The sequence below is a fragment of the Paracoccus sp. SCSIO 75233 genome (genome assembly GCF_027912675.1).
In the GTDB taxonomy this organism is placed as follows: domain Bacteria; phylum Pseudomonadota; class Alphaproteobacteria; order Rhodobacterales; family Rhodobacteraceae; genus Paracoccus.
Genome location: NZ_CP115757.1, coordinates 1,925,352 through 2,152,808, shown reverse-complemented (window position 1 = coordinate 2,152,808; position 227,457 = coordinate 1,925,352). Strand labels below are relative to the sequence as shown.

Annotated in this window: 209 protein-coding genes, 3 tRNA genes, 1 other RNA gene and 4 pseudogenes (2 of these 217 running past the window's edge); 99 read left to right on the top strand and 118 right to left on the bottom strand. The window is 61.7% G+C overall.

Going from position 1 to position 227,457, the window contains the following annotated elements; translation table 11 throughout:
• Both PAF12_RS10400 and PAF12_RS10395 read right to left on the bottom strand, forming a co-directional pair.
• Positions 1-538 carry the 5' portion of a 3-deoxy-D-manno-octulosonic acid transferase gene (locus tag PAF12_RS10400; RefSeq protein WP_271106862.1) on the bottom strand. It extends 710 nt beyond the left edge of the window, so the window shows 538 of its 1,248 coding nt (coding positions 1-538); the start codon lies at positions 536-538; its stop codon lies off the left edge, out of view.
• A gap of 32 nt (positions 539-570) precedes the next feature.
• Positions 571-644, bottom strand: a tRNA-Cys gene (locus tag PAF12_RS10395).
• A 129-nt stretch (positions 645-773) separates the two neighbouring features.
• Here PAF12_RS10395 and PAF12_RS10390 point away from each other — a divergent pair.
• The 3 genes from PAF12_RS10390 to PAF12_RS10380 are packed head-to-tail and all read left to right on the top strand — an operon-like array spanning position 774 to position 3,518.
• Positions 774-1,427 (top strand): protein-L-isoaspartate O-methyltransferase, encoded by a 654-nt coding sequence (locus PAF12_RS10390; protein WP_271106861.1) that lies wholly within the window; start codon positions 774-776, stop codon positions 1,425-1,427.
• 10 nt (positions 1,428-1,437) lie between these two features.
• Entirely contained in the window at positions 1,438-2,820 is a 1,383-nt protein-coding gene (locus tag PAF12_RS10385; protein WP_271106860.1) for a TolC family outer membrane protein, read from the top strand.
• A 23-nt stretch (positions 2,821-2,843) separates the two neighbouring features.
• The gene (locus tag PAF12_RS10380) at positions 2,844-3,518 is read left to right on the top strand and encodes a hypothetical protein (RefSeq protein WP_271106859.1); all 675 of its coding nucleotides are present in this window, start codon (positions 2,844-2,846) and stop codon (positions 3,516-3,518) included.
• Between the two features lie 130 nt (positions 3,519-3,648).
• Here the strand turns inward: PAF12_RS10380 and PAF12_RS10375 are convergent, their stop codons facing one another.
• From PAF12_RS10375 to surE, 3 genes are all read right to left on the bottom strand, one after another.
• Positions 3,649-4,659 carry a M23 family metallopeptidase gene (locus PAF12_RS10375; RefSeq protein ID WP_271106858.1) on the bottom strand — a complete coding sequence of 337 codons (1,011 nt, stop codon included), beginning with the start codon at positions 4,657-4,659 and terminating at the stop codon, positions 3,649-3,651.
• Positions 4,660-4,724: 65 nt separating this feature from the next.
• Positions 4,725-5,387, bottom strand: a complete 663-nt coding sequence (locus PAF12_RS10370; RefSeq protein WP_271106857.1) for a protein-L-isoaspartate(D-aspartate) O-methyltransferase — start codon at positions 5,385-5,387, stop codon at positions 4,725-4,727.
• Positions 5,387-6,175: a 5'/3'-nucleotidase SurE gene (gene surE, locus PAF12_RS10365; protein ID WP_271106856.1), complete on the bottom strand. Its 789-nt coding sequence runs from the start codon at positions 6,173-6,175 to the stop codon at positions 5,387-5,389. Before surE ends, PAF12_RS10370 begins: the two co-directional genes overlap by 1 nt.
• A gap of 135 nt (positions 6,176-6,310) precedes the next feature.
• On the opposite strand from surE, the gene PAF12_RS10360 reads away from it, so the two are divergent.
• The 6 genes from PAF12_RS10360 (at position 6,311) to PAF12_RS10335 (ending at position 12,203) form a co-directional block, all read left to right on the top strand.
• Positions 6,311-7,222 carry a sulfite exporter TauE/SafE family protein gene (locus PAF12_RS10360; RefSeq protein WP_271106855.1) on the top strand — a complete coding sequence of 304 codons (912 nt, stop codon included), beginning with the start codon at positions 6,311-6,313 and terminating at the stop codon, positions 7,220-7,222.
• Complete coding sequence (locus tag PAF12_RS10355) at positions 7,222-8,082, top strand: TIGR02186 family protein (RefSeq protein WP_271106854.1); 861 nt, start codon at positions 7,222-7,224, stop codon at positions 8,080-8,082. The genes PAF12_RS10360 and PAF12_RS10355 overlap by 1 nt, the downstream gene beginning before the upstream one ends.
• Positions 8,083-8,123: 41 nt before the next feature.
• Positions 8,124-9,863: an ABC transporter ATP-binding protein gene (locus tag PAF12_RS10350; protein ID WP_271106853.1), complete on the top strand. Its 1,740-nt coding sequence runs from the start codon at positions 8,124-8,126 to the stop codon at positions 9,861-9,863.
• Complete coding sequence (locus tag PAF12_RS10345; protein ID WP_271106852.1) at positions 9,860-10,582, top strand: folate-binding protein YgfZ; 723 nt, start codon at positions 9,860-9,862, stop codon at positions 10,580-10,582. The genes PAF12_RS10350 and PAF12_RS10345 overlap by 4 nt, the downstream gene beginning before the upstream one ends.
• Entirely contained in the window at positions 10,579-11,661 is a 1,083-nt protein-coding gene (gene dinB / locus PAF12_RS10340) for a DNA polymerase IV (protein ID WP_271106851.1), read from the top strand. The genes PAF12_RS10345 and dinB overlap by 4 nt, the downstream gene beginning before the upstream one ends.
• Positions 11,662-11,882: 221 nt before the next feature.
• Complete coding sequence (locus PAF12_RS10335; protein ID WP_271106850.1) at positions 11,883-12,203, top strand: DUF6280 family protein; 321 nt, start codon at positions 11,883-11,885, stop codon at positions 12,201-12,203.
• Between the two features lie 95 nt (positions 12,204-12,298).
• On the opposite strand, the gene PAF12_RS10330 is transcribed toward PAF12_RS10335, so the two are convergent.
• The 12 genes from PAF12_RS10330 to PAF12_RS10275 all read right to left on the bottom strand — a co-directional run bounded on the left by PAF12_RS10330 (position 12,299) and on the right by PAF12_RS10275 (position 25,798).
• Positions 12,299-13,207 (bottom strand): carbohydrate kinase, encoded by a 909-nt coding sequence (locus PAF12_RS10330; RefSeq protein WP_271106849.1) that lies wholly within the window; start codon positions 13,205-13,207, stop codon positions 12,299-12,301.
• Positions 13,208-13,225: 18 nt separating this feature from the next.
• Positions 13,226-14,491: a zinc ribbon domain-containing protein gene (locus tag PAF12_RS10325; RefSeq protein ID WP_271106848.1), complete on the bottom strand. Its 1,266-nt coding sequence runs from the start codon at positions 14,489-14,491 to the stop codon at positions 13,226-13,228.
• A 54-nt stretch (positions 14,492-14,545) separates the two neighbouring features.
• A complete protein-coding gene (locus PAF12_RS10320; RefSeq protein ID WP_271106847.1) occupies positions 14,546-15,688 on the bottom strand; it encodes an SPFH domain-containing protein in 1,143 nt (380 codons plus the stop codon).
• Positions 15,689-15,767: 79 nt separating this feature from the next.
• Positions 15,768-16,835: a DUF2927 domain-containing protein gene (locus tag PAF12_RS10315; protein ID WP_271106846.1), complete on the bottom strand. Its 1,068-nt coding sequence runs from the start codon at positions 16,833-16,835 to the stop codon at positions 15,768-15,770.
• The gene (locus PAF12_RS10310; protein ID WP_271106845.1) at positions 16,835-18,019 is read right to left on the bottom strand and encodes a toxic anion resistance protein; all 1,185 of its coding nucleotides are present in this window, start codon (positions 18,017-18,019) and stop codon (positions 16,835-16,837) included. The genes PAF12_RS10315 and PAF12_RS10310 overlap by 1 nt, the downstream gene beginning before the upstream one ends.
• Positions 18,020-18,320: 301 nt before the next feature.
• Positions 18,321-20,507 (bottom strand): 3-hydroxyacyl-CoA dehydrogenase NAD-binding domain-containing protein, encoded by a 2,187-nt coding sequence (locus tag PAF12_RS10305; protein WP_271106844.1) that lies wholly within the window; start codon positions 20,505-20,507, stop codon positions 18,321-18,323.
• A 14-nt stretch (positions 20,508-20,521) separates the two neighbouring features.
• Entirely contained in the window at positions 20,522-21,733 is a 1,212-nt protein-coding gene (locus PAF12_RS10300; RefSeq protein ID WP_271106843.1) for an acetyl-CoA C-acetyltransferase, read from the bottom strand.
• 11 nt (positions 21,734-21,744) lie between these two features.
• Positions 21,745-22,371 (bottom strand): glutathione S-transferase family protein, encoded by a 627-nt coding sequence (locus PAF12_RS10295; protein ID WP_271106842.1) that lies wholly within the window; start codon positions 22,369-22,371, stop codon positions 21,745-21,747.
• Positions 22,372-22,467: 96 nt separating this feature from the next.
• Entirely contained in the window at positions 22,468-23,034 is a 567-nt protein-coding gene (locus tag PAF12_RS10290; RefSeq protein ID WP_271106841.1) for a hypothetical protein, read from the bottom strand.
• Between the two features lie 57 nt (positions 23,035-23,091).
• Positions 23,092-24,867 carry an acyl-CoA dehydrogenase C-terminal domain-containing protein gene (locus PAF12_RS10285; RefSeq protein ID WP_271106840.1) on the bottom strand — a complete coding sequence of 592 codons (1,776 nt, stop codon included), beginning with the start codon at positions 24,865-24,867 and terminating at the stop codon, positions 23,092-23,094.
• A 37-nt stretch (positions 24,868-24,904) separates the two neighbouring features.
• The gene (locus tag PAF12_RS10280) at positions 24,905-25,291 is read right to left on the bottom strand and encodes a MerR family DNA-binding transcriptional regulator (RefSeq protein WP_271106839.1); all 387 of its coding nucleotides are present in this window, start codon (positions 25,289-25,291) and stop codon (positions 24,905-24,907) included.
• 126 nt (positions 25,292-25,417) lie between these two features.
• Positions 25,418-25,798 carry a MerR family DNA-binding transcriptional regulator gene (locus PAF12_RS10275; RefSeq protein WP_271106838.1) on the bottom strand — a complete coding sequence of 127 codons (381 nt, stop codon included), beginning with the start codon at positions 25,796-25,798 and terminating at the stop codon, positions 25,418-25,420.
• Positions 25,799-25,960: 162 nt separating this feature from the next.
• On the opposite strand from PAF12_RS10275, the gene PAF12_RS10270 reads away from it, so the two are divergent.
• The 3 genes from PAF12_RS10270 to PAF12_RS10260 are packed head-to-tail and all read left to right on the top strand — an operon-like array spanning position 25,961 to position 28,214.
• Complete coding sequence (locus PAF12_RS10270; RefSeq protein WP_271106837.1) at positions 25,961-26,398, top strand: PaaI family thioesterase; 438 nt, start codon at positions 25,961-25,963, stop codon at positions 26,396-26,398.
• Between the two features lies 1 nt (position 26,399).
• Entirely contained in the window at positions 26,400-26,900 is a 501-nt protein-coding gene (locus PAF12_RS10265; RefSeq protein ID WP_271106836.1) for a PaaI family thioesterase, read from the top strand.
• A gap of 3 nt (positions 26,901-26,903) precedes the next feature.
• Positions 26,904-28,214, top strand: coding sequence for an MATE family efflux transporter (locus PAF12_RS10260; protein WP_271106835.1), 1,311 nt, complete (start codon positions 26,904-26,906; stop codon positions 28,212-28,214).
• Here the strand turns inward: PAF12_RS10260 and hemF are convergent.
• Positions 28,211-29,074 carry an oxygen-dependent coproporphyrinogen oxidase gene (hemF, locus tag PAF12_RS10255; protein WP_271106834.1) on the bottom strand — a complete coding sequence of 288 codons (864 nt, stop codon included), beginning with the start codon at positions 29,072-29,074 and terminating at the stop codon, positions 28,211-28,213. The two genes, PAF12_RS10260 and hemF, sit on opposite strands and share 4 nt — an antisense overlap.
• Positions 29,075-29,275: 201 nt before the next feature.
• Here hemF and PAF12_RS10250 point away from each other — a divergent pair, with 201 nt between their 5' ends.
• Positions 29,276-29,683: a hypothetical protein gene (locus PAF12_RS10250; RefSeq protein ID WP_271106833.1), complete on the top strand. Its 408-nt coding sequence runs from the start codon at positions 29,276-29,278 to the stop codon at positions 29,681-29,683.
• Here the strand turns inward: PAF12_RS10250 and PAF12_RS10245 are convergent.
• The 3 genes from PAF12_RS10245 to clpS are packed head-to-tail and all read right to left on the bottom strand — an operon-like array spanning position 29,680 to position 31,784.
• On the bottom strand, positions 29,680-30,483 hold the full coding sequence (locus PAF12_RS10245) for an SDR family NAD(P)-dependent oxidoreductase (RefSeq protein ID WP_271106832.1): 804 nt from the start codon (positions 30,481-30,483) through the stop codon (positions 29,680-29,682). The two genes, PAF12_RS10250 and PAF12_RS10245, sit on opposite strands and share 4 nt — an antisense overlap.
• On the bottom strand, positions 30,480-31,463 hold the full coding sequence (locus PAF12_RS10240) for a class I SAM-dependent methyltransferase (protein ID WP_271106831.1): 984 nt from the start codon (positions 31,461-31,463) through the stop codon (positions 30,480-30,482). The genes PAF12_RS10245 and PAF12_RS10240 overlap by 4 nt, the downstream gene beginning before the upstream one ends.
• Positions 31,464-31,466: 3 nt before the next feature.
• On the bottom strand, positions 31,467-31,784 hold the full coding sequence (gene clpS, locus PAF12_RS10235; protein ID WP_271106830.1) for an ATP-dependent Clp protease adapter ClpS: 318 nt from the start codon (positions 31,782-31,784) through the stop codon (positions 31,467-31,469).
• A gap of 246 nt (positions 31,785-32,030) precedes the next feature.
• On the opposite strand from clpS, the gene PAF12_RS10230 reads away from it, so the two are divergent.
• Complete coding sequence (locus PAF12_RS10230; protein ID WP_368045172.1) at positions 32,031-33,671, top strand: D-alanyl-D-alanine carboxypeptidase family protein; 1,641 nt, start codon at positions 32,031-32,033, stop codon at positions 33,669-33,671.
• A gap of 139 nt (positions 33,672-33,810) precedes the next feature.
• Here PAF12_RS10230 and PAF12_RS10225 read toward each other — a convergent pair whose 3' ends face one another.
• Positions 33,811-34,386 (bottom strand): lytic transglycosylase, encoded by a 576-nt coding sequence (locus PAF12_RS10225; protein ID WP_271106829.1) that lies wholly within the window; start codon positions 34,384-34,386, stop codon positions 33,811-33,813.
• Positions 34,387-34,584: 198 nt separating this feature from the next.
• Between PAF12_RS10225 and PAF12_RS10220 the strand changes: the two genes are divergently transcribed.
• Genes PAF12_RS10220 through PAF12_RS10205 form a run of 4 tightly spaced genes read left to right on the top strand, consistent with a single transcriptional unit; the run spans position 34,585 to position 38,522 of the window.
• Entirely contained in the window at positions 34,585-35,991 is a 1,407-nt protein-coding gene (locus PAF12_RS10220) for a circularly permuted type 2 ATP-grasp protein (RefSeq protein ID WP_271106828.1), read from the top strand.
• An 11-nt stretch (positions 35,992-36,002) separates the two neighbouring features.
• The gene (locus PAF12_RS10215; protein WP_271106827.1) at positions 36,003-36,950 is read left to right on the top strand and encodes an alpha-E domain-containing protein; all 948 of its coding nucleotides are present in this window, start codon (positions 36,003-36,005) and stop codon (positions 36,948-36,950) included.
• Positions 36,951-36,952: 2 nt separating this feature from the next.
• A complete protein-coding gene (locus tag PAF12_RS10210) occupies positions 36,953-37,762 on the top strand; it encodes a transglutaminase family protein (RefSeq protein ID WP_271106826.1) in 810 nt (269 codons plus the stop codon).
• A 31-nt stretch (positions 37,763-37,793) separates the two neighbouring features.
• Positions 37,794-38,522: a proteasome-type protease gene (locus PAF12_RS10205; protein WP_271106825.1), complete on the top strand. Its 729-nt coding sequence runs from the start codon at positions 37,794-37,796 to the stop codon at positions 38,520-38,522.
• 30 nt (positions 38,523-38,552) lie between these two features.
• Here the strand turns inward: PAF12_RS10205 and mutS are convergent, their stop codons facing one another.
• From mutS to dapF, 3 genes are all read right to left on the bottom strand, one after another.
• A complete protein-coding gene (gene mutS / locus PAF12_RS10200; protein ID WP_271106824.1) occupies positions 38,553-41,186 on the bottom strand; it encodes a DNA mismatch repair protein MutS in 2,634 nt (877 codons plus the stop codon).
• Between the two features lie 80 nt (positions 41,187-41,266).
• Entirely contained in the window at positions 41,267-42,517 is a 1,251-nt protein-coding gene (mtaB, locus tag PAF12_RS10195; protein ID WP_271106823.1) for a tRNA (N(6)-L-threonylcarbamoyladenosine(37)-C(2))-methylthiotransferase MtaB, read from the bottom strand.
• Positions 42,514-43,329: a diaminopimelate epimerase gene (dapF, locus tag PAF12_RS10190; protein WP_271106822.1), complete on the bottom strand. Its 816-nt coding sequence runs from the start codon at positions 43,327-43,329 to the stop codon at positions 42,514-42,516. The genes mtaB and dapF overlap by 4 nt, the downstream gene beginning before the upstream one ends.
• Before the next feature lie 96 nt (positions 43,330-43,425).
• Here dapF and PAF12_RS10185 point away from each other — a divergent pair.
• Positions 43,426-43,501 (top strand) — tRNA-Lys (locus PAF12_RS10185).
• A 164-nt stretch (positions 43,502-43,665) separates the two neighbouring features.
• Here PAF12_RS10185 and PAF12_RS10180 read toward each other — a convergent pair.
• Complete coding sequence (locus PAF12_RS10180) at positions 43,666-45,702, bottom strand: TonB-dependent receptor (RefSeq protein WP_271106821.1); 2,037 nt, start codon at positions 45,700-45,702, stop codon at positions 43,666-43,668.
• Positions 45,703-45,841: 139 nt separating this feature from the next.
• Here PAF12_RS10180 and PAF12_RS10175 point away from each other — a divergent pair, with 139 nt between their 5' ends.
• From PAF12_RS10175 to PAF12_RS10160, 4 genes are read left to right on the top strand one after another with little or no spacing between them, the layout of a single operon-like run.
• Positions 45,842-46,876 carry a hemin-degrading factor gene (locus PAF12_RS10175; protein WP_271106820.1) on the top strand — a complete coding sequence of 345 codons (1,035 nt, stop codon included), beginning with the start codon at positions 45,842-45,844 and terminating at the stop codon, positions 46,874-46,876.
• Positions 46,873-47,781, top strand: coding sequence for a hemin ABC transporter substrate-binding protein (locus PAF12_RS10170; RefSeq protein ID WP_271106819.1), 909 nt, complete (start codon positions 46,873-46,875; stop codon positions 47,779-47,781). Before PAF12_RS10175 ends, PAF12_RS10170 begins: the two co-directional genes overlap by 4 nt.
• A complete protein-coding gene (locus PAF12_RS10165; protein ID WP_271106818.1) occupies positions 47,781-48,851 on the top strand; it encodes an iron ABC transporter permease in 1,071 nt (356 codons plus the stop codon). Before PAF12_RS10170 ends, PAF12_RS10165 begins: the two co-directional genes overlap by 1 nt.
• Positions 48,848-49,645 carry a heme ABC transporter ATP-binding protein gene (locus PAF12_RS10160; protein WP_271106817.1) on the top strand — a complete coding sequence of 266 codons (798 nt, stop codon included), beginning with the start codon at positions 48,848-48,850 and terminating at the stop codon, positions 49,643-49,645. The genes PAF12_RS10165 and PAF12_RS10160 overlap by 4 nt, the downstream gene beginning before the upstream one ends.
• A 109-nt stretch (positions 49,646-49,754) precedes the next feature.
• On the opposite strand, the gene PAF12_RS10155 is transcribed toward PAF12_RS10160, so the two are convergent.
• The 9 genes from PAF12_RS10155 to PAF12_RS10115 form a co-directional block, all read right to left on the bottom strand.
• The gene (locus tag PAF12_RS10155) at positions 49,755-50,816 is read right to left on the bottom strand and encodes an alkane 1-monooxygenase (RefSeq protein ID WP_271106816.1); all 1,062 of its coding nucleotides are present in this window, start codon (positions 50,814-50,816) and stop codon (positions 49,755-49,757) included.
• Positions 50,816-51,937: a signal recognition particle-docking protein FtsY gene (gene ftsY, locus PAF12_RS10150; protein ID WP_271106815.1), complete on the bottom strand. Its 1,122-nt coding sequence runs from the start codon at positions 51,935-51,937 to the stop codon at positions 50,816-50,818. The genes PAF12_RS10155 and ftsY overlap by 1 nt, the downstream gene beginning before the upstream one ends.
• 111 nt (positions 51,938-52,048) lie before the next feature.
• Entirely contained in the window at positions 52,049-52,285 is a 237-nt protein-coding gene (locus PAF12_RS10145) for an Lrp/AsnC ligand binding domain-containing protein (protein WP_271106814.1), read from the bottom strand.
• Positions 52,286-52,315: 30 nt separating this feature from the next.
• Positions 52,316-53,692: an MATE family efflux transporter gene (locus PAF12_RS10140; protein WP_271106813.1), complete on the bottom strand. Its 1,377-nt coding sequence runs from the start codon at positions 53,690-53,692 to the stop codon at positions 52,316-52,318.
• Between the two features lie 40 nt (positions 53,693-53,732).
• On the bottom strand, positions 53,733-54,383 hold the full coding sequence (locus PAF12_RS10135; RefSeq protein ID WP_271106812.1) for an N-acetylmuramoyl-L-alanine amidase: 651 nt from the start codon (positions 54,381-54,383) through the stop codon (positions 53,733-53,735).
• 97 nt (positions 54,384-54,480) lie between these two features.
• Entirely contained in the window at positions 54,481-55,254 is a 774-nt protein-coding gene (locus PAF12_RS10130) for a hypothetical protein (protein WP_271106811.1), read from the bottom strand.
• A gap of 22 nt (positions 55,255-55,276) precedes the next feature.
• Entirely contained in the window at positions 55,277-56,758 is a 1,482-nt protein-coding gene (gene gatA / locus PAF12_RS10125; protein WP_271106810.1) for an Asp-tRNA(Asn)/Glu-tRNA(Gln) amidotransferase subunit GatA, read from the bottom strand.
• Positions 56,755-57,042: an Asp-tRNA(Asn)/Glu-tRNA(Gln) amidotransferase subunit GatC gene (gene gatC / locus PAF12_RS10120; protein ID WP_271106809.1), complete on the bottom strand. Its 288-nt coding sequence runs from the start codon at positions 57,040-57,042 to the stop codon at positions 56,755-56,757. Before gatC ends, gatA begins: the two co-directional genes overlap by 4 nt.
• Positions 57,043-57,156: 114 nt before the next feature.
• Positions 57,157-57,846, bottom strand: coding sequence for a metal-dependent hydrolase (locus PAF12_RS10115; protein WP_271106808.1), 690 nt, complete (start codon positions 57,844-57,846; stop codon positions 57,157-57,159).
• A gap of 152 nt (positions 57,847-57,998) precedes the next feature.
• Here PAF12_RS10115 and PAF12_RS10110 point away from each other — a divergent pair, with 152 nt between their 5' ends.
• Entirely contained in the window at positions 57,999-59,111 is a 1,113-nt protein-coding gene (locus PAF12_RS10110; protein WP_271106807.1) for a Hint domain-containing protein, read from the top strand.
• A 61-nt stretch (positions 59,112-59,172) separates the two neighbouring features.
• Here PAF12_RS10110 and PAF12_RS10105 read toward each other — a convergent pair whose 3' ends face one another.
• Positions 59,173-60,849 (bottom strand): bifunctional UDP-sugar hydrolase/5'-nucleotidase, encoded by a 1,677-nt coding sequence (locus tag PAF12_RS10105; RefSeq protein WP_271106806.1) that lies wholly within the window; start codon positions 60,847-60,849, stop codon positions 59,173-59,175.
• A gap of 161 nt (positions 60,850-61,010) precedes the next feature.
• Here PAF12_RS10105 and PAF12_RS10100 point away from each other — a divergent pair, with 161 nt between their 5' ends.
• Both PAF12_RS10100 and PAF12_RS10095 read left to right on the top strand, forming a co-directional pair.
• Positions 61,011-61,346, top strand: coding sequence for a DUF952 domain-containing protein (locus tag PAF12_RS10100; RefSeq protein WP_271106805.1), 336 nt, complete (start codon positions 61,011-61,013; stop codon positions 61,344-61,346).
• Entirely contained in the window at positions 61,343-62,404 is a 1,062-nt protein-coding gene (locus tag PAF12_RS10095) for a quinone-dependent dihydroorotate dehydrogenase (RefSeq protein WP_271106804.1), read from the top strand. The genes PAF12_RS10100 and PAF12_RS10095 overlap by 4 nt, the downstream gene beginning before the upstream one ends.
• Before the next feature lie 25 nt (positions 62,405-62,429).
• Here PAF12_RS10095 and ppk2 read toward each other — a convergent pair whose 3' ends face one another.
• Positions 62,430-63,485 (bottom strand): polyphosphate kinase 2, encoded by a 1,056-nt coding sequence (gene ppk2, locus PAF12_RS10090; protein WP_271106803.1) that lies wholly within the window; start codon positions 63,483-63,485, stop codon positions 62,430-62,432.
• A gap of 138 nt (positions 63,486-63,623) precedes the next feature.
• Between ppk2 and PAF12_RS10085 the strand changes: the two genes are divergently transcribed.
• The 6 genes from PAF12_RS10085 to PAF12_RS10060 all read left to right on the top strand — a co-directional run bounded on the left by PAF12_RS10085 (position 63,624) and on the right by PAF12_RS10060 (position 70,028).
• Entirely contained in the window at positions 63,624-64,283 is a 660-nt protein-coding gene (locus PAF12_RS10085; protein WP_271106802.1) for a glutathione S-transferase family protein, read from the top strand.
• Positions 64,284-64,338: 55 nt separating this feature from the next.
• Positions 64,339-64,587 (top strand): hypothetical protein, encoded by a 249-nt coding sequence (locus tag PAF12_RS10080; RefSeq protein ID WP_271106801.1) that lies wholly within the window; start codon positions 64,339-64,341, stop codon positions 64,585-64,587.
• Between the two features lie 3 nt (positions 64,588-64,590).
• Positions 64,591-64,971, top strand: a complete 381-nt coding sequence (locus PAF12_RS10075) for a type II toxin-antitoxin system death-on-curing family toxin (protein ID WP_271106800.1) — start codon at positions 64,591-64,593, stop codon at positions 64,969-64,971.
• Positions 64,972-65,067: 96 nt separating this feature from the next.
• Positions 65,068-67,029 (top strand): DNA topoisomerase IV subunit B, encoded by a 1,962-nt coding sequence (gene parE, locus PAF12_RS10070; RefSeq protein ID WP_271106799.1) that lies wholly within the window; start codon positions 65,068-65,070, stop codon positions 67,027-67,029.
• Entirely contained in the window at positions 67,022-67,714 is a 693-nt protein-coding gene (locus tag PAF12_RS10065; protein ID WP_271106798.1) for a gamma-glutamylcyclotransferase, read from the top strand. The genes parE and PAF12_RS10065 overlap by 8 nt, the downstream gene beginning before the upstream one ends.
• 295 nt (positions 67,715-68,009) lie before the next feature.
• A complete protein-coding gene (locus PAF12_RS10060; protein ID WP_271106797.1) occupies positions 68,010-70,028 on the top strand; it encodes a TonB-dependent receptor in 2,019 nt (672 codons plus the stop codon).
• 87 nt (positions 70,029-70,115) lie between these two features.
• Here the strand turns inward: PAF12_RS10060 and PAF12_RS10055 are convergent, their stop codons facing one another.
• Complete coding sequence (locus PAF12_RS10055; protein ID WP_271106796.1) at positions 70,116-71,702, bottom strand: alpha-amylase family glycosyl hydrolase; 1,587 nt, start codon at positions 71,700-71,702, stop codon at positions 70,116-70,118.
• Positions 71,703-71,792: 90 nt separating this feature from the next.
• Between PAF12_RS10055 and PAF12_RS10050 the strand changes: the two genes are divergently transcribed.
• The 4 genes from PAF12_RS10050 to glgA are packed head-to-tail and all read left to right on the top strand — an operon-like array spanning position 71,793 to position 79,192.
• On the top strand, positions 71,793-74,216 hold the full coding sequence (locus PAF12_RS10050) for a glycogen/starch/alpha-glucan phosphorylase (RefSeq protein WP_271106795.1): 2,424 nt from the start codon (positions 71,793-71,795) through the stop codon (positions 74,214-74,216).
• Between the two features lie 37 nt (positions 74,217-74,253).
• Positions 74,254-76,428 carry a 1,4-alpha-glucan branching protein GlgB gene (gene glgB / locus PAF12_RS10045; RefSeq protein WP_271109686.1) on the top strand — a complete coding sequence of 725 codons (2,175 nt, stop codon included), beginning with the start codon at positions 74,254-74,256 and terminating at the stop codon, positions 76,426-76,428.
• A gap of 26 nt (positions 76,429-76,454) precedes the next feature.
• Entirely contained in the window at positions 76,455-77,723 is a 1,269-nt protein-coding gene (gene glgC / locus PAF12_RS10040; RefSeq protein WP_271106794.1) for a glucose-1-phosphate adenylyltransferase, read from the top strand.
• Positions 77,720-79,192, top strand: coding sequence for a glycogen synthase GlgA (gene glgA / locus PAF12_RS10035; RefSeq protein ID WP_271106793.1), 1,473 nt, complete (start codon positions 77,720-77,722; stop codon positions 79,190-79,192). Before glgC ends, glgA begins: the two co-directional genes overlap by 4 nt.
• A 22-nt stretch (positions 79,193-79,214) precedes the next feature.
• Here glgA and hrpB read toward each other — a convergent pair whose 3' ends face one another.
• Positions 79,215-81,617, bottom strand: coding sequence for an ATP-dependent helicase HrpB (gene hrpB / locus PAF12_RS10030; protein ID WP_271109685.1), 2,403 nt, complete (start codon positions 81,615-81,617; stop codon positions 79,215-79,217).
• A gap of 124 nt (positions 81,618-81,741) precedes the next feature.
• On the opposite strand from hrpB, the gene PAF12_RS10025 reads away from it, so the two are divergent.
• The 4 genes from PAF12_RS10025 (at position 81,742) to PAF12_RS10010 (ending at position 86,169) form a co-directional block, all read left to right on the top strand.
• Positions 81,742-83,121, top strand: a complete 1,380-nt coding sequence (locus tag PAF12_RS10025) for a YcjX family protein (RefSeq protein ID WP_271106792.1) — start codon at positions 81,742-81,744, stop codon at positions 83,119-83,121.
• Positions 83,118-84,224 (top strand): YcjF family protein, encoded by a 1,107-nt coding sequence (locus PAF12_RS10020; RefSeq protein WP_271106791.1) that lies wholly within the window; start codon positions 83,118-83,120, stop codon positions 84,222-84,224. The genes PAF12_RS10025 and PAF12_RS10020 overlap by 4 nt, the downstream gene beginning before the upstream one ends.
• Positions 84,225-84,292: 68 nt before the next feature.
• Positions 84,293-85,414, top strand: a complete 1,122-nt coding sequence (locus PAF12_RS10015; RefSeq protein WP_271106790.1) for a Ppx/GppA phosphatase family protein — start codon at positions 84,293-84,295, stop codon at positions 85,412-85,414.
• Positions 85,414-86,169, top strand: coding sequence for an RlmE family RNA methyltransferase (locus PAF12_RS10010; RefSeq protein WP_271106789.1), 756 nt, complete (start codon positions 85,414-85,416; stop codon positions 86,167-86,169). The genes PAF12_RS10015 and PAF12_RS10010 overlap by 1 nt, the downstream gene beginning before the upstream one ends.
• 19 nt (positions 86,170-86,188) lie before the next feature.
• On the opposite strand, the gene miaA is transcribed toward PAF12_RS10010, so the two are convergent.
• On the bottom strand, positions 86,189-87,082 hold the full coding sequence (miaA, locus tag PAF12_RS10005) for a tRNA (adenosine(37)-N6)-dimethylallyltransferase MiaA (protein ID WP_271106788.1): 894 nt from the start codon (positions 87,080-87,082) through the stop codon (positions 86,189-86,191).
• An 80-nt stretch (positions 87,083-87,162) separates the two neighbouring features.
• On the opposite strand from miaA, the gene pyrH reads away from it, so the two are divergent.
• Positions 87,163-87,930, top strand: coding sequence for a UMP kinase (pyrH, locus tag PAF12_RS10000; RefSeq protein ID WP_271106787.1), 768 nt, complete (start codon positions 87,163-87,165; stop codon positions 87,928-87,930).
• Here the strand turns inward: pyrH and PAF12_RS09995 are convergent.
• The 3 genes from PAF12_RS09995 to PAF12_RS09985 are packed head-to-tail and all read right to left on the bottom strand — an operon-like array spanning position 87,887 to position 91,139.
• Positions 87,887-89,260, bottom strand: a complete 1,374-nt coding sequence (locus PAF12_RS09995; protein ID WP_271106786.1) for a cytochrome P450 — start codon at positions 89,258-89,260, stop codon at positions 87,887-87,889. The two genes, pyrH and PAF12_RS09995, sit on opposite strands and share 44 nt — an antisense overlap.
• Complete coding sequence (locus PAF12_RS09990; protein WP_271106785.1) at positions 89,257-90,426, bottom strand: hypothetical protein; 1,170 nt, start codon at positions 90,424-90,426, stop codon at positions 89,257-89,259. The genes PAF12_RS09995 and PAF12_RS09990 overlap by 4 nt, the downstream gene beginning before the upstream one ends.
• Positions 90,426-91,139, bottom strand: a complete 714-nt coding sequence (locus PAF12_RS09985) for a DUF599 domain-containing protein (protein WP_271106784.1) — start codon at positions 91,137-91,139, stop codon at positions 90,426-90,428. The genes PAF12_RS09990 and PAF12_RS09985 overlap by 1 nt, the downstream gene beginning before the upstream one ends.
• Before the next feature lie 85 nt (positions 91,140-91,224).
• Here PAF12_RS09985 and PAF12_RS09980 point away from each other — a divergent pair, with 85 nt between their 5' ends.
• From PAF12_RS09980 to gluQRS, 7 genes are all read left to right on the top strand, one after another.
• Positions 91,225-91,467, top strand: coding sequence for a YdcH family protein (locus PAF12_RS09980; RefSeq protein ID WP_271106783.1), 243 nt, complete (start codon positions 91,225-91,227; stop codon positions 91,465-91,467).
• A gap of 1 nt (position 91,468) precedes the next feature.
• Positions 91,469-92,923: an FAD-linked oxidase C-terminal domain-containing protein gene (locus PAF12_RS09975; RefSeq protein WP_271106782.1), complete on the top strand. Its 1,455-nt coding sequence runs from the start codon at positions 91,469-91,471 to the stop codon at positions 92,921-92,923.
• A complete protein-coding gene (locus PAF12_RS09970) occupies positions 92,913-93,953 on the top strand; it encodes an FAD-binding protein (protein WP_271106781.1) in 1,041 nt (346 codons plus the stop codon). Before PAF12_RS09975 ends, PAF12_RS09970 begins: the two co-directional genes overlap by 11 nt.
• Positions 93,950-95,251, top strand: coding sequence for a glycolate oxidase subunit GlcF (gene glcF / locus PAF12_RS09965; protein WP_271106780.1), 1,302 nt, complete (start codon positions 93,950-93,952; stop codon positions 95,249-95,251). The genes PAF12_RS09970 and glcF overlap by 4 nt, the downstream gene beginning before the upstream one ends.
• Before the next feature lie 191 nt (positions 95,252-95,442).
• On the top strand, positions 95,443-95,901 hold the full coding sequence (locus tag PAF12_RS09960) for an Hsp20 family protein (RefSeq protein ID WP_271106779.1): 459 nt from the start codon (positions 95,443-95,445) through the stop codon (positions 95,899-95,901).
• Between the two features lie 292 nt (positions 95,902-96,193).
• The gene (gene trmFO, locus PAF12_RS09955; RefSeq protein ID WP_271106778.1) at positions 96,194-97,528 is read left to right on the top strand and encodes a methylenetetrahydrofolate--tRNA-(uracil(54)-C(5))-methyltransferase (FADH(2)-oxidizing) TrmFO; all 1,335 of its coding nucleotides are present in this window, start codon (positions 96,194-96,196) and stop codon (positions 97,526-97,528) included.
• Positions 97,510-98,352 (top strand): tRNA glutamyl-Q(34) synthetase GluQRS, encoded by an 843-nt coding sequence (gene gluQRS / locus PAF12_RS09950; protein WP_271106777.1) that lies wholly within the window; start codon positions 97,510-97,512, stop codon positions 98,350-98,352. The genes trmFO and gluQRS overlap by 19 nt, the downstream gene beginning before the upstream one ends.
• Positions 98,353-98,650: 298 nt before the next feature.
• Here the strand turns inward: gluQRS and hisI are convergent, their stop codons facing one another.
• A complete protein-coding gene (gene hisI, locus PAF12_RS09945; RefSeq protein ID WP_271106776.1) occupies positions 98,651-99,010 on the bottom strand; it encodes a phosphoribosyl-AMP cyclohydrolase in 360 nt (119 codons plus the stop codon).
• Positions 99,011-99,068: 58 nt separating this feature from the next.
• On the opposite strand from hisI, the gene PAF12_RS09940 reads away from it, so the two are divergent.
• Positions 99,069-99,533 (top strand): iron-sulfur cluster assembly scaffold protein, encoded by a 465-nt coding sequence (locus PAF12_RS09940; protein ID WP_271106775.1) that lies wholly within the window; start codon positions 99,069-99,071, stop codon positions 99,531-99,533.
• A gap of 86 nt (positions 99,534-99,619) precedes the next feature.
• Here PAF12_RS09940 and ssb read toward each other — a convergent pair whose 3' ends face one another.
• Positions 99,620-100,129 (bottom strand): single-stranded DNA-binding protein, encoded by a 510-nt coding sequence (gene ssb / locus PAF12_RS09935; protein WP_271106774.1) that lies wholly within the window; start codon positions 100,127-100,129, stop codon positions 99,620-99,622.
• Positions 100,130-100,352: 223 nt separating this feature from the next.
• Here ssb and PAF12_RS09930 point away from each other — a divergent pair, with 223 nt between their 5' ends.
• Positions 100,353-101,003, top strand: coding sequence for a lytic transglycosylase domain-containing protein (locus tag PAF12_RS09930; RefSeq protein WP_271106773.1), 651 nt, complete (start codon positions 100,353-100,355; stop codon positions 101,001-101,003).
• A 97-nt stretch (positions 101,004-101,100) separates the two neighbouring features.
• Here PAF12_RS09930 and PAF12_RS09925 read toward each other — a convergent pair whose 3' ends face one another.
• Positions 101,101-101,682 (bottom strand): YSC84-related protein, encoded by a 582-nt coding sequence (locus PAF12_RS09925; RefSeq protein WP_271106772.1) that lies wholly within the window; start codon positions 101,680-101,682, stop codon positions 101,101-101,103.
• A 45-nt stretch (positions 101,683-101,727) separates the two neighbouring features.
• Complete coding sequence (hemB, locus tag PAF12_RS09920; RefSeq protein WP_271106771.1) at positions 101,728-102,726, bottom strand: porphobilinogen synthase; 999 nt, start codon at positions 102,724-102,726, stop codon at positions 101,728-101,730.
• Between the two features lie 73 nt (positions 102,727-102,799).
• Here hemB and PAF12_RS09915 point away from each other — a divergent pair, with 73 nt between their 5' ends.
• The 3 genes from PAF12_RS09915 to PAF12_RS09905 all read left to right on the top strand — a co-directional run bounded on the left by PAF12_RS09915 (position 102,800) and on the right by PAF12_RS09905 (position 107,322).
• On the top strand, positions 102,800-103,372 hold the full coding sequence (locus tag PAF12_RS09915; protein ID WP_271106770.1) for a hypothetical protein: 573 nt from the start codon (positions 102,800-102,802) through the stop codon (positions 103,370-103,372).
• Positions 103,373-103,408: 36 nt separating this feature from the next.
• Positions 103,409-106,849, top strand: coding sequence for a transcription-repair coupling factor (gene mfd / locus PAF12_RS09910; RefSeq protein WP_271106769.1), 3,441 nt, complete (start codon positions 103,409-103,411; stop codon positions 106,847-106,849).
• A gap of 116 nt (positions 106,850-106,965) precedes the next feature.
• The gene (locus tag PAF12_RS09905; protein WP_271106768.1) at positions 106,966-107,322 is read left to right on the top strand and encodes a hypothetical protein; all 357 of its coding nucleotides are present in this window, start codon (positions 106,966-106,968) and stop codon (positions 107,320-107,322) included.
• 95 nt (positions 107,323-107,417) lie between these two features.
• On the opposite strand, the gene clpA is transcribed toward PAF12_RS09905, so the two are convergent.
• A complete protein-coding gene (gene clpA, locus PAF12_RS09900) occupies positions 107,418-109,745 on the bottom strand; it encodes an ATP-dependent Clp protease ATP-binding subunit ClpA (protein ID WP_271106767.1) in 2,328 nt (775 codons plus the stop codon).
• A gap of 188 nt (positions 109,746-109,933) precedes the next feature.
• Positions 109,934-110,677: a hydroxyacylglutathione hydrolase gene (gene gloB / locus PAF12_RS09895; RefSeq protein WP_271106766.1), complete on the bottom strand. Its 744-nt coding sequence runs from the start codon at positions 110,675-110,677 to the stop codon at positions 109,934-109,936.
• Positions 110,678-110,739: 62 nt separating this feature from the next.
• On the opposite strand from gloB, the gene PAF12_RS09890 reads away from it, so the two are divergent.
• From PAF12_RS09890 to PAF12_RS09860, 7 genes are all read left to right on the top strand, one after another.
• A complete protein-coding gene (locus PAF12_RS09890) occupies positions 110,740-111,543 on the top strand; it encodes a methyltransferase domain-containing protein (protein WP_271106765.1) in 804 nt (267 codons plus the stop codon).
• 323 nt (positions 111,544-111,866) lie between these two features.
• Positions 111,867-112,433, top strand: a complete 567-nt coding sequence (locus PAF12_RS09885; RefSeq protein ID WP_271106764.1) for a F0F1 ATP synthase subunit delta — start codon at positions 111,867-111,869, stop codon at positions 112,431-112,433.
• Positions 112,433-113,968, top strand: a complete 1,536-nt coding sequence (atpA, locus tag PAF12_RS09880) for a F0F1 ATP synthase subunit alpha (protein ID WP_271106763.1) — start codon at positions 112,433-112,435, stop codon at positions 113,966-113,968. Before PAF12_RS09885 ends, atpA begins: the two co-directional genes overlap by 1 nt.
• Before the next feature lie 12 nt (positions 113,969-113,980).
• Positions 113,981-114,865, top strand: a complete 885-nt coding sequence (locus tag PAF12_RS09875) for a F0F1 ATP synthase subunit gamma (protein ID WP_271106762.1) — start codon at positions 113,981-113,983, stop codon at positions 114,863-114,865.
• A 19-nt stretch (positions 114,866-114,884) separates the two neighbouring features.
• Positions 114,885-116,315 (top strand): F0F1 ATP synthase subunit beta, encoded by a 1,431-nt coding sequence (gene atpD / locus PAF12_RS09870; RefSeq protein ID WP_271106761.1) that lies wholly within the window; start codon positions 114,885-114,887, stop codon positions 116,313-116,315.
• Positions 116,316-116,324: 9 nt separating this feature from the next.
• Entirely contained in the window at positions 116,325-116,780 is a 456-nt protein-coding gene (gene atpC, locus PAF12_RS09865; RefSeq protein ID WP_271106760.1) for an ATP synthase F1 subunit epsilon, read from the top strand.
• A gap of 89 nt (positions 116,781-116,869) precedes the next feature.
• Positions 116,870-117,217 (top strand): H-type lectin domain-containing protein, encoded by a 348-nt coding sequence (locus tag PAF12_RS09860; protein WP_271109684.1) that lies wholly within the window; start codon positions 116,870-116,872, stop codon positions 117,215-117,217.
• Positions 117,218-117,225: 8 nt separating this feature from the next.
• On the opposite strand, the gene PAF12_RS09855 is transcribed toward PAF12_RS09860, so the two are convergent.
• A complete protein-coding gene (locus PAF12_RS09855; RefSeq protein ID WP_271106759.1) occupies positions 117,226-117,888 on the bottom strand; it encodes an SDR family oxidoreductase in 663 nt (220 codons plus the stop codon).
• Between the two features lie 115 nt (positions 117,889-118,003).
• On the opposite strand from PAF12_RS09855, the gene PAF12_RS09850 reads away from it, so the two are divergent.
• Positions 118,004-118,561, top strand: coding sequence for a biotin transporter BioY (locus tag PAF12_RS09850; protein WP_271106758.1), 558 nt, complete (start codon positions 118,004-118,006; stop codon positions 118,559-118,561).
• A gap of 119 nt (positions 118,562-118,680) precedes the next feature.
• On the opposite strand, the gene gltA is transcribed toward PAF12_RS09850, so the two are convergent.
• The gene (gltA, locus tag PAF12_RS09845; RefSeq protein ID WP_271106757.1) at positions 118,681-119,973 is read right to left on the bottom strand and encodes a citrate synthase; all 1,293 of its coding nucleotides are present in this window, start codon (positions 119,971-119,973) and stop codon (positions 118,681-118,683) included.
• A gap of 55 nt (positions 119,974-120,028) precedes the next feature.
• On the bottom strand, positions 120,029-121,411 hold the full coding sequence (gene gltX / locus PAF12_RS09840; protein WP_271106756.1) for a glutamate--tRNA ligase: 1,383 nt from the start codon (positions 121,409-121,411) through the stop codon (positions 120,029-120,031).
• A gap of 110 nt (positions 121,412-121,521) precedes the next feature.
• On the opposite strand from gltX, the gene PAF12_RS09835 reads away from it, so the two are divergent.
• Positions 121,522-123,597 carry a ComEC/Rec2 family competence protein gene (locus tag PAF12_RS09835; RefSeq protein WP_271106755.1) on the top strand — a complete coding sequence of 692 codons (2,076 nt, stop codon included), beginning with the start codon at positions 121,522-121,524 and terminating at the stop codon, positions 123,595-123,597.
• Between the two features lie 36 nt (positions 123,598-123,633).
• On the opposite strand, the gene PAF12_RS09830 is transcribed toward PAF12_RS09835, so the two are convergent.
• The 3 genes from PAF12_RS09830 to glyA are packed head-to-tail and all read right to left on the bottom strand — an operon-like array spanning position 123,634 to position 127,203.
• The gene (locus PAF12_RS09830; RefSeq protein ID WP_271106754.1) at positions 123,634-124,998 is read right to left on the bottom strand and encodes an aminotransferase; all 1,365 of its coding nucleotides are present in this window, start codon (positions 124,996-124,998) and stop codon (positions 123,634-123,636) included.
• Positions 124,999-125,029: 31 nt separating this feature from the next.
• Positions 125,030-125,923: a DUF817 domain-containing protein gene (locus tag PAF12_RS09825; protein WP_271106753.1), complete on the bottom strand. Its 894-nt coding sequence runs from the start codon at positions 125,921-125,923 to the stop codon at positions 125,030-125,032.
• The gene (gene glyA, locus PAF12_RS09820) at positions 125,920-127,203 is read right to left on the bottom strand and encodes a serine hydroxymethyltransferase (RefSeq protein WP_271106752.1); all 1,284 of its coding nucleotides are present in this window, start codon (positions 127,201-127,203) and stop codon (positions 125,920-125,922) included. Before glyA ends, PAF12_RS09825 begins: the two co-directional genes overlap by 4 nt.
• Positions 127,204-127,317: 114 nt before the next feature.
• On the opposite strand from glyA, the gene PAF12_RS09815 reads away from it, so the two are divergent.
• The gene (locus tag PAF12_RS09815; RefSeq protein WP_271106751.1) at positions 127,318-128,067 is read left to right on the top strand and encodes an NAD kinase; all 750 of its coding nucleotides are present in this window, start codon (positions 127,318-127,320) and stop codon (positions 128,065-128,067) included.
• 40 nt (positions 128,068-128,107) lie between these two features.
• Here the strand turns inward: PAF12_RS09815 and PAF12_RS09810 are convergent, their stop codons facing one another.
• Complete coding sequence (locus PAF12_RS09810) at positions 128,108-128,944, bottom strand: universal stress protein (protein WP_271106750.1); 837 nt, start codon at positions 128,942-128,944, stop codon at positions 128,108-128,110.
• 261 nt (positions 128,945-129,205) lie between these two features.
• Between PAF12_RS09810 and ccoN the strand changes: the two genes are divergently transcribed.
• From ccoN to ccoS, 8 genes are all read left to right on the top strand, one after another.
• Positions 129,206-130,810: a cytochrome-c oxidase, cbb3-type subunit I gene (gene ccoN, locus PAF12_RS09805; RefSeq protein ID WP_271106749.1), complete on the top strand. Its 1,605-nt coding sequence runs from the start codon at positions 129,206-129,208 to the stop codon at positions 130,808-130,810.
• An 11-nt stretch (positions 130,811-130,821) separates the two neighbouring features.
• The gene (ccoO, locus tag PAF12_RS09800) at positions 130,822-131,547 is read left to right on the top strand and encodes a cytochrome-c oxidase, cbb3-type subunit II (RefSeq protein ID WP_271106748.1); all 726 of its coding nucleotides are present in this window, start codon (positions 130,822-130,824) and stop codon (positions 131,545-131,547) included.
• 10 nt (positions 131,548-131,557) lie between these two features.
• A complete protein-coding gene (locus PAF12_RS09795) occupies positions 131,558-131,752 on the top strand; it encodes a cbb3-type cytochrome c oxidase subunit 3 (RefSeq protein ID WP_271106747.1) in 195 nt (64 codons plus the stop codon).
• Positions 131,752-132,798, top strand: a complete 1,047-nt coding sequence (gene ccoP, locus PAF12_RS09790; RefSeq protein WP_271106746.1) for a cytochrome-c oxidase, cbb3-type subunit III — start codon at positions 131,752-131,754, stop codon at positions 132,796-132,798. Before PAF12_RS09795 ends, ccoP begins: the two co-directional genes overlap by 1 nt.
• Before the next feature lie 262 nt (positions 132,799-133,060).
• Positions 133,061-134,518 (top strand): cytochrome c oxidase accessory protein CcoG, encoded by a 1,458-nt coding sequence (ccoG, locus tag PAF12_RS09785; protein WP_271106745.1) that lies wholly within the window; start codon positions 133,061-133,063, stop codon positions 134,516-134,518.
• 2 nt (positions 134,519-134,520) lie between these two features.
• Entirely contained in the window at positions 134,521-135,084 is a 564-nt protein-coding gene (locus PAF12_RS09780) for a FixH family protein (protein ID WP_271106744.1), read from the top strand.
• Position 135,085: 1 nt separating this feature from the next.
• Positions 135,086-137,287, top strand: a complete 2,202-nt coding sequence (locus tag PAF12_RS09775) for a heavy metal translocating P-type ATPase (RefSeq protein WP_271106743.1) — start codon at positions 135,086-135,088, stop codon at positions 137,285-137,287.
• A complete protein-coding gene (gene ccoS, locus PAF12_RS09770) occupies positions 137,287-137,469 on the top strand; it encodes a cbb3-type cytochrome oxidase assembly protein CcoS (RefSeq protein ID WP_271106742.1) in 183 nt (60 codons plus the stop codon). Before PAF12_RS09775 ends, ccoS begins: the two co-directional genes overlap by 1 nt.
• Here the strand turns inward: ccoS and xseA are convergent.
• On the bottom strand, positions 137,451-138,983 hold the full coding sequence (xseA, locus tag PAF12_RS09765; protein ID WP_271106741.1) for an exodeoxyribonuclease VII large subunit: 1,533 nt from the start codon (positions 138,981-138,983) through the stop codon (positions 137,451-137,453). The two genes, ccoS and xseA, sit on opposite strands and share 19 nt — an antisense overlap.
• 141 nt (positions 138,984-139,124) lie before the next feature.
• Here xseA and PAF12_RS09760 point away from each other — a divergent pair, with 141 nt between their 5' ends.
• Positions 139,125-139,361, top strand: a complete 237-nt coding sequence (locus PAF12_RS09760; protein WP_271106740.1) for an excalibur calcium-binding domain-containing protein — start codon at positions 139,125-139,127, stop codon at positions 139,359-139,361.
• A 69-nt stretch (positions 139,362-139,430) separates the two neighbouring features.
• Positions 139,431-140,693 (top strand): phosphoribosylamine--glycine ligase, encoded by a 1,263-nt coding sequence (gene purD / locus PAF12_RS09755; RefSeq protein WP_271106739.1) that lies wholly within the window; start codon positions 139,431-139,433, stop codon positions 140,691-140,693.
• A gap of 289 nt (positions 140,694-140,982) precedes the next feature.
• Here the strand turns inward: purD and PAF12_RS09750 are convergent, their stop codons facing one another.
• From PAF12_RS09750 to PAF12_RS09655, 20 genes are all read right to left on the bottom strand, one after another.
• Positions 140,983-141,765, bottom strand: coding sequence for a division plane positioning ATPase MipZ (locus PAF12_RS09750; protein ID WP_271106738.1), 783 nt, complete (start codon positions 141,763-141,765; stop codon positions 140,983-140,985).
• Between the two features lie 105 nt (positions 141,766-141,870).
• Positions 141,871-142,098: a hypothetical protein gene (locus tag PAF12_RS09745; RefSeq protein WP_271106737.1), complete on the bottom strand. Its 228-nt coding sequence runs from the start codon at positions 142,096-142,098 to the stop codon at positions 141,871-141,873.
• A gap of 19 nt (positions 142,099-142,117) precedes the next feature.
• Positions 142,118-143,284 (bottom strand): Na/Pi symporter, encoded by a 1,167-nt coding sequence (locus tag PAF12_RS09740; protein WP_271106736.1) that lies wholly within the window; start codon positions 143,282-143,284, stop codon positions 142,118-142,120.
• Positions 143,285-143,484: 200 nt separating this feature from the next.
• Positions 143,485-143,706: a 50S ribosomal protein L31 gene (rpmE, locus tag PAF12_RS09735; RefSeq protein WP_271106735.1), complete on the bottom strand. Its 222-nt coding sequence runs from the start codon at positions 143,704-143,706 to the stop codon at positions 143,485-143,487.
• Positions 143,707-143,717: 11 nt separating this feature from the next.
• Complete coding sequence (gene rplS / locus PAF12_RS09730) at positions 143,718-144,110, bottom strand: 50S ribosomal protein L19 (protein ID WP_271106734.1); 393 nt, start codon at positions 144,108-144,110, stop codon at positions 143,718-143,720.
• Complete coding sequence (trmD, locus tag PAF12_RS09725; protein ID WP_271106733.1) at positions 144,107-144,967, bottom strand: tRNA (guanosine(37)-N1)-methyltransferase TrmD; 861 nt, start codon at positions 144,965-144,967, stop codon at positions 144,107-144,109. Before trmD ends, rplS begins: the two co-directional genes overlap by 4 nt.
• Positions 144,964-145,773, bottom strand: a complete 810-nt coding sequence (locus tag PAF12_RS09720; RefSeq protein ID WP_271106732.1) for a hypothetical protein — start codon at positions 145,771-145,773, stop codon at positions 144,964-144,966. Before PAF12_RS09720 ends, trmD begins: the two co-directional genes overlap by 4 nt.
• Positions 145,770-146,264 carry a ribosome maturation factor RimM gene (gene rimM / locus PAF12_RS09715; protein ID WP_271106731.1) on the bottom strand — a complete coding sequence of 165 codons (495 nt, stop codon included), beginning with the start codon at positions 146,262-146,264 and terminating at the stop codon, positions 145,770-145,772. The genes PAF12_RS09720 and rimM overlap by 4 nt, the downstream gene beginning before the upstream one ends.
• A 3-nt stretch (positions 146,265-146,267) precedes the next feature.
• Positions 146,268-146,414: a hypothetical protein gene (locus PAF12_RS09710; protein WP_271109723.1), complete on the bottom strand. Its 147-nt coding sequence runs from the start codon at positions 146,412-146,414 to the stop codon at positions 146,268-146,270.
• A gap of 50 nt (positions 146,415-146,464) precedes the next feature.
• On the bottom strand, positions 146,465-146,914 hold the full coding sequence (gene rpsP / locus PAF12_RS09705; RefSeq protein ID WP_271106730.1) for a 30S ribosomal protein S16: 450 nt from the start codon (positions 146,912-146,914) through the stop codon (positions 146,465-146,467).
• 49 nt (positions 146,915-146,963) lie between these two features.
• Positions 146,964-147,260 (bottom strand): chorismate mutase, encoded by a 297-nt coding sequence (locus tag PAF12_RS09700; protein ID WP_271106729.1) that lies wholly within the window; start codon positions 147,258-147,260, stop codon positions 146,964-146,966.
• Positions 147,261-147,396: 136 nt separating this feature from the next.
• Positions 147,397-147,912 (bottom strand): GNAT family N-acetyltransferase, encoded by a 516-nt coding sequence (locus PAF12_RS09695; RefSeq protein ID WP_271106728.1) that lies wholly within the window; start codon positions 147,910-147,912, stop codon positions 147,397-147,399.
• Positions 147,909-148,433: a GNAT family N-acetyltransferase gene (locus tag PAF12_RS09690; RefSeq protein ID WP_271106727.1), complete on the bottom strand. Its 525-nt coding sequence runs from the start codon at positions 148,431-148,433 to the stop codon at positions 147,909-147,911. Before PAF12_RS09690 ends, PAF12_RS09695 begins: the two co-directional genes overlap by 4 nt.
• Positions 148,430-148,966, bottom strand: a complete 537-nt coding sequence (locus PAF12_RS09685; RefSeq protein WP_271106726.1) for a GNAT family N-acetyltransferase — start codon at positions 148,964-148,966, stop codon at positions 148,430-148,432. The genes PAF12_RS09690 and PAF12_RS09685 overlap by 4 nt, the downstream gene beginning before the upstream one ends.
• A 3-nt stretch (positions 148,967-148,969) precedes the next feature.
• Positions 148,970-150,463: a signal recognition particle protein gene (gene ffh / locus PAF12_RS09680; protein ID WP_271106725.1), complete on the bottom strand. Its 1,494-nt coding sequence runs from the start codon at positions 150,461-150,463 to the stop codon at positions 148,970-148,972.
• Positions 150,464-150,643: 180 nt separating this feature from the next.
• Complete coding sequence (gene recR / locus PAF12_RS09675) at positions 150,644-151,240, bottom strand: recombination mediator RecR (protein ID WP_271106724.1); 597 nt, start codon at positions 151,238-151,240, stop codon at positions 150,644-150,646.
• A gap of 12 nt (positions 151,241-151,252) precedes the next feature.
• Complete coding sequence (locus PAF12_RS09670) at positions 151,253-151,597, bottom strand: YbaB/EbfC family nucleoid-associated protein (RefSeq protein WP_271106723.1); 345 nt, start codon at positions 151,595-151,597, stop codon at positions 151,253-151,255.
• Between the two features lie 3 nt (positions 151,598-151,600).
• A complete protein-coding gene (locus tag PAF12_RS09665) occupies positions 151,601-153,406 on the bottom strand; it encodes a DNA polymerase III subunit gamma/tau (RefSeq protein WP_271106722.1) in 1,806 nt (601 codons plus the stop codon).
• Between the two features lie 233 nt (positions 153,407-153,639).
• Positions 153,640-153,736: signal recognition particle sRNA small type (gene ffs, locus PAF12_RS09660), an RNA gene on the bottom strand.
• Between the two features lie 57 nt (positions 153,737-153,793).
• Entirely contained in the window at positions 153,794-155,587 is a 1,794-nt protein-coding gene (locus PAF12_RS09655) for a metallophosphoesterase (protein ID WP_271106721.1), read from the bottom strand.
• Positions 155,588-155,807: 220 nt separating this feature from the next.
• Between PAF12_RS09655 and PAF12_RS09650 the strand changes: the two genes are divergently transcribed.
• Positions 155,808-156,215, top strand: coding sequence for a hypothetical protein (locus PAF12_RS09650; RefSeq protein ID WP_271106720.1), 408 nt, complete (start codon positions 155,808-155,810; stop codon positions 156,213-156,215).
• A 45-nt stretch (positions 156,216-156,260) separates the two neighbouring features.
• Here the strand turns inward: PAF12_RS09650 and PAF12_RS09645 are convergent, their stop codons facing one another.
• Entirely contained in the window at positions 156,261-157,133 is an 873-nt protein-coding gene (locus PAF12_RS09645) for a prephenate dehydratase (RefSeq protein ID WP_271106719.1), read from the bottom strand.
• Positions 157,134-157,249: 116 nt separating this feature from the next.
• On the opposite strand from PAF12_RS09645, the gene PAF12_RS09640 reads away from it, so the two are divergent.
• The 6 genes from PAF12_RS09640 (at position 157,250) to PAF12_RS09615 (ending at position 165,147) form a co-directional block, all read left to right on the top strand.
• Complete coding sequence (locus PAF12_RS09640) at positions 157,250-157,783, top strand: cytochrome c family protein (RefSeq protein WP_271106718.1); 534 nt, start codon at positions 157,250-157,252, stop codon at positions 157,781-157,783.
• A gap of 142 nt (positions 157,784-157,925) precedes the next feature.
• Positions 157,926-159,815, top strand: a complete 1,890-nt coding sequence (locus tag PAF12_RS09635) for an extracellular solute-binding protein (protein WP_271106717.1) — start codon at positions 157,926-157,928, stop codon at positions 159,813-159,815.
• 121 nt (positions 159,816-159,936) lie between these two features.
• Positions 159,937-161,067, top strand: a complete 1,131-nt coding sequence (locus PAF12_RS09630; RefSeq protein WP_271106716.1) for a microcin C ABC transporter permease YejB — start codon at positions 159,937-159,939, stop codon at positions 161,065-161,067.
• Positions 161,067-162,170: an ABC transporter permease gene (locus PAF12_RS09625; RefSeq protein ID WP_271106715.1), complete on the top strand. Its 1,104-nt coding sequence runs from the start codon at positions 161,067-161,069 to the stop codon at positions 162,168-162,170. The genes PAF12_RS09630 and PAF12_RS09625 overlap by 1 nt, the downstream gene beginning before the upstream one ends.
• A gap of 98 nt (positions 162,171-162,268) precedes the next feature.
• Complete coding sequence (locus PAF12_RS09620) at positions 162,269-163,912, top strand: ABC transporter ATP-binding protein (RefSeq protein ID WP_271109683.1); 1,644 nt, start codon at positions 162,269-162,271, stop codon at positions 163,910-163,912.
• Positions 163,909-165,147, top strand: a complete 1,239-nt coding sequence (locus tag PAF12_RS09615) for a glycosyltransferase (RefSeq protein ID WP_271106714.1) — start codon at positions 163,909-163,911, stop codon at positions 165,145-165,147. Before PAF12_RS09620 ends, PAF12_RS09615 begins: the two co-directional genes overlap by 4 nt.
• Positions 165,148-165,156: 9 nt before the next feature.
• Here PAF12_RS09615 and PAF12_RS09610 read toward each other — a convergent pair whose 3' ends face one another.
• From PAF12_RS09610 to PAF12_RS09600, 3 genes are read right to left on the bottom strand one after another with little or no spacing between them, the layout of a single operon-like run.
• Positions 165,157-166,470: a sensor histidine kinase gene (locus PAF12_RS09610; RefSeq protein ID WP_271106713.1), complete on the bottom strand. Its 1,314-nt coding sequence runs from the start codon at positions 166,468-166,470 to the stop codon at positions 165,157-165,159.
• Positions 166,467-167,150: a response regulator transcription factor gene (locus PAF12_RS09605; protein WP_271106712.1), complete on the bottom strand. Its 684-nt coding sequence runs from the start codon at positions 167,148-167,150 to the stop codon at positions 166,467-166,469. The genes PAF12_RS09610 and PAF12_RS09605 overlap by 4 nt, the downstream gene beginning before the upstream one ends.
• Positions 167,150-167,491 (bottom strand): PepSY domain-containing protein, encoded by a 342-nt coding sequence (locus PAF12_RS09600; protein WP_271106711.1) that lies wholly within the window; start codon positions 167,489-167,491, stop codon positions 167,150-167,152. Before PAF12_RS09600 ends, PAF12_RS09605 begins: the two co-directional genes overlap by 1 nt.
• Positions 167,492-167,618: 127 nt before the next feature.
• Between PAF12_RS09600 and PAF12_RS09595 the strand changes: the two genes are divergently transcribed.
• On the top strand, positions 167,619-168,515 hold the full coding sequence (locus PAF12_RS09595) for a hypothetical protein (RefSeq protein WP_271106710.1): 897 nt from the start codon (positions 167,619-167,621) through the stop codon (positions 168,513-168,515).
• Between the two features lie 65 nt (positions 168,516-168,580).
• On the opposite strand, the gene PAF12_RS09590 is transcribed toward PAF12_RS09595, so the two are convergent.
• The 3 genes from PAF12_RS09590 to PAF12_RS09580 are packed head-to-tail and all read right to left on the bottom strand — an operon-like array spanning position 168,581 to position 170,675.
• A complete protein-coding gene (locus tag PAF12_RS09590; RefSeq protein ID WP_271106709.1) occupies positions 168,581-169,045 on the bottom strand; it encodes a CinA family protein in 465 nt (154 codons plus the stop codon).
• On the bottom strand, positions 169,042-169,539 hold the full coding sequence (locus tag PAF12_RS09585; protein ID WP_271109682.1) for a phosphatidylglycerophosphatase A: 498 nt from the start codon (positions 169,537-169,539) through the stop codon (positions 169,042-169,044). The genes PAF12_RS09590 and PAF12_RS09585 overlap by 4 nt, the downstream gene beginning before the upstream one ends.
• Positions 169,536-170,675, bottom strand: a complete 1,140-nt coding sequence (locus tag PAF12_RS09580; protein WP_271106708.1) for a bifunctional 2-C-methyl-D-erythritol 4-phosphate cytidylyltransferase/2-C-methyl-D-erythritol 2,4-cyclodiphosphate synthase — start codon at positions 170,673-170,675, stop codon at positions 169,536-169,538. The genes PAF12_RS09585 and PAF12_RS09580 overlap by 4 nt, the downstream gene beginning before the upstream one ends.
• A gap of 131 nt (positions 170,676-170,806) precedes the next feature.
• On the opposite strand from PAF12_RS09580, the gene rpiA reads away from it, so the two are divergent.
• The 6 genes from rpiA to PAF12_RS09550 all read left to right on the top strand — a co-directional run bounded on the left by rpiA (position 170,807) and on the right by PAF12_RS09550 (position 177,710).
• Positions 170,807-171,535, top strand: coding sequence for a ribose-5-phosphate isomerase RpiA (gene rpiA / locus PAF12_RS09575; protein ID WP_271106707.1), 729 nt, complete (start codon positions 170,807-170,809; stop codon positions 171,533-171,535).
• Positions 171,532-172,917 carry a glutathione-disulfide reductase gene (gorA, locus tag PAF12_RS09570; RefSeq protein ID WP_271106706.1) on the top strand — a complete coding sequence of 462 codons (1,386 nt, stop codon included), beginning with the start codon at positions 171,532-171,534 and terminating at the stop codon, positions 172,915-172,917. Before rpiA ends, gorA begins: the two co-directional genes overlap by 4 nt.
• Before the next feature lie 76 nt (positions 172,918-172,993).
• The gene (hflK, locus tag PAF12_RS09565) at positions 172,994-174,301 is read left to right on the top strand and encodes an FtsH protease activity modulator HflK (protein WP_271106705.1); all 1,308 of its coding nucleotides are present in this window, start codon (positions 172,994-172,996) and stop codon (positions 174,299-174,301) included.
• Complete coding sequence (gene hflC, locus PAF12_RS09560) at positions 174,301-175,581, top strand: protease modulator HflC (protein WP_271106704.1); 1,281 nt, start codon at positions 174,301-174,303, stop codon at positions 175,579-175,581. Before hflK ends, hflC begins: the two co-directional genes overlap by 1 nt.
• A gap of 186 nt (positions 175,582-175,767) precedes the next feature.
• Positions 175,768-177,294, top strand: coding sequence for a Do family serine endopeptidase (locus PAF12_RS09555; protein WP_271106703.1), 1,527 nt, complete (start codon positions 175,768-175,770; stop codon positions 177,292-177,294).
• Positions 177,295-177,386: 92 nt separating this feature from the next.
• Complete coding sequence (locus PAF12_RS09550) at positions 177,387-177,710, top strand: 2Fe-2S iron-sulfur cluster-binding protein (RefSeq protein ID WP_271106702.1); 324 nt, start codon at positions 177,387-177,389, stop codon at positions 177,708-177,710.
• 125 nt (positions 177,711-177,835) lie between these two features.
• Here PAF12_RS09550 and phaZ read toward each other — a convergent pair whose 3' ends face one another.
• The gene (gene phaZ, locus PAF12_RS09545) at positions 177,836-179,179 is read right to left on the bottom strand and encodes a polyhydroxyalkanoate depolymerase (protein ID WP_271106701.1); all 1,344 of its coding nucleotides are present in this window, start codon (positions 179,177-179,179) and stop codon (positions 177,836-177,838) included.
• A gap of 77 nt (positions 179,180-179,256) precedes the next feature.
• The gene (locus PAF12_RS09540; RefSeq protein ID WP_271106700.1) at positions 179,257-179,697 is read right to left on the bottom strand and encodes a hypothetical protein; all 441 of its coding nucleotides are present in this window, start codon (positions 179,695-179,697) and stop codon (positions 179,257-179,259) included.
• A 208-nt stretch (positions 179,698-179,905) separates the two neighbouring features.
• Between PAF12_RS09540 and phaC the strand changes: the two genes are divergently transcribed.
• From phaC to PAF12_RS09510, 6 genes are all read left to right on the top strand, one after another.
• Complete coding sequence (gene phaC / locus PAF12_RS09535) at positions 179,906-181,630, top strand: class I poly(R)-hydroxyalkanoic acid synthase (RefSeq protein ID WP_271106699.1); 1,725 nt, start codon at positions 179,906-179,908, stop codon at positions 181,628-181,630.
• A gap of 164 nt (positions 181,631-181,794) precedes the next feature.
• Complete coding sequence (locus PAF12_RS09530; RefSeq protein WP_271106698.1) at positions 181,795-182,247, top strand: Phasin; 453 nt, start codon at positions 181,795-181,797, stop codon at positions 182,245-182,247.
• A 110-nt stretch (positions 182,248-182,357) separates the two neighbouring features.
• Positions 182,358-182,927, top strand: a complete 570-nt coding sequence (gene phaR / locus PAF12_RS09525) for a polyhydroxyalkanoate synthesis repressor PhaR (protein ID WP_271106697.1) — start codon at positions 182,358-182,360, stop codon at positions 182,925-182,927.
• A gap of 42 nt (positions 182,928-182,969) precedes the next feature.
• Positions 182,970-183,059 (top strand) — tRNA-Ser (locus PAF12_RS09520).
• A gap of 754 nt (positions 183,060-183,813) precedes the next feature.
• Positions 183,814-184,059, top strand: coding sequence for a helix-turn-helix domain-containing protein (locus PAF12_RS09515; protein WP_271106696.1), 246 nt, complete (start codon positions 183,814-183,816; stop codon positions 184,057-184,059).
• Positions 184,056-184,406 (top strand): hypothetical protein, encoded by a 351-nt coding sequence (locus tag PAF12_RS09510; protein WP_271106695.1) that lies wholly within the window; start codon positions 184,056-184,058, stop codon positions 184,404-184,406. Before PAF12_RS09515 ends, PAF12_RS09510 begins: the two co-directional genes overlap by 4 nt.
• Positions 184,407-184,557: 151 nt before the next feature.
• On the opposite strand, the gene PAF12_RS09505 is transcribed toward PAF12_RS09510, so the two are convergent.
• Positions 184,558-185,175 (bottom strand): SOS response-associated peptidase, encoded by a 618-nt coding sequence (locus PAF12_RS09505; RefSeq protein ID WP_271106694.1) that lies wholly within the window; start codon positions 185,173-185,175, stop codon positions 184,558-184,560.
• A 258-nt stretch (positions 185,176-185,433) separates the two neighbouring features.
• Here PAF12_RS09505 and PAF12_RS09500 point away from each other — a divergent pair, with 258 nt between their 5' ends.
• Positions 185,434-185,700: a hypothetical protein gene (locus tag PAF12_RS09500; RefSeq protein WP_271106693.1), complete on the top strand. Its 267-nt coding sequence runs from the start codon at positions 185,434-185,436 to the stop codon at positions 185,698-185,700.
• A 129-nt stretch (positions 185,701-185,829) separates the two neighbouring features.
• Here PAF12_RS09500 and PAF12_RS09495 read toward each other — a convergent pair whose 3' ends face one another.
• The 17 genes from PAF12_RS09495 to PAF12_RS09415 form a co-directional block, all read right to left on the bottom strand.
• Positions 185,830-186,363 carry a helix-turn-helix transcriptional regulator gene (locus PAF12_RS09495; RefSeq protein ID WP_271106692.1) on the bottom strand — a complete coding sequence of 178 codons (534 nt, stop codon included), beginning with the start codon at positions 186,361-186,363 and terminating at the stop codon, positions 185,830-185,832.
• Positions 186,360-187,382 carry a hypothetical protein gene (locus tag PAF12_RS09490; protein WP_271106691.1) on the bottom strand — a complete coding sequence of 341 codons (1,023 nt, stop codon included), beginning with the start codon at positions 187,380-187,382 and terminating at the stop codon, positions 186,360-186,362. Before PAF12_RS09490 ends, PAF12_RS09495 begins: the two co-directional genes overlap by 4 nt.
• Positions 187,379-187,750 (bottom strand): hypothetical protein, encoded by a 372-nt coding sequence (locus PAF12_RS09485; RefSeq protein WP_271106690.1) that lies wholly within the window; start codon positions 187,748-187,750, stop codon positions 187,379-187,381. Before PAF12_RS09485 ends, PAF12_RS09490 begins: the two co-directional genes overlap by 4 nt.
• The gene (locus tag PAF12_RS09480; protein WP_271106689.1) at positions 187,740-189,239 is read right to left on the bottom strand and encodes a YfjI family protein; all 1,500 of its coding nucleotides are present in this window, start codon (positions 189,237-189,239) and stop codon (positions 187,740-187,742) included. The genes PAF12_RS09485 and PAF12_RS09480 overlap by 11 nt, the downstream gene beginning before the upstream one ends.
• A complete protein-coding gene (locus tag PAF12_RS09475) occupies positions 189,239-190,114 on the bottom strand; it encodes a toprim domain-containing protein (RefSeq protein WP_271106688.1) in 876 nt (291 codons plus the stop codon). The genes PAF12_RS09480 and PAF12_RS09475 overlap by 1 nt, the downstream gene beginning before the upstream one ends.
• The gene (locus tag PAF12_RS09470) at positions 190,111-190,374 is read right to left on the bottom strand and encodes a hypothetical protein (RefSeq protein ID WP_271106687.1); all 264 of its coding nucleotides are present in this window, start codon (positions 190,372-190,374) and stop codon (positions 190,111-190,113) included. Before PAF12_RS09470 ends, PAF12_RS09475 begins: the two co-directional genes overlap by 4 nt.
• A 90-nt stretch (positions 190,375-190,464) precedes the next feature.
• On the bottom strand, positions 190,465-190,761 hold the full coding sequence (locus PAF12_RS09465) for a hypothetical protein (RefSeq protein WP_271106686.1): 297 nt from the start codon (positions 190,759-190,761) through the stop codon (positions 190,465-190,467).
• 106 nt (positions 190,762-190,867) lie between these two features.
• Positions 190,868-191,071, bottom strand: a complete 204-nt coding sequence (locus PAF12_RS09460) for an AlpA family transcriptional regulator (RefSeq protein WP_271106685.1) — start codon at positions 191,069-191,071, stop codon at positions 190,868-190,870.
• Positions 191,072-191,149: 78 nt separating this feature from the next.
• Entirely contained in the window at positions 191,150-191,956 is an 807-nt protein-coding gene (locus PAF12_RS09455) for a hypothetical protein (protein ID WP_271106684.1), read from the bottom strand.
• Positions 191,957-193,141, bottom strand: coding sequence for an integrase arm-type DNA-binding domain-containing protein (locus PAF12_RS09450; protein WP_271106683.1), 1,185 nt, complete (start codon positions 193,139-193,141; stop codon positions 191,957-191,959).
• Positions 193,142-193,458: 317 nt separating this feature from the next.
• Positions 193,459-193,647, bottom strand: coding sequence for a hypothetical protein (locus tag PAF12_RS09445; RefSeq protein WP_271106682.1), 189 nt, complete (start codon positions 193,645-193,647; stop codon positions 193,459-193,461).
• A gap of 264 nt (positions 193,648-193,911) precedes the next feature.
• Complete coding sequence (locus PAF12_RS09440) at positions 193,912-195,147, bottom strand: four-carbon acid sugar kinase family protein (protein ID WP_271106681.1); 1,236 nt, start codon at positions 195,145-195,147, stop codon at positions 193,912-193,914.
• Entirely contained in the window at positions 195,147-196,412 is a 1,266-nt protein-coding gene (locus PAF12_RS09435) for a RuBisCO large subunit C-terminal-like domain-containing protein (RefSeq protein WP_271106680.1), read from the bottom strand. The genes PAF12_RS09440 and PAF12_RS09435 overlap by 1 nt, the downstream gene beginning before the upstream one ends.
• Positions 196,413-196,415: 3 nt before the next feature.
• Positions 196,416-196,955, bottom strand: coding sequence for a VOC family protein (locus tag PAF12_RS09430; RefSeq protein ID WP_271106679.1), 540 nt, complete (start codon positions 196,953-196,955; stop codon positions 196,416-196,418).
• 9 nt (positions 196,956-196,964) lie between these two features.
• Positions 196,965-198,242 carry a TRAP transporter large permease gene (locus PAF12_RS09425; RefSeq protein WP_271106678.1) on the bottom strand — a complete coding sequence of 426 codons (1,278 nt, stop codon included), beginning with the start codon at positions 198,240-198,242 and terminating at the stop codon, positions 196,965-196,967.
• A complete protein-coding gene (locus PAF12_RS09420; RefSeq protein ID WP_271106677.1) occupies positions 198,239-198,775 on the bottom strand; it encodes a TRAP transporter small permease in 537 nt (178 codons plus the stop codon). Before PAF12_RS09420 ends, PAF12_RS09425 begins: the two co-directional genes overlap by 4 nt.
• Positions 198,775-199,791 carry a TRAP transporter substrate-binding protein gene (locus PAF12_RS09415; RefSeq protein WP_271106676.1) on the bottom strand — a complete coding sequence of 339 codons (1,017 nt, stop codon included), beginning with the start codon at positions 199,789-199,791 and terminating at the stop codon, positions 198,775-198,777. The genes PAF12_RS09420 and PAF12_RS09415 overlap by 1 nt, the downstream gene beginning before the upstream one ends.
• Before the next feature lie 145 nt (positions 199,792-199,936).
• Here PAF12_RS09415 and PAF12_RS09410 point away from each other — a divergent pair, with 145 nt between their 5' ends.
• Positions 199,937-200,971, top strand: coding sequence for a LacI family DNA-binding transcriptional regulator (locus tag PAF12_RS09410; RefSeq protein WP_271106675.1), 1,035 nt, complete (start codon positions 199,937-199,939; stop codon positions 200,969-200,971).
• Between the two features lie 454 nt (positions 200,972-201,425).
• On the opposite strand, the gene PAF12_RS09405 is transcribed toward PAF12_RS09410, so the two are convergent.
• The 3 genes and pseudogenes from PAF12_RS09405 to PAF12_RS09395 all read right to left on the bottom strand — a co-directional run bounded on the left by PAF12_RS09405 (position 201,426) and on the right by PAF12_RS09395 (position 212,083).
• Positions 201,426-207,332, bottom strand: coding sequence for a DEAD/DEAH box helicase (locus PAF12_RS09405; RefSeq protein WP_271106674.1), 5,907 nt, complete (start codon positions 207,330-207,332; stop codon positions 201,426-201,428).
• Positions 207,329-210,589, bottom strand: coding sequence for a hypothetical protein (locus PAF12_RS09400; protein WP_271106673.1), 3,261 nt, complete (start codon positions 210,587-210,589; stop codon positions 207,329-207,331). The genes PAF12_RS09405 and PAF12_RS09400 overlap by 4 nt, the downstream gene beginning before the upstream one ends.
• Before the next feature lie 345 nt (positions 210,590-210,934).
• Positions 210,935-212,083, bottom strand: a pseudogene (locus PAF12_RS09395) (IS3 family transposase).
• Between the two features lie 566 nt (positions 212,084-212,649).
• Here PAF12_RS09395 and PAF12_RS09390 point away from each other — a divergent pair.
• Together PAF12_RS09390 and tnpA are read left to right on the top strand one after the other, a co-directional pair.
• On the top strand, positions 212,650-213,609 hold the full coding sequence (locus tag PAF12_RS09390) for an IS481 family transposase (RefSeq protein ID WP_271109681.1): 960 nt from the start codon (positions 212,650-212,652) through the stop codon (positions 213,607-213,609).
• 284 nt (positions 213,610-213,893) lie between these two features.
• Positions 213,894-214,267, top strand: a pseudogene (gene tnpA, locus PAF12_RS09385) (IS200/IS605 family transposase); the annotation flags it as partial.
• Positions 214,268-214,526: 259 nt separating this feature from the next.
• On the opposite strand, the gene PAF12_RS09380 reads toward tnpA, so the two are convergent.
• The 4 genes from PAF12_RS09380 to PAF12_RS09365 all read right to left on the bottom strand — a co-directional run bounded on the left by PAF12_RS09380 (position 214,527) and on the right by PAF12_RS09365 (position 218,635).
• The gene (locus PAF12_RS09380) at positions 214,527-215,810 is read right to left on the bottom strand and encodes a TRAP transporter large permease (protein ID WP_271106672.1); all 1,284 of its coding nucleotides are present in this window, start codon (positions 215,808-215,810) and stop codon (positions 214,527-214,529) included.
• A complete protein-coding gene (locus tag PAF12_RS09375) occupies positions 215,810-216,412 on the bottom strand; it encodes a TRAP transporter small permease (protein ID WP_271106671.1) in 603 nt (200 codons plus the stop codon). The genes PAF12_RS09380 and PAF12_RS09375 overlap by 1 nt, the downstream gene beginning before the upstream one ends.
• A gap of 73 nt (positions 216,413-216,485) precedes the next feature.
• Positions 216,486-217,514, bottom strand: a complete 1,029-nt coding sequence (locus PAF12_RS09370) for a TRAP transporter substrate-binding protein (RefSeq protein WP_271106670.1) — start codon at positions 217,512-217,514, stop codon at positions 216,486-216,488.
• A gap of 194 nt (positions 217,515-217,708) precedes the next feature.
• Positions 217,709-218,635: an NAD(P)-dependent oxidoreductase gene (locus tag PAF12_RS09365; protein ID WP_271106669.1), complete on the bottom strand. Its 927-nt coding sequence runs from the start codon at positions 218,633-218,635 to the stop codon at positions 217,709-217,711.
• Positions 218,636-218,774: 139 nt separating this feature from the next.
• On the opposite strand from PAF12_RS09365, the pseudogene PAF12_RS09360 reads away from it, so the two are divergent.
• Together PAF12_RS09360 and PAF12_RS09355 are read left to right on the top strand one after the other, a co-directional pair.
• Positions 218,775-219,062, top strand: a pseudogene (locus tag PAF12_RS09360) (DDE-type integrase/transposase/recombinase); the annotation flags it as partial.
• Positions 219,063-219,421: 359 nt separating this feature from the next.
• A pseudogene (locus PAF12_RS09355) lies at positions 219,422-220,847 on the top strand (IS3 family transposase).
• Positions 220,848-220,923: 76 nt separating this feature from the next.
• Here PAF12_RS09355 and PAF12_RS09350 read toward each other — a convergent pair.
• The 7 genes from PAF12_RS09350 to PAF12_RS09320 form a co-directional block, all read right to left on the bottom strand.
• Positions 220,924-221,100 carry a hypothetical protein gene (locus PAF12_RS09350; RefSeq protein WP_271106668.1) on the bottom strand — a complete coding sequence of 59 codons (177 nt, stop codon included), beginning with the start codon at positions 221,098-221,100 and terminating at the stop codon, positions 220,924-220,926.
• Positions 221,100-222,455, bottom strand: coding sequence for an amidase (locus PAF12_RS09345; protein WP_271106667.1), 1,356 nt, complete (start codon positions 222,453-222,455; stop codon positions 221,100-221,102). Before PAF12_RS09345 ends, PAF12_RS09350 begins: the two co-directional genes overlap by 1 nt.
• Positions 222,445-223,863, bottom strand: coding sequence for a TRAP transporter large permease subunit (locus PAF12_RS09340; protein WP_271106666.1), 1,419 nt, complete (start codon positions 223,861-223,863; stop codon positions 222,445-222,447). The genes PAF12_RS09345 and PAF12_RS09340 overlap by 11 nt, the downstream gene beginning before the upstream one ends.
• Positions 223,864-223,923: 60 nt before the next feature.
• Entirely contained in the window at positions 223,924-224,508 is a 585-nt protein-coding gene (locus PAF12_RS09335; protein WP_271106665.1) for a TRAP transporter small permease subunit, read from the bottom strand.
• A 63-nt stretch (positions 224,509-224,571) separates the two neighbouring features.
• The gene (locus PAF12_RS09330; RefSeq protein ID WP_271106664.1) at positions 224,572-225,717 is read right to left on the bottom strand and encodes a TRAP transporter substrate-binding protein; all 1,146 of its coding nucleotides are present in this window, start codon (positions 225,715-225,717) and stop codon (positions 224,572-224,574) included.
• A 367-nt stretch (positions 225,718-226,084) separates the two neighbouring features.
• Entirely contained in the window at positions 226,085-227,404 is a 1,320-nt protein-coding gene (locus tag PAF12_RS09325) for a short-chain fatty acid transporter (protein WP_271106663.1), read from the bottom strand.
• Between the two features lie 14 nt (positions 227,405-227,418).
• A protein-coding gene (locus tag PAF12_RS09320) for an amidase (protein ID WP_271106662.1) crosses the window boundary here: on the bottom strand, positions 227,419-227,457 show its 3' portion. 1,395 nt of this gene lie beyond the right edge of the window; only the last 39 of its 1,434 coding nucleotides appear in the window; its start codon lies beyond the right edge, outside the window; the stop codon is at positions 227,419-227,421.

Genomic DNA, 227,457 nt, shown 5'->3' with positions numbered 1-227,457 from the left:
CAATAAACCGGTCGGCGCTGCCGAGATCCTGCGGGGACAACCCGTCGATACGTTGCAGAATCGGCCGGATCAGCAGCGGCAACTTCGCCCAGCGGCGGGCGGAGCGTTCCGACATGCGCGCGCCGATCACGATTTGCCGGATCCCGGCGCTTTCCAGCATGGCGGAGCGGTTGGGCCAGAGCTCGTTCTCAAGCGTCACGGCAACGCGCGGCTTGTATCGCTGCAGGAAACGGCTGAGCGCCTGCGGGGTATCCAGCGGCGCAAGACGTGCATTCATGCCCCAATCTCGCGCAATTCCGCGTCCGGTGGTGGTGTTGGCAGTGACGATGATCGTTGTTCTGGCCGCGAGTTCCTCGATGACCGGACGTGCCGAGGTCAGTTCACCGACGCTGGCACCATGCAGCCAGATCGTGCTTGTCTCCTGTCCCTGCGCGCCGCCGCCCTTCACGTCGCGCACAAGCCGTTCGGCCATATCGCCCGATGCGAAAGGCCCGAGTGCCGCGCCGACAAGCCAGGATGCGCCGCGATAAAGCAACATCGTCCTTCCGGTTTCGGGGCAGTGGCAGGGCGTGGAGGTGGGTACCGGAATCGAACCGGTCTTCACGGATTTGCAATCCGGTGCGTAACCTCTCCGCCAACCCACCGCCGGTCTGAGGTTTGCTTGCAATAATCGAATGTCGTTCCCCATGCAAGCACCTGAACGCTTCATTCAGTTTGTTGCCCCTCCGCCGCTTTCGTGCCAAGAAAGAGCAACGCAGAATAGAGGCTGCTAAATGGTCGATTTCAAACAAGCCCGTACTGTCATGGTGGATACGCAGGTCCGCCCGAACGACGTCACCAAATACCCTGTGATCGACGCGATCCTGTCGGTGCCGCGAGAGGAGTTCGTGCCGCTCGCGCTGCGTCCCGTGGCTTATGCGGAGGGTAATATTCATCTGGGTGATGATCGCTGGATGCTGGAGCCGCGCAGTATCGGCAAGCTGCTGGATGAGCTGAATATTCAGCCCGGTGAGCTGGTGCTGAATGTCGCGGCGGGGTTCGGCTACGACGCAGCGGTCATGGCCCGCCTTGCCGAGGCGGTCGTGGCGCTGGAATCGAATGGCGAGATGGCCAAGCGCGCAGAAGCGATTCTGGCGGAGCGTGCTGCCGATAATATTGCCGTTGTCACCGGGGACCTGACCGAGGGCTATGCGGGGCAGGGGCCCTATGACGTGATTTTGATCGCTGGTGGCGTCGAGCAGCTTCCGGATGCGCTGGCGGAGCAGCTTCGCGAAGGTGGACGGATCGCGGCGATTTTCGCCGAGGGCAAACTTGGTGTGGCCCGCATCGGATATAAGCTGGACGGGCGGATCAACTGGCGCTACGCGTTCAATGCGTCCGCGCCGGTTCTGCCGGGATTTGCGAAAGCGACGGAATTTGTTTTTTGAGGTACGTGCGATGACCAGACAATTCGGCCGCGGCTTCCGCCGCTTGCTGCGCAGCTCGGTACTCGCTGTGGTGATGACCGGGTCGGCGCTGCCGGCTCTGGCGGAATCCCTCGGCGACACTTTGGTTGCCGCCTACCGGCATTCGGCATTGCTCGACCAGAACCGGGCGCTTCTGCGTGCTGCCGATGAGGATGTGGCCGGCAATATGGCCAGCCTTCGCCCCATCGTCGACTGGGCGCTTCAACATAGCTATAACGACAGGAACGGCGCGGAATCGACGACGACGACGCTTGGCCTGACCGCCGAGATGCTGGTTTACGATTTTGGCCGCACACAGACTGCGATTGATATTGCGAAAGAAACCGTCCTTTCCACCCGTTACGCGCTTCTGGGGATCGAGCAGGATGTTCTGCTGCGCGCCGTGCGGGCCTATATGGATGTCCGCGAAGCGACCGAGCAGGTTGAGCTTCAGGCCAACTCCGTCCGTGTTCTCGGGCAGGAACGTCAGGCGGCGCAGGACAGGTTCGATGTGGGCGAAATCACGGTGACCGATGTTGCCCTTGCGGAGGCGCAGCTTGCGGCGTCCCGCGCATCGCTGTCGGCTGCGGAAGGCCAGTTGCAGGTCGCGCTGGAGGAGTATTCAGCGGTGACCGGGGGCAAGCCCAAAGGTCTGAACGCCCCACCCCCGCTGCCGAAACGCCCAGCCTCGCTGGAGGCTGCAATGGCCTCGGCGCAGAAGAACCATCCTGCTATTCTTCAGGCATCCCGGGAAGTCGCCGCTTCCGAACTGCGTGTTGTCGCGGCAGAATTGCAGCGGAACCCGAGGATCACCGGCTCTGCCCAGTTGGGTGTGGATATCGACGGAAACACCGAGGCGCAGGCCGGGCTTTCCATGACCAAGCGGCTTTATTCCGGGGGCAGGCTGTCGGCTGCGCATCGTCAGGCGATGGCTTCACGGGATGCGGCACGGGCCGCGCTGCTGTCTTCGTCGCGGCAGATCAATCAGAGCGTTGCGACGGCCTGGGCGAATATCGACGTCGCAAATGCGCAGATCGCGGCGATTAAAGAACAGATTTCGGCGGCGCAGCAGGCCTATGACGGCGTGCGCGAAGAAGCGACGCTGGGCGCACGGACGACGCTGGATGTGCTTGACGCCGAACAGTCGCTGCTGGAGGCGCGGGCCGACCTCATTTCCGCTGAGGCAACGCTGCAATTAGCGCATTATCAACTTCTCGCTGCTATGGGTGTGTTGACGGTAAAAGACCTGAAACTTGGAATACCCACCTATGACCCATCAGCCTACTATAATGCAGTCAGCGACGCGCCTTATACCAGCCGCCAGGGTGAAAACCTTGATCGCGTGCTGGAGCGGCTCAAGCGCGGCGGTAACTGAACCTTACGCCTTGCGGTGCGGCCATGCCTGATCTCCGGCAGGCCGCACCGGACGGCGACACTCCTGAAATCGGTGATGTTCTGGCCTCAATCCGGCGTCTGATCGCGCAGGATGAGGGCGCAGGCGATATGCTGCGTATGTTGCAGCGCAGCAGCGATGGCATGCCGCCCGGCAGTGAGCCGGGTCTTGATCAAAGGGCGCAACGGCTCAGGGGCCTTATTCAGCAGAAAACCAGCGCCGAAAATGACCATGCGACCAGCAAAAAGCGTCTGCTGCTGGAGGAGGCATTTGATCGCCCGGCCTCTGGTGTGAATGAGGAGTTCATTCAGCAGGGCACCGACTCGGCGCGGATGCGGGGGCGTTCTTCGGCGTCAGTGACGGCGATCTCTACCCATATGAGCAAGGCAGGAAAGACCGAACACGCGGCAAGGGAGCATGACATGATACATACGGATATGACCTCAAGCGAGGTGCAGGACCAGATCGGCAGCGAAAGCACTGAGTTCGATCTTTTCGCCTCCGATGCTGGCGAAGATGAGGATCAGTTCAGCGGAGGCAACGCGCTGCGTAGTCTCGTGCGCGATGTGATCCGGCAGGAGCTTCAGGGCGAAATGGGCGACCGTATCAGCCGCAACCTGCGCCGGGCCGTTCGCAATGAGGTGGCGGGCGTCATCGCCTCCGGCTTGAAGCCGGTCTGATCAGTTCAGACCGTTCTTCGACGGGTGACGACCGTTGCGCCGTGACTTGGTGGCCGCTTCACCACGGGCTGGCAAACGGCGGCTAAACATGTTGCAGCGTTCTAAATGCGCAGCTGCCCGGAATGTCGCGTTACAGGTAGTCCTCTGGATCGACGCTTTCGAAGCCCTGACGCACCTCGAAATGCACTGAGCCAGACGATCCGGCAGTCCCGAGCTTCTGCCCGGCGCTGACCCGGTCGCCTTTCTGGACCGAAAGCTGCGACAGACCAGTGTAGACGGTCATCAACTCGCCCTCATGACGCACGACGATAATGGGAACACCGTTCGTGTCACGCGTGATCGCCGCAACCGAACCTGCGCCAGCGGCGCTGACATTGGTTCCCTGGGCCGCGGATATGTCGATGCCCTCATTTCGTCCCTTGCTGTAGGGCCGTATGATCGAGCCGGAGACCGGCATGCGGAACTGGCCGGAGCCCGATGCACTCGTCCGCGTCGATCCAAGGTCCGGCGTCTCCGGCTTCGCCGCCGGGGTGGAAGCAGGCGTGGTTTCCTCCTCCGGCAAGGGCTGTGACGCTGATGGAGGCGTGGGTGTCGGCGTGCCCTCGCCGGGGGCGGATGCGTCATCGACACCGGCGCTGCCGGTTCCGGGGATGTTCAGGGTTTGCCCGACCCGAAGCGTCATCTGCTCATCCAGCGTATTGGCTGCGGCAAGCTGCTGGATGGAAATCCCGTATTTGCGGGCGATCGACCAGCCGGTTTCACCGGCGACAACCCGATGCGTCCTTGCTGGGGTCGATGGGTTGCTGCTGGGCTGGCTGGCCGCACTGGAACTCGCACCCCCGCCGGGCACGTCAGGCGGGGCGACGCCCTGACCCGCGAAGGGATCGGTTACAACCTGCTGCGCGCCCGTTGCCGTGCCAGCGGCGGCAGTACCGCCACCGAGGCCCGGGAAGCGTGGAAAACTGCTGGCGCTGCCCTGCTGAGGCGCTGCGTTTGGCGGCGTGGCAGGTGACTGCTGTGCCGCGCCCTGATTGCCGTTGCCAAGCCCGAGATCCTGTTGAACCACCGGAAAGGCCTGACATCCCGCCAGCGCCGCCGTCAGGGATAACGCTGTGATGCCTTTGAAAACTGCTCTATCCATCCTGCATCCGTTTGTTCCGCCACGATATTGCCGGTTCACGCCGCGCCGCTGTCCGATCTGGCGGATCAACCTGGACCCAGCCCCTCGACCAGTGGCACGAAACGCACCTGACGCAGTTCGTGGTATTCAAAGCCTGCTTCCGTCCGGTTCACCCGGATCAGTGTCTGCACCGCATCGGACTGCCCGACCGGCACCACCATGATACCGCCGATTTTGAGCTGCGCCAAGAGCGGGCCGGGCGGGTCCTCGGCTGCGGCGGTGACGATTATGCGATCAAACGGGGCCTGTTCGGGCAGGCCGTGGCTGCCATCGCCAAGCCGCACCACGATATTTGACAGGCGCAGCCGTTGAAAAAGCGCATCGGCCTCGGTCACCAGCGGTCGGTGACGCTCGACGGTGTAGACCCGCCGACACAGTCCCGACAGGACCGCCGCCTGATAGCCGGAGCCAGTGCCGACCTCCAGCACTGTGTCGCGCGGCCCCGGCTCCAACGCCTGAGTCATCAGCCCGACGACGGAGGGCTGGCTGATGGTCTGCCCGCACTGGATCGGCAGCGGCGTGTCGTCATAGGCGCGGTCTTCGAAATGGCCGCGCACGAAATCGCCGCGGTCGATCCGCTCCATTGCCGCCAGGACACGCGGATCGGTCACGCCATGTGAACGCAGGTGAAAAAGAAAACGCATCTGCCGCTCGGCGAGGCTTTCCGCATTTTCTTCTTCGTCATTCATCAGGAAAGGGCCTCTTGCAGCCCTTCCAGCGATGCGTGGCAGGTCAGGTCCGCGCGCATCGGCGTGACGGAAATATAGCCTTCCATATTTGCGGTCACGTCACTGTTGGGCGTCGCTTTGGCATCCTGCGGCGCACCGCGAACCCAGAGGAAGCGCCTGCCATTCGGGGCAACGAATGGTTCGACCCCGAAGCCGACACCGTTGCGGCGGCCCTGCCGGGCGACGCGCAGCCCCTTCACGTCATTCCCCGGAAGTGCAGGGAAGTTGACGTTGTAGAAAAGCCTGAAATCCGCGTCGGAGGTCCAGTCGGCGTGATCCAGAAGCTTGCGGACCATTGCGGCACCATGTTGCCGCGAGGCCTCGAACGGGTCGTCCAGCCCGGCCAGTTCCGGCCCGAAATATTGGGAAAGTGCGATGGCGGGCAAACCTTGCAGCGCGGCTTCCATCGCGCCGCCGACCGTGCCTGAATAGACGGCGTTCTCGCCCGAGTTATTGCCGCGATTCACGCCGGACAGAACCAGATCGGGCGGGCAATCGCGCATGATGTCGAAAACCGCTGCCAATACGCAATCCGCCGGGCTGCCCTCGGCGGCGTAGCGTCGCTCGGCCAGCTTGGCGATCATTGTCGGGTGGGAGTAGGAGATGCAATGCCCGACGCCCGATTGCTCAAAGGCCGGGGCCACAACCCAGACCTCGCCGTCCGGGCCGGCCAGTTCTTTCGCAATATCTTCCGCCGCCGTCAGACCGGGAGCGTTTATTCCGTCGTCATTGGTGATGAGAATGCGCATGGAGCTTCCTTCCGTCTAGGCCCATGAATATCCCCCGTCAGATATGGCGGCAACCAGCCAAATTTAAGTAAATCGGCTTTGACCTTTGCTTATGAGTCTGTGTAGAGGGGAGTTAATCCGAACAGGCATCGACGCATGCAGATTTATCTTCCCATCGCCGAAGTGGCGGTGAATGCCTTTCTACTTATTGGGCTTGGCGGGATCGTCGGGCTTATGAGCGGCATGTTCGGTGTCGGCGGCGGTTTTCTTATCACGCCGCTTCTGTTTTTCATCGGCATTCCACCGGCCATTGCCGTTGCGACGGGGGCCAATCAGGTCGTCGCCTCCTCCGTCTCTGGCGTGCTTGGGCATGTCAAACGCCGAACCGTGGATTTCCGCATGGGCGGGGTGCTGCTGGTCGGCGGTCTGATCGGCTCTGCCCTGGGGGTTGAGGTTTTCAACCTTTTGCAGAAGGTCGGACAGGTCGAACTGGTTGTGCAGCTCAGCTACGTCATCATGCTTGGCGTCGTCGGCTCGATGATGTTTGCCGAAAGCCTGCGCGCGCTGCGCCGGACCCGTGCGGGGGCGCGGGCGAAACGGCGGCATCATGGTTGGATTCATGCGCTGCCGTTCCGGATGAAGTTCCGCACCTCCGGTCTTTATCTCAGCGTGATCCCGCCGCTGGTGGTGGGCATGCTGGTGGGCGTTCTGTCTGCGATGATGGGCGTTGGCGGCGGGTTCATCATGGTGCCGGCGATGATCTATCTGCTGGGCATGCCCACCAAGGTGGTGATCGGTACGTCCCTGTTTCAGATCACCTTCGTGACCGCGTTCACCACGCTGATGCATGCGGTCAATTATAACACCGTCGATGTGATGCTGGCCGTGCTGCTGATTATCGGCGGGGTGACGGGGGCGCAGATCGGCACACAGCTCGGCTCCCGCCTGCGGGCGGAGCAGCTTCGCATCCTTCTGGCTCTGGTGGTGTTGGGCGTGTGTGTGAAGCTGGCGATGGACCTGTTTCTGACGCCTGAAAACCTCTATTCGCTCACCCCGGGGATTATCTGATGCGGTGGCTGGCGAATATCCTTGCGTCGCTCTGGCTTGCGGTTTGCGCGGCGCTGCCTGTTGTGGCGCAGGAGGAAGAGGCGCCGATCATGTCCTTCCCCTCGCCCGAAACGACGCGGGGTGGTGAGCCTGCGCCGCCGCCGGAAGCGCGTGAGCAGGTTGTGGCGGGGATTTCCTCGGATGCTGTTTCCATTACGACCAGTTTCGATGGTTCGGAGATCATCATTTACGGCGCTGTCCGTCGCGAGACGCCGATTCCGGGCAGCAGCCTGCTGAACGTCATTGTGACCGTCGAAGGTCCGGGCCGCAGCGTCACCATTCGCCGCAAACAGCGCAAGCTTGGCATCTGGGTGAATACTGAAAGCGTTGTCGTGGGTACTGCGCCAAGTTTCTATTCCGTGGCCACTACCGGGGCGCTGCGGCTCATTCTGGACGAAGCGGAAGATGCCCGTTACCGGATTTCGATCCCGACCGCGATGCGCGCCTTTGCACGGCCCGTGAATGTGGATGATCCGGCGCATTTTACCGAAGCCATGATCAATCAGCGTCTGGCGGACGGCACCTATAATTTGCGTGAAAACGGCGTTCAGCTTGTCGAGGACACGCTGTTCCGCGCCGATTTCCGTCTGCCCGCGAATCTGATTGAGGGGACGTACAAGGTCCGCATCTTCCTCGTTCGTCAGGGCAAGGTGATCGACAGCTATTCCGCGCCGCTGGAGGTTCGCAAGGTCGGGCTTGAACGCTGGTTGTACCGGCTCGCTTTCGATCAGCCCCTGCTTTACGGTCTGATGTCGCTGTTTATCGCGGCGGCGGCTGGTTGGGGTGCGTCTGCGGCATTCAGGGCGCTGCAACGGAAATAGCGCGGCTTGCGGCCCGGCCTCTGCGCAGGCTAGATCAGCGCATGACGAAGGCACCTGACAGCAACCTGTTCAAGCGCATCTGGCGCGACTATCTGCGCGCGCACTGGCCGCGCATGGGTGTCGCGTTCTTTTTCATGGTGGTCGAGGGATCGACCCTCGCCGTGCTGAGCTGGATGCTGAAGCCTCTGTTTGATCGCGTCTTTGTCGGCGGCGACAGCGACGCGATGTGGTGGGTCGGCGGCATTATCTTTTCGCTGTTTCTGATCCGCGCCGTCACCTCCGTCATCAATCGCGGCATTCTGGTCTCCGTCCAGCAGGCCGTGGCGACGAAGATGCAGGTCGATCTGCTGGCCCATATCATGCGGCTGGACATGAAGTTCTTCCAGATGAACCCGCCCGGTGCGCTGATCGAACGGATACAGGGCGACACCAAGGCGGTGCAGAGCATCTGGCAGAGTTTCATCACCGGCGCGGGCCGCGACATCGTTTCGCTAGTGGCGCTGTTCTATGTTGCCGTGGCGATCGACCCGCAATGGACGATGGCGGCACTGATCGGGGCGCCGCTGCTGATCCTGCCGACGGTGATCGTGCAGCGCTATGTCAGGCGCAAGACGCGCGGCGCCAGGCAGAATGCCTCTGACCGGGCGACCCGCATTGACGAGGTTCTGCATGGGATCGGCACCGTTCGGCTGAACCGGATCGAGGATCGCCAGACCGCCCGCTTTGCGGAGATCGTGGGCCGTATCCGCCGCGCCGAGGTAAAAATCGCCGCGACCGGCGCGGTCGTTCCGGCGATGATCGACGTCGTGACCGGGCTGGGTTTTGTCGGTGTGCTGGCGCTCGGCGGGGCCGAAGTCACGAGCGGCGAGCGGACGGTCGGTGATTTCATGGCATTTTTCAGCGCGCTTTCGCTGGCCTTTCAGCCGCTGCGGCGTCTGGGCGGGCTGGCCGGGTCGTGGCAGATCGCGGCGGCGAGCCTTGAACGGATTTATCAGGTGTTCGATACGCAGCCGTCTATCGTCTCCGGCCCGCGGAAGCTGCCTCCGGCCACGACGCGGATCGAATTTGACGATGTTTTCCTCAGCTATGACGAAACCCAGGTGCTGCGCGGGCTGAGCTTTGTTGCGGAGGCGGGCCAGACCACGGCGCTTGTCGGGCCGTCCGGGGCGGGCAAAACGACCGTGTTCAATCTGCTCACCCGTATGGCCGATCCTGATCGGGGGACGATCATATTGGGCGATGCGGGGCTTTCGGAATATGATCTCGCGCTGCTGCGGGATCAGTTTTCCGTGGTGTCGCAAGACCCGGCGCTGTTTGATGAGACGATACGGGAGAATATCACGCTTGGACGGGATGCTGACGCCGCAGCCATCGCCCGCGCCACAGAAACCGCTCATGTGGACGAGTTTGTCGCGAACCTGCCCGCTGGCATCGACAGCCCGGCGGGAACGCGGGGTTCGGCCTTGTCTGGCGGTCAGCGGCAGCGGGTCGCCATTGCCCGCGCGGTGTTGCGGGACGCGCCGATCCTGCTGCTGGATGAGGCGACCTCCGCCTTGGATGCGGCATCTGAACGGCTGGTGCAACAGGCGCTCGACGCACTTTCGCAGGGGCGGACGACTTTGGTCATCGCACACCGGCTGTCGACCATTCGCAACGCGGACAAGATCGTGGTGCTGGAGGCCGGACGGGTTGTCGAACAGGGCAATCATGACCAGTTAATGCAGCAGGGCGGTGCTTATGCCGCGTTGGTTAAGCTGCAATTCGGGGAAACAGCGCGATGACAGAACGCCGACTGCTGCGCGTCACCGGACCGGAACGCGAAGATTTCCTGCAAGGGCTGGTCACGAATGATGTCCGCCGCGCGCCGGTTTATGCGGCGCTGCTGACGCCGCAGGGCAAATATCTGGCAGATTTCTTTATCATACCGGATGGGGACGGGTTTCTGCTGGATGTGGCGGCGGATCAGGCCGACGATCTGAAGCGCCGCCTGACGATGTACAAGCTGCGGGCGAAGGTTGCGATTGAGGATGATCCGCGTCAGGTGTCTCGCGGGCTTGGTCCTGCGCCGGAGGGGGCGATTGCCGATCCGCGCGATCCTGCTCTGGGCTGGCGCGGCTATGGGGTCGGCGAAAACGATAGCACGGATTGGGATGCTGTCCGGGTGGCGCATCTTGTGCCGCAGGCCGGGCTGGAGCTGGGGCCTGACAGCTATATTCTCGAAATGGGCTTTGAGCGGCTGAACGGCGTGGACTTCCGCAAGGGCTGCTATGTCGGTCAGGAAGTGACCGCCCGGATGAAGCACAAGACCGAGTTGAAAAAAGGCCTGCGCCGGGTTTTGCTGGAGGGCGAGGTGCCACCGGGCACGCCGATCCTGATGGGTGACGGGCGCGAGGCGGGAACGGTTTACACGCAGGCGGGCGGGCAGGGGGTTGCGTATCTGCGTTTCGACCGCATCGGTGAAGGGATGACTGCGGATGGCATTCCCGTCCGGGTGGAATGACCGGGAAGGACGAACCGCGCCGCATCGTCCATATCGATATGGACGCGTTTTATGCGTCCGTTGAGCAGCGTGATAATCCTGATCTCCGAGGAAAGCCGGTTGCCGTCGGCGGCGCGCGGCAACGTGGTGTTGTTGCGGCGGCCAGCTATGAGGCGCGGAAATTCGGCGTGCGCTCCGCCATGCCCTCGGTCACGGCGGCGCGGCGATGCCCGGATCTGATTTTCGTGAAGCCCCGGTTTGAGGTCTATCGCAGCGTCAGTCAGCAGATCCGTGCGATTTTCGCGCGGTATACGCCAATTATCGAGCCGCTCTCGCTCGACGAAGCCTATCTGGATCTGACCGGACGATTGCCTGAAGACGGTACGGCAACCGCGATGGCGGCGCAAATCCGCGCCGATATTCTGGCGGAAACCGGGCTGACGGCGAGTGCCGGTATCAGCTATTGCAAGTTTCTGGCGAAAATTGCTTCGGATCAGAACAAACCTAACGGACAATTCGTCATTCCGCCTGAGCGTGGGGCCGATTTCATCGCCGGTCTGCCCGTTCACAAATTTCATGGGGTAGGGCCTGCCACTGCGGCGAAGATGCGAAAGCTCGGGATTGAGACCGGGGCCGATTTGCGGGCGCAGAGCCTTGAATTCCTCGAGTCGAGGTTCGGGAAATCGGGATCGTGGTACTATTCCATTTCACGGGGGCAGGATAACCGTGAGGTCAAGCCAGACAGAATTCGCAAGTCCATCGGGGCCGAGACGACTTATTTCGACGATCTTCAGGCGCTTGCCGATGGGCAGGCTGCGCTTGAGCCGCTGGCAGATAAAGTGTGGCGGCATGTCGAGCGGAGCGAGTCGCAGGGGCGCACCGTCACGCTGAAAGTGAAGTTCTCCGATTTTCAGCAGATCACCCGCGCCCTGTCGCTGACGCGTCCGGTCGCAGATCGAAACGAGTTGCTAACAATTGCTCAGGGATTGCTGTCCGGCGTGATGCCTGACCCAAGGGGAGTGCGCCTGTTGGGTATCACGTTGTCAGGTCTTGCGCAAAAACCGGAAGTTTTTCTTGGTCAGCTTGATCTTTTTGACTAAAAGCACATCTATACGGAAACTCCAGCGGGGTTTGCTGTGTTTGTGATACATGGTGACGGTAAATTTATTGGATAGCCATGCCGCTGGTGCATGGCAGACATGACGTTAGCGTTATACCGAATCGGTGCTCGGTTGCGGTAAACGGTTCAACCACCGAAGAATCAAGCCCAGGCAAACGTCCCAGCGGGCGGATGGAAACATATTTGGTCAGGACGGTAAAGATGCAGGATTTTGTCGACGGTTCGGCATTCAATTTTGAACAAGGCCAGCGCGCGCGCAAATTATTCGCGGCGGTTGTTCTGGCGGCTTTGGATGATGCGATTGCAGATGACAAGAAATATGGCAACGGTCCGGAACAGATCGCACGCTGGGCGCGGTCGCGCGACGGTCGCGAGGTGCTTTCCTGCGCCGGTATCGACCCGAATGAGCGCGTGGTCAAAGGGCTGATGGAATTTGTTTCCAAGGGCGTTCGGACCTCCGTCGCGCTTTCGCGCGAGGAAAGCGAGCGGCGTCAGGCCGCCGAGGATGCGGAAGCCGCGTAAGCGACATCCTACGCCAACCGGCATTTTTCGGATTGGTCTGCTTGAGATGATGCCGCCCCCTCGGGGCGGCTTTTTTCGTGACGGATGATGCGGGTTTACAATTCACCGCGCCAAGGCGGATTGGCACCGGGACGGGACACTGTGACGGCTGCCGCCTGCGCCGCCAGATCAAGGGCGGTTCGCAGCGTCTCTTTACCGATATACTCCAGCGCGTCTTTCGTCAGCGCCCCTTCCTCTGAAAGGGCGGTCAGGAACCCCGCATTGAAGGTGTCGCCCGCCCCGATCGTATCCGCCACCTTGACCCGATCCGCCGGACGATTCACCGTTATATTCCGGTGTATCGCTGTCGCCCCCTCGGAACCGTGGGTGCGAAGGATCAGCTTGGGCCCGAGGTCGAGCAGTTGCGCCGCCGTGTCGGCAGGCGCATGGTCAGGGAAAAGCCACGCCGCATCTTCATCGGAGATCTTAACGATGTCCGCGATACGCATCAGCCCCTCCAATCGGTTGCGGGTGCTGCGATCATCATGGATCAGGCTGGGCCGGATATTTAGATCCATCATCAGGACCGCGCCATTTTCGGCTGCTCGGCGGGCGAGTTCCTCGACCGTCGCTCCGCAAGGCTCTTGGATCAGGCTGATCCCGCCGATGAACAGAGCCTCGACATTATCCGGCAGGGCGGGAATTTCGGCCGGATCGAACATGCGGCCTGCCGTGCCTTCGTCGTAAAAGCTGTAGCTGGCATGGCCGTCTGTGAGGAAGACAAAGGCGAGCGTCGTCGGGCGATCAACCGAAGGGCAGAGCGACATATCAACATCCGCTTGCTCCAGCGGGCCACGCAGCGCCGTTCCGAAATCATCGTTCGAGAGCGGCCAGAGATAGCCGGGCTTCGCACCGAGCCGCCCGAGCGCGACGGCGGTATTATAGACCGACCCGCCGGGCAGGGGCAGAAACGCCCCATCCTCGGGCACCATGTCAATCAGCGATTCACCGCAGCACAGGATCATCTGCCGCCTCCTCCCAGGTTAATATCCTTGGATAGTATACCCGCTATCCGCCGAAAACCCGTTGGCGCTAAATTCGATATATCCCGACTCCTGCGCGACATACAGGAAAATGGCCAGTGCGATCAGCGCGGCGATGATCGCGGCGGAAATCTTCCAGACCGACCACGGGCGTTCGCCCTGCACACGGCCCGATTGCCCGTTCACCACGAAGCGGAAGGATTTGCCGTTATATTTATAGGCCGCCGACCAGACGGGCAGCAGAATATGCTTGAATGTCTCGTTCGAATGCGCCGTCCTCAGCTGGTTGATGCGTTGTTCATCACCGCCGATATCGCGGCGAACATCCATTGCGATGACGGCTGCCATCTCTTGCCGTGCGACATCATGCCCGTCAGCAAGCGGGATGGTGTAGCCCTCTGCCTCGAACCCTTGAAGATACTGCGTGTTATAGGGGCGCAGATGGGACAAATCCCACGGCGTCAGCGCGTCGGTGATACGGCGGGGAAGGGCGGTTGAGGCCAACACCAGAACATCGTTGAACGCCCGACCGACGCGGCCTCGCACGCTGGTCCAGCGGGTTTTGCGGACCTGCTGCTGCACACGTCGTTGTTTGCCGTCGACCACCTGTGTGACCCAGCGGGTTTCGTAGTACCAGTCGCCCCGTGCGCCGGTATATTCTGACGCGGTTTCTGCATCGAAGGTCCAGAACGGCGAATAGACCCCGGCCATGCGCCGACCCTTCCGCGCGTATTCCACCAGCCCGGACGGCGCAAACCACAACCGGCCCAGCCAGTCATCAAGGGCGGCGCGCGCCTGATCCTCCGTTACCACGAATGGCACGATGCCCTGTGGCTTGATCTGCCGCGTCGACCCGGTGTCGGTGGCGACCGGGGTGGCGCAGAAGGGGCATTTCGTGGCGTGCTGATCGCTCGACAGATCAAACTTCGCCCCGCAATTGGGGCAGGAGAGCATCCGCATCTCCTGCGTGAGATCGCTGCTTGCGTCGAGGCGCAGCCCGGATTCCAGCGGCACCTCGCTGAGTTGCGGCACCTTCCGGCCCGCATCCCATTGCAGCGCCCGGCCCGTTGCCGGGTCGCGAAGCAATTCGCGGTCCCCGTCGGCACCTTCGCGTTTGGATCGGGCGGGTGCGCGGGCGGCACCCGGTCCGATCTGCTGGCTATGCCCGCAATAGGGGCATTTCAGTGACTGTTCACCGGGCGAAAAGGTCAGGCTCGCCCCGCATTGCTCACATGGATAGCGAAACTCGCTGGGTGGTGTGGGCATGGGATTATCCGGCGTCAGGGGCGTGGGCGATCACCACGCCCGGTGGCGGGGAGATCAGGATTTCGGCAGCGGCGGCGGCGCGATTGTGAAGAGCTGGGCCAACTCGTCCACCTCGTCGGCGGGCTTCCAGCCATCCTGACCGGCGGTCCAAACCAAGGTCTCACGGGTAAACTGTCCCTCTTTGACCATTCGCCCGATATCGCCCCTGCCGAACGGGCCGTCTGCTTCGCCGTTCAGCGCGACATGCCACAGTTTTTCGCTGGCCGGAGCGGGCAGGGGAGGCGGCAGCGCCGCGTTTTGCAATTGCGGCGAAGGCTGCTGCGGTTGTGCGGGGATCTGACCCCACGGTCCGCGCTGCGCCGCCATTCCCATGCCGATCGCGGCACCGAGACCTGCACCAAGGGCTGCGCCCGCGCCGCCGGTGTTCTTCGATGCGTTCAGCATCGCCTCCGCCTGCGCGTACTGACCGAAACGATCTATGTCGCCGATGATCCCCATAGAGGTACGCTTGTCCAGCATCGCCTCCACCTCATCGGGCAGGCTGACGTTTTCGATGTAGAATTCGGGGATGGTCAGGCCGTAACCCGCAATCGTGGGGGTGATCGCCTTGGCGACCATCTTGCCGAGTTGATCGGTGTTGGCGGCCATATCCAGCACCGGGATGCCGGAGGAGGCGATCATGCGGGAAAACTCCTGCACGATGATATTGCGCAGCTGGAAGGTGATTTCGTCGCTGGTGAATTCACCATCCGTCCCGACGATTTCGGACATGAACCTCGCGGGATCGGTGACCCGCATCGAGTAGGTGCCGAAAGCCCGGATGCGGACCGGGCCGAATTCCGGGTCGCGGGCAATGATCGGGTTCTTCGTTCCCCATTTCAGCCCGTTGAAGCGGGTGGTGTTGACGAAGTAGATTTCCGACTTGAACGGCGATTTGAAGCCGTGATCCCAATTCTGAAGCGTCGTCAGGATCGGCATATTGTTGGTTTCGAGCATGTACAGACCCGGCCCGAACACATCGGCGATCTGTCCCTCGTGGACGAAGACGGCGGCCTGCCCTTCCCGAACTGTCAGCTTCGCGCCGTATTTGATCGCGTTGCCGCGGCGCTCGAAACGCCAGACCATCGTGTCGCGGGTGTCGTCGGTCCATTCGATGATGTCGATGAACTCACCCGAGAGAAAGTCGAACAGGGCCATGTGGGTCTCCGTAGTTAATCTGCGGTTCAAAACCTTGGACGCGTGATCTGGTTCCTGCCGGACACGACTTGGTTATTGCTCAATTTACATATGACTTTACGAGTTCTCCCGCAATCTCGCGGATAATCGGCGTCGCGGTCTCGGCTGTCATTCCGGGGCGGAGCCGTGGGTCGTAAAGCATCTTCAGCAAGAGTTCGTCGTGATAGGTCAGCAGCGCGAATTCCTCGTCGTCGTTAAAGATCGACGGGCGGGCATCCGGGCTGTCATTGGCCAGACCCATACCTTGCGCCAGTTCCTCATGGATGCAGGAATTGCGCAGGCGGGGCGGCAATTCCGCGCGGATGATCGCAATTGCTTCCGTATAGACCGGGCTCGACCCCAGAGAATAGGCGAAGACAGTACAGTAATTCTGCGGCGGAAGGTTCTCGATCGCCTCGATATCCGCAGCAGGAATGCCGGGGACAACGGCTTCGAGCCGTGGTCCGATATTTCGGCGCTCATCCTCATTGAGGAAGAATACGGTGAAATTCCCCCCGGAAGGCGACACGGATATGTCGTGGCCGGTGATCGAGGTGAGCCTTTCGGCGAAGCTATGCACCTCCGCGCGGTCACGGGTACGGGTTGCCGGCGGTACTGACGCGCCGAATTCGGTCGCGATCCTGACGGGTTGGTTCCAGCGGCGCAAACGCGACGGGCTTGCCTTCGCGACCAGATCGGCACCGTTTCGGGTATATTCATCGAAAAGCGCGATATCGATGAAATTGCGCGTCAGTTCGGCGGCGCTTACCGGAATATCTGCGCCATTATCGCGGCGAAGCTGGCTGCGCGCGACGAGCATGTCCTCGACGCCTTCGAAATAGCCATGCATGGTACGGCTGGTTTCGGTATTCGCGGCACGCTGTGCGGCGCGCGCCTCCTGTTCGGCCCGCTCCGCCCTCGCCGCGCGAAGGGCTGAATTGGGGCGGGGCGGAGGTGGGTTGACGATGACGGGTTGAGGTTCCGCCACCGGCGCGGGGGGCGGCGGAGGTGACGGCTGTTCTGTCGGCGCGTTGTTACAGGCCGACAGGGCGAGCATCGCTGCAAACACGGCAGACCCCGACCGAAACAGCCGTGGAAAGCCGTGTCCGGTCGGGGCTGGTGAACGCATCACGTCTGCGGGGCCGCCTGATCAGTGACCTGGTTTTGCCTTGCACGGGAAGCGGAGAGTGTACGGCGCAGCTCATCTTCCATCTGCACCAGTTCCTCTTCCGCAGCGGCGCGGCGGGCTTTGCCCTCATCGGCAATGCGCAGGCTGTCCTCGATGGTGGCGATCAACTCGGCATTCGCGGTGCGAACCGATTCGATGTCGAAAACGCCGCGCTCCATTTCGGTGCGGACCTTGGCGTTGGCCTCGCGCAGATTGGCTGCGTTCGAGGTCAGGAGTTCATTGGTCAGGTCGGTCGCGTCCTTCACTGCCCCTGCGGCCTCGGTCGAGCGCTGGATCGTCACGGCCTGCGCAAGCTGGGTTTCCCAGAGCGGCACGGTGTTGACCAAGGTCGAATTGATCTTCGTGACCAGCGATTTGTCGTTTTCCTGCACCAGCCGGATCGACGGCAGCGATTGCATCGTCACCTGACGGGTCAGCTTGAGGTCGTGAACCCGGCGTTCCAGATCGTCGCGCATCGTGCGCAGGTCGCGCAGTTCCTGCGCCTCCATGACCTGCCCGTCAGAGGGGCTGGCCTGCACCTCCGCTTCCTTGGCCGGTATCACGTCCTCGTCAAGCTCACGAAGCTTCGCTTCGCCCGCTGCAATATAAAGGGCGAGTTCATCGTAGAAGTTCAGCGTCCGCTCGTAGAGCAGATCGAGAGATTTGATGTCCTTGAGCAACTGATGCTCGTGGTTCATCAGGTTTTCGGTGATCTTGTCGATCTGGCCCTGAACGTCTTCATAATTCGAGACGAAGCGCGCGAAAGGTGCGGAGCGGCCCAGCAGCTTTTCCCACCAACTCCGCTCGCGCCGAACGTCAAGCTCGCTGACCGAGAAGCCGCGGATCGTGGTGACGATGCTGCGCAAGGATTCGCCGGCCGGACCGACATCCTTGTTCTTCACGTCCGCAAGCATCTGCTGGCTGATCTCTTGCAACTCGGTTTGTGCGCCGCTGCCGAAATTCACGATGGAACCGGAATCGCGCAGGTTGATTTCGTTCATCCGGCGGCGAATTTCGTCCGCAACGGGAGCAGGCGCGGAATCGAGCGGGACCAGATCGGCCTGAGGCTCCGGCAGAACCACGGCTGTCACCTCCTCAACCTTGGTCTGCGTTTCGGCGGCGGCACGTTGTGTCTGGGTTGTCATGTTCTTTCTTCCTCGCGTGGGGCGCGGTCTGTTGCGGCGCAGAATAGGGCAAACTCACGACGGATCAACAGCATACAAGGTCGAAAGTTCCGCCAATTGCGGCTTCACAACAACGCAGCACGCGGCGATGCCGCATCGCGTTTACCTTGATCGTCAGGCGAGGCGCTGTGGGGGTGGCGGCTTCCGGCCAACTGCATCACGATTTTGGCAGCACAACAAATCTGCGTGAAGATGATATCAAAGGCCCGAAAAAGTAAGCGGGGACCAGTTGGCCCCCGCTGAACTGCTTGATTTAGACGGATCAGGCAGCTTTTTTCTGCGCCGCAAAGCGGCCATAGAAGCTCTGGTCCTTCTCGGCCATTTCGCGCAGCAAGGCGGGTGCCTTGAACCGTTCGCCGTGATCGGCGGTCAAAGCGTCGCATATCTCGACCGCGCGGGCCGCACCCAGCATGTCGAACCATGAGAACGGACCGCCGGACCACGGTGCGAAGCCCCAGCCGAGGATCGCGCCGACATCGCCTTCGCGAATATCCTCCAGCACGCCCTCTTCCAGTGCACGCACTGCCTCCAAGGTCTGGATGAACATAAGCCGGTGCTGAACCTCGGTCAGTTCCGGCTGCTCATCCGCCTCGGGGAATTTCGCATCCAGCCCGTCCCAAAGGCCCTGACGCTTGCCCTTTTCGTCATAGGCGTAGAACCCGGCGTTTGCCTTGCGGCCCATGCGACCCTGATCGGCCATCCAGAACAGCACCTCATCGACCACACCGTCAGGATAGGCATCGCCCATTGCGGCCTTCGTTGCTTTGGCGATCTTGACGCCGAGGTCGATCGAGGTTTCGTCCAGCAATTGCAGCGGACCCAGCGGCATGCCCATCATCTTGGCCGCGTTCTCGATCAGCGTCGGGTTTACACCCTCGGACAGCATCCGCATCCCTTCGTTGAGATAAGGGATGATGCAGCGATTCGCGTAGAAGAAGCGGGCATCGTTCACCACAATCGGCGTCTTGCGGATCTGGCGCACGAAATCGAGCGCCTTGGCCACGGCGCGGTCACCCGTTTCCTTGCCCTTGATGATTTCGACCAGCATCATCTTGTCGACAGGGCTGAAGAAATGGATGCCGATGAACTGCTCGGGCCGCTGGCTGGCCTTTGCCAGTTCGGTGATTGGCAGGGTCGACGTGTTGGTCGCGAAGATTGCGTCTTGCGGAATGACCGCCTCGGCCTGTTTTGTCACCTCTGCCTTGACGCCGGGGTCTTCGAAAACGGCCTCGACGATCAGGTCGCAGCCCTCAAGGGCGGCGTAATCCGTCGTGGCGTTGATGCGGCCCAGAACCTCCGCCTTCTTCTCTTCGGTGACCTTCTTGCGGCTGATACCCTTGTCGAGAATGCCTTCGGAATAGGCCTTGCCCTTATCCGCGGATTCCTGCTTGGCGTCGATCAGCACCACCTCGATCCCGGCATTGGCGCTGACATATGCAATGCCCGCCCCCATCATGCCCGCACCAAGGACGCCGACCTTTTTGACCTTCTCGTCCGGCAGATCGGGCCGGTTCGCGCCTTTTTCCAGCGCACCCTTGTTGATGAACAGGCTGCGGATCATGGCGGAGGAGGACGGGTTCATCATCACTTTGGTGAACCAGCGGGCCTCGATCCGCAAAGCCTGATCGAACGGGACCATTGCGCCTTCATACACTGCCGACAGCAGCGCCTTGGCGGCTGGATAGACCCCCAGCGTCTTGCCATGCACCATCGCGTTTGCGCCGACAAAGGTCATGAAGCCTGCGGGGTGATAAGGCTCGCCACCCGGCATCTTATAGCCCTTCTGATCCCAAGGCTTGACGATGTCGGCATCGGTTGCGTTCAGCACCCACTCTTTCGCGGCGGCCATCGGGTCTTCGGCGACCTCGTCGATCACGCCGGCGGCCTTGGCCTTCCGAGGATCGTTCAGCTTGCCTTCCAGCAGCAGTGGTGCAGCCGCCATCGCGCCCATCTTGCGAACGAGGCGTGTGGTCCCGCCCGCGCCGGGGAAAATGCCGACCTTGATCTCGGGAAGGCCGATCTTGGCCTTAGGGTTGTCGGCGGCGAAGATGCGGTGCGTGGCAAGCGGCAGTTCCAGCCCGATGCCAAGCCCGGTTCCCGGCAGCACCGTGACGATAGGCTTGCCGCCCTTCAGCGTTTTGGGGTCCATCCCCGCCCGCTCGATCTTGCGCAGCAGGTGGTGGAGGTCCATCACGCCGTCGAACACGCTTTGCGCGCCGCCAGTGTCTTTCAGCCCTGCGATGACGTTCAGGTCCATCCCGCCAGCGAAATCCGGCTTGCCGCTGGTGATGATGATGCCCTTCACCGAATCGTCGGCCAGGGCTTCGTCAACCAGCGCGCCGAGTTGGCTTGCGCCCTCCCAGGAGAGGACGTTCATGGATTTGTTCGGAACGTCCCAGGTGATGGTGGCGACGCCGTCGGCGTCCTTGCTCATGGTAAAGTCGGTCATGTTCCTGCCTCCCCTTACACGCGTTCGATGATGGTGGCCGCACCCATGCCGGATGCGATGCAGAGTGTGGCGAGGCCCACATTCTTGTCCTGCCGCTCCAACTCATCGAGCAGCGTGCCGATGATGATCGCGCCGGTCGCGCCCAGCGGGTGACCCATTGCAATGGAACCGCCATTGACGTTGACCAGCGCCGGATCGACCTGAAACGCCTGCATGAAGCGCAGCACGACCGAGGCAAACGCTTCGTTCACCTCGAACAGATCGATGTCGCCGATGGACATGCCGCTGTCGGCAAGGATTTTCTCCGTTACCGGGACCGGGCCGGTCAGCATGATTGTCGGATCGGTGCCGATTTTTGCGGTGGCGCGGATGCGGGCGCGTGGTTTCAGCCCGTTGGCCTTGCCGAATTCCTCATTCCCGATCAGCACGGCGGCGGCACCGTCCACGATCCCCGAGGAGTTCCCGGCATGGTGGATATGGTTGATGCGGTCCAGATGCGGGTATTTCAGCATTGCCACCTTGTCGAAGCCGGGCATGATCTCGCCCATCTCCTGAAAGCTGGCCTTCAGCTTTCCCAGATCCTCGACCGAGGTGCCGGGGCGCATATATTCGTCGCGGTCCAGAATGGTCAGCCCGTTCTGGTCCCTGACCGGGACGATGGATTTGTCGAACCGGCCTTCCTCCCACGCCTTCGCGGCGCGTTTCTGGGATTCAACGGCGAGCGCGTCGGCATCCTGACGGCTGAAACCGTATTCGGTCGCAATGATGTCGGCGCTGATGCCCTGCGGGACGAAATAGGTTTTCATGGCAAGGCTGGGGTCGACCGCAATCGCGGCGCCGTCGCTGCCCATGGCCACGCGGCCCATCATCTCGACGCCGCCGGCGATATAGCCGTTGCCGGCCCCGCCCTTGACCTGATTGGCGGCCAGATTGACGGCCTCCATGCCGCTGGCGCAGAAGCGGTTGATGGCAAGGCCGGGGATCGATTCGTCCAGATCGGAGGCCAGCACGGCACTGCGCGCAAGGCAGCCGCCCTGTTCCTTGACCTGGGTCACATTGCCCCAGATCACGTCCTCGACAGCATGGCCCTCAAGCCCGTTGCGTTCCTTCACAGCATTCAGCAGCCCGGCTGACAGCGCCAGCGAAGTTACCTCGTGCAGGCTGCCATCCTCGCGGCCCTTGCCGCGTGGCGTTCGAGCGGCGTCATAGATAAAGGCGTCGGTCATTGTTCCTCCATTCACGCCCGGTCCGAAGGATTGCCGGGCATCAGATCGTAAGGGTGTTTCCAGCCGGGCAGGGCAGCGATACCGTCCAGCCAGCGATCGATATTCGGCCATTCGGCGCGGTCGAAGCCGTATGGTTCCGGATAAAACAGGTAGCCGCAGCAAGCTGCATCGGCGATGGTGAACGTGGCGTCAGCAACCCAGTCACGTTCCGTCAAATGTGTGTCGAGTGTCTTCCACGCCGCAGTCAGACGCCCCTTCATGAAATCAATCACAGCCTGGGGGCGCTTGTCTTCGGGGATGAAGTTCTGCAGGAAACGGGCGGGCCCGGCCTGACCGGACAGTTTGTGATTGTCGAACATCAGCCAGCGCAGAACCTCGTTCCGGTCCGAGCCGAGGAACTTGCCGGTCTTTTCTGCGATGTGAAGCTGGATGACCGCCGATTGCGTCAGGGTCAGGTCGCCCTCGCGAAAGACGGGGACTTCGCCCATGTCGTTCAGCTTGCGGAATTCCGGCGTGCGGGTCTCGCCGTTGAAGAAATCCACATAGACGGCTTGCCAGTCATAACCGGCCAGTTCCATTGTCAGCGCGGCCTTGTAGGCATTGCCGCTTTCGCCAAAGCACCAGAGTTGCGCGGTCATGTTTCCTCCCGTTCGGTTCGGTCTCATGGCGCTTTTGCACGCCGGTGATGTCATTGGTCCGGCGGGAAGCCGCCGGACCGGTTTCTAAGGCAGGTCTCAGCCGCTGGGCAGCGTAACGGTTCTGAACTCGGGATAGGCCTCGCGGACATCTTCGACCGTTTCCGCGTCCGAAAGCCCGACGAGGTACCATTCGCCCTCATCCATCAGGGCCAGCGTCGTGCTTTGGTCGGTAAAGGTCTCTCCACCCGCTGTGAACCGGGCCGCGCCGGGGATCAGCGCATAGGGCATGCCGGTGCTCGTCGTCCCGACCAGAGCCTGCGATATGTCGCTGTAGCCCACGATGTCGATTTCTTGCGTCATGCCTTCGATCATCGAGCCGACAGCCGCTTTCAGGAATTCCGGCGGCGCGCCGACCTCTTCGGCCAGCATGTCGATCATCTTCGGCGGCAGGTATTCGACGACGGAAGCCATATTCCCTTGCGTGAGGTCGCGATCAAATGCGTTGACGCGCGCTTCGAGCGACTGTTTCGCGTCTTCGGTCAGCAGCGTGGTTGTCGTATAGCTCTCGCTGGCCGGGGTGGTCATCGTGGCGCATGCCCCGAGGGCCAGCGTGGCGGCGACAGCAATTGCCGCCACGGAAACGCGCGTTAGGGAAAAGTTCATATCAAAGCTCCTTTATGATCAGATGTCGCGGCGGAGACCGCCGCGACCATCAAGCCCTCAGAACTGCTCCGCGTCCAGTTCCATTACCGGATCAGCGCCGGATTCGATGCGCGCCAGATGTGTGCCCGTCATCGGAAGCTGCCGTTTCATGTAGTAACGACCGGTTGCCAGCTTGGTTTTGTAGAAATCATCGTTGCCGGTGCCCTCATCGAGCGCTTTCTGAGCGGCAACCGCCATCCGTGCCCACATGAACCCGAGCGCGGTATGGCCGAACAGATGCATGAAGTCATAAGACCCGGCCAGCGCATGGTTCGGGTTCTTCATGCCGTTATTCATGAAGAACATGGCCGCCGCCTGAAGATCCTTCGAGGCTGCTTTCAGCGGTTCGAGGAAATCGGCCTTCAATGCCTCGTTTCCTTCATGTTCCTTGATGAAGGCTTTCACGCTTTCAAAGAAGGCCATTACATGCTTGCCGCCATCCTGTGCCAGCTTGCGGCTAACCAGATCGAGCGCCTGAACACCGTTTGCGCCTTCGTAGATCATGGTGATCCGGGCATCGCGGACGAACTGGCTCATGCCGTGTTCCTCGATATAGCCGTGGCCGCCATAAACCTGCTGCGCGAGCACCGTCGTATCGAAACCCTTGTCGGTCAGGAAACCCTTGATGACCGGCGTCATCAGGGAAATCAGCCCTTCCGCAGCCTCATCTCCGCTATGGGCGCGGTCGATCTGATGTGCGCCCCAGAATGCCAGCATCCGCGCGCCCTCAAGGAAGCTCTTTTGATCCATCAGGCTGCGGCGGATGTCGGGATGCACGATCAGCGGATCGGCCGGACCTTCGGGGTTCTCGGCCCCGGTGACGGCGCGCCCCTGAAGGCGGTCCTTGGCGTATTCAACCGCGTTCTGATAAGCGGCCTCCGCCAGCGCATAGCCTTGCAGACCGACGCCGATACGGGCTTCGTTCATCATGGTGAACATGGCGCGCATGCCCTTGTGCAGATCACCCAGCAGCCAGCCTTTCGCGCCGTCGTAATTCATCACGCAGGTAGAGTTGCCGTGAATCCCCATCTTCTCTTCAAGATTGCCGACGGAGACATTGTTGCGGTCGCCAAGGCTGCCATCCTCGTTCACGAGGAATTTCGGCACGATGAAAAGCGAGATGCCCTTGGTGCTTTCGCCGCCGCCCGGTGCCTTGGCCAAGACCAGATGAATGACGTTTTCCGACATGTCGTGATCGCCGGCCGAGATGAAAATCTTCTGACCCGTGATCAGATAGGACCCGTCATCCTGCGGTTCCGCCTTGCTGCGCAGCAGGCCCAGATCGGTGCCGCAATGCGGCTCGGTCAGGTTCATGGTGCCGGTCCATTCGCAGGACACCATCTTGGGCAGATATTTCTGCTTCTGCTCATCGGTGCCGTGGGCATGGATCGCGGAATAGGCACCGTGGGTCAGGCCCTGATACATATTGAAGGCCATATTGGCCGAGACAAACACCTCACCCGTTGCGAGACCCAGCAGATAGGGCATGCCCTGACCGCCATATTCCGGGTCGCAGTCAAGCGCGGTCCATCCGCCTTCCTTCATCTGTTCGAACGCCTCGCCAAACCCATCCGGGGTGCGAACGACGCCGTTTTCCAGTGTGCAGCCCTGCTGGTCCCCGACTACGTTCAGCGGCGTAAGCACCTCGCTGGCGAGCTTGCCGGCGGCTTCCAGAACGGCTTCGGTGAAATCACGATCCAGCTCTTCGTGGCCGGGCAACCCGGAGGCGGAAACTTCAAGCACATCATGAAGGATGAACTGCATGTCACGAACGGGGGCATTGTAAATTGGCATCTTTTATCCTGTCGGTTTAACTGTGTCGTTTGCTGAATCAGGCACTTTTGCGCGCGGTCAGAAGTTGCTCGGCTTCCGCAAGTTTCTGCGTGAGGTCGTCAATCGCATAGGTCAGCTCGTCCCGCTGGCGGATCATGTCGGCCAGACGTTCATGCGACGCAGCGATTGTCGCCGTTATCTGCGCCATATTGTCGCCGGTCGGATCGTAGAGCTCCAGAAGCTGCCGAATATCTTCAAGGCTGAAGCCAAAACGCTTGCCCTGGAGAATGAGTTTCAACCGCCCGCGATCCCGACGGTTATAGAGCCGGTGCTGGCCGCGCCGTTCGGGCGAGATCAGTTCGCGGGATTCGTAGAAACGGAGCGTGCGCGGCGTTACGTCGAACTTCTCGCACATCTGCCCAATTGTCATGAGCTCATCGTTCATTGCTGCCCCTCCCCGAAGCTCAATTCCGAACATGGGGTGAGAGTGCCGAAAGTTGACGCGAACGTAAACTAAGACGCTGCGTCACAATGACCGATGTAATTTTGGGGCGGAATCCGGTTTCGGTTGTCAGTCCATGTTCTGCAGGATCTCGACCGTTTCATCGCGAAGCTGGCGCAGATCGTCTATCGCGGCCTCGATGTCGGCCTTTTGATTCGCCAGCACGTCGAGTTGCTGATTGGCCATGCCGATCCAGACCTCATACTGCTCGCGATCGCCTTTCCGGTCGTAAAGCTCAAGCCACTGACGGATCTCTTCCAGAGAAAAGCCGAATTTCCGCCCGCGCAGAATCAATGTCATCCGGGCCACTTCGCGCGCCGAGTAAAACCGTGAGCGGCCCTCTTTCCTCGGTTGCAGCAGTTCAATGTATTCGTAGTAACGCAGCGTCCGTGGTGTCACGTCAAAACAGGCGCACATCTCCTTGAAACTAAGCTCATCTGAAACGGGCATCGTAATCCTGTGCGTCAGAGAAATCTGTTTTCACGCTAACCCCTTGGTCGCAATGTCGCAACAGTGTGGTGAGGGGTGGCGCGACATCCGAGCCCACCCGGCTATTGCGACTACCTGCCGCACCCGTTTATCAGGATGTTACAGCAAGCCAGGGGACGCAGCATGACAGAAGACAACGCCGCTGAGGTCGCGCGCGACCGGATTGCCCGCCAGTTTATCGAGGCGATCCCTCATGCCCGTGCGCTTGGCATGGGGCTCGACCGTATCGGGGCGGGTGAGGCCGAGATTTCGATGGGTTGGGATGAAAACTTCGTCGGCGATCCGAAAAGCGGGATCGTTCATGGCGGTGTCGTTTCTGCCTTGATGGATACCTGCTGCGGGGCGGCGGTGCTGACGCATCCGACGGCGCCGAAATCGACCGCGACCATAGACCTGCGGATCGACTATATGCGCGGCGCGACACGCGGTCAGCGTATCCGGGCCGTCGCAAAATGCTATCATGTGACCCGCTCGGTGGCCTTCGTCCGGGCGGAGGCATTCGATGACGACCGTGCCAATCCCGTCGCCTCGGCAAGCGGCGCATTCACGTTGGGACGGTAAGATGGTAGACCGGAACGAACCCCTGCATGAAATCAAATCGCGGCGCGATACGGCCCTGCGGACCTTGATCCAGTCGGTGCCCTATATCCGCTGGATGGGTATCGAGTTCGATCGGCGTGGCGATGAATTGACCGCTGTCATGCCCTATGACGAGAAGCTGATCGGCAATCCGCTGCTGCCAGCACTTCACGGCGGCGCAACTGCCGCTTTCCTTGAGATCGCGGGCGTTGTTGAACTGGCCTGGTCCGCGATGTGGGAGGATATGGAATCGGGTCGCATCCGCCTGTCTGAATCCGATCAGGATACGCCACTGCGTTTGCCCAAGACGATTGACTTCACGGTCGATTACCTCCGTTCGAGGTTGCCGCGCGATGCCTATGCGCGCGCCCGCGTGGTCAGGTCGGGCCGCCGCTACGCCTCGGTTCATATCGAGGCATGGCAGGACAACCGGGCGAAGCTGTTCGCGCAGGCAACGGCGCATTTTCTGATGCCGCAAAGCTGAGCCATGAGGCAGGGCGGGACCGTCACAAATCGCCGGGTGTTGGCGATTGCGCTGCCGATTGTGCTGTCGAATGCGACCATTCCGCTGCTCGGGGCGGTCGATACGGGCGTGATCGGCCAACTTGGCGAGGCCGCGCCAATCGGCGCGGTCGGGATCGGTGCCGTTATCCTGACCTCCATCTACTGGGTTTTCGGCTTTCTGCGCATGGGCACCTCAGGTCTGGTCGCGCAGGCACATGGTGCGGGGGACGACGCGGAAATCGGTGCCCATCTGATCCGTGCCCTGTCCATCGCGGGCGTTGCCGGGGTCTTGCTGATCTTGCTGTATCCGCTGTTGTTCCCACTGGCCTTCCGGCTCGCCCCCGCAAGCGATGAGGTCGAGCGGCTGGCGTTGGAATATCTCTCCATCCGGATCTGGGGCGCGCCGGCGACGATTGCGCTTTATGCGATCACCGGCTGGATGATCGCGATGGAACGGACGCGCGATGTCCTGATCCTGCAAGTCCTGCAAAATGGTCTGAACGTCGCGCTGGATTTCGTCTTTGTGCTCGGTCTCGGATGGAGCGTTGGCGGTATCGCCACGGCCACGCTGATCGCGGAGTTGTCCGGTCTGGCACTCGGTCTGTGGTTCTGCCGCCATGCGCTCCGCGCGTCGGCGAGGCAGGTCGGGATATTCGCGCGGCAAAAACTGCTCCGGCTCGTCCGGGTCAATGCCGATATCATGATCCGTTCGATGCTGCTGATCGCGTCGATGACCAGCTTTATGTTCCTGTCGTCGGGGCAGGGTGACGTCACACTCGCAGCAAACCAGATACTGATCCAGTTTCTGCAATTTGCTGCGTTCGGTCTGGACGGGTTCGCCTTCGCCGCCGAGTCGCTTGTGGGGCAGGCGGTTGGTGCGCGGCGACCCGATATGCTGCGCCGCAGTTCGGTGCTGAGTTCGGCGTGGGGTGTCGGTTGTGCCATGCTGCTCGCGCTCATATTCGCGGTCTTCGGCCCCGCGATCATCGACCTTCTGACGACGGCGCCCGAAGTGCGGGAGGAAGCGCGGCGTTATCTGCCTTGGCTGGTGGCGATGCCGCTTGTCAGCGTGGCCAGCTATATGTTCGACGGAATATTCATCGGCGCGACGCTGACAGGGCGCATGCGCAAGACAATGATCGAGGCGGTCGCGGTCTACATCCCTGCGCTGATCCTGCTGCCCTCAGCCTTTGGCAATCATGGATTGTGGTTGGCGCTTGCGCTGCTTAATGCCACCCGTGCGCTGACAATGGCACGCTTCTACCGTGAGGCGGAGGCCGCAGCGGGCGGCTAAACCCATTTTGCCATCGGCGGCAGGCTCATCAGAACCGCATCGGCATTATGCCCGGTTTCCAGCCCGAATTTCGTGCCGCGGTCATAGACGAGGTTATATTCCGCATAAAGGCCGCGATGAACGAGCTGCAGGTCCTTGTCGGCGGCGTTCCATGCAGTACCGCTGCGTTTCTCGGTCAGCGGAAGGAAAGCAGGCAGAAACGCCTCACCGACTGCCCGTGTAAACGCAAAGTCCGCCTCCCAGTTGCCGGAGTTCAGGTCGTCGTAGAAAACCCCGCCGACACCGCGTGCCCGGCCACGATGGGGAATAAAGAAATATTCGTCGGCCCATGCCTTGAAGCGTTCATAATAGCTGGGATCATGCGCGTCGCAGGCGTCCTTCAGCCTGGCGTGGAAATGCGCGGTATCCTCGGCATATTCTATGCACGGGTTCAGGTCTGCCCCGCCCCCGAACCACCATGCTTGCGGGGTCCAGAACATCCGCGTATTCATGTGGACTGCTGGTGCGTGCGGGTTCTGCATATGTGCGACAAGGCTGATGCCGGAGGCCCAGAAGCGCCCGTCCTGTTCCATCCCCGGTACGCCGCGTGCTGCCATCGCGGCCTGCGCTCGGGGCGACAACGTGCCGTGAACTTCGGACCAGTTCACCCCGATTTTCTCGAAAACCCGTCCGCCGCGCATGACCGACATGATCCCGCCACCACCGTTCTCCGCGCGTTCGGTCGGCGTGATCTCGAAACGACCTGGCTTCGCGGTATCGGGTCCGCGGTCCTCCAGTGCCTCGAATGAGGCCGTGATCCGGTCGCGCAATTCGCGAAACCAGTCTGCGGCGCGGCGGCGCTCTGTTTCCATTTCGTCCATAGCGGCTCCTGCGGAAGAACCGGCGGAGCCGCCGGTTTTCGATGGATGCTTCGGGTCGACGGCTTAACCCTGCCGATGCGACACCGCAATATCGCTGGCAGGAAAACCACATATTAAGCCGCGTGAGAATGCGAGAGTTGATTTGCCCGCATCGCGCCGCGCCGATAAGGTTTCGGTATGAAAAACCTGCAAAGGCCACCAATGATCCGCAAAATCGCTCTGCTTGTTCCGCTCGCACTTTTGGCTGGCTGCGGCACCCCGCAGGAACGCTGTATTCGCAGCAACACCCGCGAATACAGGGCCCTGACCAATCTGCTGGAGGAAACCAACGCCAATCTCGCCCGAGGCTACGCATGGCGAGAGCGGGAGGTCGTCCGCACGGAATATGAGACCTGCCAGCGTCCCGTGCGCAACAAGGATGGCGAAATTCAGGTCGTGTATTACGGTTGCTGGCGGGATCGGCTGGACACCGAACGTTACAGGGTTCCCATCGATCCGGCGGCGGAAGAGCGTACGCGCGATAATTTGCAGGCAAAGCTGGACGTAGAAGCCCGGCGCGCGCAGGAGGCCGTCCGCCAGTGCCGCGCGGCTTACCCTGAAGAGGCCTAGAACATCGCCGCCTGCACCGGATCCAGCAGGCTGCGACCGCCATCGACATTTACGATCTGGCCGGTGACGAAGCCGGCCCCGTCTCCGACAAGATACAGAACCGCGTCGGCCAATTCCTCCGATTCCGCGATCCGGCCCATTGGCGTGCCGCGAATGATGCCGTCACGCAGCTCCGGATGCTCCTTGAGCGTGCATTTCAGCTCGGTCGTCATCACCGAACCAAAGGCGACAGAATTCACCCTGATCCGGTGCGGCGCCAGCGCCAGCGCCAGCGCGCGCGTCGCCTGATCCTGCGCCGCCGACGCGATGGAATAGGCCAGAAGCTCAGGATGCGGGCGCTGTGCGGCGAGCGTCGTCATATTGACGATGGCGCCCGCCATGCCGTCGGGCTCGGCATCCTCGTTCTGAAGGATCATCCGCTTGGCCACGATCTGTGACAGCCGCAACCCGGCCAGCAGGTTCTGGCGCAGCATTTCTTCCAGAGCATCGCCGCTGGTGTCCAGCGGATCATCGGCTTTCAGCAGCCGATGGGCGTTGACCAGCATGTCAACACGATCAAAGGCGTCTATGGTTGCTGACAGCAGGTTTGCCATCGAAAGCCGCTGCGACATGTCGGCGGAGAAGCTGCGCGCCCGCCCGTCATCCTCGAAGCGCGCCATTTCGTTATTCAGGGCGGCCTCGTCACTGTCGGCGAACATCACATTCGCGCCGCGATCATATAATTGCCTTGCAACAGCCAGACCAACACTGTGGCCCGCGCCGGTGACGATGGCGGTTCTTCCTTCGAGCGATCGGCTCATGAGCTTTGCCCCCTCCGCGCGCGTGTGGCGGATAATATCTTGAATTTGTTGTCTCCGGCGATTTCGCTGAACTCGCCGAAATACTGATCCAGCGCCGCCTCATAGGGCAGATGCCGGTTCGCGACCATCCAGAGCCGCCCGGCGCCGGTCAACAGCGACGCCGCCGCTTTTATGAACGCGATTCCCAATTTCGGGTCAGCCGCACGGCCTTCGTGAAAAGGTGGGTTCATGATCACCCCGTTCACCGGGTCCGGCAGCCGGAAACTACGCGCATCGGCCCAGTGGAAATGAACGCGCGGATCATTGATGTTCTGCTGAGCGCAGAGATGGGCGGCGTGGTCAGCCTCAACGAGGTGAAGGGTCTCCACACCGGGATGCGTCAGAATTTGTGCCGCCAGCCAGCCCCAACCGGAACCCAATTCCACAATCCGGGTAGGCAGACGATCAGGCAGCGCCGCTGCCAGTGCCGCCGATCCCGGATCGATCCGATCTGCCGAGAACATTCCCGCCCGCGTCGTGAACCCCGGCGCTGGTGTCAGCGCCGCCGCCGCCCAGTCAAGGGGGATGGCCGCCGGATCATTGATCCGGGCTATTTTGCCATGTGCCTTGGACATCACATCAGAAACGCCGCCAAACTGCTTCGTTTCTTTAAGAATCGCCTCTATCCCATCGGTTTTCTGCCCGTCGATCCAAAGCGCGCCATCGGGTGCCAGATGCGCTGCCGCCTCGGCAATCCGCGCACGCGCGGCGTCCCGCGATCTGGGTATTGAAACGAGGATGGTGCGGAACTCGCCCCGGGCCTGAAAACCGACCTGCCAGCCCCGGGCGGTCAGCGCGTTGAAATGATGGGCGTGCTGCTCGACGATCTCGGTTCGTGCCCGGTCGAAACCGGGAAGCTCTTCGGACCCGTCAGCGCCGATGACCAGCGCCCGATCCGCAACGCCGTCAGGAAAGGCCAGTTCAAGCCGTGCAGAGCGCATGCGCTATTCTTTTTCCATGGTGCATTGCAGCGGATGCTGCTGACGGCGCGCCAGTTCCATGACCTGCGCCACTTTGGTTTCCGCGATCTCATGCGAAAACACGCCGACCACTGCCACACCTTTTCGGTGGACAGTCAGCATGATCGCCATCGCCTGCGAGTGCGACATGGCGAATAGTCGCTCAAGCACATGAACGACGAACTCCATCGGTGTGAAGTCGTCATTCAGCAACAGCACCTTGTACATCGGCGGGCGCTGCGACTTTGAACGAGGTTTGACTGCGAGATCTGAATCCTCGCGATCACCGGGGTCTTGGGGCATATTTCAATTTCGGGCAAGTTTGAATTTGCCATGAATATAGGAGGTTTTGTTGACAATGAAACCCCATCGGGCCATCGGCTGCTTTTGCGTTTTTCGCCGGGGACGCCTTCGCCCCGCCGAAATCCATCAAATGCAAGGTTTCCGGGGCGTTCCCGTTGTGCTATTCTATGCTAATAAATGACGGCCTAGGATAAAAAAGGGCCGCTACAGGCAAAAGAGATCGAGACAGTGACCAGATTCAGCACGATGTTCCGCGCAGGATTGCTGACGCTTATGGCGTTCCTGATTCCCGTTGCCGTCCAGGCTGCACCATTCGCAGCATTCGTTATGGATGGTCGAACCGGTAAGCAAATTCACGCTCAAAACGCAGATACCCGTCTTCATCCGGCGTCGCTGACGAAAATGATGACGCTTTATATGGCGTTTACGGCGATTGAACGCGGGCAGGTCCGGCTTGATACCAAGTTCACGATTTCAACCAAAGCCGCGAATGAGGTGCCGTCAAAGCTGGGGCTGCGGGCGGGGCAGAAGATCGAACTGCGCTATCTGATCCGCGCGGCGGCGATCAAATCGGCCAATGATGCAGCGACCGCCATCGGTGAGAACCTTGCCGGGTCGGAGGCCAATTTCGCCAACCAGATGACCCGCATGGCGCAGGCATTGGGCATGCGGAACAGCCAGTTCCGGAATGCGAACGGCCTGACCCAGTCCGGTCATTTTTCGACCGCGCGCGACATGACGATCCTTGGTCGCCGGCTTTTCTATGATTTTCCACAATATTACCCGATCTTCTCGCGGCGTTCTGCCGATGCCGGGATCGCGACGGTGCGTTCGACCAACCGGACATTCCTCGACAATTACAGCGGCGCTGACGGGATCAAGACCGGATATACGCGGGCTGCGGGGTTCAACCTGACCGCGTCGGCGCAGCGCGGATCGAAGCGCATCATCGCGACCGTATTCGGGGGCACCTCCACGGCGCAGCGTAACGCCACGATGGCGAAGCTGCTGGATATGGGCTTTGGCCGCGCGCCGACCCGTGTGCGTGAGGTCAAACCTGCGCCGCCGCAATATATCGTGCAGCGAAAATCCAGCCGCAAGGTCGCGGTTGCTGCTGCCAGTACCGCCCCGGCGGCGCGTCCTGCTTCGCTTAAAAAGCCGCAGCCCTCGACGGCCACGGTTGCGACGAAAAGCCTGAACACAGCGTTGAACGAGGCAATGGCGCTCGCTGCGACGAAACCGCAGGCCGCGCCTGCCAAGCAAGCCGCGGCGAGCGGTGCCGCGACCGGGGTCCGCAGACTGGCCAGCAGTTCGCGCCCGCCAAGGCGACCTTCCCAGGTGGCGTCGACTGCGGCTGCGACGAATGATGCGGTGAAGGAAGCGATGACTGCTACGGTTGTTGCCAGCGCGTCGCAAGGGGGTTTGTCGGTGTCGGCACGACCGATCCGCGCGCCGCGTAGCCGTGGCGCGGCTTCACCGGCGATTGCGGCGGCGAGCACCTCCGACGTCGCCAAGCGGTCGAATGCCGACCTGACGCTGGAAACGTCACCGAAACCGCAGCGCCGCTCCGAAACGGTGATTATCGGAAGCTCCGCCGGTGAGGGGCCGGAGGCGCGTCCGACCGAAAAAGTGTCTCGTGCGTCGTCCTCCGGCGGGCAGGCTTGGGGCGTTTCGCTTGGTCGCTTCAAGACCCGCGATCAGGCAGATGCCCGGCTGATCCAGATCGCCATGCAGGAGAGCGAGTTGCTCGACGGTGCGCTGCGCAATATCCGCGAATCGTCCAGCGGCTTTGAAGCGACCCTTGTCGGTCTGTCTCAGTCGGATGCGCAGAAAACCTGCGGGCGCGTTGCGAAGCAATCCCTTCGCTGCGATCTGATGGCACCGTGATCTGATCCGGTCCCAAAAAGAAAGGCCCCGTTTTCGGGGCCTTTTTTATGCCGTCAGCCAAGCATCTTTACCGGTCCTGAAGCGACATTCGCCGGTGATCGGCCCGCTGTCGGTTCGATATTCCAAACGCCTTGGCCGATCAGCGGCAGCGATAAAGCTGGGTCTGGTACATTTCCGCCCGCGACTGCACCCGATTGGCGACATTGACCAGCCAACCCTTTGAGCGATAGGAGCCGCGTGAGAAACCGCCACGGCCCTCATGATAGGCCAGATACTGGCTGCGGGCGTCGGATTTGGCGATGCCGAGGCTGCGGGTGGAGCCGTCCATATACCAACCCATGAAATCGGTGGCATCGTTGATATTGTCGCGGCGTGCCCGGCGGTTGCCGGTAGATTGCTGATATTCCTCCCAGGTTCCGTCCAGAGCCTGACTGTACCCATACGCAGAGCTTTGCCGGCCAACCGGAATGATGCCGAGCGCATATTGATGCGGCGTGCGGGCGTCGCCGATGAATTTCGATTCCTGATGAATCGTCGCCATCTGCACGGCAATCGGGATGCCCCAACGGCGCTCGGTTCGTTTCATTGCCCGAAAATAGGCGGGCCGCTCGCGAATGATGCCGCAGGCATTGTCGAGGTTGCGCGGGGCGGAGTAGTTCCCTCCTCCACAGGACGCGACCAGCATCAGGATGCAAAGCTTCAAAAACCTGTTCATGGCTGCCTCGTTTTTTTTGACGTATTTTGTTGTCAGTTTAAGGCAATTGACGGGGAGGTTAAACAGGGTCTTGGTTGCTCATAAAATGGGCAGATGCTGGAACCTCACCCAATTAGACTCGTTAGAATAGCAAGCCGACTTTAAGTCGGAGGCGCTGCGGGGCAGGTTGGCTTTGTGGCGGAAGTGACGGGGGAGCAAATGTATTACAACGAAATGTTCGACGGCGAGCAGGTGCGGGAAGCTTATGCGAGCCTCTCGGACTGGGTCGACCATATGCCTGCCGATTTCCGGCAGATGAAACAGGCCGAGGCGGAGGCGCTGTTTCGCCGGATCGGGATCACCTTTGCGGTGTATGGCGAGGGCGGCGATCCGGACCGGCTTATCCCGTTTGACATGATGCCGAGAGTGTTCACGCAAAATGAATGGCGTCGTTTGGAGCGTGGGATCAAGCAGCGGGCCAAGGCGCTGAACGCGTTCCTGCGGGATGTCTACTCCCGTGGTGAAATCGTGCGCGCAGGCCGCATTCCGGCGCGGCTGGTTTATCAGAATGAAGCCTATGAAAAAGCGGTCGTCGGCTTCGTACCGCCGCGCGGCGTTTACAGCCATATCATCGGGATCGACCTCGTGCGCACGGGCCGCGACGATTTCTTCGTTCTGGAGGACAATTGCCGAACCCCGTCCGGTGTCAGCTACATGCTCGAAAACCGTGAAATCATGATGCGGATGTTCCCGGAACTGTTCCGCGGCAACCGTATCGAGCCCGTTGATGGCTATCCTGAGCTTTTGCGCCGGACCCTGGAATCGGTTGCGCCCAAGAAATGTGAGGGGAAACCCCGCGTGGTGATCCTCACGCCCGGCCATTTCAACAGCGCCTATTACGAACATAGTTTCCTCGCCAACCTGATGGGCATCGAGCTGGTCGAAGGGGCGGATTTGTTCGTTGACGGTGAATTCGTCTTCATGCGCACGACCGAGGGGCCGAAGAAGGTGGATGTCATCTATCGCCGGATCGACGACGCCTTCATCGATCCGCTGACCTTCCGGCGAGACTCCATGCTGGGCATTCCGGGACTGATGGATGTCTATCGCTCCGGCGGCGTTTCGATCTGTTCCGCGCCCGGTGCGGGTGTCGCGGATGACAAGGCCATCTATACCTTCGTGCCTGAAATGGTCCGGTTCTATCTTGGCGAGGAACCGATCCTGAAGAATGTCGACACATGGACGCTCTGGAAGGACGAAGATTACAAATACGTTATGGACAATCTTCCCGATCTCGTCGTGAAGGAGGTCCACGGCTCCGGCGGTTACGGGATGCTGGTCGGGCCGCGCTCGACCAAGGAGGAGATCGAGAAGTTCCGCAAGCTGATCGAGAAGAACCCGAATAACTATATCGCCCAACCCACCTTGTCGCTGTCCACCTGCCCGACTTTCGTCGAGGAAGGCATCGCGCCGCGCCATGTCGATCTGCGCCCCTTCTGCCTGTGCGGCGAACGTATCGAACTGGTGCCGGGCGGTCTGACACGCGTGGCGTTGAAAGAGGGCAGTCTGGTCGTCAACTCGTCGCAAGGCGGGGGCGTCAAGGACACCTGGGTCCTGTCGGAATAAGGGGAAAGATCATGCTTAGCCGTACCGCATCCAACCTCTTCTGGCTCGGCCGTCATATGGAACGCGCCGAAACCGCCTCTCGCCTGTTCGAAGTCGGCGCGAGGATTACCCTGCTGCCGAACACGGCGGAGGGTTATCAGAACGAGTGGCAGTCGCTTCTGCGCGCCTCCGCCGCGTCTGATCTTTATCATCGCAGCTATGATGAACTGAGCGAGGAGAACATGGAGAGATTCATGATCTTCGACCGCAACAACCCCTCCTCGGTCGCAAGCTGCATGTATAACGCGCGCGAATCCGGCCGTATCGTGCGCACCGCGCTGACCAGCCGGGTCTGGGACGCGCTGAATGTTGCCTGGCAGGAAATGCGGGGCATGGATCCGGGGCAGGAGGACGCCGCCGATCTGGCCGATATGGTGGCCCGCCATGCCTCGACCGTGCATGGCGCGATTGATGGCACGCAGCTTCGCAATGATGGGTTCCATTTCATGAAACTCGGCTATGCGCTCGAACGGGCGGATTCGACGGCGCGTGTGCTGGATGTGAAATATTTCGTCCTCTTGCCGCGGGTCGAATTTGTCGGCTCCGGCCTCGACAACTACCAGTGGCAAGTGATCTTGCGTGCGCTTTCGGCCCACAGGTCGTTCCACTGGGCTTACGGTGACGATGTCAGCGCCTCGCGGGTTGCGCATTTCCTGATCCTGAACGGCGAAGCGCCGCGTTCGCTGATCACCTCGGTGAACGAGGCGCTCTGGCATCTCGACTGCCTGCTGCGCCGATATGGCGAGGAGGTGCCGCACAGCGCGCGCGACCGGGCGCAGGCGCTTGCCGACCGTTTCGCGGCGCTGGATATTGACGAGATTTTCGATGAGGGGCTGCACGAATTCCTCACCGACTTCATCATCGAGATCGGTCGTATCGCGACTTGCGTCCAGAACGATTTCTTTCACGGAAGGGGCTGAACATGCGGCTCAGGATTACCCACCACACCGTTTACGATTACGAACGCCCGGTGAGCTTCGGCGTTCAGAGCCTGCGCATGACGCCCTCGGTCTTTCAGGGTCAGAAAGTGATCGACTGGACGGTCGATATGGGCGCGGCGGAACCCGGCGCAGGGTTTCGCGACGGTGCCGGCGATTGGGTCCAGCTTTGGACCATTCACGGCCCGGTCGAGCAGGTCCCGGTGCGGATCGAAGGGGAGGTCGAGACGACCGACCTTGCGGGCGTATTGCGCGGCCATCGTGAGATGATCCATCCGATGGTTTACCTGCAAACGACCGAAAGCACCTCGCCAGACGAGGCGATCAAAGATTTTGCCGCCGGTCCGGGGGCCGAGCTATCGCAGCTCGACCTTGCGCATGCCCTGTCGCATATCGTGCATGAGCGGGTCGCCTACAGGCCGGGCGTGACCAACGGGCTGACGACGGCCGCGCAGGCGCTGTCACAGGGCGAAGGTGTGTGTCAGGACCACGCCCATGTCCTGATTGCAATGGCGCGGGCGCGCGGCGTTCCGGCGCGCTATGTCTCGGGCTATCTGCATGCGGATGCGGAAGGCAATGCCCACGAGGCCGCCCATGCCTGGGCTGAGCTTTATATCGACGGGCTCGGCTGGGTCGGGTTCGATGCGGCGAATGAGACCTGTCCGAACGAATTCTATGTGCGGACCGGCTCCGGTCTGGATGCGCGCGACGCGGCCCCCATCCGTGGTGTCACGGCCATGGGCGGCGCGGAGAAGCTTGATGTGAAGGTTGCGGTCGAACGGGTCGACGCATAATTTCCGGCTCGAACGAATCGTTGGGCCGATCATGACCTATTGTGTTGCGCTGAAGCTGAATGCCGGGCTGGTTTTGCTGTCCGATACGCGGACCAATGCGGGGCTGGATAACATATCCACCTACCGCAAGATGTTCTTCTTCGAAGAACCCGGCGAGCGGGTGATAGCAATCATGACCGCAGGCAGCCTGTCGGTCACGCAAACGACGATTGCGCGGCTTCAGGAAGCGATCGAACATCCGGATGCGACCGAACTCAGCTCGATCATGAAGGCATCCTCCATGCTCGGCGTGGTCGACGTGATCGGAGAGGCCCTTGCACGGACGCGGCGCGAGATTGCCTCTCAACACACCGATCTGGGCCAAAGCCAGGCATCCGCCAGCATGATCGTGGCCGGTCAGCGGGCGGGCGGCGATATGCGGCTGTTTCTGGTCTATCCCGAGGGCAACCATATCGAGGCGACCGAGGACACGCCCTATCTGCAAATCGGGGAGCATAAATACGGCAAGCCGATCCTCGACCGGGTGGTGACACCGGCGACCAGCCTTGAGGACGCGCAGAAGGCGGTTCTGCTGTCGATGGACTCGACGATGAAGTCGAACCTGTCTGTGGGCATGCCGCTAGATCTTGCGATTATCGAGAAAGATGCCTGTCAGGTCAGCGCCAAGCGCCGCATCCTGCAAAGCGATCCGCAATTCTCCGAGATGTCGGAAGCATGGTCAGAGGCGCTACGCGAAGCCTTCGTCAAAATGCCCCTGTAGGGTGCGTTTCAACGCACCACCCGCACGCGCTTACCCGTCCTGCACCAGCATCCGCAACTCATAAACCAGATCCAACGCCTCCCGCGGCGTCAGCCCGTCAGGATTGACCTCCTTCAGCCGCGCCTCAGCCGCACTTTCCTTCGCCACAGGCGCGGCAGGTGCGGGCGGGGCCGCGCGGAACAGCGGCAGGTCGTCGATGATCTCCGCCGGGTGAACCGCCCCCTCACGCTCGCCCGATTCCAGAAGGTTGAGAATATCGCGGGCACGCGTCACCACGGCCTCCGGCAGTCCTGCCAGACGCGCCACCTGCACGCCATAGGAACGGTCGGCGGCACCCTTTCGGACCTCATGGAGGAAGATCACCTCCCCCTCCCATTCGCGCACGGCGACGGTGGCATTCTCGACGCCGTCCAGCTTGGCCGCGAGCGCGGTAAGCTCGTGGTAATGCGTCGCGAACAGCGCCCGGCAGCGATTGACGGCTTGCAGGTTTTCCATCACGGCCCAAGCAATCGACAAGCCGTCCCAGGTCGCCGTGCCGCGTCCGATCTCGTCAAGGATCACCAAAGCGCGATCATCGGCCTGATTGAGGATCGCCGCGGTTTCAACCATCTCGACCATAAAGGTCGAGCGTCCGCGTGCCAGATCGTCCGCCGCACCGACGCGCGAGAAAAGCTGGCTGACAAGGCCGATATGCGCGCGCGTGGCAGGCACGAAAGACCCGGCCTGCGCGAGGATCGCAATCAGCGCATTCTGCCGCAGGAAGGTCGATTTACCGGCCATGTTCGGGCCGGTCAGCAGCCAGATCGCCGGGGTGTCGCCTTCGGTCAGCGCGCAGTCATTGGCGACGAAGCTGTCGGCTTTGCGTTTCAGCGCGCGTTCGACGACCGGGTGACGCCCGGCCTCGATCTCGAAGGCGCGGGTTTCGTCAACCTGCGGACGGGTCCAGCCCTCGCCGGTGGCCAGATCGGCGAATGCAGCCGTGAGGTCGATCTCGGCCAAAGCGCGGGCCGCTTGTCCGATAGGTGCGGCCTCGGCCAGAACGGCGTCGCGGAGGCGGGCGAAAATGGCGCGTTCCATCTCAAGCGCGCGATCGCGGGCATTGACGATGCGGGTTTCCAGTTCGGACAGCTCGACCGTGGTGAAGCGGATCTGGTTGGCCGTTGTCTGGCGATGAATGAAGGTTTCGGAAAGCGGCGGAGCCAGCATCTTCTGCGCATGGGTTGCGGTCGTCTCGATGAAGTAGCCCAGCACGTTGTTATGCTTGATCTTCAGGCTGGATACGCCCGCAAGCTCCGCATATTCTCCCTGCATCCGCGCGATCACGCCCCGACCTTCGTCACGAAGCTGGCGGGTTTCGTCCAGATCGCTGTCGAACCCCGCCGCGACGAAACCCCCGTCACGCGCAAGCAGCGGCGGCTCGGCAATCAGCGCGTCGTCAAGCAGGTCGATCAGTTCGTCATGGCCGGTGAGGTCGCGCGCAGCGTCGGCCAACACCTGCGGCGCGTCCTCACCCAGCATCCCGGCGACGGAGATTGCCTGCGTTAGCCCGGCCCTGATCGCGCCCAGATCACGCGGCCCGCCCCGGTCGAGTGCCAGCCGTGACAGCGCCCGGTCCATATCCGGCACCCGCGACAGCGCCTCGCGCAGATCGGCGGTCAGGCGGGCATCCTCGGCCAGATGCTGCACGGCGTCATGCCGGGCATGGATTACCGCCAGATCGCGTGAGGGGGCCGATATCCGCCGTTCCAGCAGCCGCGCCCCGGCAGCGGTCGAACTCCGGTCGATGGCCGACAGAAGCGAGCCGTCCCGCCCGCCGGACAGCGCCTGTGTCAGTTCCAGATTGCGCCGCGTCGCCGCGTCGATCTGCATCGAGCCTGCGACCTGCTCGCGCTGAGGCGGGCGGATCAGGGGAAGCTGCGATTTCTGCGTCAGTTCCAGATAATCCGCAATCGCCCCCATTGCGGCGAGTTCGGCGCGGGTGAAGCTGCCGAACCCGTCCAGCGTGTCGACCTTGAACAGCGATGCCAGCCGGCGGGTTGCGGCGCTTGAATCGAAGCTGGTTGGCGGCAATTCGGTCAGCGCTGCACCGGCTTCCTCGGCAAGTTCTTCAAGGCGGCTTCCCTCGGCGACCAGCAATTCACGCGGCGCGATGCGGGCCAGTTCCGGGGCCAGCCGCGCCTCCGGGCAGGCCATCACGCGGAGCGATCCGGTCGAAATATCGACCCAGGCGAGCGCGGTTTCGTCCCGTACCTGCGCAAAGGCGGCAAGGAAATTATGCCGCCGTGCCTCCAGCAGGGTTTCCTCGGTCAGCGTGCCGGGCGTGACCAGCCGCACCACATCGCGGGCGACCACGGATTTGCTGCCGCGTTTCTTGGCCTCGGCGGGATCCTCCATCTGCTCGGCAATGGCGACGCGGAAGCCCTTGCGGATCAGTGTCAGCAGATAGCTCTCGGCGGCATGGACCGGCACACCGCACATCGGGATCGGCTCACCCTGATGGGTGCCGCGCTTGGTCAATGCAATGTCCAGTGCTGCCGCCGCCTGCACCGCGTCGTCAAAGAACATCTCGTAGAAATCGCCCATGCGGTAGAACAGCAGCGCACCCGGATTGGCCTCGCGGATCGCGAGATACTGGGCCATCATCGGGGTCGGCTGATCGGACATGCGCATTCTCCTTGGCGGATGTTTCTAACGCATCATGCAGCGATTGCCAGAGTTGGACGGGTGCGATGTAATCGCTTCGCTCAGACCGTCAGGCGGGTTCCGTCATGCCCCGAGATTTCCAACTCCATCAACGTCCCTTCCGGCATGTCGGCTTGAAACGCAACTTCGGTAAATTGCTCGGTACGGCCGACGCGCGGCCCCTCGGTCAGGACCCGGTGACGACGGCCAGTCTGCGCCTCCAGATGCGCCCGCAGCGCGGCGTCGCCTGCCGCGCGTAGGCGGGCGGCGCGGTCCTTGATCGCTGCGCCGTTGACAGCGGGCATTCGCGCAGCTGGTGTGCCTTTCCGGGCCGAGTAGGGAAAGACATGCAGGAATGTCAGCCCGCAATCCCCGACCAGCTTCAGCGAGTTTTCGAACATTGCTTCGGTCTCGGTCGGGAAACCAGCGATGATGTCGGCACCAAAGACGATATCCGGGCGCAGGCGGCGGGCCTCCTCGCAGAAGCGGATGGCGTCGTCGCGCAGATGGCGGCGTTTCATGCGCTTGAGGATCATGTCGTCCCCGGCCTGAAGCGACAGATGCAGGTGCGGCATCAGGCGCGGTTCGGTGGCGATGGCCTGCATGAGGTTCTCGTCGGCCTCGATCGAATCGATGGACGAAATCCGCAAACGCGGCAGGTCCGGCACCAGCTTCAGGATCCGCATGACCAGATCGCCGAGACGCGGCGTGCCCGGCAGGTCGGACCCCCATGAGGTCAGATCCACGCCGGTCAGCACCACCTCGTTGAACCCACGATCCCGGAGGCGCTTGATCTGGTCGACGACGACACCCGCCGGGACGCTGCGCGAATTGCCCCGGCCATAAGGGATGATGCAGAAGGTGCAGCGATGGTCGCAGCCATTCTGCACCTGCACATAGGCGCGGTGGCGCCCGAACCCGTCGATCAGATGGCCGGCGGTCTCCTCGACCGACATGATGTCATCGACGATCACCCGCTCGGTCTGGCCGATCAGGTCGGGCGTGAGGCTGGCCCAGGTCTCGGGCTGCATCTTCTCGGTGTTGCCGACGACGCGAGTGACTTCGGGCATGGCGGCGAAGGTCTCGGGCTGGGTCTGCGCCGCGCAGCCCGTCACGATAACCGGCGCGCCGGGATTGTCGCGCGCCAGACGCCGGATGTCCTGCCGCGCCTTGCGGACCGCCTCGGCGGTGACCGCGCAGGTGTTCACGATTACCGCGCCTTGCAGCCCCGCCGCCTCGGCCATCTCGCGCATCGCCTCGGACTCATAGGCGTTCAGGCGGCAGCCATGGGTGGAAAAAACCGGCGCGCTCATCCCCGCCACACCCCGTCGAAGACATGCGCGGTCGGCCCGGTCATCCACACCCCGTCCCCGCGCCAGTCGATCCACAGCGTGCCGCCCGGCACCTGCACCGTGACCTTGCGCCCGGTCAGCCCACGCCTTGCCGCTGCCACTGCCGCCGCGCAGGAGCACGAGCCAGAGGCCAGCGTCGGCCCAGTCCCGCGCTCCCAGATACGCAGCCTGATCTCACTGTCAGACAGAACTTCTACGATTTCGACGTTGCTGCGCTCCGGATAGAGCGGATGATGTTCGTGCTCCGGCCCGAAACGCGCCAGATCAACCGCATCGGCATCCTCGACGAAGAATGTCATATGCGGGTTGCCCATGCCCGTCGCGACCGGGTCCCCGTCAATCGGCAGATGATCGATATTCACCTCACGGGCGAGCGGAATTGCCTGCCAGTCCAGCACCGGCGGCCCCATATTGACACGGGTCAACCCGTCGCCCGCATCTTCGGCCATCAGGACCGCATGATCGGTTCGCAGGCGCAGTTTCTTCTTTCCGCTGCCATCCATGAGGAACCGCGCGATGCAGCGCGTCGCATTGCCGCAAGCCGCCGAGCGCGAGCCATCCGCGTTGAAAAACACCAGCCGTGCATCGACCGCCGAATCTGCGCTGATCGTTGCCAGTTGATCGAACCCGACACCACGATGCCGGTCGGCCATCGCCGAGATGGTCGCAGCGTCAGGCGGCTCGATCCCATGGCGGAGATCGATCACGACGAAATCATTGCCGAGCCCATGCATCTTCATGAAGGGCAGGCCGGGGGTGCGGGCGTGTTCCATTCCCGCCATATAGTGCGGCAGAAAACTTTTCGCCAGACAGGTGTTTTTCCGGTTGACGCCACCGTGACGCAAATCTAGGAAAGCGCCCTGTGATGTGGGCCGTTAGCTCAGTTGGTAGAGCAACTGACTTTTAATCAGTGGGTCGCAGGTTCGAATCCTGCACGGCTCACCACTGAAATCAATGACTAGGCGTGAAATGCGCGAACACTGTCATTCTGGTTTCCCATTGCGTTTCCCACTTTCACGTTCTGTTTGTGTTCTGTTCTCACGAAGTGTTGGCGCGCGCCAACAAATCAGGTTGCGGCCATATCATAGCCGCAACCCGAATGCCGTTGCTCAGAAGCGGCGGCTGATTGACAGCTTCATATTGCGTCCCGGTGCCGGGCCGGTCTGGTAGGTTGCGGGGGTGTAGTCGCGGTCGGTGACGTTATCGATCCCCATATTGACCTGAAGCCCGTCTAGCGCGCCGCCCTGCGGTTCCCAGATCGCGTAGATGTCGTGAACGCCGTAACCCACGCGGCGCGACCCGTCAGGCTTGTCGCGGCCCTGTGCCAGCACGCTGCGGGCGCCGATTTTCCAGCTTTCGCTTGCCTGCCAGCTTGCCGACAGCACAACGCGGTCATTTGGCAATGTGTTCAGCACGACGCCATCCTGATCCTCGCCGTCGACGACAGAGACCGCCGCGCCGAATTGCCAGTCGCCGCGCAGATAGCTTGCCTCCAACTCGCCGCCCGTCAGATAGGCGCGGTCGATATTGGTGTAGGCGGGCATTGGCGCAGGTGCCATCGTGCGCACGATCATGTCGTCGATATGGTTGCGGAACAGGGTCAGCTTCATCGCAGCTTCGTCGCCGGCCGCAAAGACATCGCTGGCGCTGTAGCTGAGGCCGATTTCGATATTCTTGCCCTTTTCGTCGTTCAGATCAGGCGATGCCGCGCCGCCGCTGAAGCCGTCATACAGCTCATCCACCGTGGGCATCCGGTTCACGAAGGCGACCGAGCCGAAAACCGACCAGTCGTCGTTCAGCCGGTACATCAGCCCGAATTGCGGTTCGACCGATTCGGCGTCGACGCGTTCGTCGGTGATGCTCACAGTATCCTTGGGCTCGGTCCGCTGGCGCTCATAGCGCAGACCGGAGTTCAGGGTGAAACGGCCATATTCAAGCTCGGACCATGCGAATACGGCGGCGGAACGGGTGTAGCCCTCGGGGTGGGATGCCGACAATGCCGTGCTGGAGCGGTCCTGACGGAACACTTCCGCGCCCGTCGTCAGGAAATGGTCGTAATCCGCCGTCGACAGATCGGCTATATTCTGTGCTTTCAGCCGCCAGAGCGCATAATCGCGCTTACCGAGAAGGGTGGGGCTGATCTGTTCGGCGGGATCGTCGCCCTGCTTCACGTCCTTCATCGTGTTGGTATAGGACAGCGTGACCGTGGTATCGACATAGCGGTTATCCGCAGGGTTGTAGCCCCATTCGAGCCGGGCAACCTGATCGCGGGTGGTGATGTCGCCCACGCCCCAGCCGGGGAAGAACGGGCCGAACGCACCGATCTGCGCGCCTTCCAGCTGGTTGAAGTCCTGATTGTCGCCCTCGGCCTCAAGATGCTGATAGCTGAATTCGATATATTGATCGCCGAAAGTCTTGCGCGCTTTCAGCAGGATATTCGGCGTGTCGGAGTTGGAGCGGATGATGGTATCGCCGTCAGCGTCTTTCGTATCGCCAAGATTGCGGTAGGCAAAGGCAGCAAGCGCCTCGAAGTCCTCGGTCGGACGCCAGCCCCATGCGACGCTGCCAAGATAGGAATCCGGGTTTGAACTATAGCTGAGCTTGACCCGTCCGCCGCTTTTTGCGCCCGGCTCGATCAGATCGTCGGGATCAATCGTTTCCATCGAGATGACGCCGCCAAGCGCGCCGGACCCGTACAAGGTCGAAGATCCCGGCCCGCGCAGAACCTCGATCCGCTTCAGAAAGTCGGGTTCGACGAAAAGCGCGCCCTGCCGGTAGCTTTCGTAATATTTCTCCTCCCCGTCGATCAACTGGACGATCCCGGATTCATGGGCAGCGGAACCGGAATTGCCGAAGCCGCGTATATTGAAGCCTTGCCCGAAGAAACTGGCGGAGCCGACCCCGGCCACTCCCGGCACGGTTTCCAGCGCATCGCCGATCGTGTCGGGCGCGATTTCGGTCAGTTCTTCGTCATCGACGACGCTGACGGATTGCGGCACGGAGGAGGCGACCTTTTCGACGCCCGCACTCAGAAAGATCGGATCGAGGGTGATAACGGTCGTCGCTTCCTGCGCGGCAACACTGGCAGGCAGGACCAGCATCGTGGTTCCGAGCAGGGCGGAGATTGCGGATTTTCTTGTTTTCATGGGCGTAACCTCGGTCAGCGTGAACTTTTTGCTGGCTCGAAGCGGCTGGCATCTTGCGCCAGCTAAAAAGGCTAAGTAAAAAAGTCAAGAATTAGCTGCCGGGTCTTCGTGCCTGGACTGAAACTCAGCGGAGGCATGAATGAACGATCTGACGCCGGCGCGGCTGCGCGAACTGAAACGCGAAGGGACGATGCGCCCTTATGACCTCGCGGCGCAGCTTGGCTTCCCCGAGGCGGCGCTTGTCGAGGCGGAGCTGGAACATGGCACTGTTCGACTTGATCCGACGCTGAACCGGCTGATTCCGGCTGTGCAAAGCCTGGGCGAGGTCATGGCGCTGACCCGCAACCGCTCCTGTGTGATCGAGAAGGTCGGGACCTATAACGATTTCCGCGATGGTGACCATGCAGCCATGACGCTCGACAGGGAGATCGATCTGCGCATGTTCCCTCGCCATTGGGTCCACGCCTATGCCGTCGCGGCGGAAGGCAAGGACGGGCCGCGCCGGTCGATTCAGGTGTTCGACGCCGCGGGCGATGCGATCCACAAGGTGCATCTGCGCGAAACCTCCGATCTGGCGGCGTGGGAGGCATTGTGCCGCGATCTGGCGCTGCCCGATCAGCAGACCCCTTCGGCCTTTGGCGAACGCAGCCCGGTTGAGGGTGCGAAGATAAATGAGGATCGGGCGCAGGCATTGCGCGACGAATGGGTCCGCATGACCGACACCCATCAGTTCAACACGCTGGTCCGGCGGTTGAAGATGAACCGGCTCGGCGCTTATCGGATCGCGGGTGAACCTCTGTCGCGGAGGCTTTCCGTCGATGCGGTGAATCTCCTGCTGGAGGGCATTCATGCCGACGGCCACAAGGTGATGCTGTTTGTCGGCAATATGGGATGTATCGAGATTCACTCCGGCGGCATCGAGACATTGAAGCCTATGGGGCCGTGGCAGAACGTGCTGGATGATCGGTTCAACCTGCATCTGCGTCTGGATCATGTGGCCGAGGTCTGGCTGGTCGACAAGCCGACGAAACGCGGCCCGGCGATTTCGGTCGAGGCGTTCGACGAAGAGGGCGGTTTGATCTTCCAATGCTTCGGCATGCGCCCGGAGATTGGTGGCGACCCGGATGCATGGGCGTCATTCGCAACCGCGCTTCCGGCGGGGGTGGGGGAATGAAACCCGTTGCCCTGACGCAAACCCGGCGCGACCGCGCTTCCACCATGCTGCTGGCAGCTTTTGGCTTCAGTATCGGTTGCCTGCTGGCCGCGCCATCCCCGGCGGAGCCACACCCGGATGCGGATCGTATCGTCAGCATCGGCGGTGCCGTGACGGAGATTGTCTTCGCTCTGGGCGAACAAGAGCGGCTGGTCGCACGCGACACCACATCGCTTTATCCGCCGGAGGTGATGGATTTGCCTGATGTCGGCTATATCCGTCAGCTATCCCCGGAAGGTGTTCTGTCTGTCGAGCCGGATCTGATTCTGGCCGAAGAGGGTGCCGGACCGCCTGAAATCGTCTCACTTCTGAAGGAGTCGGGTGTGGGGTATGAGGTCATCCCCTCGGGCTACAACGCTGCTGGTCTGGCGGGAAAGGTCACGGCGGTTGCGGAAGCTATTGGCGTGCCGGAGAAGGCCGGGCCTGTACTCGACGCGATTCAGACTGATCTTCAGGAATTGTCGGATCGCGTCGCCACGCAGGGCGAGAAGCGGCGTGTGCTGTTCATCCTTTCCGTTCAGGGCGGTCGGATCATGGCGTCGGGGCAGGGCACCGCCGCGGATGAGATCATCCGAATGGCGGGGGCTGAAAATGCCATACAAGGTTTCAGCGGCTACAAGATCCTGTCGGACGAGGCCGTTAGCGAGGCTGCGCCCGACATTCTCCTGATGATGAACCGTGGCGAGGCGACCAGCGAACATGACGCATCCGATGATGTGCTGTTTGCCATGCCGGCCCTCGCCACGACTCCGGCAGCCGAAACGGGCGCGGTCATTCGCATGGATGGCGACTATCTGCTGGGCTTCGGGCCGCGGACGGGCAAGGCGGCGCTGGAGCTTCATGATACGATCTACGCGGGCTCGTGATGGCTGTCGCGGACATGGCTTTGCAGCGCCTTGACGGGGACCGCAGGTATCTTGGGCGCAAGCTGTCGCTGGTCCTGACGATACTGCTTTTTGTTCTGGCGCTGCTGTCGCTCGGTCATGGTGCATCCGGCATATCCGCGCCAGCCATTCTGGCGGACTGGCTGGCCGGGCGGGACATCGCCGCGACAGACCGGGTCATTCTGCTGAATATCCGCCTGCCAAGGCTACTGACGGGAATACTGGTCGGCGCGGCGCTGGCAGTGTCCGGGGCGATCATGCAGGGCCTGTTCCGCAACCCGCTGGCCGATCCGGGATTGCTGGGTGTCAGCGCCGGGGCCTCGCTGGGGGCAATCAGCGCCATCGTGCTGGGCAGCGTACTTCCCGCAGGTTTCGCCGCGCTGTTCGGCTGGTATCTGGTCCCGGCTGCGGCTTTCGCCGGAAGCTGGATCGCGATGATAACGCTTTATGCCATCGCGACCCGGCAGGGCCGGACCTCGGTCGCGACGATGTTGCTGGCCGGGATCGCGATGGCGGCCATGATCTCGGCACTCTCGGGGGTGATCATCTTCGTCGCGGATGACCAGCAATTGCGTGATCTGACATTCTGGGGCCTGGGTTCTCTGGCCGGGTCGAGCTGGGCCAAGGTCTCGGTTGCGGGCCCGGCGATCCTGCTGGCGCTGATATTGGCGCCGCTTCTGGCGCGAGGGTTGAACGGAATGGCTCTGGGAGAGGCGGCGGCCGTCCATGTCGGTATTCGCGTCCAGCGGGTCAAAACCGCCGCCGTACTGATCACCGCTGCCGCCACGGGCACCGCCGTCGCCATATCCGGCGGGATCGGTTTCGTGGGTATCGTCGTGCCGCATCTTCTGCGGCTGATATCCGGGCCGGATCATCGCTGGCTGCTGGTCAATTCCGGCCTTCTCGGGGCGATTGTCCTGATTGCCGCTGACATGGTCAGCCGCAATATCGTCGCCCCGGCAGAGCTGCCCATTGGCATTGTGACTGCAATTCTTGGCGGTCCGTTCTTCATGTGGGTGCTTCTGTCGAACAGAAGGACATTGGACGGATGAGCCTGATTGCCAGAGACCTGACCGTCAGATTGGGCCGGACTGAGGTCTTGCACGGCGTCAATATCACCGCCCGGCCCGGCCAGTTCACGGCCATCATCGGCCCGAACGGATCGGGCAAGACCACGCTGCTCCGCAGTCTGATCGGTGAGCTGACGCCCGCAGCCGGACAAATCACCCTGAACGGCAGGGATATTTCGTCAATGCTGCCGCATGAGCTTGCGGCCTTGCGCGCCGTGCTGCCCCAGCACGCGGCCCTGAGTTTCCCGTTCACGGCAACTGAGGTCGTCCGGATCGGCCTGACCACGCATCCCGGCCCCGAGACGGCGCGGGACGCGTTGATCCGCGCCGCCCTTGCCGCCGTGGACCTGCCGGGTCACGCGGGCCGTCTTTATCAGGAGCTTTCCGGGGGCGAGCAGCAGCGCGTTCAGCTTGCCCGTGCGCTCGCTCAGGTTTGGCGTTCAGAAGGGCCGGATGGTGCCCGATGGCTGATCCTGGATGAGCCGGTCAGCAGCCTCGACATTGCGCACCAACTGACCGTCATGCGCCTCGCCGCCGACTATGCGTGCCGTGGCGGGGGCGTGGTTGCGGTCATGCATGACCTGAACCTGACCGCGATGTACGCCGATCACGTCCTGCTGATGCATGACGGACGAGACCTCGCCGAAGGCCCGCCGGAACATGTCCTTGCGAGCGACCTGCTGTCGCGTGCCTATGGCTGCAGGATAGCGGTCGGCCAGACGCCGAGCCGTGGGCCGTGGGTGCTGCCGCAGATGGCGGAGATGCACGCTTCGTAGCGATAAAGCACTGTCGCGCGGAGAAGCGGAGCCCCAAGCTACGACATCACGCTGCGTCCAGCGGGGATGGGCCGGGGCTCGGCCTTCATCCTTCCAGCGGCCCCGATGATTATGTCCCGAGCGGGTGTTCCTGCGGAACCGGCTCTGTCATCATCTTTGCCACACGCTTGTCCATCATCCGTTCCCAAAGCGGCGGCACCATCGCTATCGCGCCCATAACCGGCAGTGAGTAAGGCAGCATCGGACGCGGGTTCTCCGGGTTCAGCCGCAGCGAAGGATAGATGCGTGACGGGTGCGCGTGGTGATCCGAATGGCGCGGCGCATTGACCATCGCAAGCGACGACAGCGGGTGCGGCGCGTCCCAGCTATGACGCGCGCCGACAGGCTCCGTGCGCCCGGACGTCTCGCCTCTGCGCAGGCCGTAATGCTGGACGTAGTCCGACAGCATGAGTTGCATCTGGGCGTACAGGCAAATCGCAAGGTAATCCAAGGTGGCCCGGGGCCCGAAAACCAGAAAGACCACGGCGATCAGGATCAGGCTTCCGCCGACCCAGAGCAGATAGGGATTTACCCTCCCGCTGCGCTCGGCCCGTTTCCGTTCTTCGGCCAGTCCGGATCGGAACGATCCGAACCAGGCCCTAGGGAAGAAGCGCCAGAAGCTCTCGCCCAAACGGGCGGAATTAGGGTCTGCATCGGTCGCGACGTAGACGTGATGCACCAGCCTGTGTGCGCTGACATGGTGGCCGAACAGCAGGCTGACATAGACCGCTGCGCCAAGTCTGAACAGGCCGCGACTGCCGCGATGGATCAATTCATGCGCGTTGGAGTTCGACACCTGCCCGAAAAACATCCCTGCACCAAGGAACAGTGCGATACGCTCCCAACCACTCAGATGATCGGTGGAAAACGCCGCAAGCGCCGTGATCAGCAGGGTGAAATGCGCAATCGCGAGCAGGATTGACGCCGGATCGGCCAGCGGAAATTCGGCGCTCTCATCCGCATCGCCGAAACCACGCGCGATGATCGTGTCCGCTGCGGGTGCGGCCAGTGCCATCCACAGGAACCCGGACCAGAGCGGCCATCCCCCGGCACTCGCCCCCCAGATCAGCAAGACAGCCGGAAACAGCGCGACGCCAGCGAAGGCCGCGACAGGTGGAACGCGCCCCGCCATCAGAGACCGACAAGGGCGCGGGCGAAGTCACCCGGCTCGAAGGCGTCGAGATCGTCGATCTGCTCACCCACGCCAATCGCATGTATCGGCAGGCCGAACTTGTCCGCCAATGCCACGAGGACGCCGCCGCGCGCCGTGCCGTCAAGCTTTGTCATCACCAGCCCGGAGACATCGGCCAGGTTACGGAAGGTCTCCACCTGTGACAGCGCGTTCTGACCTGTCGTCGCATCCAGCACCAGCAGGGTGTTATGCGGCGCGGAAGGGTCTTTCTTGCGGATGACGCGGACGATCTTCGCCAGTTCCTCCATCAGATCGGCGCGGTTTTGCAGGCGGCCTGCGGTGTCGATCATCAGCAGGTCCGCGCCCTCGGCCTCCGCCTTGGTCATGGCGTCGAAGGCGAGGCTTGCGGGGTCGGAGCCTTCGGGCGCTGTCATCACCGGCACACCGGCGCGTTGACCCCAGACCTGAAGCTGCTCGACCGCTGCCGCGCGGAACGTATCGCCCGCCGCGATCACCACATGCTTGCCCGCCGCTTTGAACTGGCTGGCAAGCTTGCCGATGGTCGTGGTCTTGCCTGAGCCGTTCACGCCCACCACCAGCACCACCTGCGGCGTTTTGGGATAAAGCGGCAAGGGGCGGGCGACCGGCGTCATGATCCGGGTGATCTCATCGGCCAGCAGGGTCTTGAGTTCGGTCGCGGAAATACGCCGACCCATCCGGCCCTCGGCGATATTGGCGGTAACGCGTAGCGCGGTATCCACGCCCATATCGGCGGCGACCAGCGTATCCTCCAGCTCTTCCAGCATCGCATCGTCAAGTTCCCTGCGGGGCTCTGCCGGGGCCGCCGTTCCGCCGCCGAACAAGCGACCCATCAGGCCGGGCTTGCGGTCTGCTTCTGCTGGTTGTTGGGGTTGGGGCGGGGAAGTCGGCGCCGGATCGGCTGGAGGGGCAGGGGGCGTCACCGGCAGGACCGGCTCCGGCGCGGTTTCCTGAACTGTGGTTTCCTGCGCTGCGGCGTTTTCTTCACCGGCAGCGCCTTCGCCCACCAGATCGTCGAGGCCTTGTCCAATCTTGGACGATGATTTGTTCAGCCGCTCACGCAGCTTCGAGAAAAACGACATGCGTCCACCATTTCAATTCGCCCTGAAACCTAAAGGTTGCGCGCGCGAAGTGAAAGAGGGGCGGCGATTACCGCTCAGGCAATTAACCCAAGACGATTTGGCCGCGCGGCCTCAGAACGCCTTGAAGGTCATCGTGGTCAATGTGCGGACGATGCCCTGAATATCGAACAGGTTTTCATTGAGATACCGCCCGACATCCTCATCCTCGGGGATGTAGACCTTGGCCAGAAGGTCATATTCACCAGAGGTCGAATACAGTTCCGACACGATTTCGCGGTCATATATCGCATCCGCGACGCTGTAGGTCTGTCCGGGGGCGCAGCGGAACTGGACGAAGACGGGGCGCATGGGTGGCCTCTTTCTGATTACGCTGCAAACCTATCCCGGCTCGCCCTCGCGGGTCCAGACCCCTCGCGCCAATCCGTTGTAGAACCGGTGCATCATCAGGAACGAGGCAACGCCGAGCCCGGCCATCAGCCCGACCCAAAGCCCCGGCGGACCGAAGCCCAGCGGGAACGCAAACAGATAGGCAGCGGGCAGGCCGATGATCCAGTAGCTGAAGGCGGCGTAGTACATCGGCACGCGCGTATCCTGCACGCCGCGAAGCAGGCCCAGCCCCTGAACCTGCAAAGCGTCGACAAGCTGGAACAGAGCGGCCCAGAACATCAGTCCGACAGCGATCTCCATGATCGCGGGCGCTTCGGGATCGTCTGCTTTCAGATAGAGCGCGATCATCGGATCGGGCAGGAAAATGAACGACAGGCTGGTCAGAATGCCGAACACCACCGACAGGAAAATCACCGTGGCGGCGGCGTCGCGCAGCATTGTCGCGTCCCCTAGGCCCCGTGCGCGACCGGCGCGAATTGTGCCGGCGTTCGACATGCCCAGATGAAACATGAACGCGATCGAGGCCAGTTGTAGCGCGATCCCATGTGCCGCAAGCTCCTTGGTGCCGAACCAGCCCATCATGATATTTGTGCCGACAAACATGCCAACCTCGGCCACGAGGGTCAGCCCGACCGGCAGGCCGAGCCAGAAAATCGCGCGAAATGCGGGCCAGTCAGCGCGCCAGAAACGCTGCATGAGCGAGATCGGTCGGGCCTGCGGCAGCCAGAGCGCATAGGCGAGGATCGCGGCCAGTGACAGATATTGCGTCAGGATAGATGCGATGGCGGCACCGCGCACGCCCATCTCCGGCGCGCCGAGATTGCCGAAGATCAGCACCCAGTTGAACAGAATGTTAAGCGGGATCCCGGCGACGGTCAGCCACAGCACCACCTGCGTGCGCTCCATCGCGGCGAGGTAGGAATTCAGCGCCATTGCCCAGAGCGTCGCACCCACGCCCCAGCCCGCGATTCGCAGATATTGCTGGGACAGCTCCGACACCGTCTCCGTCTGACCGAGGGCGAGCAGGATTGGCCCGGCGAACCACAGCACCGGCATGACGACGATGGCGTGTATGGCCGACAGCCAGAGCGCCATCCGGGTTGCACGGCGTATCTCTGTCGTGTCGTTCCGGGCATTGGCGGTGGCCAGCAATCCCAGCACGCCGATGCCGTAGCCGGAGCCGAGCATCATCAGGATGAACAGGACCGAGGTCGCGATGACGAGCGCGGCCAGTTCCTCGACCCCGTATTTCCCCACCATCACCGTATCGGTGATATTGATCCCCATACGCGCCAGATGCCCGCCGACAAGCGGCAGGCCGAGCGACAAGGTCGCAAGCAGATGAGGGCGATAGCGCGCAAGGTCCATGCGGCGCGCTTAGCCGCGCCGCGCCCGGGTGGCAAGTGATTCAGCGATTGGCGGTAAAGAGTTCCGCCGCTGCCGCCGCAATGCGCCGGTCAGCCTGATCTTCCGCACCCGTTGCACCCGGGCGAAAGCGAAGCCGAAAGGCGGCGAGACGCGTCTCAGGGTCGGTTTCGGGATAACCGATTGTGGTCAGGCTCGCGGCAAGCGGTTCATCGGGTCCCTGGGTGTCAGGATGCAGGGCGAGGCCCTGCCGTGCCAGCCGCGCCCAGTCGAAACGCGGGCCGGGATCGAATTTCCGGCCCGGTGCCATGTCGGAATGGCCGATCACCCCCGCCGGGCCGATCTGCCAGCGTTCCATGATCCCGCGCAGCAGGTCTTCGAGCGCGTCGATCTGGGCGGCGGCGAAGGGGCGGTTGCCGGGATTGGCAAGCTCGATCCCGATGGAGCGTGAGTTGACATCGTCCTGCCCCAGCCAAGAACCGGCCCCGGCATGCCATGCCCGCCGTTCTTCCCGGACGAGCGCCTCTGTCGTGCCGTCCTCGTCAATGAGCCAATGCGCGCTGACTTCCGCCGCCGGATCGCAGAGCCGGGCGCGGGCCGACGCGCAGTCGGCCATGCCGGTGTAGTGGATGACGATCAGTTCCGGACGCGCATCGTTGCGGCGTTCGCCGTGGTTCGGACTTGGGAGGGTCATGTTTTGGTGGTTTTGCAAGGGGCGCTGCCCCTCGGCCCGTGCCGGGCCTCACCCCGGGATATTTGGCCCAGGGTGAGGAAGGCGCAGTGTGTTTGCGTCAAAGCTGTTCGACGCGATAAGGGGCAGGGTCCCAGCCGCAGACAAAACCGTCGCCATCCGGGTCGAGACCGTAAGGATCGTCCTGTGGCCCCCCGGCGGAGAGGAACATGAGCTGTGCGGCATTGGCATTTGGGAAGCGGGCGCAGGCGCGCGCTGCCTCCGCCGAGGAGCCGCCGCTGCGGGTATAGACGCCGGTTCCCGGGGCCTGTGTTTGTGCGAATGCGTAGTGGGTCAGCGCATCGGTGCGGGTGTTTTGCGACGTCTGTGCCGGTTGCGGTGCTGCTGCAGGCGCGACCTGCGCCTGAGGTGCGGTGCTCCGCTGTGCCGGTGCTGACGGCAGTCGTTGGCCGGTATCGGGATCGTAATAGCCGCCGCCACCCCGGCCCGAGCGCCGGACAACGGTTCCGCCGGTTCCGCTTCCGGCGGGTCGTGCGACCACGTCGGGTACTGTGGGCGAGGTTTCGACATAGGCGGGCTGTCCGGTGATTGCCGACGTTGTGCGGGCGGTCACGATGGCCGCTTCACGCTCGGCAATCTGGAGTGCGGTCGGGCCTTCGATTTCGTCTGCCGTCGGGGCTTTCAAAGGTCGTGCCTTCGGCACCATCTGCGGAACCGGGCCTTCGCCGGTCAGCGCAGCTTCACGGGCAATCTGGTATTTCCCGTATTCCGTTTCCGGGTCCATCCCGTAATTCCGGTCGTCGAGGACGCGATTGCCCTCGATGCAGCCTGACAGGGCCAGGACACATGCCGTCAACAAAAGCGATTTCCTCATCAAACGCCCTCCTTAGGCGAAATTACCACCAGCGCTCCGGTTTGCCAGAGAAACCTGCGGCGCGCTCCAGAACATAGGCGTGATTGAGGAGGTCTCCCTCCTCGAACGGCCGGCCGATCAGTTGCAGACCAAGCGGCAGGCCATTTGCGTCCAGCCCGACGGGGACCGAGATGCCCGGTAATCCGGCTAGATTGACCGTCACCGTAAAGACGTCGTTGAGATACATCTCGACCGGGTCCTTGCCCTGCATCTCCCCCAGACCGAAGGCTGCAGACGGCGTGGCCGGTGTCAGGATCGCATCGACCCCGTCCGCATAGGCCTGATCGAAATCCCGCTTAATGAGCGCGCGAACGCGGCGGGCGCGGTTATAATAAGCGTCATAGAACCCCGCCGACAGCACATAGGTGCCGATCATGACGCGGCGCTGCACCTCCGCACCGAAACCCTCGGCACGGGTTTTCTCGTACATCTCGACAATGCCATCGCCTTGCCCGAGCTTGGCGCGGCGGCCATAGCGGACGCCGTCGTAGCGGGCGAGGTTGGAGGACGCCTCGGCGGGCGCGATCACATAATAGGCAGGCAGGGCGTATTTCGTGTGCGGCAGGCTGATTTCCACGATCTCAGCCCCCGCATCGCGCAGCATATCGGCACCCTTCTGCCACAGCGCGTCGATTTCCGCTGGCATGCCGTCCATGCGATATTCGCGCGGAATGCCGATCTTCTTGCCACGGATATCGCCGGTCAGCGCGGCCTCGTAATCCGGCACGTCGATTTCGGCGGAGGTGGAATCCTTGTCATCGACCGAGGCCATCGCGCCCAGCATGATCGCGGCGTCGCGCACCGTCTTGGTCATCGGGCCGGCCTGATCCAGCGACGAGGCAAAGGCAATCGTCCCCCAGCGGCTGATCCGCCCATAGGTCGGCTTCAGCCCAACCGTGCCGGTAAATGCCGCAGGCTGACGGATCGAGCCGCCGGTGTCGGTGCCGATTGCGGCAAGACACAGATCCGCCGCCACAGCCGCCGCCGAGCCGCCTGAGGAACCGCCCGGCGTCAACTCCTTGTCGCCCGCTTTCCACGGGTTCACCGCCTTGCCGTAAATGCTGGTTTCGTTGCTGGAGCCCATGGCGAATTCGTCCATGTTCAGCTTGCCGAGCATAACCGCGCCTGCGTTCCAGAGATTCTGCGTCACGGTCGATTCATATTGCGGGCTGAACCCTTCAAGGATGCGGCTCGCCGCTTGGGTGGCCACACCACGGGTGCAGAACAGATCCTTCACCCCCAGCGGAATACCTGTCATCGGTGCGCCATCGCCAGCACGGATGCGCTGATCGGCGGCCTTGGCCATCTCGCGCGCCAGATCGGGCGTGTTGTGGACGAAGGCGTTCAGCGGAGCCGAGCCCTCGACCGCGCTCAGACAGGCATCGGTCAGTTCGACGGAGGACAGCTTGCCTGCTTGCAGGGCGTCACGCGCCTCTGCGATGGTCAGTTGGTTCAGATCGCTCATTCCACCACCTTCGGCACGGCAAAGAACCCTTCGCGGGCATCCGGGGCGTTGGCCAGCACCTTCTCGGGATAGCCGCCATCGGTCACGACATCCTCGCGCCGTTTCAGCCGCATCGGCGTGACGCCGGTCATGGGCTCGACACCCTCGACATCGACTTCATTGAGCTGCTCCATGAAGTGCAGGATATTGTTCAGCTCCGCCGCGAGCGCGGGAAGATGGGAATCTTCGACCGCAATCCGGGCCAGATGGGCGACCTTTCGCGCCTCGTCTTCGGTGATCGACATGGTTGGTCCTTTCGCTTGACCGACGCTTTACCCGTGTCGTGCTGGGGCCGCAAGGATCGTGCAGACGGAGATGGTCTCCGGGCCTGCACAATCCCGGCATGCCGATCCACGCGGTCAGGGCGTGAAGCTTTCCATGATGACGGGTTCGATCACCTTCACGCCGAGCGCCTTGAGCGGCGCGATGTCGGGATCGATCAGCGGGAAGGTCTTGTAGTGAGAGCAGATGATGCTGTCGAAATTGAAATATCGTTTCGCCGCGTAGGCCGCACGTTCCGGGTCCATCGTGAAATGACCGCCGACGCAGAGAATGCCGATTTCGGGCTTATGGAAATCGCCCATCCAGTCCATATCGGCCATGATATCGGTATCGCCGGAATGGTAGATCGTCTTGCCTTCGCCTGCGATCATGTATCCCGCTTCGCGACCGGCATAGACCGGCATCCCGTCGTCGCCTGCGTAGGACGAGGAATGCGCCGCCTCCACCATCGTTACCTTTGCACCGCCCAGATCGACCGTGCCGCCCTTGTTGAAGCCGACAATGTCGAGCCCGTGCCTGCCCTCCCAGGCGGACATCAGGTCGAAAATTCCGACCACGGGGATTTGCAGCTCTTTCGCCAGCGCGACGGCTTCGGAGGCGTGATCCCCGTGACCGTGGGTGATCAGAATATGCGTAGCATCCTTGATCGCCTCCGCCCGGCAGTCGTCGGGGAAAGCCGGATTTCCCTCCAGCCAAGGGTCGATCAGGATCACCGCCTGCTCGATTTCCAGTCGCCAGCTCGCATGGCCCAGCCAGGTCAGCTTCATCTCAACCTCCGTCGTTTGCTTTGAGGCGAGGCTAGCACCAGTCGGGGCGTTTCGTAAGCGGAAGCTGACGGAATTTGATCCGGTAAACCATTGGTTAACCTTCTTCCGCTTATGTGCTCGGGTCAGAACTTTTCAGGTGCAGTTTTCCGAAGATGGCTTACCGAATCGACGTGCTTACTTTTGAGAACCCGTTGCCGATACGGTTCCATTACATCTATTGGCCCCCGACCACTGACGCGTTCAGCTTTGCCGATGCGAAGCACAGTGTCATCTATCTCGATGACCCCGACGGCGCGTTTGGTGAGACAGATATCGCGGGCGGTGCCGGGCAAAAGCTGCTGGTCGATCTCGACCTGAGCGGCAAGATCATAGAGGCGGGAACGGTGCTCGCCTTAAGGCGTTTTAGTGCAACGCGCATGAAGCTGCGTGGCGAGGAGGTCTATTACAGGGCCATCGTTCCGCATGTCGCGACGGATAAGGCACTTAACCCTACCTTGGTCGGTGAGAACAAGACCATCTTCATCATCACCACGAAAGACAATCCGATCCCCTTCGACCCGCAGCAGATGTATCAGCGGTCCTCAAGGGATAACTCGACGTCGCTGGAGGTTGCGGAGACGGCTATCCCACCCGGATATCTTTCCCCGCCTTGTTTCGTCACGGGAACGCTGATCGACACGGATGACGGTCCGCGTCCGGTAGAGGCTCTGCGTGAAGGCGATCTGATCCTCACCAAAGATGGCGGGTTTCGCCGGTTGAGTTGGGTTGCGTTTCGTCACCTGACCCCAAGGCATCTCGATCTCTCGCCAAATCTGCGTCCGATTTTGATCCGGGCGGGTGCGCTTGGTCCCGGTATGCCGCAGCAGAACTTGCTGGTCTCGCCGCAGCATCGGGTGCTGGTGACATCGCGTATCGCGCGGCGTCTGATCGGGGCGGAGGAGGCGCTTGTTCCGGCGAAGCATCTCTGCGGTTTGCCGGGTATCGAGGTCATGGACCCGGCGAACGGCGTCGGCTATCACCACCTGCTGTTCGAGCGGCATGAGATCGTGCGATCTAACGGCTGCTGGACTGAATCGCTTTACACGGGGCCGATGGCGCTGAAATCCCTTGGTGCGGCAGCGCGGAGTGAGCTTCGCGCCCTGTTTCCCGGATTGATCGAGGCTGGCCAACCGCTTCCGCCCCCGGCGCGTCCGTTCATGTCGGGAAAGCAGATCAGGGAACTGACGCGGCAGCATATCATGAACGATCTGCCGCTGGCGGTGTAACGAAGAACCGGCCCGTTGGTTACGGGCCGGTCTGCTTCGTCGATGGCCTCATGCGAAGTGGTTATTCCGCTGCGGCCTCTCCACCGTCAGCATTTTCGCCGGTCTCGGCGGAAGCATCATCGCCTGCATCACCCAGGACAGTAATCCGGCCATCGGTTGCGGGCTCGAAATCCGGTCCTTGCTGGATCAGGTATTCGGCCAGAACATCCGCCAGATCCGGGCCAAAATCATACGCCTTCATGCCGTTGACCGCGAAAACGTCATAGCCATCGCCGCCGCTGCGCATGTAATTGTTCGACACCACGCCATACTCCGCCTGCGGATCAATCGCGGTCCATGCGCCGTCCATCATCACCTGAACGTCGCTGATCCGGCTTCCGGCCTCCGCCGCGGGATCGACGGTGTATTTCAGACCGGCAACCTGTGCGAAACGGCCCGCACCCTCCTCGATCTGGCTGGCACCGTTTTCCAAGGCAGCGACCACATCCTCGCCTTTCAGCAGGAAGGTCGACAGCGTGTTCTGGAACGGCAGAACGGAAATCACCTCACCCATCGAGATCGGGCCTGCGTCGATGGAGGCGCGCAGGCCGCCGCCGTTCTGGATGGCGATCTGAATGCCCTGTTCCTTCACCCGGTCGAGCATCGCATCCGCGACAAGCGAACCCATGACGCATTCCTTGGCCCGGCAATCGACGCGATCGGCGCCGATCGGCACGGCGGTTTCGGCGACGATCCGGGTCTTGAGTTCCTCAATCGGCGCGCCGAGTTCCGCGATGCGTGCGGCGACCTCTGCGTCCGGCTCGACCGAATTGTCGATCAGGATCGGCTCACCCTCAGCCGCAATCACCTTGCCGTCGTTGTCGAAAGTCAGCTTCAGGTGGCCGAGATATTTGCCGTAAGCATATGCCTGAACAACGGGCACCTGCGTGCCGTCGGCACCGTCGACCATGAACGGGTAGGGACCTTCCGCGCTTTCATCGGTGTTCGACAAGAAGGTGTTGGAGTGGCCGCCGACGACCGCGTCGAGGCCCGGAATATTCGCAGCAAGCTCCTGTTCGCCCTGAAAGCCGATATGTGTGACGGCGACGATCTTGTTGATGCCCTGTTCCGTCAGCTCCTCGACATCGGCGGCGATGCCGTCAACCTGACCCTGAAAGATCAGCGCGTCGCCGGGAGAGCTGATCTCAGGCGTGTTGATCGTGGTGCCGCCGACGATCCCGATCTTTTCGCCATCCAGATCGACAACGGCGGAACCGACCAGCTTATCCGCCAGCAGGTTCGACTGGCTGGCATCTATGTTGGCCGACAGCACGGGAAAATCTGCGGCCTCGATCAGTGCCACCAGCCCCTCGGGGCCGTCATCGAATTCGTGATTGCCAACGGCCATCGCATCATAGCCGAGCGTATTCATGAACTCAGCCGCCGCCTTGCCCTTGTAGGTCGAGTAGAACAGGCTGCCCTGGAACTGGTCGCCGCCATCCAGTAACAGAACGGGCTCGCCGGCGGCTTCGAACTCGGCGCGAAGCTCGGCAATCTTGGTTGCCAGACGTGCCGAGCCGCCGAAACACTCGCCAGCCTCTTCGGTTTCCGCGTCACAGGTCGAATCGTATTTATTGATCGACTCGATACGGCTGTGAAAGTCATTGGTGTGAAGAATATGCAGCACTGATTCGGCGTGGGCCATTCCGCCGGTCAGGGCGAGGCTTGCTGCGGTTGCCAACAGGCGGGTCTTGGACATGAAACTCTCCTTGATCGGGGTGTCATAAAAACGTCACATAAATGCCACTTTGACCCGCGTTTCGCGACAGGTCAAACGCTGAACTGGTACTGCCGGATTGCAACAATCCCGTGACGTAACTTGCTCTTGACCATGACGGCGGCTCGGCGGAAACACTTTGCATGATGATTTTCAAAGTCCTTCGCGCCGCAGAATGGCGGCAGCTTCAGCAAGACGGGATATCCGCCGGTGCGCCGGTTGATTTGGCCGATGGCTTTGTCCATTTTTCGACCGCAGACACGCTGGCCGGTACGCTTGAAAAGCACTTCGCCGGTGAAAGCGGTCTGGTTCTGCTGGCCTGCGATCCGGCGGGGATGGGGGATGATCTGAAATGGGAACCGTCACGCGGCGGTCTGTTGTTTCCGCATCTTTACAGGGCGTTGAAACTGGATGACGTCGTCTGGTCGCGCCCGCTTCCCCTGGGCCCGGGCGGTCATGATATTGGAGAACTTGAATGAACCTGATCGAGCGCACAGGCATGGGGCTGCTACACCGTATGGACCCCGAAAAAGCGCATGATCTTTCGATCAAGGCGCTTGGTTCTGGTCTTGTCCCGTTACCCGGTGATCCGATCAGCTCTCCCCGATTGCGGACGCGTCTGGCCGGGCTTGATCTTGCAAACCCGGTCGGACTTGCGGCGGGGTACGACAAGAATGCACGCGCGGTTCAGGCCCTGATGGGGGCGGGCTTCGGTTTCATCGAATGCGGCGCGGCGACACCCCGGCCTCAGCCGGGCAACCCGAAGCCCCGTCTTTTCCGACTGAGCGAGAACGGCGCGATCATCAATCGTTTCGGTTTCAACAATGACGGGGCCGAGGCAATTGCTGCGCGCCTTGCAGCCCGTCCCGGCGGCATTCCGGTCGGGTTGAATATCGGCGCGAACAAGGACAGCCCTGATCGCGCTGCTGATTTCGCGGAGGTCGTGCGGATCGCCGGACAGGCCGCAGACTTCCTGACCGTCAACGTCTCCTCCCCCAATACCGAAAAACTGCGCGATTTGCAGGGGGCGGATGCGCTTACGGCTTTGCTTGCAGGTGTAATCTCCGCGCGTGATGCGCTGCCCGCGCGCCGTCCGGTCTTTCTGAAAATCGCGCCGGATCTGGATGACGCCGGAATTGCGGATATCGCGAATGTCGCGAAATCGGTTGGGGTGGACGCAATCATTGCAACGAATACCACGGTTTCCCGCGAGAGCCTGACCGACCCTCAGGCCAGCGAAACCGGCGGTCTATCGGGGCGTCCGCTTTTTGCGCGCTCGACCCGTGTGCTCGCCCGGCTCTACCGTATGACCGGCGGTCATATTCCGCTGATCGGTGTGGGTGGGATAGGCAGCGTCGAGGATGCCTGGCAAAAGATGCGCGCCGGTGCGACGGCGGTGCAGATCTATTCCGCGCTTATCTATGGCGGGTTTTCGCTGGCGGCGGAAATCGCAAAGGGTCTGGATCAGCGGGCCGAACGCCAAGGCCTGACCAGCCTGTCGGAACTGACTGGATCAGGCGTTGACGATTGGATTTGACCGGCGAGTTTGACCGGCGGGGAGGTTAAGCCTCTTTCCCCGCTGGTGCCGCGGCCTCGTCGGCAGGCTTCGCTGCCTCGGATGATGCAGGTTCCTTTTGCGACGCGTCGTCCGCTTTCGGCTCCGATTTTGCTTTCGCGGCAGCCTTGCGGCGGCGCGGATGAGCCGGTGATTCCGGGTGGACCGGCGCATCGATAATATTGGTGATGCCGTGGACCACATGGCTCGCATGTCCGACGATCAGCGGATCGGGGGGCAGCACGATGTCGAGGTTCTTGCCGGGATAATCCAGCGTCGACAGGAAATGCCGCATGCAGTTCAGCCGGGCCCGTTTCTTGTCGTTCGACTTGACAATCACCCAAGGCGCGTCGGCGGTATCGGTGTAGAAGAACATCGCCTCCTTGGCCTCGGTATATTCGTCCCACTTGTCGAGCGAGGCCTTGTCGATAGGGCTGAGCTTCCATTGCTTCAGTGGGTCGGTCTCGCGCGCGGCGAACCTGCGGCGCTGTTCTTCGCGGGTGACAGAGAACCAGTATTTATAAAGCCGGATGCCGGAGCGGACCAGCATACGCTCAAACTCCGGGGCCTGACGCATGAATTCCAGATACTCCGATGCGGTACAGAACCCCATGACCCGCTCGACCCCGGCGCGGTTATACCAGCTGCGGTCGTAGAATGTCATTTCGCCGGAGGTTGGCAGGTGGTTGATATAGCGTTGAAAATACCACTGCCCACGTTCTTCGTCCGTGGGCTTGTTCAGCGCAATGACGCGGGCCAGCCGTGGATTGAGATGTTCGTTGAACCGCTTGATCGTGCCGCCCTTGCCAGCGGCATCGCGGCCTTCGAACAGGATGACGAAACGCTGCCCGGTGTCCTGCGCCCATTTCTGAACTTTCAGCAATTCGGCCTGAAGCTGGGCTTTCTCCAGCTCATAGCGTCTGCGCGCCATCTTTCTGCGATAGGGGTAGCGGCCGCTTTCGAACGCGGCGCGGACCTGATCCTGGCTGACGGTTGGAAATGCGGGCGAGACCGGTGTTTTTTCTTCGGCTGAAATGGCCGTATTCGGCGTGTCGTCGGGCATAAAATGTCCTTTCGGCAAGAGATTCGGCCTTATGTAACGAGTGTGTGACAAGGCTACCTTGCGCTCGATCAAGTTATCATTGATTTTCGGGGCAGGTTTTACGCATCCCGCAAGCCCTCACCCAAGCCGGAGATCCCCATGCTGACCATCCACGGCGTTACCCGTTCGCGCGCTTCCCGCATCATCTGGCTGTGCCACGAGATCGGGCTGCCGTTTCGCCAGAACCCGGTCATACAGGCGTATCGTCTGGCCGATCCCGATGCGCCGGACGCGCCGCTGAACACGCATTCCGACAGTTTCCGCAAGCTGTCTCCTGCCGGTTCCATCCCGGTGATCGAGGATGACGGGCTGGTCATGTCCGAATCCTACGCGATCAACCTGTATCTCGCTCGCAAACACGGCGCGCCCTTCGGTCCTGAAGATGCGGAGGAGGATGCCGGGATGATGCAGTGGAGCTTCTACGCGGCGACTGCAGTCGAACCCGACGCCCTGACCCTGCTTTTCCTTCATGATCGCGGCCAGCAGCAAAATGGTGAGGATCAGGCGATTATCGCGAATGCCGCCGAGCGTCTCGTCCGGCCCCTGAAGGTCATCGACGATCAGATTTCCCGGCATGGTCATCTGGTCAAGGGACGCTTCACGGTTGCGGACATTAATATGGCAGAAACGATCCGCTATGCGCAGAGCTACGCGCCCCTGATCGAGCAGTTCCCGGCGATCCGCCAATGGCTTGACGATGCGCAGGCGCGGCCGGCGTTTCAGAAAATGTGGCAGGCAAGGCTGGCAGAGTCGGCGTAGATATTGAAATATATATTGTAATATGCAATATATGGTACATCTGAAAGGATGCGCCATGACCCGCCTGTTGACCAACCATATCTGCACCATGACCGAACTGCGCGAGCCGCATAAGGTGCTGGAACGCTCCGGTGGCAAGCCGGTGGCGATCCTGAAGAACTCGCAATTGGTGGGCTATCTGGTGCCGGAAGAGGCGACGGAGAAGGTGCAGCATCGCCATGCGACGCGTGATGAGGTGATGCAATCGCTGCAGCGTACGAAAGAACGTGCGCAGCCTGTGCTGGACTATCTGCGCGACAAGTAATCGATGACTGACTGGTTGCTTCCCTCGGCTGACATGGTCGAGATGATCCATGATACCGTTCTGAACCAAGGTGAATTGACCGGCATGGCACGGGACAAATCGCTTTCGGGAGCGTTGGCACGAGTCGAAAATCGGTTGGCGTACGGCATGATCGATAATGTCTTTGCGCTTGCTGCCGCCTACGCCATGGCCATCTCGCAGGGACATTGTTTCAACGACGCGAACAAGCGGACTGCTTATCGCGTGATGCAGATCGTGCTGGACATGAACGGTGCCGCGGAACCCGATGTAACCGAGGATGTGATGGGCCAGAAAATCATCGCGCTCGCCCAAGGCAAGATTGACGATGGCGATCTGGCTGACTGGTTGCGCGGTCATCCCTGATCGCCGTTTTCCCGGCGCGACGGAACAGGCCGACGAAGCCTTGCCCCAGCGTGCCGCTTCATGAGATAACCGCCAAAACCATAATGCGAGCAGAGCATGGCCGACGATCTATTCCCGACAACGACGGAGGACACCAGCTATTCCGCCGCCTCCATTGAGGTGCTGGAGGGGTTGGAGCCGGTCCGCAAACGTCCGGGCATGTATATCGGCGGCACGGATGAACGCGCGCTGCATCATCTGGTGGCCGAGATCCTCGATAACTCGATGGACGAAGCCGTCGCGGGTCATGCCAGCCGGATCGAGGTCGAACTGGCGGCGGATTACTCCGTTACCATCCGGGACAATGGGCGCGGCATCCCGATTGATCCGCACCCGAAATTCCCCGGTAAGTCGGCGCTTGAGGTGATCCTTTGCACGCTTCACGCGGGCGGCAAGTTTTCGGGCGACGCCTATCAAACCTCGGGCGGGTTGCACGGGGTAGGGGCCTCGGTCGTGAATGCTCTCTCCGACAGCATGGTCGTGCAGGTCGCGCGGAATAAGGAGTTGTTCGAGCAGCGCTTCTCTCGCGGGGTGCCGCAGGGACCGGCTGAAAAGATCGGTGCCGCACCAAACCGTCGCGGGACGACCGTGATCTTCCACGCGGACGAGGAAATTTTCGGCCATCACCGTTTCAAGCCCGCGCGGCTGCTGAAAATGGTGAAGTCGAAAGCCTATCTGTTCAGCGGCGTCGAAATCCGCTGGAAATCGGAAATTGACGATGGTGAGACCCCGCTTGAGGCGACGTTCCATTTCCCCGGCGGTCTGGCCGATTACCTGACCGAGACGCTGGATGGGGTGACCACCTATGCCGACCGCCCGTTCTCGGGCAATGTCGATTTCAAGGAACGCTTCGGCGTCCCCGGCAAGGTCGACTGGGCGATCAACTGGACGCCCTCTCGCGACGGTTTTATCCAGTCCTACTGTAACACCGTGCCGACACCAGAAGGCGGCACGCATGAGGCCGGTTTCTGGGCCGCGATCCTGAAGGGAGTGCGCGCCTATGGCGAATTGGCGAACAACAAGAAGGCTGCACAGATCACCCGTGAGGATCTGATTACCGGCGGCTGCGCGCTTGTGTCCTGCTTCATCCGCGAACCGGAATTCGTCGGGCAGACCAAGGACCGGCTCGCAACCGTTGAGGCGCAGCGTCTGGTCGAAGGCGCGGTGCGCGACCATTTCGACAACTGGTTGGCGAGTGACCCGAAATCCGCAGGCGCGATCCTCGATTTCCTGATCCTGCGGGCTGAAGAACGCCTGCGCCGGCGTCAGGAAAAAGAAACGCAGCGCAAGACCGCCACGCAGAAGCTGCGGCTGCCGGGCAAGCTGGTGGATTGCTCGGCCAAGAGCCGCGCCGGAACGGAGCTTTTCATCGTCGAGGGGGACTCGGCAGGCGGCTCGGCCAAGCAGGCCCGCGAACGTGCGACGCAGGCGCTTTTGCCGCTGAAGGGCAAAATCCTGAACGTGCTGGGCGCGGCTTCGTCCAAGCTAGGCTCCAATCAGGAAATCAACGATCTTTGCCAGGCGCTTGGCGTCGGGATGGGCACCAAGTTCAACCTTGACGATCTGCGCTACGACAAGATCATCATCATGACGGACGCAGATGTCGACGGCGCGCATATCGCCAGCCTGCTGATGACGTTCTTCTTCACCCAGATGCGCCCGCTGATTGACAAGGGGCATCTCTACCTTGCCTGTCCGCCGCTTTACCGGCTGACGCAGGGGGCGGAGCGGGTCTATGTCGCCGACGATGCCGAAAAGGATCGGCTGCTTGAAAAAGGTCTCGGCGGGCGCGGCAAGATCGACGTGCAGCGTTTCAAAGGTTTGGGCGAAATGGACGCCAAGGACCTCAAGGAAACCACGATGAACCCGAAGACGCGCAAGCTGATCCGGGTCAGCATCGACGAAGACGCCGCCGGCGAAACCGGTGATCTGGTTGAGCGGCTCATGGGCAAGAAGCCGGAGCTGCGTTTCCAGTATATTCAGGAGAACGCGCGCTTCGTCGAGGAACTGGATGTCTGATCCGAAACCCAGCGAATTGCGGCTGACGGATGAGCATGTGCGCCTTGCCACCCGGCTCGTCGACGGGCCGAAGCACAAGGAAGACTGGCATTTTCTGGAGGATGAGGATCTGGACCGGCTGGCAGCTTCGCTGACCGACGGCAGGAACCGTCCCATCCCGATATTCGCTTATGGTTCCTTGATCTGGAACCCGGATTTTGCCGTCGGCGCACGCCGGAGGGCAACGGCGATCGGCTGGCATCGGCAGTTCAATATCCATCTGGATCATTTCCGGGGCTCCGCGGATCAGCCCGGTTTGATGCTGGCACTGGCATCGGGGGGGAGCTGCGAAGGGCTGGTCCTCGATATCTTGACGGGCACTGAAACCGAGTCGATGCGTGCGATCCTGAAGCGCGAACTCGTGGCCCGCGAACTGTCGGCGAATGCGCGCTGGATCGAGGTCGAAACCGATCAGGGACGCAGCGAGGCGTTGACGTTCTATGCCGATCCGGTCGATGTGGATCTGACCGATCTGCCTATTCGCGAACAGGCCAAACGGCTTGCCCGGGCCAACGGTGCTGCGGGGTCAGGGGCGGAATACCTGCTCCGCACCGCGCAAGGGCTTGAAGCAGCGGGCATTTACGACGACTACATCTGGCAGTTGCAGGAGCTTGTAGCGGCTGAGATAGACGGTGAAACAACGTAATCGCCCCTTGTCCGCGATACGGCGTCGGCCCGTATCTTTCACCGTCCTGAGGCATTTTTCCAAACGCTGATTATCCGGAATTCCAGACGCCAAACCGCTCACCGTCATTTCCACGCTGCTTTCCAAACAGTTAGCCCCGCAGCTTTGCATGATGAAGCGAGGGGTCCTGTGGCAGAGAAGCCGCAATTTCTGACAATATTGCTCGCATTATTTGCGCATATCCATTTCAGAGCATAACAGTCAGAAATTGACGCCACTTATGGCGCCTCTCTCTATTGATTTCAAAGGAAACACTATGCGCAGATCTCTGTTGCCGCTGACCAGTGTGTCAGTCCTCGCTTTGATGACCGCCGCCGCCGCACAGGATGTGGCGTCGCCGATCGTTCTGTCCACGATCACGCTGGTCGCCGATGGTGAGGAGAACATCGAATCCACTGGCGGCGCTGTCGTCACCGCAGAGGATATCGAGCTGCTGCAACCCGCCGATGTTTCCGAGCTGTTTGCCCGTGAATCGGCATTGACCGTGTCGGGCGGGGCGGGGCCGTCCAAGCGCATCCATGTTTTCGGGATCGAGCAGTCGAAGCTTGCCGTGACAATCGACGGTGTACCGCAGGGACCGACAAGCTGGCACCATACCGGCTCTAACGTGATCGACCCCGCCTTTATCCGCACCGTCGAGGTTGAAGCGGGTGCTGCGGCGGCCGACGCGGGCTTTGCCGCTTCGGCGGGGGCTGTGCGCTACGAAACCGTCGGCGCGCAGGATCTGCTGGAAGCTGGCCGCAGCAGCGGCGGTCGTGCGGCCCTGTCCTATGGCGATAACGGTCGCGGCCTGTCGGCCAGCCTCGCCGGATATGGCGTCTATAACGGCTTCGACTGGTTCGTGATGCTGCATGGGCAGAGCGGGGACAACTACGAATCCGGCAGTGGCTATGAGATGCCGGGGACCGAACTCGCGGCGAAAGGCGCGCTGATGAAGTTCGGTTATGAAGCCGAAGGCGGTCGCTTCGAGTTGGCCTATGAGCGCTCACAGGATGATGCCGACCGCACCATCAAGATGAACATGGACCTGAACGGCGATACCGCAGTCTATCCGCTTGATGTCGACAGTGAAACGCTGAGCCTGACCTATACCGCAACCACGCCGACCGATCTTTGGGACCCGGTCGCGAAGCTCTATATCAGCTCCACCAATTACTGGCGTCCCAACTATATCGTCGGCGATCTGATCGACCCGGTCGACGGCAGCGCCCGCCCGAACGGCGATATGGAGCTTGACCGCGACAGCTTCGGCGGTGTGGTCAAGAACACCTTCACCATTGCAAACGGCACTGTGACGACCGGTATCGATTTTGCCGACAGCGAATATATGATCGACAATTACGGCGATCACTCCAGCGCGCCGGGGCCGGTCTGGAACCTCTCGACCTTCCAGGTTGGGGCGTTTGCACAAGGCCGCTTCGAATTCGCCAACGGCGTCGACCTGTCGACCGGCCTGCGCTACGATCACCATCGTTTCAGCGACTGGAACAACAAGCGCTTCACCGATTCCGGGGCGAGCGCCAATGCGACCGTTTCCTATCGCTTTAACGATATGTTTGAGGTCTTTGCCGGTGCATCGCATAGCTGGATGGGCTTCGACATGGGCGAATACGCCCTGCTTCACGCCCGCAACGAGGCATTCATCACCGACCCGAATTTCGAGCCGGCGACGGCCACGAACTACAAGGTCGGCCTGAATGCGAGCGGCAACAACTGGCGCGGCGGTCTGACCTTCTTCGACACCCGTCTTGACGGTGTTGGCGATTACGATGTCGGCGCGGGCATGCTGACCAATGCGGAAGAGGGGCGCAGCAAGGGCTTTACCCTCAACGCATCCTATGACTGGCAGGACACCCGCATCGGTGCCACCTACACCAAGGCTGATGTCACGATTGACGGCGAGTTTGCGCTGCCCATTGGCGGGACGACCTTCATGCCGGTCGGTGATCTGGCAACGCTCTATGTCGATCACGCCCTGCCGCAATACAATCTGACGCTTGGCGCGACGGTCGAATGGGCGAGCAGCCTCGACGATGCCCTGATGACCGATGCCGGCTTCGCGGAGCATGAAAGCTACACCGTCGTGAACGCTTATGCCGAGTGGAAGCCGGAGCAGCTTGCCGGGACGAAACTCCGCCTCGGCGTGGATAACCTGCTGGATGAAAACTACTACGAACGCTCCAGCTATGTTCAGCGGACCGCGGGTTCGCGCCAGATTGACCCGGCGCTTGCCCCGGGTCGCACGGTCACGCTTGGCGTCAGCAAATCGTTCTGATTGTCTCTCGATTGGCTGAATGAGAACGGCGCGCGGGTGATCCGCGCGCCGTTTTTATATGTGTGACGTAACCAGATGCCCGGCGATTCAGACTTGAATAAAGCCAAAGCCGTTAGGGCCGAGCGTTACCTTTCGTTTCCTGAGCGTCGCCGCCTGTGAGGGGCCGACCAGCTCATAGCTGTCGGCCTGTGGCAGATTGGTTTCAACCGGATCGGGGCCGAGATTGAACAGGCAGATCAGGCCCCCGCGTTGGAACATCAGCACGGGATCGGGCCGCTTGATGAAATTGGCGATCCCGCGACCGTGCAGGTCCTCCCGCTCAGCCCGAAACGCCAGCATCTTGCGGTAGAAATGCAGCACGGAATCCTGATCCGCCTCCTGCACCGCCACGTTTCGTGCAAGCTGTGGCGCCTTGACCGGCAGCCACGGCTTTGCCTCGCTGAAACCGCCGGAGGTGTTGCCATTCCCGTCCCAAACCATCGGCGTCCGGCATCCGTCCCGGCCTTTGTAGTCCGGCCAGAAGCGGATGCCCGGCGGGTCGGTCAGCTCGTCAAATTCAAGCTCCGTTTCCGTCTGGCCAAGCTCCTCGCCCTGATAGATGCAGACCGAGCCGGGGAAGGACAGCAGCATCGCCGCGCAGAGCTTTGCGAGGCTGTCCTGATCGGGGCCGTGTTCTTCCCATCTCGTCAAATGCCGGATCACATCATGGTTTGAAAACGCCCAGCAAGGCCAGCCATCCGGGGCTTTGCGGAAAAACCGCTCTACCGTCGTGCGGAAATGTTTCGGAGAGAATTGCGGGCCGAGCATCTCGAAGCTGTAGGCCTGATGCAGCCGGTCCTCGCCGGATGTGTATTCGCCCATGATTTCGACGGCACGGGTCGAATCGCCGACCTCGCCCACCATGCTCGCGCTGTATTCATCGGTCAGCTTCCGCATCCGGGCAAGAAAATCGAGATTCTCCGGCCGGGTCTTGGAGAATTTGTGCAACTGCATTTCATATGGGTTCACCTGTGGCTCACCTTTGCGGGCCGGGTTCTTGCGCAGCTTCGCATCGTGGAAATAGAAATTCACCGTATCGAGCCGGAAACCGTCCACCCCGCGTTCCAGCCAGAACCGCATCGTGCCCAGCAGCCAGTCCTGCACTTCCTTATTGTGGAAGTTGAAATCCGGCTGCGAGGTCAGGAAGTTATGCAGGTAATATTGCTTGCGATGCCCGTCCCATTCCCAGGCCGATCCGCCGAAGACGGAGGCCCAGTTATTCGGCGGGGAGCCATCCGGCTGCGCATCGGCCCAGACATACCAGTCGGATTTGTCGTTATCGCGCCCCTTGCGGCTTTCGACAAAGAACGGGTGCTGGTCGGAGGAATGGCTCAGCACCTGGTCGATAATGACCTTCAGCCCGTGCTCATGTGCCTTGGCAACCAGCCGGTCGAAATCCTTCAGATCGCCGAATAAAGGGTCGATATCGGTATAATCCGACACGTCATAACCCATATCCGCCATCGGTGAGGTGAAGACCGGCGACAGCCAGACCGCATCCACGCCGAGGCTGGCGATATGGCCGATCCGCTGTGTGATCCCATTGAGATCGCCGATTCCGTCGCCGTTGCTGTCCTGAAAAGATCTTGGATAAACCTGATAAGTGACAGAACCACGCCACCAATCTTTCGTCATGGAAACCTCCTTAACCCATTCGGGCCATTGAATATGGGCGTTTTGCACCCTAATGCTGCCGCTAACATCCCCCAGCGACGGAGTGCAATCATGCCTCAGCCAGCGACAGGCGCCACCCCGAAAGAACTGGCTCAGTCGATCCGTGATCATCTGACCTATTCAATCGGCAAGGATGCCCCGCATGCATCGCTCTCGGACTGGCGCATGGCGCTGTCGCTTGCGGTGCGCGACCGCATTGTCGAGCCGTGGTTCGCCTCGACGCGCGCGACCTATGGCGGCAATCTCAAGCGGGTGCATTATCTGTCGATGGAGTTCCTGATCGGCAGGCTCCTGGAGGATTCGGTGGTCAATCTGGGCCTCGACGATGCCGCGCGCGAGGCGTTGAAAGGGCTCGGCGTCGAATATGACGAGGTGATCCACGACGAACCGGAGGCTGCGCTTGGCAATGGCGGGCTTGGCCGTCTGGCCGCGTGCTACATGGAATCGATGGCCACGCTGGGTGTCCCCGCCTACGGCTATGGGCTCAGATATGAGCACGGGCTGTTCCGGCAGCGCTTCGACAAGGGACGTCAGGTCGAGACGGCGGAAAGCTGGCTGAAATCGCGCAACCCGTGGGAATTCGAGCGCCCGGAAGCTGCCTATGAAATCGGCTTCGGCGGCTGGATCGAGGGCGACGGCGCAAAGAAGATCTGGCACCCGGAGGAGAGCGTCATCGCCGCCGCCTACGACATGCCGGTGATCGGCTGGCGCGGACGTTGGGCCAATACGCTGCGCCTCTGGTCGGGCAAGGCGGTCGGGGAGTTTGATCTCGCCCGGTTCAATCGCGGCGAATATATCGCCGCCGGTGCCGCCGAATCGCTGGCCCGCACGATCTCCCGCGTGCTGTACCCGGATGATTCCACGGAGGCCGGGAAGGAGTTGCGCCTCAAGCAGGAATATTTCTTCACCGCCGCCTCGGTCCGCGACATCATGCGTCGCTTTGCCTCTCAGGGTGAAGCCATCGCCAAACTGCCGGAGCGCGTGGCCATTCAGATGAACGACACCCATCCTGCGATTGCCGGGGCAGAACTGGTGCGGGTGCTGCTGGACGATTTCGGTCAGGACTTCGACACGGCAGCCGATATGGCGGTCCGGGTGCTGAACTACACCAATCACACGCTGCTGCCAGAGGCGCTTGAGGCGTGGCATGAGGGGCTCTTCCGCAAGATCCTGCCGCGCCACATGGACCTGATCGAACGGATCGACGACCACCACAAGCGCCGCAATCCGTCCCGCCCGCTGGAGCTTTCCGCGATCCATCACGGTCAGGTTCACATGGGCACGCTCGCTTTCATGCAGTCCGGCCATGTGAACGGCGTCTCCGCGCTGCATACGGAGCTGATGAAGGAAACGGTGTTTCATGACCTGCACCGGCTGCATCCGGAGCGGATCGTCAATGTCACCAATGGCGTCACCCCGCGCCGCTGGCTCTATTCGGCGAACCCGGCCCTGTCCGGGCTGATCACCGAAACACTGGGCGGCGAGGACTGGGTCGATCATCTGGATCAACTCAAGCTGATCGAGCCGCATATCGGGGATGCGGGCTGGCTGGATCGCTATGCCGCCGCGAAACGGCATAACAAGATCGCACTGTCGAACTGGCTGAATGACACGATGGGGATCACCCCCGATCCGGATGCGCTTTTCGATGTGCAGATCAAGCGCATCCATGAATATAAGCGGCAGTTCCTCAACATCCTCGAAACCATCGCCTACTGGGATGCGATCCGGCAGAACCCGGAGGCGGACTGGCAGCCCCGCGTCAAGATTTTCGGCGGCAAGGCGGCGCCGGGCTATGCGGTCGCGAAAGAGATCATTCACCTGATCAACGATGTCGCGAAGGTGATTAACAACGATCCGCTGATGCGCGGGCGGCTGATGGTGGTTTATCCGCCGAACTACAACGTCTCGATGGCGGTCCGGCTTATTCCGGCGGCGGATCTGTCGGAACAGATTTCCACGGCGGGCAAGGAAGCCTCCGGCACCGGCAATATGAAATTGTCGATGAACGGTGCGCTGACCATCGGCACGCTCGACGGTGCGAATGTGGAAATTCGTGAGCATGTCGGGGCCGAAAACTTCTTCCTGTTCGGCATGTCCACCGAAGAGGTGGAGGCGCGGCGCGCAGTTCCCGACCATGCCCGCAAGGCGATCGCCGAATGCCCGGAGCTTTCACGCGCGATCAGCCTGATCGGCAGCGGGACATTTGGCGGCGATCCGGCACGCTATGGGCGGCTGATTGATATCCTGACCAATTGGGACACCTATCTCGTTTGCTCAGATTTTGCGGATTACCTGTCGACTCAGCGCAAAATTGATGCCTCATTTGGGGACAGGGAGAACTGGCATCGCATGGCGGCGCTGAACACCGCGCGCATGGGCTGGTTCTCCTCAGACCGTTCGATCCGTGACTACATGGAACGGGTCTGGCAGATGGAGGGTCAAGGTGACGGCAGAGAGAAACGGGCTGGATGACGATCAGGACGATGACTTGCCGCAAAGCACGGGCTGGCTGAAACTGCCCGCTGATCGCGCCCGCGCGCTTTCGGATGGGCGGGAGGCTGATCCGTTCGACATTCTGGGTCCGCATCCGTCACAGGGGGGCTGGCGGATCGTCGCGCTCGATCACGGTGCCGTTGAGATGTCGATTTCCGCCGTCGATGGCGAACGCCCGATGTCGCCCGCCGAGGAGGCCCCCGGCCTTTTCGTCGGTTTCCTGCCTGAGCCGATGCCGTATCTGCTGCGCGGCTCCGACGGCCAGACACAATGGGAATATGAAGACCCCTATCGCTTCGGCCCGGTTCTCGGCCAGATCGACGAACATCTGATCGGGGAGGGCACGCATCGACAGCTTTGGCGCGTGTTAGGTGCGCATGTTATAAAACACCAGGGCGTAACAGGGACGCATTTCGCGGTCTGGGCACCGAATGCCCGGCGGGTCTCGGTCCTTGGGAATTTCAACGGTTGGGATGCGCGCCGCCACGGAATGCGGCGGCGTGGCTCCACCGGCGTCTGGGAGATCTTTCTGCCCGGTATCGGCGAGGGCGAGGCGTATAAATTCGCCATCACCGGCGCGCATGGCGAGCCGGTGCCGGAAAAGGCCGACCCGGTCGGGTTTGGGGCAGAACATCCGCCTGCGACCGCCTCTGTCGTGCGGGAGCTTCACGATTTCAACTGGCAGGATGGGGCGTGGATGAAACGTCGGGGCCGGGCGCAGAGCGTCTCCGCCCCGATCTCTATCTATGAGGTTCATCCCGGAAGCTGGCGGCGCGTGATCGAGGATGATAACCGCCCGCTCAGCTATCTGGAACTGGCGCGCGACCTGATCCCCTATGTCGCCGGGATGGGGTTCACCCATATCGAGCTGCTGCCGATTTCGGAATTTCCCTTCGATGGATCATGGGGCTATCAGCCGGTCGGGATGTTCGCGCCGACAATCCGTTTCGGCACCCCTGACGAGTTCCGCCATCTGGTCGAAGCCGCGCATGAGGCGGGGCTCGGCCTGCTTCTGGACTGGGTGCCGGGGCATTTCCCGACCGATCCGCACGGGCTGGCGCGGTTTGACGGCACGGCGCTTTACGAACATGCCGATCCGCGCGAGGGGTTTCATCAGGACTGGAATACGCTGATCTATAATTACGGTCGGCGCGAGGTCTCAAACTACCTGATCGCAAATGCGCTCTACTGGCTTCAGGAATACCATGTCGACGGGCTGCGGGTGGATGCCGTGGCGTCGATGCTCTACCGTGACTATTCGCGCAAGGAAGGCGAGTGGGTGCCGAATATCCACGGCGGGCGCGAGAATCTGGAAGCCATCGATTTTCTGCGCAGCGTCAACACGATCGCTTACGGAGAGGTGCCGGGCATCATGACCGCGGCGGAGGAATCGACATCCTTTCCCGGCGTATCGCGGCCCGTTGACCGGGGCGGTCTGGGCTTCGGGTTCAAGTGGAACATGGGCTGGATGAACGACACGCTCAGCTATATCCAGCATGAGCCGGTGCATCGCAGCCATCACCACAATCAACTGACCTTCGGGCTGGTCTATGCCTTTTCCGAAAACTTCATCCTGCCGATCAGCCATGACGAGGTGGTCCACGGCAAGGGCTCGATGATCGAAAAAATGCCGGGGGATGACTGGCAGAAATTTGCGAATCTGCGGGCCTATTACGGTTTCATGTGGACCCATCCGGGCAAGAAGCTGCTGTTCATGGGCTGCGAATTCGCGCAGCGGCGGGAATGGGATCATAACACCTCGCTCGATTGGCATTTGCTGGAGGACACCCGCCACAAAGGTATTCAGTCGCTGGTGCGCGATCTGAACCATCTCTATCGCGACCTTCCCGCCCTGCATAAACGTGACTGTTCGGCTGCGGGCTTCGGCTGGATCGACGGCGGTGCGGCGGCGGAATCGGTGCTCTCCTATCTCCGCTACGGGGAGGAGGAGGATGCGCCCGTCGCGGTCATCTGCAATTTCACCCCGGTGCCGCGTCATGGCTGGCAGATCGGGCTGCCGCGCGCCGGGAAATGGAAATTGCGCCTGAACAGCGATGCGGGCGTTTATGGCGGTTCAGGGATGACCACGACGGAGATCATCACGGCGGATGGCGATGAATATCAGGGTTACGACCAATCGGCCCTTGTCGAGCTGCCGCCGCTATCGGTCCTGATTTACGAGGCCGCATAATCTATCCAGCTTGGGGGGATACTGGAATGACCTTGCACAGACCAAACCGTCTTTCATCGCGGGCCATGGCCTATGTGCTGGCCGGGGGGCGCGGTTCGCGGCTGAAGGAGCTGACCGACCGGCGCGCCAAGCCTGCGGTCTATTTCGGCGGCAAATCGCGGATCATCGATTTCGCCCTCTCCAATGCGCTGAACTCCGGCATCCGCAAGATGTCGGTGGCGACGCAGTACAAGGCCCACAGCCTGATCCGGCATCTCAACCGGGGCTGGTCCTTCTTCCGGCAGGAGCGGAACGAGTTTCTCGATATTCTGCCCGCCTCGCAGCAGATGGACGGCGAAAGCTGGTATCGCGGCACTGCCGATGCGGTCACGCAGAATATCGCCATTATCGACAGCTACTATGTCGACTATCTCGTCGTGCTGGCCGGTGATCACATCTACAAGATGGATTATGAGCTGATGCTGCAACAGCATGTCGAAAGCGGCGCGGATGTGACCGTGGGTTGCCTGACCGTGCCGCGCAGCGAGGCGTCTGCCTTCGGCGTCATGGACACGGATGAGGCGGGGCGCATTGTGTCTTTTCTTGAAAAACCCGCCGATCCGCCGGGAATGCCGGACGACCCGGACTCGACGCTCGCTTCGATGGGGATCTATGTCTTTGACTGGAAGTTCCTGCGCGAATTGCTGCTGAAGGACGCCGAGGATCCGAATTCCAGCCATGATTTCGGCCATGATCTGATCCCCTATCTTGTGAAGAACGGCAAGGCGGTCGCGCATCGCTTCTCCGACAGTTGCGTGCGCAGCGCGCCGGATGCGCCGGTCTACTGGCGCGACGTGGGGACAATCGACGCGTTCTGGCAGGCGAATATCGACCTGACGGATTTCTCGCCCGAGCTTGACATCTATGACCGCGACTGGCCGATCTGGACCTATGCGGAGATCAATCCACCCGCCAAGTTCATCCATGACGACGAGGACCGCCGGGGCCACGCGATCAGTTCAATGGTGTCTGGGGGCTGTATCATCTCTGGCTCGGAGGTGCGTAATTCGCTGCTGTTCACCGGGGTGAAGGCGAACAGCTATTCCTCGCTGAAATCGGTTGTGGCCATGCCTTATGTGAATATCGGTCGCCGGGCGCAGCTGACCAATGTCGTCATCGACCGGGGCGTCGAGATCCCCGAGGGGCTTGTCGTGGGCGAAGATGCCGATGAAGACGCGAAATGGTTCCGCCGGACCGAGAACGGTGTCACGCTGATTACGAAAGAGATGATCGATCGCAGGGAAGCCCAAAAATGAGCAAACCGGCCCGCAAGGTCAGCGCCGCGCCGCCCGCCCCGCCTGCCGGAACGGTGCTGTCCGTGGCCTCCGAATGCGCGCCGCTGGTCAAGACCGGCGGGCTGGCGGATGTCGTGGGCGCACTTCCCGCTGCGATGGCTCCGCTTGGCTGGGAACTGCGGACGCTTATCCCCGCCTATCGCGGGCTGAAAGAGCGGCTGGACCGGGCGGAAAGCCTGTGGCGCGATGACGATCTGTTTGGCGGCCCGGCGCAAGTGCTGGCAGGCAGGTCCGCCGGTCTGAATCTGCTGCTGCTGGACGCCCCCCATCTGTTCGACCGCGCGGGCACCCCCTATCTGGACGAGGCCGGGCGGGACTGGCACGACAACCCGCTGCGCTTCGCGGCGTTAAGCTGGGCAGCAGCACGGATTGCGCAGGACGGGCTTTCCGATGGCTGGCGTCCCGATCTGATCCACGCGCATGACTGGCAGGCTGGTTTCGCGCCGCTCTGGACGCAAGGCGCTACGCCCTCGGTCATGACGATCCACAATATCGCCTTTCAGGGCATCGCCCCTTCCAGCATGCTGTCCGAACTGCGCCTGCCGTGGGACCGTTTCAATCCCGACGGGTATGAGTTCTGGGGCAATATCAGCGCGCTCAAGGCCGGTCTGGTCTCTGCCGATGCGATCACGACCGTCTCACCGACCTACGCCACGGAGCTGACGACGCCGGAATTCGGCTTCGGCCTTGAAGGGGTGATCCGCGCGCGGGCGGATGTCTTGTCCGGCATTCTCAACGGCGTGGACCGGCAGGCATGGGATCCGGCGACCGACGCTAATATCGCCGCGAATTATTCAGCCGGTGATATGAACGGCAAATCCCTCTGCGCCGCCGCACTGCGCGAGGAATTCGGGCTGGACGCTGCGGACGGGCCGCTTTGTATCGTGGTCAGCCGCCTGACCCGACAGAAGGGGCTGGACCTGTTGCTGGAAAGCCTGCCGGTGCTGACCGGGGCAGGCGGCCAGCTCGCCCTGCTCGGCACGGGGGAGGCGGATTTGCAGGACGGCTTCCAGCAGGCCGCCGCGCGTGATCCGGGCCGGATCGGGGTCAGGATCGGCTATGACGAGGCGCTTGCGCATCGCATGTTCGCCGGTGCTGACGCGGTCCTTGTGCCGTCGCGGTTCGAGCCGTGCGGGCTGACGCAGATGTACGGCCTCGCTTACGGAACGCTGCCGCTGGTCGCGCGGACGGGCGGGCTGGCTGATACGGTGATCGACGCCAATGACGCGGCGCTGCGTGCGCAGGTGGCGACCGGGCTGCAATTCGCCCCCGTCACAGCCGAGGCATTGTCGCTGAGCCTGCGCAAGCTCTGCACGCTGTTCCAGCGGTCCGGGACATGGGCAAAGATGGTTCAGCGGGCGATGGCGCATCCGGTCGGATGGGACGCCTCCGCGCGCGACTATGCGAGGCTTTATGAAAAGCTGACCTGACGCGGATTGCCCCCGCTTTGGGTTATTTCCCCCGCGGCTTCGCGCGCAGCGTCGGATCGGCCTCGGTCGGGTCTTCCGGCCAAGGGTGTTTCGGGTATCGTCCGCGCATCTCCTTGCGCACCTCCCCGTAAGACCCGGACCAGAAACCCGGCAGATCGGTGGTCACGGCAATCGGCTTTTGCCCCGGCGACAACAGGGTGATGCGCAGCGGTTGCTGGCCGACCGAGGGATGGGCGGTAACGCCGAACAGCTCTTGCAGGCGCAGTTCGATGGATGGCGTCTCGGCGTCGTAATCAATCGGCACCTGTCGGCCCAGCGGAGTGGTGAAGCTGGCGGGGGCGAGCCGGTTCAGCGTCTGCTGCCCCTCCCACCCAAGCAGGTTCATCAGCGGCTGCGTCAGGTCGAGCGCCCTGATGTCGCCCCGGTTCCGAACCTTGCCCAGAAACGGCATCAGCCAGTCGCCATCCGCCAGCAACGCCTCGTCAGAGACATCCGGCCCGTCCGGCATCAGCCTGATCCGCGCCCGCAGCCGCCCTGCTTTCTTGGTCCAATAAAGCCCTTCGGCCCGAACCCCGTCCCAGGCCGCAAGCGCCGTCGCTTCCTCATCGGGCTCTTCAAGCGGCCGCTCCGCCAGTGTCAGCGCGCCCAGCTTCTCACGCTCCCGCGTCAGGATGCGGCCTTCGCGCGCGGACCATTCAATCGCCGCAACCGTCATGATCCGATCCGCGAAAAGCGCGCGCAGATCGGCTTCGGAGACGGGCAGGGCCAGCCGGATGCGCGATTCACGGCCCTCGCCATCCAGATCGGTGACGACGATCAACCGCTCGGCCCCCATCTCGTCACCATCGGGCAGAACCGCGCCGCGCCCGCCGGACAGCAGATAGCGCGGCTGATCGCCCGGACGCCGCAGCCCGATCCGGTCGGGATAGGCAAGCGCGGCCATCGCGCCGGGCGCCATTGCGGAAACGTCAGAGGTCATCCGCCGCAGCCGCTTCGCCTCCTGCTTCAACCGTTCCAGAGCGCTGCGCGCAGGACCATGCCGCGCCGGTTCCCGCATCGCCCGCAACCGCCGGGTCAGATCCGCGCCCGCGCCGCGCAGCGGATCGCGATCCTCGATCAGCGCGGCCAGATCCGCCGCCTGACGGCCCGCGACCGCCAGCATATGCGCAATGCGCGGATGAACCGGCAGGGCGGCCAGTTCACGGCCATGCGGCGTGATACGGTTCTCGCCATCCAGCGCGCCCAGATCACGCAGCAAGGCCCGCGCCTCCGCCATCGCGGCCTCCGGTGGCGGGGTCAGAAAGGCCAGATCGCCGCCGTCACTGCCCCAATTCGCCAGTTCAAGCGCCAGCCCGGTCAGATCGGCCACCATGATCTCCGGCGGCGCAAATTCCGGCAGCGCGCCTTCCTCGGCCCGTGCCCACATCCGGTAGCAGATCCCGGCAGAGACACGGCCTGCGCGACCCCGCCGCTGCTCGGCCTCGGCGCGCGAGACCTTCTCCGTCACCAGCCGCGACATGCCTGAGCCCGGATCGAACCTTGCCCGTCGCGCGCGTCCGCAATCGACCACCACCTTGACGCCGGGAATGGTCAGCGAGGTTTCCGCAATCGCCGTCGCCAGCACGATCCGCCGCGTCGCGCCGGGCGGGGCGAGTGCTGCCCGCTGCGCTTTGAAATCCATTGCCCCGTAAAGCGGCGCGATCTCGACCGGCAGATCGGACAGGCTGGCAGAGACCCGCCGGATCTCGCCTTCGCCCGGCAGAAAGGCAAGGATCGTGCCGCCGGGATCGTCGCGAGTGTCCGCCTCCGCCTGCGCGATCAGCTTCGCGGCCTCCAGATCGAAGCGGGTCTGACCGGGCAGTGGGCGGGCGAGATAGCGGGTCTCGACGGGAAAGGCGCGGCCCATGCTTTCGATCACAGGCGCATCATTCAGAAGCGCCGCCACCGGACCCGCATCCAGCGTGGCCGACATGACGACGATGGCCAGATCGTCGCGCAGCGCGCCCCGCGATTCCCATGTCAACGCCAGCCCCAGATCGGCATTCAGGCTGCGCTCGTGGAACTCGTCGAAGATCACGCAGCCGATCCCCTCAAGCGCGGGGTCCGATTGCAGCATTCGGGTCAGTATCCCCTCGGTGACCACCTCGATCCGCGCCCCTGATACGGCCTCCCCCCGGATGCGGAACCCGACATCGCTGCCGACCTTCTGACCAAGCCCGGCGGCCAGACGCTCTGCCGCGGCGCGTGCGGCCAGACGGCGCGGCTCCAGCATGATGATCCGCCCGGCGATCTGATCCATCAGCGCCAGCGGCACCCGCGTCGTTTTGCCCGCACCGGGTGGCGCGATCAGCACCGCGCGGCCATGGGCACGCAGCGCGTCTTTCAGTGCAGGTAGGGCGTCGTCGATAGGAAGGCGTTCCGTCATGCCCGCTTTATCGCCTGCGCCAGAACCGCCCGCCAGCGGAAATCCTTGAACCAGGGCCATCTGTAGCCGATATGAAACCCTGCGCCGGGTCAGCAAGTTAACCCGGACATAACATGGCAGGCATATGGGCATATCCGATTTTACCGATGGTTTGATGCGCGGGATTGGGATGGGCGATCCGGTGATAAGGCTCGGCGTGACCGGGTTGAGCCGGGCCGGCAAGACCGTGTTCATCACCTCGCTCGTGGCCAATTTGATGGATCGCGGGCGGATGACGGCGCTGCGCGCGGCGGCGGATGGCTCGATCAAGGCGGCGTGGCTGCAACCCCAGCCCGACGACACCGTGCCGCGTTTCGAGTATGAACGGCATCTGGCGGCATTGACCGGTCCGGACCCGCACTGGCCCGAAGGCACCCGCCATATCTCTCAGCTTCGCCTGTCGCTCAGGGTGCAGCCCGGCGGCATGTTCGGCGGGTTTCGCGGCCCGCAGACGATCCATCTGGACATTGTCGATTATCCCGGCGAATGGCTGCTCGATCTGCGCCTGATGGAGCGCAGCTATGACCAGTGGTCGGAGGAGGTTCTGACCCGCATGCAGGGCCGCCCCGGTGCGGATGGCTATCTGGAGACGCTCGCTGAAACCGATCTGTCGGCCCGGTTCGACGAACAGACCGCGCAGCGGCTCGCCGCCGCCTATACCGCCCATCTGAACGAGGCGCGGGAGGCCGGGTTTTCCGACTGCACGCCGGGGCGGTTCCTGCTGCCCGGCGAGATGGAGGGCTCGCCCGCGCTGACCTTCGCCCCGCTGCCGCTGACGGAAGGCAAGACGCCGCTGCGCCGGGAGTTCACGCGGCGCTATGACGCCTATAAATCGCGGATCGTGAAACCGTTTTTCCGCAACCACTTCTCCCGCATCGACCGGCAGGTGGTGCTGGCCGATGTGCTTGGCGCGATCCATGCCGGTCCGCAGGCGCTAGAGGATCTGCGGCGGGCGATGGCGGATATTCTGTCGGCCTTCAATCCGGGCCGCACCGGCTGGCTGAGCCAGCTTCTCGGGCTGCGGCGGGTGGATCGTATTCTTTTTGCCGCGACCAAGGCCGATCACCTTCATCACAGCCAGCATCAGCGGCTGACGAATATCGTGACGGCCCTGCTGCGCGAGGCGCGTGACCGGGCCGATTTCGCCGGTGCCCGGACGGAGGCGATGGCGATTGCCGCGCTGCGCGCCACGACTGAGGACGTGATCCGGCAGAATGGCGATGAACTGCCCGCTGTGCGCGGCACGCTGATGGATGGCAGGCGGGCGGCGTTCTATCCCGGCGATCTGCCCTCCGATCCCGCAGCACTGCTGGTTCCGGCGCGGCAGGGTCAGGCAGAATGGCTCGACGGGGATTATGCGATCATGAATTTCCGACCCGCCGCCGATACCGCGCGACCCGGCGACGGTCCGCCCCATATCCGCCTTGACCGCGCGGCGGAATTCCTGATCGGAGACCGCCTGTGACCGAAAACCGCCGCCAAGGCCCCGTGCTCATAGAACTGGATGACGACCCCACGCCGCCCGAGCGTGACGCCGCCCCGCGTCATGCGCCCCGCGACGAGGCGCATCAGGCGGGCCTTAACCCCGCCGACGCCCCGCCAATCGAGGATGATCTTCCGCCGCTGCCTGATCCCGGTACGATGGCGATGGTGGCGCGGCTCGCAGGTCGTGGTCCCTCGCGCCTGACCCGGTTTTTCTTCAACTCCGCCGTGGCGCTTTTCACCTTCCTGCTGTCGGTCGCCGCGCTGAACTATATCGCGCGGCTGATGGATCGCTGGCCGGTGCTGGGCTGGATCGGCGTCGGGCTGTTCGCGCTGTTCACGCTCGCCGTGCTGGGTATGGCATGGCGCGAATATCGCGCCTGGGGCCGCTTCGCCCAGATCGACCAGATCAACCGTGATGCCGGCAAGGCGATGGCGGAGGCGGATCTGACCGCGGCGCGCAGCGTCGTTCAACGACTGGACCGGATCTATGCCGAACGGCCGGAGGCGAAATGGGGCCGGACCAGGCTGGCCGAGCGCGGGCCGGATGCGCTTGACGCCGAAACCCTGCTGACGCTCGCCGAGGCGCAGCTTCTGGCGCGGCTGGATCAGGAGGCGCGGCGCGAGATCGAGGCCGCGTCGAGGACCGTCGCTGCCGCGACCGCGCTGATCCCTCTGGCTTTCGCGGATGTGGCGACGGCGCTGATGGCCAATCTGCGGATGATCCGGCGCATGGCGGAGATCTATGGCGGGCGCGCCGGTGCGGTCGGCGGCTGGCGGCTGGCGCGGACGGTGATGACGCATCTGGTCGCGACCGGAGCGGTCGCAGCGGGCGACGATCTGGTCCACACGCTGGCCGGGGGCGGGCTGCTGGCGAAACTCTCCCGCCGCTTTGGCGAGGGCGTGGTGAACGGGGCGTTGACCGCCCGTGTCGGGATTGCGGCAATGGAGGTCTGCCGCCCGCTTCCCTTCATCGCCCAGCCACGGCCGAAAGTCGGCAATATCATGTCACGCGCCTTGACCGGGCTGTTCGGAAATGACGGCACGGAAAGCCGTTCCACCCCCGATGACGCGTCACCTGACTGAACCAACCCCTTGAAGCGACGCGGCTCGCCCGCTACCTTTATATTAACTTGATATCGGAGGGCGTGACGATGGCGCCCAGGCGTCCCGCGGGTGCGGACGCGTTCCCGAAACAAAAGGTTGAGCCGTCAGGCACCCGCCAGTCCGAATCCGGGCCGCTTTATGCGGCGTTGGATTTGGGAACAAATAGTTGCCGGATGCTGATTGCCCGCCCTACGGGCAGTCAGTTTCAGGTCATAGACAGCTTCTCGAAGCCCGTTCAGCTCGGTCACGGGCTGGAGGCATCGGGAAGGCTGTCGCGTGCGTCCATGTCGCGGACGGTCCATGCCTTGCAGGTTTGCCGCCGCAAGCTGGAGACGCACAAGGTCCGCAATATGCGCCTCGTCGCGACGGAGGCCTGCCGCCGTGCGCGTAACAGCCGCGATTTCATGCGCATGATTCGCCGTGACACCGGCCTGCCGATCGAGATCATCGGCGCGGAGGAGGAGGCACGGCTTGCCGTCATCTCCTGCGCACCGCTGGTCAATCAGCGGACGGATCAATTGCTGGTGGTGGATATCGGCGGCGGTTCGACGGAGCTGGTCTGGATCGACCTGTCCGGCGTCGATCCGCGCGAACGCTCACGCGCGATCATGAAGCTGGGCGACAGTTTCACCCCGACGGAATCGGGGGGCGCGCGGGTGGTCGACTGGATCAGCGTGCCGCTTGGCGTCGCGACATTGCGCGATCAATTCGCGGATGTGGTCGACGATGCCGGACGTTTCGCGCTGATGAGCTGGTATTTCGAAGAAATGCTTGCCGATTTCGCCCCTTATGCGAAGGGCGCGCCGGATCGGGGCTTTCAGATCATCGGCACATCCGGGACGGTGACCACGGTTGCCGCCAGCCATCTGGGGCTGAAACGCTATGACCGGACCAAGGTGGACGGGCTGACCATGACCTCCGCCCAGATTGACGCCGTGATCCAGCGTTACCTTGCCCTTGGGCCAGAGGGCCGCCGCGCCGATCCCCGCATCGGGCGGGAGCGTCACGCGCTCATCATGTCCGGCGCGGCGATCTTGCAGACATTGATGCGGATCTGGCCGACGCGGCGGCTGTCGGTGGCAGATCGCGGCCTGCGTGAAGGGCTGCTCTATTCCCAGATGGTCCGGGATGGCGCGATTTCAGATGACGAATTGAACGGGGTGGCCTGATGGCGAAGAAACCGGGCGACCGGGTGCGCAAATCCTCTGGCCGGGGGCAGCGCGATCTGCGGGTACGGGTGAAATCTGCGCGCGGGCGCAAGCTCAGCTCGACCCTCTGGCTGGAGCGGCAGCTGAACGATCCCTATGTCCAGCGGGCAAAGCGCGAGGGGTTTCGCGGGCGCGCGGCCTATAAAATTCTGGAGCTGGACGATAAATATCGCTTCCTCGTGCCCGGTGCACGGGTTGTCGATCTGGGCTGCGCCCCCGGCGGCTGGCTTCAGGTCGCGGTGCCGCGCATCAATGCGCTTGGCGACAAGGGCGGCAAGGCGCAGGGGCGTATCATCGGCGTCGATTTGCAGGAGGTCGATCCGATCCCCGGCGCGGAAATCCATCAGCTCGACTTTCTGGAGGAAGGTGCCGACGACAAGGTGAAGGCATGGCTGGGGGGGGAGGCTGACGTGGTGATGTCCGACATGGCCGCCTCGGCCTCGGGCCACAAGGGCACCGATCATATCCGCATCGTGGCACTGGTGGAGGCTGCGGCGCAGCTTGCCTTCGACGTGCTGTCACCGGGCGGGACATTCGTCGCCAAGGTGCTGGCCGGCGGGGCGGAGCAGGGGCTGCAGGCCATGCTCAAGCAGAATTTCGACAAGGTCGCGAATGTGAAGCCGCCAGCGTCCCGGTCGGATTCGTCCGAAAAATTCGTCGTCGCAATGGGATTTCAGGGCAATCGCGGGGCCTTCGGGGCGGAGGAAGATACCTGATCCGGCTGTCGCCGAGCGTTCAGCAGACGACTGGCCCGACCCGCAACGCCTCCCATTGCTTCATCTTGCTGCGGAACCAGATCCGCTGCGATTTCGCATATTGCCGTGTCGCGATGACGGCCCGGTCCTTCGCCGTGGCTTCGTCGATATCGCCGCGAAGATAGGCCGCGATCTCCGGCGCGCCGATGGCGCGGGTCCATTGTGCACGCTCGTTCCACTGCGGCAGCATCGCCTCGACCTCCTCGACCGCGCCCTGTTTCCACATCTGGTGAAACCGCTGCTCAATCCGTGTCGACAGCCAGTCGCGGTCCGAGGTCAGCACCAAGGGCTGCACCTGATCGGACGGCATCAGTGGCGGGGGCGTGTCTTTCTGCCAGTCGGCAATGCCGCGCCCGGTCGCCTCCAGCACCTCCCAGGCACGCTGGACGCGGGCGGGGTTGTTGGTGTCGATTTTCGCGCGGGTCTGTGCGTCCAGAGCCGCGACCATATCGTGCAGCCCGCCATCGGCCAGCCAGTCGTCACCACGGCTGCGGATTTCTGGCGGCACGGGCGGGATATAGGCCAGCCCCTCAGTCAGCGCGGTCAGATACAGCCCGGTGCCGCCTGCGATAATCAGACGCCCCTCAAGTGCCGCCACCTCGTTCAGCCAGTCCCCGACCGAATAGGCCCGGCCCGGTTCGACGTGACCATACAGCACATGCGGTGCCGCCACCTCGTCCGCGGCATCGGGCCGCGCCGTCAGCACCCGCCAGCAGGACCAGATCTGCAGCGCATCGGCGTTGACCACCGTGCCGCCCTGCTCCTCTGCGATGGCGAGCGCCAGTGCCGATTTCCCCGCAGCCGTCGGTCCGGCGATCACGACATGGCGCGCCGGGTCGATCCGATCCAGAAAATCTGCCTTCTTCAGCCCCATGCTGACCCTTTCGACCGGTTGAATCCGATCCCCTTTTGCGACATTTTGCGCCGCAGTTGAACCGCTGGAAGGGCAGGCCGATGAGCGAAACCGAAACCAAAACCCCGACCAGCTATGATCGCGTCATGCTGAAGATCTCTGGCGAGGCGCTTATGGGCGATCAGGGCTTCGGTCTGCATCCGCCCACAATCGCCCGGATCGCCGATGAAGTCGAATCGGTTCACGAAATGGGGGTCGAGGTCTGCATGGTCATCGGCGGCGGCAATATCTTCCGTGGCCTGCAAGGCAGCGCACAGGGGATGGAGCGGACGACGGCGGATTACATGGGCATGCTGGCGACGGTCATGAACGCGCTCGCCATGCAATCCGCGCTTGAGGCAAAGGGCATCCACACCCGCGTCATCACCGCCATCCGCATGGATGAGGTTGCAGAACCCTATATTCGCCGCCGCGCCGTGCGCCATCTGGAAAAGAAACGGGTCATCATCTTCGCCGCCGGCACCGGCAATCCGTATTTCACCACCGATACCGCAGCGACGCTCCGCGCCTCCGAAATGAACTGCGAGGCGATCTTCAAGGGCACCAAGGTCGACGGGATCTATGACAAGGACCCGAAGAAATTCGACGACGCCAAGCGCTATGAAGAAGTCACCTATGACGAGGCGCTGCAGAAAAATCTCGGCGTGATGGATGCCTCCGCAATCGCGCTGGCGCGGGACAACAAGCTGCCGATCATCGTGTTCTCGCTGGACGAACCGGGCGGGTTCCGCGGCATTCTGGCGGGCGAGGGCACCTATACCCGCGTCACCGATGGCCGCTACCAGCCTTCGCGCGAGGTGAAAGCCTGATCCTGATCCCGTCCCGCCCGCGCACCGTCAGCCGGGCAACGGGAACCGGCGGCGTCCCGGTCGGCTCCAGCCGGTATTCGCGCAGGATCATCGACAGGATCAACGGCCCTTCGATCATCGCGAATCCCGCACCGGGGCAGACCCGCGATCCGGCGGAGAACGGGATATAGGCCTGCCGCAGGCACTCCTTGCCGTTCTGCGTCTGCCATCGCGCCGGGTCAAAGCCGTCAGGATCGTCCCAGAGCCGCGCGTGACGGTGCAGATGCCACGGGGACAGCACGATCTGCGCCCCTTTTGGCACGTCACGGTCGCGGAACCGCTCCGGGCAGGTCGCCTCGCGCACCATCATTGGCACCGGCGGGTAAAGCCGAAGCGCCTCGCGATACACATCCCGGCTGAGCTTCAGCCGCGAAATCGCTGAGAAATATGGCACTTCCGGGTCAATCTCCGCCTGAGCCTCGGCCGCCACGCGCTCCTGCCAGTCGGGATTGGCCGCCAGCAGCCACAGCGCCCAGGCGAGCGAGGACGCACTGGTCTCATGCCCGGCCAGAAAGAAGATCGCCACCTGATCGACCATTTCCGGCGGGCTGAAACACTCGCCCGTCTCCGGGTCGGGGGTGGTCATGATCTTCGTCGCCAGATCGTCGGGCGCGGTGCCATCGGCAATGGCACGGGCGCGCGCGGCCACCAAGGTCTCGATCAGCCCGCGAATATGACGCGCCGTGGCCTTCGTGCGCCGCGAATGCGGGCGCGGCATCCATCCCGGCAGGGGGATCAGCGCGGCCATATTGACGATCGGCTGTGCGTCCTGATGGGCACGGAAAGCGGAAAAAACCTCCGCCGCCACCTCATCCTCGATCGGGATCGAAAACAGCGTGCGGAAAATCACGTCGGCGGTCACATGCGATGTCACCGGCTCGATGTCGATCTCCCCCGCCTCGGGCAATCGCGCGACACTCGCCTGACCGGCATCCCAGATCTGCGGAAATATCTCGCGCAGCCGCCCGCCCTCGAAAGCCGGGTCGATGATTCGCCGCTGATGCTGCCATTCCTCGCCGTTGGTGACAAAGACCGAACGGCCCAGAAGCGGCGCCAGCCCCTCGCGCAGCCGGTTCGATTTCGGGAAATCATCGGGCCGCTCGCGCAGCACCAGCGAGACGAGTTCCGGGTCGTTGCAGAAGAAACTATGGATCGGGCCGCTGCGATACTCCGCCATCCACGCCCGGTACAGCTTGCCCGGCAGCGCCGATAACAGGTCTTGCCGGAAGGCGCGGATATAGCGCCGGATGCTGCCCTTGCCCTCCGTCGTTGCGGGTTTGGGCGGGATCACGGATAGCCCCAGCGGTTGACGGGTGCGGCGATCCGCCCCGGCGAATGGGCGCGGTCCTGAAAGCGTTCTGAAAGCGTCATTGGTCCTGAAGTAATCTGGAAGTAATCATATTTTCCGGGCCGGTCGAAAGCGCAGAGATACTGAAAATGCAGTCGAAACCAACGTCCGCGCAATTCCGCCAGTTTCCCGGCGGACAGGGTTTTTGTAAATGCGGCAGAAATGACCAGCGGACCGCCGCCACCCTCCGGCACGCAGCGCGACACCGCCACCGGATCGCACAGCCCGAAGCTGCACGCATCGCCCGGTGCCGTCACATCCAGCCAGAATATCTCCGACGCCGCCAGATCGTGAAGATCGCGGCGGAGCGCGCGGGCGGCAGGCAGAAACGACGCCATCGGCACGACATGACCAAGCGTGAGGAGCGAGATTTTTCCGTCCAGCCGTCCCTGCCGCGCCAGTTCCGCCAGCACCGACACCGCGATATACGCGCCGGAGCTGTGCCCGATCACCAGCACCTCGTCCCAGTCACCGGCGGCCACCTCGCTGACCCGGTCGGAAAACTGCCGGATGCGGGTTTCAAGCGCGGGCGGATAGGCCCCGCCATTCTGTGCCGTGAAGGCGTAATCATGCATCAGGTAATAGGCGAAGATCCGGCCATCCAGCTTCCGCCATTGCCGCAGGCCAAGGAGGAACACGCCTAGCGCCACCGGTACCCCCAGCCACCAGCCCGCGATGAGCGCGATCAGCCACCCTGCCAGCCACCCGGCAAGCGTGGCAATCACCGCCTGGATCAGCAGCGCCATGATCGGATAGAGCGCCGCAAGCACCGGGCCCCGCCTCAGCCGCATCAGCCGCCAGAGCGCGCCCGATCCGATATAGGCCCATGCGGTTCGGGCAAGCTGGGCATAGGTTGCCGCAATCGACTGCCCCATCGAGCCCGCGACGATGTCGGACCAGACCAGAACCTCGAATTCCGCTTCCGCCTGTCGGCCATCGGTGACGGTCACCGCGCCCCAGCCGAACCCGGTCCGATCAGCCCGCGGGCCGGTTTTCAGGTGGTAGCCGGAGATGTCCGCCTGCGCCGCGCCCTCGCGCCGGAACAACTCCCGATAACGGCGCGGCGGAATCGGATCATATCCGGGGATGTAGAGAACCCGGCGGCGCATCAGACCGGCCCGATCTCCGGCAGATCGCGCAGGATCACGCGGCGGGAGTGAGAGGCGAATTCGCGCCGCCATGTCAGCGCCAGCACGACAGTCGTTGCGAAGACCAGCCCAAGCGGCCCGATCAGCCAGCCAAGCGCGGCGAGAGCGAAATAGATATTGCGCAGCCCGATATTGTAGCTCTTGGCGGCGGAGACATTGATTTCCGCCGCCTGATGCGCGCGCGATTTCGCCAGCGGATCGTCCGCGTCATTTGGGACGGAGGCCATCATGATCGCGCAATACCCGAACAGCCGGTGCGACCAGATGAATTTCAGCAATGCGTTCGCCACGAAAAACAGCGCCGTGATGACCTTGACCTGCCACAGCACGGTCGGACCTTCGCCAAGCTCCAGCTCTCCGGCGACCTGCCGCAGCCGCTCCGGGTTGCCGACAAGCGCCATGCCGCCGCCAATGGCGATCATGCAGGCGGAGGCGAAGAATGTCGTGCCTTCGCGCAGCGTCGACAGGATCGCGCTGTCGAAGATCCTTGGTTCGCGGGTGATGAACTGGCGCATCCACTCGTGGCGGTAATTCACCATGAGAACGCTGACCGAAGGCCGGCCGGCCGGTGGATGCTGCACAAGATACCCGATCCCCAGCCACGCGACGATCAGCCAGCTCAGCGCGGCTATATCGACAGGGGTCAGAATCCAGAGATGGGCAGGTATCGACATGGCTCCATTGATAATCTCAGTCTGATGCAGTTGCCAGCCGAAGACTGCGGGACTAACTATATTGCCGATTGCAATGGAGGATCACATGGCCGCTTCACACGCCATCCACGAAGAATTCCCGAACGACGCCCAGACCATCCACGATCTGAAAACCTCGGATAATCATTTCGCCCGCCTGCTGGACGAATATGACGAGGTGAATGACGAAGTCGCGGCGGCGGAAACCCACGTCAAGCCGACGTCGGAAGAACATGAGACCGAGCTGCGCCGCAAACGCGCGCATCTCAAGGACGAGATCGCCCGGCTCATCAACGCCGCGAAGGCCTGATATGGAGATGCCGGCCCCCGATATGTCGGTCATCTCGCGCCGCGACCAGATTGCGGCACGGCTGACCGATGCATTGGCGGACCCGGCAGCGGTCATCACCGATCCGGCGGAAACGCGCGCCTATGAATGCGACGCGCTTTCCGCCTATCGCTGCCCGCCTCTGGCCGTCGTGCTGCCCTCCACCACGGCGGAGGTCGCGGCGGTGCTGCGTATCTGCCATGATGAGCGGGTGCCGGTCGTGCCGCGCGGCGCGGGCACCAGCCTCGCAGGCGGCTCCATGCCCACGGCGGATGCGGTTGTCATCGGACTGGCCCGCATGACCGATGTGCTGGAGATCAACCCGCAGGACCGGCTGATCCGCGTCCAGACCGGGCGCACCAATCTCGCCGTCACCGGCGCGGTTGCAGGGCAGGGCTTCTTCTACGCCCCCGACCCGTCCAGCCAACTCGCCTGCGCCATCGGCGGCAATATCGCCATGAATTCCGGCGGCGCGCATTGCCTGAAATACGGCGTCACCACCAACAACCTGCTCGGCGCGACCGTGGTGCTGATGGACGGCGCCGTCGTCGAGCTCGGCGGTCCCATGGGCGAAGGTGCGGGGCTCGACCTGCTCGGCGTCATCTGCGGCTCCGAGGGCCAGCTCGGCATCGTCACCGAAGCCACGCTGCGCATCCTCCCCACCCCCGAAGGCGCACGCCCCGTCCTCATCGCCTTCGACAGTGCGGAGACCGCCGGGGCCTGCGTTGCCGCCATCATCCGCTCCGGCATCCTGCCCGTCGCCATCGAATATATGGACCGCCCCTGCATCGCCGCGACCGAGGATTTCTGCGGCGCGGGCTACCCCGATTGCGAGGCGCTGCTGATCGTGGAGGTCGAAGGCTCCGCCCCCGAAATCGACGAACAACTCCGCCTGATCCGCGACATTGCCCAAGGTTTCGCGCCGCTCGAATTCCGCGAATCGGGGTCAGAGGACGAATCGCGCCGCATCTGGCTGGGCCGCAAATCCGCCTTCGGCGCAATGGGCGTCATCAGCGACTATATGTGCCTCGACGGCACCATCCCGGTCAGCCAGCTTCCCCATGTGCTGAACCGGATCGGCGAATTATCGGCCAAGGCCGGGCTGCGCGTCGCCAATGTCTTCCACGCAGGCGACGGCAATATGCACCCGCTGATCCTTTATGACGCGAACGCCCCCGGCGATCTGGAGCGCTGCGAGGATCTGGGCGCCGATATCCTCCGGCTCTGCGTGGAGGTCGGCGGCTGCCTGACCGGCGAACACGGCGTGGGCGTGGAGAAACGCGAGTTGATGACCGCGCAATACACCCCGGCGGATCTGGAGGCGCAGATGCGCGTCAAGGACGTGTTCGACCCGCAATGGCTGCTCAACCCCGCCAAGGTCTTTCCCCTGACCGTCAGCGCCGCGCGTCGCGGACAAGGGGGGCAGGATGCGGCCTGAAACCGAAAAGGAACTCGCGGCCCTGATCCGCGCCGCCACCAGCCCGGTCTCGATCACCGGCGGGGCCACCCGGCTGCGGCCCGGCGAAGGGCAGGGCAACCGCATCGACCTGCGCGCCCTCACCGGCATCACGCTTTATGAGCCGGAGGCGCTGACGGTTGTCGTCCGCGCCGGTACGCCTCTGGCGGAGGTGCAGGCGGCGCTTGCGGCGGAAAATCAGATGCTGGCCTTTGAACCCGACCCGCGCGACGGCTCGACCATCGGCGGCGTGGTGGCGGCAAATGCCTCCGGCCCGCGCCGGGTCTCTGCCGGGGCCTGCCGCGATGCGATGCTGGGCATCCGCATGGTGACAGGCGAAGGTGAGATCATCCGCAATGGCGGGCGGGTGATGAAGAACGTCACCGGCTATGATCTGGTGAAGCTGTCGGCGGGCGCGCGCGGCACGCTCGGCGCGATCACGGAAGTTGCCCTGAAAACCGCGCCGGTCCCCCCGGTCCGCGCCACGCTGCGGCTGACAGGGCTGGATGATGCGGGCGCAATCGCCGCCATGACCACGGCGCTGACCGGCCCGTTCGACGTGACCGGGGCGGGCAGGCTGACGAATGGCACGGTGATCCTGCGGCTGGAAGGGCTGGCGGGTTCCGTCGAATACCGCGCCGGTCGCCTGCGCGAGGCACTCGGTCCGCAAGCCGCGATTGAAACGGTCGAGGGCGATGCCGATTTCGCCACGCTGCGCGATTACGGACAGACAGGGGAGGCCGCGCTTTGGCGCATCGTGCTGCGCCCCTCGCAGGCCGAACCGCTGCTCGCGCAGCTTCCCGATCCGCATATCGTCGATTGGGGCGGCGCATTGATCCGGGCCGAGGCCCCGCAAGACTGGCGTCCCGACCTGCCGCAAGGCGCGCGCGCCGATTGCGAACGTGGCGCAGCGATGTCGCTGCCCGAAACCGATCCGGTCATCGCGCGGCTCAACGCCGGGATACGCGCCAGCTTCGACCCGCGCGGTCTGCTGCTTGAGGGGGCGGCATGAAAACCGAGTTCACCGCCGAGCAATTGCAGGATCCGGGGCTTGCCGAGGCCAACAAGATCCTGCGCGCCTGCGTGCATTGCGGTTTCTGCACAGCGACTTGCCCGACATTCCTCATCCGGGGCGACGAACTCGACAGCCCTCGTGGCCGTATCTACCTGATGAAGGACATGCTGGAATCGGGCCGTCCGGCAGATGAGAAAACCGTCACCCATATCGACCGCTGTCTGGGCTGCCTCGCCTGCATGACGACCTGCCCGTCAGGCGTGCATTACGCCCATCTGCTCGAGGTCGGCAAGAAACATATCGAAGACACCTATCGCCGCCCCTGGCGCGACCGGGCGCTGCGCTGGATGCTGGCGAGCGTGCTGCCCTATCAGCGCCGGTTCCGGCTGGCCATGATGGGTGCAAAGCTGGCGCGGCCCTTCCGCCGCCTGATGCCCGATGCGCGGCTGCGGGCGATGCTGGACATGGCCCCGCCGTCTCTGCCGAAGCGCAGCCCGAATGACGATGCGCAGGTTTTCGCGCCGACGACTGAAAAACGCGCCCGCGTCGCGCTGATGATCGGTTGCGCGCAGCGGTCATTGAACACCGACATCAACGACGCCACCATCCGCCTCTTGCGCCGGGCCGGGTGTGAGGTGGTGATTCCGAAGGATTTCGGCTGCTGCGGCGCGATGACGCTCCATATGGGCCGCGAGGATGATGGCCGTGCCTCCGCCCGCGCCGCCATCGCCTCGCTGATCGCGGCGGATCGGGAGGAACCGCTTGATGCGGTCATCATCAACACCTCCGGCTGCGGCACCACGATCAAGGATTATGGACATCTTTTTGCGGGGGATCAGATCGAACCCGACGCGATCCGCATCGCCGCTCTGGCAAAAGACGTGACCGAATTCTTCGCCGCGAATGGCCTGCCCGAGGGGCGGGGACAGGGACAGGGGCAACCGGCCCGCGTCGCTTACCACTCGGCCTGCTCGCTGCAACATGGCCAGCAGATCAAGGCCGCGCCGCAAGGCCTTCTGCGCAAGGCCGGGTTCGAGGTGGTGGAACCCGAAAACCCGCATCTCTGCTGCGGCTCGGCGGGGACGTATAACATGCTGCAACCGGAGCTTTCCGGCGAGTTGAAACGCCGCAAGCTCGCCACGCTGTCGGCAACCGCGCCGCAGATCATCGCGGCGGGCAATATCGGCTGCATGGTCCAGATCAGTTCCGGCACGGATACGCCGGTGGTTCACACGGTCGAATTGCTCGACTGGGCGACAGGCGGGCCGAAGCCTCCGGCGGTTTCGATTAACTGACGGCACGAGATACGCTCTGCATACGCCTGAGATACGGTGTGCATACAGATTGCAGGGGGCTTCCGGCCCCCTCTTGAAACCGAAAAAATCCTTCCCAGATTCTTGTGACGGGACGCCAGAACGGGTCCTGTCACGCGCCGCCCGGGTCTCCGGGGGCATAACATAGACATCGCTTCGAAAGGATGTATGACATGCGTAGCTTTGATCGCGCACCCCTCTACCGCGCCTCGGTCGGTTTTGACCGCATGGCCGATCTTATGGACCGCGCCCTGTCCGCCGACAGCGCAACCCAGTCCTATCCCCCTTATAACATTGAAAAAACCGGCGATGATGCTTACCGCATCTCCGTCGCCGTGGCCGGCTTCACTGCAGACGATCTGAATGTCGAACTGCGTGACGGTGCTGTCATCGTCTCGGCAAAGAAAGCTGAAGAGGATGAGGACCGCACCTTCCTGCATCGCGGCATCGCCACCCGCGCCTTCGAGCGCCGGTTCACCTTGGCGGAACATATCCGCGTCGAGGGCGCCTCGCATCAGGACGGCATGCTCCACATCGACCTGATCCGCGAAGTCCCCGAATCCCTGAAACCCCGCAGAATCGCCATCGACCGTGTCGAAAACAGCGCGCGGGTCGAGAAGCTGGATTCGTAATCCGGCTTGGATGATTGATGAAAGGCGCGGGAAATTCCCGCGCCTTTTTGCCTTTCCGGCGGAGCAATATCCCCGCCCGGAATCAAGGGGCGCAGCCCCGCCGGGCAGCGTCCGGCCGCCCCCTCGGGCGGAGGCTTTGGCGCCGCTCCACGCCGAACGCCCGTTCAGCGGGATTGCACGATAAAGCGCATCGCGGCTGCCGCAGCGCGTCCACCCGGCGGCCCGACGCTGCCCGCGGTCACGCGCAGGCGTGATCTTGCACCGCCCCGCAACAAGCATTAGCTCCCCGCTCATGGAACCCGTTCATATCATCGGTGCCGGTCTGGCCGGTTCGGAGGCCGCGTGGCAGATCAGCCGCGCGGGCGTCCCCGTCGTGCTGCACGAGATGCGCCCGCATGTCGAAACCTTCGCCCACAAGACCGGCGATTTCGCGGAAATGGTCTGCTCGAACTCCTTCCGCTCGGATGACGATCAGAACAACGCCGTGGGCCAACTCCATTGGGAGATGCGGCAGGCGAACGGCCTCATTATGGCGATGGCCGACCGGCACAAGCTGCCCGCAGGCGGCGCGCTCGCCGTGGACCGCGAGGCATTTTCTGCCGATGTCACCGCCGCCCTGCGGGGTGAACCGCTGATCTCAGTCGAGACCGGAGAGATTACCGCGCTGCCCGCAGAAGGACGCTGGATCATCGCCACCGGGCCGCTGACCTCGGCGGCTCTGGGCGATGCGATCCGGGCGGAGACCGGGGCGGATGCGCTCGCCTTCTTTGATGCCATCGCGCCAATCGTCTATGCTGACACGATCGACATGGGAGTGGCTTGGCGGCAATCCCGCTATGACAAGGGCGAGACGGAGGAAGAACGCACCGCCTATATCAATTGCCCGATGACCAAGGCCGAATATGAGGCGTTCATCGACGCGCTTCTCTCCGCTGACAAGACCGAGTTTCATGAGGGTGAAACCGCAGGCTATTTCGACGGCTGCCTGCCCATTGAGGTCATGTCGGAGCGTGGCCGCGAAACCCTGCGTCACGGCCCGATGAAGCCGGTCGGGCTGACCAATGCCCATAAGCCGGATGAAAAACCCTATGCGGTCGTGCAGCTTCGGCGGGATAATGCGCTCGGGACGCTTTACAATATCGTCGGCTTCCAGACCAAGATGAAATACGGCGCGCAGACGGAAGTTTTCCGCATGATTCCCGGTTTGCAGAATGCCAGCTTCGCGCGGCTCGGCGGGATTCATCGCAACAGCTTTCTGAACTCGCCCACGCTGCTGGATGACCGGATGCGGCTGCGCACGCGGCCCAATCTGCGCTTTGCCGGGCAGGTGACGGGGGTGGAGGGCTATGTGGAAAGCGCTGCAATGGGTCTGCTGGCCGGGCGCATGGCCGCGGCGGAGGCACAGGGGCGTGATCTGACACCCCCGCCCGGAACCACGGCAATGGGCGCGCTGATCCACCACATCACCGGCGGGGCCGAAGCGAAGACCTTTCAGCCGATGAATGTGAATTTCGGTCTGTTCCCGCCGGTTGAGGCCAAGGGTGGCAGGCGGGGCCGCAAGGACCGCTACCCGGCCTATACCAACCGCGCCAAGGAAGATTTTTCGGCATGGCTGGCGGGCGCGTGACGCGCACCCGCTTTGCGCCTTCGCCCACGGGGCTTTTGCATCTGGGTCATGCGTTTTCGGCGCTCGTCTCGGCGGCGGAGGCCAGCCCCGGTCAGTTCCTGCTGCGGATCGAGGATATCGACCGTGACCGCTGCAAGCCGGAGTTCGAGGACGCGATTTTCGAAGATCTGGCGTGGCTGGGGCTGGCGTGGCGTCAGCCGGTGATGCGGCAATCCGAGCGGATGGAGATTTATCAGGATGCGCTTGGCTATCTGGGCGATCTCGGCGTGACCTATCCCTGTTCCTGCACACGCGGGGACATTAAATCGGCGTTGTCGGCTCCGCAGGAGGGTGCGCCCGTCCACGGGCCGGACGGGCTGATCTATCCCGGCACCTGCCGGGGGAGGGCGATGCGGGATCTGCGTGAGGGCGATGTGATCCGGCTGGATGCAGGCCGTGCCTTCGATCTTTTGCGCGACAATATGCTAAGTTTTCGAGACGGGCGGGTGCATGTGCTTGGCCGTGACGGTTTTCTGACCGGGATCGGCGACGTGATCCTCGCGCGGCGCGGGATGGGCACGTCCTATCATCTCTCCGTGGTGCTGGACGACGCGGCGCAAGGGATTGATCTGGTGGCGCGGGGGCAGGATCTGTTCGAGTCGACATGGATCCATGTGCTGTTGCAACGGCTGCTGGATCTGGAGACGCCGGACTATCATCATCACCGGCTGATCCGGGACGAAGATGGCAAGCGCCTCGCCAAGCGCGACGATGCGCGGAGCCTGCGGGAACTGCGGGGGCAGGGGATGAGTGCGGGGGATATTCGCCGGATGGTCGAGCTTTAGTCTAGGCCGGGAGACTTACGGACCCGCTCTGCCACTCCACCCCGCTCGGTATGAAAACCCGGCCCGGAACAAGGGCGAAGCCCGCCGGGCCAGCGGCTGACCGCCCCCTGGACGGCCACTTCTGCGCCGGTCCGCGCCGGACGGTTGTTCAGCGGGGTAGCACGATAAAGCGGATACACCAAGCGCTGGCAGCGGCAGCCCGCGGTCAGCCGCTGGCCCTGTGCTGGCCGGTGGCAACCGAATATTTGGCGGGCAGCCGGCCAGCCGCCATCTTTCGGCGCTGGCTACCTGCGCGGCCTCACTCCGCCATCGGTGTCATGATCTCGACCTCATTACCCTCACGCACAGCCGTATAAAAACAACTCCGCCGGTTGGTATGGCAGGCAGGTCCGGTCTGGCGGACCAGCACCAGCAGGCAGTCGCGGTCGCAATCGACCCGCATCTCGACCAACTCCTGCACATGACCCGAACTTTCGCCCTTCACCCAGAACGCCTGCCGGGAGCGGGACCAGTAGGTCACCCGCCCGGTCTTTTGCGTGCGCGCCACGGCCTCCGCATTCATCCATGCCATCATCAGCACCTCGCCGCCTTCGGCGTCCTGCGCGATGGCGGGGATCAGCCCATTGGCGTCGAAGCGGAGCGTTTCAGGGTCGAACATCGGGTTTCCTTTCCGGGTTGCGATCCCTATCTAGTCGTGAAGCCAAGCGGGGAAAACCATGTCCGACGCCGATATGATGCAGCTTTATTCTAAGCGGATCCTCGCGCTCGCGGCGGATATTCCGCATCTGGGCCGGATTGCCGACCCGCAGGGCAGCGCCAAGAAACGCTCGCCGCATTGCGGCTCGACGGTGACGGCGCATGTGCGGATCGAGGACGGGCATGTCGCCGCATTCGGGCAGGAGGTACGGGCCTGCGCGCTCGGGCAGGCCTCTGCGGCGGTACTCGGGACGCATGTGATGGGCGCGACGCGGGCTGAGATCGCGAGGGGCGAAGCGCAACTTCTCGCCATGCTGAAAGAGACGGGGCCGGTCCCGGACGCGCCGTGGGATGGGCTGGAAGTGTTGATCCCGGCGCGGGACTATCCGAACCGCCATGCCTCGATCCTGCTGTCCTGGCAGGCGGTGCTGGCGGCGATTGATGCCGCAGAAACGCAGCCGGAAAGCCGCGCAGCCGGGAACTGACGCAGAAGGCTTTGCGGCAAGAAAAAGGGGCGGTCAGCCGCCCCGTTCTTTCGTCTAAGCCATGACGGCTAAAGAGAAACCGCGCCTCAGAACGGGATCTCGTCGTCGAAATCCGAACGACCGCCGCCGCCGCCCTGATTGCCGCCGCCGGAGGGGCCGTCCCCGTAGCCGCCATCATTGCCATAGCTGCTGCCGCCGCCGAATCCGCCGCCGGAGCCACCACGTCCGCCGCCGCCACCTTCGCCGCGCCCATCCAGCATGGTCAGTTCGCTGCGATAGGGGCGCAGCACCACCTCGGTCGAGTAGCGGTCCTGACCCGACTGGTCCTGCCATTTGCGGGTCTCAAGCTGGCCCTCGATATAGACCTTGCTGCCCTTGCGCAGATATTGCTCGGCCACGCGGGCCAGCGGTTCTGCGAAGATCGCGACGGAATGCCACTGGGTACGCTCCTGCCGCTCGCCGCTATTGCGGTCCTTCCATTGCTCGGACGTAGCGATGCGCAGGTTGACCACCTTGCCCCCGTTCTGGAACGTGCGGACCTCCGGGTCCTGACCCAGATTCCCGATCAGGATCACCTTGTTGACGCTGCCTGCCATCTTCATCCTCTCAACTGATATGAGGCTGGTCTAGCGCGCGCGGCCCGTTACGGGCAAGGGGGGATGAGAAACAGGCCCCGAACGGACAGGGAATTCCCCGCCACTGGGCATGAGCGAAATGCCGCCGATCCCGAAGGCAGGGGGACCCCCGCAGAGACGTTACTGGCGATCCGGGCGGTTTCGCGTATATTCAACGCATAATAAGAACGCACAGGTATGGGACATGATCGTCAAAACGTTGAAAAGCATCGGTTTGTTTGCAAAGATCGGCGTTATAGCAGCCTGCGTCAGCGTGACGGCCCTGCCCGCTTCGGCCGATGGGCTGAACCTCAAGCGTGTCAGTGAAAAGAACCGGCAGGCACAGTTCAACCGCCAGAAGCAGTTGATGGACAGCCGCCTGGCCAGCCAGTACCAGCAATCCAAGCGGCTGCGTCCGACCGGGCGTCAGGTGGTGAACGTCACCACGATCGAGCTGTCCCCGACGGTTTCGACCAAGGCGTATACCGGCAAGCAGTCGGCCTATATCCCCCATGCTCAGGCGATGGCCCGCAAATATGGTATCCCGGAGGCGCTGTTCCTGCGGCTGGTCAATCAGGAATCGCGCTGGAACCCGAATGCCCGCTCGCATAAGGGTGCAATGGGTCTGGCGCAGCTTATGCCCGGCACTGCGGCCAATCTGGGTGTGAACCCGCGTGATCCGATCCAGAACCTCGAAGGCGGCGCGCGTTATCTGCGGATGATGTATAACCAGTTCGGTGACTGGCGTCTTGCGCTCGCCGCATACAATGCCGGGCCGGGTGCGGTGAAGAAATATGGCGGGATCCCGCCCTACCGCGAAACCCGCAACTATGTGCGGATCATCGCAGGCGGCTAAGCGGTTCGCCGTTTCGCTGGTTTACATTCGCTGAACGAATAAGAGGCCGCGTGGCCCCTTTTTGCTGCGATCTTCCGTGGTCGACGTGTGACCTGTGTCAGCGAGTCGCCAGTGCCGAAGGAATGATTCTTGTGTATTTCGTGCCCTCAATGGCCGCACCCGCCATGACCCCGGTCTCGCCGAAGATCATCGCGACGACCGGGTGGTTGCGGGTGACGGTATCGGTGCCGAAGCTCATCCCGTCCGCCGGAACGGCGTAATAGGCCTCCGCGCCCGCGACCCAGCCCGGTGCCGCACGGAAATCTTCGAGCGCCCTGTCGGTCTGGAATACCAGAACATGGGCGAATTGACGCGCCCCGGCCTGAAGCCCGATGGACGCCTTGGCGGCGGAGTAATAATCGACCGTCTTGCCACCTACCTGCAGTGCGCCCTCGCCGTAAGCCCCGCCGACACCGAATGCAGCCTGGGTCAGCACCGGCATGACCAGCACGCCGCGCGAATTTTCAACGATCGGGCGGGCGTTCGGATATTTGCCGTACAGCTCCTGCAAGGTCGCATTGACACGGTTCTCAAGGGTTTGCGTCGCATTGGTTGCCAGCCCGTTATTGCAGGCTGCAACTGCAAAGGCGGCACCGGCAGCAAAAAAGCTGCGACGAGTCAAAACTTTGTGGTTAACCATGCTCAAACCCCCTTATTTTGGGGTATTCTAGCGAGATCAACCGGCTCAGGCCAGAGCTTCGGCGACCTCAGGCGCGAAATAAGTCAGGACGCCGTCGCATCCGGCGCGGCGGAAGGCGAGCAGGCTTTCCATGACGACATCGCGGCTTAACCAGCCATTGCGGATGGCCCCTTCGATCATCGCGTATTCGCCGCTGACCTGATAGGCGAAGGTCGGGGCGCCGAAGCGGTCGCGGACCTCCCGGCAGATATCGAGATAGGGCATGCCGGGTTTGACCATGACCATATCCGCCCCTTCCGCCAGATCGCGGGCGACGCAGCGCAGCGCCTCTTCCCGGTTGGCGGGGTTGACCTGATAGGTTTTCTTGTCGCCGACCAGCCTGCCCGAGGCGCCGACCGCGTCGCGGAACGGCCCGTAAAAGCCGCTGGCGAATTTGGCCGCGTAGGACATGATCGTTACATGCTTGTGTCCGCGCTTCTCCAATGCGGCCCGGAAAGCCGCGATCCGGCCGTCCATCATATCGGAGGGACCGAGGATATCGGCACCGGCCTCTGCCTGCGCTATCGCCATCCGTACGAGGCAATCGACGGTTTCGTCATTGAGGATCTCGCCATTGCGGACCAGCCCGTCATGGCCGTTGATGTTATAGGGATCGAGCGCGATATCCGTCATCACCATCAATTCCGGCACCGTGGCCTTGATGGCGCGGATCGCCTGATTGCTGATATTTTCCGGGTCCCAGGCCCTCTCACAGCCCTCGGTCCGCAATTCCTGCGCCGAATGCGGAAAGACGCAGATCGCCGGAATGCCCAGCTTCGCCGCGCGCTCGGCCGCTGCCTTTACGCCGTCGACCGTGTAGCGCTGCACGCCGGGCAGGGAGGGGATTTCGACATCGGCCCCCGCAACCTCGGTCACGAAAACCGGCCAGATCAGATTGGCGGCGGAGACGTGATTCTCCGTCACCATGTCACGCAGGGCCTTGGTCCGGCGCAGGCGGCGCAGGCGCGTGGTCGGGAAGGGCGGGAGGATTGGGTTTGCAGACATGGGCTTTCGGCTTTTCCTTGTTCCATCCCTGTTCTAAGGTCGGCGCCGCGCGACGACAAGCAGGCAGGGCATCGTGTTCCTCTCTCAGCTATTTTCAATCCTGGACGCCAGATCCTTTTCCTCGCCCTGGTTCTGGCTGGTGCTGTTCGCCGTCTGGACCCTGTCCGGACGCGGCGTGCTGGGGGTGCCGAATGATGTGCTGGGCGATGCCGGACGTGCGCTCCGCCGCGAACCTGCAGAGGCGGAGCCGGAAGAGGCTGTTCTGCTGCTCAACTGGCTATCGCTGCAATTGCCCCGCTGGCAGATCGGGCGGACAGGCGGCGCAGTTCTGACCGCCGCGATCTGTTTCGGGCTGAGCGCGCTGCTGCTGCTGGGGTTTCGCTACGGGCTGGAAATGGCGCAGGCACTGACCCTGCTGGCGCTGCCTGTCGCATTGCTGTTTGTCCTTCGTGTCCGTCTGGCGCAGAAGCTGCGTCCGGTGCTGACTGCGGCAGAGCGGGGTGCGCCCGTGCGCGATGCGGCGGCGGCGGCGATAAAGCGGATCAACACTTACCGCATCCTCCATACGCTGATCAGTGTGCTGGCGGTCATGGTAACCACACTCTACGCATCTTTCTGGATGTTGCTGCATCCCAACGGGCTGTGATCTTGACCACGGCTGAAACCCGTTTATCTGGTCCGCATGGCTGAAAATATCACCCTTTCCGGCGCGCCTTCGGGCTATGATGCCGCACTTCTTGCGCGCGAGGCCGAGCGTGGCCCCGTCATCCATATCGCCCGCGACGACCGCCGGGCGGAGGCGATGCGTGAGGGGCTGCGGTTCTTCGCGCCCGATCTGACCGTGCTCGACTTTCCCGCATGGGATACGACGCCTTACGACCGCGTCTCGCCCGCGTCGGAGGTGATGGCCGCGCGGATGGCGACGCTGGCCATGCTGGCGCATAAGGCGGTGCCGGGTCGCTTCGTGGTGCTGACCACGCTGAACGCCGCGCTGCAACGCGTGCCCCCGCGCGAGACCGTGAGGACGGCGAGCTTTACCGCCCGTGTCGGTGACCGGATCGATGAGGCGGGCTTGCGCGGCTGGCTGGCGCGGATGGGTTTCGCGCAGGCCCCGACCGTGACCGAGCCGGGCGATTATGCCATTCGCGGCGGCATCATCGACATCTACCCGCCCGGACCCTCCGGCCCGATCCGTCTGGACCTGTTCGGTGATGTGCTGGACAGCGCCCGGCGCTTCGATCCCGAGACGCAGCGAAGTGCGGGAAAGCTCGACCGGCTGGAACTGGTCCCGATGTCCGAGGTCATCCTCGACGACGACGCCATCACCCGTTTCCGCACCACCTATCGCGCCGAATATGGCGGCGGCGCGAATGACCCGCTGTATGAGGCCGTCAGCGCTGGTCGCAAACTGGCGGGTGTCGAGCATTGGTTGCCGTGGTTCCATGCGCGTCTGGACAGCGTTTTCGACTATCTCCCCGATGCCTCGGTGATGCTGGATGACCGGCTGGATCAGGTGCGCGAAGCAAGATGGGAGATGATCCGGGAACAATATAACGCACGCCGCGAGGCTGCGGGCCGCCGCGTGGGTGAAACCGTCTATCGCCCGGTCGCGCCCGAGGCGATGTTTGCGGGCGGCGACGAATGGTCCCGCTGGTTGTCGGACCGCCGTGTCCTGCGGCTGTCGGTGAATGCCGCCCCGCCCGGTCCCGGTGTCCTGAATGCGGGCGGCAAGGTCGGGCGCAATTTTGCGCCGGAACGGCAGGCGGAACAGCTCGACCTTTTCGGCGCGCTCGCGGCGCATCTGCGCGATCTGCGCAAGACCCATCGTGTCGTCATCGCCAGCTTTTCGGACGGCGCGCGCGAACGCCTGCGGGGCCTGATTGCGGATGAAGGGGTTGAAGGGTTCAAGGATATCTCCCGCCTCTCCGATCTGCCGGAGCAGCCCGGTGCGCTCGGGCTGACGGTCTGGCCGCTGGAGGAGGGGTTTACCGCCGATGGCAGCGCACTCGGCAAGATCGCCGTCATCTCCGAACAGGATGTGCTGGGCGACCGGCTGATCCGGGGCGCGCGGAAGCGGCGGCGGGCGGAGAATTTCCTGAAAGACACCACGACCCTGACGCCGGGAGATCTGGTGGTGCATGTCGAACACGGCATCGGGCGCTACAAGGGGCTGGAGACCATTACCGCCGGCGGCGTGCCGCATGATTGCGTGGCGCTTGAATATGCGGGCGGGGACAGGCTGTTCCTGCCGGTCGAGAATATCGAACTGCTCAGCCGTTACGGCCATGAAGAGGGGTTGCTGGACAAGCTCGGCGGCGGGGCGTGGCAGGCGCGCAAGGCGCGGCTGAAGGAACGCATCCGCCTGATCGCGGACCGGCTGATGCGGGTCGCGGCGGAACGGCTGCTGCGTACGGCCCCGGTGCTGGAGCCTGAGCATCACGATTGGGAGGCATTCTCGGCCCGCTTCCCCTATACCGAGACCGACGACCAGATGGGGGCCATTGACGATGTGATGGCCGATCTGGCGACGGGCCGCCCGATGGACCGGCTGATCGTGGGCGATGTCGGCTTCGGCAAGACGGAGGTGGCGATGCGCGCCGCCTTCATCGCGGCATCGCAGGGCAAGCAAGTCGCGGTGATCGCGCCGACCACCTTGCTCGCCCGCCAGCACGCCCGCAGCTTTGCCGAGCGGTTCCGTGGCACGGCGCTGAATGTCCGCGCGCTGTCGCGATTCGTGTCCGCCAAAGAGGCGGCGGCGACGCGGGCAGGGCTGGCCGATGGCAGCGTCGATATCGTCGTCGGCACCCATGCGGTGCTCGCCAAGGCGGTCAAGTTTCGCGATCTTGGCCTGCTGGTCATTGATGAGGAGCAGCATTTCGGTGTCAGCCACAAGGAACGGCTGAAGGAACTGCGCAGCGACGTGCATGTGCTGACCATGACCGCCACGCCGATCCCGCGTACGCTGCAACTCTCGCTCTCGGGCGTGCGCGATCTGTCGATTATCGGGACGCCGCCGGTGGACCGTCTGGCAATCCGCACCTATGTCAGCGAGTTCGACAGCGTCACCATCCGCGAGGCCTTGCTGCGGGAGAAATATCGCGGCGGGCAGAGTTTCTTTGTCGTCCCCCGCATCGCCGATCTGCCGGAGATCGAGGACTGGCTGCGCGAGCATGTGCCGGAAATCAGCTTCGTCGTGGCGCATGGCCAGATGGCAGCGGGCGATCTGGATCAGCGGATGAACGCGTTTTATGACGGGCAATATGACGTGCTGCTGGCGACGACCATCGTGGAAAGCGGGCTCGATATTCCGACCGCGAACACGATGATCGTCTGGCGGGCGGATATTTACGGCCTTGCCCAGCTTTACCAGATCAGGGGCCGCGTGGGCCGCTCGCGCACCCGAGCTTATTGCTACCTGACCACGAAACCGCGTGCGCCGCTGACGCTGCAGGCGGAACGGCGGCTGAAATTCCTCGGCAATATCGACGGGCTGGGGGCCGGGTTCAACCTCGCCTCTCAGGACCTGGACCTGCGCGGCGCGGGCAATCTGCTGGGGGAGGAGCAGTCGGGCCATATCAAGGAAGTCGGGTTCGAGCTTTATCAGGCGATGCTGGAAGAAACGATTGCCAAGCTGAAATCCGGCGAGCTGGAGGGCACGCCCGAGGATGAATGGGCGCCGCAGCTTAACCTTGGCGTCCCGGTGACGATCCCGGAAAGCTATATCGCCGATCTGGATGTGCGATTGGGGCTTTATCGGCGTCTGTCCGATATTTCTACGAAGGTTGAGATGGAGGGGTTTGCGGCGGAATTGCACGACCGTTTCGGCCCTGTCCCGCGCGAGGTGAACATGTTGATGAACGTCATCCGCATCAAGGCGATGGCGAAACGCGCCAATATCGCCAAGCTGGATGCCGGGCCGAAGGGGGCTACGGTCCAGTTCCACAATGACAAATTCCCCAACCCCGCCGGGCTGGTCGAATTCCTGACCGATCAGCGCGATCTGGCCAAGGTCAGCGACAACAAGATCGTCATTCGCCGCGACTGGAAAGGCGATGGCGACCGGATCAAGGGGGCTTACGCCATTGCCCGCGATCTGGCGGCAAAGGCGAAGGTAAAAACGTGATCCGACTTTTCCAACAGCCGAAAAGGATCTCTATTTAACCATTTGAACTTTAAAATTTTTCAGCGTTATTATATCGCGTTAACCGTAATGGCGCGATCTGCTCGAAAGGTTTTGTAATGATCAGACTGGTTTTCGCGGTAACGTTCATGCTGGCGGGGTGTGCCTCTCAGGTAATGCAGGGTTACATCGGCAAGGACGTTACTGAAGTGATGATGGATTATGGTCGGCCGTCAGGGGCGATTGATCTACCTGACGGACGTCGTGCATTCATCTGGCAAAAAACAGAAAGCATGATGATGCCAGCCACGACCAATTATAGCGGGTATGAAACTGGTGGCTATATAACGGGGATGGCGACAACCACCGGGGGAATATCCGAGTGGGAATGTGTATACACATTCATTGGTCAGAAAAACGGTGCAGGCAGCTACACCATCGTCGATTTTCGCAAGCCAAAACTTGAATGTGAATAGAGATGCCGTGCTGTCCGGCTGACACAGTACTTATCATTCTCAATTAGGCAGAATTGCAGGGAGCTTGGATTTTGGCCCAAGCTCCCTTCATGTCTTCAGTCAGCCGTCAGCAGCGGCGTATTGTTCTTGCCGCCGATACGCGGCGCGTCGGGACCGGAGATTTCAAAGACTGGCTTGTCGTCCTCGATCCGCACTTTGACCACGCCGCCTTTTTGCAGGCGTCCGAACAGCAGTTCCTCCGCCAGCGGCTTCTTGATCGATTCCTGAATCACCCGGCCAAGCGGTCGCGCGCCCATCTTGTCGTCATAACCCCGCTCCGCCAGCCAGTTCGCGGCGGCAGGGGTCAGTTCGATATGGACATTGCGGTCCATCAGTTGCGCCTCCAGCTGGAGCACGAATTTCTCGACCACCTGCACGATCACCTCGCGTGAGAGCGGCGCGAAGCTGATGATGGCGTCCAGACGGTTGCGGAATTCCGGCGTGAAGGTCTTTTCAATCGCTTCCGTATCCTCGCCCTCGCGGCGGTCGCGACCGAAGCCGATGGCGGCCTTGGCCAGATCGGCAGCGCCCGCGTTCGAGGTCATGATCAGCACGACATTGCGGAAATCGACCGCACGGCCATTATGGTCGGTCAGCTTGCCGTGATCCATGACCTGCAGCAGGATGTTGAAGACATCGGGATGGGCTTTCTCGATCTCGTCCAGCAGCAGCACGCAATGCGGATGCTGGTCGACACCATCGGTCAGAAGTCCGCCCTGATCGAAGCCGACATAGCCCGGAGGCGCGCCGATCAGACGGCTGACGGCATGTTTCTCCATATATTCGGACATGTCGAAACGCAGCAGTTCCACGCCCAGCGTGTCGGCAAGCTGCTTGGCGACCTCGGTCTTGCCGACGCCGGTCGGACCCGCGAACAGGTAATTGCCGATCGGTTTTTCCGGCTCACGCAGGCCCGCACGCGACAGCTTGATTGCAGAGGACAGCGCGTCGATGGCGGCGTCCTGCCCGAACACGACGCGTTTCAGCGTGGTGTCGAGATCGCGCAGCACCTCGGCATCGTCCTTGCTGACTTTCTTCGGCGGGATTCGGGCGATCTTGGCGACCACGGCCTCAATCTCCTTCGCGGAGATGGTCTTGCGGCGCTTCGATTCCGCCACCAGATGCTGCGCCGCCCCGGCCTCGTCAATCACGTCGATGGCGCTGTCGGGCAGCTTGCGGTCGTTGATATAGCGGCTGGCCAGTTCGACCGCCGTCTTGATCGCGTCATTGGTGTAGCGCAGCTCGTGATGCGATTCGAAATGCGGTTTCAGACCCATGAGGATCTTGATGGAGTCCGGCACCGAGGGCTCGTTCACGTCGATTTTCTGGAACCGGCGGGACAGCGCGCGGTCCTTCTCGAAATGCTGACGGAATTCCTTGTAGGTGGTGGAACCCATGCAGCGCAGCTTGCCGCCCGCCAGTGCGGGTTTCAGCAGGTTGGAGGCATCCATTGCCCCGCCCGAGGTCGCACCGGCACCGATCACCGTGTGAATCTCGTCGATGAACAGGATCGCGTCTTCGTGGTTTTCCAGCTCCTTGACGACGGCTTTCAGCCGCTCCTCGAAATCGCCGCGATAGCGGGTGCCGGCCAGCAGCGCGCCCATGTCGAGCGAATAGATCGTGGCCCCGGACAGCACATCGGGGGTCTGGCCCTCGACGATCTTTTTGGCGAGACCTTCGGCGATGGCGGTCTTGCCGACGCCGGGATCGCCCACCAGAAGCGGGTTGTTCTTGCGGCGGCGGCACAGCACCTGAATGCAGCGCTCCACCTCGTCATCGCGACCGATCAGCGGATCGACATCGCCGCCAATCGCTTTCGCGTTCAGATCGACGCAGTATTTTTCAAGCGCCGTTTCCTCTTTCTGGTTCTGCGACTGCTGCTGCGCCTCCTCCTCCTGATTCTGGTCGGAGCCGGTAACCGGACGCGCCTCGCTGAATTCGGGGTTCTTGGCGACGCCGTGGGCGATGAAGTTCACCGCATCGTAGCGTGTCATATCCAGTTCTTGCAGGAAATAAGCGGCGTGGGATTCGCGCTCTGCAAAAATGGCGACCAGAACATTCGCGCCGGTCACTTCCGCGCGACCCGATGACTGCACATGGATCGCCGCGCGCTGAATCACCCGCTGGAATGCGGCGGTCGGGACGGCCTCGGACCCCTCGACATCGGTCACGAGCGTCGAAAGATCGTCTTCGATGAAATCGGTCAGGTTCTGGCGCAGCTCCGCCAGATCGACATTACACGCCCGCATGACACGGACGGCGTCGGGTTCATCGGTCAGGGCGAGCAGCAGATGTTCCAGTGTCGCCAGTTCATGCCGATGTTCATTGGCAAGCGCCAAAGCGCCATGAATGGCCTGCTCCAGAGATGTCGAAAATGAAGGCACGTGCTTCTCCTGTCAGTCTGTCCGGCGGTTTGGACATGAATGCCCACCTGCACAGACTGTCATCATAACTATAAGGATTGGTGGATTTCGCCGCGTTTCAAGTCAAAACTGCCTGATGACGCCGAAATCTTCCGCTGTTGCTGACAATTTGGGCTTCTGTGTTGATGGTTTCAAGGTCCGTTGGCGGATCAGAAATGGTCTTTCATGCTGCGAAGTTTCGCGAAGGCATCGGCGGGCGTGTCCGCGCCGAGCGAGGCTGCAAGTGCCGCGGCGCGCAGGAATGGGTTGGTTGCGCGTTCCTCATCCAGCGTGGCCGGCGCACAGGGGCGTTCGGCGCTTGCGGTCGCCTCGATTCGCTGGCGCAGCGCGTCGTTGCGGTCGTCGACAGACAGGGCAAAGGCACCGTTTCCGGCGCAATAATCATGGCCGGAACAGATCAGCGTATTGCCCGGCAGTTCGTTCAGCCGCATCAGACTGTCCCACATCATGGCCGGATCTCCCTCAAACAGCCGCCCGCAGCCGAGCGCCATCAGGCTGTCGCCGGTGAACGCCGCTTCGGCCTGCGCGACATGAAAGGCGATATGCCCGACCGTGTGGCCCGATACGTCGATGACTTCGGCGTCCAGCCCGGCGGCCTCGCAGATGTCGCCCGGGGAGACCGAGATGTCGAGCGGGGGCAGGCGATGCGCATCAGCCTTTGCCCCGGTCACCTTTGCGCCGGTCTTTGCAACCAGCTCCGCCACGCCTGCGATATGATCGTTGTGATGATGGGTCAGCAGGATCTGGTCGAGTTCCCAGCCCCGTTCCGCCAGTGCCTCCAGAATCGGGGCTGCTTCGGGTGCGTCAAACAAAGCGGTCCGATCATGCGCGCGCAGAAGATAGGCGTAATTATCTGTGCGACAGCGAATTGTGACGATCTCGGCATGGGACATTGCAACCTCCGGTCATTTGCGGGCAGTGTGGCCTGTGAGAGTATTCGCTGCAAGCCGGGCCCATGCATCACGACGTTATCGCCCTGCGACGTTTCTACTATAACCGCTCCCTCGGTCGGGTGGCGCAGAGGATCCTGCGTGACCGGCTGATTGCGACATGGCCGCCGGGGAAGGCGACGGGAATGAATGTGGTCGGATATGGTTTCGCCGTGCCGATGCTGCGGCCATACCTCGCCCACGCCCGCAGGGTGATCGGGCTGATGCCGGGGCCGCAAGGGGTGATGGCATGGCCCGCAGGGGCCGCCAATCACAGCGTGCTTTGCGATGAAACGGCATGGCCGGTCGATACCGGCAGTGTCGACAGGCTAGTGCTTCTTCATGGGTTGGAGGCATCCGATCACCCATCTGCCTTGCTGGCAGAGGCGTGGCGCGCGCTTGGTCCCGGGGGGCGGATGCTGGTCATGGTGCCGAACCGGGCGGGGCTTTGGGCGCGAACGGATGACACGCCGTTCGGATTTGGCCGCAGCTATACCGCGGGTCAGCTTGAACGGCAGGCGGAGGAGGCGGGCTTCGTCACGGAACGCTCCGGGGCTGCGATTTACATTCCGCCCTCCGATCGGCGCTTCTGGCTGCGCAGCGCGATGTGGTGGGAAAAGATCGGCATGCGGATTTCGTCCGTGCTGGTTGCTGGCGTGACATGGGCGGAATTTTCCAAACAGGCCCACGCACCTGTCGAACCGGGCTCGCGTGTCAGCGTGCCAAGCCCGCTTGATGTGCTGGAGGGAATCGCACGGCCCCGGCCCGCGCGTGGCCCGACGCCGGAACGGGCGCGCGAAGGGTTGCGAAGAAATATATTAACCGACTGACGAAATCGCCCGACAAATCGGTTTTTTGTCGCGCCGCGTCGTGACGCATCGGAAAGAGTTGCCGCGCCTGCAAAATAAACGGATTCACATGGCTGCGGGCGTGAAACCCTGTCGCCGATTGCTGTGCTGCAGCGTCAAACACCGAACTCCGGATCAAAAACACTGTGAAACCCTGCTTCAAGGCGGTTGCGGGTGCGGAAAACAATTGCTAGAGACCACCCCGAGATAACGGGCCGGTGATCGTCGGCCCCAGGACCCGCACGCCCCGCGACCGACCGCCCTTCATGGCGGCCTGCCAGCGGGGCTACGCGCTAACCGGAAGGATGACCGTGGCAAACTCCGCTTCGATTTCCGCCTCGATCGCCGGGCGCTATGCGCAGGCATTGTTCGACATCGTCAAGGAATCGGGGGGGGTCGACCAGCTTGCGTCGCAAATCGACGATCTCGGTGCCGCACTGGACGAAAGCGATGCTCTGCGCGATCTGATTGCCTCGCCGATCTACAGCCGTGATCAGCAGGGCAAGGGCATCGCCGCCCTTGCCGAGAAGATGGGCCTTTCGGGTCCGCTGGCGAATACGCTGAAACTGATGGCGCAGAACCGCCGTCTGTTCACCTTGCCGCAATTCGTCGGCCAGCTTCGCGCGCTGATCGCTGACGAACGGGGTGAGGTGACGGCGGATGTGGTGTCCGCAACCGAACTGAGCGACGAACAGAAAAAGCGTCTGACCGACACGCTGGCCGAGAAATCGGGCAAGACGGTTAAACTCAATGCACGCGTCGATGACAGCCTTATCGGCGGCATGATTGTCAAGCTGGGCTCGCAGATGATCGACAGTTCGATCAAATCCAAGCTCGCTTCCCTTCAGAATGCTATGAAAGAGGTCGGATAATGGGAATCCAGGCTGCCGAAATTTCGGCGATCCTCAAGGATCAGATCAAGAACTTCGGTCAGGATGCCGAAGTGGCCGAAGTGGGCCAGGTGCTGTCGGTCGGTGACGGGATTGCCCGCGTCTACGGTCTCGACAAGGTGCAGGCCGGCGAGATGGTCGAATTCCCCGGCGGTATCCGCGGGATGGTGCTGAACCTCGAAACCGACAACGTCGGTGTGGTTATCTTCGGTGACGACCGCGACATCAAGGAAGGCGACACCGTCAAGCGCACGAACTCCATCGTGGAAGTGCCGACCGGCAAGGGCCTGCTGGGTCGCGTCGTGGACGCGCTTGGCAATCCGATTGACGGCAAGGGCCCGATCGACAATCCGACGATGGCCGTGGCCGACGTCAAAGCGCCGGGCATCATGCCGCGGAAATCGGTGCATGAGCCGATGGCGACCGGGCTGAAAGCCATCGACGCCATGATCCCGGTTGGCCGTGGCCAGCGGGAACTGATCATCGGCGACCGTCAGACCGGCAAGACCGCCGTGGCTCTGGACGCGATGCTGAACCAGAAGAACTATAATGGCCGCGAGGCGGATGGCGTGAAAACGCTGCACTGCATTTATGTCGCCGTCGGTCAGAAGCGTTCGACCGTGGCCCAGCTGGTGCAGAAGCTGGAAGAGACCGGCGCGATGGAATACTCCATCGTTGTCGCCGCGACCGCGTCTGACCCGGCACCGATGCAGTATCTCGCCCCGTACTCCGCCACCGCTATGGGCGAGTATTTCCGCGACAATGGCATGGACGCGCTGATCATCTATGACGATCTGTCCAAACAGGCCGTCGCCTATCGTCAGATGTCGCTGCTGCTGCGCCGTCCGCCGGGACGTGAAGCCTATCCGGGTGACGTTTTCTATCTGCACTCCCGCCTGCTGGAGCGTTCGGCGAAGCTGAACGAGAACTATGGCGGCGGCTCGCTGACCGCGCTGCCGATCATCGAAACTCAGGCGGGTGACGTGTCGGCCTATATCCCGACCAACGTGATCTCGATCACCGACGGCCAGATCTTCCTCGAAACCGATCTGTTCTTCCAGGGTATCCGCCCGGCCGTGAACACTGGTCTGTCGGTGTCGCGTGTGGGTTCGTCGGCCCAGACCAAGGCGATGAAATCGGTCGCCGGTCCGGTCAAGCTGGAACTGGCGCAGTATCGCGAAATGGCGGCCTTCGCGCAGTTCGGCTCCGACCTCGATGCCGCGACTCAGAAGCTGCTGAACCGCGGCGCGCGCCTGACGGAGCTGATGAAGCAGCCGCAATACCAGCCGCTGACGAACGCCGAGATCGTGATCGTCATCTATGCCGGTACGCACGGCTATGTTGACGACATCCCGGTTGGCGACGTCGTGGCCTGGGAGCAGGGTCTGATCCAGTATCTGCGCAACCAGAAGGCCGATCTTCTGGACGATATCACCACCAATGACCGCAAGGTCGCCGGTGATCTGGAAGACGCGATCAAGGCTGCTCTGGACGCTTACAACAACACCCGCGCCTGAGAGGAGGGATAGATGCCCAGCCTCAAGGATCTCAAAAACCGGATCAACAGCGTCAAGTCGACGCGGAAGATCACCAAGGCGATGCAGATGGTCGCCGCAGCCAAGCTGCGGCGCGCCGAGGAGGCCGCGCAGGCCGCACGCCCCTATGCCGACCGCATGAACGCGGTCGTGGCGGGGCTGGCGGAGAAGGCGGCGAATTCCGACAGCGCACCCCGGCTTCTGGCCGGAACCGGCGATGACAAGCGTCATCTGCTGGTCGTGCTGACTTCGGAACGCGGGCTTGCAGGGGGCTTCAACTCCTCCATCGTCAAGCTGGCCCGGCTGCATGCCGACAAGCTGCGCGGACAGGGGAAAGAGGTTTCCATCCTGACCGTCGGCAAGAAGGGCCGCGAGCAGCTCAAGCGCGAATACAGCAAGCTGTTCGTGAACCATGTCGATATGTCCGAGGTGAAGAAGCTGGGCTATGAACACGCCCGCAACATCGCCGACGACGTGCTGGAACGCTTCGAGACCGGCGATTTCGACGTGGCGACGCTGTTCTATAACCGCTTTGAATCGGTGATCAGCCAGGTTCCGACCTCGCGCCAGATCATCCCCGCCGTGATCGAGGAAAGCGAAGACAGCGCCGCTGACGCCGTCTCCGCCGAATATGATTACGAGCCGGGCGAAGAGGTGATCCTCGCCGATCTTCTGCCGCGCGCTGTCGCTACGCAAATCTTCACCGCGCTGCTGGAAAACGCCGCGTCCGAACAGGGCGCACGGATGAGCGCGATGGATAACGCAACGCGCAACGCCGGCGAAATGATCGACAAGCTGACGACCGAATATAACCGCTCACGTCAGGCGGCGATCACCAGCGAACTCATTGAAATTATCTCGGGCGCAGAGGCGCTCTGACCGCAAAGGGGTAAAACACATGGCAGAGGCCAAAGGAAAAGGTAAGATCACGCAGGTCATCGGCGCCGTTGTGGACGTGCAGTTCGATGAACATCTGCCGGCGATCCTGAACGCGCTTGAGACCGAGAATAACGGCAAGCGTCTGGTGCTGGAAGTGGCGCAGCATCTGGGCGAAAACACCGTCCGGACCATTGCAATGGACGCGACCGAAGGTCTGGTCCGCGGCACCCCGGTCTCGGATACCGGCGCGCCGATCCAGGTGCCGGTCGGCGATGTGACGCTGGGCCGCATCCTGAACGTCGTGGGTGAACCCGTGGACGAAGGCGAGGCGCTGAATGTCGGCGAAACCCGCGCCATCCACCAGCCCGCCCCGGACTTCGCCTCGCAGGCGACCTCGTCGGAAATCCTTGTCACCGGCATCAAGGTTATCGACCTGCTGGCCCCTTACGCCAAGGGCGGTAAGATCGGCCTGTTCGGCGGTGCCGGTGTGGGCAAGACGGTTCTGATCATGGAACTGATCAACAACATCGCGAAAGTGCACTCGGGTTACTCGGTGTTCGCCGGTGTTGGCGAGCGGACGCGTGAGGGCAACGACCTTTATCACGAAATGGTCGAATCCGGCGTTATCAAACCCGACAATCTGGCGGAATCGCAGGTGGCTCTGGTTTACGGCCAGATGAACGAGCCTCCGGGTGCGCGGATGCGGGTTGCGCTGACCGGCCTGACCCTGGCCGAGCAGTTCCGCGACGCGACCGGCACCGACGTTCTGTTCTTCGTCGACAACATCTTCCGCTTCACGCAGGCGGGGTCCGAGGTGTCGGCACTTCTGGGCCGTATCCCCTCTGCCGTGGGCTACCAGCCGACGCTGGCCACTGACATGGGCCAGATGCAGGAACGCATCACCTCGACGAAAGCCGGTTCGATCACCTCGATCCAGGCCGTCTACGTTCCGGCCGACGACCTTACCGACCCGGCACCGGCCACAACCTTCGCCCACCTCGACGCAACCACGGTTCTGTCGCGCGCGATTTCGGAGCTGGGTATCTACCCGGCCGTGGACCCGCTCGACTCGACCAGCCGTATCCTCGATCCGGGTGTTGTCGGTGAGGAGCATTATCAGGTTGCCCGCGACGTTCAGGGTATCCTGCAGAAATACAAGTCGCTGCAGGACATCATCGCCATTCTCGGCATGGACGAACTGTCGGAAGAGGACAAGCTGACCGTGGCCCGTGCCCGGAAGATCCAGCGTTTCCTTTCGCAGCCCTTCGACGTCGCCAAGGTCTTCACCGGCTCGGACGGTGTGCAGGTGCCGCTGGAAGACACGATCTCCTCCTTCAAGGCGGTTGTGGCCGGTGAATACGACCACCTGCCGGAATCGGCCTTCTACATGGTCGGCGGCATCGAGGATGTGAAAGCCAAGGCCCAGAAACTCGCCTCGGAAGCGGCGTAAGGGGGGATCATGGCTGACACCATGCAGTTCGACCTTGTCGCGCCGGAACGGAACCTGCTGTCCGTTCCCGTGCGTGAGGTCCGCCTGCCAGGCGAGGATGGCGATCTGACGGCGATGCCGGGCCATGCGCCCGCCATCGTCAACCTGCGCCCCGGTCTGGTCACGGTGATCGACGACAAAGGCACGGAATCGGAATTCGCGATCTCGGGCGGCTTTGCCGAAATCAACGGCGAATCCGTCTCGCTTCTGGCCGAAATCGGTCGCAAGCGCGAAGATATGGATCAGGACGCTTTCGACGAAATGATGCGTGCTGCCCTGCGGAAGAAGAAAGCGGCGGAGCAGCGGGAAGAGCAGCAAGGTGCGGCGGCAGGTGTTGTCGCTGCGGCCGCGAAGCTGCTTGCCGACATGGAAGCATTGGGCGCCCATATCGGGCTCGATCCGAACTCGGCGAATTTCCCTGACTGATTGATCTGATCCGTCTTTTCGGCTAATGGCTCCGAGGGTTTCTTCGGGGCCATTTTTTTCTCGCTTTTTAAGCGACAGCGAGGGTGCGCATGTATCTTGTGAGTCCGCATTCGGTCGGTATTCTGAACGGCGAAGTCCTGCTGTTCTCGCATTTTGAGAACGGCGGTGAAATGTGGTCCGGGCGGGGCGAGCGCGAGAAGCGCGTGGAAGTCCGGTTTAAGGACGCGTTTCGGTCGCCGCCGGTTGTCACGGTCGGGCTATCGATGTGGGATATCGATACAAAAGCCAATCAACGTCTTGATATCAGGGCGGATGAGGTGAACCGCGAAGGTTTCACCATCGTGTTCCGGACATGGGGTGATACGCAGATCGCGCGTGCGCGGGCGCAGTGGATGGCGATCGGCGCGGTAGACCACGTTGATGGGTGGGAAACCTGACGCCTCAGTTAGTCTTGCAACCCGGCGATGATCTTTTCGGCCTCTGCCTCGCAGCTTGACAGCGGATCGCGGTTTTCCCCGGGAAAGAAGCGGGCGCGTGTTGCCGTCGGCATCGGTGCAGGCTGCGGCATTATAACGCGCGGGCCGAGCCGTTCCGATTCCGCCTGCCAGCTCCGGGCCAGCGCCATCTGCGCGGCTTTGCTTGCACCATAAGCGGCGAAGAATTTCTCTCCGGCGCGTGGATCATCCGGGATTATGGCGGTGCCGCTGCGCGCCTGTAACAGCGGTTCGACAAGACCGATCAGGTTTTGCGTTGCCGTGACATTGATCGCGAGCGACTTTGCCAGATCCTTGCCATCGACATGGCCGGCAGGGGTCAGCGGCGCGGCGAAGATCGCGCAATGCGCCCACAGGTCAAGCCCGCCCCAGCGTTCCGCAATCGCTTTCACCAGTTGCATCATGGCTTGCGGTTCCGTGACATCCATCGGCGCGAGTGTCGGAGCTTGCCCTCCTGCGGCCCGGATGCGGTCGTCCAGTTCTTCCAATGCGCCTGTGGTTCGGGCGACAGCAATGATATGGTATTCGCGCTTTGCCAGAGCCTGAGCCAGGGCTGTGCCCAGCCCACGCGATGCGCCCGTCACCAGTGCCAGTTTTTGACTGCTTTTGTTCATGCCGATTGCTTTTGCATAGCGGCCAAGGGACTGCAAGCACTGCCGGGAAGATTGACTTTCATACTGGAACGGTCAAAATCGTGCGAATGTGAATATCCAAGCAGAGGACATATAGATGACACTTTCGCAAGCTGCGCTTCCGGGCCGCTCACTGACCAGAAACGTGATGCTCGTTTTGGCGGGTACGATGCTTCTGGCGCTGTCGGCACAGGCTTCGGTGCCCATGTTCCCTGTTCCGATGACGTTGCAAACCCTTGCCATTTCCCTGATCGGGCTGACCTATGGCTCGCGTCTGGCGGCGGTCACGCTGATCGCTTATCTGGCCGAAGGTGCTGTCGGGCTTCCGGTCTTCTCGAATGGCGGCGGCGGACTGCCCTACATGATGGGGCCGACCACTGGCTTCCTGATCGGCTTTGTCGGCATGGCCTGGCTGACCGGCTGGCTGGTTGAGCGTGGCTTTGATCGGGGCTTCGGCAAGCTGTTCCTCGCTGCGTTCATTCCGGCGCTTCTGCTGTTCGTCCCGGGCGTGCTGGGTCTGAAACTCGTCACCGGCATGGGCTGGCAAGCTGCAGTCATGGCGGGCGCCGTCCCGTTCCTGATCGGTGCTGTCGTGAAAGCCGTGATTGCCGCGATGGCGGTCAAAGGTGGCTGGGCGCTGTTCAACCGCCGCTGATCGAGCCATAGGGCGAAAATAGCGCGCCGCCCCTTTGGGCGGCGCTTTTCATTTCCAGAATACAAAAGAAAACGGCCCCGGAATACCGGGGCCGTTTCTTTGTTGCTGATACCCGCCGTTCAGCGTTTTTCGACCGGGATATAGTCGCGTTTGCCCTCGCCGACATAAAGCTGACGCGGACGGCCGATCTTGGCCTGCGGGTCCGACAGCATCTCCTTCCACTGCGAAATCCAGCCGACGGTGCGCGACAGCGCGAAGATCGGGGTGAACATCGAGGTCGGGAAGCCCATAGCCTCCAGAATGATGCCGGAGTAGAAGTCCACGTTCGGATAGAGCTTCTTCTCGACGAAATATTCGTCCTCAAGGGCGATCCGCTCAAGCTCCTTGGCGACTTTCAGCGTCTCGTTATCCTCAACGCCGAGCAGTTCCAGAACCTCGTCAGCCGATTCCTTCATCACCTTCGCACGCGGATCGAAATTCTTGTAGACGCGGTGACCGAAGCCCATCAGGCGGAACGGATCGTCCTTGTCCTTGGCGCGGGCGATATATTCCGGGATGCGGTCGACGCTGCCAATTTCGCGCAGCATTTCCAGACAGGCCTGGTTGGCGCCGCCATGCGCAGGCCCCCACAGGCAGGCAATCCCTGCCGCGATGCAGGCAAACGGGTTCGCGCCCGAGGAACCGGCGAGGCGTACGGTGGAGGTCGAAGCGTTCTGCTCGTGATCGGCGTGAAGCGTGAAGATCCGGTCCATGGCGCGCGCGAGCGCCGGATCGACCTTATATTCCTCTGCCGGGACGGCGAAACACATATGCAGGAAGTTCGACGCGTAATCGAGATCGTTGCGCGGATACACGAAGGGCTGCCCGATGGAATATTTATACGCCATCGCAGCAATCGTGGGCAGCTTCGCGATCAGCCGGATGGAGGCGACTTCGCGCTGCCACGGGTCACCGATATCGGTCGAATCGTGGTAGAAGGCCGACATTGCGCCGACAACGCCGACCATTGTCGCCATCGGGTGCGCATCGCGGCGGAACCCGCGGAAGAAATTGTGCATCTGCTCATGAACCATCGTGTGACGGGTCACGCGACGCTCGAAATCATCAAGCTGCTCCTTGCTCGGCAGTTCGCCGTAAAGCAGCAGGTAGCAGACTTCCAGATAGTGAGAGCCGTCCGCGAGTTGTTCGATCGGATAGCCGCGATACCAAAGCTCGCCCTTGTCGCCGTCGATAAAGGTGATGGCGGAATCGCAGGATGCGGTAGAGGTGAAGCCCGGGTCATAGGTGAAAACGTCGCCCTGACCGTAAAGTTTTCGAATGTCGACGCATTCCGGGCCAGCCGTCGGTGTCAGTACGGGAAGCTCAATTTCCTTGCCGTAGACAGACAGGACCGCAGGTTTAGTGTCAGCCATTTCCGGTTTCCTTCGCTTGGGCCGACGCGATGAGGCGTCGGGGATGGGAACGGGCTCAGCCCGCCTGATCTTGCAGTCGCGCAAGGGCCTCGTCGCGGCCAAGCGCAAGCATCATATCGAACACGCTGGGGGTAGAGGTTTTCCCAGCCAGGGCAGCCCGCAACGGTGCCGCGACCTTTCCGAGGCCCAGCCCGTGAGTCTCTGCAACTGTCTTCGCAGCCTGCTCCAACTCTTCTCGGGACCACGTAGCATGCTGCAGTGCGGCAGTCAATTCCGACAGCATACCAATGGATACCGGATCGAGGTTTTTTGCCGCCTTTTCATCCGGTTCGATGGGGCGGTCGATGAGGGCGAAATGGGCCTGTTCCAGAAGGCCGGGCAGGTTTTTTGCCTTTTCTTTCAACGCAGGAAGGATCGGTGTGATGCGGGCGAGCTGCGTTTCCGTCAGCGGCGGCTCGTTGTTGGCGGCGCGGAAGGCGGCGATTTCTTTCAACAACGTCGCGTCATCCATCTGGCCGATATGCCAGCCGGAGACGTGGTCGAGTTTCTTGAAATCCAGCCGGGCCGGGGCGCGTCCGATACCGTCCAGATCGAACCACGCGCGCGCTTGGGCATCGTCAAACAGCTCATCATCGCCATGCGCCCAGCCAAGGCGTGCCAGATAATTGCGCATCGCGGCTGCGGGGTAACCCATAGCGGCATATTCATGCAGCCCGACCGCGCCGTGACGCTTCGACAGTTTCTTGCCATCCGTGCCGTGAATCAGCGGGATATGGGCGAAAACCGGGCGATCCCAGCCCATTGCGTCATAGACCTGTGCCTGACGCGCGGCGTTCGTCAGGTGGTCGTCACCGCGAATGATATGGGTCACGCCCATATCGTGATCGTCCACAACGACGGCATGCATATAGGTCGGTGTACCGTCGCTGCGCAGCAGGACCATATCGTCGAGTTGATCATTGCGCACGGTAACATCGCCCTGCACGGCATCGGCAATCACCGTCTCGCCTTCACGCGGAGCCCGCAGCCGGATGGCGAAAGGGGCATCGGGCTGATCGGCCTTGTCGCGCCAGGGCGACTGGAAGGGTCGGTTCGGATGCGCCTCGCGCCACGCGGCGATCTCGTCCGGGGTGGCATAGCAGCGATAGGCATGGCCGTTTTCCAGCATTTCGCGCGCGACCTCGGCGTGACGCTCGGCACGGGCGAACTGGCTGATCGGTTCCCCGTCCCAGTCCAGCCCCAGCCAACGCAGCCCGTCCAGAATCGCTTCGGTGGCTTCCGGGGTCGAGCGGGCGCGATCCGTATCCTCGATCCGCAGCAGGAATTTCCCGCCCCGTCCGCGCGCATAGAGCCAGTTGAACAGGGCGGTGCGCGCGCCGCCGATATGCAGATATCCGGTCGGAGAGGGCGCAAAGCGGGTAACGACGGCGTCGGTCATGGCGGGCCTTTCAATGGAACAAGGGTCGCGGCAGGGGCGCTAACCCTTTCGCAAGGGAAATGGGTTTACGGTTGGCGCAGGGATAACGAAGGGGCTGCGAAAGAACAAGAATGGCGACCGTCAGCAAGCGTGGCGGCCTTGTGGAACATGCCGGGTTGATGCCCTGGGCTCCGGTCTGGATGTCGCTCGGAATCGGGCTCTGGTTCGCGTTGCCGGTGCAGCCGGGGCTGCTGTCGAACGCCTTGGCGGCAATACCCGCGATCATGGGCGGATCGCTATGGTTTTTCCGTAAGCCGGTCGCCGCTGAGCGGGCGAGGCTTCTTGGCTTCGCGCTCCTGTTTCTGTCTGCGGGTTTTCTGCTGACCAGCATGCGCGCGGGCTATGTCGATGGTCCGGTGCTGAGGTTTCGCTATTACGGCCCGATAGAGGGGCGCGTGATCAAGATTGACCGTTCCGCCCGCGACCGGATCAGGATCACGCTCGACCAACCCCGGCTGACCCGCATCCCCCCGGAGCGGATACCGCGCAAGCTGCGGGTGTCCTTGCCTGCGGGTGTGACCGCCAAGCCGCCGCCGGGAACGCGGGTTATGCTGACCGGCCATCTTGGCCCGCCACCCGGACCGGCGGAGCCGGGCGGGTTCGATTTCCGCCGTGCGGCGTGGTTTCAGGGACTTGGCGCGATTGGTTACGCACGTACGCCGGTTTTGATTGTCGAACCGGCGCAGGACGGCGGGGCAATGCGCCTGCATCGGCTGCGGATGAGCATTTCGGCGGAGATCCAGCGGCGCATCGGCGGACAGGCGGGCGCAGTGGCCGCCGCGCTGATGACGGGGGATCGCAGCGGCATTGCCGAGGCGACGAACCGGATGATGCGGGACGCCAATCTCTATCACATCATTTCAATTTCCGGGCTGCATATGGGCATGTTGGCCGGGTTCGTGTTTGCCGCCTTGCGAATCGTGATCGTCGGGTTTCAGGCGATAACGCGCCGGGCTTTGACGCTGCCAGCACATCGGCTGGCGGCGTTCGGGGCGATCCTGGCGGCGGCTGCCTATCTTTGGCTATCCGGCGGCGGCGTGGCGACTGAACGTGCTTTTCTGATGGTGACGGTGATGCTCGGCGCGGTCATTTGCGGGCGGCGTGCATTGTCATTGCGCACGGTCGCGCTGGCGGCGACGATCATTCTCGCACTCGCGCCGGAGGCATTGCTGACGCCGGGCTTCCAGATGAGCTTTGCTGCAACGGTTGCCCTGATCCTGATCTACCCGCCGTGGCAAAGATGGGGCAGGGTGCTGCCGTGGTTTCTGCGGCCAGTCCTGATGCTGCTTGTGACCTCGCTGGTGGCAGGTGCAGCGACCGCGCCGATAGCGGCGGCGCATTTCAGCCGTCTGGCGCATTACGGCGTTCTGGCCAATCTGTTGGTTATTCCGGTGACGGGAACGCTGATCATGCCGATGGGTGCGGTTGCGGCGGTTCTGGCACCGGTCGGACTGGCAGATCCGGCACTGTTGGTCATGAGGCTTGGTACGCAGTGGATGCTGCTGGTCGGTGAATGGGTCGCGTCGCTGGATGGCGCGGTCAGCAATGTCGTGCAGCCGGGCCGCTGGGTTCTGCCCCTGATCGGCTTCGGCGCCGTCGTTTCCGTGTTGAGCCGCAAGGATCGGCCGGCATGGCGAAACCTGCGCTGGCTCCCGGGCATGGCGCTTATCGGGTTCGGTTTTCTGTCCTGGCAGCAGGCATTGCGGCCCGCGCTGCTGATCTCCCGTGAGGGGGATGCCGTCGGTCTTGTGACGGAGCAGGGCAGAGCGGTCTCCAAGCCGAAAGGCGGCGCATTTGCCGTGCAGAAATGGCTGGAGAAGGATGGTGACAGCGCCTCTCAGGTGGAGGCCGCGTCCCGAACGGCATGGCACGGACCCGCGAAGCAGCGGGCTGCGTCATTCGGTGAGGCTCAGGTGATCCATCTGACCGGGAAGGGGGCGGAGATGGCAGCGCGTGAACTCTGCCGGCCCGCTCACATCATTGTTTCAAACCAGCCGCTTCCGCCTCTGCAAGGCGGGTGCGAGGTTTTCGATGCCACCCGACTGCGCCGCAGCGGGGCCATTTCCTTGCGTTTCGACAATGGCCTGCTGCGTGTGGACAGCGTCGCGCAGCGGACGGGCAGGAGGCCGTGGGCGCATGACCGCTGATGTCATGCTGCAACCGATGCGCCCCGGCCCGAACTGCTATGCGACTTCGGCGAACACCTTGTTGAGTGCCTTTTCCAGCTTCTCGAACATCTCGTCCATCTGATTTTCGGTCAGAATGAAGGGCGGGCAGAGGACAATGGACTGACCCAGCGGGCGGCAGATCAACCCCATATCGGTGCAGGTATTGGCGATGCGCTCGGACACCGACAGATCGCCCGCGAACGGGGTTTTCGTCGCCGGGTCCAGACAGGCCTCCAGCGCCCACATATAGCCCACGCCGCGCAGCTCTCCGATATGGTCGGAGCGGTTCATGATATCGCGCAGACCTGCCTCCATCCGCGGGGCAAGGCGTTTGACGTTGTCGGCCAGCCCTTCATTCATCACCACGTCGATGGCTTTCAGCGCAATGGCGGAGCCGACCGGATGGCCGGACGCAGTGAAGCCATGGGGAAATTCCTCGATTGCCTCGACGGCGGCATCCAGCCGGTCGGTGAGGTCCGGCCCGAGGATCACAGCACCCATCGGGAACATTCCCGCCGTGAGGTTCTTGGACGAGATGATCGCATCAGGCACGAAATCATAGGTCTGGCTGCCCCAGGTGTTGCCGGTGCGCCCGAAGCCGCAGATTACCTCGTCCGCGATCAGCGGGATCCTGTGTTTCTTCAGGATCGGCTGGATGGCCTGGAAATAGCCCTTCGACGGCGGGATCACCCCGCCCGCGCCGATCACAGGTTCGGCGAAGAACCCGGCGATGCTGTCGGCACCTTCGCGCGCAATCACCTCTTCCAGCTCCTTTGCCAGCCGGGCCGTGAACTGCTCCTCGGTCTCGCCCGCTTCGCCGAAACGCCAGTAATGCGGGCTGCCGAGATGGATGAATCCGTCCAGCGGCAGGCCGAACACCTCATTATAAGGTTTCCCGGTCATCGAGGCCGAAACCGCCGTCACCCCGTGATAGGCATTCCAGCGGGTCAGGATCTTGCGCTTCTGCGGCTTGTCCTCGGCACCGCCAAGGAACCACAGCATTTTCACCATCGTATCATTGGCTTCTGAGCCGGAGTTCGTGTAGAACACCTTGCCCCGATCAAAGGGGGAAACCTCGACCAGCTTTTCTGAAAGCATTACGGTCTGATCCGACATGCGCCCGAAAAACGCGTGATAGCCGGGGAAGCGGTCATATTGCGCCTTCGCGGCCTTGATCAGCCCTTTATGGTCGAAACCGGCGACCATGTTCCACAGCCCGGAATTGGCGTCGAGATACTGCTTGCCGTTGGTGTCGAAGATATACGGCCCCTCGCCGTGGGTGACGACGACCGTGCCGCGTTGATGAACGCTCGGCAGGTCGGTGAAGCCGTAGAAGCTGAATTCCTCGGCGCGTTGTTCCCAGCTTTGCGGTTGGGCCATGATAGACTCCTGCATCTGAATTTCGGGCAGGCTATCCCTGCTTCTGCGGCTCGGCAATGGGGGACGCGCCGACATCGGGGCGGCGTGCGCCGATGATGGCACCGGGGGCTGCGATGGTCACGGTCACGAAGCTGACATAAAGCAGCAGATACCATGACCCGATCTTGGCGAGGCTGACCATCTGTGCCTCGGTTTGCCCGGCATAAAGCCAGGTGCCGGTGCTTGTGCCGATATTCTCGGCGATCCACAGGAACAGGCTGGCCATAAACGCCGCCAGCACCATCGGCATCCGGTACCAGCGTCCGGTATTGAACCAGATCATCGTGCGGCCATAGACCAGCACCGTGCCTGCGAACAGCAGCCAGCGAATGTCGGGCAGATAGTGATGGGCGAAGAAATTCACATAGATCGCGACCGCCAGCAGCACAGTCTGCCAGAAGGGCGGGTAGGGGACATAGCGCATGTCGAAATTGCGAATGGCCCGCGCGATGAAAGACCCGACCGAGGCATACATGAAGCCGGAAAACAGCGGCACGCCCGCAATGCGGAATATGGCCGCTTCGGGGTATTCCCATGATCCGGCCCAGGTCTTGAACAGCTCCATTGCGGTGCCGGTCAGGTGGAACAGCAGGATGACACGGGCCTCCGACCAGCTTTCCATGCGCAGGATCAGCAGCAGCGCCTGAACGGAGATCGCAAACAGAAACAGCGCGTCATAGCGTTGCAGCGCCCAATCCGCCTGCCAGATGGTCTTGCTGAGCAGGATTGCAATCAGCAGCAGCCCGCCGAACAAGGCAGACCAGCCCATTTTCAGCGTGAACATGACCAGATCGGCAACGGCACCGGGCAGCCGGGCGCGTGCCCAGTCACCGAGCCGTCGTTCAAGCCGGCGGGTTGCGCCGGCCTGAGATGGATCTGGGCTCACATACCCTCGTAAAGCGGATAGCGGGCGCAGAGCGCCTGAACCTCGGTCTTGACGCGGCTTTCGATCTCCGCATTCCCGTCCTCGCCATTGGCGGCGAGCCCGTCGACGACCTCGACAATCCAGCGGGCGATCTGGCGGAATTCTCCTTCCTTGAAGCCGCGCGTGGTGCCTGCGGGCGCGCCAAGGCGGATGCCGGAGGTGACGAAGGGTTTTTCCGGGTCGAACGGCACGCCGTTCTTGTTGCAGGTGACGTTGGCGCGCCCGAGAGCGGCTTCCGCAGCCTTGCCGGTCACGCCCTTGGGCCGCAGATCGGCGAGGCACAGATGGTTGTCGGTCCCGCCGGAAACGATGTCGATGCCGCCTTTCATCAGTTCATCGGCCATGGCCTGCGCGTTCTTCACCACCTGCGCGGCATAGTCCTTGAAGGACGGATCGAGCGCCTCCTTGAACGCGACCGCCTTCGCCGCGATCACATGCATCAGCGGGCCACCCTGAAGGCCGGGGAACACGGCGGAATTCACCTTCTTCGCGATATCCGCGTCATTGGTCAGGATGATCCCGCCACGGGGGCCGCGCAGGGATTTATGCGTGGTCGTGGTCACCACATGGGCATGCGGCACCGGCGAGGGATGCGCGCCGCCAGCCACGAGACCGGCGATATGGGCCATGTCGACCATCAGCCATGCGCCGACTTCGTCCGCGATCTTGCGGAATTCGGCCCAGTCCCAGACCCGGCTGTAAGCCGTGCCACCGGCAAGGATCAGCTTCGGCTTATGCTCAAGCGCCTTGGCCCGGATGTCTTCCATATCCAGCAGATTGTCCTGCGCGCGGACGCCATAGCTGACCACGTTAAACCACTTGCCCGACATATTCACCGGCGAGCCGTGCGTCAGGTGACCGCCGGAATTCAGGTCCAGCCCCATGAAGGTATCGCCCGGTTTCAGCAGCGCCAGAAACACAGCCTGGTTCATCTGGCTGCCGGAGTTGGGCTGCACATTGGCGAACTCAGCGCCGAAAAGCTGCTTTGCGCGTTCAATTGCAAGGGTTTCGACGACGTCGACATATTCGCAGCCGCCATAGTAGCGCTTGCCCGGATAGCCTTCCGCATATTTATTCGTCAGAACCGAGCCTTGTGCCTGAAGAACAGCCTTGCTGACGATATTTTCCGACGCGATCAGTTCGATTTCATCGCGCTGACGGCCAAGCTCCTTGCCGATGGCGGCGTCGATTTCCGGGTCGGCGGCAGAGAGGGTCTCGGTAAAGAATTGATCGCGGTTCATGGGCGGCTCCTTGGGCTCGGAATAGCGGCGGTTTAGCGGCTTTTTGCGCGCTGTCAAAGCCCCCGCATCGCGATTGCTTCTGGACACTGCCGACGGTGCCGCCATGATGGCGGCATGAAGATGCATTTCATCGCCAGCGAGACCGAAACCGCCCAGAAGGCTTTGGCTGATCTGACCGGATCATACGGCCAGACGCCGTGGCGTGAGGCGGATGTGGTCGTGGCGCTCGGCGGTGACGGGCTGATGCTGAGCGTCATGCACGAGAATCGCGGCCTGCCGGTTTACGGGATGAATCGCGGCACGATCGGCTTTCTGATGAATGATTTTTCCGCCGATGACCTGCCCGAACGCATCGCGCAGGCGGAGGAGACCGTGACCAACCCGCTGGCGATGACCGCGACCACGGCGGATGGCCGCGACTATACGGCGCTCGCGATTAACGAGGTCAGCCTGCTGCGCGCCGGTCCGCAGGCGGCAAAGCTGCGTATCTCCGTGAACGGGCGGGTGCGGCTGGATGAGCTGATCTGCGACGGTGCCTTGCTATGTACGCCTGCGGGGTCGACGGCTTACAACTACAGCGCGAACGGACCGATCCTGCCAGTCGGCTCCGATGTGCTGGCGCTGACCGCGATCGCGGCATTCAGGCCGCGTCGCTGGCGTGGGGCGATCCTGCCGAAATCGGCTGTGGTCCGCTTCGACGTGCTGGAGGCGGATAAGCGCCCGGTGATGGCGGACGCGGATTCGCGCGGTGTCGATTCCGTTCGTGCCGTGGAGATCAGATCGGAGCCGGCGATAAATCACAGGCTGCTGTTCGATCCCGGTCACGGGCTGGAAGAGCGGCTGACCCGCGAACAATTCGTCTGATCCCGGCCGGTACGAAGCCGACCGGGCGCAGATGCCGATCCTACCGTGCCATCAGCACCGGCAGGTTCGATTTGCTCAGCATGCTTCGCGTCGTGCCCCCAAGAATGGCTTCGCGGAAGCGCGAATGACCGTAAGCACCCATGACGATCAGATCGGCGCCGATTTCGGTCGCGCGCTGGCTCAGAATATCGCTGGTCTGGGGCAGGGTCCGGGCAAGAACCGCGATTTCGACATTCACCCCATGCCGCGACAGCATCTGGCTGAGTGCGCCGCCGGGATCGGAGCGTTCCGGCCCGTTTGGCGAGGGATCGACAACCGTGATCTCCACGCTTTCCGCGCGCTTCAGCAGCGGCAGGGCGCGGCGGACCGAGGTCATGGCCTCTTCGGTCTGGCTCCACGCGACAAGGATCTTGTTGCCGAAATTCTGGGGCAGACCGCCTTCCGGCACGATCAGAACCGGGGCAGACCCCTCGAACAGGGCGGCTTCGGTGACGGCCTCGGCTTCGGCGGGGGCGGATTCGGCATAAGGTTGCCCCAAGACCACCAGATCGGCAAAGCGCGCCCGCATGCCGATCAGTGTTGTCAGCCCGCCGACTTGCGCGACCGCGCTTTCCGTCGACCAGCGGATCTCCTCCGCCTCAAGCTTGCCGCGCACGAATTTTTCCAGCTGTTCGGCGGCGTCGAGTGCCTTGTCGATGGCCTCCTGAAACACATAGGCCGAGGCCCCGGCATAGTAGTACCCGGCCTGCGCGTGATCCACGCCGAGGCAGAACACCTCCAGATGCGCGTCTTCCTTGCGGGCGGCGGCAATGGCTGCGTCGAGTTGGGCGGTCTGGGTTTCGTTGGACAGAACGGTCAGGATCGTTTTGTAGGCCATAAGTCGCTCCTTTTGATGCAATGAACTGCGTATCGGCGTGCCTTCATGCGGACAGGCGATCATCGTGCCGTCGCGCCGTTGTCTCATGCGGGTATTATGGGTGCGTCACAAGACAGCATAGATGCGAATTGCTCACATAGACTTGATGCAGATCAAGGATTATAGGGCGGGCCGCTATTACTGCTAGCTTGTGTGAAAGTGCCCGAATTGCGCGTGATGTGCGAATCGGGTGCTGTTTGCACGTCGAAAGGGGACGGGAAAATGTCGGATTATATCAAGCTGATCGTGCTTGGTCTGATCGCAGTCGTAGCCGCAATTGCGGCAGGATACGGTCGCGATCTCGCCTATACGGTCAATATGGCGATCGTAATGCTGTTCGCCGCCAGCTTCTTCATTTATTTTCTGCGCCGCACGGATGAACCGCATCCGGTTGCCGATCAGGGCAGCTATCAGGATGGTGTGATCCGTGCCGGCGTTATCGCGACGGTCTTTTGGGGCGTCGTCGGCTTTCTGGTCGGTGTGACCATTGCCGCGCAGCTCGCATGGCCTGCGCTGAATTTTTCGGATGCAGCCCAAGGCTATCTCAACTTCGGCAAGCTCCGTCCTCTCCACACGTCAGCCGTGATTTTCGCCTTTGGCGGTAACGCGCTGCTGGCAACGTCGTTCTATGTCGTTCAGCGGACCTGCGCGGCGCGGCTCTGGGGCGGCAATGCCGTCTGGTTCGTCTTCTGGGGCTACCAGCTTTTCATCGTCCTCGCCGCGACCGGCTATATCCTCGGCGCAACGCAGTCGAAGGAATATGCCGAGCCTGAATGGTATGTCGACTGGTGGCTGACGCTGGTCTGGGTCGTCTACCTGCTGATCTATCTCGGCACGATCATGAAGCGCCGTGAGCCGCATATCTATGTGGCGAACTGGTTCTATCTGGCCTTTATCGTGACCATTGCGCTTCTGCATGTGGTCAACAACCTCGCCATCCCGGTCAGCATCTTCGGCGCGAAATCCGTGCAGGTCTTTGCCGGTGTGCAGGACGCCATGGTGCAATGGTGGTACGGCCACAACGCCGTGGGCTTCTTCCTGACCGCAGGCTTCCTCGGGATGATGTATTACTTCATTCCGAAACAGGCCGAACGTCCCGTCTACAGCTACAAGCTGTCGATCATCCACTTCTGGGCGCTGATCTTCCTTTACATCTGGGCCGGTCCGCACCACCTGCACTACACCGCGCTGCCTGACTGGGCGTCGACGCTGGGCATGGTCTTCTCCATCATGCTGTGGATGCCGAGCTGGGGTGGCATGATCAACGGTCTGATGACGCTGTCGGGCGCATGGGACAAGCTGCGCACAGATCCGATCATCCGGATGATGGTTGTCGCGGTCGGCTTCTACGGCATGGCGACCTTTGAAGGTCCGATGATGTCGATCAAGGCCGTCAACTCGCTGTCGCACTACACCGACTGGACCATCGGTCACGTCCATTCCGGCGCGCTTGGCTGGAACGGCATGATCACCTTCGGCGCGCTGTACTATCTGGTGCCGAAACTCTGGGGGCGCGAGCGGCTGTACAGCCTGCAGCTGGTCAGCTGGCATTTCTGGCTCGCCACCATCGGTCTGGTGCTCTACGCGGCTTCGATGTGGGTCTCGGGCATCATGGAAGGCCTGATGTGGCGCGAAGTCGACAGCCAGGGCTTCCTCGTGAACGCCTTTGCCGACACCGTTCAGGCCAAATACGCCATGAACGTGGTGCGCTTCCTCGGTGGTACGCTGTATCTGAGCGGTGCTCTGATCATGGCCTATAACCTGTGGGCGACGGTCAATCGTCAGGACCGCGTCCACTCCACGACCGCCACCGTGCCGGCAGAATAAGGGGACGAGCCATGTCAATTCTTGCAAAGCATAAGATCCTCGAAAAGAACGCGACGCTTCTGCTGGTCTGTTCCTTCCTTGTCGTCACGGTCGGCGGCATCGTGGAGATCGCGCCGCTCTTCTACCTCGACAACACGATTGAAGATGTCGAAGGGATGCGCCCCTACACGCCGCTGGAGCTGGCTGGTCGTGACGTCTACATCCGCGAAGGGTGTTACGTCTGCCACAGCCAGATGATCCGTCCGATGCGCGACGAGGTGGAGCGGTACGGCCATTACAGCCTCGCCGCGGAATCCAAATACGACCACCCGTTCCAATGGGGGTCGAAGCGGACCGGGCCGGATCTGGCCCGTGTCGGCGGACGGTATTCGGATGAATGGCATCTGGACCACCTGCGCAATCCGCAATCCGTTGTGCCGGAATCGATCATGCCGTCTTACGGCTTCCTCGAAAACCGGATGCTGACGGGTGAGGATATGGTGCAGCGGGTTCGGACCGAGGCCATGGTCGGCGTGCCCTACACCGACGAGATGATCGAAGTCGCGCGCGAGGATTTCCTCGCGCAGGCCGATCCGTTTGGGGACTCCGAGGGCATGGAAGAGCGCTATCCGAAGATGCAGCAGCGCAATTTCGACCGCCAGCCCGGCGTATCCGAAATGGACGCTCTGATCGCCTATCTGCAAATGCTCGGTACGCTGGTCGATTTCTCGACCTTCGAACCCGACCCGAACCGCTAAGGGGGCAAGGATGGATATCTATAGCCTGATGCGTGAATTTGCCGATAGCTGGGCGCTGCTTGCGCTTGTGCTCGTGTTTCTCTTCGTCGTTTTCTGGGCGTTTCGACCGGGTTCGGCAAAGCTGCACGACGACGCGGCAGAGAGCATTTTTCGCCATGACGAGAACCGGCCCAGCCCGCCGCGATTTGAAAAGGAGGTGGTGTGATGGCTGATAACGACAAGACCAACGAGCATGGCAGCCCGCAAAACCCGGACAACCGGATAGAACTGGAACGCGCGGCGGCGGACAAGGATCACGCATCCGAAATCGCCCAGCAGCAGACCGGAACCGAGGCCGGGGCGAAAAAGCAGCCCGCACAACGCCGCGCCGGTCCGCGTACCGGCAAGCAGAAGGCCGGGGGCATGGTGACCGAGGTCGCCTCCACCGGGCATACTTGGGACGGGATCAAGGAGTACGATAACCCGCTGCCCCGCTGGTGGTTGTGGACCTTCTACGCCACTATCGTCTGGGCGATCCTGTACACCGTTGCCTACCCGGCATGGCCGCTGGTGAACGGTGCGACGCAGGGGCTTCTGGGGACGAACTACCGCAAGGAAGTCGCCGCTGAAATCCAGCGTTATGACGAGGCCAATGCCGATGTGCAGCAGGCCCTTGTCGAGGCTGATCTGAATGCGATCGGGGACAATCCGGAACTGGCCAACTACTCCATGAATGCAGGCCGCGCGGTCTTTGCGACATGGTGTGCACAGTGTCACGGCTCGGGTGCCGCCGGTGCGCGTGGCTATCCGAACCTGCTGGACAATGACTGGCTCTGGGGCGGCTCCCTTGAGGAGATCCACACCACCGTCAGCCACGGCATCCGTAACGAGGATGACGCGGATGCGCGCTATTCGGAAATGCCGCGTTTCGGTGCGGATGAGATTTTGGACGACGAATCCATCGATCAGGTCGTGCAGACGGTTCTCGCCATGTCCGGGCAGGAACATGACGCCGATCAGGCCGAGGCTGGTCAGCAGATCTACGCCGACAATTGTGCGCTTTGCCACATGGATGACGGGACCGGCGACCGGATGCAGGGTGCGCCCGATCTCACCGACGCGATCTGGCTCTATGGTGGTGACGAGGCGACGATCCGCGAATCGGTCTCCAATGCCCGCTTCGGTGTCATGCCCAACTGGTCGCCGCGCCTGTCCGAAGATGACATCCGCGCAGTCTCCTACTACGTTCACAGCCTTGGTGGCGGTGAATAATACAGTAATTTCGGCGGCTTAGGTCGCCGGAATGGTGCCGGCCCCTCGTCCTGTTCGCGCGTTTCCTGAGGGGCCGGCGTCCTTTTCCCGGCAAGAATGGCATCCGGAAAAAATCGCGCAGAATTCCCTTTGGCCGGGGAAGACCGGCCAGAGTAGGAAATTCCGCAGTGAAGATGCATAATTTCTGACGTGGCTTGATGCAGGTCAAGATTTTAAACTGCAATCGACGTTAAGTCACAGGGATCGCAACAGGAGCCAGTGCATGTCGACGCCGGATATGGATCCGCCGAGCCTTTACGCAGCCAGAGAGCCGATTTTCCCGAAAGCCGTACGGGGCCGCTTCCGCCGCCTGAAATGGGCGATCATGGGAATCGCGCTGGCGATTTACTACGTTACCCCCTGGATTCGCTGGGACCGCGGACCCGGAATGCCGGATCAGGCGGTTCTCGTCGATCTTGCGAACCGGCGCTTTTTCTTCTTCTGGATCGAGATCTGGCCGCATGAATTCTATTTCGTGGCCGGGCTGCTGGTCATGGCGGGGCTGGGGCTGTTCCTGTTTACCTCCGCACTGGGCCGGGTCTGGTGTGGCTATGCCTGCCCGCAGACGGTGTGGACCGACTTATTTACCCATGTCGAACGCTGGGTCGAGGGCGACCGGAACGCGCAAATCCGGCTCTATCGCGCGAAATGGGATGCGCGGAAGATCCGGCTACGGGCAACCAAATGGCTGATATGGCTGCTGATCGGGCTGGCGACCGGCGGGGCGTGGGTGTTCTTCTACACCGATGCGCCGACGCTGATGGGCAATCTGCTGACCGGGCAGGCACATCCCGTCGCCTATATGACCATTGCGATCATGACCTTCACGACCTTCTTCTTCGGCGGGTTTGCACGCGAACAGATCTGCATCTATGCCTGCCCCTGGCCGCGCATTCAGGGTGCCATGATGGACGAGGATACCCTGACCGTCGCTTATCGCGAGTGGCGGGGCGAGGATCGCGGCAAGATCCGCAAGGGCGAGCAGACGAAGTCCGATATTCCGCCGGGAGAAAAGGGCGACTGCATCGACTGTTTCGCCTGCGTCAATGTCTGCCCGATGGGCATCGACATCCGCGACGGCCAGCAGCTCGAATGCATCACCTGCGCGCTCTGCATCGATGCCTGCGATGAGATCATGGAACGGATCGGTAAGCCGCGCGGGCTGATCGACTATATGGCGCTCAAGGACGAAACGGCGGAGCGGACCGGGCAGGAGGGCGACTCGCTGCTGCGCCATGTTCTGCGGTTCCGCACGCTGCTGTATTTCGGGCTGTGGTCCGCCATCGGCGTCGGGCTGCTGGTCGCACTTTTCATGCGCTCGCCGTTCGACCTGAACGTGACGCCGGTCAGGAACCCGCTATTTGTGACGCTGTCTGACGGTGCCATCCGCAATACCTACGAGATGCGGCTGCGCAACAAACAGGGCCAGGAAACACCGTTCACGATCGCGGCGCTTGATGAGGATGGTGGCGCATTGCCGGATCTCCAGCTTGCGATTGAAGGGGCCGACGGGAATATTACCGAGGTGCCGGCAGATGAAACCGCGACAATCCGGATTTACCTGACCGCGGCAGCGGGATCGCCCCTGACGCAGGACAAAACCTCCGAGATCATGTTGGTTGTCAGCGATGACACGGGCACGCAATCCGGTGTCGATACTGTTTTTCACGGAAGGAACTGAGCATGGGCCTGTTTGCAGAATTGAACGCACTGATTCTGAGCCTCATTCTCGTGCTGGTCGTGGCTGCGATCTTCTTCTTGCCGTTTCTGCTGTTCACCGGGCGGAAGAAGCTGACCGGCCGCCGGATGCTGCTGGCCTTCGTGGGGCTGTTCGGGGTCATCATCGGGGTGAATATCGTCCTCGCCGTTCAGGCCGTGCAGACCTTTCCCGGGCTGGAGGTCGCGAATTCCTATGTTGCCTCCCAGAATTTCGACCGGGAACGCGCCGCGCAGGAGGCTCTGGGCTGGAACGTCGTGCCCAGCTATGACGGGGAGGTGCTGACCATCCGCATCATGGATCAGCAGGGCATGCCCGCCCCGGTTCAGGCGCTTCGCGTCATCGTCAGCCGCCCGACGCAGAAGCGTGACGATGTGTCGCCTGACATGCGCTATGCGGGTGGTCTATGGGTTGCTGATGTTTCGCTGGCGCCCGGTGCATGGGTCCTGCATCTGGAGGCGGATGCCCCTGATGGCACCATCTTCCGTCAGCGCCTGTCGGATTATCCGGGGTCTATGGTGAGTAGCTGATATGGCGGATCTGAGCGCGGACAGGACATATTCGTCACGGCTCAGCGCCTGTCCCGCCTGCGATGCCGCGCCTCTTGCCATGCGGGTTGCAGACGCCTCGATGAAGGGCGGCGACATCGTCCTGTCCTTGCCAACGGCACACTGCGCGGCCTGCATCACCGATGTCGAACGCGCCCTGAACGGGCAGCCCGGCGTCCGCTCCGCCCGCGTCAATCTGAGTTTGCGTCGGGTGATGATCGACGCGCCCGGACATGAGGCGGCGGAGTTCATTCCGGTACTGGAACAGATCGGCTACGAGGCGCATGAGCTTGATCCCGCTGCCCTGAGTTCGACCGCCGCCGACCGGCAGGGCCGCGATATTCTGATGCGCATCGGCGTGGCCGGTTTCGCGATGATGAATATCATGATCCTCTCCATCGCCGTCTGGGCGGGGGCAGAGGGTGCGACGCGGGATATGTTCCACTGGATCTCGGCGGTCATCGCGCTGCCGACGGTGATTTTTGCGGGCCAGCCCTTCTTCGCAAGCGCATGGCGCAGCCTGAAATCGGGCAGGCTCGGGATGGATGTGCCGATCTCTCTGGCGCTGATCCTCGCCACGGCGATTTCGCTGTTCGAGACCTCGCAATCCGGCAAGCACGCCTATTTCGACGCGGCGGTCATGCTGTGTTTCTTCCTGCTGGTCGGGCGCTATCTGGACTACCGCACCCGCGCCGTTGCCCGTTCGGCGGCGGAGGAACTGACTGCGCTGGAGGTGCCTCGCGCAACCCGCCTTGTTGACGGGATCGAGGAGCAGGTAAATGTCGCAGACCTCACCCCCGGCGACGTGATCCGGGTGCGTCCCGGGGCGCGACTGCCCGCCGATGGCACGGTGATCGCGGGCATGTCGGAAATCGACCGCTCGCTGCTGACGGGCGAAAGCCTGCCCGTGCGGGCCGGCCCCGGTGCGGAGCTGTCTGCGGGGGAGGTCAATCTGACCGGCAGGCTGGATCTGCGCGTCACGGCAGCGGGGCGCGACAGTTCCCTGTCCCGGCTGGCCGATCTGGTGGCGATGGCGGAGGCGACGCGGGGGCATTATGCCTCGCTCGCCGAACGCGCCTCGCGCGCCTATGCGCCCGTGGTGCATCTGCTGGCGCTGCTGTCTTTCGCGGCGTGGATGTATCTGTCCGGCGATTGGCGGATTTCGCTGAACGTCGCGGCGGCGGTGCTGATTATCACCTGCCCTTGTGCGCTTGGCCTTGCTGTGCCGGCAGTGGTGACCTCTGCGTCCGGGCGGCTGTTCCGCAAGGGGCTGCTCATCAAGGATGGCACCGCGCTTGAGCGGCTGGCGGAGGTCGATACCGTCGTCTTCGACAAAACCGGCACGCTGACACTTGGCAAGCCGGAACTGACCAACCTGACCGACCTGCCCGAGGATTTGCGCCCTGTTGCTGCCGCAATTGCTGCGGGATCAAACCACCCCCTGTCGCAAGCGCTAAGCGCCGCACTTCGGGCAGCAGGCGTTTCCGAAGGGGAGATCGACCGCACGACCGAAATCCCCGGCTATGGGGTAGAAGCCGAATGGCAGGGCAGACGCGTCCGTCTGGGCCGCGCCGATTGGGTCGGGGCGGACGCGCCGGATGCGGATGGTCCGGTCAGCGTGCTGGCCGTGGAAGGGTGGTCCCCCGTGGTGCTGCGCTTTGCCGACGCCCTGCGACCGGGCGCGACGTATTGCATCGCGGCGCTGACCGCCCGAGGGACGCGCGTCATCATGCTGTCGGGTGATACGGAGGCAGCGGTTGCTCGCGCTGCCGCCGAACTCGGCATAACCGATTACCGCGCTGGCGTGACCCCGGCAGAGAAAGAGGCCGAGGTCGCATCGCTCGCCCAGTCCGGCGCAAAAGTGCTGATGGTTGGCGACGGTCTGAACGACACGGCGGCGCTGGCCCGCGCGCATGTGTCGATTTCCCCCGCCACGGGGCTGGACGCGGCACGGGTCGCCTCCGACATCGTTCTGACCGGGCAGGAGCTTTCGCCTGTGGCGGATGCGCTCGATATGGCGATGAAGGCGCGGACCCGGATCAAGCAGAATTTCGCGATTTCGATCCTCTACAATATCGTCGCCGTGCCCTTCGCAATGGTGGGGCTGGCCACGCCGCTGCTGGCCGCGCTCGCCATGTCGGCAAGCTCGATCTCGGTCACGCTTAATGCCCTGAGGTTGCGCTGATGGAGATACTTGCGCTGCTTATCCCGGTATCCCTGATCCTCGGCGCAACCGGGCTCGTCGCCTTCATGTGGTCGCTGAAATCACGGCAATACGACGATCCGAAAGGCGATGCCGAGCGGATCCTGTCAGACGAATGGGACGATCATCCGCGTCCCTCCCCGGATCAGAACAAGGATCCCTGAGGGTCGCGATCATTCCGCACCGGCAGCTTGCCATCGGCGAACTCGATCTCCATCCGCGTTGCCTCATTTGCTGCGTCCGCTGTGGTCAGCACCTGACCCGCATCATCCCGGACCACGGCAAAGCCGCGTGCGAGCGTTTGCGTGTAACCCAGCGACACCCGCATCCGGTCCAGCCGGTTCAGCACCTCGTCACGCTGTGAAATTCCCCGACCGAAAGCGGCCTGCATCCGCTTGTCGAGCAGCCCCAGCTTTTCGCGGTTCTCGGCGGATTTCCGGCGGGCGTCGGCGAAAACCCTGCTGCGCCCGTTCTCCAACCGCTGCGTCAACCCGTCCAGCCGGTCCTTGCGGCGATCATTGGGCGCTCTTGCTGCCGTGCCAAGACGCTGCGTCACCGTATCCAGCCCGGTCCGGGTCCGTTCGGTGATCCGCAGCAGCATCGCTGGTGTCAGGCGCAGACCGCTCAGCTGATCACGGCGGCGATGCACGAAATTGCGCAGAGCCGGTTCCAATGCGCTGCCCCGGAAATCCAGCCGCTGCCGCGCCCCTTCGGTCAGCGCCTGCGGCCGGCCGAGCGCGCGGCCCAGATCGACCAGACGCTGCGACATCCGGTCCTGACGCTGACCCATGGCCTGCGTCATTCGCAGCCGTGCCTGCTGTAGCTGCGCCCCAAGTTCGCGCCGCACCGGAACCGCTATCTCAGCCGCCGCAGTCGGTGTCGGTGCGCGGCGGTCGGCGGCGAAGTCGATCAGCGTTGTGTCGGTTTCATGCCCGACCGCTGAAATCAGCGGGATCTGGCTTTCAGCGGCGGCGCGGACCACAACCTCCTCGTTGAAGCCCCAAAGATCCTCCAGCGAGCCGCCGCCACGCGCCACGATCAACAGATCGGGTCGCGGGATCGGCCCGCCCTTGGGCAGTGCATTGAAGCCGCGAATTCCTGCCGCGACCTCACCTGCACTTGCCGCGCCCTGAACGGCCACCGGCCAGATCAGTACATGGCTTGGGAAGCGGTCGCGCAGCCGGTGCAGAATATCCCGGATCACCGCGCCGGACGGCGAGGTCACAACGCCGATCACACGCGGCAGGAAGGGCAGGGGCTTCTTGCGCTCCGCATCGAACAGCCCCTCGGCAGCGAGTGCTTTGCGGCGCTTTTCCAGCATGGCCATCAATGCCCCGGCCCCTGCTGGTTCCAACTCGTCGACGATCAACTGATATTTCGATTGCCCGGCAAAGGTGGTCAGCTTGCCGGTCGCGATGACCTCCAACCCCTCCTCGGGCTTCTGGGTCAGCCGTGCGGCCTGACCTTTCCAGCTGACCGCCGCGATCACGGCCCGGTCGTCCTTCAGATCGAAATAGACGTGACCAGAGCGCGGCATCGACACGCGCCCGATCTCCCCCCGGACGCGGACCCGCCCGAATTCGCCTTCGATCACGCGCTTAACCGCGCCGGAAATTTCCGACACGGAGAGGGGGGGCGTATTGCTGCCGGTTTCCGGCTCTTCAAACAGGTCGGACATGCGACCGTTTTGCCGCAGCGAGGCGCTGTACGCAACGGCCCAGACGGAACGCGGCAGAGGCGAAACGGGGCGAGGCTGGTTTGCGCCGTTAATCAAGGTTAACGTGGCCCGTCAGTTCCTAACCTTCATTCCAGAAAATCCATGACACGCATTCGTATTGTACTGATTTCCTCGTTCCTTTTTGCCGCACCTTCCGTCACGCTCGCCCAGCAATGCGATCCGAATTACGAAGGCGCCTGCGTCCCCGTTGCATCAGATGTCGATTGCGCAGGCGGCAGCGGCAACGGTCCCGCCTATGTGCAGGGGCCGGTCTATGTCGTCGGGCAGGATATCTACGATCTCGACCGTGACGGCGATGGCGTGGGCTGCGAGAACTAGCCGCTTCCTTGCACTGCTGGCCCGCTGCTTCTAATAGGCAGCAACGATCAGCGAAGGCAGGGGCGACAGATGAATATCCTCATTCTCGGCAGTGGCGGGCGGGAACATGCGCTGGCCTGGGCGATCCGGCAGAATCCGAAATGCGACCGGCTGATTGCCGCGCCCGGGAACCCCGGCATCGCGGCCGTGGCCGAATGCGCCGATCTGGATATTCTGTCCCGTGCCGCGGTGTCGGAGTTCGCGCTTGAGAATGCGGTTGATCTGGTGGTCGTCGGCCCCGAAGCCCCGCTTGCCGCCGGTGTCGCGGATGCGCTGCGTGCGGCAGGCGTTCTGGTCTTCGGGCCATCGAAAGCGGCGGCTCAGCTTGAGGCGTCGAAGGCGTTCACCAAGGAAATCTGCGACGCTTGCGGCGCGCCGACGGCGGCCTGGGCGCGGTTCTCCGACGCCGCTGCCGCCCACGATTATGTGTCGCAGCAGGGCGCGCCTATTGTGGTCAAGGCGGATGGCCTCGCCGCCGGCAAAGGGGTGGTCGTCGCGGAAACCGAAGATCAGGCCCTTGCCGCCATCGACATGATCTTCGACGGTGCGTTCGGCGACGCCGGGGCGGAGGTCGTGATCGAGGAGTTCATGCAGGGCGAGGAGGCCAGCTTCTTCGTCCTCTCCGACGGCATCAACTGCCTGCCGATCGGTACGGCGCAGGATCATAAGCGGGTCGGCGAAGGCGACACCGGCCCCAATACCGGCGGCATGGGGGCCTATTCCCCTGCACCGATCCTGACAGACGCGCTGCAACAGCAGGTGATGGACCAGATCATCCGCCCGACAGTGGCAGAGATGGCGGCGCGCGGCACCCCGTTTCAAGGTGTCCTTTACGCCGGGCTGATGATCGATCAGGGGCGGGCGCGGCTCGTCGAATATAACGTCCGCTTCGGCGATCCCGAATGCCAGCCGCTGATGATGCGGCTCGGTGCGCAGGCGCTGGATCTGATCCATGCCTGCGCCGAAGGGCGGCTGGATCAGGTGACGGTCAACTGGGCGGCGGATCATGCGCTGAGCGTGGTGATGGCTGCGAAGGGCTATCCCGGCAGCTACGAGAAAGGCTCGGAAATTCGCGGGCTGGATGACACGGCGGAGGATAGTTTCCACATGATATTCCATGCGGGAACCTCTGAAAAAGACGGCAGAACACTCGCGACCGGGGGCAGGGTGCTGGCCGCCACCGGACGCGGATCAACCCTCGCCGAAGCGCATGGGCGGGCCTATGCCCTGATCGACGGCATTGACTGGCCGGAAGGGTTCTGCCGCCGCGATATTGGCTGGCGGGCGTTGTGATTGGTGTGGTGCGCTGAAGCGCACCCTACATCCGCAATCGCCGTAGGGTGCGCTTCAGCGCACCGTCACAACATCCACAATCGCCGTAGGGTGCGCCTCAGCGCACCGTCACGACATCCACAACCGCCGTAGGGTGCGCTTCAGCGCACCGTCACGACATCCACAATCACCGTAGGGTGCGCTTCAGCGCGCCGTCACGACATCCGCAATCGCCGTAGGGTGCGCCTCAGCACCGTCACAACATCCGCAATCGCCGTAGGGTGCGCTTCAGCGCACCATCACCGGAAGATCAGAAATCCACCTTCACGCCCGGCAGGTTCAGCGTCGTAATCAAATCACGCAACTCCTGCCGCGCCGCGATGTTCGACATATTGAGCGTCTCGCCCCCGACATCTTTCAGATCCAGCAGCGTCAGCCCGCGCGGAAACAGCTCCCGGAACACGACCCGCTCGGCAAAGCCCGGTGCGACCCGGAACCCGATCCGCTTCGACAATTGCGTCAGTGCAGAGCCGACCTTGCGCTTGTTGTGCATCGCCTGCGTCCCGAGCCGGTTGCGCAGCACCACCCAGTCGATCGGCCCGGCCCCTGCCGCCTGCCGCCCCTGCCGCGCGCCCCAGACCATCTCCGAATAGATCGAGGGGCCGAGCACCTTCCCGTCAGGTGCCAGTCGCGCCAGCAGATCGAAATCGATGAAACTGTCATTCATCGGTGTGATCAGCGTATCGGCCAGCATATGCGCCATCTGCGCCAGCCGCGTATGCGAACCCGGACAGTCGATCAGGATGAAATCATGCACCGGGTCCAGCTCCGACATGGCTTCGGACAGCGGATCGGTCTCGTTCGGTGAGGCTGCGTTCAATGCGCCCAGCATCGGCAGCGGCAGGCTCAGCCCTTCGGTTTCGATAAAATGCGCCCGGTTCTCCAGATACCGCCCGAAGCTCCGCTGCCGGATGTCCAGATCAAGCGCGGCGACGCGATGTCCCATCCGTGCCAGCGCTGTCGCGACATGCATGGAGGTGGTGGATTTTCCCGAGCCGCCCTTTTCATTTCCGACGACGATAATATGCGCCACGCTAGGCCTCCGCACTGACCGGGCGGAGCCTATCCGCTAGATGTGGTGAAGAAAAGCGGGCGGCACACAAAAGCTGTGGACAAATTGCCGCCCGCTTCGATCTGATTAAGACTCGCTCTTGCGCAGTTCGGCAGTCAGCAACCGGAAGAAATCGCGCACGCTGCGCAGCCCGGTTTCAGCAGAGTTCATATGCTCTTCAAGATGGTCGATCTCGCGATGCTGGGCGGCCTGATCGCGGCGCGTCAGTTCCGCTTTCAGGTCGGTCAGAGAGGTCTCGGTTTCGCCAATCATTTGCTCCAGCTTCTCGCGGGAGAGGGTGCGTGGTTCAGTCATGGTATATCGCCTTTCCAGTTCAGATCACGGCCGTGATGCCGAGGCAGATTGCCGGGATCACAAAGAATACGCCTAGAATATAGGCGAGCGCGATGGATTTGTTTTCGGACGCCGTTCGCCCCAGCCATTCCGCCGCCCGCACAGGCAGATAACGCAGGAAGGGCAGACCATAGATGATCAGCACGCCAAGCACGTTATAAGTCAGGTGGATGAAGGCGATCTGCAACGCGGCCTCGCTGTTGCCGGTCACGGCAGTGGCGGCCAGAAGCGCGGTCAGGCAGGTGCCGATATTCGCGCCGAGCGTGAAGGGATAGATCTGCTTCAGCCCGAACGCACCCGACCCGGCCAGCGGCACCATCAGCGATGTCGTGGTTGACGACGACTGCACGAGGCAGGTCACGATCGTACCCGAAGCGATGCCCGCAATCGGTCCGCGCCCGATCGCCGTGTGCATGATCTCACGCGCCTTGCCGACCATCAGCCGTTTCAGCAGCTTGCCGATATAGTTGATCGCCAGGAAGATCATGGCGATGCCGACGATGATCAGCAGCACGCCGCCCATGACATTGCCAAGCGAGAGGATCGGCCCGGAAATCGCATCCGTCACAGGCGAAGTTGCTGCCTTCACGAAGTTGAACCCGTCCATCGAGGCATCGGCACCGTTATAGAAGGGCGCGGCAAGAACCTTGCCGATCTTCTCCAGCAAGCCGAACGCCATCTCAAGCGGAAGGAAGATCACCACTGAGAGAAGGTTGAAGAAGTCATGCACGGTCGCGGCGGAAAAGGCGCGGGCGAATTCCTTCTTCTCGCGGACGTGCCCGAGCGAGACGATGGTATTGGTGATCGAGGTGCCGATATTCGCGCCCATAACCATGGGCACGGCCACCGAAACTGGAAGACCGCCTGCCACCAGACCCACGATGATCGAGGTCACGGTAGAGGAGGACTGAATCAGCGCCGTCGCCACGGTGCCGACAACAAGACCGGCAAACGGGTTGGTGGCAAAAGCAAAAAGCTCTTTCGCCTGATCGCCGGTCGCGGTCTTGAAACCGGTCCCGATCAGGCTGACAGCGCAGATCAGCAGATAAACAAGCCCCACAACGGCCAGCCATTGAAGCCATTGGTTCTTCGGTGGCGCGTCGGCCAGCATTTCCGTTTCGGCGTGAAACGTATCAGTATCGGACATAGTCGAACCCTTGTCACAAAATTGTCAGCGCGAATCGGGCGTACAATGACCATGCAATATGTCGACTTTGTGTCCATTCGGTTGGGGCGCGGCGTGTCGTTGACAGTGCTCTGAAAACCAAACAAATGTTTTTTCTGCGCTGCCGCAAAAAGAAAACGCCGCCCATAAGGACGGCGTTTCCGAAACGATGTGGGCGGGGATCAGAAACCCAGGCCCGCATATTTGTTTTTGAACTTCGAGACACGACCGCCCGCGTCCATCAGACGGGCCGAACCGCCGGTCCATGCCGGGTGCGAGGTCGGGTCGATGTCCAGCGTCATGGTGTCGCCTTCCGCACCCCAGGTCGAGCGGACCTGATAGGTGGTGCCGTCGGTCATCTTGACCTCGATCATGTGGTAATCGGGATGGATGTCTTTTTTCATGACGATGATCCTCAGGCGTTGGCGTCGGCCTTGTCGGCCTTCGGCTTGTAGTTGGTGACTTCGGCGATACGGGCCGATTTGCCGCGACGGTCGCGCAGGTAGTACAGCTTCGCGCGGCGGACCTTACCGCGGCGGACCAAGGTGATAGCGTCGATATTGGTCGAATAGAGCGGAAACACACGTTCCACGCCTTCGCCGAAGGAAATCTTGCGGACAGTAAAGCTAGCGCCGATGCCGCTGCCGCCTTTGCGGGCGATGCACACGCCTTCATAGTTCTGCACACGGGTCCGGGTGCCCTCGGTCACTTTGTAGCCGACGCGGATCGTGTCGCCGGCCTTGAAATCCGGAATGTCTTTGCCGAGTTCGGCAATCTGCTCGGCTTCGAGCTGTGCGATCAGGTTCATCGCGGTTCATCCTTGTCTTGCGCGGGTTCGGTCCCCGCTTGGTGTGATGCGCCCGAGAGCTGTGCGTCCTTTGCCGGGTCATGCGGGGTGCCGGTCTCCCGGTCCCGATATGCCCGCCACAGGTCGGGGCGGCGTTCTTTGGTCAGCCTTTCGGCCTCCTCACGCCTCCAAGCAGCAATGGCCGCGTGATTTCCGGACATGATGACATCCGGTATCCTGCGGCCTTCCCACTCGGCGGGGCGAGTATATTGCGGGTGCTCAAGCAAACCGTCCGAAAAGGACTCTTCAGCCAGCGATGCCTGATTCCCGACGACGCGCGGTATAAGCCGAACCGTCGCATCAATCAAGACCTGAGCGGCAAGCTCTCCGCCGGTCAGGATATAATCCCCGATACTGATTTCCTCGATCTCGTGGGCGTCCAGCACGCGCTGATCCACGCCCTCGAACCGCCCGCAGATCAGCGTCAGTCCCGGACCCTGTGCTAATGCCCGCGCGCGTGCCTGCGTCAGCGGCCTGCCGCGCGGCGACAGATAGACGACAGGCAGCCGCCCGCCAGCCTCGCGCAGCGCCGCATCCATCACATCAGGCCGGATCACCATGCCCGCACCGCCACCCGCAGGCGTGTCGTCCACGTTGCGATGCTTGCCGACGCCATGTTCCCTGAGCGGGATCGTGCGCAGATTCCACAGCCCCTGATGCAGCGCCCGCCCGGTCAGCGACAGGCCGAGGACGCCGGGAAACGCCTCAGGGAAGAGTGTGATCACATTCGCCGTCCACGCCCCGACCCGCTGCGGTTCGGCCATCAGGTCGCGTGGTTTGCGCGTTGCCTGGGCAGACAGGCGGCCGTGGGATTTCATTGTGGTTCTCCCTTATCATCCGCATTCGCCCGGATCAGATCGCGCTTCGCTTGCGCCAAAGCCTCCGCATCCAGATCGCTGCGGTTCAACGCGACCAGCTCCGAAACCAAGGCGGGATCGGCGGATCGGTGACGATGCTCGACCGGCGAGAACTGCGCCAGGCGACCCTCCGGCAGGTCCAGAAAATCGACGAATGGCTGGGCGATGCCGAACCGCGCATTCGACAATGTCTCGATATTTTGCGCGGAGACCGGACAGTCGGGCAGGGCATTAACGATCCGATCTGCCTCCCAATCCAGCGACAGATGCGTGAAACGTGCTGCGAACCTGCCGAAGTCCTCGGTCAATCGTGGCTGTTCGGGTTTCGCGGCGAAATGCGCGTATAGGCTGCGCACCCAGCCGGGCTGTGTGCGCATCGACAGGTAAACCACGATCTCGACCGGCGGCGGCAGCGATTTCAGCGCGGCGATAATCGCGGGCAAGAGTGCCCCCGCCACCGGATAGGGGCAATCCGACCGCCCGTCCGGCATCCGGCCCAGCATATTCTCGGCGCTGATGACAAGATCGCGCCCCGGCAGGCGTTTCAGCGAGCGAAAGAAATCCGCATAGGCGTCGCGCATCCGGTCCAGCATATCGGGCTCCGGCAGATCTTGATACCAGAAGCCGAGCCGGGTCAACCCGCGTATCCGCGCAGGCAGGACCAGCACGGCGCGGTCGCGGAGCAGGGGACGATTGCTGCGCAGGAAATGCTGCACGCTTTTGGTGCCGGTCTTGTGAAAACCGGCATGCAGGAAGACCCGCGTCACTCGTCCGATTCCGGCGGGTCCGCGACGATCCTGCCCGCGGCGAGATCGACGGTCGGGACCGCAGCACGGGTGAAGGGCAGAAGCAGCGTCTGCTTGCCGGTGATTTCCAGAATATCGCCCGCGCCGTGGTCATAAATGGCCCGCACCCGGCCGAGCGGCTGGCCGCCGGGGTCGAATACCTCCAGCCCGATCAGATCGGCGTGGTAAAATTCATCATCCGGCAGGCTCGGCAATGCGTCGCGCGGTGCCCAGAGCGTCGTGCCCCGAAGCGCCTCCGCCTGTTCGCGGGTTCCGACGCCGGATAGTCGCGCGCCCAGCCCGCCTGTGACCGGGCGGGTCAGGGTGACCGCGAATCTGGTCTTGCCATCCTCCGTGGTCAGCGGACCATAGGCGGCGATGTCCTCAGGCGTCGCCGTGAAGCTTTTCAGCCGCACCTCGCCGCGCACGCCGAATGCTCCGGCAATCGCGCCAACGCAGATCCTGTCAGTCATCGCCTACGGCCCTCCGCAAATCCCGGCACGCAGCCAGACCCCGCCCGATTTCTCGCACAGATCCATCTGGTGACCGCGCTCGAAGAACATGCCCGCGACGAAGGCGAGCATCAACAGAATGCACAGACGGATCAGCCGGAAGATGAACATCGCGCCCCCGAAAGATCAGCGGCCCGCCGGTTAAGCGGGCCGCGTGGCGCTTATTCCGAAGCGGCTTCCGCTGCGGGCGCTTCTTCGGCGGGTGCTTCCTCGGCCGGGGCGTTCTTGGCTTCTTCCGCTGCGCGCTTGGCCTCTTCTTCGGCTTCCTTGGCGGCGGCGGCTTTTTCCTCGCGCTCCTTGATGCGTTCCTGGGCTTTTTTGCCCGGCTCGGCCTTCTTCATGTTGGCGCGGACGGCCTTCTCGCGGACGCCGGTGGCTTCCAGGAAGCGGGCGATCCGGTCGGTCGGCTGCGCGCCCTGTTCCAGCCAGTAGGCGACGCGTTCCATGTTCATTTTCACACGCTCTTCGCTGTCTTTCGGCAGGAGCGGGTTATAAGTGCCCAGCTTCTCGATAAAGCGGCCGTCGCGCGGCATGCGCGAATCGGATGCGACGATGGCGTAGTGGGGGCGTTTTTTGGAACCACCACGGGCGAGACGGATTTTCATGGCCATTCTTGTTTCTCCTTGTAATGGCTAGGGTTTGGTGCGCGTGACGCGCACCCTACGATTGGTAGCTTTCGTGATGGCGGATGACTTCCGCGATCACGAAATTGAGGAATTTGCGCGCGAATTCCGGGTCCAGATCGGCCTCGCGCGCGAGGCGTTCCAGCCGCTCGATCTGCGTGGATTCACGCGCCGGATCGGACGGAGGAAGGTCGTGTTCGGCCTTGAGTTTTCCCACGGCCTGAGTGCGCTTGAACCTTTCGGCAAGCGTGTAAACGATGATCGCATCGAGGCGGTCGATACTGTCGCGATGCTCGGCCAGAAGCTCGGCGGCGCGGGTGATGTCGTCGGTCATCTGGTCGCTCCGATTGCGGGCACAGCGCGTACACCGCGCGTACACAGGTTGTACACAGGCTGTGCATACAGGGTGATGCCGCCGGGGGCGCTGCCCCCGGACCCCCGGGATATTTGGGCCAGAATGAAAGAGGGTTTCATGCCGGCGCCTCCGCCGATGTCGGGATGGCGTAGATGTCGCGGGCGTGGCCGTCTGGGAAGGTTTCGCGGCGAAACCTTGCCCCGCCGAGGGATTCGGTCAGGCGGCGGGCGGCGGTATTTTCGTCGCGGAAATGGGTTTCGACCTGGGTCCAGCCGAGTTCCGTGCGCGCCCATGAGAGAATGGCATGCGAGGCTTCCTGCGCGATACCGCGACCGCGTGCGACAGGCAGGAGCCACCATGTCAACTCATGACCCGGCCAGCCTTCGGGGTGGACGATGCCGCAGCCGCCGATGGTTTCGCCGTTCTCCACAATCACGAACTTGCCGTGGCCTTTCAGTTGCCAGTGACCGATATCGCGGCAGAGCACGCCGTAAGCCTGATCCGGGCGCAGTGGGCCGCCGTAGAAATGCGACGCCTCCGGGTCCGCAAAGAAGGCTGAATAGGCAGCGTGGTCGCGCGCGTCGGGCAGGCGCAGGGTCAGGCGCGCTGTGGTCAGGGCAACGGTGGTCATGGCGTCACCTGCGCATTATGCCGAAAACGCAGCATCGGGCCGTAAGGGGTGTCCCATTCGCCGTCGGGCCGTGCGCCCATGCGTTTCGCCAGTGCGATGGAGCGGGTATTGTTGGCCTCTATCGACGATATCGGCGCGGTGATTCCGAAATGATATGCGGCACCGTCGCGGGCAGCGATGGCGGCCTCTTGCGCGATGCCGCGGCCCTCGTGGCTGCTGCCGTAGATCATCCAACCCAGTTCGGGTTCGGGCCAGAAATCGGGGTGGTAGATCCCGGCGCGACCGATATTCTCGCCCGTTTCACGGTCGGTGATTTCCCAGAACCCGTAGCCGCGCAGCAGCCATTGTCCAGCAGTCGAGGCAAAATCGCTCCAGGCTTCCTTGCGGTCGAACGGGCCGCCGAGGGTTTCGGCGCGGTGGCTGGTGTAGAACGTCGCGAACGCCTCGAAATCAGCGAGTTGCGGCGGGCGAAGCGTCAGGCGATCGGTTTTGAGAATGGGGGCGTCGGGCAGGGCGGTCATGCGGCAACCCCCGCCGGGTGGCGATAGATCAGGCAGGGTGTGTCGCGCACGGTGCTTTCGGATTCGATGACCGCGCCCATGCGTTCGGCCAGTCGGCGCGAGCGGGCGTTCTCGGGGTGGATCTGCGAGATCAGCGGGCCGAGGCCCATCACACCGTGGGCATGGTTGCGGGCCGCCATCGCGCCCTCAAAGGCGAGGCCCTTGCCCTCGAAACCGTCATAGATATGCCAGCCGAGTTCCGGTTCCGGCCAGTCGATATGGTTGATAACGCCGATGCGGCCAGCGATCCGGCCCGTGGTTTTTTCCTCGACCGTCCACAGGCCATAGCCGCGGATCACCCAGTGACCGATGGGGGAGACGAGCGTGGACCAGACCTGCCATTCGCTGAACGGGCCGCCGACATAGCGGGTGCGGTCGGACATGCCGAATGCGCGGACCGCGTCCCAATCCGACTTGCGCGGCTCGCGCAGGATCAGGCGGTCGGTTTCAAGAACCGGGATCTCGACGCTGATGGTGGCGGTCTGGGGCTGCATGGCTTATTTCTTTCCGAACAGCCCCGAAAGCCCGCCGGGCAGGCCCGCGCCGCCCAGCTGACCGCCCAGACCTTTGGGGTCTTGCAGCATCTTGGTCGCCTCGGCCATTTTGGCCGGATCGGCATTGGCCATATCGGGCAGGCCGCCATCCTTGCCGGTCATGGCGCGCATCGCCTGTTTCAGCATGCCGCCCTTCATCTTGCCGAGCTTCTTCATCGTGTCGGCCATCTGGCGCTGCATTTTCAGAAGCTTGTTCAGCTCCGACACTTCCAGACCGGCGCCCGCCGCGATCCGCTTCTTGCGGGAGGCTTGCAGCAGGGCGGGATTGGCCCGCTCCTTCTTGGTCATGGAGTTGATCAGCGCGATCTGGTGGCGGATCATGGTGTCGTCCATGCCGGCCTGTTCGGCCTGTTTGGCCATTTTCTGCATGCCCGGCATCATCTGCATGATGGAGCCCATGCCGCCCATCTTCTGCATCTGCTCAAGCTGGCTGCGAAGGTCGTTCATATTGAACATGCCCTTCTGGAAGCGCTTCATCATGCGCTCCGCCTGTTCGACCTCCAGCACCTCCTGCGCCTTTTCGACAAGCGCCACGATGTCGCCCATGCCGAGGATGCGGCCCGCGACGCGCTGCGCGTCGAAGGATTCAAGCGCGTCCATCTTTTCGCCCAGGCCCACAAAGCGGATCGGCTTGCCGGTGACGGCGCGCATGGACAAAGCCGCGCCGCCGCGCCCGTCGCCATCCATCCGGGTCAGCACGACGCCGGAGATGCCGACCTTGCCGTCGAATTCGGTGGCGACGTTGACCGCGTCCTGACCGGTCAGGCCATCGACGACCAGCAGGGTTTCGCGGGGGGAGGCGACGTCGCGGACCGCCTGCACTTCGTCCATCAGGACTTCGTCGATATGTAAGCGACCGGCGGTATCCAGCATATAGACGTCATAGCCGCCAAGCGTCGCCTGCTGCTTGGCGCGTTTGGCGATCTGAACGGCGCTTTCGCCCTTGACGATCGGCAGCGTGTCGACGCCGATCTGGGTGCCGAGGATCGCCAACTGCTCCATCGCCGCCGGACGGTTGGTGTCCAGCGAGGCCATCAGCACTTTTTTCTTCTCGCGGTCCTTCAGGCGCTTGGCGAGCTTGGCCGTGGTGGTCGTCTTGCCCGAACCCTGAAGCCCGACCATCAGGATCGGGGCGGGCGGGTTGTCGATGCGAAGCGCGTCGGGTTCGCCTTCGCCCTGAAGCACCTTGATCAACTCGTCATGGACGATCTTGACGACTTGCTGGCCCGGCGTGACGGATTTGGTGACCGCGGCGCCGGTGGCCTTGGAGGTGACCGATTTCACGAAGCTGCGGGCGACGGGCAGGGAAACGTCGGCCTCCAGCAGCGCGGTGCGGACCTCGCGCATGGCGGCGGTGACGTCATCCTCGGAAAGCGCACCCTGCTTGGTCAGCCGGTCGAATACGCCGCCAAGACGGTCGGAGAGATTTTCGAACATGCGGGCCTCCTGCGGTCCGGTTTCAGGTCACGCGCGCGGGTGCTTGGCAAAGCACGAACGCCCCCGTGGGCGCGACGCGCTGACGGAGGGCGATCCCCGCGCAAGGTCAGGGACCGGAAGGCAGACCTTCCGGAGATTCCGCCCGGAAATAGGCGGGGCGGGGGTAAAAGTCAAGCGCGCTCAGAAGCGTCGGCGGGCGCGCAGCGCGGCGGTGATGGTGCCGTCGTCGAGATAGTCGAGCTCCCCGCCGATGGGCACACCCTGGGCCAGGCCGGTGACGGTCAGCCCGTCGGGCAGCGCGTCGGCGATGTAATGCGCCGTGGTCTGCCCCTCGACCGTGGCGTTCAGGGCAAGGATGATCTCCGTCACCTGTTCGGGGCCGATCCGGGCGAGCAATCTGGGAATGCCGAGATCCTCCGGCGAGATGTCGTCAAGCGCCGAAAGCGTGCCGCCGAGGACGTGATAGCGCCCGCGAAAGGCGCGGCCGCGTTCAAGCGCCCAAAGATCGGCGACATGTTCGACCACGCAAAGCTCCCCGGTCTGGCGGGCGGGGTCGGTGCAGATGGCGCAGATCTCCGCCTCCGAAATATTGCCGCAGCGGGTGCAGGCGCGGGCGGTTTCGGCGACGCGGGACATCAGCGTTGCAAGCTGTGCCATCTGGCCGGGTTTGCGCCCGATCAGCGACAACACGACGCGGCGGGCCGAGCGGGGGCCAAGCCCCGGCAGCCGAGCGAGCGCCGCGATGAGCGCCTGAATATCCTCGCCACCTTCCGCCACGCGACAGGGGGATCAGAAGGGCAGTTTCATATCGGCAGGCAGGCCGAGTTCCTGGGTGATGCGCGACATTTCCGACTGCGCTTTGTCCTGCGCGCGGCGCTGTGCGTCCTTGATCGCGGCGAGGATCAGATCCTCCACCACCTCTTTCTCGGAGGCGACGAAAATCGACGGGTCGATATCGAGCGCCGTCAGCTCGCCCTTGGCCGTTGCCGTGGCCTTGACCAGACCCGCCCCGGCCTCACCGGTGACGGTGATCCGGTCCAGCCCGTCCTGCATTTCGGCCATTTTGGACTGCATATCCTTGGCGGCGGCCATCATCTTGGCCATATCGCCGAAACCGCCCATTCCCTTGAACATTTCCTACTCCTCATCCTCGAACGGATCCCATTCCTCGGCCTCTGCGACCGGGGCGGTTCCGTCATCATGGGTTGTGCCGGCATCTGCCATCTGCGGGGCTTCCGCCTGAACCGGCGTTTCAATGCGTTTGGCCGCGATCAGCTTTGCGCCGGGGAAAGCGGCGAGCGCGGCCTGCACGGTCGGATGCGCCTCCGCCCGGCGGCGCAGTTCGGCGTCGGCTTCCGCGCGGCGTTCCGCGACGGTTGGCGCGCCGCCGGAATTGACCACTGTGACGGCCCAGCGTTCGCCGCCGGTCCAGCCGCGCAGGCGTTCCGCCAGCCGCGCCGCCAGATCGGCGGGGGCGTCCGGGGTCGGTTCGAACTCGATCCGTCCGGGGCTGTATTTCGCCAGCCGCAGGTGGTTTTCGACCAGAATCAGCAGCGGCATGTCGCGCATCCGGCGGATCAGCTCGATCACGTCATCGAATTGCGGAAACCGGGCGATCAGGCTTTCCGGCGCGTTCGCAACGGCCATCGCCTGACCTTGCGCGTTACCGGCGGTGACCGGGGCGGTCTTGGCGCGGGCCACGGGTGCCTGCGCCGTCCGCGCCTGCGTGCCGCCTGTGCCGCCGCCATTCGGGGCCGGGCGGGTCAGTTCGCCCGCGGCCTGCGATGCCTGAAGCCTGCGGATCAGCGATTCGGGATCGGGCAGATCGGCGACATGGGTCAGGCGGATGATCGCCATCTCCGCCGCCATCATTGCATTCGGGGCGGCGGAAACCTCTTCCAGCGATTTGAGCAGCATTTGCCACAGCCGGGTCAGCGCCCGCATCGGCACCTGATCGGCCATCGTTGCGCCCCGGACCCGTTCGTCGGGGGCGATGGTCGGATCCTCGATGGCATCGGGCGTGATCTTGACGACGGAGATCCAATGCGTCGTCTCGGCCAGATCGCGCAGCACCGCGACCGGATCGGCACCGTCGGCATATTGCGCCTGAAGCTCGGCAAGTGCCTGCGCCGCATCGCCGCGCAGGATCATGTCGAAAAGATCCAAAATCCGCCCGCGATCGGCGAGGCCCAGCATGGCGCGGACCTGTTCGGCCGTGGTTTCGCCCGCCCCGTGGCTGATCGCCTGATCCAGAAGCGAGGTCGCATCGCGGGCCGAACCTTCTGCCGCGCGGGTGATCAGGGCCAGCGCGTCATCGGTGATCTCCGCCGATTCGGCGGTGGCGATGCGGCGCAGCAGGGCGATCATCACCTCCGGCTCGATCCGGCGCAGATCGAAACGCTGGCAGCGCGACAGCACCGTGACCGGCACCTTGCGGATTTCGGTGGTGGCGAAGATGAATTTGACGTGAGGCGGCGGTTCTTCCAGCGTCTTGAGCAGCGCGTTGAAGGCGCTGGTCGAGAGCATATGCACCTCGTCGATGATATAAATCTTATACCGTGCGGAAGCGGCGCGATAATGGACCGATTCGATGATTTCGCGGATGTCGTTGACGCCGGTGCGGGACGCGGCGTCCATTTCCATCACGTCGACATGCCGGCCTTCGGCGATGGCGGTGCAATGTTCGCATTGCCCGCATGGCTCCGTCGTCGGGCCGCCCTGACCGTCGGGGCCAATGCAATTCAGCCCCTTGGCAATGATCCGGGCCGTGGTGGTTTTGCCGGTGCCGCGAATCCCGGTCATGATGAAGGCCTGCGCGATCCGGTCGGCGGCGAAGGCGTTTTTCAGCGTGCGCACCATCGCATCCTGCCCGACCAGGTCGGAGAAGGTTTCGGGCCGGTATTTCCGGGCCAATACCTCGTAGGTCTTGTCGCTCTCGGTCATGGTGCCTCTTCAGTTAAGCCTTATTAGACCCTGCGCGGCAGGGTCACAACAGAGCTGGGCGGCGTATCCTGCGGGTTCGATTCGGAATTGCTTAGAATTCTATCTGTTCCTTCGTTGCGGCATTGATGAGAACAATGATAGAACAAACCATATGCCGATCAAGAGGAGTTAAGATAAAATGAGACGGAAAACGACGAGTATGGGGCCGCTTCGCAATGTGAGGTTTGTGGAGGGGTGAGAGGCTGGACTGCGACCCGAACGGAATTCGTTGCGGCTGCTTCCTTCCGGACCTGACCGGGTTGGCGAAGTGTTCGCCCGCGCCAGCCTCTCGCCGCCGTAGATAGGGCCGGGGCGGCGCTGACGCAACCCCTGTGGCTTGATTGGGCGTCAGGATCGGAGATGCAGGCGCTGGAACCCGCGATCTGTCAGGCCCAGGGATTCGGCCTGTATCGGGGATTCGGTCGAATCAGCTTTGGGCGAGGTATCGAAAATTGCGGCGCTGCCAACGGGCGCGCGGAAACGGAAATGAGGTGTGTAACATGGATTGATTTCGCTGTGCTGTGACAGATGTCGAAGGATGATGTCGCGGACCGGAAGCCGCGCGTGATCCGGCAGTTGACAGGTTTTTCCGGCGGTCAGGCGGGCGTAATGCTGGCTGGCGGCCATGCGATAGCTGTTGGTTACCAGAAGGAAGCGATCATCTGCCCGGATGGGTGCGCTCCGGCAGGACAGGTTGCGAATGCGACCTTTGCCCATGTCTGGCGGCGTCGCGGCAGGGTCGGCGGGAGGGCGTGACAGGTCGATCTCGTAGTCCAGTCGCGGAATGATGTCGAAAAGATATCCGGGAACCGTGTCGTTGATGAGATGCTCCGTTTGTGCGCCGGGGGTGATCTGGTTGAAGTGCCGCGCGGCGAGTTCGAGCCACAGGCTGATCTCCGCGCCGGTCACCGGGATCGCGGCCACGACATTTCGGAAAGGGTAGAGCAAGGACAGATCGGCCAGCCGGATCGGGCCGGGTTCGATCAGGACATAGTTGTCCGGCCCATTGCGACCGCCCGTTGCGAAAGGTGCGTTGACGCTGATGATGGGGAGCGTGTTGCCGGGCAGGGCGCTGCCGACATGGGCGCAAACCGCTTCGTCGATGATCCAGAGACCGGGGCAGCGGCCAAGCTGGGCAAAATGGGTGTTCAGGGGATTGGTGCTATGCGCAATGGGGCTTTCCAGCCGTTCGGCAAATCTGCGGTAACAGCTTTTTGCGATGGCTGTGAGTCTGGGGCAGGTTTCCTTGCCCGCTGGAATCAGTTCCACGGATTTGCAACGGACCCGCCAGCTACCGGGCTGACCCGATAATTCCAGACGCAGCGCAGCGAGATGTGAGCCGCCGAAGCCGGGCATGACAATGGCGGCACGGGTGTCAGTGGCGGGGCGGATCAGAAGCTCATGGGTGTGCCCGGCGATCACGGCATCGACACCGGGCAGCGACGCGATCAGGTCGGAGGCGTTTTCCGGATGTGCGCCGTCATCGCCGCCCTCGCCGCCATGACTGAGGGCGATGATGATATCCGCGCCCTGTGCCCGCAGGTCGATGATGGCGCGTTTGGCGGCAACCGCGACATCTTCGGTCGTGACCTGTTTGGCGAGCGCGGGCATCCAGTCGGTGGTTTGTGGCGGCAGCACCCCGAAGACGCCGATGCTGATCGCATGTGGTGCACCGTTTTCATCCGTGACGCTGCGTCTGATGAGTGCGCAATGGCTCCAGGATGCTTTGCCCGCTGTCGGGTGTGCGTTAGAGACCACGACGGGGCATTCGACATCGCGAAGGGCGCGGCGCAGGAATGGCAACCCGTGGGCGAAATCATGATTGCCCAATGTGATCGCATCATAGCGCATCATGTTGAGCGCGGTGATTGCCGGGTGGGCGTCGTCGGGTGGCAAGCCGTTGCGGGCGATCTCGTCGCCGAGCGGCGTCCCCTCCAAGAGGTCGCCATTGTCGAAGAGGAGAGTGTTTCTGAATGCCTGCCGCTGCTGCCCGACCAGCGGGGCGATTCGTGAAAGGCCGCCGGTCCCGGCGCGGTCATCAAGGCGCATATGGATGTCGGTGGTTGCCAGTATCCGCAGATCGATGCGGGTGGGTTGGATCGAAGCGTCGGCGAAGATTGCGATAGGCTTGGCTTGGGGCATGCGCCAGTTTCACCCTTCAGAAACAATTTACTTGAACCACCACTGCATCAGGATTATCTCCCTCGCAGATTGACGCACAACCAATAATTGAATAAATCTGAATTTAATTTCTTAAAGATGTGTTGACGAAACTGTTAAGTGGCCAGCGCCTGCAATCCAAATAGAATAGTGCGAAATGAAATTCTCGACGCGAACTGATAAAAACATACCCGCCGAGAAGATGTTCGATGCTGTCGGTGATTTCGACAGGATGGAACGGGTTCTTATTCGCCGTGGTGTGTCGGTCAGACGCGTCGATAACTCGACCGATGCCACGCGCAGTTGGGATCTGGGGTTTGATTGGCGCGGGCAGAAGCGGGAGATGAAGCTGGCACTCGTCCAGTTCGACCGCCCGGAGAAGCTGGGGCTGAAGGGCCGCTCCCGGTCCTTCGATCTTCAGATCGGCATCTCCGTCGTGGCCCTGTCGCGGAAGAAGTCGCGTGTGGTTTTCGAGTTCGAGGTGAGGCCGCGCAATATGCGCGCGCGTCTGGCGATCCAGACCGCGAAGCTGGGAAAATCGAAGCTCGACAGGAAATTCGCCCAAAGCGTCGCCGATTTTGTCAACGATGCGGTTGATGTCTATGTCTAAAGCGGAATGCAACGGCGAGGCGTGCGAAATCGCTTTTTCTTATTATTAAGAAACGCTTAGCTGCTCCGCCCGCAACGGGTCTGCGGGGTAAACGCCGAGGATATTCAGCATCGAGGTGAAGTATCGCAGCTCATCCAGCGCGCGTTTCACATTCGCATCGTCCGGGTGGCCTTCGATATCGGCGTAAAACTGGGTGGCTGTGAACACGCCGTCGACCATGTAGCTTTCCAGCTTGGTCATGTTGACGCCGTTCGTCGCGAAGCCGCCCATTGCCTTGTAAAGCGCTGCGGGAATGTTGCGCACGCGGAACACGAAGCTGGTGATCATGCCGGGTTCGCCCTGCCGGTTGGCGCGGCGGGTGTAATCCGGCTCACGCGACATCAGCAGGAATCGCGTCGTGTTGTTCTGGCGATCCTCGATCTCGTCGGCGAGGCGGTCGAGGCCGTAGATCTCCCCGGCGAGCGGGGCGGCGAGTGCGGCAATGTGACGCTGGCCCTGTTCCGCAACGATGCGGGCGGAGCCTGCCGTGTCGGCCCCGGTCTGGCCGCGAATACCGTGTTGGCGCAGAAAGCCGCGGCACTGGCCCAAAAGCACGGTATGGCTCATCGCGTCGGTGATCTGATCGAGCGGCGTGCCGGGCAGGGCGAGCAGGCTGATATGGACGCGGACAAATGCCTCGTCGATGATATGCAGGCCGGATTCGGGCAGCAGGTGGTGGATATCCGCGACGCGCCCATAGGTAGAGTTCTCGACCGGCAACATTGCCAGATCGGCCTGACCGCCGCGAACCGTCTCGATCACGTCCTCGAATGTGCGGCAGGGCAGGGCTTCCAGATCGGGGCGGGCGTCGCGGCAGGCCTGATGACTATAGGCTCCGGGCTCTCCCTGAAAGGCGATCAGCTTGCTTGGGCTTGTCATTTTTATGCCATCCGTGTGAAATCCGGGTCGTTCGGGGCAGAACTATATCTTGAACCGGACGAGGGAAAGCGGATAGATACGCGCAGAATTTGAACACTACCTAGCGGGGACGGCAAATGTTCAACACGATGACCATCACCAAGGCTTCCGGCGCGCTGATCGGGTCGCTGCTGGCGTTGCTGCTGCTGTTCTGGGCTGGCAGCTCGCTTTATTCGATCGCTGTCCCCGGCGGTGGCGAGCATGGCGAAGAGGTCGCGCAGGCCTATTCCATTCCGGTCGAAAGCTCGGGCGGCGGAGCAGAGGTCGAGGAAGAGCAGATCGATTTCCCGGCGCTTATGGCCGCAGCCGATCCCGCGTCCGGCGAGCGTGTTTTCGCCAAATGCAAGGCCTGCCACAAGCTTGACGGGACCGACGGTGTTGGCCCGCATCTGAACGGCGTGGTCGGTCGCGCGGTCGCAAGCATCGATGGTTTCGCCTATTCCGACGCGATGGTCGAGCATGTGGCGGATGCGCCCGACTGGACCCCGGAGGCGCTGCAGGCGTTTCTGGAAGACCCGAAAGGTGTCGTGAGCGGAACGAAGATGACCTTCGCCGGTCTGCCCAAGCCCGAGGATCGTGCGAATCTGATCGCCTATCTCGAAAGCCAGTAACAGGCTTCAAAGAACTGGAATGCGGCGTCCGGTCCATTTGGGCCGGACGTTTTCGTTTCCGGGGGGTGTTCACGAAATCGCGGATTGATCCGGGGGCGGGCTGCGGCGTAGCCTGAGCGGATAAAATCTGTGAAGGAACGCCATGCGCCGGATGACCCGTTTTGCCGCTGTGATCTGCCCCCTTATGCTGGCCGCGCTGCCTTTGGGCGCTCAGGAACCGGTTGCGGCCGAAGGTGGCGAGGAGATCACGAAGACCCATGCGCTCGCGGTTTTTGGCGAGCCTGCGATGCCTGCCGATTTCGAGCGGCTGTCTTATGTGAACCCGGATGCGCCCAAGGGTGGCGAGATCTCGATTGCGGTTGGCGGCGGTTTTGACAGCTACAACCCGTACACGGTGAAGGGCAGGCCGGTGGCACTCGCCAGCGTCATGAACGAGCGGATCATGCAAAAGGTGCATGACGAGAGCGAGACATTCTACTGCGTCCTTTGCGAAACTGTGGAGTTTCCCGCAAGCCGCGACTGGGCGATCTTCAACCTGCGGCCGGAGGCGAAGTTTTCGGACGGCACGCCGCTGACGGCGGAGGATGTGCTGTTCACCTATGAAACGCTGCGGGACAAGGGGTTGTCGTCGTTCCGTGCCGTCATCGCCCAATCGGTCGCCGGGGCGGAGGTTCTGGACGATCACCGCATCCGATTCGATTTCGTTGAGGGTTATCCGCGCCGTGACGTGATCCAGCAGACCGGCAACCTGCCGGTGTTCAGCAAGGCCGATTTCGAGGCCAAGGGGCGGGAGCTGTCGGATAGCAGCCCCGATCCGTTTATCGGTTCGGGCCCCTATATGTTCGGCAGTGCCGATATGGGTCGACGTGTGATCTGGAAGCGGAACCCGGATTACTGGGGCAAGGATCTGCCGATCAATCGCGGGCGGTATAATTTCGATTCCATCCGCATCGAGTATTTCGCTGACAGCGATGCCGCGTTCGAGGGGTTCAAAGCGGGCGAATTCACGGTCCGGCGGGAAAATTCTGCGGAAAAATGGGCCACGGGCTACAACTTCCCGAATTTCGAGAACGGCTATGTCGTGAAGGCGGCGCTTGAGAACGAGGACAAGGCGTTGGCGCAGGGGTTCTTCTTCAATATGCGGCGCGAGAAATTTCAGGATGTGCGCGTGCGCGAGGCGCTCGGGCTGGTGTTCAATTTCGAATGGGCGAATACGACGCTGTTCCATAACCAGTATTCGCGTACCGAATCATTCTGGGAAAACAGTTATCTGAAGGCGGAAGGTAAACCGTCCGAGGGGGAGCTGGCGCTGCTGGAACCTGTCGCGGGCGATCTGCCGGAGGGGATTTTGACCGAGGATGCGGTTGTCCCGCCAGAAGGTGGCGCCCGCCAGCTTGACCGGGGCAATCTGCGCCGTGCCGGGCAGTTGCTGGATGCGGCGGGCTGGACCGTCGGTTCGGACGGTCAGCGGCGCAATGCGGATGGCGAGGTGCTGAGCGTCGAGTTTCTGGAGGACAGCCCGACTTTCGACAAGATTATCAATCCCTACGTCGAAAACCTTCGTGCACTCGGCGTCACTGCGACGCTGAACCGGGTCGACGATGCGGAGTTTGAAAACCGCCGCTATGAGTTTGATTACGATGTCATTGTCGCCAACGCGCTGACCTATATGACCGCCGATGACGGGCTTTATCAGACATTCGGCTCAAAAGGCGCGGATGACGTTTTCAACGCGGCCGGGCTGGCAAATCCGGCGATTGACGCGCTGATCGATGCAGGCGTCGCGGCGGAGACCGAGGAGGAGATGATCACCGCGACCCACGCGCTCGACCGGGCGCTGCGGGCGCTGCATATCTGGGTGCCGAACTGGTTCAAGGCGGAAAAGACAATCGCTTATTATGACCAGTACGCCTATCCCGATCCGCTGCCGCCCCTGCTCGACGCGGATCTGTATTTCCCGTTCTACTTCGACTTCTGGTGGTACGATGCCGAAAAGGGCGAGGCCTTGCGCAAGGCCGGCGTCCTGCGCTGAGCTGAGGGGAAGCGGTCCTTGGTCTCTTGCATTCTGCTGCTATAAGACAGAAAACGCATAAACGCTGAACAAGGCCGGGCGCGCCCGCGAACCGGCTGGCGGAACAGGCAAAGGGCAGGGCATGGCAGCCTATATTCTGCGGCGATTATTGCTGGTGATCCCGACATTGTTTGGGATCATGCTGGTGAATTTCGCGCTGATCCAGCTTGTCCCCGGCGGGCCGATTGAGCAGGTCATCGCCCGTGTGCAGGGCGAGGGGGAAAGCAGTCTAGACACCTCCGGCGCGTCGGGCGGCAATGTCGAATATGCCGGGGCGCGTGGTCTGCCGCAGGAATTTCTGGATGAGCTGGAACTCCAGATGGGCTTTGCCGAGATCGTCTGCGCGCCGGGTTATGAGGGCGAGCCGGATCTGAGCGCGGAGGCGTGCAGCAAGGAAAAGATCGGCACGGCGCGGCGGTTCTTCATCATGCTGGGGAATTACCTGACCTTCGATTTCGGGGAAAGCTGGTTCCGTTCCGAAAGCGTGGTGGATGAGATCTGGCGGACCCTGCCGGTGTCGATCACGCTGGGGCTGTGGTCGACGCTGCTGGCCTATCTGGTCTCCATCCCCTTGGGCATCCGCAAGGCGGTGAAGGACGGCACGCCCTTCGACAGCTGGACCTCCAGCATCATCATCATCGCCTATGCGATCCCGTCATTCCTGTTTGCCGTGCTGCTGATTACGCTGTTCGCTGGCGGCAGTTTCTGGAAGATATTCCCGCTGCGGGGCCTGACCAGCAGCGATTTCGAGACGCTGTCGACCTTCGGCAAGATCAAGGATTATCTGTGGCATATCACGCTGCCGGTGATCTCCATGTCGATTTCCGGTTTTGCGACGCTGACATTGCTGACGAAGAACAGTTTTCTGGACGAGATCAACAAGCAATATGTCATGACCGCCCGCGCCAAAGGCTTGAGCGAGCGGCGGGTGATGTATGGCCATGTGTTCCGCAATGCGATGCTGATCGTGATCGCCGGGCTGCCTGCGATGCTGCTTGGCATGTTGTTCGGGGCGTCGATCCTGATCGAGTATATCTTCTCGCTCGACGGGCTCGGACGGCTGGGTTTTGAGGCGGCGGTGCAGCGCGATTATCCGCTGGTGTTCGGCACGCTGTTCATCTTTGGCCTGCTGGCTTTGGTGATCGGCATCGTATCGGATCTGATGTATGTGCTGGTCGATCCGCGCATCGATTTCGAGAAGCGGGAGGGCTGATGGCGCTGAGCGAACTCAACCGGCGCCGCTGGCGCAATTTCCGGGCGAACAAGCGGTCCTACTGGTCGCTGATTATTTTCGTGATCCTGTTCACCATTGCGCTTTGCGCCGAACTGATCGCGAATGACAAGCCGCTTGTCGCGAAATATCAGGGCGATCTCTATTACCCGGTGTTCAATTTCTACTCCGAGACCCAGTTCGGCGGCGAGTTCGCGACGGAGGCGGTTTATACCGATCCGGTCGTGCAATGCCTGATCGTTGCGGGTGGCAGCGAAGATTGCTGGGACGATCCCGAAGGCTTTATGGCCGGGATCGGCGATGGCAGCGTCGTTCTGCCGGATGGTGAGCGCGGCTGGATGATCTGGCCGCTGATCCCCTATCATCACCGGACCATCAACAATGTCGGCGTGGCGCCAAGCGCGCCGGACGGGGACCACTGGCTTGGGACGGACGCGACTTCGCGCGACATCGTGGCGCGGACGATTTACGGCTTCCGCACCTCGGTCCTGTTCACGCTGATCGTGACGTCGATCGCCTCGGTGATCGGCATATTCATGGGCGCGATCCAGGGCTATTTCGGCGGGCGTACGGATATCGTGCTGCAACGGATCATGGAGGTCTGGCAGAACACCCCGGTGCTTTATGTCATCATCATCATGTTCGCGATTTTCGGGCGCGGCTTCTGGCTGCTGGTCATGGTGATGATCCTGTTTGGCTGGCCGGCACTGGTTCCGGTGGTGCGGGCGGAGTTTCTGCGGACGCGGAACTTTGAATATGTCCGAGCGGCAAGGGCGCTTGGGGTCGGGGATATGAAGATCATTTTCCGCCATGTGCTGCCGAATGCGATGGTGGCGACGCTGACCATGCTGCCGTTTATCGTGACCGGCACGATCTCCATGCTCGCGGCGCTGGATTATCTGGGCTACGGGCTGCCCTCCGGCGCACCGAGTCTGGGTGAACTGGCGCGGGTGGCGAAGGAGCACACCAACTCGCCCTGGCTGGCGATCACGGCCTTCATGACCTTTGCGGTGATGCTGTCGCTGCTGGTCTTTATCTTCGAGGGGCTGCGCGACGCCTTCGACCCGAGAAAGACGTTCCGATGAGTGACCCGGATCAGATGAAAGAGCCGGTTCGCCCGATGGGCACGGAAGCCCCTGCTCCGGTTGAGGAAACGCGGGTTGATGACGGGCCGGTGCCTGAAATGGCCGGGGCCGAGGATACGGCATTCACCCATCCCGGCACGGTTCCGGCGGATGTCGTGCTGGATGTGCGCGACTTGCAGATCAGCTTTCATCAGGACGGCAAGATCATCCCGGCAGTGCGCGGGGTCAGTTTCCAGATCGGGCGTGGGGAAACCGTCGCGCTTGTCGGGGAATCGGGGTCTGGCAAATCGGTGACGGCGCTGTCCACGGTGCGGCTGCTGGGCAGCTCGGCTGAGCTTGACGGCTCCATCACCTATGACGGCAAGCAGATGATCGGTGCGCCCGACAAGCTGCTGCGCGAGATCAGGGGCAACGATATCAGCTTCATCTTTCAGGAGCCGATGACCTCGCTCAACCCGCTGCACACGCTGGAGAAGCAGCTTTCCGAAAGTCTCGCCCTGCATCAGGGTCTGAAAGGGGAGGCGGCACGGGCGCGGATCGTGGAGTTGCTGAACCGCGTCGGCATCCGTGAGCCGGAATCGCGGTTGCAGGATTATCCGCATCAGTTCTCCGGCGGGCAGCGGCAGCGGATCATGATCGCGATGGCGCTTGCGAACGGGCCGGAACTGCTGGTCGCGGATGAACCGACAACCGCGCTCGACGTGACGATTCAGGCGCAGATCCTTGATCTGCTGGCGGAGCTGAAGCGGGATGAGGGGCTGTCGATGCTGTTCATCAGCCACGATCTCGGGCTGGTGCGGCGGATCGCGGACCGGGTCTGCGTGATGAAAGACGGCCAGATTGTCGAGCAGGGTCCGGCGGAAGCGATATTCACCGATCCGCGCCATCCCTACACGCAGAAATTGCTGGCGGCGGAGCCGACCGGGCGGGCGGAGCCGATCCCGGCGGATGCGGAAACGATTGTCGAGACGAAGGACGTGAAGGTCAGCTTCCCGATCAAGCGCGGCTTTTTGCGCCGGGTGGTGGGCCATGTCCATGCCGTGGCCGGGGCGAGCCTGACGGTGCGGGCCGGGGAGACGCTTGGCATCGTGGGCGAATCCGGGTCGGGCAAGACCACGCTGGCGCTCGCCATCATGCGGCTGATCGAAAGCGACGGGCCGATCCTTTACATGGGGCAGGATATTCAGGGCTGGGGCAAGCGGCAGTTGCGCAGGCTGCGCCGCGACATGCAGATCGTGTTTCAGGACCCGTTCGGCAGCCTCAGCCCGCGCATGACCATCGAGCAGATCATTGCCGAGGGGTTGGGCGTTCACGGCATCGAAAAGGGCCGCAACCGCCGCGACATGGTGGCGGAGATCATGCGCGAGGTCGGGCTGAACCCCGAGACGATGCACCGCTATCCGCATGAGTTCTCGGGCGGTCAGCGGCAGCGCATCGCGGTTGCGCGCGCAATGATCCTGCGCCCGAAAGTGGTCGTTCTGGACGAGCCGACAAGCGCGCTCGACATGACGGTTCAGGGCCAGATCGTCGAGATGCTGCGCGATTTGCAGCGCCGGCACGGGCTGGCATTTTTGTTCATCAGTCACGATTTGCGCGTGGTTCGCGCGATGTCGCATCAGATCATGGTGATGCGCGCCGGAGATGTGGTGGAACAGGGGCCGGTCGATGAGATTTTCGACGCGCCGAAAACCGAATACACACGCAATCTCATGGAGGCCGCGTTCCGCGATCATCACGCATGAATATCCTTTTTGTTCATCAGAATTTCCCCGGTCAGTTCCCCCATGTTGCCCCGGCTCTGGCCAAGCGCGGCCACAAGATCCTCGCCATGACGGATCAGAAGAACGAGCGGCCTAGCCCGGTTCAGGTGGTCAGATACAAGACCCCCGGTGAGGTCACATGCAGCCAGCCCTTTGCGCAAACCTATGCCAATTTTGTCGAGCGGGGGTTCATGGCGGCCAAGGGTGCGCGTGCCTTGCGTGACCAGCACGGCTTTACCCCGGATATTATTTTCGGCCATTCCGGCTGGGGTGAGACGTTGTTTCTCAAGGAAATCTGGCCGGATGCGAAGCTGCTGGTCTATGCGGAACTGATGTACCGGACACGGGGCCATGATGTCGGCTTCGACCCGGAGACGACGAATAACATCGACATGTCGCGGTTCGGCACCACGGCGCGCTCTGCGCATCTGGCAATGGGTATTCTGCAATGCGATGCGGCACTGGCGCCGACGCAGTATCAGGCGGGCAGCTTCCCGAAGGAGCTTCAGTCGAAGATCACCGTGATTCACGACGGGATCGACACTGATGTCATGCGCCCGGACCCCGAGGCGAGCTTTACCCTGCCAAACGGGAAAACCCTGCGGGCGGGTGACGAGGTGATGACCTATGTCGGCCGCTCGCTGGAGCCGTATCGCGGTTTCCACGTTCTGATGCGCGCCTTGCCGGAGGTGATGGCGGCGCGGCCCGAGGCGCAATTCGTGCTGATCGGCGGCGACGGGGTCAGCTATGGCGGCAAGCCAAAAGATGCCGAAAGCTGGAAAGCCAAGATGCTGGCGGAGCTTGAGGGCAAGATCGACCTCGACCGCATTCATTTCCTCGGCAAGGTGCCTTACGGCGATTACCGCAAGATCATCCAGCTTGGCCGGGTGCATTGTTACCTGACCTATCCCTTCGTTCTCAGCTGGTCGCTGACGGAAGCGATGTCGGCAGGCGCTTACATCGTTGGTTCGGATACGGAGCCGGTGCGCGAGTTGATCACCGATGGTGAGCATGGGCGGCTGGTGCCGTTCTTCGACCGCGAGGCCTTGTCGCAGGCGCTGATCCGTGGGCTGGCGAAAGATGACCCGCAGGCCGACGCGATGCGTGCAGCGGCGCGGGCGCGGATCGTGGACGGCTATGATCTGAAGCGGCATTCGCTGCCGCGGCTGATCGAGTGGGTGGAGAGCTTCGATCCGGCAAAGGCCAGGAAAGCCTGAGATCGCGGCTTAGCCCGGATTCGGCAATGTGATCCGGGCTGACAGACCGCCAAGGGCGTCATCCCGTCCCAGCTTCAGCGCGCCGCCATTCAGTGCGGCCAGATCGGCCACGATGGCCAGACCAAGTCCTGCGCCGGGACCGCGTTCGTCGAGTCTGGTGCCGCGCGACAGGGCGCGGGCATGATCGGCGTCTGCCATGCCCGGCCCGTCATCGGAGATGGTCAGCGTGATTTGCCGGTCCGAGGCGCGGGCGCGGACCATGATCTTCGATGTCGCCCATTTCGCAGCATTCTCCAGAAGATTGCCGAGGATTTCCTGCGTGTCCTGCTGTTCCAGCGGGACGGTGAATTCGTCGGGGATGTCCTTTTGAATGGTGATGCCTCGATCCTCCAGCATCCGTCGCAGAACGAGTGCGATGTCATCGACGACCGGCCCCAACTCCGTCCGCTGGCCCAGCACCTGCCGTCCGCCGGCGCTGCGGGCCTGTTTCAGATGCCAGGCGATCTGGCGGTCCATGCGGGTGATCACGGCTTGCCGGGGATCGTCCGGTGCCATCTCTCCCTGCAGCGCCATCAGCGGGGTTTTCAGGGAATGGGCGAGATTGCCGATCTGTTCGCGGGTGCGGGCGAGCTGGTCCCGGTTCTGCGAGATCAGGGCGTTGATCTCATCCGCGACGGGTTGCAGTTCGGCGGCATTCGGGCGTGGCAGGCCGTCCGCTTTGCCCGAACGGATATGGCGCAGGTTCCGGCCCATGATTTTCAGCGCCGACAGCCCGGAGGTCACCTGCAGAAGAACCGCGAGGGCCAGCCCGAGGCCGAGGATCATCAATGTCAGCGCCAGCGGTCGCTGAACGGAGGACATCGCGGCGTCGATTTCGGCCTGTGGGGCGGTGACGGTTACGCTCAGGGCTTCTTTGCTGCCCGGCACGGTGTAGCTGCGGCGCAGGAGGCGCAGGCTGGCCCCATCCGGTGCCTGTCCGGCGATCCCGGTCGCCTCCTCACCTGTGGGCAATGTCCCATCATAAAGCGAGTCCGAGACGGCGACCGGCGCGCCATCCGCGTCAAGCTGCCAGTACCACCCGGAAAGCGGGGCGGAAAACCGCGGATCGCCGGGCGCGTCGTAGATCTGGGCCAGCCCCTGATCGTCCGCCTGTGTCCCCGCCATCAGACTGTCGGCGATCGCGGCGGAATCGGCGTCGAAACGGCTTTCCACGAAACGTTCCAGCACTGACCCGATGACCAGATATGCGGCCAGCAGGGCCACGCTCAGCCAGATCGCCGACAACCAGAGCAACCTGCCACGAATGGAGTTCCAGCCGATCAAGCCGCCCCCGCAGCGCGTCGGCCTGCATCGCGCAGGACATACCCCTCGCCGCGCCGGGTTTCGATCACGCCATCCCCGACCTTCTTGCGCAAGCGCCCGATCACCACCTCGATGGATTTGAAATCGCGATCCGCATTCGCGTCGTAGAGATGTTCCGCCAATTCGGTCCGGGAGATGATGCGGTTCTTGTGGTGGATCATGTAAGAGAGAATGCGGTTTTCGAACGCGGTCAGCTTCAGGGCGACACCGTCGCGGGTGATGACGCTCAACTGGCTGTCGAGCCGAAGCGCCCCGGCGGAGATCACCGATTGTGCGTGTCCTGCCGCACGGCGAACCAGCGTCTGGGCGCGGATCACGACCTCTTCCAGCCGGAAAGGTTTGACGGCGTAGTCATCCGCCCCGGCGCGGAACCCGGCCACCTTGTCGGCCCATTCGCCTCGTGCGGTCAGGATCAGCACCGGCATGGTGATCCCCGCTGCGCGCCAGCGTTCCAGCACCTCGATCCCCGGCATGGCGGGCAGGCCGAGATCCAGCACCGCGACATCATAGGTTTCGGTGGCGCCCAGATACTCCCCTTCTTCGCCGTCGGAGGCACAATCGGTCACGAACCCCGCATCCTGCATCGCCCCGGCGAGCTGGGCCGACAGGGCCGGGTCGTCCTCAACGATCAGGCAGCGCATCAGTCTTTCTCCGCTTTGCCGGGCTTGCTGGGCTTGTCGGGCTTGCGCGCCTCGGTCAGGCCGCGCCCGCGTATATCAAGCACTTTCCCGGTGACCGCGTCCATGCGGATCAGGATGATATTGCGCTGTGGGCTGAGCAGCGTGATTTCATGGACCGCGTTCGCGCCAAGCGTGAACTCGAACGGTGTCGGCGCATCCAGCCGCGCTGCCAGCAGTCGCCCGGTGAAGCGGTCCGCCAGAATTTTCACGACTTCGTGAAACGGCATCAGCTTCGGGTCAGCCGGCGGCTCGGCGGCAACGGGCGTACTCAGCGCCAGTAAGACAAGGAAAACGCGGATCATGGAGACAGGATAAATCTCGTCAGGTAAACGAAACAGAAATGACCCATTGGAGAACGGTTCGCAATCGATTCGCTAGAAGCTGGTTGTCGAGGGGCGATGTCCTCACACGAAACCGAAAGGAAGATTGATGAGCAGTAAATTCACAACCTCCGTGACGGCACTGGCCGTAATTGCAGCGCTCGGCACCGGCATTGCCGCGGCACAGACTGCGCCGAATGCGGCGGCCCCGGAAGAAGCGCAGGACCAAAGCGCCCCGGTGGAGGTCACCCTGCCGCAAATTCTGCAGGGCAGTGACTTTGCCGATGTCGAAACACGCCCCGGCCCGCGTGGTGGTTTGTGGGTGAGCGGGACCGTCGCTGAAACCGGCAAGGACTTCGAGGCCATCGTGAACAGCGATGGTGATCTGGTTGGCGCGCGCACGGCCGAGGGATCTGCCTTGCCGCAGGGTCTCGTCGATGCGCTCATGCCGGCGCAGGCGCGTGGCAATGCCATCGTGGCCGAGATTGCCGAGTTGAACGGTATCGGCACGCGTGGCGGCGCGGTCATGATCTCGGGCCAGGATGCGTCGGGCGACAAGGTCCGGATCGGGTTCTCCGCAGATGGGGAGTTGATGCATTTCGGTCGTGGCGATGGCGACCGCATGGGTCCGCGTGGCGAGATGCACCGTGATTTCGGTGACAAGGATCGCGGCGGCGATATGAAGCGCGACGGTGATCGGCGCATGCCGCATGGGGATATGCGTGGCCCGCGTGAAGGCCAAAGCCATATGGGCGAAGGCCGGGGGCCGATGAAGGATGGCGATCACATGTCCGGTCCGCGCGGCGAGCGTCCGGCTCCGGGCGATGCACCGCAGATCGATGAAACGGCACTGCGGGGTTCGGTGGAAGCGGCAGGCTACACCGATCTGGGCGAGGCTCGCCGGATCCGGCAGGGGCTTAGCCTTGAGGCCGTGAACCCGCAGGGCGAGCCGGTGACGGTGATCGTGAACCGTGCGGGCGAGGTCATGCGCGAAACCGCGCGCTGATCCGTGCATCAAGTTTGAGGCAGTGTGATACAGGCGGGGCGCGGCTTTCGGGTCGCGCCCCTTACCTATCCGAGTGCCGACAGAAGCAGTGACAGCGCGTGATCCGTGGTCGCGGCCCGGACCTTGTCGCGGCCAATCGCGCCGAACTCGATGGTTTCGGTTGTGACGCCGTTCCGGTCCGCGATCCCGAAGCAGACCCGGCCTTCGGGTTTATGTTCGGACCCGCCCGGCCCGGCGATCCCGGTCACGGACACGGCGATATCCGCGTTGGAGCGATCACGCGCGCCGCGCGCCATTTCCGCCGCGACCTCTTCGCTGACCGCGCCGAAGCTGGCGAGCGTTTCCGCGCTGACGCCAAGCATCTGCTGTTTGGCGCTGTTCGAGTAGGTGACAAAGCCCCGGTCAACGACATCCGACGATCCCGGCACCTCGGTCAGGGTGGCGGCGATCAGCCCGCCGGTGCAGCTTTCCGCCGTCGCGATCATCACGCCGCGCACGCGGGCGGCGGCAAGTACCTCTGCCGCGCTCACATCAGCACCAGATGGCTGAATGCGGCGGCGATCATGGTGGCGATGCCCGCGAACAGCCCTGCCCAGAGGTCGTCGAGCATGACCCCTGCCGTGCCGCCCTCGCGGTCGGCGCGCCCGACCAGCCACGGTTTCCAGATGTCGAACAGCCGGAAGAACAGGAACGCGGCCAGCCAGCCGGGATAAGGGAAGTTGGACGATGCGAGACCGACTTGCCAGAAGCCAAAGGACGGGAAGCAGAGTGCCAACCATTGCCCGGCGACCTCGTCGATGACGATTTCGGAGCGGTCCGGGTCATCCATGTCTTTAGTGTAGCGCGGCACGGCCCAGAAGCCGAGCAGGGTCACGGCGATGGTGGCGGTCAGCAGCAGCGGGAAACTGCCCAGCCAGTGGATCATCACGCCAAGTGCAATGGCAATCGCCGATCCCCAAGTGCCGGGGGCCGGGCGTAAAAGGCCGGCGCCGAACCATGTGCAGATGAGTTTATCCATAATCAGCCTCCGATCAGCGTGGCGGTTGCGATGGCTGCGATGCCTTCTTGCCGGCCGGTGAAGCCCAGCTTTTCCGAGGTGGTCGCCTTGACCGAGATGCGGTCGGCATCGACCCCCATGATCCCGGCCAGACGTTGCTGCATCGCGCCCGCATGCGGGCCGATCCTGGGCTTTTCGCAGATCAGCGTCACATCGGCGTTGCCGATACGAAACCCGCGCGATTTGGCCATGTCGGCGGCGTGGCGCAGGAATATCTCGCTGTCAGCACCTTTCCATTGCGGGTCGGATGGCGGGAAATGCCGGCCAATATCGCCCTCGGCCAGCGCGCCATAGATTGCATCGGTCAGCGCGTGCATACCGACATCGGCGTCGGAATGCCCCTTCAGCCCCCGGTCATGGTCGATCCGCACCCCGCACAGCGTCACATGGTCGCCATCGTCAAAGGCGTGAACGTCGAAACCATTGCCCAGCCGAATATCCATAGCCCCCCCGAGAATCCGCCGCGCCCGTTCGAAATCCGGCGCATATGTGAGTTTCAGATTATCTTCCGCCCCTGGCGTGATTGCCACATCGTGACCCGCCCGGACGGCCAGTTCCACATCATCGGCAACATCGCCCGGAAAGGCACGATGCGCGGCGAGGATTTCTTCCAGCCGAAAACCCTGCGGTGTCTGCGCGCGATAGAGGCCGCCGCGCGGTTGCATGCCCACGACCCGTCCCGCCTCGCCCCGCCACAGCGCATCGGTGACGGGCAATGCCGGGGCTGCGGCGACAGCGCCGTCCCGCAATGCAGCAATGACTCCGCCGATCACCTGCGCGCTGACCAGAGGCCGGGCACCGTCATGGATCAGCACATGTTCGATGCCGCTTCCGTCCAGACTTTCTAGCCCGGCGCGAACGCTTGCGGCACGGGTCTCGCCGCCCGCGACGAGCGTGACCTTGCCGCCGAAAGCGTCGATCCCAAGCGCCATATCGTCAGAATGCACCACGACGACAATGCGCCCGATCCCGGCAAAGGCCGCGATGCTGCGCGAGAGCACGGTTTCGCCGTTCAGATCGCGCCATTGCTTCGCCTCCCCGCCCATGCGGGTGCCACGCCCGGCGGCGGTGATGATGACGGCAATGTCCTGCGGCTCTGACATGGCGTTCGTCTAGTGCAGACGCGTGTCCCGCGCAATCGCTATGGCGGATCGCGGTCTTTGCGGCATATCAGCACTGTCTATCGCGGCGGGGTCGCGTTATGACATGGCCAGCATCAAGAAGGAACCGCGCCATGTCCGAACTTTCCCCCGCCGATATTGCCAAGAAAGCCGCCGCCGAGGCCGCTGTCGCCTTGATCGAGGACGGAATGCGGCTGGGTCTGGGCACCGGATCGACGGCGGTGTTCATGGTCCGCGCCCTGGCCGAGCGGGTGAAGGCGGAGGGGCTCAGCCTGCGCTGTGCGGCAACCAGCGTGGCGACGGCGGAGCTGGCGGAATCGCTCGGCATCCGGATCGAGGCGCTGGACGATATCGGCTGGCTCGACCTGACGCTGGATGGTGCGGATGAGGTGGACCCGGATCTGAACCTGATAAAAGGGGCGGGCGGGGCGCTTCTGCGCGAGAAAATCGTCGCGAAAGCCTCCGACCGCATGGTGGTGATGGCCGATGGCAGCAAGGTGGTCGAGGTGCTGGGCGCGTTTCACCTGCCGGTTGAGGTCATCCCGTTCGGCTGGCAGACCACGCAGGAACTGATTTCGCGCGCGCTCGACGAGATCGGCCTGACGCAGCGTCCGATCCTGCTGCGCAAGCGGGACGATGAACCCTACCGGACGGATGAGCAAAACCTGATCCTCGATCTGTCGCTGGAGGAAATACCGGAGCCGGACCGGCTGGCACAACGGCTTAATGCGATCCCCGGCGTGGTGGAAAACGGGCTGTTTCTGCATATCTGTGATCTGGCACTTATCGGGCGTCCCGATGGCACGGTTGCGGAACTGACGGCTGAGGAGGCCGGTGCATGAGCTTTGACTACGATCTTTTCGTCATTGGCGGCGGATCCGGCGGCGTCCGCGCGGCGCGGATTTCAGCCGGGTATGGCGCGAAAGTGGGGCTGGCGGAGGAAAGCCGGATGGGCGGCACTTGCGTCATCCGCGGATGTGTGCCGAAGAAACTGATGATCTTCGCGTCCTCCGCACCTGAAGCTGCGGAAGAAGCGCAAGACTATGGCTGGCCCGATGCGACTGCCGGCGAATTTTCGTGGCGCGCGTTCAAGTCGAAACTGGATACCGAGCTGGACCGGCTGGAGGCCGCATATGCGCGCGGTTTCGAATCTGTTGGCGGGACCATCTACCACCAGCGCGCCCGTCTGGTAGGGCCGCATGAGGTTGAGCTTGCGAACGGCAAAAGGATCACGGCCAAGCATATCCTGATTGCGGTTGGCGGCAGGCCGCAGCTTCCGGGGATTGAGGGCGAAGAACTGGGCATGATCTCCGACGATCTGTTCCTGATGCGGGAGATTCCGGGGCGGGTGCTGGTCGTGGGTGGCGGATTTATTGCCTGCGAATTTGCCACGATCCTCAACGGGCTTGGTTCGGACACGGTCCTTGCCTATCGCGGCGACAAGGTGCTGCGGGGCTTCGATCATGACGGGCGGGTGCTGGTGACCGAGCAACTGGGTGAAATCGGCGTTGACCTGCGGCTCGGCCTGACACCGACGCGGCTGGAAAAGGACGGCGACGGCGTCACGGTCCGGTTCGACGATGGCAGCTGCGACCGTTTCGACGCGGTGATGTTCGCGACCGGGCGCAGCCCCTATACCGGAGGGCTGGGTCTGGAGGAGGTCGGCGTCAAGCTGGGCCCGAAGGGCGAGATTGTCGTCGATGAGTGGTCACAGACGAATATCCCCTCGATCTATGCGGTCGGGGATGTGACGGATCGTGTGAACCTTACCCCCGTTGCCATCCGCGAAGGTCACAGCTTCGCGGATACGCTGTTCGGCAATAATCCCCGCCATCTCGACCATAGTCTTGTGGCGAGCGCGGTTTATACGCGTCCGCATGAATTCGCCTCCGTCGGGATGACCGAGGATGAGGCGATCGAGCGCGGGCGGGTCGAGGTTTATGACGCGCGGTTCCGGCCCATGCGGTCCGCATTTGCCGGATCGGATGCGCGGGTGATGATGAAGCTGTTGGTCGACGAGGACAGCCGTAAGGTGCTGGGATGCCATATCTTTGGCCCGGAGGCCGGGGAGTTGATCCAGCTTGCTGCGATCCCGATCACGATGGGTGCGACCAAGGAAGATTTCGACCGCACGGTGGCGGTTCATCCGACGATTGCGGAGGAGATGGTGACCATGCGTCAGCCGACGCGGCGCCATGAAGTACATCAGGACGGTAATTCTTAAAGCGGCGGCATTCGCTTGACTTTTCAGGCGAGACCCCCAGTTTCAGGCACGACGAGAGAGCAGAAGAGGCAGTCAGATGGCACAAGGCCCCTGGGGTGGCGGCAATAGTGGAAACGGCGGCGAGGGCAACGGTCAGGGCGGCAAGGAGCCGCCGCGGGGTCCTCAGCGCCCGTGGGGCCAATCAGGCGGGCAGGGTGGCAAACAGCGCCCGGAGCCGCCGCGTCGTCCCGGTCAGCAACGACCGGGCGAGATGCCCGAGATCGAAGAGCTGATGAAGAAGGGGCAGGATCGTCTGCGCGTCCTGATGGGCGGTCGCGGCGGCAATAGCGGCGGCGGCAATGGCCCGCGCGGACCGCGAGGCCCAGGCTTCCAGTTCGACCGCCGGATGCTGATGATCGGCGGGTTGGTTGTGCTGGGTCTGTGGACCTTCGCCAGCTTCTACACGGTTCGCCCTGAAGAACGCTCCGTCGAGTTTCTGTTCGGTCGGGCCGTCGGCACGGGTGAGCCGGGTCTGAACTTCGCGCCGTGGCCGGTCGTGACCAAGGAGGTCGTTCAGGTGACGCGCGAACGCGTGACCGAGATCGGCACGGGTCGTTCGGATAACAGCAGCAATTACGGCTCCAGCCGCGCCAGTTCCAGCCCGATTGCATCGACCGATAGCGGGCTCATGCTGACCCGCGACCAGAATATCGTGGACATGGAATATCAGGTGGTCTGGAATATCTCCGACCCGCAGAAATACCTGTTCAACCTCGCTGACGCGCCCGGCACGATCCGGGCTGTCGCGGAATCCTCGATGCGCGATATTATCGCCCGGTCTGAGCTGGCGCCGATCCTGAACCGCGACCGGGGTGCGATTGCCGAAGATCTGGAACTGTCGGTTCAGCAGACGCTGGACAGCTACCAGTCGGGCGTCAACGTGGTCCGGGTCAATCTCGACCGTGCCGACCCGCCGTCGGAGGTGATCGACTCCTTCCGTCAGGTTCAGGCCGCCCAGCAGCGTCGCGACGCGCTGGAGAAGCAGGCTGACGCTTATGCGAACCAGGTTCTGGCGCAAGCCCGTGGTGACGCGGCGCAGGCGATTGAGCAGGCGGAAGGTTACCGGGCTGAGGCGATCAACAATGCGCAAGGTGAATCGGCGCGGTTCAACTCGGTCTATGCCGAATATGCGAAGGCACCGGAAGTGACACGGAAACGGATGTATCTCGAAACGATGGAGCAGGTGCTCGGCAGTGTGGACAAGGTGATTATCGACGGGGCAGGCGGCGAAAACGGCGTGGTGCCTTATCTGCCGCTGGATCAGCTTCGCAGAACACCGGGCGCGCGTCCCGCGACTGTCAGCCCGACCAGCCCGGCTGCGTCCAGCACGGAAGGGGGCAACTGATGGCAAACGCAGGAAACCGCTTTCTTCGCACGCTGCTGATCCCGGTTCTGGTGGTTCTGGCCCTTCTGGCGGCGTTTTCGCTTTATACCGTGGACGAGCGTGAAAAGGCGCTCGTGCTGCGGCTCGGGCGGGTCGTGAATGTCAAGGAAACGCCGGGCCTGGGCATGAAACTGCCCTTCCTCGACGATGTCGTCCGTTATGACGACCGGATGCTGGGCTTGCAGACCACGCCGCTGGAAATCACCCCGCTGGATGACCGTCGTCTGATCGTGGACGCCTTCGCCCGCTGGCGGATCGCGGATGTGGTCCGCTTCCGTCAGGCTGTCGGTACGGGTGGCGAGGAAGCGGCACTTGGCCGGCTTGACCCGATTGTCCGCACCGCCATTCGCGAGGTGCTGGGTGAGGTGCCGTCGACGGCGGTTCTGTCGGATGACCGGACCTCGCTGATGAACCGGATCCGGGACGAGGCGCGGTCGAACTCCGAAGGGCTGGGGGTCGAGATTATCGACGTTCGCCTGACCCGCACCGACTTGCCGGAGCAGAACCTTTCCGCGACCTATGAACGGATGCGCGCCGAGCGTGAGCGTGAGGCGGCGGACGAAATCGCCCGTGGTGAGGAAGCCGCGCAGCGTGTCCGCGCTGCCGCCGACCGGACGGTGACGGAGCTGACCTCCGAAGCGAACCGGAATGCGGAGATCATCCGGGGTGAGGCCGATGCGGCGCGGAACGCGATCTATGCTGACGCTTATGGCCGCGATCCCGAATTCTTTGCCTTCACCCGCTCGCTGACCTCCTATGCCGAGGCGCTCAAGGGGGAGAACTCGCAGCTTGTCCTGCCGCCGGATGGTGATTTCTTCACCTATCTGCGCAATGACGGTGCTGCGGGTGCGCAGCCTGCAACCCCGGCGGAGGACCTGCCGCAGGAAACCACGCGGACGACCTTGCCGGAGAACGGCGGCAGCGCGGCGGACGGTGCCACCCCGATTCAGGCGGACAGTGCCGTGACGCCGAAACCGCTGGAGATGCCGTGGGATTCGGAAGAGGGCGCAGGTCTGGGCGATGCCTCGACCCTGTCGGAGGACTCGCCCGTGATGCCCGCCGATGATGCGGAGGTGTCAGGCGAGACGGTGGATACGGATGCTCCCGCAGACGTGGCGGCCGAGCAGCCCGCCGATGCCGCCCCTGCCGAGGAAGCGGTGCCAGACGCAACCGATGCCGCGCCTGAACAGCCGGCGGCAGAGGCGCCTGATCAGGATGCCGAAGCTCAACCGGAGAACTGACCGGGCAGAACCAGATGGGCGGCTTGCAGGCCGCCCATTTTTTGTAACGAAATCACGATGAGTTCATCTGAACAGAGCGTGATTTATTTGCAACGGCTCCCCATTTGGCGTTTGTTGCAATCGCTCATCGGCCCGACGCGGCCGGGCGCCGGTTTTTATTGGCGCTCAAATGGAAAGGAAGATTCGATGCGCACCCCGATAACACGTTTTCTCGCCTCTGTATCCGTTGCGGCGTTGAGCCTCGGCACGGTGCCCGCCATCGCGCAGGAGGCCGCTCAGACGGAAGATCAGTCGCAGGTCGCGGCCAATGATAACGAAGCGCCACTGACCGCGCCTGAGAGCGAAGCGCGCCAGCAGCAGGTCATGCCCGACAGCTTCGCCGATCTGGTCGAAGAGGTCTCGCCAGCGGTTGTGAATATCAACACCACATCCGTCGTCGAGCGCCCGACCGATCCGATGTTCCCCGAAGGCAGCCCGTTCTCCGACCTGTTCCGTGATTTCGGTTTCCCGACTCCGGATCAGAACGGTCCCGGGCAGCGACAGCAACAGCAACGGGCAAGCGCACTGGGTTCCGGCTTCGTGATTTCCGAGGACGGGTTCATCGTCACGAATAATCACGTCATCGAAGGTGCGGATGAAATCGAGATCGAATTCCGTGACGGCGCGCGTCGCAGTGCGGAGGTCGTGGGCACCGATAAGCAGACCGACATCGCCCTGCTGAAGGTTGATGCCGATGAGCTTCCCTATGTCGGCTTCGGCGACAGCGACGAAGCCCGCGTCGGTGACTGGGTGCTGGCACTGGGTAACCCGCTTGGGCAGGGCTTCTCGGCGTCGACCGGGATCGTCTCGGCGCGCGGACGGGCGCTGACGGGGACTTATGACGATTTTATCCAGACCGATGCGTCGATCAACCGTGGTAACTCTGGCGGTCCGCTGTTCAACATGGATGGCGAGGTGATCGGGGTGAATACCGCGATCCTGTCCCCGAATGGCGGTTCCATCGGTATCGGATTCTCGATGGCGTCCAATGTCGTTGAAACCGTCGTCGACCAGCTGAGGGAGTTTGGCGAGACCCGTCGCGGCTGGCTGGGCGTGAAAATCCAGCGCGTGACGCCGGATATCGCGGAATCGCTGGGTCTGGATCAGGATCATGGCGCGATGGTCACGGATGTGTTCGACGGCCCTGCTTCGGAAGCGGGCATTCGTGCGGGTGATGTGATCGTCGAATTCGATGGCAACGATATCGAGGATGACCGTGATCTGGTCGCCCGCGTTGCGCAGGCCCCGATTGGTGAGGATGTCGAGGTCAGCGTTCTCCGGAACGGCGAGATCGAGAATTTCGACGTCACGCTGGGTCGTCGTGAACTGGCTGAAGGCACGGCCGAGCCGGGGCAGGGCGGCGGTCAAGCCGCGACCGGCACCACGCTGGGGATGACGCTGCAGCCCCTGACGCCGGAACTGGCTGAGGAGTTGGGTGCCGATCCCGATCAGCAGGGTCTGGTGGTCAGCGAGGTCGATCCCAGCTCCGACGCGGCGGATAAGGGGCTTTCGCGCGGTGACGTGATCACCGAAGCGGGTCAGCAGGCGATTGCCAGCATCGGTGATCTGGAAGAACGGATCGAGGCAGCGCGCGATGCCGGGCGCAAGTCGATCCTGCTGATGATCCGCCGCGGCGGCGAGCCGCGCTTCGTGGCGCTCTCGGTCGAGGAATGATCGCGCTGAAATGAGTGTGGGCGGGGCTTCGGCTCCGCCCTTTTCATTGCGGCTGCGATGGCTTATTTCGCCCGCAGCTACAGGAGCAATTCATGGCCAAGATCACCTATATCGAACATAACGGCACCGCGCATGAAATCGATGTCGCGAATGGCATGACCGTCATGGAGGGCGCGCGCGACAATGGCGTGCCGGGGATCGAGGCGGATTGTGGCGGCGCCTGCGCCTGTTCGACCTGTCATGTCTATGTCGCGCCGGAATGGGTGGACAAGCTGCCGGCGAAAGACCCGATGGAAGAGGACATGCTGGATTTCGCCTATGAGCCCGATCCGGCCCGTTCGCGCCTGACCTGCCAACTCAAGGTGACGGACGCTCTGGATGGCCTCGTGGTCAATTTGCCCGAGCGGCAGATCTGAAACGAAGCGCTGTCCGGTTACGGCGGCAGATTTCCATCTGATTTGAAAAACATGGGGCGCGAACGGATCACTTCTCCGTCGCGCCCCATGTTTTTCTGATTGGGTGAATGAACGGCTGGCTGTCCTCAGACAGCCATCTTGCCATCCTCGTCCGCCATGCCGGGGAACACGTTGTTCGTGCCGCCCCGCTTGCGACGCGGCTTTTTCGGCGCTTCGGATTCGCCGTTGGCCTGTTCATCGATGAAATCCAGCACCAGCGGGCGGATATTCAGACGCCAGCTTCGGCCCGCGAAAATGCCGTAATGGCCCGCGCCGTCTTCCAGATGCTGCTGCTTCCGCTCCTCCGGGACGCCGGTACACAGATCGAGCGCGGCGACGCATTGTCCGGGTGCGGAAATATCGTCCTTCCCGCCCTCGACCGTCATCACGGCGACATCGGTGATCTTGCCGATATCGACCTCTTTGCCGTCAACGGTGAAGCGATTTTCGGCGATCTCCAGACCTTTGAAGATCCGCTCGACCGTCGAGAGATAGAATTCCGCCGTCATATCCATCACGGCGAGATATTCGTCGTAGAATTTATTGTGACGGTCGGCCTCCGACCCCTCGCCACGCGCTTCCGCGAAAATCTTGTCGATAAACGCCTTGGCATGGGTGTCGGCATTCATCGCGATGAAGGAGGTCAGCTGGGCGAGACCCGGATAGACCAGACGACCTGCGCCTTTATATTTGAAGCCGACCTGCTGGATGACGTGATATTCCAGCTCACCCATTGTCATCCGGTTGCCGAAATCGGTCACGTCGGTTGCGGCGGCGTCCGGGTTGATCGGGCCGCCGATCAGGGTCAGCGTGCGCGGCTGCGCTTTCGGATCAATCTCGGCCAGAAGCGCGGTTGCGGCGAGTGCGAGCGGTGCGGGCTGGCAGACCGCAATGACGTTCACATCCGGCCCCAGATGGCGCATGAATTCGACCAGATACTGGGTGTAGTCCTCGATATCGAACTTGCCCTTGCTGACCGGAATATTGCGGGCATTGTGCCAGTCGGTCACATAGACATCGGCATCGGGCAGCAACGAAGTCACGGTGGATCGCAGCAGCGTCGCGTAGTGGCCGGACATCGGTGCGACCAGCAGGATCTTGCGCGGCATCGGTTCGCGGCGGGCGACGCGGAAATGGATCAGATCACCGAAATCGCGTTTCAGCTCCTGCTCGACATAGACGACGTGGTCCTGCCCGTCCTCGCCCGCAATGGCGGGGATATTCCAGTCGGGCTTGATGACCATACGGGCGAAGCTGCGCTCCGTCACGCGGCCCCAGGCGCTCATCAGGCGGAACATCGGGTGCGGGATCATCGAGAAGGCCGGATAGGACGCCATTGCGCGCGCGGACGCGCCCAACCATTCGTTGGTGTTACGGATCGTCTCCATCGCGTCGTAAGAGATCAGACCTTTGAGTGGTTGCTGGGCCATTCGTCCCCCGTTAGCATGGTTCGGGCGAATTCGGCTCTTTTGAATGAACCAGACGCCGGGTAAGCTTAGAGCAGGTTTTAGGGGGGATTTCTTGTCATGGCAAGCAACGGTGCACGCAAAACCTCGGGCCGTGGCAAGTCTGCCGCGCCGCGGAAGGCCTCCGCGACGGATGCGACGGGCGAAACGCAAGCCGCTAAAACAACCGCAAAATCTTCTGCGACCAAGTCGACAACAAGACGCCGCAGCGCAGCAAGTACGGCGTCAGATGCGGCGACAAAAGGTGCAACAGAGCCCGAATCGAAGGCGGCGGCGAAGCCGCGCGCGACCACCCGAAAAACGGCAACCAGCAAGGCAAACGGTGCCGCCGGGAGTGCATCCAAAACAACCGCAGAAAAGCCCGCTGCGGCTGCGAGCAAGACCACCGGAAAGCCGCGCAGCACCAGCCGTGCCACGGCGACGCGCACGCCCACGACTCGAAAGACCGCGACAAGCAAAGCCACATCCGCCACAGCGCCCAAGACCGCACCATCCAAGGCTGCACCGCGCAAGACCGCCGCCCGAAAGGCGACGGCGGCGCATGATGGTGCGACCGCCGCGCAGGTCGCGGCGGCACAGGGAAATATGGAGGCGGCGGCCTCCGTCTCAAGCACGGAAGCCCAGCGGGACGCTTCGCGCCCGCCGCCAGCCTCCGAACCGCCCCGGGCGACTGGCCAGCTTGCCGAGAACATGGAACGTATCGAATCGCTGACGCAGCGGCTTGCGGCTGCTCTGTCGCAGCGACCGATGCATGATCCCGGTGTCGAAGCGCCGGGTTCGGATCTGGTGGTCAGTGCTGGTATGGCCTGGGCCAAGCTGCTGGCGGAGCAACCTGCCCGTATCCTTGAACAGCAGGTCAAGTACTGGGGTGCAACCTTGGCTCATTTCGCCGAGATGCAGTCACAGTTCGCAAAGGGCAAACTGACCGCGCCGGAGGCGGAGGAGCCGGAGACCGACAAGCGTTTCCGCAACCCGCTCTGGCAAAGCCATCCCTATTTCAACTCGGTCAAGACACAGTATCAGATCAATGCGCAGGCGATGCGCGAGGCGGCGCAGGAGCTCGATATGCTCGATGCGGTCGACCAGCATCGGCTGAACTGGCTGACGAACCAGATTATCGACATGTTCGCGCCGACGAATTTCTTCCCGACCAACCCTGATGCGATCCAGAAAGCGCTGGAAACCGAGGGGGAGAGCCTTGTGAAAGGTCTCGAAAACCTCGTCCGGGATGTGGAGACGCATGGCGGCGAAATGGTCGTGTCGCTGGCCGACCGAAACGCCTTCGCCGTGGGCGAGAATATCGGCACCGCAAAGGGCAGGGTGGTCCGGCGGGAAAAACTGTTCGAGCTGATCCAGTTCAGCCCGACGACCGAAAAGGTCCACGCGACACCGATTCTGGTGTTCCCGCCGTGGATCAACAAATTCTACATTCTCGACCTCAAGCCGGAGAACAGCCTGATCCGCTGGATCGTGGATCAGGGCTACACGCTGTTCGTGGTGTCGTGGAAAAACCCGGATCAAAGCTATGCCGATACCGGGCTTGAGGATTATGTCAGCGCCTATCTGACGGCGATGGATGCGGTTGAGGAGATCACCGCCGAGCCGAAGCTGAACGCGATTGGATACTGCATCGGCGGCACGACATTGTCGCTGACCCTTGCGCTGATGGCGCAGCGTGGCGACGACCGGGTAAAATCCGCGACATTCTTCACCACGCTTACCGATTTCAGCGAGCAGGGTGAGTTCACGCCGTTCCTGCAGGATGATTTTGTCGAGGGCATCACGGCTGAGGTCGAACGCTCCGGCATCTTCGCCTCGCATCTGATGACGCGCACAATGAGCTTCCTGCGCGCCAACGATCTGGTCTGGGGACCGGCGATCAGGTCTTATCTGATGGGCGAGTCGCCGCCGGCATTCGATCTTCTGTACTGGAACGGGGATGCGACCAATCTGCCCGGCAGGATGACGGTCGATTATCTGCGCGGGCTGTGTCAGCAAAACCTGCTCGTGGGCGATGGCTACCCGATGATGGGGCATAATCTGAAGCTCTCGGATATCAAGCTGCCGCTTTGCGCCATCGGTTGTGAGACCGACCATATTGCGCCGTGGAAATATAGCTGGCGTGGCGTGAAGCAAATGGGGTCCGAAGATAAGAGCTTCATCATGTCCGAATCCGGTCACATCGCGGGCATCGTCAATCCGCCCTCGAAGAAGAAATATGGCCACTACGCCGGAAATAGCGATTTTTCCACTGATCCTGAAACCTGGCAGGCCGGCGCGACATTCACACCGGGAAGCTGGTGGCCCACCTGGGAGAAATGGCTGCAACCCCATACCGGCGATCTGATCGATGCGCGCGAACCGGAGGAGGGATTCGGTCCCGCACCGGGCAGCTATGTGCATGAGCGCCACTGAAAGCCGATGCCAACCGCTTGAATATAATAATATTTGAGGGCATCGGCGAAAATTTGCTGCATCGCAGAAAAATTCTTGAAATGCTGCGGTGCAGCATCTATCTTTGTGTCACCGAAATTCAAAGGCGGTCATCCTCCCCAGGCCGTCACCAATGGAGAATTGAAATGGCTAAAGCACCTGACTTCACCAAGACCATGCAAGACATGATGGCGAACTTCCCGGTCGACACCTCGTCGATGCAGGACGCCTTCAAAACCCAGTCGGCTCTGAACGAGAAAATGGCGAAAGTCGCCCTGTCGGCCGCCGAGCGTTCGACCGAGATTTCCGCTCAGTGGACCAAAGACACCATCGCTCGCGTTGGTGAGCTGACCGCGCAAAAAGACGACGCCAGCGCTTACGCCAAAGCCTACACCGATTTCGCCAGCGCCGCTGCCGAAACCGCTGCCGAGCATCTGTCGGCTTTCGCTGAAGTTGCCAAGAAGCTTCAGATGGAAACCGTTGATCTGCTGATGGCTGCTGGTAAAGACATCGCGGCCGATGCTCAGCAGACCGCTGAAAAGGCCACCAAGCAGGCTCAGGAAGCTGTCAAGAAAGCGAGCACCGCCGCCAAGGCGTAATCGATCTGACAGGCGAACAGGGAAGGGCGGTCCGTGCGGGCCGCCCTTTTCCTTTGCATTTATGCGTTTTTGGTCGCAGAATGCTGCGGATGCATTCACGGGGGAAGCTGATGGCGAGTTCCGAAAAGCCGGCTCAATTGCTGATCAAGCGATATGCCAGCCGGCGCCTCTATAACACCGAAACCAGCGACTATGTGACGCTTGAAGATATCGCGACCTTCATACGGGACGGGCGCGAGGTGAAAATCGTCGATCTGAAATCCGGCGACGACCTGACCCGTCAATATCTCCTCCAGATCATCGCAGAACATGAGGGGCGGGGTGAGAATGTCCTGCCGGTCGACGTACTGACCGATCTGGTGCGCAGCTATACCAGCCAGGCGCAAAGCGTTGTGCCGCAGTTTCTGGCCGCGAGCTTCGAAATGTTGCGCGACGGCCAGTCCAAGATGATGGAGAACATGGCCGCGATGTCCGGCCCGATGGCGTCGATGCCGGGTTTCGAACAGCTTCAGCTGCAGCAGCGCGCGTTTCTCAAGGCGATGATGGGCGGCTGGGCAGGCGGCGGCTCTTCGGGGCCTGCGAGAGAGGACGAAGACACCACCGGTGACAAGGGGCCCGAGGACATGGACGAGATCCGCCGCCAACTCGCCGCGCTGCAGGACAGGATTTCAAAACTCTGAGCCTTGCGGACCGGCGCGCAAGCCGCTAACTAGCGCAGGCACGGACGGTTGGCCGAGTGGTCGAAGGCGCACGCCTGGAAAGTGTGTAGGCGGGGAACCGTCTCGAGGGTTCGAATCCCTCACCGTCCGCCATTCAATCTCTCTACTTTATTGTATTTTAGACATATTATTCTCTGTTTTTGAAATCGTTCCCCCATAAATTCCCCCTGCGCGATTTGGAAGGCCGGGGAATTTGCAGGAACATAGTGGCAGGTTGTTGCCTCCAACTTTTCTGCCTTGGTTTTGCACGCGTCACATTCTGACGCTCGCCGACGGTCTACAGTCGGGGCGGTCTGACTTTCAGGCAGCCCCGCCCCTTCGCGGAAAAGAGAGCGAGAAACCTCGCCCCGCGACACCCCGCCCCATCGTCGCGCCCGAGATTGGGACCGGATAAATGCGAAAGGCCGGGACGCGATGCCCGGCCTTTTTCGTGCGGTAGCGGTTCGCTCAGACTGCGGTCATGCGGCCAGTGCTGTGCCACCAACCGGGACAAGGCTTTCGCTCAGCCTATCAGAGCACGGGCTTCGGCTGTCCCGATTGCTGCCCATAAAATGCTGTGCATCAGTTTCGCGTTCGGGTAGCTGGCTTCCTTGGCATAAGCCTCTTGGCAGCAGACCACGCTTGGCTCAGCGCATAAGCGAATACGTTGCGTTTTGCCTGAGCGGTCATATTGCCCCAGACAGACGCATAACCGGCTTTGACCTTCGCCCATGCGGCTTTCATGATTTCGGACTTGTTGAACATGGCGGGGTTTTCCTATCGTTTGTGATAGATTATCTATACTTAAAGATAGATTGTCTCGCAATAGATTTTCTATCTTATCTGATAGATTATCTATAGGTGAGAGATGAACGGCGAACAAATAAGAGCGGCGCGAGTGCTGGCAGGCATGACGGCGCAGGACTTGGCAGAATCGGCGGGCGTGAGTTATCCAACCGTTCAACGGCTGGATGCTACGCGCGGGCCAATTTCAGCGCGGCATGATACAGTCGAAGCCATCCGCAAAGCCCTTGAATCCCGTGGCATCCAGTTTCTTGAAAACGGACAGGTTCCCGCCGGGCGGGGTGTGGCGTTGAAGGGGGAAGGTGAATGATACGACTGTCTCTAGCAGCTTTTTTGTTAGCCACTTTTGTGACCCAAGCCGCTGGCCAAGGCATACAGATGAACGTAACATTTTCCTGCGCAGACTGGTCAACTATGTCTGGCAATCGTGCCGCGTTCATTCAAGGCAACTTCTTAGGCCTGCTGGACGGACTTGCCCTCGGTCACGGTCGGGACTTCTGGTTAGAGCCATACCCAATAGATGCCGCGCAGGCCTCTTATTGGATGGATCAGTATTGCGAAGGTAATCCCCTAAACTACATCGTCACGGGCGCTTATACTTTGATGGAGGAGAGGCTGGGAAAAGGGTGGAATGTGCCCACTATACCCGCCGAATGATGGCCATCAGATATGCACCGTTTCTTGGGGCTTCGCCCCCCTTTTTCATTTCAGCGCGACCGCAAAGATTTATCGGCGGCCATAACGCGCGAGGGCAAGGCATATCTCGACAACCCCAGCGCCGGGGATATGCGGAAGTAAGCCCGCGCGACTAGATCGGCTCAGCCTCTAATCTAAGCGCCCCATCCGGCAACGGGCGTTGCATGTCCTTCGCGGGCGTTCCGTCCATCCATGCCTCCCATTCGTCGCGCTGCGTCAGGATTACCGGCATTGCCTTCGGATGAACCGCCTTTACCTCTGCGTTCGGTTCGCAGGTCAGGAAGGCGAACAGGTCATCTGTGGTTTCGCCGTCCTTCACCTTGCGCACTGACGTCCAGTCGCGAATTTCGATACCGGCAAAGAACATCGGCCCAACTTCGGCAGAGGCAAACCACTGGTTGCCCTTTCCCTTGCCTAACGGCTCTGCAAATGACGTGACTGGCACAAGGCAGCGATTGCCCTTGTCCAGCCAGCGCCGCCAATGGGGCGACGACAGATTGCGCACGTTCGTCACGCCGGGGTCACGTTCGGTTTTCAGGACATTCGGCGGTGACGGCATCCCCCAGCGGGCTTTGACAAGTTCCAGCCCATCAGATCCGTGCCGGATGATTGCGCCCATCTGGTCTGGATAGACACGTCCCGGTTCAAGGTTACCCGCTTTGTCATTCAGACCATCGAAAAGCTGGCGCATCGCCTCTTGCGCGGTCGTGTTTGAATAGAGATTGCACATGCGGTCATGCCTTTTCGTCGCGCCACTTCCAGCGAACAACCTGCCGAACCGGACGCCGGACAGTCAAGCCCTCGGCAAGTTCGGTGGCACTCGGCATTGTCCAGCGCAAGTCGATATAATCGCGCGTCCTGCAACGGGAACAAGGAAAGGGTGGAACATGGGCTTGATGATGCGGACCAAGGACTTTGACCAGATCGGCAGCCCAGAAGCGCACGACTCTGCCACAGAGATTGCAGCGCATAATCATAAGCAGCCCAGATGCGGCTTTTTCGTCCAGTCTGGGATTGCGAAACGGATTCGCGGAAGGTCGTGGTGAAGGCATGGCGAATCGATGATGTTCAGAAGAACATTATAGCAACATCTATCTTCGTGTCAGGCAATTTTACGGCGCGGAAAAAGCGGGTCGGATCGGCTTGCCTCTCCGTCGAGAAAGCCGAACTTTTTATAGACGAAAAATCCCGCCTTTTTACGGCGTCCGAAAATCAGGCCGGCGGATATCACCCCATGCGCCTTGAATTCGGTTGACTGTTTATCAAACGATGCGGCCCGCCTGCATCACAGGTTTTGACAGGTTCGCGCTGGCCGGTTGAACCTATACATTTGTCAACATTTTGATTTCACCCCATGCAGTGCGGCCAGCACCTTGGGGTAATCTTAGGGTTCCTGCCGGGCTTCACGTTCCTGCCTGACCTTCGCCCATCTGCGGCGCTGGGCTTCGCGGATGCGCTCGATGCCTTCCGGGGTTCTGGCACCCGTGCTTTTGCCACCGTGAAACTTGCAGCGGTTCTTTCCGGGTTCCGATTTCATCCGGCAGGGCGTCCCCTTGCGAGTCTTGGCACCACAGATAACACGCCGGGTTGCGGCACGTTCTGCTTCGCGTTCCGCCCGTCGCGCCTGTTCTGCCATGAGCCGTGCGAAAAACCCAACTTCCGGCATTGCGGCTCTTTTGGATAACACCCCATCCCGCGCACGCGCATTATTGTGCCGAAATTGGGCCAAGTCCCAGCGCAGCGCATCGGCCATGCACTCAACAGCCCAGCCGTGCGGGTTAATCTGAAGCTTGCCTTCCCAATACTGCACCGCCGTGCGGCCTATACCGGCAGCCTTGGCAAGCTGGCGCTGCGTCCAGCCCTTTGCCTGCCGCCGGGCTTTCAGGTCCAGGCCCAGCGGCCAATGTTCGCGGCTCATACTGCACCCCCTGCAAAGCCTTCCAGCCGCCGGGCTATGGCTTCGGCAACCGCCTGCTGCCCGGCCTGCGTTGCGGCCTGCCATTCGTCCAGCGCGTCGGCATCATCCACGTATTTCAGGATTGCGTCCCGGCAGAGTTGACGGCCTGCGGCGGGGCGGATGACAAGGGCGTTCGCCTCCACCTTCCGCGCCCCGAATTGCGCCAGATAGTCCTGCACATAGGATTTCGCGAAGTCGGGATGCCGGGGATTGTCCAGCCGCGCCCCGCTGCCGGTCTCAAGGTTCTCAATCCATGTCAGCCCGTTTGCGGCGATGAAATCCGCGTTCAGTCCGAACCTGTCAATGACAAGCCGGTCGGGCGTCCAGCCGGTCGCCCCGGACAGATCCGCAAGGTTCTTGCGCAGGAAATCCGAGATACGCAGCCCCGCCGGGTCGTGGTCGCCCGCGTAAAGCAGAATGCACCGCTTGCCCTCGGCTTCCCGCTCGGCAAACCGCTGCATCATGGCTGCCCGTGAATTAATGTCAGCATTGCCCCGCGCGTTCGCCAGCGGTATCGCATATTCGGCGCAGACGGGTGCGAACAAGGATTTCAGGTCAACCTTTTCCACCAGCATCTGAACATAGCAGGTCTGATAGTCCCAGAAGGACGCGGGATTGTAATGCAGATGCGCCTTGCTGACATAGGACAGCACGGCTGCGGCCTCATCATCCGGTGACGTGCGGTCGATGCGCTCAAGGTTTACAAAAGCGCGTGCATCATCCTCGATACAGATATTCAGCGGCAGTTCGCCGGACTTTCGGCAATCGCTGATAAGCTTCTGCGCCGCGTCGAAGTCGCCTTTATCCAGCCCGTGCTCTTCAAGGATATAGCACCAGCCCCGCGAACCGATGCTGAAATCAAGGCTTGCCCTGATTTGCAGAATAGCGGCACAGAACGCAGCGCGGGCCTCGGCATATTCGGCAGCCTTGGCCGGGGATAGCCTGCCACGCGGGCGACGGGGAAAGGTCAGGGCGCTCATGCGTCACCCCCTTCCGCTTTCCAGCAGCGGACGTGAAGCGTTCGACCCTGCATATCGGTCATGCCGACCAGCCAGTCAGCTTTCCGGCAAATCGCACAGGTCGCCGGATGCGTCGGCAGCACCCGCACCGGCCTGCCGTCGCTGTCCAGCTTAGGGCGGTGCTTGGACAGATGGACGACTGCACCGGGCGGATAGTCCAGCCGTGAAGGGGAAGGTGCCGGGGCGCCGGCGGGCGCTGAAATCTCGGCCTGTTGCCCCGCTAAATCCGCTAAATCCGCTAATTGGGAAGGCTGTTTAGCGGGATTAGCGGGATTAGCAGGCTCATCTGCCAGAACTTCGGCCAATGCCGCCTGAACATCAAAGAGCATGGTTCGCCCCCTTCACGATGAAATAGGCTTCCTTGCGGGCGGCACCCCTTATGACCTCGCCAGCAGGTATCGGCACAAGCCATCCGAATTGCGCCAAGGTCGCCAGCACTGACTTCGCAGTTTTGGTTTCGCGAAGGCTGTTCGGTCCCATCTGGACAACATCACCCGGTAGAATTTCGGGGTGCGGCCAGCTTTCCAGCAACCAGCGGCGCAGCATCTCGGCGCGTTCGGTTTCCTGCGATACATTTCCCGCCTCGGCCAGCCGTCGCGCCTCGCCAAGATAGAAATCTGCCAGTGTCATGCCCCAGCCCATCGCCTCGGGCGCGACTTCCGGCGCGTCCAGATTGGCCCAGAGGGTGAGCACCCCGGCAATGCGAGCGGCCTGTTCAGCGGACTTGCTGGCATAGGCACGAACATGTTCCATTTCGCCGCCCTTGGCCTGCGCTTTCTCGACAGCTTCATAAAAGCGCCAGAGCAATTCCTTGGCCTTGAAGGATAGCGGCAGCCGCATCGGCGTCAGTTCCTGGGGATTGTCCCCGGTCGGCATTGGGGTCGACATGATTGCGGCCAACCGGGACGTGAAGGCGGCAATCGCGGATTCGCTGTTCAGGTCATGCCCCCTGCGCAGGCGGGTGCCGATCAGGCTGGGCGGTTCGGTAATCAGGAAGCGCGCCAGAAACCCCTGACCGGATGCCTGCGGATCGGCCAGCAGCGGGCGGGCGGCTATCTGCTGGGCCATAAGGTGCATGGACAGCCTGCGCCCCGGATAGTTCGTCACCCCGTCGCCGGAACGGATGCGGTTGACCGTGTCACCATTCCAGAGTTGCGACAGGCCGGAAATCGTCTTGAGCCGGTTATCGCTGTTCATGGCGTGACCGCCGATAAATCCGCCTGCCTCATCACTGAACAAGCCCAGCGCCGGACGCCCTTTCTGATAGAGCCTTAGCAGCCCCTCGAATGTCGGTTCCTGCGCCGTGACATTCGGCAGAAGCGGCGGCTGCGGTTCCGGCCCTAGAGCGCGCAAGTCAGCCTCTGCCCCGGTTGATTTCATCTTGTCGTGCCCGGCGGCTTCACCCAGCATGCGCTTGCGCTTGCCTGCCCAGATTTCGCGGGCTGTCTCATGCTCGGCAAGTTCATCACGATAGGTCTTTGCCGCTTCGCGTTCATGGTCGCGAATCCCGCTCATCAAGAGCCGGTCGCAGCGTGACTTGCGTTCACCGCTTTCGGCAATGGTCAGGCAGAACAGCGATACCGGCGCGTCACCACCCAGCGTTTCGACATCAGCAAAACCCTGAACGGCCAGCGCGGCGATGGACAGAGCCGATTGCGCGGCAATGCCGACCGGGGCTTGCGATATGTCCTGCACCGCTTCCACTGCGGCTTGCAGCGGTCCCAGGGCGTGAGTGGGATAGGCTTCACCGGCAGGGATTTCGCGCAAGAGCGGTTGCGGCCCTTCGGAAACGAACGGGATAGGTTCGGGCATGTTCATCAGGCTGCCCCTTTCATTTGCAGAATGTCATTCCAGTCCCGGCCTTCCGGGGCAGGTAAAAGGCTGACGGTCCAGCCCAGCGCTGTTGCGCGTTCGGCCAGTCTGTTCGCGGCTTCCCGGCCCGCTGTGTCACCATCGCTGGCGATGGTCAGACGTTGCGGCTTGTCGGGCAGGTGCAGCGCGGCAATGCCGGGGGCAGACAGAGCCGCCCAGACCGTCGCAGGGCGACGGATAAGCCCGCTGGAAAGACTCAAGGCGGTTGCTATACCCTCTGCCACCACAAGCGGCCCTGGCTCGTCACAGACGCAGACCGCGCCCCCGGCGGTTTTCCCGAGCATCGCCTTATTCGGGGTAAGGTCTGCTTTGCCGTCGCCGTCCGGGCGCAGATAGGTCCGATGCACTGCGAAACGCGGCAGTCCATCCACGCGGGCAATCATTGCCGGGGCGCGCTGGGCAGTTGCCCCATGCCAGCATTCTGGATGAAAGCGCAGGCTATCCGGCAGGTCGCAGGTGATGCCGCGATTGCGCAGATAGGTTTCCGCAATGGTGCTGCCGATCGGTTGTGCCTCACGCCAGACGGACAGCGCCTGCTTCTCGCGCTTCGCGGCTTCGGCCCGTTCCTCGGCTTCACGGAGGGCGATTTCGGCAGGGTCCGGCGGGACAGGTCTGTCGTCCAATAATCCACGGTCTCGCAGGGCTTGCAGAATATCCGTGAAGGAACAGCCCGATTTGCAATTCAGCAGCAGCTTGCCATCGGTGCCATCGGCCAGCGACAGGCTGGGCCGATTGTCGCCGTGCGCAGGACAACAGGCAACCCCGTAGCGGCGATACCATTTGCCTTTCAGGGCGTGGGTCAGGGTTTGCGCGTCAGTCATGGCTCGCCCCCCATCGCTTCGCCGCTCACAGGGGCGTATTCGTCACCCTGCGGGCATTTCTCGCGGTATCGGACCAGCCGGATTGAGCGGGTGTCGCGTTCTTCCGTCGCAAGCGCCGCGAAGGCTGCCAGCGGCGCAGGCACGAAACAGAGTGTATCGCCGCGATAGACGTGAACCAATTCGGCGGGGTCCGCACCCTCTGCCAGCAATTTCCGGCAGAAGGGCAGCAGGGCGGGCTTAACGGGCAGATCAACGCGCATCGTCAGCCCCCCAGATGAAAGCGGCCAGCATTGCGGCGCGGTCAGCATCCAGTCCGTATCGGCTCATCAAAAGGGAAATGCGCAGGGCCATCATTGCGCACCGCCTTCCAGCCCATCGGCCAGAGATTTTGCGCTTGGCGGGAATTTCAGCCGTGAAATATCGGTGCCGGGTGTCAGGCGGTAATGTGCGATGTTTTCCGCGCCGCGATATTCGGTTTCTATCGGCCAACCGTATTGCTTTATCAGCTTGTGGCAGATTGCTGCCAGCCTCCATCCTCTGACTTCGCGGATTTCGGTTCGGGTGGATAACCAGCGTCCGCTCAACAGCGCGGCGCAAGCCCAATAAATTTGCGTCGTGCTGGAATACCAGCGTCCTGATTTTGTCATTTTCTGCTCAGCCTTTTCTTGCGGGGCTGGGCGTGAAACGGTAAGATGCAGCTACTCCAAGAGCCGCAAAAGATACCGCCCCCGCCATCGCCCGGCGGGGGGTCTGTTATGCGGCAGCCTGTTCGCGGCTATCCAACCAGTCGTCTATTGCGGCATCCGTCCAGCCAACTGCTTTTCCGGTCAGCTTGATCGGTTTCGGGAAATTGCCCTCAGCCATGAGGCGGTAAAGGGTGGACCGGCTCAGGCCGGTTATTTTCTCGACTTCGGGACGGCGATAGATTCGATGGGCCAATGTGGAACCCTCCAACATGTGTTGCGACATGCTGGGAAGATGGGCTAGGCAATTTGTGTCACGAATTACTTTCGATTACGAATCAAATTCTTGCTGCTAACAACCGGTTTTCTTTTTAGGTCCCGGTGTAGAAAGGCTGGGCCTCTGGCTGGTTGCCATTCGCCAAGTTTCTCGCCACGAGTCTGTGCCAAGGTGACCGGCCAGCTCCGACTTAATTTTGTCTCTCACAACCCGTTCACCTCTATCAAATCTTGCAATAATTTCACTTACAATTTCATTTGTGCCCTTACCTCGCTGTCCTTGCCTGTCTTCAGCGAAATACTCAGGAAAAGCACTATATGGAAAACCAGATTCGCTGGTGCCGCTGCCATCTTTAAAACATACAGCCCATCCAGAAAATTCTCTTATGATATGGAACCTTTCTTCATACTCATCGAATTGGCCACCTATAAGCTCTCTCATCCTTTCAGGCTGACGGATGCACCACGTCCGAAACGAAACAAAATACCCACTATCAACAACAGGCAGGAATTTTCTTGCCAATCCAGTTTCAAAGCCAACATCTATCAATCGAAGGAAGTCTTCATCTGGGTCCATAGGGTCCAGCTCTGTTAACCAAATTTCACCATTTCCGCCTAGAAAAAAGCTGTTTGCTGCCTTAAGCAGAATACCATCAGGCGAGCAAATGTACGCGGTCAACTGGTGGCATTGTATGCTGTTCCAAATTAGCTGATGGGGTTTCAAAGTATAGCTAATGAGGCATCTTTCGAAGAATTCTCCTTTTTGAGTATCTGTCAGATTTGCCGAATATTTTTTGAATTCATCATCCCTGCCATCAAACAATCTTTGCCGTATATGGTCTGCTAGGCTCAGTGCTGAGACATATCCTTCCGGTGCAAACATTCACCCATTCCTCACAACATTGCCGGTTTCCTGCGCCAGATACCCGGCCCATGCCTCGCCCAGCGCCCGCCGCTTTTCCATCAGGTCAGACCGCGCATAGGCCGCTTCCGCCTTATCCTTGATGACATGCGCCAGTGCCGCCTCCGATACTTCGCGCGGGAAGTTTGTGCGTTCCTGCGCCCATGTCTTGAAGGAAGTCCTGAACCCGTGAATATCCACGTCAAAGCCCTGTTCCCTGACCAGCTTTAACAGCGTGGCGTCTGACAGCGGCTTGCCCTTCACGGTGCCGGGGAAAATCAGCGCATCCGGGTCCGTATGTTCGCTCAGCGCCTTCGCCTGTTCCAGCACCTGCGCCGCGTCCAGAGAAAGAGGAACCGCATGGGGCTTTTTCGATTTCATGACGCTGCCGGGTCGGGTCCAGATCGGCCCGCCTTCCGCATCCCAATCTATCTGCCCCCAGCGGGCAAGCCTGACCTCTGCCGACCGGCTGGCCGTGAACAGCAGCAACTCGAACGCCAGCTTGGTTGACAGTCCGGCGTTGCTGTTGCGCACGGCATTCCTGCACTCGACAACCCGCTGATAGGGCAGGGCCTTGCGTTGCTGCTTTTCCTGCCGGTCTTTCGGCAGAGCCTCTGAAATTGCATCCGCCGGATTGTCCTGCCGCCATCCCTGCGCCACGGCCCATTTCAGAACCGTGCCGATGCGCTGCTTGACGCGCCGGGCGGTCTCGCGCTTTTCGTTCCAGATCGGGGAAAGCACGGCCAGCACGTCAGCCGCCGTCACGTCGCCAACCTTCACCCCACCGATACGCGGGAAGGCATAGGTTTCCAGAGTCGATATGAATTGCGCGGCATGTTTCTTGTTCCGCCATGTCGGGCTGTGAAGTTCATGAACCTTGCGGGCGGCTTCCTCGAAGGTCAGCACGGCCTGCGCCTCATGCTTGTCTCGCAACGGGTCGCCCCCGTCCCGAACGCGGCGCTTGTTCGCCAATGCTGCTTCACGGGCCTGTGCCAAAGTCACGACAGGTGGACTGCCCAGCCCCATTTCCCGGCGCTTGCCGCGAATAATGATGCGCTGAACCCAGAAGCGGGAACCGTTTGGTTTAACCAGAAGCAGAAGCCCCATGCCATTGCCGTCATGATACTTGCCGGGCTGGGCGACATTCTTGACGAAAGCGGCAGTCAAACCTGTTCCCGTCCTGTTCAGGTATCGCGACTCTCTCAACCGTTCCCCCAATCGTTCCACCTTCTAAAACAGGAATATGGGGGAACAGGCTGGAACGCGCAAGATTCATCAGGAACGATTCAGCAAATATATGCAGGATGTTGTCGGAACATCAGGGAAAGCGTTGGAATGCGCGGCTGCGGACTCACCGTCCGCCAGTCGCCCCTGCTAAACTGTTCTCTCGATCCGGCTGCGGGCTAATTTTTCCGTTGTTTTAGAGGGTTGTGCGGGAAGGGCTGAACACCGACCCGGCGACCAAGCATCCGCAAAATGTTCTCTCAAGGCTGATATTCTCTGAATCTGTTGACTACGTCGATTTGGTAAAATCCACGTAAGATATTGTAATTACGATTTTTATTCAGCGCCTGACTGAAGGATTCGACGTCAGTGGCTTTTGCCGCACGAACATAAATCGAACCATCGCCACTGCTCGCACACCAACCCGAACCAAAAAATTGATCTTCCAAGTGCTCCTTCCGCAATATTGCCTTTTGCAATGGAGTTGCTGAGCGGCCTGGCGGTGGTCTTACGAAACCCAAAAGTGGGCGCAAACAAGCCTGATGTGGTCTTGGCCCGAGGCTCGCGGATGCGAGATGTCGCGCTGCAGATTGAGCATGCCGATCATTCGTGAATGACGCAGCATGTCATTTACGGTCACTATACCGGCTCTGGCGAACCGACAACTGCGCGCCAAATTCTTGCTTGTCCTGCTGAGAACCAGACCTCTCTCTCTATGATCGGTGACCCGCAAAACCACAGAAGTCGTCGAACAAAAGGTCGCCTCCCATTTGGCCTCCCTTCAGCATGAGGCGCATCCGGTTCATTGCCTCGTTCTCATGGCGCCCGATGCAAATGCTCACGCCTGCCGAGATCTGGTGATGAAATTCGAGCGAATGGAACCCGAGGCCGGAACAGATTCTGCTTGAGGTGTCTCCGCCAGCGATTCCCAGATAGCCGATTTCTGCCTGTGCAAGGATCTGTGACAGGATCTCGACCGACTGATCGGCGAGTGCTGATGCAGAAAGCGAATAGCTTGCATCCGGGTCCAGTGAAACAAGCACCGGACGGTTGTGGGAGAGTTCGTCTACACATGCATCGATCAGGGAAACCGGATCACATATTTCGGCCGGCCCGGCACGCAAGGTGGGTCCCATCCTGAATGCCTCGACCTGGGCGCGGGTGATCGATGACCGGCTGCCAGCAAATAGAAGAATGCCGCGATGCATCGGCGGCGGCGCTTCAGGGGCCGACGCCGCGGCTGAGTTGTCGGTCAGCATCTCAGCGACAGAACTGGCACCGACAAGCAATTGTCGACCGCGCACCAAGTCAAGGATGTCTGCGATGCGGGCAAGGTCTCCCTGCTGCCCGACATCGAAGATCGTCGGCCCCGCCCGGAGCGTGGCGGCAACAGCCAAAGGCTCGGCCAGATCCGATGTTGTAATCAGATTGAGCGGCGCGAGACTTTGCGCCGCAAGATGCAGGCGCATGTCGGATTCCTGCATCGGTGTCACCGGATGCTGCGCCATGACCGGATGGCGGTCGATACGATGCACCTGCCCGTCTGGACCCTGCGCGAAAAGATGGCCGAAAGCGAGATACCGGCCAAGGCTCGGCTGCCCCCCTATCACTGCGGTAATATCGGGGCGAAAGCGGGACGCGAGCGCCTTGACCATAGCCCCAACCGAGCCGATGGTGGGCGAGGAATCAAAGGTCGAGCAGATTTTCAGGTGCAGCCGTGCCGGGTTCGCCGCTGCGATCAGTGGCCAGATCCGTTCTACCCCCGCTTCAATACCTGCTGGTGTTTCAGCCCGGAGATCCGTCGCGATGCCAAGTGCGTCCAACGGCTCCTCGACCGGAGCGTTCTCCCCGACCAGGAGGCGCGTGCGCCAGCCAGCCATTGCATAGCGCGCAAGACTATCGGAGGCACCGGTGAAATCATCGCCGACGAAGACCACCGGTACCGACATCAGCGGCTGCCGAAGAAGGCGAGTGCCGCTGCAAGGTTGGGATGCGTCTGCGCACCCTGTTCCAGAGACAAACCCGATTGCAGCACGTCATAGGCTTCACGCAGCGAGGCGATACCGGCCTCAGGCCCTTCAGGATGGGCCAATATGCCGCCGCCACACATAAACATCAGATCCGGGCCCTTCGCGGCCTCCAGCGTCGCGGGCAGCGTTCCCGCCCACTGGCCGGACGAAAAGGCGGGCATCACCTGATCTTCCGGACCATTTTCTGACAGCCGTGCCAGACAGGCGCGGGCGGCTGCGGTGACTTCTTGCGCTGTGTCAACGAACTTACCGCCGATGCCATGGACATGCATGTGGTCGATCCCGGCCAGCCGATAAAGCGCGTGATAGGGCTGAAAGCTCATGCCAAGCGAGGGATGCCGCGAAACAGCGCCGAAGCCATTGCGATGCGCGTGAATGGCAAGCGATGTGTGAGCGCGCAAGCTTTCCATGCCCGACAAACCGCACCAGTTGAGGCTGGCCATGACACATGACCCGCCCTCGGCCGCGACAAGATCGGCATGGCGACGCATGGCATCGGTCTCATCGGTGATATTGAAGGCCATCATCACCTGCCGCCCGCGCCGGTCCTGCCATTTGCGGATCACCGCCATGACGGCGGGCACACGTTCTGCAATAGGGGCGATGTCAGGATTGGCGCAAACCTCGTCATCCTTGATAAAATCGACGCCGGCCGCGCAAAGCCGGTCGACCAGTGTCGCGATATCATCGCTGCGCATCCCGACATTCGGCTTGATAATCGTACCAAAAATCGGGCGGCCCTGAACACCGGTGGCGGTACGGGTTCCCGAGACACCTAGAACGGGAAGGTGGTAGCGACTGCGATAGTCCGCCGGTATCGCGAGTCCTTCCAGCTTCAGCCCGGTAATTTCGCCGATATCATAAAGATTGCCAGACACAGTCGCGGCCAATGTCGGCAGGTTCTTCCCGATATTTCCGGGTGGAAACGCTATCCTGACACGCGCTCGTCGATAGGGCCCGCCGATCTTCTTGCGATCGAGATAGGCCGAGTGGAGCGAGGGCTGCGGCAACGTCTCCAGTTCTTCGACCGACAGCACCTCGGCGGCGGATCGGGCGCGCAATTCATCCGTCTCGCCAGCAACGCGAATGAAGGTGCCGCTGGATTGTTCCCCCGCCATCATGGCGGCGACATCTTCGGGTGACGCGGGGGTTTCCAACAGATATTCAGCGATAATCCGGTCCACTGGTTACTCCCCGGAAAGATCGGGAAAGGGGCGTACCGGGTCGGAGCCGTCCCAGCCGTTAGCTGCATCCCGGATCAGGTCGAACATGCGTCCCTTCGGACCCATGACCTCGGACAGTTCAATGCAGGTGCCGGGGTGATGTTCTTCGGCAAAATAGACGAAGCGTCCGTTCTTGCCGACAAAGCCGCTCATCTTCGGGGTGAAACCGCGATCAAGCATCATCTGCAGGTCGCGGTCGTAATCGCGTGTCCAGAACGCGACGTGCTGCAATCCACGCAGGCCCCGATCCTTGAAGTCGCGATACATCGACGGTGTATCGCTGCGAGTCTGGATCAGTTCGACCTGCATCTCGCCGGAATTCGCCAGCGCAACTGAATTGGTCACGTCATGGCGCTGCCCGTCATAGGTGTAATCCTGAATCGGCACGGCAGGGTTGTAGTACCAAGGGCCCACGCCCATTGTTTCGGACCAGTATTTCATGCCCGCCTCGATATCGTCGACAACATAGCCAAGCTGGCGGATCGGGCCAAGGAAGGTGCTCATCGCGGGGCCTCACTTCATCAGGGTTTCGGGAAGCCAGGTCGACAGCGCGGGAACCAGCGTCACGACCAGCAGGGACAGGATAAGCGGTATGAAGAATGGCATGACCCCCGCGATCACCTGCCCGATGGGCATGCGGGCGACGATTGAGATCATGTAAAGGCTCATGCCCACTGGCGGCGTCAGCAGCCCGATCATCAGGTTCAGCACAAAGACGATGCCAAGCTGCAACGGGTCGACGCCGGCTGCGGTCAGCGCGGGCGCAACGATCGGCGCGATAATCAGGATCGCGGCGATGCTTTCCAGCACCATCCCGACGATCAGCAGCAGGACATTCACAAGCAGCAGCAGGACCAACGGATTTTCCGACACGCCCAGAAGCAGCGCCGAAACCTTCATCGGCACCTGATCCAGCGTCAGGACCCATGCAAACAGCGCCGCCGTGGCCACCACGAACAGGATATTTGCCGTGGCTTCCGTGGTCTCGCGCAGGGCAGCAAGTATCTTGCGCGGCCCGAGGCTGCGATAGACGAAAATCCCGATCAGCATTGCATAGGCCACGGTGACGCCGGCGACCTCGGTCGGGCCGAAATAGCCGCTCAGAAGCCCGCCGATCAGCAGAACGGGTGCAAACAGCGCCGGTAGCGAGAACATGAATTTCCGCATCACATCCCCCGCGCCTGGACGGATATCGTCGCGCGGCAGGCTCCGCATCCGCGCAATCACGGCGACCTGAATCATCAGGAACGCGGTCAGCAGCAGCGCCGGTACGATCCCGGCGATCAGCAGCTTGACGGCCGAGACATTGGCGACCGACGCATAGATGATGATCGGGATCGACGGCGGGAAGATCGGCCCGATCGTAGCCGCGGCAACGGTCAGCCCTGCGGCGAAATCCTTGCGGTAGCCCTGCCGCGTCATCTCGTCGACCTGAATCTTGCCAAGCGCGCCAATATCGGCAAGCGCCGCACCCGAAACCCCTGAAAAGATCAGCGAAACGAAGATCGAGACCTGTGCGACCGCACCACGGATGCGACCGAAGATCATGCGAACGAGGTCGAACATTTGTGTGGTGACGCCGGTCGCGTTCAGCAGGCTTGCGGCAAAGATGAACAGCGGCACCGCCAGCAATGGAGAGCTGTCGAGCGAGTTCAGACTGCGTTGCGCCAGCACCGACACCGGCAGGCCCTGAACCACGATGACCACAGCAGAAGACAGGCCCAGGCAGACGGCGACCGGCGCGCCAAGCACAAGCAGCACGGCGAAGATGGCAAGAAGCAGAAGGCTCATGGCTGGGGCACCTGTGGGGGATCGGCTTCGGTTCGGAAGCCGTCGGAGGGGTCACGGCCACGCAGACAGGCGATGACGCGCTGCAGGGCGACGGCGGCCAGCATCAGACTGCCGGCCAATGCGAGCGAATAATAGACCCAGTTCGGAACCCGCATCGCCGGGGTCAGGAACTTGCCAGCCCGCGGCAGGAACTCTGCAAAGCTCCACAAAAGCAGCACGGCGAACGCCAGCGTCGCGATATCTGCGATCAGCACCATCCAGCGGCGCAGAGCGGGCTTGACGGCATCGGGCAGCATCGTGACCGAGACCAGCACCTGCCGCCCGGCCAGCGCTGGTACGCCCAGAAAAACCAGCCCGATCCCGCAGAACCGCGCAAGTTCATCCGCCCAAGGCAGGCCGGTCGCGGCAAAATTGCGGGCCAGCACCTGCAGCACGACCAGCCCGGCCATCAGTGCCAGCAGCAGCATTCCGGCAGCGATGCCGAGATGCGTCAACCGGGGCAGAAGGCCCGGCCTGTCTGCCCCGGCCATCATCAGGAAATGGCTTCGATCTTGGCGTAGAGATCGCCATATTGCGAACCGAAACGCTCATCGACGACCTTGCTGACCGCCTCGCGGAAGGCCTCGATCTGCAGGCCATCATCCGGGCCGATCACGGTCATGCCAGTATCGCGAAGCGCCTGCGTTTCGGCCTCTTCATTGTCCTGAATGGCCTTGGTGGCCTTTTCGCGCGTCTGCAGGGCAGCTTCGCGCACGGCATCCTTCTGGGCGTCGGGCAGGCCCTGCCAGACGTCCTCGTTCATCACCACGACTTCGGCATTCGACATATGCCCGGTCAGCATCAGATGCGACTGCACCTCATACAGCTTGACGTTCAGGACCACATTGACAGGATTTTCCTGCCCCTGAACGACGCCGGTCGCCAATGCGGTCGGCACCTCGGACCAGTCGACGGGAACGGCGACGGCGCCCATCCCCTCGACGGCGGCGGTATAGATCGGGAACGGCACGGCGCGGATCTTGACGCCGTCCAGATCGGCGGGCGACATCACCGCCTTGTTGCAGGTCAGGTTCCGCTTGCCGAAGTAATGGGCATAGATCACACGGACATTGGCGGCGGCGATCAGGCCCTCGTTCAATTCCTGCATGACCGGGCTGTCAACATCGGTGACCTTCATAAGATGGTCGATGTCGCGGTAGAGATAGGGCGTATCCAGTGCTGCGAAGGGTTCATAAAGTGAACCGAGCGCGCCCGCCGTGTTATGCGAGAAGGCAATCGTGCCAAGCGACACGGCCTCGGCCAGCTCCTGCAGCTTGCCAAGCTGACTGGCTGGGAAAACCTGCACCTCGATGTCGCCGCCAGACGTCTGGCCAAGCGCCTCGGCAAACCAGTCAGCCTGAGCGCCCGCGACCGAGGCGGGTTCGTTATTGTGGCCGTAACGCAGGCTGGTCTGCGCAAAGCCGCGACGCGGCAGCATGGTCATGGCGGCGGCGCCGGCGCCAAGCGCCATGAAGCCGCGACGGCCGAATTGAAGACGATGGTTGGTCATGGGTCTCCTCCCCTTACCGGTTTGACGCGATTTGATGTGCGGATGGCCCTTCTCCCATGGCCATACGAGTCGCAGCACAAACGATATTGACCAAGGGTATGGATCGGGGGATCATCCGTCAAAGCGAATGAAATGAGTTGTTTTGATGTGTTCTGATGTCCCCGGCCCGCCCGATGGCGCACCAAAGCGGCCAACCTTGCCCGATCTGGCGCGGGCTGCGGGCGTGTCGCTGGCGACCGTCGACCGGATCATAAATCAGCGTCGCGGCGTCAAGGAACGGACGCGGTTGCGAGTGCTGGAATTGGCGCGAGAGATGGGGGTGCTCAGCGCCGGGGAAGCGGCGGCCTATACCACACGGCCGCCACCGAATATCGTCTTTCTGCTGCCCTCGGGTGGCAATCCCTATCTGAGGCTGCTTGGCGACAAGTTGCGGGCGCGGATAGGAGGCGGGCCCGGCGCACCAAATCTGCGCTGCTTCTTCATTGACGGCTTCAATGCAGACGCCCTGGCCGAAGCACTGCGCCGCAATGCCGGCTGGGCCGACGGCATCGCCTTTTTCGCTATCGAACATCCGGCGGTCAGGCAGGCTGCAATCGAGATCGCTGAGCGTGGGACCCGGCTTGTGACCATCGTGTCTGATCTCGGTTTATCCTCTGGTATCAATCACGTCGGGCTGGACAATCACGCCGTCGGCCGAACCGCTGGCCTTCTGATCGGTCGCCTCTCGGGCGGAACCGGTTCCGTCGCCCTTGTCGCCGGATCGCGGCATTACCGCGCGCACTCCGAACGAGAAGCCGGTGTGCTGAGCATCATGGAAGAGATGTTTCCAGACCTTCATGTGATGCCCATGCGGGAGGGCCATGACGATCCCGGCGAGAACTACCGGCTGACGCTGGACCTTCTGGACCGCCATCCTGATCTGACGGGCATCTACAATGTCGGCGGCGCGTCAGGTGGCATCTGTCGCGCCCTGCGCGAACGAGGCCGCCGGGACGTGGTCATGATCGGGCACGGGCTGACCACCGATACGCGCAAGGCATTGATTGATTGCAGCATGGATGCGGTGTTTGAATTGGCACCGGAAACCCTTATCGACGGTGCCATAGCACGCCTGACCCGGTCCGATGGCAACGCCGCACGGCCACGCCTGCATATCTATTTTCGTGAAAACCTTGATTAGGCTAATCAATATCCGGTGGCAGAGATAGGTTGCGAACCTGTTGCGACCAAAGTTGTCGGTCGGACTATACATAAGGCACTTCATTGGAATGCGCCGACGAACCGTCGATGAATATCGGCCCTCACCTACCTTTCGCTTCATGGCCGAGCGCCGCGGCGCAGCTTCACCAGAACGGCCATTCGTAAATCACGCAGCATTTCGGCAAATCGATGATCCGTGGCGCTGTCTAAGCTAAACTTCCGATGGAAAAGGGCTTGTTGCTCGAAGCCCCGTGCTTAGTGAGCAAGACCTATCCACGATTTGTCATCACCATCGGAACGCAATCCACACAGCGCCCCTGTTTAAAGGCATAGTCCTGGAAACGTCCTTCCCGCGACCCGTCCACGTCCCTTAAACGCCTCCTTGCCTCAAGATTAGCGAAGAAGGTGTCGACGGGACACGGCGCTATTCACCACTACGATTTCTCGATGAACAAACTGCATTCCTTTTGATAAGACATGAGATTGTCGACACCCGACGTTACATCTACGCGCCACTTTGCGCCCGAACCGCAGTTCCGTATGATGACAATCCGGTCGTGAAAATGCTGCCCTCTACTGGGTTCCCATGGCCTTAGATCGATCCTGCCTGATACATGTGTCCCGGCCACCGCGCGAAGCCCATTGCTCTGAGTATCAGTGTAGTCCTCTCCATTGCGCGGGTTCCAAATCAACTTCAGAGCTTCGATGCTCGCTCCCGCGCCGCGCATTGCGGACAAGAGTTCTCCCAGCTTCGCACGGTTGCGAGTTGAGGCCCCCAAATAGGGGTCCTGCACTTCGAGCTCAACGACCTGCCCCCTCAGTTCATGGAAGACCGCAGAAACATCACGCGGTTGACCGGCTCGGAAACGGTGCACCGAGAGACGATCGAGAAGTTGCGCGAACACCCCTGAAGATGGGGCTTTCAAGACATCATTAATACGCTTTGTGATCCATAAAGTTGCTAAGTCATCCAAGCCATGACGTCGAAAACACACACCAGCCCCGGATCCGGAAAGCAGAGGCAGCTTTACCTCACCGTCGTAGAGCTCTTCGCTAACCACACCTCCAAACATCGTCAGCCTTGGCGCCCCTGCCAGCTTTTCGGCTTCCAGACTGACCAGTGTGAGGCGGCCGGAATCTTCCAACGGGCGTAGCAACTCTGCGATTTGGCGATCAGTCCCGGTTGGCGTCTCGTCTCCCAACGCCTTGTAAACCATCCAGGCCCGCCGCTTTTGATCGTCCTCCAGCCAATCACGAAGCGATCGAGCGCTACCCAAAGCGGTTTCAGGTTCTTCTGAACCCCAAAGCGCATCGCCCACAGCGATGATGTCCTTGTGCCCTTTCAAGCTGCTCCTGAGAGCTCCCCCGAGAGGTGCATTCGAAGGAATAGCGTCGCCCGGGACGTGGCTTGGTTTTACGATAGATTGGGAAACGACCCTTTCCAACCACGCACGAGAGATATGCCGGTCCATCTGATCCCACCAAATTTGGTTGGAGTAGTCATTGAGACAATGCACGCAAGAGGTTTGGCATTTCTTGACGCAGTTGAGCTTTTCAAGAGACTCTAAGAAGAGCTTTCGGGCGGAGAAGCGACTTTCCTCAACCAATCGTCGGGCATAGCCAGCACCACCTGGCGTCGCATCAGCCAGGATGATGTCGAAACCTCCAGGAGGCGCAATCTCAAATGTCGCCCTCAAGTCCCTCGGGTCGGTGCCAAGCATGTCGGCTGCGGCCAATCTGATGGCTTCTGCTGCCCCACGTAGAACGTCCTCTCGCCAGGCATTTTCATCAGCCACAGTTTCAGGGACATTGATCGGCACACCAATCCGGATGATCCTGATATCCGTTGAATATGTGTGCGCCAGGTCCGTCGCGCCCTTAAGCTCCTCTACCGGGCAAAGGTTGCCGTTCCGTGGATCATGATGCTTCGATGAGACGGAGGCGAATCCAAAGTAGTTCTTGGGCGCTGGCTCTGCATGTTCGCACCGCGGGCAACGCATATAGCCGGTTCCATTTGGGCCTCGGTTGACCACGATCATCTTCCCTTCCGGAGCATCGTCCGAACCAAGAGCCGAAGCAAAGAACGTGCTGACGTCACGAATATCTGTAGTGGCCATCGCATCTGACGGTGCCTTCGTTAGAAGGCGAGCTTCATCCACGGCACGAGGGCGCAAACGGGAGGAACCTGGCTCCCCGCCAGCTCTATCCTTGTAATTAGTCAGGAATCCGACAGGCTCTACAAACCGACGGGGCATGTCCAGGCTCCCACTACAGGATGGACAGCTTGCAAGAGGAGGTTCATCCTTTTGCAGTCGCTCTACGTTTCTGCAATGCCGGCAGACCTGAAGTTGCCCCTCGTCGATCCAGACATCATTCGCCGAATGCGAGCTTCTGCGCGAGACTCCTGCACTGGTCCATACTCGCCCGCCTGCAATTGTTTCCGCGCCGGGAGCGAACTCCGAGATCGCCAGAGACGCGTCTCGTGCGAGTTCGATATCATCACTTCCTTTGCCCTGCCCACGATCTCGAACGACCTCCAGGGTCAAGGAACTCACAGGGAAGCTATAGGTGGGGATGATGCCCAAGCGCGAGAGGCTATCGGTCAGTAGCCGGTCAAGGAAAAGCTGCTTCTCTTTGCCGGCATTAAGGACTCTACGGGTCGCTCTCAGTCTTTCTTCTTCGGTGTCCGCCGAACCGACTTGAGCTTCGGCATCCTGATAGCGAGCTTCAATTGTCTGCCATCGTGAGCAAACATCGTCGAGCCATCGGGCAAACGCTTCATCGCGCACATGTCGTGTGAGTTCCTGTCCGGACAATGCGACGCCGGTCGGTATCCCGGTCGACATACCTTCAGCGGTGCTCAGCGCTATCTTGCCATCGTTGGATTGTAGCCAAATGGCGAAGTCTTCAAGCAAAGCCTTCTGGTTCGCCGCATCAAGGCGATCAGCCAGCACATCCCGCAAACGAGGCGATCCGGTTCGAGAGCTGGTTGCCAATCTCTGGCCGAACCAACCAGCCAATACGCATGAAGTCTGGTGCCTGTGAAAAAACCTAGGGTTTTCGAGATTGATGTAGGGGACGTGCGGCAGTGCATTCAGATATTCATCGAAGCGCAGAAAGGAAGACTGATCATACCGGCTGCCTTTCGCAATGGTGAGTGCGATCGGGGCGACTTGGGCCCGCCGGCCCGCACGGCCGGCCCGCTGCTGATAGTTGGCAATTCCTGGTGGCACATTCCGACAGATGACGGCTTCCAGATCGCCAAGATCGACGCCCATTTCCATTGTCGTCGTGCAACTTAGGACATTGACATCACCAGTGCGAAAACTCCCTTCAATTTCATTCCGGAGCGCAGACCCAATTGCGGCCGTGTGTTCTCTGGCGATGGCAGCGCCGGGCTGAGACTTCCAACGTTTGACATAGTAGTTTTCAAGGACAGTGGTATCAGCTTCGGACTCCGGCAGTTGGGAGACTGTGCCCTTACAGTGATTAGCCAAGCAAACACCGCCAAGGTCAAAGGATGCAATTCGCCCGCAGGAGTCACAGCTAAATCGATTTGAAGTTTTGCCAAGCTTGACCTTATCGAGGTCGATCACCATCGCGAGGCTGCCCTTCTTCAGAACGCCGACACGAGGGCGCACCATTACGTTCCAGCAGGCTTCAGCAAGCCGATCAGCATCTTCACGGCTTAGGTCAAGTCGATCACAAAGAACCCAGAGAAGCCGTGTCTTGTCGCGAGGTCGCGTCGGGAGGACGCGTCGGATGCGCGTCGCGTTGCTCTCTTTCCGAAGTTCCCACGAGATCCTCTCGGACCCCAATCCACGGCCCCAAATTGCCTCGTCGCCGAGGTCAAGACGCCCATCAAGGTCCGAAATCGCGCGGCTTTGCCGCATCATCATAAGTATGAAGCGCGTGACACCAGGAACGAATTTTGACAAATGGGCTGAACCAGCTTCGTCGAGCTGTGTCTCAATTCTACGATCCACCTTGTCCAAGCCGTCGTGCTCAACCGACATTAGGCCATATGCTTCCAGGGAGGCGCGGCCTCGTCCGCCTAGGGTTACCTCCGCCGTCACCAAGGCAGCCATTCGGTCCTTGAGTTCGGTTCCCGTGAGATGAGTCGATTGATCACCTCGGTCAAACATACGGAATCTGTGTTTCTTGAGACGGGCAGAAACTTCGGACGCCAAGTTGGTGAGCGAAAGATCGTCCTCCGAACGAACTGCTTCGATCATTGCCCCACGGATAGCCTCCACCCTGGAAATGCGCTCGAGAAACGGCGCAAAAAATGCAGCGTCTTGCCGATTGTCCGAGAAAGCCAGAAGCGAACGGCCATGCAATGGAGCCTCCGAGTTCGGCTTCGGCGGAAGTGCTTCCAGCAAGGTTTGTGTAGCCATCGCAGAAGTCGCTTCATCGCCCGCATAGATTGTCGTCAACGGCTCTGCAAAGGCGCCCTTATTCTCACCGCATGCCAAACAAGATCGGACGTATTTCTTTCGATCATGGTCATCGCTGACGCACTCCGCCACCTGGAGCGACAATATACCTTCGCCCGGACCATCTTCGAGCTGTCCCGTTCTTGGATCAAAATGCACTACTTCGATATCGTCGTTAATTTCCTCGTCCTCGTCTAACGCAGCGGCGCCGGCGCCGACCAATCTTAGGACCGTCCGCTCGGCATGGCTGTTACGAGGGGGGATCGCAGCCAAACGAATACCATCGTCCCATGCTTCGACATATGGTTCACCACAGGACCGACAGACCATGAGCGGCCATGCAGCAGGCGCGCCTTCAAGAGGATCGCGGCCGGTTTTGCCAGCAAGAACCCTGCTCCATTTTTCGGGACTACTTGCGGAAAGCTCTACGAGTGCTCCCTCAATTGTAGTCGCCGCAATGTGGTATCGTGCCGGTAGGAGAGGAAACCCCCCAGAATGTTTAGGAACCGCGAGCACGGCCACATTCACCAATGCGATTAGCGCCTGTTCAGCCAGTTCGGACCCAACATCAGGGAAGACAACTTCTGCAAGCCGCTCGAGAAGCATCAAGCCGCTTGTCTTCTTATGTAGTTCTGTCGCTACGACACGGACTTCCGACATATCTGACAGAGATTTGAGCAGAGCGCTGCCCAAGTCCCCGCCCGAAAGACGAAGCACGTCGCCCAATTCGTCGTTCCAATTCTCGAGATGGAAATCTTCCTCCTCGGGGGTCAGCGCTCCGTCCTCTCTCAACCGGGCCAAGCCCTCGCCCAGACGAACCCAATCTTCGGCAACCATCGACTTGAGTTCCCGCTGTTCTCTCAGTAGTGGATGAAGCTCTCTCTCTCCCGTGATCACGGCAGCGTCTCCCGAGCCAAAAGGTTCATCAAAAAGCTTCTGGGCAAACTTGGTCAGGTCATCCTTTCGCTCAGGATCTAAACTTGCCGACGTCCCAACACAGCGCAGCCTACCTGTTTCCATTCCTAAATTCGCCTTGAGCTTTCTAAGCAGGAAGGCAACCTCGATGGCTTGAGCTCCAGCGTAGGTATGTAGTTCGTCCAACACCAACCATCTCAGGTCAGCATTTCTTAGTAGCTGGCGATTGCGAGGAAGAAGCAGAACATGCTCGAGCATCGCATAGTTGGTAATCAAGATGTCAGGGGGGGTATCCAGCATCTCTGCCCGGGAAAGGAGCCAATTCGATGGCGCACGATTTGCGCCTGGGAATGCATCTTCGAAACTTGGTGACGCCGTAATATCGCGTTCGATATCCACTCGGCTCGCGCCGGGTGTTGTCTGGCCCGTGAAACGACCGAGAGTGAGACCTGGATCATCCAGCTCGTTGAAAAGAAGTCGCGCGATCCGGAACATCTGATCCGTTGCAAGAGCGTTCAGCGGATATACAAGGATTGCTTTTACACCAGGTTTGCCGAGGCCATGACACAAAAGATCGTCAATCAGCGGGAACAAGAATGACTCTGTCTTGCCCGAGCCAGTTCCCGTTGCGACGATATAGTTTTCGTCTCGTCCAATTGCGGCTTGCTGGTGCCGGTGCAGCGGCCGCGCCCACAAACTGGGCGCCTTTTTCTCCATCCCACCCCAAAGTGGAGACAAAGCACCTCGGGAGACAAGAGATTGAATGGAATCGCCCTTCTGAAAATCCGGAAGACTCTCTACGAATGGTCCCTTTAGTAGCCCTTCACCTTGGATCATTTGGTTCGTCGCAGCCCTGAGCTCTGGAGCGACGACGGAGGATATGGAAGCAGCCGCGGTGGTGAAGCTTCGGAGCCGTGCCTCGAGAACCTTTCGAAAAAGGAGCGGATCCATGGCCGAAGAACCGAATCCTTCGTAAAATATATCCTTCATGAGTTGCTCCTTACTTCAATCTCGGCAGCAATGAGGTGAAACATGAATAGCTCCCGCCCCAGCCGAAGCATTTCCCCAATAGTGCCAAGCACCTCAGACGCACTTTCCTGAAGTGCATTCGAAACTCTATCAAGCAAGGCCTCGACCGTCTTTGGCCCATGCCTGCTCGCGACTGCGAACGCGAGCAACGCCTGTTCGATCATATGAACAGAGGCGTCTTCGTCACCTTCAGAACTTAGCAGGCGACCTGATAGTTCAGAATCACGCAAGACGCTGGCCACTCGGTTCAAGTTTAAGCTTCGAAGTGACATTCGACCCTCTGCATCGCCAGCTCCAAGCACTTCATGCGCCTCAACGCGGTCGCGGAGGAGTGCAAGGGCCGTCGCAGCATGATCAGGTCCAAGCGCTGTTGACCCCATCCACTCACTCGGCCTTTCGAAAAGCCCTGAGAAGATCACGGGGAGCTTCGAAGGCCGAAAATTTCTCAGCTTTTCGTCAGCCTTCTCGGCTGTCTTAGCGTTTGAAAAAGCAAACAGTGCTTCCGAGGCAATATCCAAAGACCGCAGTCGTTCGACTGCCGCGTCCGAAATAATACGAAGAATGCGCTCTGCACCACTGGAGTCAGAAAAGACATGAAAACTGATCGAGGGCTCGGCAAAGAGGGTTGGGAACTCCTGAATGACATGAACCATCGGCAACCAGTCAGGCTCATCATCCTTCATCGCAAGAAGCAACAAGCGCCCGGTGCCCCCGGGTTTCGATACCATGGCCCGAATCACTTCAGACCAACGTTTCTGGAGTAGCGTGCCCAAGGAGTTCTCCCACGCGACAGGAGCAAAACACTTGGTCAGCCAGTGCTCGAGTTGCGTAAGTTGCTTTGGACCGTTCAGGCCTTCGATTCCGCCAAGTAAAGGGAAGGCGTAGTGGTCTCTACGGGGGTTGCTTAACTGGAACCATTCACTGTCGCCCATCCGACGAACGCGTATGTTGAGGAGACACAATCCGGTCAGCGAATGTCCATCTACTTGGATAGCGATGCGAGCCCCCATCGACTTAACGTCTTTCAGCCAGAACTGAGTAGGCGCTTCCGTAGGCAAGTGATCGAAGCTGATTTCGCTTTCATCTCGTTCCCCGTTCTCGGTGACCAATTGGACTTTGGCGCCACCGACTTTGAACGGCATTTCGATAGATAGACTGGTTCCCCCTGACCAGGTGCGGACGTTCACCTGAGTTGGCTCGTGCGCACCTTCAATTGTCGTAATGAGCGTGGGCAGCCCCTCGCCAGAAATGTGGACGATATCGCCGCCGTCGACTGTAGCAATTGGGATCGCATAGGTAGGCCTATCCCTGAAAGCCCCCTGCACGGTCCGCGCGCCAATCTTCAGCGAGGCGTTTTTATCAGGCGAAGTTAGAACAAGTGCGTCGCTGCGCGTCGAGATGCCCATAATAAGAACGTCGCCCAGCCTCCATGGGGTTATCGTGCCATCGACTCGCTCCAAAACGCCACTGAGCATCTTCGGTCGGACCGAGAAGTGAGTTACTCGCCCCTCAAGGCGAAACGCCATTCTCCCCTCTGAATATCCACCGTTGCGATCCAAGCAAACTTGTCCTTGGTCATCTTGCGAGACGTGCTGAGATTCAGAAGGAACAAAGTTCTGAGGGGGCAGCCTCGACGAGAGTACAAGGCCAACTTGCTCTGTGAACCCTGGCCAGACCACAAGTTTTCTTTTGAAGCGGGTCTTGATGGCCTGCTTGGTCTCGCTGCTCGAACGCAGCAGGGTAAGCGAGACGGAAAGTGGGTCAGCATTGTCATCTATATGGGCACGTCGCATCAATTCGGCCAAATGGACAACCGCGATACCCCGCCCATCGACCTGAACTTCAACGTCAGTTTCAATGCCGCTTGCCTCAACTTGAACAAAGCCAGGACGCCGAGCCCCATCGATATGCCCGGCCAAGAGCTCGCTCGATCCGAAGTCGAGCTCAATTTCTGTATCCGCGCTCCACATGTTTGGCGCACCTATTCCACGCGCCACGGGGCGAGAAGTGATAGAGATCTGAGGACGCCTCACACCTGAGAGCAACCAGCGCTGAGAGCCTCGCGCGATGGCGACGCGACCTGAGCGTAGATCTACATTTGAAGCAAAAAGTCCTGGGGCGATTTCTTGGGTAGGCTGGCCGGCAACCTGGAAGCTCTCGTTCGCAACAACTATTGCTGTTGCAACGATGCCGCTGAGCATCGTTTCTCCGTGTGTTGAACGTTCCGAGATATTAACTTGGCGCCCGGTGTTGCTGTCAAACAGAACAAAACCAGCGGTTTGAAACACTCCTATCCGGCCCGGCTGATCGCCCTCCCACGTCACTTCCTTCGGCAAAGGGTATGGAAGCGGCCAAAGGCGGCCCGCACGAACTCTGTGAGGAGTACCATCCAAGAACAGCTTGAAGCGGTGTGGCTGGCCGGGGATCGCCAACTGAGGCCGTCCATCTTCCCATACGAGACGAGGCACGGGTGCAACCCGGACCGACGCCCCCGATCCTCCGCTGGAGGCGCTTACAAGTTGCTCGCCGAAGTGAATCAGATAATCTGTTTTCGAAGAAAAGGCATTCTGATCCCGACGCCAATCTACATATGCGGAAGCCATCCACGCAGAGTGGTCCATTAGGATTGGTCTCTGTAATACCTGTATGCCAGCATCCAGAAAGTGCAGTGCATCATCTTCCCAACGATTCAATAACACGATGTCATCTTGGTCGGGTAGGCCAAGGGACCTCTCCTGCGCGATGAACGCCTTGGCAAGGTGGTGAAGCTGCGAACGAGAGACGCCCGCGTGAATCTGAAATGCATGGACGTGTCGATCGAAACCATCCGATGCAAGACCGAGTTTCCGGCACGTTCGTATGAAAGACGCAGTAACGGCGCGGCGTTCGTCAGGCGTCCTAACATGTCGACCCAGAAGGTCTTCCACCAGCGGCCAAACTTTTGCATTGCCATCTGCACCATACCCTTCCGAAAGAGTGGCACAGATCGCCCAACTAATCGCGTAGCCGAACTTCTTCAAAAGCGCCTCCAATCGCCAGTCCGACAAGGCTCGCAAGGCTGCACGAGCGTCCGGGAGCTTCTTCGCACTCAGCGCCAACCCCAAGAAGGGCGATGCGTCAGCCTTGAGCTGTGACCGCATTACCAAGAGATCTAAAGTGCGAAGCTTTTTTTTGGCATCCTGGCGGTCTGCCGCCTCTCGAACAGCCATCTGTGACAATTATTCTGTCCTTGCAATTTACGGGTCTCTAAAGTCTCCATATTAAAGGGAAGTTACCTGTCAGCAAAAGGGCCGCCGGATGCAATTGCCGTGACGCGATACCATTGTAGGCCGGCCAGCTCCTCGTCTTGTATAGGCGGGGGTGAGGACCTACTGACGCATCTCAACTACCACGCTGATTTCGCGAAAGGAATCCCCCAACCGATTTGTGCGACATATCCCCTCGCTGTGGTAGAATTCTTGGAAGACCATCCTGCGCCTGAGGTGGGGCACGCGATCTTTCACCTGGTTCCTGCTGACCTTGCCCCCAAAGCTGGACCGCTACCTTGAGCGTTTTCCCGTCTCTCAAGCCACCCGGTGGCAGGTTGCCCCGATGGATTTCATGAACTCGATCGGGGTCTTATTGCCGATCGAGCTGTGTGGTCGGTCGTTGTTATACTCTTGGCGGTACGCCTCGCATTTTAGCCGTGCATCGTCGATCGACAAGAACCAATTCTGATCGATGCATTCGGCGCGGACCTTGCTGTTGAAGGCCTCGGCGAAGGCGTTATCGGTGGGCTTCTCCGACCGGCTGAAGTCCAGGATGACTCCGTTCATGTAGGCCCGGAGATCGAGATCCTTCGAGATGAATTCCGGCCCCTGATCGACGCTGATGGATCGGGGGCAGCCGTAGTCCTGCGTCACATCCTCCAGCGTCCGGATAACATCCGTACCCGTGTGGCGTGGCCGGACATCAATGGCTGGCGAGACCTTCGAGAAGGTATCCACGATGGTCAGAACCCGCATCTTCGTGCCGGCGAAGAGCTGGTCGGACAGGACATCCATCGCCCAGATAGCGTTCGGTGCCGCGGCCGGTTTCCGATCCTCACGGAGCTTCGCCGCCACCTTGCGCTTCGGGCGTTTATGCCTGATTTGCGGCCTTCCTCGACATTAAGCCCGGTAGACGTGCTTGGCATTCACTTCCCAGCCCTCCCGCCTCAACAAGATGTGGATCCGCCGATAGCCATAGTGCACCCCAATCGCCGTCGGGCTCGAACCGGTGGCGTCTTCGACGGCTCATATCTCGGCAATCTCCCGGATCCGCTTTCTCAATGCAGCCTGCGATGGCCAGCGCGCCAGGTAGAAACAGGTCGTTGTCTCGCAGGCCGAGCACCGCACAGCCCCGCCGGATCGAGACCTGGAACACGCCCTGCACATAATCCGCCAACTGCCGCGCCTTCGCAGGCGCTACAGCTTTTTTGCCAGAACATCCTGAAGCATGGCCTTGTCCGGTGACAAATCGGCAACCATCCGCTTCAGGCGGCTGTTCTCGTCTTCCAGCATCTTCAGCCGTTTGACCTCCGAGTGCATCAGGCCACCGTATTTCTTGCGCCACCTATAATAGGTCTGCTGCGAAATACCGGCCTTCCGGCAAACCTCCGCAACGCCCAGCCCGTCGTCGGCCTGCTTCAGAATGAACGCGATCTGCTGCTCGCTGAACCTGGATGTCTTCATCGATCTTCCTCGCGTTGCCTGCCGCAAGATTACGAGAATTTTCTCACTTCAAACGGTCCAATTCGTAGGAAGCAGGTCAGGAGAGGCGGGAAAATTGATGGTCTTGACAAACCTTGTAGTGGTTTGGTCCCAGCCAAGGCGGCACCATTCCGGGAACGTAAACGGAAATTTGGGTTGGGCTGTAGTACACCCACCGCATGCAAGTCGATGCTACTGGAGTGCGCATATTCGCGGAGCTAAACGAGCGTTGCAGAAAATAAAAGAGGCTTAAAAATGCAATTTTCCCGCGCATCCGCCTTGTCCCCACCATGGCACAAAACCGTGCCGCGACCTATCCGAAATCTCTTAAAATTACACGTTTTCAGTTGCTTGCGATGACCCCGCGCGACTAACCTGCCGGTGCCAATCTGCCTCGGCCCGCCAGCGTTGCGGCTGATTCGCTTCCGTCCTCCTTACGGCGCTCCGGCGGGCCTGCGTCGGCGGCTGGCAGGTTGCCGCTATCGGTCTAGATGTTTGATCCCAGGTTTGGATGGTGTGATTCTTTCTTTGGAATGGAAGGAAGCATTATGGGCCAAATTCGTCACGGCAGCGCCACGACCACGCACGCGGTCAGAGCAGCAATACAGCGAACGCAAGCTTCGATCGCGGAGCTGAGCCGTGAGCTGGGCATCAACCCCAAGACGGTCGCGAAGTGGCGAAAACGGCATACGGTCGAGGATCGGAAGACTGGCCCGCGGGCGCCGCGCTCAGGCATTCTCAGCAAAGAAGAGGAAGCCATGATCGTCGCGTTCCGGCGGCACACGTTACTGCCACTGGACGACTGTCTTTATGCCCTGCAGCCGTCAATATCGCATCTCACGCGCTCCTCTCTGCATCGATGCCTGCAGCGGCATGGAATATCGCGCTTGCCGGATATCGCGGGTGACAAACCGAAGCGGCAGAAGTTCAAGCGCTACCCGATCGGCTTCTTCCACATCGACATTGCGGAGGTCTGGACCGAAGAGGGCAAACTCTATCTCTTTGTGGCCATCGACCGAACAAGCAAATTCGCGGCGGCACAGTTGGTCGAGAAAGCCAACCGCAAGACAGCCTGGGAGTTCCTTGAACACCTTCTGGAAGCCGTGCCCTATCGCATCCATACGATCCTGACCGATAACGGCATCCAGTTCGCAGAGCAGCCCCGAAACAGAAACACTGCCCATTCTCGGCCCATGCGTTTCGACATGATATGCGATGCCAACGGGATTGAGCACCGGCTGACCAAGCCAAACCATCCCTGGACCAACGGACAGGTCGAACGGATGAACCGCACGATCAAAGAGGCCACGGTGAAACGCTATCACTACGACGGCCACGCGCAGTTGCGTGGACATCTCTCCGACTTCCTTGATGCCTATAACTTTGCCCGCAGATTGAAGACGCTCAGCGGCCTCACGCCCTACGAATGCATCTGCAAAATCTGGACATCAGAACCAGATCGATTCATCCTAAATCCGATCCACCAGATGCCGGGACTGAACAACTAGTTCCCGTCGCCGCAGCGCATCGTTCAGCATCCGCGGCAGCCGCGCACATCATAGGGTCTGCCCTCCTTGTGCGCATCCATGGTGCCATTCTATTCTTCTTAAACATCCATGCGAGCCGGCCATTCTTCCGGTCGCGGGGCAGGGCAGGGGCTTTAGTATCCATGCATTAGAGCAAACCCTCCGACCTCCGGTTGGACCTGCTTCAGCGCGAAGAATTAGGTTATGATCCTATCCTCCCGAAATGAGCGGCAGCCGGGGAAGGGCTCATTTCGGAGGATAGGATCATGCAAAATGACACTGGCAAGCACCGCGTTTTCTATCACCGCTACCACATCGCCTGGTCGATGAAACACCGCTACAAGGTTCCGACCGGTGCGCTGCGGCTGCGGGTGCGCGACATCTGCCGGCAAGTCTGCTGCAAGAACGGTGTCGACATCTTGCGCGGGGTCTATCGAGTGATCACGTTCACATGTTCGTGTCGGTGCCGCCGAAGCTGGCCATTTCCGATCTGGTGCGCAAGATGAAGGGTCGTTCGTCTTATCGGGTGCAACGAGAGTTTCCACATATCCGCAAGAGCCATTGGGGTTGCCGGTTCTGGGGCAGGGGCTACTTTTCCACCACCAACGGCGCCATCACCGAGAACATCGTACTTCAGTACTCGAACGGCATATCAATGATCCTACCGGCGCCAACCGGTAGTCGTTCAGTGCCCGCTTGGCTAGCAGGACGGCGCAATTTCCGCACAATGCCAAGAGCCGTGATAATCCGTCGTTGCTACAACGACATATATAATTGACTTTGATAATTATTTCTTGATTTGATTGAAATAGGCACGCCTCGAGAAAGGACTGGCGCGCGACGTGAGACCCGTTTCCACGCTGGGCCCAAGAACGGATGGCGTGTCGGATTGAAATATTTCAATCCATCGTGGACGGCAGCCAAGTAACCAGCGCAGGAAAAGCGACCAGAACTGCAAGAAGTATAAGATGTGCTATGACATGCGGCACAGATCCGCGGAAAACATCTCCTAGCTTCATTCCAGTCGTACTTGAGATCACGTAAACGTTCATACCTAGTGGTGGGGTCAGAACCCCTATCTCTCCCATGATAATCGTCAGTATCGCGACCCAGATAAGATCGTAGCCAAGACTATCCATCAGAGGCACAACGATAGGAATTGTAAGGATAAGCATGGCGATCAGGTCCATGAAGCAACCCAATACGAGATACATCAGCAGCACAAAAAGGAGAATCCAGAAACGGTCAATACCTGCTTCGGCCAAGAACCCGATTAGCCCCTGCGCGGCCTGTGTCATTGTCAGAAAGTAGACAAAAAGATGCGCTCCCACGATGATCAATGCGAGCATGCAACTGGTTTCCACTGCGCTACGTGCAGCGTTTAAAACCTGCTTGAATGTCACCCCGCGCAAAACAGACAGGGCGAGCGCCGTCAACGCACCAAGAGCTGATGCCTCCGTTGGCGTGGCGACACCAGTATAAATAACCACTGTAACCGCAGCAAAAAGAAGCATGAAAGTCCAAGCTTTCCGCAAAGAACGGATCTTTTCGCCCCAGCTATAGCTTTCCGCGCTTGGTCCATGCTCTGGATGTCGCCAGATCAGAAACAGTACAGTCAGCACAATGGTAAGCGTGACCAGTAGTCCTGGGATGACCCCGGCAATCAGAAGATGTGCAACGCTCATATCGGCCAGCAAAGCGTAGATGACCATGGCACCGCTTGGCGGAATTAGCATGGATAGTGTGCCAGATATCGCCACAACGCCTGCCGCAAGCTGTGGATTGTAGCCCTGCTTGATCATTCCTGGAATGGTTGTCGAGGCCAAAGTCGCGGCGGCGGCCGTACTCGATCCAGAAATGGCGCCGAATCCAGCGCCGGTAATAGCTGTCGCATGCGCCAACCCGCCCGGAATGCGCCCAACCCAGATCTTGGCAATATCGAACATGTCCTGGCCAATTCCACTTATCATGACCAGATTTGCCATGAGGATGAACATTGGAAGCATGACCCATTCAAAACCGTTGACCGAACCCAGCGGCGTCGCGGCGACAATGCCCGCGGCAAGATCCACACCCCCGACGAGATAAAGTCCCACTGCACCGGAAATGGAAAGTGCGATGGCCACAGGCATTCCCACAACCATCAAAACCACTAGTAGAATAAAGCCAGCTGCCAGTGCCATCAGACACCCTCCTCAAGCGGATCATCATGCGCATTCACCAATGGAATGCCGATGGAAGTTTCCCCAGTAATTGCCGCAAAAAGATTGGCGATTGCGACCTGAACAATCCGGATTTCGAGTAGCCCTATACACACAGCGTAGATCGCCTGCTCAACCCAGATTGGCCAAGGTATAAGCCCGTAAGTAACGCTGCCCGCCTCAAAGCTTTGCGCCGCAGAATGGGCGACACGCCAGGCCATGATCCAGAACACTGGAACGGCGACCAGCATTCCTATCCCCAGAAGCAGTAAATACAGACGATAGGGCAATAACATTGCAAATAGATCGACCGAGATGTGCTTCGACTGCCGCAGAACGACACTTGCCGTCGATAACATGATGATTGGCAGCAAATAGCGTGAAATCAGATCTATCGTTATGATCAGGGGTTGGTTGAAAAGATATCTTCCGAGTGCATCAAGAGAGATGACGCACATTGCAAGCAACGCTGCAACTGCCGCAATAGTCAGAATTACGGATTCAATTTTGCCCATGAAGCTGTCGATTAGCCCAAGTATTTTGCGCGAAAATGAAATGAGTCCTGACGTGCTATTCTTGGCCATACGACCTCCCACAGGCTAGTGCTCCGTCAAAATATTAAAGGTCTCCGCAAAAACTCTGCAGAGACCAGCAGCTTCAGTTTGGCAGGGCGGCGCGGTATTGCTCCAGCGCATCGCGCGCGGGAATCCCACGACCTTCCAGATCATCCACCCACTTGTCGACCACTCCTGAAGTAATCTGCGCAAGTTCTTCAACTTGTTCCGCAGTCCAAGTGTAGATCTCCATGCCGTATTCCTCGGTCTGCAGGTCCTCTATCGCTTTGATTTGGTCTACATCCATAAACGCGCAGAAATTTTCCTCGGCTTTTTTTCCGGCTTCTATAAGAGCGCTCTGAATATCCTCGGGAAGTGCCTGAAACTTGCTCTCAGACATGGCCGCAAAAATTCCGGCCGTACCCATGGGGAAGCCTGCGACGCCATAGTCCACATATCGATAATAGCCGTAATCGCGGACAGACGGATAAGAACCCATCCAGGAATCGATTGTTCCGCGCTGAAGGGCCTGTTGAGTCTCGGGTCCGGTTATGCCGACAGGGACGCCCCCCAACTCGAAAACAGTCCTCTCCATCAGCCCGCCACCGTTGCGCAGTTTCATGCCTTTAAGATCAGAGACTTCGGTGACCTTCATCCGAGACGCTGACAGGCTGAATTGCGGGTAAACATAATATGACAGAATTCGAATCCCGAGCGGCTCATATTGCGTCTGCCACAGAATTCCGCCCGGATCGCCAACGGCACGCATCGCTCGCGTAGCATCACAGGTCGACTCGACCAGATTTGGAGCTTCAAGCAGCCCCCAGAGCGGAACGTCAGAGCCGCTGAAATATGCTGTGCCGATCTCGTAGATATCGATGGCACCGACCTTAACCAGTTCGAGTGCTTCACGTGATTTTCCCGCCTGCTCGGCGGGATAGAATTCGATCTTTACGTTTTCGTCGGTCAAACGAGCCAATTCATCAATGAAAACTTGGCTGCCCTGAACCGTTCCGTTCACATTTGCAGGAAGAAACGTGCCGTGACGCAGGGTGATTTCTTCCTGAGCAAACGCCGTGAGCGACGATGCGCACATCGTACAGCCAGCAAGCAGTATGGTTCCGAACTTCATTTTTTTCTCCTCCTCAGGTTCCAAACGGATACCAGCAATCTGCGTGCCAATAAGGTTGCGACAGCATGTTTGGAGACTTGGCTCTTCTAAAATTCCATGCCTATCTGCAAGCAGGGACGGAAGGGCCGTGGAGCATCGGGCCTGAGAAGAAGCTCGCGCGATCTCTAGGCGGGCGGGCACATAAGAAAAATCGATTATTCCTTCATGACGTCATCAATGGCTTTTTGCGTCAGCCCAAATGATCCAAGCCCCGCACGCTCTTGCTGAAGCAAAAGCACACTCTGAGCATCCCGCGCTCCCCAACCGCGGTTCAGTGCTTCCGTCATATCTTCGAGCGCCAGTTGAGACAGCCGAGACGGCACCCCAACCTGCCGTGCCATCTCAACTGCAAGCTTTACGTCCTTGTGCAACAAACTAAGCTGAAAACTGGCTGGATCGAGGTTCTCAGGCAACCATCTTCGGTGAATGCTATCAAAAGACCGTGCTCGACCGGTGGCTCCCGCGCGAAGCGCCTCATAGAGTTGGAGCGGCTCAAGTCCGGCCTTCACGCCGATGGTCATGCCCTCAGCAATGGCTTGCATCATGACAGTAGCGGTTAGATTATGGACGAGTTTCGCAATCGAGCCGGCACCTATCTCGCCAACATACCGCGCATGATCGGAGAATGTATCCAGAACCGGCCGTGCCCTGTCAAAAGCTGCCCGGTCACCACCAACCCAGACGGCAAGTTGCCCGCTTGCCGCGCCTGCTGGTCCGCCTGATACAGGGGCATCCAGAAAGCGGACCCCACGAGTAGAAAGTTCGGCGTGCAGTTTCCGCACTGTTTCAACAGAGTTCGTAGAAAGATCAAACCATATCTTGCCTGCTGCCAACCCCGCGCTAAGACCGTTACCGCCTTCATAAACGTCGATAACATCCGACGGCCGGGGCAGGGACGAAAATACAATTTCAACGCCTTCAGCGAGAGACTTCGGAGAGTCGGCCCAAGAGGCTCCGGCTTCGAGAAGTTCATCGGCTGCAGCCTTGTTTATGTCGTATACGGCAAGTCCATGTTCGGCCTTTAGGATATTGGCCGCAATGCCGCGACCCATTGTGCCGAGTCCAATAAATCCGATTTTCATCTCGTTCTCTCTGCGTTCAAGCCTATCGTTCCATCAGCCGTCGGGCATCGCTTCTAGTCGTTGGTAATAGAGCAAACCCGATGCCAAGAGACTGAACCGCGCCGGGTTTTCCGGAGGCTCTAACCCCACCAAGCTATTCATTCTCGATCTGCATTTGAGGCGCGTCATCAGCTGGACGGTCGACAACCGGATGAAGCGTAACCTCGCGCGCCAGGCGCTGAATATGGCCATTGCGCTGTGCAGACCGCCGAAAGGTTGCATTCATCGCACCGAACGAGGCGGCGCAATATTGTTCCTCCGATTATCAGAAACTGCCGCGCCAACATCGGTTCCAGATTTCGATGAGCGGGACCGGGAGCTGCTTCAAAACGCGCCTGTGAAAACCTTCTTCGAAACCATCAAGGCCGAGCAGCCGTGGCAACGATCTTAGCGGATGTGCCGCGATGCGGAAAACGCCAGTTTCAATATATCTAGTGCTTCTACAACCACGACGCGGCATTCACCACGGAGTAGAAACGCCTCTTGGCCCATGAAAGAAAGGTCACCTAAGTGAGCAATCGGAGCTAAGGATTAACCCGCGCCGAAAATCACTCAGAAGGGGTACATACAATATAATCCGCGTCGCTAGTCATTTCTAAGAAAGCAAGGTTATCTTTGCCCTGGTCCTATGGAACGGCGCATATCCGATGCAGTCCCCCGTCAGCATCTATGGCACAAATTTGAGGTTGTGATTTAAGGAGGATTTGGGCTTCGTCGTAGTGACGAAGGAACGAAGATGAAGCCCAAATCCTCCAATTCAAGATCGCCGTCCAAGCCCCTGCGGAACGGGTGGTGAAAGACATCCGGCGTCAGACCCGTCGGCACTTCTCGGCCGAAGACAATATCCGCATCGTGCTTGAAGGAATTCGCGGTCACGACAGTATCGCCGAGCTGCCTCAAAGAGGGCATCGCCCAGAGCCTGTATTACACTTGATCCAAGGAGTTCATGGAGGCCAACAGACGTCGCCTTGTCGGGGATACCGCCCGTGCCGCGACGACCGGCGAGGTGCAGGATCTGCGCCGCGAGACCCGCGCGCTGAAGGAATGCGTTGCCGATCTCACCCGGGAAAACCGTCTGCTAAAAAAGTATGATCGCGGATAGGGGGGACAACGAATGAGGTATCCCGCATCCGAGAAGCTGGAGATCATCCGGATCGTCGAACAGTCGCACCTGCCGGCCACGCGGACGCTGGACCAGCTCGGCATCGCCCGTCGGACTTTCTACCGCTGGTATGACCGCTACCGGGAAGGCGGGCCGGAAGCGCTGGCGGACAAACCTTCGGCGCCGAGCCGAGTGTGGAACCGCATCGGCGAGGACATTTATGACCAGATCGTCGCGATGGCGTTGGAGGCGGCCGAGCTCAGCCCGCGCGAACTGGCCGTGCGCTTCACCGACAAGAAACACGACTTCGTGTCGGAGGCTACGGTTTACCGGTTGCTCAAGGCCCATGACCTGATCACCAGCCCAGCCTATACGGTGATCAAGGGCGAGACCTTGTCCGCCATTGGTACAAGGACAATGGTCGAGCGATCAGTTCCACACCAAGACCATGCGGCCGAACGAGATGTGGCAGACCGACTTCACCTACTTCAAGATCATCGGGTGGGGCTGGATGTACCTCTCGACGGTGCTTGACGACTTCTCGCGCTACATCATTGCCTGGAAGCTATGCACCAACATGCGGGCCGAGGACGTGACCGACACGCTGGACCTCGCACTCGCCGCCTCGGGCTGCGACAGCGCCACGGTGCTGCACAAGCCCAGGCTGCTATCGGACAATGGCCCCAACTACATCGCGGGCGAACTGGCCGAATACATCGAGGCCAACAAGATGAGCCATGTGCGCGGCGCGCCGTGCCACCCCCAGATCCAGGGCAGTTGGAGGGACCGTGGCCGTAGTGCGGCCGCGTAAGCCCGAACAACGAGCGCGGGCACCAAACCCTGAAGAACCGCCTCCTGCTCGAAAACTACTTACTGCCCGGCGACCTCGAAGCCCAGATCGAGGCCTTCGTCGAGCATTACAACCACCAGCGTCACCATGAGAGCCTGGCCAATGTGATGCCTGCCGATGCCTACTTTGGCAGGGCACAACCCATGATCAAACAGCGCGAAAGGATCAAGCGTAAGACCATCGAATATCGGCGCTTGCAGCACCGCAAGCCTGCCGCTTAACATCAACCAAAAGACGACGCCCAAACTCCGCTAATCTACGCCGCTAGTTGCGCCAAATGTTCTGACGACGGACAGATCAATCCTCGCGCTTCTGACGCCGATGCTGCCGTAACACCTGAACGATATCGACCCCTGCCAGAACCAGCGTGGCAAGAACGACCAGTCCGAGATCGAGTTGCGGGACGTTCCACACCAATATCCCGAGGAAGGCCAGCAGAACCGTATAGGCGAACAGCGCGAGAATTCGATCCATTATGTTGCTTGCTCCTCTTCTTGCGCGGCATCGGGCATTAATCTGTTGCTCAACCAGTTCGCGACACGCATCAACCGTGCATCCTCGCCGCGTCTGCCGATAAGCTGAACGCCCATCGGAAGGCCGTTTTCGTCGTGGAGCAGCGGAAGGCTCAGTGCCGGTACGCCGCAGAGCGTCCACGGCCCGTTCATGGCGGCGGAGCCGGTCGTGGCCTCCGACAGGGGCGGGGCAGGGCCGGTTGCGGCAGGGCAGAGAATGGCGTCGCAGCGGGTCAGCAACTCCTCCAGCCCGGCGTTCAGCACCTGTCGCCAATCGAGGGCGGAGAGATAGTCGCGCGCGAGAATATCCTTGCCCTCGTCAAGTGCGGTGCGGAGATGATCCGACAGCTTATCGCGCCCCTTCCGCTCAAACGGGTAGTAGCATTTCGCCATTTCGGCGAGGTTGATGCGGCGGCGGATCTGATCGGCCTCGGCAAGGCCGGGCGGGGGATCGACGCGGGCAGCGCGGTCGCCCAGTTCATCGGTCAGTTCGGCCAGCGCGTCCTCCATCACCGGCGTGGCACCCGGCAGGGTCATGACGGCCAGCAAGGGTGCTAGCGGCGGGGCGTCGCCCGCAGCGCCAAGCAGGCGCGGGACCGGGATGGGCAGGCTGGCCGTGTCTTGTGGGTCATGGCCTGCCATCGCTTCAACCAGCAGCGCTGCATCTTCGAGCGAGCGGGCGAAGCCGCCGACCGTATCGAGGAAGGGCGATTGGGTCAGCACCCCGCTGCGACCGATCAGGCCAAAACTGGGCTTGAAGCCGATGATGCCGCAATATGAGGCCGGGCGGATCACCGACCCGCCGGTCTGCGTGCCGACGGCGAGTGGCACCTGACCGGCAGCGACCGCGACTGCCGAACCCGACGATGAGCCACCCGGAGAGCGGCTGACGTCATGGGGGTTGCGGCTTTCCGAGGGTTGCAGGAACGCCATCTCTGTCGTGACGGTCTTGCCGATGATGACTGCGCCTGCCGCGCGAAGCCGCGCGACGAGATGCGCGTCCTCACGCGGGACGCGCCCCTTGCCGAGGGGGCTGCCATATTCGGTCGGCATTCCTGCCGTGTCGATCACATCCTTGATCCCGACCGGCACGCCATGCAGCGCCCCGATCTGTGCGCCGGATTTGCGCCGCGCGTCGAGTGCGCGGGCCTGTGCCAGGGCATGCTCGCCATCGACATAGGCCCAGGCCTTCAACTGCGGTTCCGTCTCGGCGATGCGGCGCAGACATGCTGCTGTCGCCGCCTCCGCCGAGATTGCTCCCGAGGCGATGAGGTCGCGGAGTTGCACCGCGCCAAGCTGTGCGGGATCAGGAGCCATAGATCATATTCGGCAGGATGTAGACGATATCGGGATAGAGATACATGATCGCCATCGCGATGAAGACCATCAGCAGGAACGGCATCACGCCTGCGAAGATGTCGGTGAGCTTCACCTCGGCCGGTGCGATCCCTTTCAGATAATAGGCCGACATCGCCATCGGTGGTGTCAGGAACGATGTCTGCAGGTTCAGCGCCACGAGAATGCCGAAGAACAGCGGATCGACCCCGAACATCGGCAGAAGCGGCAGGAAGATCGGCACGAAGATGATAATGATCTCCGACCATTCCAGCGGCCAGCCGAGCAGGAAGATGATAAGCTGCGCGAGCAGCAGGAATTGCAGCGGCGTCAGATCGAGGCTGCTGACGAATTCGGAGATCACCTGCTCTCCGCCCAGATAGGAGAAGACTGAACTGAAGGTGTAGGAGCCGACGAAAAGCCAGCACACCATCGCCGTCGTTCGTACCGTGAGATAGACCGATTCCCGCAATCTCTGGAAGGTGAGCGCGCGGTAAACAAGTGCCAGCAAAAGCCCGCCAAGCGCACCGATGGCGGCGGCCTCGGTCGGGGTGGCCAGACCGAAAAGGATCGAGCCGAGCACGGCGGTGATCAGGAAGGCCAGCGGAAAGAAGGAAGTGACCAGCATCCACAGCAGCTTTCCGGTCGGGACCGAGGGCACCTCATCCTCACTGGGTCGCGGCGCGACCGAGGGCTGCAGGATTGACCGCCCGATGACATAGGTCAGATAAAGCCCCACCAGCACCAACCCCGGCAGCATCGCCCCGGCATAAAGCCGCACGATGGAGACGCCCGAGGCGGCGGCATAGACGATCAGCATGATCGAGGGCGGGATCAGGATGCCCAGCGTGCCGCCCGCGCAGATGATGCCGCTGGCAAAGCGCGGATCGTAGCGCGCCTTCAGCATCGCCGGCAGCGCCAGCAGACCCATCAGCGTCACGACAGCGCCCACGATCCCGGTCGCCGTCGCGAACAGCGCGCAGGTGATCAGCGCGGCCACGCCCATAGAGCCCGGCATCCGGCGCGAGGCGATGGCCAGCGTCGAAAACAGCCGGTCCACGATATTCGCCCGCTCGACGATATAGCCCATGAACAGGAACAGCGGCACTGCTGTCAGCACCTCGTTCGACATGACCGTATAGGTCTGGTTGATGAACAGGTCGAAGATGCGGTTATTGTATAACCCCTCAAGCCATGTCCATTTCTGGGTCAGCCAGTCGGCATCCTCGGGCAGCCGGTCATAGGCGCGCCACATCCGTCCGGCATCGAAATAGGCGTAGTAGCCAAAGCCGATCCCAAGCGCCATCAGCGTGAAGGCGATCGGGAAGCCAAGGAAAACCAGCAGGATGAAGATGCCCAGCATCATCAGGGCGATCTGTGGGTCGGTCACGTCAGGGTCTCCGCCATGTCGGCCGACATAAGTGCCGGCATGGTTTTGGGGGTCATATCGTCAGTCCGCATGAATGCCGGCCCTTTCGGCCTGTTCGCGCAGCAGCAGCTCTTCGGTCTCCTCGACATCCTCCTCGGCGGCGATCCAGACTCCGTCCCGCATGGCGATCACGCTGCGGAACAATTGCGCAATGCCCTGAATGAACAGCAGGATTCCGGCGGAGACCAGCACCGATTTGAACTGATAGATCGGGATGCCCGCAGGGCTGTTCACGCTGACCTCGGTATATTGCCAGGAGCGGCTGGAGTATTTCCAGCCAGACAGGATCAGCGCCGTGATGCCGGGGAAAAAGAACAGCAGATACAGCACGAAGTCGACGGCACCCTGCACCCGCACCGGCCACAGCCGATACAGGAAATCGCCCCGCACATGGCCGCCGCGCGACAGCGTATAGGCACCGCCCATCATGAACAAAGTGCCGTACATGATGAAGGACACATCCAGCGACCACGCGGTCGGGCTGCGCAGCACATAGCGGACGAACACCTCATAGCTGACGCCGAGTGTCATCAGCATGATCAGCCAGCCGAAAGTCTTGCCGAACCAGGCCGAAAGCCGGTCGGCAAAGCGGATAAATGACAGCATAAATATCTCCGTCGCACGGCCCACCCCGCCTGCCGGTCGGGATGCGGGATGGGCTTGTGGCGCTTAGAGCTTCAACTCACCGGGGAAGAAGTGATCATAGGCAAGCGCGTAGTCGGGCTTGTCCATCAGCTCGTAATAGACGGTGCGTTTCACCCAATCGCGCTGACTGTCCATGATCTTCTTGAGCATCTCGTCCTTCTCCAGCTCCGTGATCATTTCCGACCACGCCTGAAGCTGGGCCTGCAAGATGCCTTCCGGCGTCTTGTGGATGGTCACACCGGATTCGTCGCGAAGCTTGAGCAGATCGGCTGAGTAATTGTCGAGCGCGAAGGCCGTGTTATAGGTCGAGACCGCCTCGACCCCGTGTTCCAGGATGGCGCGCAGATCCGGTTCCAGATCCTCCATCACGTCACGGTTGAACAGGAACTCGAACGCTTCCGCCGCCTGGTGATAGGAGCCGAGATAGTAGTTCTTCGCCACATCCTGCGCACCGAAGCGAAGGTCCGATGACGGGTTGTTGAACTCGAACGCGTCGATCACGCCACGCTCCATCGCCGGTACGATCTCGCCGCCCGGAAGCTGCGCGACCGACATGCCCATGGATTGCAGAAGGTCGGCGGCGAGCCCGACGGTGCGGTATTTCATGCCCTCGATGTCCTCGACACCGTTGATCGGGTTCTTGAACCAGCCGAAGGGCTGGGCGGGCATCGGGAAGGCCATCAGCCCGATCACGTTCAGCCCCATCTGGTCCTGCGTCAGCTCACGATAAAGCTCGCGTCCGCCGCCCGCATAGAACCAGCTCAGCATATTGTTGGGATCGCCGCCAAAGACAGGGCCAGTGCCGAACAGCGAGGCCGCCTTGTTTTTGCCATACCAATAGGCGGACACGGAATGCGCGATGTCGATCACCCCGTCGCTGACCCCGTCCATGACCTGAAACGCACCCACGACCGCGCCTGCGGGAAGCAGGTCGATCTGGATCCGACCGCCCGACATGGCCTGAACCCGATCCACATATTGTTGCGCCATGGTCTGCCAGATATCCGATGCCGGCCAGCTCGTCTGCATCTTCAGAACCAGCGGCGATTGGGCATTCACGGTCGGCGCGGCCAGCAGCGCACTTGCGGCTGCACCGCCGGCAATAGCCCCGCCACGCCGTATGAATGAACGCCGGGATACGGCTTTGTCCTTGTCGGATATGTTGGTCATGTCAGTCCTCCCTGGTTGTTTCGCGGCTCTATTGTTTCAATCTCTGAGCCATTGTCCCAATCTGCAATCCTATCGCCCTGCGTTGCAATAGTTTTGTCATATGATTATCGCTGGAGGCACCGGAGGGAGGCCGATATGCGGGCAGGGGGCGCGCTGCCGTTTGGCTTGGGGCTCGCGGGCTGGACTGGCGTGCCAGCTTCCTTTCCTTGGGGAACAATGGGGTGCAAAAAACCACTCCGGAGGCTGCGAGCCTCCGGCGAGGGATGGCTGTGATCTTTGACAGAAGCGGCACGAAAGGAACACTCAGGCGGTTAACGTTACACATCCGCCGCAGCGCACCGCATCCCCATCAAGACCACGGCCGTTTTCAGGGAAGGAACACAAGGCCCGCTCCGATAATGACCCCTGTTACCGCCAGTACGATCAGGCAAAAGCCCATGATGTCTTTTGCGGATAATCCGGCGATTGCCAGTGCCGGCAGCGCCCAGAAGGGCTGGATCAGGTTCGTCCAGGTATCGCCCCATGCGACGGCCATTGCCGTCCTTGCCGGATCGACGCCGAGCGATGCGCCGGCCTGAAGCATGATCGGGGCCTGTACCGCCCATTGTCCGCCACCCGATGGGACGAAGATATTGACGATGCCCGCCGACAGGAAGGTGAACAGCGGAAAGCTCTGCGCGGAGGAGATCGCAACAAAACCCTCGGAGATCGTCGCGGCAAGACCGGAGCCGACCATCATCCCCATGATCCCGGCATAGAATGGGAACTGGATGATGATCCCGCTTGCCCCGTCTACGGCTCTCTTGACCGAGGCAAGGAAGGCCATCGGCTTGCCATGCAGCAGGATGCCGAGAAACAGCAGGGTGAAGTTGACGATATCCAGATTCAGACCCTTGCGGTTCCAGATGAAGTAGATCGCGACGTAAACCAGACCCAACACCCCGCTTGCGACAGAAAGCCAGCGGCTGTTCTCCAGCTTTCCGGCGGTGCCCGGATGTGACACGGGATCAGGTTCGGGCGCGTCGACCAGCAGCTTGGGATCGACCGTCACGGTTTCCTCCGGCGGGGGCATGATCAGCCGCGTCGTCAGGGGAATGGCGATGAACAGTGCCAGCACGATCACCAGATTCATGCTTGAGAATATCGTCTGGCTGGCGGGGATCACACCGATCATGTCTTCGGTGAAATGCCCCTCGGTCGCGATGACCAGAGGGATCGAACCCGATAACCCCCCGTGCCAGATCATGAAGCCGCAATAGGCGCTGGCGATGGCGAGGCGATAATCGAGGCCCTGCACGGTCCGCGCCAGTTGCCGCCCCAGCAGGGCGCCGATGACCAGACCGAAGCCCCAGTTGAGCCAGGACGCGGCCAGCGAGACGACCGTGATCAGGACAATCGCCTGACCCGGGCTGTTGACGCGCTCCGCCAGACCGCGAAGCAGTCGCTGGAACAGCGGGGTGCTTGCGACGACAAAGCCCGTGACGAGGATCAGCACCATCTGCATTGCGAAGGCGAGGAGCTTCCAGAAACCGTCGCCCCAGTATTGAACCATGGCGAAAGGCGACTGAAGCTCGATAATCATGCCCGCGCCGAAGACCACCAGCGTCAGCACGAGGACAAGAACGAAAGCATCGGGAAGGAAGCGCTCGACCAGATTGACCGAGGCGCGTGTGACTGCGCGTATCATCTATCTGGTTCCTTTCAGCTTTTCGGCGTGACGGGCAGCTGCGCGCTCAGGTC

What these genes read in the sequence shown, in the direction of transcription:
- PAF12_RS09530 (WP_271106698.1), top strand. Translation starts at nt 181,795, where the DNA reads ATGGCTAAAGCACCTGACTTCACCAAGACCATGCAAGACATGATGGCG.
- PAF12_RS09375 (WP_271106671.1), bottom strand. Translation starts at nt 216,412, where the DNA reads ATGGCCAAGAATAGCACGTCAGGACTCATTTCATTTTCGCGCAAAATA.
- PAF12_RS09740 (WP_271106736.1), bottom strand. Translation starts at nt 143,284, where the DNA reads ATGTCCGATACTGATACGTTTCACGCCGAAACGGAAATGCTGGCCGAC.
- ffh (WP_271106725.1), bottom strand. Translation starts at nt 150,463, where the DNA reads ATGTTCGAAAATCTCTCCGACCGTCTTGGCGGCGTATTCGACCGGCTG.
- PAF12_RS09430 (WP_271106679.1), bottom strand. Translation starts at nt 196,955, where the DNA reads ATGAGCACCTTCCTTGGCCCGATCCGCCAGCTTGGCTATGTTGTCGAC.
- PAF12_RS10285 (WP_271106840.1), bottom strand. Translation starts at nt 24,867, where the DNA reads ATGCCAATTTACAATGCCCCCGTTCGTGACATGCAGTTCATCCTTCAT.
- PAF12_RS09970 (WP_271106781.1), top strand. Translation starts at nt 92,913, where the DNA reads ATGCGGCCTGAAACCGAAAAGGAACTCGCGGCCCTGATCCGCGCCGCC.
- PAF12_RS09620 (WP_271109683.1), top strand. Translation starts at nt 162,269, where the DNA reads ATGGCCGGGGCCGAGGATACGGCATTCACCCATCCCGGCACGGTTCCG.
- PAF12_RS10355 (WP_271106854.1), top strand. Translation starts at nt 7,222, where the DNA reads ATGCGGTGGCTGGCGAATATCCTTGCGTCGCTCTGGCTTGCGGTTTGC.
- rpsP (WP_271106730.1), bottom strand. Translation starts at nt 146,914, where the DNA reads ATGGCCATGAAAATCCGTCTCGCCCGTGGTGGTTCCAAAAAACGCCCC.
- PAF12_RS09850 (WP_271106758.1), top strand. Translation starts at nt 118,004, where the DNA reads ATGACACTTTCGCAAGCTGCGCTTCCGGGCCGCTCACTGACCAGAAAC.
- hflC (WP_271106704.1), top strand. Translation starts at nt 174,301, where the DNA reads ATGGCAAACGCAGGAAACCGCTTTCTTCGCACGCTGCTGATCCCGGTT.
- glgA (WP_271106793.1), top strand. Translation starts at nt 77,720, where the DNA reads ATGAGCAAACCGGCCCGCAAGGTCAGCGCCGCGCCGCCCGCCCCGCCT.
- PAF12_RS10320 (WP_271106847.1), bottom strand. Translation starts at nt 15,688, where the DNA reads ATGGCCCTGTTCGACTTTCTCTCGGGTGAGTTCATCGACATCATCGAA.
- glcF (WP_271106780.1), top strand. Translation starts at nt 93,950, where the DNA reads ATGAAAACCGAGTTCACCGCCGAGCAATTGCAGGATCCGGGGCTTGCC.
- mtaB (WP_271106823.1), bottom strand. Translation starts at nt 42,517, where the DNA reads ATGAGCGCGCCGGTTTTTTCCACCCATGGCTGCCGCCTGAACGCCTAT.
- PAF12_RS10130 (WP_271106811.1), bottom strand. Translation starts at nt 55,254, where the DNA reads ATGAGGAAATCGCTTTTGTTGACGGCATGTGTCCTGGCCCTGTCAGGC.
- PAF12_RS10100 (WP_271106805.1), top strand. Translation starts at nt 61,011, where the DNA reads ATGATGATTTTCAAAGTCCTTCGCGCCGCAGAATGGCGGCAGCTTCAG.
- PAF12_RS10225 (WP_271106829.1), bottom strand. Translation starts at nt 34,386, where the DNA reads ATGAACAGGTTTTTGAAGCTTTGCATCCTGATGCTGGTCGCGTCCTGT.
- PAF12_RS09330 (WP_271106664.1), bottom strand. Translation starts at nt 225,717, where the DNA reads ATGACCAACATATCCGACAAGGACAAAGCCGTATCCCGGCGTTCATTC.
- PAF12_RS09760 (WP_271106740.1), top strand. Translation starts at nt 139,125, where the DNA reads ATGACACGCATTCGTATTGTACTGATTTCCTCGTTCCTTTTTGCCGCA.
- PAF12_RS09960 (WP_271106779.1), top strand. Translation starts at nt 95,443, where the DNA reads ATGCGTAGCTTTGATCGCGCACCCCTCTACCGCGCCTCGGTCGGTTTT.
- PAF12_RS09605 (WP_271106712.1), bottom strand. Translation starts at nt 167,150, where the DNA reads ATGCGCTGCCTGATCGTTGAGGACGACCCGGCCCTGTCGGCCCAGCTC.
- PAF12_RS10025 (WP_271106792.1), top strand. Translation starts at nt 81,742, where the DNA reads ATGGGCATATCCGATTTTACCGATGGTTTGATGCGCGGGATTGGGATG.
- hflK (WP_271106705.1), top strand. Translation starts at nt 172,994, where the DNA reads ATGGCACAAGGCCCCTGGGGTGGCGGCAATAGTGGAAACGGCGGCGAG.
- dinB (WP_271106851.1), top strand. Translation starts at nt 10,579, where the DNA reads ATGACCGGGAAGGACGAACCGCGCCGCATCGTCCATATCGATATGGAC.
- ftsY (WP_271106815.1), bottom strand. Translation starts at nt 51,937, where the DNA reads ATGTCGTTTTTCTCGAAGCTGCGTGAGCGGCTGAACAAATCATCGTCC.
- atpC (WP_271106760.1), top strand. Translation starts at nt 116,325, where the DNA reads ATGGCTGACACCATGCAGTTCGACCTTGTCGCGCCGGAACGGAACCTG.
- xseA (WP_271106741.1), bottom strand. Translation starts at nt 138,983, where the DNA reads ATGTCCGACCTGTTTGAAGAGCCGGAAACCGGCAGCAATACGCCCCCC.
- PAF12_RS09980 (WP_271106783.1), top strand. Translation starts at nt 91,225, where the DNA reads ATGGCCGCTTCACACGCCATCCACGAAGAATTCCCGAACGACGCCCAG.
- PAF12_RS09555 (WP_271106703.1), top strand. Translation starts at nt 175,768, where the DNA reads ATGCGCACCCCGATAACACGTTTTCTCGCCTCTGTATCCGTTGCGGCG.
- gluQRS (WP_271106777.1), top strand. Translation starts at nt 97,510, where the DNA reads ATGGCTGGCGGGCGCGTGACGCGCACCCGCTTTGCGCCTTCGCCCACG.
- PAF12_RS10300 (WP_271106843.1), bottom strand. Translation starts at nt 21,733, where the DNA reads ATGACCGACGCCTTTATCTATGACGCCGCTCGAACGCCACGCGGCAAG.
- PAF12_RS09495 (WP_271106692.1), bottom strand. Translation starts at nt 186,363, where the DNA reads ATGAGCCGCGAACATTGGCCGCTGGGCCTGGACCTGAAAGCCCGGCGG.
- PAF12_RS10175 (WP_271106820.1), top strand. Translation starts at nt 45,842, where the DNA reads ATGAACGATCTGACGCCGGCGCGGCTGCGCGAACTGAAACGCGAAGGG.
- PAF12_RS09975 (WP_271106782.1), top strand. Translation starts at nt 91,469, where the DNA reads ATGGAGATGCCGGCCCCCGATATGTCGGTCATCTCGCGCCGCGACCAG.
- PAF12_RS10145 (WP_271106814.1), bottom strand. Translation starts at nt 52,285, where the DNA reads ATGCGCCCCGTCTTCGTCCAGTTCCGCTGCGCCCCCGGACAGACCTAC.
- PAF12_RS09640 (WP_271106718.1), top strand. Translation starts at nt 157,250, where the DNA reads ATGTTCAACACGATGACCATCACCAAGGCTTCCGGCGCGCTGATCGGG.
- PAF12_RS10230 (WP_368045172.1), top strand. Translation starts at nt 32,031, where the DNA reads ATGTTCCGCGCAGGATTGCTGACGCTTATGGCGTTCCTGATTCCCGTT.
- PAF12_RS10105 (WP_271106806.1), bottom strand. Translation starts at nt 60,849, where the DNA reads ATGTCCAAGACCCGCCTGTTGGCAACCGCAGCAAGCCTCGCCCTGACC.
- PAF12_RS09635 (WP_271106717.1), top strand. Translation starts at nt 157,926, where the DNA reads ATGCGCCGGATGACCCGTTTTGCCGCTGTGATCTGCCCCCTTATGCTG.
- PAF12_RS10205 (WP_271106825.1), top strand. Translation starts at nt 37,794, where the DNA reads ATGACCTATTGTGTTGCGCTGAAGCTGAATGCCGGGCTGGTTTTGCTG.
- PAF12_RS10080 (WP_271106801.1), top strand. Translation starts at nt 64,339, where the DNA reads ATGACCCGCCTGTTGACCAACCATATCTGCACCATGACCGAACTGCGC.
- gatC (WP_271106809.1), bottom strand. Translation starts at nt 57,042, where the DNA reads ATGTCGATCACCGAAGACGAGGCGCGAAAGGTCGCCCATCTGGCCCGG.
- PAF12_RS09990 (WP_271106785.1), bottom strand. Translation starts at nt 90,426, where the DNA reads ATGCGCCGCCGGGTTCTCTACATCCCCGGATATGATCCGATTCCGCCG.
- ccoO (WP_271106748.1), top strand. Translation starts at nt 130,822, where the DNA reads ATGTCAATTCTTGCAAAGCATAAGATCCTCGAAAAGAACGCGACGCTT.
- PAF12_RS09335 (WP_271106665.1), bottom strand. Translation starts at nt 224,508, where the DNA reads ATGCTGTCATTTATCCGCTTTGCCGACCGGCTTTCGGCCTGGTTCGGC.
- PAF12_RS09615 (WP_271106714.1), top strand. Translation starts at nt 163,909, where the DNA reads ATGAATATCCTTTTTGTTCATCAGAATTTCCCCGGTCAGTTCCCCCAT.
- rpiA (WP_271106707.1), top strand. Translation starts at nt 170,807, where the DNA reads ATGTCCGAACTTTCCCCCGCCGATATTGCCAAGAAAGCCGCCGCCGAG.
- PAF12_RS09480 (WP_271106689.1), bottom strand. Translation starts at nt 189,239, where the DNA reads ATGAACATGCCCGAACCTATCCCGTTCGTTTCCGAAGGGCCGCAACCG.
- parE (WP_271106799.1), top strand. Translation starts at nt 65,068, where the DNA reads ATGGCCGACGATCTATTCCCGACAACGACGGAGGACACCAGCTATTCC.
- PAF12_RS10160 (WP_271106817.1), top strand. Translation starts at nt 48,848, where the DNA reads ATGAGCCTGATTGCCAGAGACCTGACCGTCAGATTGGGCCGGACTGAG.
- atpA (WP_271106763.1), top strand. Translation starts at nt 112,433, where the DNA reads ATGGGAATCCAGGCTGCCGAAATTTCGGCGATCCTCAAGGATCAGATC.
- PAF12_RS09475 (WP_271106688.1), bottom strand. Translation starts at nt 190,114, where the DNA reads ATGACTGACGCGCAAACCCTGACCCACGCCCTGAAAGGCAAATGGTAT.
- PAF12_RS10050 (WP_271106795.1), top strand. Translation starts at nt 71,793, where the DNA reads ATGCCTCAGCCAGCGACAGGCGCCACCCCGAAAGAACTGGCTCAGTCG.
- PAF12_RS10265 (WP_271106836.1), top strand. Translation starts at nt 26,400, where the DNA reads ATGGTAGACCGGAACGAACCCCTGCATGAAATCAAATCGCGGCGCGAT.
- PAF12_RS10220 (WP_271106828.1), top strand. Translation starts at nt 34,585, where the DNA reads ATGTATTACAACGAAATGTTCGACGGCGAGCAGGTGCGGGAAGCTTAT.
- rplS (WP_271106734.1), bottom strand. Translation starts at nt 144,110, where the DNA reads ATGAACCTGATCGCACAGCTCGAAGCCGAGCAGATTGCCGAACTCGGC.
- PAF12_RS10240 (WP_271106831.1), bottom strand. Translation starts at nt 31,463, where the DNA reads ATGCGCTCTGCACGGCTTGAACTGGCCTTTCCTGACGGCGTTGCGGAT.
- atpD (WP_271106761.1), top strand. Translation starts at nt 114,885, where the DNA reads ATGGCAGAGGCCAAAGGAAAAGGTAAGATCACGCAGGTCATCGGCGCC.
- PAF12_RS10135 (WP_271106812.1), bottom strand. Translation starts at nt 54,383, where the DNA reads ATGACCCTCCCAAGTCCGAACCACGGCGAACGCCGCAACGATGCGCGT.
- PAF12_RS10085 (WP_271106802.1), top strand. Translation starts at nt 63,624, where the DNA reads ATGCTGACCATCCACGGCGTTACCCGTTCGCGCGCTTCCCGCATCATC.
- purD (WP_271106739.1), top strand. Translation starts at nt 139,431, where the DNA reads ATGAATATCCTCATTCTCGGCAGTGGCGGGCGGGAACATGCGCTGGCC.
- PAF12_RS09325 (WP_271106663.1), bottom strand. Translation starts at nt 227,404, where the DNA reads ATGATACGCGCAGTCACACGCGCCTCGGTCAATCTGGTCGAGCGCTTC.
- PAF12_RS09580 (WP_271106708.1), bottom strand. Translation starts at nt 170,675, where the DNA reads ATGTCAGAGCCGCAGGACATTGCCGTCATCATCACCGCCGCCGGGCGT.
- ccoN (WP_271106749.1), top strand. Translation starts at nt 129,206, where the DNA reads ATGTCGGATTATATCAAGCTGATCGTGCTTGGTCTGATCGCAGTCGTA.
- PAF12_RS09410 (WP_271106675.1), top strand. Translation starts at nt 199,937, where the DNA reads ATGTGTTCTGATGTCCCCGGCCCGCCCGATGGCGCACCAAAGCGGCCA.
- PAF12_RS09985 (WP_271106784.1), bottom strand. Translation starts at nt 91,139, where the DNA reads ATGTCGATACCTGCCCATCTCTGGATTCTGACCCCTGTCGATATAGCC.
- PAF12_RS09440 (WP_271106681.1), bottom strand. Translation starts at nt 195,147, where the DNA reads ATGTCGGTACCGGTGGTCTTCGTCGGCGATGATTTCACCGGTGCCTCC.
- PAF12_RS09655 (WP_271106721.1), bottom strand. Translation starts at nt 155,587, where the DNA reads ATGCCCCAAGCCAAGCCTATCGCAATCTTCGCCGACGCTTCGATCCAA.
- PAF12_RS09500 (WP_271106693.1), top strand. Translation starts at nt 185,434, where the DNA reads ATGCGGCTTTTTCGTCCAGTCTGGGATTGCGAAACGGATTCGCGGAAG.
- PAF12_RS10345 (WP_271106852.1), top strand. Translation starts at nt 9,860, where the DNA reads ATGACAGAACGCCGACTGCTGCGCGTCACCGGACCGGAACGCGAAGAT.
- PAF12_RS09745 (WP_271106737.1), bottom strand. Translation starts at nt 142,098, where the DNA reads ATGACTGAACCACGCACCCTCTCCCGCGAGAAGCTGGAGCAAATGATT.
- PAF12_RS10280 (WP_271106839.1), bottom strand. Translation starts at nt 25,291, where the DNA reads ATGAACGATGAGCTCATGACAATTGGGCAGATGTGCGAGAAGTTCGAC.
- PAF12_RS09405 (WP_271106674.1), bottom strand. Translation starts at nt 207,332, where the DNA reads ATGAAGGATATATTTTACGAAGGATTCGGTTCTTCGGCCATGGATCCG.
- PAF12_RS09815 (WP_271106751.1), top strand. Translation starts at nt 127,318, where the DNA reads ATGAAGATGCATTTCATCGCCAGCGAGACCGAAACCGCCCAGAAGGCT.
- PAF12_RS09455 (WP_271106684.1), bottom strand. Translation starts at nt 191,956, where the DNA reads ATGTTTGCACCGGAAGGATATGTCTCAGCACTGAGCCTAGCAGACCAT.
- glgC (WP_271106794.1), top strand. Translation starts at nt 76,455, where the DNA reads ATGACCTTGCACAGACCAAACCGTCTTTCATCGCGGGCCATGGCCTAT.
- gltX (WP_271106756.1), bottom strand. Translation starts at nt 121,411, where the DNA reads ATGACCGACGCCGTCGTTACCCGCTTTGCGCCCTCTCCGACCGGATAT.
- hemB (WP_271106771.1), bottom strand. Translation starts at nt 102,726, where the DNA reads ATGTCTGCAAACCCAATCCTCCCGCCCTTCCCGACCACGCGCCTGCGC.
- PAF12_RS09460 (WP_271106685.1), bottom strand. Translation starts at nt 191,071, where the DNA reads ATGTTGGAGGGTTCCACATTGGCCCATCGAATCTATCGCCGTCCCGAA.
- PAF12_RS10260 (WP_271106835.1), top strand. Translation starts at nt 26,904, where the DNA reads ATGAGGCAGGGCGGGACCGTCACAAATCGCCGGGTGTTGGCGATTGCG.
- PAF12_RS10170 (WP_271106819.1), top strand. Translation starts at nt 46,873, where the DNA reads ATGAAACCCGTTGCCCTGACGCAAACCCGGCGCGACCGCGCTTCCACC.
- PAF12_RS10270 (WP_271106837.1), top strand. Translation starts at nt 25,961, where the DNA reads ATGACAGAAGACAACGCCGCTGAGGTCGCGCGCGACCGGATTGCCCGC.
- PAF12_RS09350 (WP_271106668.1), bottom strand. Translation starts at nt 221,100, where the DNA reads ATGGATCGAATTCTCGCGCTGTTCGCCTATACGGTTCTGCTGGCCTTC.
- mfd (WP_271106769.1), top strand. Translation starts at nt 103,409, where the DNA reads ATGGCTGAAAATATCACCCTTTCCGGCGCGCCTTCGGGCTATGATGCC.
- PAF12_RS09390 (WP_271109681.1), top strand. Translation starts at nt 212,650, where the DNA reads ATGGGCCAAATTCGTCACGGCAGCGCCACGACCACGCACGCGGTCAGA.
- phaR (WP_271106697.1), top strand. Translation starts at nt 182,358, where the DNA reads ATGGCGAGTTCCGAAAAGCCGGCTCAATTGCTGATCAAGCGATATGCC.
- PAF12_RS09930 (WP_271106773.1), top strand. Translation starts at nt 100,353, where the DNA reads ATGATCGTCAAAACGTTGAAAAGCATCGGTTTGTTTGCAAAGATCGGC.
- PAF12_RS10350 (WP_271106853.1), top strand. Translation starts at nt 8,124, where the DNA reads ATGACGAAGGCACCTGACAGCAACCTGTTCAAGCGCATCTGGCGCGAC.
- PAF12_RS09470 (WP_271106687.1), bottom strand. Translation starts at nt 190,374, where the DNA reads ATGCGCGTTGATCTGCCCGTTAAGCCCGCCCTGCTGCCCTTCTGCCGG.
- PAF12_RS10390 (WP_271106861.1), top strand. Translation starts at nt 774, where the DNA reads ATGGTCGATTTCAAACAAGCCCGTACTGTCATGGTGGATACGCAGGTC.
- PAF12_RS09595 (WP_271106710.1), top strand. Translation starts at nt 167,619, where the DNA reads ATGAGCAGTAAATTCACAACCTCCGTGACGGCACTGGCCGTAATTGCA.
- PAF12_RS09365 (WP_271106669.1), bottom strand. Translation starts at nt 218,635, where the DNA reads ATGAAAATCGGATTTATTGGACTCGGCACAATGGGTCGCGGCATTGCG.
- hrpB (WP_271109685.1), bottom strand. Translation starts at nt 81,617, where the DNA reads ATGACGGAACGCCTTCCTATCGACGACGCCCTACCTGCACTGAAAGAC.
- PAF12_RS09810 (WP_271106750.1), bottom strand. Translation starts at nt 128,944, where the DNA reads ATGGCCTACAAAACGATCCTGACCGTTCTGTCCAACGAAACCCAGACC.
- PAF12_RS09780 (WP_271106744.1), top strand. Translation starts at nt 134,521, where the DNA reads ATGGGCCTGTTTGCAGAATTGAACGCACTGATTCTGAGCCTCATTCTC.
- PAF12_RS09855 (WP_271106759.1), bottom strand. Translation starts at nt 117,888, where the DNA reads ATGAACAAAAGCAGTCAAAAACTGGCACTGGTGACGGGCGCATCGCGT.
- glyA (WP_271106752.1), bottom strand. Translation starts at nt 127,203, where the DNA reads ATGAACCGCGATCAATTCTTTACCGAGACCCTCTCTGCCGCCGACCCG.
- PAF12_RS09685 (WP_271106726.1), bottom strand. Translation starts at nt 148,966, where the DNA reads ATGCAGCCCCAGACCGCCACCATCAGCGTCGAGATCCCGGTTCTTGAA.
- PAF12_RS09425 (WP_271106678.1), bottom strand. Translation starts at nt 198,242, where the DNA reads ATGAGCCTTCTGCTTCTTGCCATCTTCGCCGTGCTGCTTGTGCTTGGC.
- PAF12_RS09345 (WP_271106667.1), bottom strand. Translation starts at nt 222,455, where the DNA reads ATGGCTCCTGATCCCGCACAGCTTGGCGCGGTGCAACTCCGCGACCTC.
- PAF12_RS10140 (WP_271106813.1), bottom strand. Translation starts at nt 53,692, where the DNA reads ATGGACCTTGCGCGCTATCGCCCTCATCTGCTTGCGACCTTGTCGCTC.
- miaA (WP_271106788.1), bottom strand. Translation starts at nt 87,082, where the DNA reads ATGGGGCTGAAGAAGGCAGATTTTCTGGATCGGATCGACCCGGCGCGC.
- PAF12_RS09940 (WP_271106775.1), top strand. Translation starts at nt 99,069, where the DNA reads ATGTCCGACGCCGATATGATGCAGCTTTATTCTAAGCGGATCCTCGCG.
- ssb (WP_271106774.1), bottom strand. Translation starts at nt 100,129, where the DNA reads ATGGCAGGCAGCGTCAACAAGGTGATCCTGATCGGGAATCTGGGTCAG.
- dapF (WP_271106822.1), bottom strand. Translation starts at nt 43,329, where the DNA reads ATGGAACACGCCCGCACCCCCGGCCTGCCCTTCATGAAGATGCATGGG.
- PAF12_RS09795 (WP_271106747.1), top strand. Translation starts at nt 131,558, where the DNA reads ATGGATATCTATAGCCTGATGCGTGAATTTGCCGATAGCTGGGCGCTG.
- PAF12_RS09690 (WP_271106727.1), bottom strand. Translation starts at nt 148,433, where the DNA reads ATGACCGCCCTGCCCGACGCCCCCATTCTCAAAACCGATCGCCTGACG.
- phaC (WP_271106699.1), top strand. Translation starts at nt 179,906, where the DNA reads ATGGAACGTATCGAATCGCTGACGCAGCGGCTTGCGGCTGCTCTGTCG.
- PAF12_RS09415 (WP_271106676.1), bottom strand. Translation starts at nt 199,791, where the DNA reads ATGACCAACCATCGTCTTCAATTCGGCCGTCGCGGCTTCATGGCGCTT.
- PAF12_RS10380 (WP_271106859.1), top strand. Translation starts at nt 2,844, where the DNA reads ATGCCTGATCTCCGGCAGGCCGCACCGGACGGCGACACTCCTGAAATC.
- PAF12_RS09875 (WP_271106762.1), top strand. Translation starts at nt 113,981, where the DNA reads ATGCCCAGCCTCAAGGATCTCAAAAACCGGATCAACAGCGTCAAGTCG.
- PAF12_RS10305 (WP_271106844.1), bottom strand. Translation starts at nt 20,507, where the DNA reads ATGACCGACTTTACCATGAGCAAGGACGCCGACGGCGTCGCCACCATC.
- ccoG (WP_271106745.1), top strand. Translation starts at nt 133,061, where the DNA reads ATGTCGACGCCGGATATGGATCCGCCGAGCCTTTACGCAGCCAGAGAG.
- PAF12_RS09370 (WP_271106670.1), bottom strand. Translation starts at nt 217,514, where the DNA reads ATGAAGTTCGGAACCATACTGCTTGCTGGCTGTACGATGTGCGCATCG.
- PAF12_RS10115 (WP_271106808.1), bottom strand. Translation starts at nt 57,846, where the DNA reads ATGAAGCTGACCTGGCTGGGCCATGCGAGCTGGCGACTGGAAATCGAG.
- PAF12_RS09465 (WP_271106686.1), bottom strand. Translation starts at nt 190,761, where the DNA reads ATGACAAAATCAGGACGCTGGTATTCCAGCACGACGCAAATTTATTGG.
- PAF12_RS09625 (WP_271106715.1), top strand. Translation starts at nt 161,067, where the DNA reads ATGGCGCTGAGCGAACTCAACCGGCGCCGCTGGCGCAATTTCCGGGCG.
- PAF12_RS09420 (WP_271106677.1), bottom strand. Translation starts at nt 198,775, where the DNA reads ATGATGGCCGGGGCAGACAGGCCGGGCCTTCTGCCCCGGTTGACGCAT.
- PAF12_RS10295 (WP_271106842.1), bottom strand. Translation starts at nt 22,371, where the DNA reads ATGACCGCGCAACTCTGGTGCTTTGGCGAAAGCGGCAATGCCTACAAG.
- PAF12_RS10015 (WP_271106790.1), top strand. Translation starts at nt 84,293, where the DNA reads ATGGCGCCCAGGCGTCCCGCGGGTGCGGACGCGTTCCCGAAACAAAAG.
- PAF12_RS09700 (WP_271106729.1), bottom strand. Translation starts at nt 147,260, where the DNA reads ATGACCGACGACATCACCCGCGCCGCCGAGCTTCTGGCCGAGCATCGC.
- PAF12_RS10065 (WP_271106798.1), top strand. Translation starts at nt 67,022, where the DNA reads ATGTCTGATCCGAAACCCAGCGAATTGCGGCTGACGGATGAGCATGTG.
- PAF12_RS10010 (WP_271106789.1), top strand. Translation starts at nt 85,414, where the DNA reads ATGGCGAAGAAACCGGGCGACCGGGTGCGCAAATCCTCTGGCCGGGGG.
- PAF12_RS10360 (WP_271106855.1), top strand. Translation starts at nt 6,311, where the DNA reads ATGCAGATTTATCTTCCCATCGCCGAAGTGGCGGTGAATGCCTTTCTA.
- PAF12_RS09905 (WP_271106768.1), top strand. Translation starts at nt 106,966, where the DNA reads ATGATCAGACTGGTTTTCGCGGTAACGTTCATGCTGGCGGGGTGTGCC.
- PAF12_RS10370 (WP_271106857.1), bottom strand. Translation starts at nt 5,387, where the DNA reads ATGAATGACGAAGAAGAAAATGCGGAAAGCCTCGCCGAGCGGCAGATG.
- clpS (WP_271106830.1), bottom strand. Translation starts at nt 31,784, where the DNA reads ATGCCCCAAGACCCCGGTGATCGCGAGGATTCAGATCTCGCAGTCAAA.
- ppk2 (WP_271106803.1), bottom strand. Translation starts at nt 63,485, where the DNA reads ATGCCCGACGACACGCCGAATACGGCCATTTCAGCCGAAGAAAAAACA.
- PAF12_RS09630 (WP_271106716.1), top strand. Translation starts at nt 159,937, where the DNA reads ATGGCAGCCTATATTCTGCGGCGATTATTGCTGGTGATCCCGACATTG.
- PAF12_RS10275 (WP_271106838.1), bottom strand. Translation starts at nt 25,798, where the DNA reads ATGCCCGTTTCAGATGAGCTTAGTTTCAAGGAGATGTGCGCCTGTTTT.
- gltA (WP_271106757.1), bottom strand. Translation starts at nt 119,973, where the DNA reads ATGGCTGACACTAAACCTGCGGTCCTGTCTGTCTACGGCAAGGAAATT.
- phaZ (WP_271106701.1), bottom strand. Translation starts at nt 179,179, where the DNA reads ATGGCCCAGCAACCACTCAAAGGTCTGATCTCTTACGACGCGATGGAG.
- PAF12_RS10155 (WP_271106816.1), bottom strand. Translation starts at nt 50,816, where the DNA reads ATGGCGGGGCGCGTTCCACCTGTCGCGGCCTTCGCTGGCGTCGCGCTG.
- PAF12_RS09885 (WP_271106764.1), top strand. Translation starts at nt 111,867, where the DNA reads ATGACCGTGGCAAACTCCGCTTCGATTTCCGCCTCGATCGCCGGGCGC.
- trmD (WP_271106733.1), bottom strand. Translation starts at nt 144,967, where the DNA reads ATGAAATCCCACGGCCGCCTGTCTGCCCAGGCAACGCGCAAACCACGC.
- gorA (WP_271106706.1), top strand. Translation starts at nt 171,532, where the DNA reads ATGAGCTTTGACTACGATCTTTTCGTCATTGGCGGCGGATCCGGCGGC.
- PAF12_RS10165 (WP_271106818.1), top strand. Translation starts at nt 47,781, where the DNA reads ATGGCTGTCGCGGACATGGCTTTGCAGCGCCTTGACGGGGACCGCAGG.
- PAF12_RS10335 (WP_271106850.1), top strand. Translation starts at nt 11,883, where the DNA reads ATGCAGGATTTTGTCGACGGTTCGGCATTCAATTTTGAACAAGGCCAG.
- PAF12_RS09890 (WP_271106765.1), top strand. Translation starts at nt 110,740, where the DNA reads ATGCATCACGACGTTATCGCCCTGCGACGTTTCTACTATAACCGCTCC.
- pyrH (WP_271106787.1), top strand. Translation starts at nt 87,163, where the DNA reads ATGAGCGAAACCGAAACCAAAACCCCGACCAGCTATGATCGCGTCATG.
- PAF12_RS10210 (WP_271106826.1), top strand. Translation starts at nt 36,953, where the DNA reads ATGCGGCTCAGGATTACCCACCACACCGTTTACGATTACGAACGCCCG.
- PAF12_RS10385 (WP_271106860.1), top strand. Translation starts at nt 1,438, where the DNA reads ATGACCAGACAATTCGGCCGCGGCTTCCGCCGCTTGCTGCGCAGCTCG.
- PAF12_RS09925 (WP_271106772.1), bottom strand. Translation starts at nt 101,682, where the DNA reads ATGGTTAACCACAAAGTTTTGACTCGTCGCAGCTTTTTTGCTGCCGGT.
- PAF12_RS09860 (WP_271109684.1), top strand. Translation starts at nt 116,870, where the DNA reads ATGTATCTTGTGAGTCCGCATTCGGTCGGTATTCTGAACGGCGAAGTC.
- rpmE (WP_271106735.1), bottom strand. Translation starts at nt 143,706, where the DNA reads ATGAAAAAAGACATCCATCCCGATTACCACATGATCGAGGTCAAGATG.
- hemF (WP_271106834.1), bottom strand. Translation starts at nt 29,074, where the DNA reads ATGGACGAAATGGAAACAGAGCGCCGCCGCGCCGCAGACTGGTTTCGC.
- gloB (WP_271106766.1), bottom strand. Translation starts at nt 110,677, where the DNA reads ATGTCCCATGCCGAGATCGTCACAATTCGCTGTCGCACAGATAATTAC.
- PAF12_RS09505 (WP_271106694.1), bottom strand. Translation starts at nt 185,175, where the DNA reads ATGTGCAATCTCTATTCAAACACGACCGCGCAAGAGGCGATGCGCCAG.
- trmFO (WP_271106778.1), top strand. Translation starts at nt 96,194, where the DNA reads ATGGAACCCGTTCATATCATCGGTGCCGGTCTGGCCGGTTCGGAGGCC.
- ccoP (WP_271106746.1), top strand. Translation starts at nt 131,752, where the DNA reads ATGGCTGATAACGACAAGACCAACGAGCATGGCAGCCCGCAAAACCCG.
- PAF12_RS09835 (WP_271106755.1), top strand. Translation starts at nt 121,522, where the DNA reads ATGGCGACCGTCAGCAAGCGTGGCGGCCTTGTGGAACATGCCGGGTTG.
- PAF12_RS09665 (WP_271106722.1), bottom strand. Translation starts at nt 153,406, where the DNA reads ATGACCGAGAGCGACAAGACCTACGAGGTATTGGCCCGGAAATACCGG.
- PAF12_RS09380 (WP_271106672.1), bottom strand. Translation starts at nt 215,810, where the DNA reads ATGGCACTGGCAGCTGGCTTTATTCTACTAGTGGTTTTGATGGTTGTG.
- mutS (WP_271106824.1), bottom strand. Translation starts at nt 41,186, where the DNA reads ATGTCCGATCAGCCGACCCCGATGATGGCCCAGTATCTCGCGATCCGC.
- PAF12_RS10325 (WP_271106848.1), bottom strand. Translation starts at nt 14,491, where the DNA reads ATGCCCACACCACCCAGCGAGTTTCGCTATCCATGTGAGCAATGCGGG.
- hisI (WP_271106776.1), bottom strand. Translation starts at nt 99,010, where the DNA reads ATGTTCGACCCTGAAACGCTCCGCTTCGACGCCAATGGGCTGATCCCC.
- PAF12_RS10250 (WP_271106833.1), top strand. Translation starts at nt 29,276, where the DNA reads ATGATCCGCAAAATCGCTCTGCTTGTTCCGCTCGCACTTTTGGCTGGC.
- PAF12_RS09645 (WP_271106719.1), bottom strand. Translation starts at nt 157,133, where the DNA reads ATGACAAGCCCAAGCAAGCTGATCGCCTTTCAGGGAGAGCCCGGAGCC.
- PAF12_RS09695 (WP_271106728.1), bottom strand. Translation starts at nt 147,912, where the DNA reads ATGACCACCGTTGCCCTGACCACAGCGCGCCTGACCCTGCGCCTGCCC.
- PAF12_RS09650 (WP_271106720.1), top strand. Translation starts at nt 155,808, where the DNA reads ATGTTCGATGCTGTCGGTGATTTCGACAGGATGGAACGGGTTCTTATT.
- PAF12_RS09600 (WP_271106711.1), bottom strand. Translation starts at nt 167,491, where the DNA reads ATGATCCGCGTTTTCCTTGTCTTACTGGCGCTGAGTACGCCCGTTGCC.
- PAF12_RS10310 (WP_271106845.1), bottom strand. Translation starts at nt 18,019, where the DNA reads ATGACAACCCAGACACAACGTGCCGCCGCCGAAACGCAGACCAAGGTT.
- PAF12_RS09510 (WP_271106695.1), top strand. Translation starts at nt 184,056, where the DNA reads ATGATACGACTGTCTCTAGCAGCTTTTTTGTTAGCCACTTTTGTGACC.
- PAF12_RS09515 (WP_271106696.1), top strand. Translation starts at nt 183,814, where the DNA reads ATGAACGGCGAACAAATAAGAGCGGCGCGAGTGCTGGCAGGCATGACG.
- PAF12_RS09710 (WP_271109723.1), bottom strand. Translation starts at nt 146,414, where the DNA reads ATGTTCATCTTCCGGCTGATCCGTCTGTGCATTCTGTTGATGCTCGCC.
- PAF12_RS10075 (WP_271106800.1), top strand. Translation starts at nt 64,591, where the DNA reads ATGACTGACTGGTTGCTTCCCTCGGCTGACATGGTCGAGATGATCCAT.
- PAF12_RS10095 (WP_271106804.1), top strand. Translation starts at nt 61,343, where the DNA reads ATGAACCTGATCGAGCGCACAGGCATGGGGCTGCTACACCGTATGGAC.
- PAF12_RS10055 (WP_271106796.1), bottom strand. Translation starts at nt 71,702, where the DNA reads ATGACGAAAGATTGGTGGCGTGGTTCTGTCACTTATCAGGTTTATCCA.
- PAF12_RS10060 (WP_271106797.1), top strand. Translation starts at nt 68,010, where the DNA reads ATGCGCAGATCTCTGTTGCCGCTGACCAGTGTGTCAGTCCTCGCTTTG.
- PAF12_RS10330 (WP_271106849.1), bottom strand. Translation starts at nt 13,207, where the DNA reads ATGATCCTGTGCTGCGGTGAATCGCTGATTGACATGGTGCCCGAGGAT.
- PAF12_RS10180 (WP_271106821.1), bottom strand. Translation starts at nt 45,702, where the DNA reads ATGAAAACAAGAAAATCCGCAATCTCCGCCCTGCTCGGAACCACGATG.
- PAF12_RS09485 (WP_271106690.1), bottom strand. Translation starts at nt 187,750, where the DNA reads ATGCTCTTTGATGTTCAGGCGGCATTGGCCGAAGTTCTGGCAGATGAG.
- ccoS (WP_271106742.1), top strand. Translation starts at nt 137,287, where the DNA reads ATGGAGATACTTGCGCTGCTTATCCCGGTATCCCTGATCCTCGGCGCA.
- PAF12_RS09550 (WP_271106702.1), top strand. Translation starts at nt 177,387, where the DNA reads ATGGCCAAGATCACCTATATCGAACATAACGGCACCGCGCATGAAATC.
- surE (WP_271106856.1), bottom strand. Translation starts at nt 6,175, where the DNA reads ATGCGCATTCTCATCACCAATGACGACGGAATAAACGCTCCCGGTCTG.
- PAF12_RS10215 (WP_271106827.1), top strand. Translation starts at nt 36,003, where the DNA reads ATGCTTAGCCGTACCGCATCCAACCTCTTCTGGCTCGGCCGTCATATG.
- PAF12_RS09670 (WP_271106723.1), bottom strand. Translation starts at nt 151,597, where the DNA reads ATGTTCAAGGGAATGGGCGGTTTCGGCGATATGGCCAAGATGATGGCC.
- PAF12_RS10375 (WP_271106858.1), bottom strand. Translation starts at nt 4,659, where the DNA reads ATGGATAGAGCAGTTTTCAAAGGCATCACAGCGTTATCCCTGACGGCG.
- PAF12_RS09775 (WP_271106743.1), top strand. Translation starts at nt 135,086, where the DNA reads ATGGCGGATCTGAGCGCGGACAGGACATATTCGTCACGGCTCAGCGCC.
- PAF12_RS10315 (WP_271106846.1), bottom strand. Translation starts at nt 16,835, where the DNA reads ATGCGTTCACCAGCCCCGACCGGACACGGCTTTCCACGGCTGTTTCGG.
- PAF12_RS09830 (WP_271106754.1), bottom strand. Translation starts at nt 124,998, where the DNA reads ATGGCCCAACCGCAAAGCTGGGAACAACGCGCCGAGGAATTCAGCTTC.
- PAF12_RS10110 (WP_271106807.1), top strand. Translation starts at nt 57,999, where the DNA reads ATGGCTTACCGAATCGACGTGCTTACTTTTGAGAACCCGTTGCCGATA.
- gatA (WP_271106810.1), bottom strand. Translation starts at nt 56,758, where the DNA reads ATGAGCGATCTGAACCAACTGACCATCGCAGAGGCGCGTGACGCCCTG.
- PAF12_RS10290 (WP_271106841.1), bottom strand. Translation starts at nt 23,034, where the DNA reads ATGAACTTTTCCCTAACGCGCGTTTCCGTGGCGGCAATTGCTGTCGCC.
- PAF12_RS09490 (WP_271106691.1), bottom strand. Translation starts at nt 187,382, where the DNA reads ATGAGCGCCCTGACCTTTCCCCGTCGCCCGCGTGGCAGGCTATCCCCG.
- rimM (WP_271106731.1), bottom strand. Translation starts at nt 146,264, where the DNA reads ATGACTGACAGGATCTGCGTTGGCGCGATTGCCGGAGCATTCGGCGTG.
- PAF12_RS10245 (WP_271106832.1), bottom strand. Translation starts at nt 30,483, where the DNA reads ATGAGCCGATCGCTCGAAGGAAGAACCGCCATCGTCACCGGCGCGGGC.